The 228,758-nt window shown below is 69.5% G+C and carries 196 protein-coding genes and 1 pseudogene (2 of these 197 cut by a window edge); 119 read left to right on the top strand and 78 right to left on the bottom strand.

Annotated elements, in window-relative coordinates:
* The 7 genes from OV208_RS03340 to OV208_RS03310 form a co-directional block, all read left to right on the top strand.
* On the top strand, positions 1-340 hold the 3' portion of the coding sequence (locus tag OV208_RS03340) for a F0F1 ATP synthase subunit epsilon (RefSeq protein WP_267572337.1). It extends 65 nt beyond the left edge of the window; 340 of the gene's 405 nt are visible here — the last part of the coding sequence; its start codon lies beyond the left edge, outside the window; its stop codon occupies positions 338-340.
* 145 nt (positions 341-485) lie between these two features.
* Positions 486-755 carry a hypothetical protein gene (locus OV208_RS03335; RefSeq protein ID WP_120540946.1) on the top strand — a complete coding sequence of 90 codons (270 nt, stop codon included), beginning with the start codon at positions 486-488 and terminating at the stop codon, positions 753-755.
* 454 nt (positions 756-1,209) lie between these two features.
* Positions 1,210-2,241: an ADP-ribosylglycohydrolase family protein gene (locus OV208_RS03330; RefSeq protein WP_120540947.1), complete on the top strand. Its 1,032-nt coding sequence runs from the start codon at positions 1,210-1,212 to the stop codon at positions 2,239-2,241.
* A 201-nt stretch (positions 2,242-2,442) separates the two neighbouring features.
* Entirely contained in the window at positions 2,443-2,847 is a 405-nt protein-coding gene (locus OV208_RS03325) for a phage holin family protein (RefSeq protein ID WP_267572336.1), read from the top strand.
* Entirely contained in the window at positions 2,844-3,341 is a 498-nt protein-coding gene (locus OV208_RS03320) for a hypothetical protein (RefSeq protein ID WP_267572335.1), read from the top strand. The genes OV208_RS03325 and OV208_RS03320 overlap by 4 nt, the downstream gene beginning before the upstream one ends.
* Positions 3,342-3,380: 39 nt before the next feature.
* Positions 3,381-4,709, top strand: coding sequence for a cytochrome ubiquinol oxidase subunit I (locus tag OV208_RS03315; RefSeq protein WP_324291334.1), 1,329 nt, complete (start codon positions 3,381-3,383; stop codon positions 4,707-4,709).
* Positions 4,699-5,733 (top strand): cytochrome d ubiquinol oxidase subunit II, encoded by a 1,035-nt coding sequence (locus OV208_RS03310; protein WP_267572333.1) that lies wholly within the window; start codon positions 4,699-4,701, stop codon positions 5,731-5,733. The genes OV208_RS03315 and OV208_RS03310 overlap by 11 nt, the downstream gene beginning before the upstream one ends.
* Here the strand turns inward: OV208_RS03310 and OV208_RS03305 are convergent.
* The 7 genes from OV208_RS03305 to OV208_RS03275 form a co-directional block, all read right to left on the bottom strand.
* A complete protein-coding gene (locus OV208_RS03305; RefSeq protein ID WP_267572332.1) occupies positions 5,726-6,250 on the bottom strand; it encodes a hypothetical protein in 525 nt (174 codons plus the stop codon). The genes OV208_RS03310 and OV208_RS03305 overlap by 8 nt on opposite strands.
* A 51-nt stretch (positions 6,251-6,301) precedes the next feature.
* Positions 6,302-7,072 (bottom strand): SDR family NAD(P)-dependent oxidoreductase, encoded by a 771-nt coding sequence (locus OV208_RS03300; protein WP_267572331.1) that lies wholly within the window; start codon positions 7,070-7,072, stop codon positions 6,302-6,304.
* Between the two features lie 78 nt (positions 7,073-7,150).
* Entirely contained in the window at positions 7,151-7,741 is a 591-nt protein-coding gene (locus OV208_RS03295; RefSeq protein ID WP_267572330.1) for a class I SAM-dependent methyltransferase, read from the bottom strand.
* A 163-nt stretch (positions 7,742-7,904) separates the two neighbouring features.
* Complete coding sequence (locus OV208_RS03290; RefSeq protein ID WP_267572329.1) at positions 7,905-8,804, bottom strand: hypothetical protein; 900 nt, start codon at positions 8,802-8,804, stop codon at positions 7,905-7,907.
* 317 nt (positions 8,805-9,121) lie between these two features.
* Positions 9,122-10,711: a glucose-6-phosphate isomerase gene (locus OV208_RS03285; protein ID WP_267572328.1), complete on the bottom strand. Its 1,590-nt coding sequence runs from the start codon at positions 10,709-10,711 to the stop codon at positions 9,122-9,124.
* 170 nt (positions 10,712-10,881) lie between these two features.
* Entirely contained in the window at positions 10,882-11,781 is a 900-nt protein-coding gene (locus OV208_RS03280) for a sterol desaturase family protein (RefSeq protein ID WP_267572327.1), read from the bottom strand.
* A gap of 26 nt (positions 11,782-11,807) precedes the next feature.
* Complete coding sequence (locus tag OV208_RS03275; RefSeq protein ID WP_267572326.1) at positions 11,808-12,476, bottom strand: TetR/AcrR family transcriptional regulator; 669 nt, start codon at positions 12,474-12,476, stop codon at positions 11,808-11,810.
* 402 nt (positions 12,477-12,878) lie between these two features.
* On the opposite strand from OV208_RS03275, the pseudogene OV208_RS03270 reads away from it, so the two are divergent.
* Positions 12,879-13,283: pseudogene (locus OV208_RS03270) on the top strand (M23 family metallopeptidase); the annotation flags it as partial.
* Between the two features lie 225 nt (positions 13,284-13,508).
* On the opposite strand, the gene OV208_RS03265 reads toward OV208_RS03270, so the two are convergent.
* Together OV208_RS03265 and OV208_RS03260 are read right to left on the bottom strand one after the other, a co-directional pair.
* Positions 13,509-15,218 carry a GTPase gene (locus OV208_RS03265; RefSeq protein ID WP_267572325.1) on the bottom strand — a complete coding sequence of 570 codons (1,710 nt, stop codon included), beginning with the start codon at positions 15,216-15,218 and terminating at the stop codon, positions 13,509-13,511.
* A 562-nt stretch (positions 15,219-15,780) separates the two neighbouring features.
* The gene (locus tag OV208_RS03260; protein ID WP_267572324.1) at positions 15,781-16,026 is read right to left on the bottom strand and encodes a hypothetical protein; all 246 of its coding nucleotides are present in this window, start codon (positions 16,024-16,026) and stop codon (positions 15,781-15,783) included.
* 44 nt (positions 16,027-16,070) lie between these two features.
* Between OV208_RS03260 and OV208_RS03255 the strand changes: the two genes are divergently transcribed.
* The gene (locus OV208_RS03255; RefSeq protein ID WP_267572323.1) at positions 16,071-16,616 is read left to right on the top strand and encodes a hypothetical protein; all 546 of its coding nucleotides are present in this window, start codon (positions 16,071-16,073) and stop codon (positions 16,614-16,616) included.
* A gap of 65 nt (positions 16,617-16,681) precedes the next feature.
* Positions 16,682-17,449 (top strand): energy transducer TonB, encoded by a 768-nt coding sequence (locus OV208_RS03250; RefSeq protein WP_267572322.1) that lies wholly within the window; start codon positions 16,682-16,684, stop codon positions 17,447-17,449.
* Between the two features lie 82 nt (positions 17,450-17,531).
* Here the strand turns inward: OV208_RS03250 and OV208_RS03245 are convergent, their stop codons facing one another.
* Positions 17,532-19,799 carry a di-heme oxidoredictase family protein gene (locus OV208_RS03245; RefSeq protein ID WP_267572321.1) on the bottom strand — a complete coding sequence of 756 codons (2,268 nt, stop codon included), beginning with the start codon at positions 19,797-19,799 and terminating at the stop codon, positions 17,532-17,534.
* Between the two features lie 276 nt (positions 19,800-20,075).
* Here OV208_RS03245 and OV208_RS03240 point away from each other — a divergent pair, with 276 nt between their 5' ends.
* On the top strand, positions 20,076-20,726 hold the full coding sequence (locus OV208_RS03240) for a 2OG-Fe(II) oxygenase (protein WP_267572320.1): 651 nt from the start codon (positions 20,076-20,078) through the stop codon (positions 20,724-20,726).
* Positions 20,723-21,385: an SRPBCC family protein gene (locus OV208_RS03235; protein ID WP_267572319.1), complete on the top strand. Its 663-nt coding sequence runs from the start codon at positions 20,723-20,725 to the stop codon at positions 21,383-21,385. The genes OV208_RS03240 and OV208_RS03235 overlap by 4 nt, the downstream gene beginning before the upstream one ends.
* Before the next feature lie 15 nt (positions 21,386-21,400).
* On the opposite strand, the gene OV208_RS03230 is transcribed toward OV208_RS03235, so the two are convergent.
* Positions 21,401-23,299, bottom strand: coding sequence for a DUF7151 family protein (locus OV208_RS03230; protein ID WP_267572318.1), 1,899 nt, complete (start codon positions 23,297-23,299; stop codon positions 21,401-21,403).
* A gap of 158 nt (positions 23,300-23,457) precedes the next feature.
* On the opposite strand from OV208_RS03230, the gene OV208_RS03225 reads away from it, so the two are divergent.
* The gene (locus OV208_RS03225; protein WP_267572317.1) at positions 23,458-23,931 is read left to right on the top strand and encodes a MarR family winged helix-turn-helix transcriptional regulator; all 474 of its coding nucleotides are present in this window, start codon (positions 23,458-23,460) and stop codon (positions 23,929-23,931) included.
* Positions 23,921-24,628, top strand: a complete 708-nt coding sequence (locus OV208_RS03220) for a VOC family protein (RefSeq protein WP_267572316.1) — start codon at positions 23,921-23,923, stop codon at positions 24,626-24,628. Before OV208_RS03225 ends, OV208_RS03220 begins: the two co-directional genes overlap by 11 nt.
* An 8-nt stretch (positions 24,629-24,636) precedes the next feature.
* On the opposite strand, the gene OV208_RS03215 is transcribed toward OV208_RS03220, so the two are convergent.
* On the bottom strand, positions 24,637-26,244 hold the full coding sequence (locus OV208_RS03215) for a Na+/H+ antiporter (protein ID WP_267572315.1): 1,608 nt from the start codon (positions 26,242-26,244) through the stop codon (positions 24,637-24,639).
* Between the two features lie 251 nt (positions 26,245-26,495).
* On the opposite strand from OV208_RS03215, the gene OV208_RS03210 reads away from it, so the two are divergent.
* Together OV208_RS03210 and OV208_RS03205 are read left to right on the top strand one after the other, a co-directional pair.
* Entirely contained in the window at positions 26,496-27,398 is a 903-nt protein-coding gene (locus tag OV208_RS03210; protein WP_267572314.1) for a dimethylarginine dimethylaminohydrolase family protein, read from the top strand.
* The gene (locus tag OV208_RS03205; RefSeq protein WP_120540967.1) at positions 27,388-28,179 is read left to right on the top strand and encodes a hypothetical protein; all 792 of its coding nucleotides are present in this window, start codon (positions 27,388-27,390) and stop codon (positions 28,177-28,179) included. The genes OV208_RS03210 and OV208_RS03205 overlap by 11 nt, the downstream gene beginning before the upstream one ends.
* Here OV208_RS03205 and OV208_RS03200 read toward each other — a convergent pair.
* The gene (locus tag OV208_RS03200) at positions 28,176-28,832 is read right to left on the bottom strand and encodes an MBL fold metallo-hydrolase (RefSeq protein ID WP_267572313.1); all 657 of its coding nucleotides are present in this window, start codon (positions 28,830-28,832) and stop codon (positions 28,176-28,178) included. The two genes, OV208_RS03205 and OV208_RS03200, sit on opposite strands and share 4 nt — an antisense overlap.
* 129 nt (positions 28,833-28,961) lie before the next feature.
* Between OV208_RS03200 and OV208_RS03195 the strand changes: the two genes are divergently transcribed.
* The 3 genes from OV208_RS03195 (at position 28,962) to OV208_RS03185 (ending at position 35,856) form a co-directional block, all read left to right on the top strand.
* A complete protein-coding gene (locus OV208_RS03195) occupies positions 28,962-30,830 on the top strand; it encodes a lipase maturation factor family protein (protein WP_267572312.1) in 1,869 nt (622 codons plus the stop codon).
* Between the two features lie 135 nt (positions 30,831-30,965).
* A complete protein-coding gene (locus tag OV208_RS03190; RefSeq protein ID WP_267572311.1) occupies positions 30,966-34,886 on the top strand; it encodes a protein kinase domain-containing protein in 3,921 nt (1,306 codons plus the stop codon).
* A 223-nt stretch (positions 34,887-35,109) separates the two neighbouring features.
* Entirely contained in the window at positions 35,110-35,856 is a 747-nt protein-coding gene (locus OV208_RS03185; protein ID WP_267572310.1) for an Ig-like domain-containing protein, read from the top strand.
* Positions 35,857-35,921: 65 nt separating this feature from the next.
* Here the strand turns inward: OV208_RS03185 and traB are convergent, their stop codons facing one another.
* From traB to OV208_RS03165, 4 genes are all read right to left on the bottom strand, one after another.
* Positions 35,922-37,556, bottom strand: a complete 1,635-nt coding sequence (gene traB / locus OV208_RS03180; protein ID WP_267572309.1) for an outer membrane exchange protein TraB — start codon at positions 37,554-37,556, stop codon at positions 35,922-35,924.
* Positions 37,553-39,721 (bottom strand): outer membrane exchange protein TraA family protein, encoded by a 2,169-nt coding sequence (gene traA / locus OV208_RS03175; RefSeq protein WP_267572308.1) that lies wholly within the window; start codon positions 39,719-39,721, stop codon positions 37,553-37,555. Before traA ends, traB begins: the two co-directional genes overlap by 4 nt.
* Positions 39,722-39,901: 180 nt before the next feature.
* The gene (locus OV208_RS03170; RefSeq protein ID WP_267572307.1) at positions 39,902-40,966 is read right to left on the bottom strand and encodes a hypothetical protein; all 1,065 of its coding nucleotides are present in this window, start codon (positions 40,964-40,966) and stop codon (positions 39,902-39,904) included.
* Between the two features lie 87 nt (positions 40,967-41,053).
* Positions 41,054-42,799 carry a GTPase gene (locus OV208_RS03165; RefSeq protein WP_267572306.1) on the bottom strand — a complete coding sequence of 582 codons (1,746 nt, stop codon included), beginning with the start codon at positions 42,797-42,799 and terminating at the stop codon, positions 41,054-41,056.
* A 119-nt stretch (positions 42,800-42,918) separates the two neighbouring features.
* Between OV208_RS03165 and OV208_RS03160 the strand changes: the two genes are divergently transcribed.
* Entirely contained in the window at positions 42,919-44,289 is a 1,371-nt protein-coding gene (locus tag OV208_RS03160) for a thioredoxin family protein (protein ID WP_267572305.1), read from the top strand.
* A gap of 179 nt (positions 44,290-44,468) precedes the next feature.
* Here the strand turns inward: OV208_RS03160 and OV208_RS03155 are convergent, their stop codons facing one another.
* Together OV208_RS03155 and OV208_RS03150 are read right to left on the bottom strand one after the other, a co-directional pair.
* Positions 44,469-45,617: a metallophosphoesterase gene (locus OV208_RS03155; protein ID WP_267572304.1), complete on the bottom strand. Its 1,149-nt coding sequence runs from the start codon at positions 45,615-45,617 to the stop codon at positions 44,469-44,471.
* Between the two features lie 57 nt (positions 45,618-45,674).
* Positions 45,675-46,799, bottom strand: a complete 1,125-nt coding sequence (locus tag OV208_RS03150) for a helix-turn-helix transcriptional regulator (RefSeq protein WP_267572303.1) — start codon at positions 46,797-46,799, stop codon at positions 45,675-45,677.
* 399 nt (positions 46,800-47,198) lie between these two features.
* Between OV208_RS03150 and OV208_RS03145 the strand changes: the two genes are divergently transcribed.
* The 5 genes from OV208_RS03145 to OV208_RS03125 all read left to right on the top strand — a co-directional run bounded on the left by OV208_RS03145 (position 47,199) and on the right by OV208_RS03125 (position 55,211).
* Positions 47,199-48,371 (top strand): amino acid deaminase/aldolase, encoded by a 1,173-nt coding sequence (locus tag OV208_RS03145; protein ID WP_267572302.1) that lies wholly within the window; start codon positions 47,199-47,201, stop codon positions 48,369-48,371.
* A gap of 4 nt (positions 48,372-48,375) precedes the next feature.
* On the top strand, positions 48,376-49,737 hold the full coding sequence (locus OV208_RS03140; RefSeq protein WP_267572301.1) for a D-arabinono-1,4-lactone oxidase: 1,362 nt from the start codon (positions 48,376-48,378) through the stop codon (positions 49,735-49,737).
* A gap of 184 nt (positions 49,738-49,921) precedes the next feature.
* The gene (locus OV208_RS03135) at positions 49,922-50,899 is read left to right on the top strand and encodes a hypothetical protein (RefSeq protein ID WP_267572300.1); all 978 of its coding nucleotides are present in this window, start codon (positions 49,922-49,924) and stop codon (positions 50,897-50,899) included.
* A gap of 14 nt (positions 50,900-50,913) precedes the next feature.
* A complete protein-coding gene (locus OV208_RS03130) occupies positions 50,914-53,955 on the top strand; it encodes a DUF4105 domain-containing protein (protein ID WP_267572299.1) in 3,042 nt (1,013 codons plus the stop codon).
* Positions 53,956-54,704: 749 nt separating this feature from the next.
* Entirely contained in the window at positions 54,705-55,211 is a 507-nt protein-coding gene (locus OV208_RS03125) for a hypothetical protein (RefSeq protein ID WP_267572298.1), read from the top strand.
* Positions 55,212-55,218: 7 nt separating this feature from the next.
* Here the strand turns inward: OV208_RS03125 and OV208_RS03120 are convergent, their stop codons facing one another.
* The gene (locus tag OV208_RS03120; protein ID WP_267572297.1) at positions 55,219-55,554 is read right to left on the bottom strand and encodes a PilZ domain-containing protein; all 336 of its coding nucleotides are present in this window, start codon (positions 55,552-55,554) and stop codon (positions 55,219-55,221) included.
* 127 nt (positions 55,555-55,681) lie between these two features.
* Here OV208_RS03120 and OV208_RS03115 point away from each other — a divergent pair, with 127 nt between their 5' ends.
* Positions 55,682-56,203, top strand: coding sequence for a GreA/GreB family elongation factor (locus OV208_RS03115; protein WP_267572296.1), 522 nt, complete (start codon positions 55,682-55,684; stop codon positions 56,201-56,203).
* Positions 56,204-56,210: 7 nt separating this feature from the next.
* Here the strand turns inward: OV208_RS03115 and OV208_RS03110 are convergent, their stop codons facing one another.
* Positions 56,211-56,927 carry a class I SAM-dependent methyltransferase gene (locus OV208_RS03110; protein ID WP_267572295.1) on the bottom strand — a complete coding sequence of 239 codons (717 nt, stop codon included), beginning with the start codon at positions 56,925-56,927 and terminating at the stop codon, positions 56,211-56,213.
* A 125-nt stretch (positions 56,928-57,052) separates the two neighbouring features.
* Here OV208_RS03110 and OV208_RS03105 point away from each other — a divergent pair, with 125 nt between their 5' ends.
* The 9 genes from OV208_RS03105 (at position 57,053) to OV208_RS03065 (ending at position 67,514) form a co-directional block, all read left to right on the top strand.
* A complete protein-coding gene (locus tag OV208_RS03105) occupies positions 57,053-57,541 on the top strand; it encodes a hypothetical protein (protein ID WP_267572294.1) in 489 nt (162 codons plus the stop codon).
* A 157-nt stretch (positions 57,542-57,698) separates the two neighbouring features.
* Positions 57,699-58,424 (top strand): SDR family oxidoreductase, encoded by a 726-nt coding sequence (locus OV208_RS03100; RefSeq protein WP_267572293.1) that lies wholly within the window; start codon positions 57,699-57,701, stop codon positions 58,422-58,424.
* A complete protein-coding gene (locus OV208_RS03095; RefSeq protein WP_420714954.1) occupies positions 58,421-59,215 on the top strand; it encodes a dihydroneopterin aldolase in 795 nt (264 codons plus the stop codon). Before OV208_RS03100 ends, OV208_RS03095 begins: the two co-directional genes overlap by 4 nt.
* A 121-nt stretch (positions 59,216-59,336) precedes the next feature.
* Complete coding sequence (locus OV208_RS03090; RefSeq protein WP_267572292.1) at positions 59,337-60,083, top strand: queuosine precursor transporter; 747 nt, start codon at positions 59,337-59,339, stop codon at positions 60,081-60,083.
* Between the two features lie 34 nt (positions 60,084-60,117).
* Positions 60,118-60,858, top strand: a complete 741-nt coding sequence (locus tag OV208_RS03085) for a hypothetical protein (protein WP_267572291.1) — start codon at positions 60,118-60,120, stop codon at positions 60,856-60,858.
* Between the two features lie 481 nt (positions 60,859-61,339).
* Positions 61,340-61,615 carry a glutaredoxin 3 gene (grxC, locus tag OV208_RS03080; RefSeq protein ID WP_267572290.1) on the top strand — a complete coding sequence of 92 codons (276 nt, stop codon included), beginning with the start codon at positions 61,340-61,342 and terminating at the stop codon, positions 61,613-61,615.
* Between the two features lie 332 nt (positions 61,616-61,947).
* Positions 61,948-63,588: a right-handed parallel beta-helix repeat-containing protein gene (locus OV208_RS03075; protein ID WP_267572289.1), complete on the top strand. Its 1,641-nt coding sequence runs from the start codon at positions 61,948-61,950 to the stop codon at positions 63,586-63,588.
* Between the two features lie 55 nt (positions 63,589-63,643).
* Positions 63,644-65,602 (top strand): PAS domain S-box protein, encoded by a 1,959-nt coding sequence (locus OV208_RS03070; protein ID WP_267572288.1) that lies wholly within the window; start codon positions 63,644-63,646, stop codon positions 65,600-65,602.
* Positions 65,592-67,514, top strand: a complete 1,923-nt coding sequence (locus OV208_RS03065) for an ATP-binding protein (protein WP_267572287.1) — start codon at positions 65,592-65,594, stop codon at positions 67,512-67,514. The genes OV208_RS03070 and OV208_RS03065 overlap by 11 nt, the downstream gene beginning before the upstream one ends.
* 26 nt (positions 67,515-67,540) lie before the next feature.
* Here the strand turns inward: OV208_RS03065 and OV208_RS03060 are convergent, their stop codons facing one another.
* Positions 67,541-68,416, bottom strand: a complete 876-nt coding sequence (locus OV208_RS03060) for a general secretion pathway protein GspE (protein ID WP_267572286.1) — start codon at positions 68,414-68,416, stop codon at positions 67,541-67,543.
* A 313-nt stretch (positions 68,417-68,729) separates the two neighbouring features.
* On the opposite strand from OV208_RS03060, the gene OV208_RS03055 reads away from it, so the two are divergent.
* The 4 genes from OV208_RS03055 to OV208_RS03040 all read left to right on the top strand — a co-directional run bounded on the left by OV208_RS03055 (position 68,730) and on the right by OV208_RS03040 (position 71,441).
* A complete protein-coding gene (locus OV208_RS03055) occupies positions 68,730-69,473 on the top strand; it encodes a MotA/TolQ/ExbB proton channel family protein (RefSeq protein WP_120539693.1) in 744 nt (247 codons plus the stop codon).
* 155 nt (positions 69,474-69,628) lie between these two features.
* Entirely contained in the window at positions 69,629-70,117 is a 489-nt protein-coding gene (locus OV208_RS03050) for an ExbD/TolR family protein (protein ID WP_120539694.1), read from the top strand.
* 17 nt (positions 70,118-70,134) lie between these two features.
* Positions 70,135-70,701: an ExbD/TolR family protein gene (locus OV208_RS03045; protein ID WP_267572285.1), complete on the top strand. Its 567-nt coding sequence runs from the start codon at positions 70,135-70,137 to the stop codon at positions 70,699-70,701.
* Positions 70,702-70,790: 89 nt separating this feature from the next.
* Positions 70,791-71,441, top strand: a complete 651-nt coding sequence (locus OV208_RS03040) for an HAD family hydrolase (RefSeq protein WP_267572284.1) — start codon at positions 70,791-70,793, stop codon at positions 71,439-71,441.
* A gap of 75 nt (positions 71,442-71,516) precedes the next feature.
* On the opposite strand, the gene OV208_RS03035 is transcribed toward OV208_RS03040, so the two are convergent.
* On the bottom strand, positions 71,517-72,635 hold the full coding sequence (locus OV208_RS03035) for a fatty acid desaturase family protein (protein ID WP_267572283.1): 1,119 nt from the start codon (positions 72,633-72,635) through the stop codon (positions 71,517-71,519).
* Positions 72,636-72,992: 357 nt separating this feature from the next.
* Between OV208_RS03035 and OV208_RS03030 the strand changes: the two genes are divergently transcribed.
* Positions 72,993-73,196 carry a cold-shock protein gene (locus tag OV208_RS03030; protein WP_267572282.1) on the top strand — a complete coding sequence of 68 codons (204 nt, stop codon included), beginning with the start codon at positions 72,993-72,995 and terminating at the stop codon, positions 73,194-73,196.
* A 92-nt stretch (positions 73,197-73,288) separates the two neighbouring features.
* On the top strand, positions 73,289-73,480 hold the full coding sequence (locus OV208_RS03025) for a hypothetical protein (protein WP_193349608.1): 192 nt from the start codon (positions 73,289-73,291) through the stop codon (positions 73,478-73,480).
* A gap of 96 nt (positions 73,481-73,576) precedes the next feature.
* On the opposite strand, the gene OV208_RS03020 is transcribed toward OV208_RS03025, so the two are convergent.
* Positions 73,577-73,804, bottom strand: a complete 228-nt coding sequence (locus OV208_RS03020; protein ID WP_120584807.1) for a hypothetical protein — start codon at positions 73,802-73,804, stop codon at positions 73,577-73,579.
* Between the two features lie 178 nt (positions 73,805-73,982).
* Here OV208_RS03020 and OV208_RS03015 point away from each other — a divergent pair, with 178 nt between their 5' ends.
* Entirely contained in the window at positions 73,983-76,484 is a 2,502-nt protein-coding gene (locus OV208_RS03015; RefSeq protein ID WP_267572281.1) for an MASE1 domain-containing protein, read from the top strand.
* 4 nt (positions 76,485-76,488) lie between these two features.
* On the opposite strand, the gene OV208_RS03010 is transcribed toward OV208_RS03015, so the two are convergent.
* Positions 76,489-77,082 (bottom strand): YqaA family protein, encoded by a 594-nt coding sequence (locus OV208_RS03010; RefSeq protein WP_267572279.1) that lies wholly within the window; start codon positions 77,080-77,082, stop codon positions 76,489-76,491.
* 123 nt (positions 77,083-77,205) lie between these two features.
* On the opposite strand from OV208_RS03010, the gene OV208_RS03005 reads away from it, so the two are divergent.
* From OV208_RS03005 to trxA, 5 genes are all read left to right on the top strand, one after another.
* Positions 77,206-77,862, top strand: a complete 657-nt coding sequence (locus OV208_RS03005) for an LON peptidase substrate-binding domain-containing protein (RefSeq protein WP_267572277.1) — start codon at positions 77,206-77,208, stop codon at positions 77,860-77,862.
* Positions 77,863-77,967: 105 nt separating this feature from the next.
* The gene (nadE, locus tag OV208_RS03000) at positions 77,968-79,857 is read left to right on the top strand and encodes an NAD(+) synthase (RefSeq protein ID WP_267572276.1); all 1,890 of its coding nucleotides are present in this window, start codon (positions 77,968-77,970) and stop codon (positions 79,855-79,857) included.
* Positions 79,858-80,049: 192 nt separating this feature from the next.
* Positions 80,050-81,201, top strand: a complete 1,152-nt coding sequence (locus tag OV208_RS02995; protein WP_267572275.1) for a hypothetical protein — start codon at positions 80,050-80,052, stop codon at positions 81,199-81,201.
* 183 nt (positions 81,202-81,384) lie between these two features.
* Complete coding sequence (locus OV208_RS02990) at positions 81,385-81,708, top strand: FKBP-type peptidyl-prolyl cis-trans isomerase (RefSeq protein WP_267572274.1); 324 nt, start codon at positions 81,385-81,387, stop codon at positions 81,706-81,708.
* Positions 81,709-81,751: 43 nt separating this feature from the next.
* The gene (trxA, locus tag OV208_RS02985) at positions 81,752-82,138 is read left to right on the top strand and encodes a thioredoxin (RefSeq protein WP_120538779.1); all 387 of its coding nucleotides are present in this window, start codon (positions 81,752-81,754) and stop codon (positions 82,136-82,138) included.
* A 39-nt stretch (positions 82,139-82,177) separates the two neighbouring features.
* Here trxA and OV208_RS02980 read toward each other — a convergent pair whose 3' ends face one another.
* Positions 82,178-83,077, bottom strand: coding sequence for a hypothetical protein (locus tag OV208_RS02980; protein ID WP_267572273.1), 900 nt, complete (start codon positions 83,075-83,077; stop codon positions 82,178-82,180).
* A gap of 117 nt (positions 83,078-83,194) precedes the next feature.
* Between OV208_RS02980 and OV208_RS02975 the strand changes: the two genes are divergently transcribed.
* Both OV208_RS02975 and OV208_RS02970 read left to right on the top strand, forming a co-directional pair.
* Complete coding sequence (locus tag OV208_RS02975) at positions 83,195-85,744, top strand: TonB family protein (protein ID WP_267572805.1); 2,550 nt, start codon at positions 83,195-83,197, stop codon at positions 85,742-85,744.
* Positions 85,741-86,571 carry a hypothetical protein gene (locus OV208_RS02970; RefSeq protein ID WP_267572272.1) on the top strand — a complete coding sequence of 277 codons (831 nt, stop codon included), beginning with the start codon at positions 85,741-85,743 and terminating at the stop codon, positions 86,569-86,571. The genes OV208_RS02975 and OV208_RS02970 overlap by 4 nt, the downstream gene beginning before the upstream one ends.
* A gap of 16 nt (positions 86,572-86,587) precedes the next feature.
* Here the strand turns inward: OV208_RS02970 and OV208_RS02965 are convergent, their stop codons facing one another.
* From OV208_RS02965 to OV208_RS02940, 6 genes are all read right to left on the bottom strand, one after another.
* Complete coding sequence (locus OV208_RS02965; protein WP_267572271.1) at positions 86,588-87,124, bottom strand: Uma2 family endonuclease; 537 nt, start codon at positions 87,122-87,124, stop codon at positions 86,588-86,590.
* 120 nt (positions 87,125-87,244) lie between these two features.
* The gene (locus OV208_RS02960) at positions 87,245-88,234 is read right to left on the bottom strand and encodes an Ig-like domain-containing protein (RefSeq protein WP_267572270.1); all 990 of its coding nucleotides are present in this window, start codon (positions 88,232-88,234) and stop codon (positions 87,245-87,247) included.
* 129 nt (positions 88,235-88,363) lie between these two features.
* Positions 88,364-89,110: a putative metal-binding motif-containing protein gene (locus OV208_RS02955; protein WP_267572269.1), complete on the bottom strand. Its 747-nt coding sequence runs from the start codon at positions 89,108-89,110 to the stop codon at positions 88,364-88,366.
* A 131-nt stretch (positions 89,111-89,241) separates the two neighbouring features.
* Positions 89,242-89,883 carry a hypothetical protein gene (locus OV208_RS02950; protein WP_267572268.1) on the bottom strand — a complete coding sequence of 214 codons (642 nt, stop codon included), beginning with the start codon at positions 89,881-89,883 and terminating at the stop codon, positions 89,242-89,244.
* 123 nt (positions 89,884-90,006) lie between these two features.
* Positions 90,007-90,609: a hypothetical protein gene (locus tag OV208_RS02945; RefSeq protein ID WP_267572267.1), complete on the bottom strand. Its 603-nt coding sequence runs from the start codon at positions 90,607-90,609 to the stop codon at positions 90,007-90,009.
* On the bottom strand, positions 90,606-91,349 hold the full coding sequence (locus OV208_RS02940) for a hypothetical protein (RefSeq protein WP_267572266.1): 744 nt from the start codon (positions 91,347-91,349) through the stop codon (positions 90,606-90,608). Before OV208_RS02940 ends, OV208_RS02945 begins: the two co-directional genes overlap by 4 nt.
* A gap of 239 nt (positions 91,350-91,588) precedes the next feature.
* Here OV208_RS02940 and OV208_RS02935 point away from each other — a divergent pair, with 239 nt between their 5' ends.
* Both OV208_RS02935 and OV208_RS02930 read left to right on the top strand, forming a co-directional pair.
* Positions 91,589-92,452: an endonuclease/exonuclease/phosphatase family protein gene (locus tag OV208_RS02935; protein WP_267572265.1), complete on the top strand. Its 864-nt coding sequence runs from the start codon at positions 91,589-91,591 to the stop codon at positions 92,450-92,452.
* A gap of 6 nt (positions 92,453-92,458) precedes the next feature.
* Positions 92,459-94,168: a carboxypeptidase regulatory-like domain-containing protein gene (locus OV208_RS02930; protein WP_267572264.1), complete on the top strand. Its 1,710-nt coding sequence runs from the start codon at positions 92,459-92,461 to the stop codon at positions 94,166-94,168.
* Positions 94,169-94,183: 15 nt separating this feature from the next.
* Here the strand turns inward: OV208_RS02930 and OV208_RS02925 are convergent, their stop codons facing one another.
* Positions 94,184-94,723: a MarR family winged helix-turn-helix transcriptional regulator gene (locus OV208_RS02925; RefSeq protein WP_267572263.1), complete on the bottom strand. Its 540-nt coding sequence runs from the start codon at positions 94,721-94,723 to the stop codon at positions 94,184-94,186.
* 523 nt (positions 94,724-95,246) lie between these two features.
* Here OV208_RS02925 and OV208_RS02920 point away from each other — a divergent pair.
* The 3 genes from OV208_RS02920 to OV208_RS02910 all read left to right on the top strand — a co-directional run bounded on the left by OV208_RS02920 (position 95,247) and on the right by OV208_RS02910 (position 104,363).
* Complete coding sequence (locus OV208_RS02920) at positions 95,247-96,827, top strand: O-antigen ligase family protein (protein ID WP_267572262.1); 1,581 nt, start codon at positions 95,247-95,249, stop codon at positions 96,825-96,827.
* Between the two features lie 500 nt (positions 96,828-97,327).
* Entirely contained in the window at positions 97,328-102,622 is a 5,295-nt protein-coding gene (locus tag OV208_RS02915) for an RHS repeat-associated core domain-containing protein (RefSeq protein WP_267572261.1), read from the top strand.
* 598 nt (positions 102,623-103,220) lie between these two features.
* Positions 103,221-104,363: an IS4 family transposase gene (locus tag OV208_RS02910; RefSeq protein WP_267572260.1), complete on the top strand. Its 1,143-nt coding sequence runs from the start codon at positions 103,221-103,223 to the stop codon at positions 104,361-104,363.
* A gap of 541 nt (positions 104,364-104,904) precedes the next feature.
* Here the strand turns inward: OV208_RS02910 and OV208_RS02905 are convergent.
* A complete protein-coding gene (locus OV208_RS02905; protein WP_267572823.1) occupies positions 104,905-105,171 on the bottom strand; it encodes a hypothetical protein in 267 nt (88 codons plus the stop codon).
* 85 nt (positions 105,172-105,256) lie between these two features.
* On the opposite strand from OV208_RS02905, the gene OV208_RS02900 reads away from it, so the two are divergent.
* The 4 genes from OV208_RS02900 to OV208_RS02885 all read left to right on the top strand — a co-directional run bounded on the left by OV208_RS02900 (position 105,257) and on the right by OV208_RS02885 (position 109,013).
* Positions 105,257-105,796, top strand: coding sequence for an RHS repeat domain-containing protein (locus tag OV208_RS02900; protein ID WP_267572804.1), 540 nt, complete (start codon positions 105,257-105,259; stop codon positions 105,794-105,796).
* Entirely contained in the window at positions 105,706-106,344 is a 639-nt protein-coding gene (locus OV208_RS02895) for a hypothetical protein (RefSeq protein WP_267572822.1), read from the top strand. Before OV208_RS02900 ends, OV208_RS02895 begins: the two co-directional genes overlap by 91 nt.
* A gap of 1,815 nt (positions 106,345-108,159) precedes the next feature.
* Positions 108,160-108,507, top strand: coding sequence for a hypothetical protein (locus OV208_RS02890; protein WP_267572259.1), 348 nt, complete (start codon positions 108,160-108,162; stop codon positions 108,505-108,507).
* Positions 108,504-109,013: a hypothetical protein gene (locus OV208_RS02885; protein ID WP_267572258.1), complete on the top strand. Its 510-nt coding sequence runs from the start codon at positions 108,504-108,506 to the stop codon at positions 109,011-109,013. Before OV208_RS02890 ends, OV208_RS02885 begins: the two co-directional genes overlap by 4 nt.
* Positions 109,014-109,072: 59 nt before the next feature.
* Here the strand turns inward: OV208_RS02885 and OV208_RS41320 are convergent, their stop codons facing one another.
* Complete coding sequence (locus tag OV208_RS41320; protein ID WP_420714953.1) at positions 109,073-109,234, bottom strand: helix-turn-helix domain-containing protein; 162 nt, start codon at positions 109,232-109,234, stop codon at positions 109,073-109,075.
* A 759-nt stretch (positions 109,235-109,993) separates the two neighbouring features.
* Here OV208_RS41320 and OV208_RS02880 point away from each other — a divergent pair.
* On the top strand, positions 109,994-111,325 hold the full coding sequence (locus OV208_RS02880) for an IS4 family transposase (RefSeq protein ID WP_420714971.1): 1,332 nt from the start codon (positions 109,994-109,996) through the stop codon (positions 111,323-111,325).
* Between the two features lie 138 nt (positions 111,326-111,463).
* The gene (locus OV208_RS02875) at positions 111,464-111,895 is read left to right on the top strand and encodes a HEAT repeat domain-containing protein (protein ID WP_267572256.1); all 432 of its coding nucleotides are present in this window, start codon (positions 111,464-111,466) and stop codon (positions 111,893-111,895) included.
* 43 nt (positions 111,896-111,938) lie between these two features.
* Here OV208_RS02875 and OV208_RS02870 read toward each other — a convergent pair whose 3' ends face one another.
* The 4 genes from OV208_RS02870 to OV208_RS02855 all read right to left on the bottom strand — a co-directional run bounded on the left by OV208_RS02870 (position 111,939) and on the right by OV208_RS02855 (position 114,514).
* The gene (locus OV208_RS02870; protein WP_267572255.1) at positions 111,939-112,571 is read right to left on the bottom strand and encodes an EcsC family protein; all 633 of its coding nucleotides are present in this window, start codon (positions 112,569-112,571) and stop codon (positions 111,939-111,941) included.
* Positions 112,572-112,606: 35 nt separating this feature from the next.
* Positions 112,607-113,047 carry a hypothetical protein gene (locus OV208_RS02865; protein WP_267572254.1) on the bottom strand — a complete coding sequence of 147 codons (441 nt, stop codon included), beginning with the start codon at positions 113,045-113,047 and terminating at the stop codon, positions 112,607-112,609.
* A gap of 116 nt (positions 113,048-113,163) precedes the next feature.
* Complete coding sequence (gene panD, locus OV208_RS02860) at positions 113,164-113,556, bottom strand: aspartate 1-decarboxylase (RefSeq protein WP_267572253.1); 393 nt, start codon at positions 113,554-113,556, stop codon at positions 113,164-113,166.
* A 115-nt stretch (positions 113,557-113,671) separates the two neighbouring features.
* Complete coding sequence (locus OV208_RS02855) at positions 113,672-114,514, bottom strand: LEA type 2 family protein (RefSeq protein WP_267572252.1); 843 nt, start codon at positions 114,512-114,514, stop codon at positions 113,672-113,674.
* A 226-nt stretch (positions 114,515-114,740) separates the two neighbouring features.
* Here OV208_RS02855 and OV208_RS02850 point away from each other — a divergent pair, with 226 nt between their 5' ends.
* From OV208_RS02850 to OV208_RS02830, 5 genes are all read left to right on the top strand, one after another.
* Positions 114,741-116,216 (top strand): alpha/beta hydrolase, encoded by a 1,476-nt coding sequence (locus OV208_RS02850; protein WP_267572803.1) that lies wholly within the window; start codon positions 114,741-114,743, stop codon positions 116,214-116,216.
* A gap of 20 nt (positions 116,217-116,236) precedes the next feature.
* Positions 116,237-116,971: an ATP-binding cassette domain-containing protein gene (locus tag OV208_RS02845; RefSeq protein ID WP_267572251.1), complete on the top strand. Its 735-nt coding sequence runs from the start codon at positions 116,237-116,239 to the stop codon at positions 116,969-116,971.
* On the top strand, positions 116,968-118,140 hold the full coding sequence (locus tag OV208_RS02840; protein ID WP_267572250.1) for an ABC transporter permease: 1,173 nt from the start codon (positions 116,968-116,970) through the stop codon (positions 118,138-118,140). The genes OV208_RS02845 and OV208_RS02840 overlap by 4 nt, the downstream gene beginning before the upstream one ends.
* 103 nt (positions 118,141-118,243) lie before the next feature.
* A complete protein-coding gene (locus tag OV208_RS02835; protein WP_267572249.1) occupies positions 118,244-119,317 on the top strand; it encodes a DUF2804 domain-containing protein in 1,074 nt (357 codons plus the stop codon).
* A 227-nt stretch (positions 119,318-119,544) separates the two neighbouring features.
* Positions 119,545-120,567, top strand: coding sequence for a hypothetical protein (locus OV208_RS02830; protein WP_267572247.1), 1,023 nt, complete (start codon positions 119,545-119,547; stop codon positions 120,565-120,567).
* Here OV208_RS02830 and OV208_RS02825 read toward each other — a convergent pair.
* The 4 genes from OV208_RS02825 to OV208_RS02810 all read right to left on the bottom strand — a co-directional run bounded on the left by OV208_RS02825 (position 120,559) and on the right by OV208_RS02810 (position 126,310).
* Positions 120,559-121,917 carry a DUF6986 family protein gene (locus OV208_RS02825; RefSeq protein ID WP_267572245.1) on the bottom strand — a complete coding sequence of 453 codons (1,359 nt, stop codon included), beginning with the start codon at positions 121,915-121,917 and terminating at the stop codon, positions 120,559-120,561. The genes OV208_RS02830 and OV208_RS02825 overlap by 9 nt on opposite strands.
* Before the next feature lie 626 nt (positions 121,918-122,543).
* Positions 122,544-122,966 (bottom strand): hypothetical protein, encoded by a 423-nt coding sequence (locus OV208_RS02820; RefSeq protein WP_267572243.1) that lies wholly within the window; start codon positions 122,964-122,966, stop codon positions 122,544-122,546.
* A gap of 214 nt (positions 122,967-123,180) precedes the next feature.
* Positions 123,181-125,733: a M1 family metallopeptidase gene (locus OV208_RS02815; RefSeq protein ID WP_267572241.1), complete on the bottom strand. Its 2,553-nt coding sequence runs from the start codon at positions 125,731-125,733 to the stop codon at positions 123,181-123,183.
* Between the two features lie 64 nt (positions 125,734-125,797).
* Positions 125,798-126,310, bottom strand: a complete 513-nt coding sequence (locus OV208_RS02810; RefSeq protein WP_267572239.1) for a hypothetical protein — start codon at positions 126,308-126,310, stop codon at positions 125,798-125,800.
* A gap of 144 nt (positions 126,311-126,454) precedes the next feature.
* On the opposite strand from OV208_RS02810, the gene OV208_RS02805 reads away from it, so the two are divergent.
* From OV208_RS02805 to OV208_RS02795, 3 genes are all read left to right on the top strand, one after another.
* Positions 126,455-127,555 (top strand): hypothetical protein, encoded by a 1,101-nt coding sequence (locus OV208_RS02805; RefSeq protein WP_267572237.1) that lies wholly within the window; start codon positions 126,455-126,457, stop codon positions 127,553-127,555.
* 178 nt (positions 127,556-127,733) lie between these two features.
* Positions 127,734-128,483 carry a CHAP domain-containing protein gene (locus OV208_RS02800; RefSeq protein ID WP_267572235.1) on the top strand — a complete coding sequence of 250 codons (750 nt, stop codon included), beginning with the start codon at positions 127,734-127,736 and terminating at the stop codon, positions 128,481-128,483.
* Between the two features lie 12 nt (positions 128,484-128,495).
* Complete coding sequence (locus OV208_RS02795) at positions 128,496-129,638, top strand: transglycosylase domain-containing protein (protein ID WP_324291332.1); 1,143 nt, start codon at positions 128,496-128,498, stop codon at positions 129,636-129,638.
* A 20-nt stretch (positions 129,639-129,658) separates the two neighbouring features.
* Here OV208_RS02795 and OV208_RS02790 read toward each other — a convergent pair whose 3' ends face one another.
* Positions 129,659-130,615, bottom strand: coding sequence for a polysaccharide deacetylase family protein (locus tag OV208_RS02790; protein ID WP_267572234.1), 957 nt, complete (start codon positions 130,613-130,615; stop codon positions 129,659-129,661).
* 32 nt (positions 130,616-130,647) lie between these two features.
* On the bottom strand, positions 130,648-131,130 hold the full coding sequence (locus tag OV208_RS02785; protein WP_267572232.1) for a DoxX family membrane protein: 483 nt from the start codon (positions 131,128-131,130) through the stop codon (positions 130,648-130,650).
* A 95-nt stretch (positions 131,131-131,225) separates the two neighbouring features.
* On the opposite strand from OV208_RS02785, the gene OV208_RS02780 reads away from it, so the two are divergent.
* Entirely contained in the window at positions 131,226-132,152 is a 927-nt protein-coding gene (locus tag OV208_RS02780) for a LysR family transcriptional regulator (RefSeq protein ID WP_267572230.1), read from the top strand.
* Between the two features lie 296 nt (positions 132,153-132,448).
* Entirely contained in the window at positions 132,449-133,849 is a 1,401-nt protein-coding gene (locus OV208_RS02775; RefSeq protein WP_267572229.1) for a bifunctional lysylphosphatidylglycerol flippase/synthetase MprF, read from the top strand.
* A 1-nt stretch (position 133,850) separates the two neighbouring features.
* Here OV208_RS02775 and OV208_RS02770 read toward each other — a convergent pair whose 3' ends face one another.
* Positions 133,851-134,768 (bottom strand): toxin-antitoxin system YwqK family antitoxin, encoded by a 918-nt coding sequence (locus tag OV208_RS02770; protein WP_267572228.1) that lies wholly within the window; start codon positions 134,766-134,768, stop codon positions 133,851-133,853.
* Between the two features lie 369 nt (positions 134,769-135,137).
* On the opposite strand from OV208_RS02770, the gene OV208_RS02765 reads away from it, so the two are divergent.
* The 3 genes from OV208_RS02765 to OV208_RS02755 are packed head-to-tail and all read left to right on the top strand — an operon-like array spanning position 135,138 to position 138,443.
* The gene (locus tag OV208_RS02765; RefSeq protein WP_267572227.1) at positions 135,138-136,448 is read left to right on the top strand and encodes a cytochrome-c peroxidase; all 1,311 of its coding nucleotides are present in this window, start codon (positions 135,138-135,140) and stop codon (positions 136,446-136,448) included.
* A gap of 12 nt (positions 136,449-136,460) precedes the next feature.
* The gene (locus tag OV208_RS02760; RefSeq protein ID WP_267572225.1) at positions 136,461-137,579 is read left to right on the top strand and encodes a metallophosphoesterase family protein; all 1,119 of its coding nucleotides are present in this window, start codon (positions 136,461-136,463) and stop codon (positions 137,577-137,579) included.
* A 24-nt stretch (positions 137,580-137,603) separates the two neighbouring features.
* Complete coding sequence (locus OV208_RS02755; RefSeq protein ID WP_267572223.1) at positions 137,604-138,443, top strand: c-type cytochrome; 840 nt, start codon at positions 137,604-137,606, stop codon at positions 138,441-138,443.
* Between the two features lie 24 nt (positions 138,444-138,467).
* On the opposite strand, the gene OV208_RS02750 is transcribed toward OV208_RS02755, so the two are convergent.
* Positions 138,468-138,674 carry a hypothetical protein gene (locus tag OV208_RS02750; protein ID WP_267572222.1) on the bottom strand — a complete coding sequence of 69 codons (207 nt, stop codon included), beginning with the start codon at positions 138,672-138,674 and terminating at the stop codon, positions 138,468-138,470.
* A gap of 76 nt (positions 138,675-138,750) precedes the next feature.
* Between OV208_RS02750 and OV208_RS02745 the strand changes: the two genes are divergently transcribed.
* On the top strand, positions 138,751-141,153 hold the full coding sequence (locus OV208_RS02745; RefSeq protein WP_267572220.1) for a hypothetical protein: 2,403 nt from the start codon (positions 138,751-138,753) through the stop codon (positions 141,151-141,153).
* Positions 141,154-141,198: 45 nt separating this feature from the next.
* Here the strand turns inward: OV208_RS02745 and OV208_RS02740 are convergent, their stop codons facing one another.
* From OV208_RS02740 to OV208_RS02730, 3 genes are all read right to left on the bottom strand, one after another.
* Positions 141,199-142,233, bottom strand: coding sequence for a rod shape-determining protein (locus tag OV208_RS02740; RefSeq protein ID WP_120598366.1), 1,035 nt, complete (start codon positions 142,231-142,233; stop codon positions 141,199-141,201).
* A gap of 230 nt (positions 142,234-142,463) precedes the next feature.
* Positions 142,464-143,183, bottom strand: coding sequence for a glycosyltransferase family 2 protein (locus OV208_RS02735; RefSeq protein ID WP_120538728.1), 720 nt, complete (start codon positions 143,181-143,183; stop codon positions 142,464-142,466).
* Positions 143,184-143,239: 56 nt separating this feature from the next.
* A complete protein-coding gene (locus OV208_RS02730) occupies positions 143,240-144,697 on the bottom strand; it encodes a pyridoxal phosphate-dependent decarboxylase family protein (protein ID WP_267572215.1) in 1,458 nt (485 codons plus the stop codon).
* Positions 144,698-144,835: 138 nt separating this feature from the next.
* Between OV208_RS02730 and OV208_RS02725 the strand changes: the two genes are divergently transcribed.
* The 9 genes from OV208_RS02725 (at position 144,836) to OV208_RS02680 (ending at position 151,012) form a co-directional block, all read left to right on the top strand.
* Entirely contained in the window at positions 144,836-145,072 is a 237-nt protein-coding gene (locus OV208_RS02725) for a SelT/SelW/SelH family protein (protein WP_244237895.1), read from the top strand.
* 121 nt (positions 145,073-145,193) lie between these two features.
* Positions 145,194-145,499: a hypothetical protein gene (locus OV208_RS02720; RefSeq protein ID WP_267572212.1), complete on the top strand. Its 306-nt coding sequence runs from the start codon at positions 145,194-145,196 to the stop codon at positions 145,497-145,499.
* Between the two features lie 77 nt (positions 145,500-145,576).
* A complete protein-coding gene (locus tag OV208_RS02715) occupies positions 145,577-146,404 on the top strand; it encodes a 2,3,4,5-tetrahydropyridine-2,6-dicarboxylate N-succinyltransferase (RefSeq protein ID WP_267572210.1) in 828 nt (275 codons plus the stop codon).
* Between the two features lie 69 nt (positions 146,405-146,473).
* The gene (locus OV208_RS02710) at positions 146,474-147,094 is read left to right on the top strand and encodes a cupin domain-containing protein (RefSeq protein WP_267572208.1); all 621 of its coding nucleotides are present in this window, start codon (positions 146,474-146,476) and stop codon (positions 147,092-147,094) included.
* Positions 147,095-147,149: 55 nt separating this feature from the next.
* Entirely contained in the window at positions 147,150-148,238 is a 1,089-nt protein-coding gene (gene dapE / locus OV208_RS02705; RefSeq protein ID WP_267572206.1) for a succinyl-diaminopimelate desuccinylase, read from the top strand.
* 160 nt (positions 148,239-148,398) lie between these two features.
* Positions 148,399-148,839, top strand: a complete 441-nt coding sequence (locus OV208_RS02700) for a cell envelope biogenesis protein TolA (RefSeq protein ID WP_267572204.1) — start codon at positions 148,399-148,401, stop codon at positions 148,837-148,839.
* Positions 148,840-149,489: 650 nt separating this feature from the next.
* Positions 149,490-149,981 (top strand): hypothetical protein, encoded by a 492-nt coding sequence (locus OV208_RS02695; RefSeq protein ID WP_267572202.1) that lies wholly within the window; start codon positions 149,490-149,492, stop codon positions 149,979-149,981.
* Positions 149,974-150,654, top strand: a complete 681-nt coding sequence (locus tag OV208_RS02690; RefSeq protein WP_267572201.1) for a hypothetical protein — start codon at positions 149,974-149,976, stop codon at positions 150,652-150,654. The genes OV208_RS02695 and OV208_RS02690 overlap by 8 nt, the downstream gene beginning before the upstream one ends.
* 145 nt (positions 150,655-150,799) lie before the next feature.
* Positions 150,800-151,012, top strand: coding sequence for a hypothetical protein (locus OV208_RS02680; protein WP_267572200.1), 213 nt, complete (start codon positions 150,800-150,802; stop codon positions 151,010-151,012).
* 53 nt (positions 151,013-151,065) lie between these two features.
* Here OV208_RS02680 and OV208_RS02675 read toward each other — a convergent pair whose 3' ends face one another.
* Together OV208_RS02675 and OV208_RS02670 are read right to left on the bottom strand one after the other, a co-directional pair.
* The gene (locus tag OV208_RS02675; RefSeq protein ID WP_267572199.1) at positions 151,066-151,779 is read right to left on the bottom strand and encodes a DJ-1/PfpI family protein; all 714 of its coding nucleotides are present in this window, start codon (positions 151,777-151,779) and stop codon (positions 151,066-151,068) included.
* A 32-nt stretch (positions 151,780-151,811) separates the two neighbouring features.
* Complete coding sequence (locus OV208_RS02670; protein WP_267572198.1) at positions 151,812-152,459, bottom strand: DJ-1/PfpI family protein; 648 nt, start codon at positions 152,457-152,459, stop codon at positions 151,812-151,814.
* 267 nt (positions 152,460-152,726) lie between these two features.
* Between OV208_RS02670 and OV208_RS02665 the strand changes: the two genes are divergently transcribed.
* From OV208_RS02665 to OV208_RS02655, 3 genes are all read left to right on the top strand, one after another.
* A complete protein-coding gene (locus tag OV208_RS02665) occupies positions 152,727-155,000 on the top strand; it encodes a family 2 encapsulin nanocompartment cargo protein terpene cyclase (RefSeq protein ID WP_267572197.1) in 2,274 nt (757 codons plus the stop codon).
* 70 nt (positions 155,001-155,070) lie between these two features.
* Positions 155,071-156,465, top strand: a complete 1,395-nt coding sequence (locus tag OV208_RS02660) for a family 2B encapsulin nanocompartment shell protein (protein ID WP_267572196.1) — start codon at positions 155,071-155,073, stop codon at positions 156,463-156,465.
* Between the two features lie 36 nt (positions 156,466-156,501).
* Entirely contained in the window at positions 156,502-157,899 is a 1,398-nt protein-coding gene (locus OV208_RS02655; RefSeq protein ID WP_267572195.1) for a family 2B encapsulin nanocompartment shell protein, read from the top strand.
* A gap of 77 nt (positions 157,900-157,976) precedes the next feature.
* Here OV208_RS02655 and OV208_RS02650 read toward each other — a convergent pair whose 3' ends face one another.
* The 5 genes from OV208_RS02650 to OV208_RS02630 form a co-directional block, all read right to left on the bottom strand.
* Positions 157,977-159,512, bottom strand: a complete 1,536-nt coding sequence (locus OV208_RS02650) for a hypothetical protein (RefSeq protein WP_267572194.1) — start codon at positions 159,510-159,512, stop codon at positions 157,977-157,979.
* Positions 159,513-159,734: 222 nt separating this feature from the next.
* Entirely contained in the window at positions 159,735-160,991 is a 1,257-nt protein-coding gene (locus OV208_RS02645) for a hypothetical protein (RefSeq protein WP_267572193.1), read from the bottom strand.
* Complete coding sequence (locus OV208_RS02640) at positions 160,988-161,299, bottom strand: 4a-hydroxytetrahydrobiopterin dehydratase (protein WP_267572192.1); 312 nt, start codon at positions 161,297-161,299, stop codon at positions 160,988-160,990. Before OV208_RS02640 ends, OV208_RS02645 begins: the two co-directional genes overlap by 4 nt.
* Positions 161,300-161,373: 74 nt before the next feature.
* On the bottom strand, positions 161,374-162,858 hold the full coding sequence (gene glpK / locus OV208_RS02635; RefSeq protein WP_267572191.1) for a glycerol kinase GlpK: 1,485 nt from the start codon (positions 162,856-162,858) through the stop codon (positions 161,374-161,376).
* A 214-nt stretch (positions 162,859-163,072) separates the two neighbouring features.
* The gene (locus tag OV208_RS02630) at positions 163,073-163,309 is read right to left on the bottom strand and encodes a hypothetical protein (protein WP_267572190.1); all 237 of its coding nucleotides are present in this window, start codon (positions 163,307-163,309) and stop codon (positions 163,073-163,075) included.
* Positions 163,310-163,881: 572 nt separating this feature from the next.
* Between OV208_RS02630 and OV208_RS02625 the strand changes: the two genes are divergently transcribed.
* Entirely contained in the window at positions 163,882-164,298 is a 417-nt protein-coding gene (locus OV208_RS02625; RefSeq protein ID WP_267572189.1) for a YybH family protein, read from the top strand.
* On the opposite strand, the gene OV208_RS02620 is transcribed toward OV208_RS02625, so the two are convergent.
* The 5 genes from OV208_RS02620 to OV208_RS02600 all read right to left on the bottom strand — a co-directional run bounded on the left by OV208_RS02620 (position 164,268) and on the right by OV208_RS02600 (position 170,691).
* Positions 164,268-164,822: a hypothetical protein gene (locus tag OV208_RS02620; RefSeq protein ID WP_267572188.1), complete on the bottom strand. Its 555-nt coding sequence runs from the start codon at positions 164,820-164,822 to the stop codon at positions 164,268-164,270. The genes OV208_RS02625 and OV208_RS02620 overlap by 31 nt on opposite strands.
* 287 nt (positions 164,823-165,109) lie before the next feature.
* The gene (locus OV208_RS02615; RefSeq protein ID WP_267572187.1) at positions 165,110-166,093 is read right to left on the bottom strand and encodes an SDR family NAD(P)-dependent oxidoreductase; all 984 of its coding nucleotides are present in this window, start codon (positions 166,091-166,093) and stop codon (positions 165,110-165,112) included.
* A 126-nt stretch (positions 166,094-166,219) separates the two neighbouring features.
* Positions 166,220-167,422, bottom strand: a complete 1,203-nt coding sequence (locus tag OV208_RS02610) for a lipocalin-like domain-containing protein (RefSeq protein WP_267572186.1) — start codon at positions 167,420-167,422, stop codon at positions 166,220-166,222.
* 3 nt (positions 167,423-167,425) lie between these two features.
* Positions 167,426-169,966 (bottom strand): FtsX-like permease family protein, encoded by a 2,541-nt coding sequence (locus tag OV208_RS02605; RefSeq protein WP_267572185.1) that lies wholly within the window; start codon positions 169,964-169,966, stop codon positions 167,426-167,428.
* Positions 169,963-170,691, bottom strand: a complete 729-nt coding sequence (locus OV208_RS02600; RefSeq protein WP_267572184.1) for an ABC transporter ATP-binding protein — start codon at positions 170,689-170,691, stop codon at positions 169,963-169,965. Before OV208_RS02600 ends, OV208_RS02605 begins: the two co-directional genes overlap by 4 nt.
* 200 nt (positions 170,692-170,891) lie before the next feature.
* Here OV208_RS02600 and OV208_RS02595 point away from each other — a divergent pair, with 200 nt between their 5' ends.
* A complete protein-coding gene (locus tag OV208_RS02595; protein ID WP_267572183.1) occupies positions 170,892-173,012 on the top strand; it encodes a hybrid sensor histidine kinase/response regulator in 2,121 nt (706 codons plus the stop codon).
* On the opposite strand, the gene OV208_RS02590 is transcribed toward OV208_RS02595, so the two are convergent.
* Positions 172,966-173,787 carry an alpha/beta hydrolase gene (locus OV208_RS02590; RefSeq protein WP_267572801.1) on the bottom strand — a complete coding sequence of 274 codons (822 nt, stop codon included), beginning with the start codon at positions 173,785-173,787 and terminating at the stop codon, positions 172,966-172,968. The two genes, OV208_RS02595 and OV208_RS02590, sit on opposite strands and share 47 nt — an antisense overlap.
* 70 nt (positions 173,788-173,857) lie before the next feature.
* Here OV208_RS02590 and OV208_RS02585 point away from each other — a divergent pair, with 70 nt between their 5' ends.
* The 10 genes from OV208_RS02585 (at position 173,858) to OV208_RS02540 (ending at position 182,201) form a co-directional block, all read left to right on the top strand.
* A complete protein-coding gene (locus OV208_RS02585) occupies positions 173,858-174,148 on the top strand; it encodes a DUF3467 domain-containing protein (RefSeq protein WP_120542306.1) in 291 nt (96 codons plus the stop codon).
* A 113-nt stretch (positions 174,149-174,261) separates the two neighbouring features.
* Positions 174,262-174,978: a hypothetical protein gene (locus tag OV208_RS02580; RefSeq protein WP_267572800.1), complete on the top strand. Its 717-nt coding sequence runs from the start codon at positions 174,262-174,264 to the stop codon at positions 174,976-174,978.
* 43 nt (positions 174,979-175,021) lie between these two features.
* Positions 175,022-175,921 carry an oxygen-dependent coproporphyrinogen oxidase gene (gene hemF / locus OV208_RS02575; protein ID WP_267572182.1) on the top strand — a complete coding sequence of 300 codons (900 nt, stop codon included), beginning with the start codon at positions 175,022-175,024 and terminating at the stop codon, positions 175,919-175,921.
* Positions 175,921-176,436, top strand: a complete 516-nt coding sequence (locus OV208_RS02570) for a hypothetical protein (RefSeq protein ID WP_267572181.1) — start codon at positions 175,921-175,923, stop codon at positions 176,434-176,436. The genes hemF and OV208_RS02570 overlap by 1 nt, the downstream gene beginning before the upstream one ends.
* A 170-nt stretch (positions 176,437-176,606) precedes the next feature.
* Complete coding sequence (locus OV208_RS02565) at positions 176,607-177,668, top strand: Immediate early protein ICP0 (protein ID WP_267572180.1); 1,062 nt, start codon at positions 176,607-176,609, stop codon at positions 177,666-177,668.
* A 60-nt stretch (positions 177,669-177,728) separates the two neighbouring features.
* Positions 177,729-178,343 (top strand): RNA polymerase sigma factor, encoded by a 615-nt coding sequence (locus OV208_RS02560; protein WP_267572179.1) that lies wholly within the window; start codon positions 177,729-177,731, stop codon positions 178,341-178,343.
* Between the two features lie 84 nt (positions 178,344-178,427).
* A complete protein-coding gene (locus OV208_RS02555; protein ID WP_267572178.1) occupies positions 178,428-179,102 on the top strand; it encodes an anti-sigma factor family protein in 675 nt (224 codons plus the stop codon).
* Positions 179,099-179,551 (top strand): hypothetical protein, encoded by a 453-nt coding sequence (locus OV208_RS02550; RefSeq protein ID WP_267572177.1) that lies wholly within the window; start codon positions 179,099-179,101, stop codon positions 179,549-179,551. Before OV208_RS02555 ends, OV208_RS02550 begins: the two co-directional genes overlap by 4 nt.
* A 725-nt stretch (positions 179,552-180,276) precedes the next feature.
* Positions 180,277-180,519 carry a chaperonin gene (locus OV208_RS02545; protein WP_120545223.1) on the top strand — a complete coding sequence of 81 codons (243 nt, stop codon included), beginning with the start codon at positions 180,277-180,279 and terminating at the stop codon, positions 180,517-180,519.
* Positions 180,520-180,581: 62 nt separating this feature from the next.
* Positions 180,582-182,201 (top strand): phospholipase D-like domain-containing protein, encoded by a 1,620-nt coding sequence (locus OV208_RS02540; RefSeq protein WP_420714950.1) that lies wholly within the window; start codon positions 180,582-180,584, stop codon positions 182,199-182,201.
* Between the two features lie 39 nt (positions 182,202-182,240).
* Here the strand turns inward: OV208_RS02540 and OV208_RS02535 are convergent, their stop codons facing one another.
* The 3 genes from OV208_RS02535 to OV208_RS02525 form a co-directional block, all read right to left on the bottom strand.
* Entirely contained in the window at positions 182,241-183,587 is a 1,347-nt protein-coding gene (locus tag OV208_RS02535; protein ID WP_267572175.1) for a hypothetical protein, read from the bottom strand.
* 130 nt (positions 183,588-183,717) lie between these two features.
* The gene (locus OV208_RS02530) at positions 183,718-184,254 is read right to left on the bottom strand and encodes a hypothetical protein (protein ID WP_267572174.1); all 537 of its coding nucleotides are present in this window, start codon (positions 184,252-184,254) and stop codon (positions 183,718-183,720) included.
* Between the two features lie 246 nt (positions 184,255-184,500).
* Positions 184,501-185,454: a hypothetical protein gene (locus tag OV208_RS02525; protein WP_267572173.1), complete on the bottom strand. Its 954-nt coding sequence runs from the start codon at positions 185,452-185,454 to the stop codon at positions 184,501-184,503.
* A gap of 252 nt (positions 185,455-185,706) precedes the next feature.
* Between OV208_RS02525 and OV208_RS02520 the strand changes: the two genes are divergently transcribed.
* From OV208_RS02520 to OV208_RS02490, 7 genes are all read left to right on the top strand, one after another.
* Positions 185,707-186,087, top strand: coding sequence for a BlaI/MecI/CopY family transcriptional regulator (locus OV208_RS02520; protein ID WP_120537674.1), 381 nt, complete (start codon positions 185,707-185,709; stop codon positions 186,085-186,087).
* 4 nt (positions 186,088-186,091) lie between these two features.
* The gene (locus OV208_RS02515; protein WP_267572172.1) at positions 186,092-188,482 is read left to right on the top strand and encodes a M56 family metallopeptidase; all 2,391 of its coding nucleotides are present in this window, start codon (positions 186,092-186,094) and stop codon (positions 188,480-188,482) included.
* A gap of 89 nt (positions 188,483-188,571) precedes the next feature.
* Positions 188,572-190,287, top strand: a complete 1,716-nt coding sequence (locus OV208_RS02510) for an aldehyde dehydrogenase (protein ID WP_267572171.1) — start codon at positions 188,572-188,574, stop codon at positions 190,285-190,287.
* Between the two features lie 81 nt (positions 190,288-190,368).
* Positions 190,369-191,541 carry a tetratricopeptide repeat protein gene (locus OV208_RS02505; protein ID WP_267572170.1) on the top strand — a complete coding sequence of 391 codons (1,173 nt, stop codon included), beginning with the start codon at positions 190,369-190,371 and terminating at the stop codon, positions 191,539-191,541.
* A gap of 72 nt (positions 191,542-191,613) precedes the next feature.
* Complete coding sequence (locus tag OV208_RS02500; RefSeq protein WP_267572169.1) at positions 191,614-192,165, top strand: hypothetical protein; 552 nt, start codon at positions 191,614-191,616, stop codon at positions 192,163-192,165.
* 166 nt (positions 192,166-192,331) lie between these two features.
* Positions 192,332-192,745 (top strand): hypothetical protein, encoded by a 414-nt coding sequence (locus tag OV208_RS02495; RefSeq protein WP_267572168.1) that lies wholly within the window; start codon positions 192,332-192,334, stop codon positions 192,743-192,745.
* 17 nt (positions 192,746-192,762) lie between these two features.
* The gene (locus OV208_RS02490; RefSeq protein WP_267572167.1) at positions 192,763-193,197 is read left to right on the top strand and encodes a hypothetical protein; all 435 of its coding nucleotides are present in this window, start codon (positions 192,763-192,765) and stop codon (positions 193,195-193,197) included.
* Between the two features lie 12 nt (positions 193,198-193,209).
* On the opposite strand, the gene OV208_RS02485 is transcribed toward OV208_RS02490, so the two are convergent.
* Genes OV208_RS02485 through OV208_RS02475 form a run of 3 tightly spaced genes read right to left on the bottom strand, consistent with a single transcriptional unit; the run spans position 193,210 to position 197,019 of the window.
* The gene (locus OV208_RS02485; RefSeq protein WP_267572166.1) at positions 193,210-194,271 is read right to left on the bottom strand and encodes an SDR family oxidoreductase; all 1,062 of its coding nucleotides are present in this window, start codon (positions 194,269-194,271) and stop codon (positions 193,210-193,212) included.
* 28 nt (positions 194,272-194,299) lie between these two features.
* On the bottom strand, positions 194,300-195,433 hold the full coding sequence (locus tag OV208_RS02480) for a cyclic nucleotide-binding domain-containing protein (RefSeq protein WP_267572165.1): 1,134 nt from the start codon (positions 195,431-195,433) through the stop codon (positions 194,300-194,302).
* Complete coding sequence (locus OV208_RS02475; protein WP_267572164.1) at positions 195,430-197,019, bottom strand: cation:proton antiporter; 1,590 nt, start codon at positions 197,017-197,019, stop codon at positions 195,430-195,432. The genes OV208_RS02480 and OV208_RS02475 overlap by 4 nt, the downstream gene beginning before the upstream one ends.
* Before the next feature lie 185 nt (positions 197,020-197,204).
* Between OV208_RS02475 and OV208_RS02470 the strand changes: the two genes are divergently transcribed.
* Together OV208_RS02470 and OV208_RS02465 are read left to right on the top strand one after the other, a co-directional pair.
* The gene (locus OV208_RS02470) at positions 197,205-197,966 is read left to right on the top strand and encodes an ABC transporter ATP-binding protein (protein ID WP_267572163.1); all 762 of its coding nucleotides are present in this window, start codon (positions 197,205-197,207) and stop codon (positions 197,964-197,966) included.
* Positions 197,963-198,766: an ABC transporter permease gene (locus tag OV208_RS02465; protein ID WP_267572162.1), complete on the top strand. Its 804-nt coding sequence runs from the start codon at positions 197,963-197,965 to the stop codon at positions 198,764-198,766. Before OV208_RS02470 ends, OV208_RS02465 begins: the two co-directional genes overlap by 4 nt.
* A 5-nt stretch (positions 198,767-198,771) precedes the next feature.
* Here the strand turns inward: OV208_RS02465 and OV208_RS02460 are convergent, their stop codons facing one another.
* The gene (locus OV208_RS02460) at positions 198,772-199,938 is read right to left on the bottom strand and encodes a PQQ-dependent sugar dehydrogenase (RefSeq protein WP_267572161.1); all 1,167 of its coding nucleotides are present in this window, start codon (positions 199,936-199,938) and stop codon (positions 198,772-198,774) included.
* A gap of 174 nt (positions 199,939-200,112) precedes the next feature.
* Between OV208_RS02460 and OV208_RS02455 the strand changes: the two genes are divergently transcribed.
* Together OV208_RS02455 and OV208_RS02450 are read left to right on the top strand one after the other, a co-directional pair.
* The gene (locus tag OV208_RS02455; protein WP_267572160.1) at positions 200,113-200,691 is read left to right on the top strand and encodes a type 1 glutamine amidotransferase domain-containing protein; all 579 of its coding nucleotides are present in this window, start codon (positions 200,113-200,115) and stop codon (positions 200,689-200,691) included.
* A 459-nt stretch (positions 200,692-201,150) separates the two neighbouring features.
* A complete protein-coding gene (locus OV208_RS02450; RefSeq protein ID WP_267572159.1) occupies positions 201,151-201,981 on the top strand; it encodes a hypothetical protein in 831 nt (276 codons plus the stop codon).
* 86 nt (positions 201,982-202,067) lie between these two features.
* Here OV208_RS02450 and OV208_RS02445 read toward each other — a convergent pair whose 3' ends face one another.
* From OV208_RS02445 to OV208_RS02430, 4 genes are all read right to left on the bottom strand, one after another.
* On the bottom strand, positions 202,068-203,402 hold the full coding sequence (locus OV208_RS02445; RefSeq protein ID WP_267572158.1) for a hypothetical protein: 1,335 nt from the start codon (positions 203,400-203,402) through the stop codon (positions 202,068-202,070).
* Positions 203,399-205,570 (bottom strand): hypothetical protein, encoded by a 2,172-nt coding sequence (locus OV208_RS02440; protein ID WP_267572799.1) that lies wholly within the window; start codon positions 205,568-205,570, stop codon positions 203,399-203,401. Before OV208_RS02440 ends, OV208_RS02445 begins: the two co-directional genes overlap by 4 nt.
* Entirely contained in the window at positions 205,560-206,909 is a 1,350-nt protein-coding gene (locus OV208_RS02435; RefSeq protein ID WP_267572157.1) for a hypothetical protein, read from the bottom strand. The genes OV208_RS02440 and OV208_RS02435 overlap by 11 nt, the downstream gene beginning before the upstream one ends.
* Positions 206,910-207,028: 119 nt before the next feature.
* Positions 207,029-207,964: a DUF1684 domain-containing protein gene (locus OV208_RS02430; protein WP_267572156.1), complete on the bottom strand. Its 936-nt coding sequence runs from the start codon at positions 207,962-207,964 to the stop codon at positions 207,029-207,031.
* Positions 207,965-208,093: 129 nt separating this feature from the next.
* On the opposite strand from OV208_RS02430, the gene OV208_RS02425 reads away from it, so the two are divergent.
* Both OV208_RS02425 and OV208_RS02420 read left to right on the top strand, forming a co-directional pair.
* Positions 208,094-208,936 (top strand): 2-oxo acid dehydrogenase subunit E2, encoded by an 843-nt coding sequence (locus OV208_RS02425; RefSeq protein ID WP_267572155.1) that lies wholly within the window; start codon positions 208,094-208,096, stop codon positions 208,934-208,936.
* Between the two features lie 29 nt (positions 208,937-208,965).
* Complete coding sequence (locus OV208_RS02420; protein ID WP_267572154.1) at positions 208,966-209,199, top strand: hypothetical protein; 234 nt, start codon at positions 208,966-208,968, stop codon at positions 209,197-209,199.
* A gap of 19 nt (positions 209,200-209,218) precedes the next feature.
* On the opposite strand, the gene OV208_RS02415 is transcribed toward OV208_RS02420, so the two are convergent.
* On the bottom strand, positions 209,219-209,968 hold the full coding sequence (locus OV208_RS02415) for an SDR family NAD(P)-dependent oxidoreductase (protein WP_267572153.1): 750 nt from the start codon (positions 209,966-209,968) through the stop codon (positions 209,219-209,221).
* A 142-nt stretch (positions 209,969-210,110) separates the two neighbouring features.
* Between OV208_RS02415 and OV208_RS02410 the strand changes: the two genes are divergently transcribed.
* Both OV208_RS02410 and OV208_RS02405 read left to right on the top strand, forming a co-directional pair.
* Positions 210,111-210,716 (top strand): TetR/AcrR family transcriptional regulator, encoded by a 606-nt coding sequence (locus tag OV208_RS02410; RefSeq protein ID WP_267572152.1) that lies wholly within the window; start codon positions 210,111-210,113, stop codon positions 210,714-210,716.
* A 93-nt stretch (positions 210,717-210,809) separates the two neighbouring features.
* A complete protein-coding gene (locus OV208_RS02405) occupies positions 210,810-211,349 on the top strand; it encodes a hypothetical protein (protein ID WP_267572151.1) in 540 nt (179 codons plus the stop codon).
* A 64-nt stretch (positions 211,350-211,413) separates the two neighbouring features.
* Here OV208_RS02405 and rsgA read toward each other — a convergent pair whose 3' ends face one another.
* Positions 211,414-212,508: a ribosome small subunit-dependent GTPase A gene (rsgA, locus tag OV208_RS02400; protein ID WP_267572150.1), complete on the bottom strand. Its 1,095-nt coding sequence runs from the start codon at positions 212,506-212,508 to the stop codon at positions 211,414-211,416.
* 360 nt (positions 212,509-212,868) lie between these two features.
* On the opposite strand from rsgA, the gene OV208_RS02395 reads away from it, so the two are divergent.
* A complete protein-coding gene (locus tag OV208_RS02395) occupies positions 212,869-213,606 on the top strand; it encodes a MerR family transcriptional regulator (protein ID WP_267572149.1) in 738 nt (245 codons plus the stop codon).
* A 72-nt stretch (positions 213,607-213,678) separates the two neighbouring features.
* On the opposite strand, the gene OV208_RS02390 is transcribed toward OV208_RS02395, so the two are convergent.
* Together OV208_RS02390 and OV208_RS02385 are read right to left on the bottom strand one after the other, a co-directional pair.
* Complete coding sequence (locus tag OV208_RS02390) at positions 213,679-214,425, bottom strand: hypothetical protein (RefSeq protein WP_267572148.1); 747 nt, start codon at positions 214,423-214,425, stop codon at positions 213,679-213,681.
* Between the two features lie 163 nt (positions 214,426-214,588).
* A complete protein-coding gene (locus OV208_RS02385) occupies positions 214,589-215,320 on the bottom strand; it encodes a transglycosylase domain-containing protein (protein WP_267572147.1) in 732 nt (243 codons plus the stop codon).
* Positions 215,321-215,518: 198 nt separating this feature from the next.
* Between OV208_RS02385 and OV208_RS02380 the strand changes: the two genes are divergently transcribed.
* The 5 genes from OV208_RS02380 to OV208_RS02360 all read left to right on the top strand — a co-directional run.
* Positions 215,519-216,388, top strand: coding sequence for a hypothetical protein (locus tag OV208_RS02380; RefSeq protein WP_267572146.1), 870 nt, complete (start codon positions 215,519-215,521; stop codon positions 216,386-216,388).
* Between the two features lie 203 nt (positions 216,389-216,591).
* On the top strand, positions 216,592-224,016 hold the full coding sequence (locus OV208_RS02375; RefSeq protein ID WP_267572145.1) for a HAMP domain-containing protein: 7,425 nt from the start codon (positions 216,592-216,594) through the stop codon (positions 224,014-224,016).
* 118 nt (positions 224,017-224,134) lie between these two features.
* A complete protein-coding gene (locus OV208_RS02370; protein ID WP_267572144.1) occupies positions 224,135-226,108 on the top strand; it encodes a PAS domain S-box protein in 1,974 nt (657 codons plus the stop codon).
* Positions 226,109-226,239: 131 nt separating this feature from the next.
* Complete coding sequence (locus OV208_RS02365; protein ID WP_267572143.1) at positions 226,240-228,174, top strand: sulfatase-like hydrolase/transferase; 1,935 nt, start codon at positions 226,240-226,242, stop codon at positions 228,172-228,174.
* Between the two features lie 92 nt (positions 228,175-228,266).
* A protein-coding gene (locus OV208_RS02360; protein WP_267572142.1) for an IS1182 family transposase crosses the window boundary here: on the top strand, positions 228,267-228,758 show its beginning. 888 nt of this gene lie beyond the right edge of the window; the window shows 492 of its 1,380 coding nt (coding positions 1-492); it begins with the start codon at positions 228,267-228,269; its stop codon lies off the right edge, out of view.

The following is a 228,758-nucleotide window of genomic DNA, read 5'->3' as shown; positions in this document are numbered from 1 at the left end:
GGCCATCGTGCCGGGCGGCGAGGGCCTGTTCGGCGTGCGGCCGGGCCACACGCCGTTCCTGTCGCTGGTGGAGCCGGGCACGCTGACCCTCATCGAGGGCGGCCGTCAGGACCGGTACTTCATCGCCGGCGGCTTCGTGGAGGTGAGCAACGACAAGGTGCTGGTGCTGGCGGACGCCGCCGAGCACGTCAACGGCATCGACGTCGCGGGCGCCCGTCGCCGCCTGGCGGAGTCCGAGGCGCGCCTCAAGGACCTCAACAGCGCGGACGCGCGCTACGCGCTGGAGCAGGCCTCCGTGCGCCGCGAGGCCGCGCGCATCACCGCCAGCGAGAATCGCTGACACGTTCCGCGACGCCCTTCTGGAAGGGCGGCATGAAACACCTGCCGTGACGCGAAGAGGGTGGAGCACCGAAGCCCCGTGACACCGGGGACGGCGCTTCACCCTTTCTGCGTCTCTGGCGCCGGGCGCATGATGCGGGCCCGCCATGAGCCCTCCTGTCGCCCCCGTCCTGGAGCTGTTCCACCGCATCGCGGATCCGCCGTCCGCGACCGCGCGCCTCTTCGTCACCGACCACGCGCTGGAAGACCGCGTGCGCTTCCGCAACCTCACCTACGCGGAGGTGGAGGCGGACTGGCGCGAGCGCGGGGGCCACACGTCCCCGGCGCTCTGGGACGGCACGCGGCTGTACCAGGGCGCGGAGGCGGTGGTGGCGCGGCTGCTCGCGGTGGTCAACCTGGGCCGCGACGATTCGTGAGCGTGCGTGCGCGCGGAGGCTTCGTGCGCGCGGTGCTGATCGACGCGAAGTTGCTCGCGTCAAGGTGAACACCTGAGCCCGTGGGCGGTGCACGCGCACGGCGCCTTGCGCACCCACGCGCGGCCACCCGTGCGTCCCTTTCGGTTCATGCGCAGCATCCGGAGTTGGACACGGAAGGGGGCTCGCGTACGTCATCGGGGCCGCCTGCTTGCTGAAACGCGGCGGGATGCGATAGCTACCGCGCCCCCGGTTGCGCCGCGTTGACGGCGGAGGAGGCAGAAAGTGTCGACGCGCGCGGTGCAATTCGGCGGGAGGTTTCCTGTCCATCGCTTCACCGAACCCGCTTCGTGCACGTCAAGGCCCCATGATGAAAACGCTGTCGCTTCGCGCGCCCTCGCAGCGTTCATCTCGGTGCTCGTCCTTGCCTGAGGCTCGGGTAACCTCCTCCCCTCCGATGCCGCTGACCCCCGCAGATCGCCAGGACCGGTTTCATGCGGCGTTTCTCGGGCTCGCCATCGGCGACGCACTCGGCTTTCCGCTCCGGGGCGTTCCTCCTGCCAGCCTGTCGCGCCTGCCCGGGCTCGCGGAGGACTTCGCGCCCCGCCCGCGCGGCAAGTTCGCCAAGGGCCAGTTCAGCGACGACACGCAGCTGCTGCTCGCCGCCGCGGAGAGCGTCATCCGCGAGGGCAAGGTGGACGGCCGCAGCGCCGCGGCGCACCTGGCGTGGCTGTGGCAGGAGGGCATCATCCTTCAGCCGCCGCGCAGCCTTTCTGAATCGCTCCAGCGGCTCGCGGGTGGCACGCCGTGGATGAGCGCGGGCGCGCCGCTGGGCACGCGCTGCCCGTCCGTCCTGAGCCGCGCGCTGGTGGTGGGCCTGTTCGAGAGCGGCCAGCGCGCGCGCCTGCCGCACGACGCGGGCGTGCTCACGGTCATCACGCACAAGGACCCCATCTGCGCGGCCGCCGCGGCCGCGTTCGCGCAGGCGGTGGCGCTGGGCATGGAGGAGGAGGCCCTCACGCCTTCGGCCTTCTGTGACGCCCTGGCGCTGGCCGCCGCGGTGCACGACAAGGCGCTGGCGGAGGAGATCCGTCACCTGCCGCGCCTGCTCACCTGGGACACCACGCGCGCGCTCAACCAGCTTCGCAAGGTGGGCGTGCCCCCCAGCGAACTGAAGGGCGTGGACGGCCTGCCGGCCCACGTGGTGCCGGTGCTGCTCACCTCGCTGTACGCGACGCTGAAGGTGCCGCACGACTTCCGCGAGGCCGTCGTCCTCACGCTGCGCTGCGGTGGCGAGGCGGACGTGGCCGCGGCCCTCACCGGGGCGCTGCTGGGCGCGCACCTGGGCACGCGCGCGCTGCCGGCCCGCCTGCGCAAGCAGGTGCTGTACGCGGAGAACCTGGTGGACACCGCGGACCGGCTGTTCCGGGCCCGCCAGGTGCGCGAGACGCTGGCCACGGCGATCGCCCACCAGAAGACCCGCCGCTAGCGTCCGCCCCGTGCCTGGAAGCCCGCCCCTCCTTTCCGGGCGGGGGCACCAGGCAGGCAGACGAACGACGGTGGGGTGTGCGTCGGGACTTCTCCCGCCCACCCTTCCTGACCACCTTGAGGGACAGAACAGGGGCGGACGGGACGCCGCTCAGGCGTCCGCTGCTGTCTTTCCCTGGGCCCACCAAGTGGAGGCACGGTCGTGGACCTCGAATCGGAACGCCTGGAGCGCACCCAGTTGGAGACGCTCTCCACGTCGGAGCTCATCCGGCATGCCCTGTCGGAAACCCGCCTGCTGGTGAAGGCGGAGGTGATGCACGCGAAGAAGGAGCTGAGGCAGGAGCTCAAGGCCGCCAAGACCGCGGGCATCCTCCTGGGAGCCGGGGCCGTGCTGGTCCTCACGTCGCTGGCGGTGCTCTTCGTCGCCCTGGGCCTGGCCATCCCCGTGGTCGCCGCCCTGGGCGTGGCCATCGTGGGCGTGGTGCTGCTGGCGGTGGCGGGCCTGCTGCTGTTCCTGGGCTCCAAGCGGGTGCCCAAGCAGGCGATGCCCCACACCCAGGAGCGTCTGAAGGCGGACTTCAAGCTGACGCGGGAGACGCTGCAATGAGCCAGGCCCCCGAATCCGACCTCCAGATCGCCGACCATGCCATCACCCGCCGCATGGGCGACCGGGAGCAGGTGGAGCAGACCGCGGACCGCATCCGCGACGAGCTGCTGCTGACGCTGGAGGAGCTGGACCGCCGACGCCACCGCGCCACCGACGTGCGCTACCACCTGAACCAGAACCGCGACCTGCTCGTCACCGTGGGCGCCGCCGCGCTGGTGGTGGTGGGCGCGGGCGTGGGGTTCGCCATCTACCGCGCCCGGCACCATGACGACCGCGTGCGCCGCCAGCGCCGTCAGGCCCTGTCGCGGGCGTGGGAGCATCCGGAGCGGGTGGCCACCAGCGTGGAGGACAAGCCCCTGGGGGCGGAGCTGGGACGCAAGCTGGTGATGATCTTCGCCACCACGCTCGCCACCGCCGTGGCCCGCAACTCCATGCAGTCCCTGGTGCCCTCCCGAACCATCGCCAAGGTGCCTGCGGACGCTGATAAGAAATAGTGAATGCGTAAAAAGCGCGCATAAAGCAGACTGATGCACATGACGGACCTGCTCTATGCGCGTGCGCAGATGGGGCTGTCGCTCGCGTTCCACATCGTGTTCGCGGCGGCCGGCGTGGCGTTGCCGGTGCTGATGGTGCTGAGCGACTGGAAGCACCGGCGGACGGGGGACAACGACTACCGCAAGCTCAGCGAGAAGCTGGCCAAGGGCACCGCCATCCTGTTCGCGGTGGGCGCGGTGAGCGGCACGGTGCTGTCGTTCGAGCTGGGGCTGCTGTGGCCGGAGTTCATGGGCCGCTACGGGGAAGTGATTGGCCTGCCCTTCAGCCTGGAGGGCGTGGCCTTCTTCACCGAGGCCATCTTCCTGGGCATCTACCTGTATGGCCGCGAGCGGGTGTCGCCGAACCTGCACCTGTTCAGCGGCGTGATGGTGGCGGTGAGCGGCGCGGCCAGCGCGTTCTTCGTCACGCTGGTGAACACGTTCATGAACAACCCGTCCGGCTTCACGGCCACGCCAGCGGGGCCCGTGGACGTGCAGCCGCTGGTGGCGATGTTCAGCCCCGGCTGGCAGTACCAGACGACGCACGTGCTGCTCTCCAGCTACCAGGCCAGCGCGTTCGCCATGGCGGGCATCCACGCCTTCATCCTGCTCAAGCACCCGGGGGCGGCCTTCCACAAGAAGGCGCTGTCCGTCGCGCTGCCGCTCGCGTGCATCACCGCGCTCCTGCAACCGCTGGTGGGGGACCTGTCCGCCAAGCACGTGGCGAAGGCGCAGCCGGTGAAGCTGGCCGCGATGGAGGGGCACTTCCACACGGAGGTGGGCGCCCCGCTGCTGCTGGGGGGGCTGCCGGACGTGGAGACGCGCACCGTCCCGGGCTCCATCGGCGTACCGAAGGGGCTCTCCATCCTGGCGTTCGGCGATCCGGACGCGGAGGTGAAGGGGCTGAACGACTTCCCACGCGACACCTGGCCGCCGGTGGCGAAGGTGCACGTGGCCTTCCAGGTGATGGTGGGCACGGGAAGCCTGATGGCGCTGCTCGCGCTGGTGACGCTGTGGCGCAGGTGGCGGGGCCGCGAGTGGCCGCACGGGCGGGGGCTGATGCGAGCGTGGCTGGTCGCGGGGCCGCTGGGGTTGGTGGCGCTGGAGGCGGGGTGGCTCGTCACCGAGTGGGGCCGGCAGCCGTGGATCGTCCGGGGCGTGATGCGCACCAGCGAGGCGGTGACGCCGGTGCCGCACCTGGCCGCGCCGTTCTTCACCTTCACGGCGGTGTACCTGTTCCTCGGGGTGACGGTGCTCTTCGTGCTCTGGCGGCAGGTGGCGGGCACGCTGCCCGGCGCGGCGGACGGGAAGGTGGCCCATGGCCATTGAAGAGGTGCTGGGGCTCGCGGTGGCGGGCACGTTCGTGCTGTACGCACTCCTGGGCGGAGCGGACTTCGGCGGCGGGGTGTGGGACCTGCTGGCGCTGGGGCCTCGCAAGGCGGAGCAGCGGGCGCTCATCGCGCGCGCCATCGGGCCGGTGTGGGAGGTGAACCATGTCTGGCTCATCGTCGGACTGGTGTTGTTGTTCAGCGGTTTTCCGCGAGCGTTCGCGGCGCTGAGCGTGGCGCTGCACGTGCCCCTGACGCTGCTGGTGCTGGGCATCGTGTTCCGGGGGACGGCGTTCACCTTCCGGGCCTACGACACGCGAGGCGACGCGGTGGAGCGGCGCTGGGGCGTCGTCTTCAGCGTGGCGAGCGTGGTCGCGCCGCTGCTTTTGGGCATGTGCGTGGGCGCGGTGGCCAGCGACGCCATCCGCATGCAGGGGCACGCGGTGGTGAGCGGCTTCTTCGCGTCGTGGCTGTCCCCCTTCGCGGTGTCGGTGGGCGTGCTGACGCTGGGGCTCTTCGCGTTCCTGGCGGCGGTGTACCTCACGCACGAGGCGCACACGTTGGAACTGGCGGAGGACTTCCGCCGCCGGGCGTTGGTGACGGGCGGGCTCCTGTTCCCGCTGGCCCTGGCGGTGCTGCTGCTGTCGAAGGAGGGCGCGCCCCGGGTGTGGACCGGGCTGTCGCAGACGCCGTTCGCGCTGGCGCTGCACGTGGGCACGGCGGTGGCGGCGGTGGTGGCCCTCGCGCTCCTGTGGACGCGGCGCTTCCGGGCCGCGCGGGTGGCAGCGGCCACGCAAGCAGGGCTCATCGTGCTGGGGTGGGCGGTGTCCCAGGCGCCGTACCTCGTGTACCCGGGCCTGACGTTGCGAAGCGCGGCGGCGTCGCCGGGGGTGATGCGGCTGTTGCTGGTCGCGCTCGGGGTGGGGGCGGTGACGGTGGTGCCGTCGCTGGTGCTCCTGTTCCGCGTCTTCCGACCCCAGCCTCCGGGGGCCGCGTCCGGGGCTCAGGAGACGACGGCTACTTGAGCACGGGGAAGAGGGGCGGGTGGACGACGCGGGGCTTCTCCTCGCCCCGGGCCACGAGGACGCGGGCGCCTTCGAGCAGGTCCTCGGAGTCCAGCGCCTCCACCACGGTGCGCGCGGCCGTCTCTTCATCCATCACACGGCAGTGCACGCGCATGAAGCCGCCTTCCGTCTCGCCGCCCTCCACCTCGCCGTTGCCCGTCCAGCCGAGCGCGTCCGTGAGCAATTCCTCCACGGCGTTGCGCTGCTCGAAGTCGTGGCCGCTGCCCTTGCCCTGCACGGCGTACTCCACCAGGAGCACGGCCATGGCCTCGGGCTCGGGCTCGTCGTAGCCGGCGTCGACCAGGGACTCGGCCTCCTGGGCGATGACCATGTCGGGGTCCTCGTCGGGAGGGACGGGGACGGCCTTCTGTTCGCCGCCATCGCCCACGGGGCCCCAGTGCACGGTGACGACGCCCTCGTGCTCCCAGGCTTCCCAGTAGCGCAGGGTGTCGCCGTCCTTCTTGTAGAGCTTCAGCAAGCCAGTGGCCTCATGCGCGCGGACTCTACCGTCAGGAGGCCCTGGCGCGTCCTAGAAGGCGCGGCCCTGGCCGCCATCCACGGGGAGGGTGGAGCCGGTGACCCACTTCGCCCGCTCGGAGCACAGGAAGGCGACCACGTCCGCCACCTCCTCCGGCGTGCCGAAGCGGCCCCAGGGAATCTGCTCGCGCACCATGCGGGCCACGGCTTCGGGGTCCAATTGCTGGCGTTTGTCCCAGCTTCCCCCGGGGAAGAAGATGGAGCCGGGGGCGACGGCGTTGACGCGGATGCGGTGGGGGGCCAGGTCCACCGCCATCTCCTTGGTCAGCGCGATGAGGGCCGCCTTGGCCGCGCTGTAGGGCGCGCTGGTGGCGTACTCGCGGCCGAAGATGGAGCTCAGGTGGACGATGCTGCCGCCCCCTCGCGCGCGCATCACGGTGAGTGCGCGCTGGCTGCACCACACGGCGGACATCAGGTTGCGCTGGAGCACGTCCGCCCATTGTTCGGAGCTGGCCGCGTCGAAGGCGCCCGCGCCGCTGCTGCCGCCCACGTTGTTGACCAGGATGTCCAGCGAGCCGAAGGCGCGCACCGCCGCGTCCACCGCGGACTGGGCCCCTTCCGGGGTCGCCACGTCCGCGACCACCGTGGCCACCTGCGCGCCCTCGGAGCGCAGCGCCTTGGCGACCGCCTCCACGGGCTCCAGGTTCCGAGCGCACACGCACACCCGCGCGCCCTCGCGCGACAACACCGTGGCGATGGCCCGTCCGATGCCCCGGCTGCTGCCGGTGACGAGCGCTGTTTTTCCTGTGATTCCCAGTTCCATGCGGCTCGTTCTACCGCTGGAGCGGGGCGCGTGGGGCGCGGGTTTATGGGGGGCGGTCGAGATCCGGACGGAAGAGGGTTAGAGGCGCTCGAAGAGGTCCAGGCGCCAGGTGCCGTCCATCTCTCCGCGCAGGTGGCGCAGGCTCTTGGGGGAGAGGCGGCGGAAGGAGTCATGGACGTCGTGGCCGTTGAGGCGCATGTCGCGGCTCTGGCCGGTCCAGTGGATGAGACACAGGTGCCCGCCCGGCTCCAGGTGTTCGAGGATGCGCTGCTGCGCGCGCTCCAATTCCTGCGGGCTCCAATGGCAGGCGCGTTCGGACACGAGGGTGAGGTCGAATCGCTGGTCTGGGTATTCGTCCGGCACGGCCATCACCTGGAAGCGCACGTGGGGCAGGTAGCGACAGCGGTGGATGGCGCGGGCCTGGGCCAGCCGGGACACCTCCACGGAGAGCAGGGCGTCACAGCGTGCCTGGAGCTTCTCGGTGAGGACGCCGATGGCACCGCCAATCTCGAAGGCGGAGCGGTAGCGGGCGCGGGGCAGCGCATCCAGGGTGACCGCGTCGCGGCTGCGCACGGAGCCGAGCGCGTCGAAGCGCCACGGGTCTTCTGTCTCCTGGGGTGAAGGGGCGGCGGGCGGGACGAGGAGGGGCGCGGACCGCGACGTCTTCATCAGGGGGGCTCCGGTGGATCGCGAACCCCGAGGATGGGACCGTCGCGGGCCTCCCACATCCCGTCCGTGGAGGCCCGGGGATGTGTCGGCCGTGCACACCGGTGCGAGGCTTCATCCGCTGGTGGACGGCCCGGCACCTGGGTGCAGGCGAGACGTCGGGAGGTCAGCGATCAGGCCAGGAGTCCGGCTGGCAGGACCAGGGGAGCGTCTGCTTGCGGCGGTCGCAGTGGTAGCCCTCGGCGCACGGATTGGGTCCGTTCGGGTCGCAGGCCTGGAGGCAGTGATAGCGGTCGCAGACCTGGCCCTCCGCGCAGGTGGGGTTGGGGTTCTTGTCGGAACAGCGCTCGACGCACTCCGCCCAGACCTTGCCGGGGAATCGCGCGTCCGGGAAGACTTCGCATTTGCGTCCTTCGGGACAGGGTGTCTCCAGGCAATTGGGACCGTAGATCTTCGCGCAGGTGGAGGTCCCCTCCTCAGAGGGGATGCAGTGCTGGCCGTCCGGACATTCCTGTGTCTCGCACGTGGGCAGGCACGAAGGCCCCGGATTCACATCCGCGCAGAAGAAGCCTTGTGGACAGGTATCGGGTTCGTCGAGCGTGCATGCGCGGGCACAGAAACCACCCTCGCCCGAGCAGCGAAGGTCCGCGGTGCAAGCAGACTGTGAGTTCCTGGGGAGATCCCAGCAATGCTCTCCCTCCAGGCGCGGCCCGATGGGGGCACAGAGTTTGACCCGTGGCCCTCCAAGGATGGTCGTCAGCGTGCTGCACCGATGACCCTCGGGACACTGCACGTCGGTCATGCAGTTGCTGTCCGTGCAGTAGTGTCCGTACCGGACGTCGAAGAAGCAGCCCAGCGGGTGCTCACAGTCGCTCTGCTTCGAGCAGGAGCGGTGGTATGTCAGCAGTCGCGTGTGGTCCTCGATGCCGAGGATGGGGATGAGCCGTGCCTGCCCTGGCACCTCAAGGGTGTCGGACTCCCTCAGTCGCCCCAGGGCGAAGAGGAGCGGGGTGATCAACGCGAGGCAGCCGAGAAGGCTCACCAGTGCCTGCCACGGTCGCGTCATTCGCACGCCTCGATGCACTCGTCACTCTGATTGCGCCCATTGGTGCAGAAACGCCTGAAAGCATCTGAGTCGCAGTCCCCCTCCGGCACCTGCTCTTTCACATCCTGGTGTACCGCCCGGTCCGCGAACCCTCCCCGCCGGTGCACCTCCGGACACGCGCTCACGCCCCCCAGGACGCACAGCCACATCCCCACGGAATGCGCGCGTGCCCAGCTCCAGCCCTGCACAGCCCCGGCGAAGCCCTGTCCCATGGCGACCCAGGCTATCCGCCGCCCGGGCCCGTAAGGCATTGCCCCGCCGGGCAATCACAGTGTCCGCTACCCCGCCTGGAAAAGGGCTTCCGCGGGGCGCTCTCCACCGGAGCGCTTCACGCCGTGGTCGCCGTTGGCGGCCAGATGCTCCAGCAGCTTGAACACCGTCTCCGCCTCGTCCGGCGCGCCGATGTCCTGGGCCAGCTGATCCGCCGAGCGCGCCTCCGCCTTCGCCGCCTGCAACTTCGCCAGCAGCTTGCCCTGCAATTCCAGCACGCGGCCCGCGGCCTTCTTGCCCGCCTCCACGCCCGGCTGGTGATAGGCATTGATGTTCACGAGGCTGGCGTAGAGCCCCACCGCCCGCTCGTACAAGGCAATCAGCGCCCCCACCGTGCGCGCGCTCACGTCCTGCACGGTGAGCGTCATCGACTCGCGGCCCTTCTCGAACAGCGCCCGGCGCGTGCCCAGGAAGAAGCCCAGCAGGTAGTCGCCGCTGGTGTTGTCGCCCTCCACCGCCATGGACTTGCCGTCGCGGTCCTTCAGCACCTCCACGAAGGTGACGAAGAAGTTGTTCACGCCCTCGCGCAGCTGCTGCACGTACGCATGCTGGTCCGTGGAGCCCTTGTTGCCGTAGACGGCGATGCCCTGGTTCACCACCTTGCCGTCCAGGCTCAGCTCCTTGCCCAGCGACTCCATCACCAGTTGCTGGAGGTACTTGGACATCAGCATCAGCCGGTCCTTGTACGGCAGGATGACCATGTCCTTCGTGCCCTTGCCGCCGCCCGCGTGGAACCACATCAGCGCGAGCAGCGCCGCCGGGTTCTTCGCCACGTCATGCACGCGCGTCGCCGCGTCCATGTCCTTCGCGCCCGCGAGGAAGCCGTCCACGTCCAGCCCCTGCAACCGCGCCGGCACCAGGCCCACCGCCGACATGATGGACGTGCGCCCGCCAACCCAGTCCCACATGGGGAAGGTGCGCAGCCAGTGGTGCTTCTTCGCGTACTGGTCCAGCTCGCTGCCGTCGCCCGTCACCGCGACCGCGTGCGCGCCGAAGTCCAGGCCGCGCTGCTGGTACGCGCGCTCCGTCTCCAGCATGCCGTTGCGCGTCTCCTTGGTGCCGCCCGACTTGCTGATGACCACCGTGAGCGTCTCCGACAGCCGCTCACCCAGGGCCCCCAGCGTCCGGTCCATCCCGTCCGGGTCCGTGTTGTCCAGGAAGTGCACCTGCATCGGGTCCCGGTGCGAACCCAGCGCGTCCGCGACCAGCTGCGGCCCCAGCGCCGACCCGCCGATGCCCACCAGCAGCACCTGCGTGAACTTCGCCGCCTTCGCGGGCTTCACCTTGCCGGCGTGCACGTCCCGAGCGAACGCCGCCACCGCGTCCTGCATGGCGGTGATGTCGACCTTCAGCCCGGCTTCCGGTGACAGCTCCGGCGCGCGCAGCCAGTAGTGGCCCACGCGGCGCTTCTCGTCCGGGTTCGCGATGGCGCCCTTCTCCAGCGCATCCATGGCCTGGAACGCCGCGTCCGCGCGCGCGCGCATCCCGTCCAGGAAGTCCGCGCCGAAGCTCATGCGGGAGATGTCCAGCGTGAGCCCCACCGAGGGGACGACGCACAGGTGCCGCTGGTACCGCTCCCACAACTCGCGCTCCGTCATGACCCGACTCCTTGCTTGGGAGAGGCGCCCGCCTTCACGCGCGGGGCCTGGAAATCATCGCCTCCCACCGTAGCAAGGCCCGCACGGCACCGACGCAACGATGTCGTGCTCCACGTTGCCTGGACGTCGCTTCGCTTGCGCCCCCTGTCCTCCGGGAGGCGCTTGCGTGCTCACGGCGCCGGGTGCGCCGCTTCCACGGGCGGAGGTGCCTCTGGAGGCAATGCCCCCTGGGGCTTCCACGCCGGGTTGCGGAAGACATACGACAGCCGCTGGCTCAGGGGCCCCGGCCGGGCGGCGTCCCGGGCGATGTTGCCGTATTCGGTGAACGCGATGCGCACCGGGTTGTACGTGGTGAGGTTCTTCACCAGCCCGTAGATGGGGCGCTCGACCTCTGGCGTGAAGGTGCCGAAGAGCCGGTCCCAGATGATCAGGATGCCCGCGTAGTTCGTGTCCAGGTAGATGGGGTTGGACGCGTGGTGCGCGCGGTGGTGCGAGGGCGTGTTGAACAGCCACTCGAACGGACGCGGCATCCGGTGGATGGCCTCCGTGTGGATCCAATACTGGTACAGCAGGCTCACGGCCTGCTGCGTGACGATCATCGCCGGGGAGAAGCCCATCAGCGCGAGCGGCGCCCAGAACACCCAGCCCGTCATCGGCGTCCACGTCTGCCGCAGCGCCGTGGACAGGTTGTAGTGCTGGCTGGAGTGGTGCACCACGTGCGAGGCCCAGAAGAAGCGGCTCTCATGATGGACGCGGTGGAAGGCGTAGTAGCAGAGGTCCTCCAGGAAGAAGAGCAGCACCCAGGCCACCAGTCCGGAGCCCATGCGCAGCGGCGTCAGGTGGTAGAGCGCCGCGTAGCCCGCGAAGGCCACGCCCTTCCAGCCCACGCCCACCGCCACGCTGCCCAGGCCCATGGCGAGGCTGGCCGCCGTGTCCTTCCAGGTGTGTCCCTTGACGCTGTCGCCTCCTTCGGCGCGCAGCTTCTTCACCCACAGGGCCTCGGCGATGACGGTGAGGACGAACACCGGGATGGCCGGGGTGATGAGGTCGGGGATGTGCGCCGTGTCCATGAAAGACCTCCTGCTGTTTCAACCGCTCAGGCTTTGGGGGCGAAGGCGACGCGCATGAAGCGCGCCAGGGTGTCCAGCATGCGGCGGTGCGCCGGGTCCGACGGGCGGGCCGCGCCGCCCACCGCCGCGCCCTGCACCGCGTCCAGGGCCAGCTCCACCACGTCGTCGAAGTCCGGGTGCGTGGCGGCCACGTCCGGGAACAATTCCCGCGCCACGCGGTGCAGGTTCCTGCGGTGCGGCCCGTCCACCGCCGCCAGCGCCCGCTGCAACTCCGGGTCGGTGCGCGCCGCGACGTACAGCTCGATGGCCGCCTGCAACTCCGGACGCTGGTAGACGGCCCACAACATGTCCACCGCCGCGCCCACCCGGTCCTTGCCGGAGGGCCGCGCGCCCACGCCCGCCAGGAAGTCCTGGATGATGCGCGGGAAGAGGTGCTCCACCGCCACCGCGAGCAATTCCTCCTTCGTGTCGAAGTGCGTGAAGAGCGCCCCCTGGGACACGCCCGCCCGCTTCGCCACCGCCACCGTCGTCAGCCGCGCGTAGCCCTGCTCCACCAGCGTCTCCAGGGTCGCGTCCAGCAGCTTGCGCCGCGTCGTCTCCCGGCGCTCCGCCTGCGTGCGGCGCACCCCCGGCACGGCGCGGACGACGGCCGTCCTGGGGGCGGGCCTGGAGCGGGGGACGGACTTCGGGGGCATGCCTTGAAGGATAGTCCGCAACTTAAAAAGTGACCAGTCACTTTGTTGGGCCGGGCTTCCACGTGTCGGATGCCGCACGGGGGCCTGTCGCTGATCCACGCGGGCGGGGTGTCCCAGGCCTGCTGGCAGGGCAGGAGAGCGTCCGAGCGTCTGTCTTTGCGACCGTCCGGCTGGCAGGGATTGGGGCGGGTCTCTTCCAGAGGGCTCAGGCCCGCCAACCGGGCAGGCGACGAGGCAGGCGCTCCCGTGCTTCAGGCCGGTTTCTCCCCTGTGGTGTGGTCAAGGGTCGGCCCCTTGAGACGGAGCGGGGCGCAGCTCGGCTGCTAGTGATCCGTTCGGGATTGAGCGAAAATCAGTGGGAAATACCGCAAGCCCTTGCACCGGTTGTCCGCCCGCCCCGATATGACCATTACCGCTCTTCTCGTCGGCTCCCTCCTCGCTTCGGCTCCCTCCGTCCCCCCCAAGGCCCAGGCCGCCTCGAATGTTGTCGCCGAGGTGGCTGTGCCCTTCGCGTGTGGTCGCATCTACACGGTGAGTCAGGGCCACGAAACGGGCAGTCACCAGCACAACGACACGTTCGCGTGGGATTTCCGGATGCCGGAAGGCACGCCCATCGTGGCGTCGCATGACGGGACCGTCCGCATGGCGCGCGGCGACAGCAAGCAGGGTGGGTGCGGCGAGCAGTTCGCGCCGCTGGCCAACTATGTCGTCATCTCCCATGGCGACGGGCTGGAGACGCAGTACCTGCACTTCAGCGCCGTGGTGGTGAAGCCCGGTGAGCGCGTGAAGGAGGGCCAGCTCATCGGCTTCTCCGGCGCGACGGGCTGGGCGTGCGGCGCGCACCTGCACTTCAAGGTCGCGAAGGAGCAGGGCTCCGGGTGGAACAACCCCTCCGTGCCCGCGCGCATCGTGGGTTTCGGGGACCCGGTGCGCGACACGCTGGTGTCGGCGCCGCTGTGCAAGGACTCCGCTCAGCCGATGATGGCGTCCAATGGGGGCGTCCACACGCCGGGCCAGGCGGTGGTGTCCATGTCACCGCCCGTCGCGGGTTCGATCCAGGATGCGTCGCGCGGCCTGCCGCCCGGGGCCAAGGCCATTCTCGACGGCCTCTCCCAGCCTCCCGCCCAGGGCGGCGAGGGACTCGACAAAGCGAGCCCGTCCCGCTCTCCCCGCATGGCGAGCGGCTCCGACGAGACTCGCTGACGCGATCAGCGCTCCGGCGCCCGCGAGCAGTCCGAAGAAGGCCCCCGCGTTGAGGAAGTACTCCAACGGCAACAGGGGGCCTTCCACGTAGCCCCTCACCACGCGGTACCCGACGTGCCCCAACAGCGCGAGCAGGGGCAGGTTGATGAGCGGCAACACCAGCCACCGGGCCGTGCGCCACCAGCGGGCCACGGCCTCCGCGACGGCGGTGGAGGCCGTGTAGCGCCAGGCCCCCGCGCGGGCCAGGCGCAACTCCGAAAGCATCGTCTCCACGTCCGGCACGCCCAGGGTCTCCGCTTCCAGTCCCTGAGCGCGCGCCACGCTGCGCGCTTCGGCCAGGGCGGTGCGCGCGGCGGACTCGGCGAGGAAGTCGTCCTCGAAGGGCTCCACCACCGCGACCTCCGCGGCGCGGGCGCGCGTGCGATCCCTCACGGCGTCCACCACCGTGGAGGCCGCCGCCACCGCGAGCCCGGCAGGCAGGCTGCGCCGGGCCACCAATGCGCCGGCGCCCATGCCGGAAGCACCCCACAAGGACAGCCGCAGGCCCCACGCGGCGGGACCCCAGAAGCGGCCCGCGGCCTGACGGCGCACCTCCGACGCGAGGTGCCCGTGGGCCAGGCCCAGCCGTGCGTCGAAGTCGCCCTGAAGCGCTTCCGCCGCGCGCGCGAGGCCCGCGTCGAGCGCGGTGCGCGTCTTGCCCAGGAGCGCATCCGTCTCCGTGAGGGCGGTCTGGACGGTGGAGGAGAACTCCTCCAGGGCGCCCAGGGCGTTGGTGTGGCGCACGCGCGCGGCGACGGCCTGGGTGGCGAGTCCCCGCAGGTGGAAGAGGAGCGGGCCGAACTCACCGGACACGTCCTGACCGTCCTTCGCGGCGCGGGCGCTGATGGCGAAGACAGGGACGTCCTCGGCGGCGAGCCCATGGTGCTGGGTGGCGACGCGGCGGATTTGGGACTTCAGCGCCTCGCGTGATTCGGCGGAGAGCTCGTCGGCGAAGTTGAGGATGAAGACGAGCGCGCGGCGGCGGGCGAACTCGTTGAGGAACTCCACCTGGGAGGCCTCCGCGACGCTGCCCCGGTGCATGACGACGAGGGCGACGTCGGCCTTGTCCAGCGCGGCGCGGGCGACATCGCGGTGGGTGGTGGCCACGCTGTTGAGGTCCGGCGTGTCGATGAAGACCTGTCCGCTCCAGAGGCCCTGGGGGCCGGGCGTGTAGCGCACGACGCGCGCGCCGGTGCGGGACAGTTCCTCCACGGGCGTGCCTTCCGGCGCGAAGAGGGTGGACGTGGTGCTGGTGGGGCGGTCCACGCCCTCGCGGGACAAGGACTGCCCCGCGAGCGCGTTGAGCAGGGTGGACTTGCCCGCGCCGGTGGCGCCGACGAGCGCGACGATGAGCGGTGCGTCCCTGCGGGCGACGCCGCGGGCGTAGTCCTCCAGCAGGCGCTCCAGGCGCGGGCCGTGCGGTTGGAGCGCGGGCAGCGACAGCGCGTCGGTGAGCAGCGGGCGGAGGGCGTCGGGGTCGGGAAGGCGGGTGTCGTCCACGGAGGGTGTAGCGTGGCGTGACCGGAGCGCGCTGGCTACCGCGATGAAGGGGGACGGTGCGCCAGCGTGCATTCTCCCGGGGCGTGGGTGTGCCCCGCCAGACGCCTCTCGGGTGCTTCGACGCCGCTCCTGGGCAAGGTGTTCACATCGAAGGGCGGGTCATTCAGGTGTCTGGTGGAAGCCAATGCAGTCGTACGTATGTCGCGGGTCATTGATAGACACAAGGACAGTGTACCCCTGGGGAGGGATGGACAGACAATGGGGATGAATGTCAGCCTTGAAATCACTTCCGGTAGGGAATGAACGCGTCGTGAGTGGAGCGTCAGGTGAGGGTGTTTCGACTCATGGTCTGGGCGATGACCTTCGGATGTGCTGCCACCCCGCCCGAGGCTCGGGTGCCGGAACGTGGCACCCCGGTCCATGCGGATGCTGCCTGCAAGGGATTGCCCTCCGTCGAAGCCTGCCAGGAGACGGCGGAGTCCATCCAGGACGACCGGTTGCGCGCGTGTGTCACGCAGCAGTGTTCCCGGATCCAGGTGCGATGCAATGCGATGACGGAAGCTCAGTGCGCAGCACACGACCGGCGTCGGCCTTCGGGCCGGAAGGTGCTCGGCATCTCAAGCATCGTTCCTGCGAGGCCCCGAACCGGCTCATCGTCTGGTGTTCGCGCCAGTTCAAGGATCCCCGGCGTGCGGCTCGCTGCGCGGAGGATGCGTTCGTCCATGAACTCGCCCATTCCTGCGGCTTCCGTCACGATGAGGACGCCTTGCAGGAAGGACAGCTGCACGACCTGGGTGTGCCAGGGCACGATGGTTCCTTGAGGAACTGCCCGGTCCAGGAAGGAGGCTCGCGATGAAGGCGTGGACCCTCATGGTGTCAGGGACCAGCGTGCTCTTGCTGGCAAGCTCCTGCGCACGCTTCCAGAAGCCGCTCCCGCCTTCAGAGCCGCCCCTCCTGGCCTTGGAGCACGTCCTCTATGACGGGCACACTGTCTCCGGACGGGCCCTCATTGGCGCGCGAAGCCCCACCACCCTGGATCGGCGCCTCATCGAGAACGTCTCCCTGGGCGTCGACCGAATCACCGACTGCAAGACTGGTGCGGCATTCCCGACGCTGGTCGCGGACGTCCTCCCCGAGCCCGCGACCCGGGACGACCTGGTGACGCTGACCCAAGGGGAATGGTTCGGCAGGGACGTCTCCTTCGTCGTCTTCGCGGAGCCGTTCACCCCACCCGAAGGGCCCGCGTGCATCGAGCTGACCCTGTCACTCCAGATGGCAGGCTCGCGGCCGGTCTCCTTGCGTCTCAAGGCCGAGCGTGCCGCCGAGGCGCAGGGGAGGGACGGTGGTGCAGGCATGCCCAGCGAAGAAGGTGTCCCTCCGCCGCGCCAGGAGCCCTGAAACCCCAAGGACAGCAGGTGACGCGCCAGCGTGCAGCACCGGGCCCTGGTAGCTTGCGCCGGGACATGAATGCCTGTGCATCCCGAGTCATCCGTCTGTCGTTGCTGCTGATGCTCCCGTGGCTGGGGAGCGGCTGCGCCTCCATCGCCGCGAGCGTGCGGGGGCCCGAAGGAGAAATCACCGAGAAGGCCCGGCGGCTCTGCGAGCTTGGTCTGCTGTCCAGGCCCGACCTGTCGCTCTTCCCGGCGGACATGCGTCCCGAGGACTCCGTCCGGCCCGAGGACCTGGCGTACCTCCAGGCCCATCCGGAGTTTCCACCGCCCTCGCCGCCCCCGTCCCAGCCCCTTCGCTGTGAGGTCAAGAGCCCTCCCAACACCGATGACGGTTTCGCCACCGTCCAGGTGAAGCTCCGGCCCGGAGCGGAAGCGGACGGTCTCGAAGCGGAGTTCCCCGTGGACTTCGTGCAAACGTCGGCGGGGTGGCGTCTGGCCTACTGGTTCGCGGAGGAGGGGGCGGTCTCACCCCTGATGGCCGCCGCGCAGGTGCCCATCTTCTCCTCCGAGTCCATGACCCGGCCGGAGAAGTTGTCGGGTGAGGAAGTCGCCTATACGCGGGAGGCCATCGAGAAGCGCATCCAGGGGCAGATGGCCATCCGCTGCGTCATCACCCGCGAAGGAGGCGTCAGCAACTGCCACTCACTGAAGAGCCTGCCCCTCATGACCCCGGTGGCCCTCAAGGCGCTCTGGGGCAGCCGCTTCGCGCCCGCGACCCTCGACGGCAAGCCCCTCTCCGTGCGGTACATGTTCCACTTCAATCTGCACCTTCCCCGGTGACGCGCCCGGGCCCCTGAAAACAGGACGCCAGGCGGAAGCACGGTGGCCTCCGCCCGGCGTCTGTCTTCTCGACTGGAAGCGATTACAGCGAGTTGACGAACTTCAGCAGCGCGTTGCGGTCCGCCGTGCTGAGGTTGATGAAGGCCTGCTTGGAGGCCTCACCCTCGCCGCCGTGCCAGAGAATGGCCTCGGTGACGTTGCGCGCGCGGCCGTCGTGCAGGAAGCCCTCGCCGCCGCTGACGCCCGACGTGAGGCCAATGCTCCAGAGGGGCGCGGTGCGCCACTCGGCGCCGGACGCCTGACCCTCGGGCAGGTTGTCCGCGAGACCCGTGCCCATGTCGTGCAGCAGCAGGTCCGTGTACGGGTGGATGGTCTGGCTGCGGAACTCCGTCATCGCGCTGTACTGGCTGGTGGTCAGCGTGGGCGCGTGGCACTTCGCGCAGCCCGCGTTGTTGAACACCGTCTCACCCTGCATCGCCTGCGCGTCGCTGTGGTCGCGGCGCGCCGGCACGCCCAGGAGGGCGATGTAGCGGGTGATCTTGTCCAGGTCCCCGTCGCTCAGCTCCGCGCTGGTGCCCGCGCAGCCCTGCTGCGACGAGCCGCAGTCCTGCGTCTTGAACACATTCGACGTCACGCCCATGTCGCTGTTGAACGCGTCGGCGACCTGGTGCTTCACGCGAGCCGTGCCCGCCTTCCAACCGAAGCGGCCCAGGCGCGTGACGCCCGTCTCCGGGTCCCGCACCGTCTGCATGCGGCCGGAGATGCCGTCGCCGTTGGCGTCGTTCGGATCCGCCAGACCCGCCACCTGCGACTCCGGCACCGCCTCCAGCAGGCCCATGCCGACAAGCTGCGGCGTGATGCGCGCGGAGAAGTTCGTCGGCGTCACGTTGACGAAGCTGTAGTTCGGCTTGCGCAGGTTGTACGCGGTGCCGTCCCGCAGCGTGCCGCTGGTGTTCGTCCAGCCGCTGATGCGCACGTCCGCCTCGGGCGTGCCGCTGACCGCGCGCGGCTGCAGGCGGAAGCCCAGCGCCGGATCCACCGTCACGGTGCTGCCGTTCACCTTGCCCACCTTCACCACGTAGTTGGTCAGGGTGGTGTTGGTCGTGGAGGGCGCCAGGCCCCGGCCGTTCTGCTTGTGGCATTCAACACAGGAGGAGGCGACGAAGTTGTTGCCCAGCTTGTTGATGTGCGCCGTGAACACCGGGTTGTCCGGCTCCGAGTGCGTGCCGTCCTTGAAGTTCGTGTGGTGGATGCGGCGGCCCTCGACGAAGGGCTGCGCGTTCACCGGCGCCAGGTTCGTGGCCATCTGCAGGAAGCGGTTGTCCGGTTCGTTGGAGAACGGCGTGTGCAGCGTGCCACGACCGCCCTGCCACGCCTTCTCCGGCAGCGCGAAGGAGTCACGGATGGCGCCCTGGCCTTCGAAGGGCACGAGGCCTCCCTGGCCCACGATGTAGAGCATGCCCGAGGAGTAGTAGTTGAAGCGGCCTTCCACCGGCGCCTGGAGGAACACGCCAATCTCCAGCTCCATCCGGTCACCAATGCGGATGGCGCGGCCTTCCTTGGCGTTGAAGTTCACCGAGGCCGTGTGCTTGTAGTCACTCACCTTCACGAAGTCCGCGTTGTGGAAGTACTCCGCCACCGTGTTCAGGCCGCGGAAGAACGCGCGGAAGTCAGGGCTGTCGTACGGGTAGATGGAGTACAGGTTGACGGTGACCTGATTGCCGCCCTTGGCCACCTCGTCCACGATTTCGACCCAGTGGGTGCGCTTCTCGAAGTACAGCCGCAGGTAGTGGTCGTAGGCCTGGTACATGTCCTCGCGCATGTGGCGGTCGCGAACGCGGTCGCCGATGCGGGTGATGATGGCCGTGGACGTCGTCTCGACGGTGGCCGGCTCCAGCGCGGTGGCGCTGGTGAACAGCGGCACCACGGGGCCCGCGTCGCCATTGGGGGGAGGACCCGCGTCCGGCGTGCCGGTACCGGAGTCCGGCGTGCCGGTGCCCGCGTCCACGGGAGGATTGGTGCCACCCGTATGCGTGTAGCGGACCCAGGCCGTGTCACGCGCACAGGCGCACGACACATCCCAGTACGTGAAGTTGTAATCAATGAAGTTGCCGGTGGCGAGGCCCGTCACCGTGTACTGGTTGCGGCCGCCCGTCACCGCCATGCGAATGTTGAGCTGCTGCCCGTCGTTCAGCTTGTAGTGGATGTCTGCCCAATCCGTCGTGTCGACGTAGAAGATGGCGGACGAACCAGAAGGGGTGACGCCTGAGGTGGCGGCTTCGGAATCAACCGCCAGACAACTGGCGGCCAGGAACGCGAGCACGATTCCCGTGAGTCTGCTGCGGCTCATGGATGAGGACTCCAGTGGGGTGGAAAGGAGCGTGGGACGGCGAGCGCTGCGAAGGGGACTTCGTAGCTTGTCCGAAGAAAGTCGGGATTCATTCCCGCCGCAAGGTGGGAGCCCGGAGAATTCAACTAAGGCGTGATAACTGATAAATAAGCGAAAATGATGTATTCCTTGACGCGCCGTGTTGTCCTGGGTTGACGCGTCGTGTTGAGAGGGATTGCCGCGTTGCGGCGGGGGCGGTGTGCACGGGCGCGGGGCGGGTGGGTAGACTCCGGGGCCATGCGCTTCCAGCCACCGTGGGGTGGGGCCTTCCGGCTCGACACCTTCTTCCACCGCACTCCCGAGGCCCTGCCCGAGGAGACGACGGCCTCCATCCGTGCAGCCATCCTGGGCTCGTCGCTGCTGGGGGGGTCGAACCTGTCGGACCAGTTCTCCGGCACGTACGGCTTTTCGCTGACGTTCCGCCGGGAGGCCCTTCCGGACGTGACGCGGCGCTTTCCGGCGTTCGCGCCGTACCTGGCCAGGACGCTGCTGCCGGAGTGCAACGCCTTCCTGCTCAACCCGCTGCTGGTGGGGGAGGGCCGGGGGGTCGCGGCACACATCGACCGGAGTCTTGAATTCTACGGTCCCAGTATCGGGTGCCCGGTGGCGGTGAGCGTGCTGTATGTCCAGGTTCCGAAGGAACTCCGGGGCGGGGCGCTGCGGCTGTACCACCGGGGAGGTCGGGTGGCGGAGCTGACTCCGCAGGAGCGCGCGCTGGTGATGTTCCGGGGTGACCTGATGCATGAGGTGGAGGCCATCTCCTCCGGCGCGAAGGGGCTGGAGGATTCGCGCATCAGCCTGGTGGTGGAGCAGTACCGGGCACCGGAGGCGGAGCTCTCCCGCGTGCCCCGGTTCGAACTGCGCACGCGCTCGGGGGCCCAGGCGTGAGCGACCTCCTTCTGGAGTGGAAGCTGCCGGTGTCTCCGGAGGCGGTGTTCCCCGCGTTCGACCAGCCCGCGCTCATCCGCCGCTGGTTCGGCGCGCCGCCGGGCTGTCACCGCACGCACGCGCCGGATCCAGGCGCCCTGGGCCAGCCCTACCGGGTGATGTTGCGCGACGCCCTGGGTCGTGCGTTCGCGCAGGTGGGCTGCCTCGTGGAGGCCGAGCCGCCAAGGTCGTTGGCGCTTGAAATGGATTGGGAGGGCGGGCCGCTGCCGTCAGGACGCACCCGGGCGGAGTTGACCTTCCACCCCACCGACGATGGGGGCACGCGGGTCCAGGTGCGTCAGGGGCCGTTCGTGGAGGACGCGGCCCGCGACGCGCACCGGGCCTACTGGGAGGTGTGTCTGGGGCGGCTTTCGCGCGTGGTGGCGGGCGAAGCGGTGCCGTGCTTCGAGGAGTTCTGGGAGGAGTCGCGCGGCTACGTGGGGCCGCTGGGCGCGGCGGCGTACGCGGTGCTGGCGGGTCTGCGCGAGGCGGGCGCGCCCCCGGAGGCGGTGTCCCAGGTGGAGGACGTGCTCTACACGCACCTGACGCGACTGCGCGAGGACACCGCGGCGGTGCTGGGCGCGGTGCTCCAGTCGCGGGTGGAGGGCGGCGCGAGCTGACGGTGCGCGCGGTGGCTACGGCGGGCAGGGCGTCTGGCTGTTGTTGCCAATGATGCTGAGCTCGGAGGGCGAACCGGAGTAGGCGCGGTCCGCCAGTTGCTGCACGCGGCAGGTGGGCAGCAGGGGGTTGTTCTCCACGGAGAACCCCTGCTCCACCGCGAGCAGCGACTCCAGGCCCAGGCCGGTGAGGCTGGGGTTGTCCGTGAGGTTGAGGAACTGGAGGTAGCGCAGCTCATTGAGCCGGGACAGCTCCTGCAGGTCCCGGTTGTAGCGGACTGACAGGCGCTCCAGCCGCATCAAGGGCCCGAAGCCGCCCAGGTCGGTGAGCATCGGGTTGCTCTCCACGGTGAGGCTGTAGATGGCTTCGATGGACTCCAGGTCCGTCACCCGTTGCAGGCGGGCGTTGTCGCGCAGCCAGAACGACTCCGACACGGTCCGCAGCGAGGACATGCCGCCCGCGGATTCCAGCGCGGCGTTGTCGCCGATGAGCACCGAGCCCGCGCGGATGAGGCGGGGGAGGAAGCCTGTCATCGTCTGGAGCTGCGCGTTCCGGGCCACGGTGATGGAGTTCGCGGAGATGAGGGTGTCGAACCCCGCCAGCGACGTCAGCGCGCCATTGGAGGAGATGTTGAGGTGTTCGACGGTGCGCAGCCCGGCCAGTCCCGCCAGGGATTCCAGCGCCGCGTTCTGGGACAGCGAGAGGCCTTCGGCGGAGGCGAGGGCGGGAAGGTCGAACGTGCGCAGCTTCGGGTTGCGCTGCACGGTGAGTCCCCCGGGGAGGCTGGTGACGTAGGGGAACGTGAACGTCTCCAGCAGGGCGTTGTCCGACACGCCCAGTTCATTCCGGGGCGTCAGCGCGCGCAGTCCGTCGAGGGAGGCGAGCTGGGGATTGCTGCTCACCAACAGGTTCCGGTCCACGGAGACCTGCGTCCCGGCCGCGTCACCGAGCGCCGCCGTGTCGAGCACCGCGTTGTCATTCAGCGAGACGTCCCGGGCGAAGCGCAGGCCGGGCAGACTGACGTGGGTGAGCCGTGGGTTGGATTCGATGTCGAGGGAGCCCTGGACGGCGGACAGCTCCGGCAGGACGAGCTGCGTCAGCGTCTCACCGGTGAAGCGCAGGTTGCCCGTGACGCGGGTGACGCCCTGGAGGGCCGCGAGGTCCGTCGCGTCCACCACCACGTAGGTGCCCTCGTAGACGCGCACGGGCTGGCACACGGTGAGGACGATGGAGGGCTCCGTGGCGGCATCCCGCTGGCCATTGCCGTTGAGGTCGCCGTAGGCGTCCACGCGGGTGCCGAGGCGCCCGCAGAGTCCTCCGGCCGGCTCGGATTGGAGCTGGAACCGGAGTCGGGTGGTGTCCACCTCGCAGAAGGGATGGGCGGCCTGGACCTCCGCGGGGTCGAGCACGCCGTTGCCGTCCACGTCCTCGCCAGCCTCCAGCACCGTCGCGATGGAGGGACAGAGGAGATGGATGGCCACCGGACGGACGCGTGTGAGCACGGTCACGGCGCGCTGACAGGTGGGGACCTCGCGGGTGACTTCCTCGTCTTCCAGCGTGCCGTTGCCATTCACGTCGAGGCCCGCCTGGGTCACCTCTCCGCCCTCCGGGCACGGGGTGCCGGGGTCGAGCTTCCGGGTTCGCACCACCACCTGCGCGGGCGTGGGGTGGAGGGTCGGTGCATCGGCGCAGGCGTATTCGGTGGCGGTGACCTCGTCGTCCCCCAGCGCTCCGTCCTCGTTCAGGTCGAGCCCCGTCTGGAGGGCCTGTCCCCCATGAGGACACGCGGCGCCCGGAGGCTCCGGGAGGATGCGCGAGCGGGCAGGGTGCTGCGGGGCGAACTCGGAGAAGTCGAGCGGAGCGCAGCCTCCCACCAGGAGGGAGAAGGCCACCCAGATGCTCCATGTCCACCGCATGCGTCACGTCTCCTGAGGGCTCGGCCCGCTCGCAACGCCGCGACGATACCGGGCCCGGTCCTTGTCATACGAGGGCAGGATTTATTTCGGGTCGTCGGCGTCCTCATCCGACGTCCGATGGGTTGACAGGGTCCTGTCGAATTGACAGGGTCCTGTCCATGTCGTCACTTCAAAAGGAAGCCGCCGCCTTCACCGACCTCATCCTGGAGGTGTTCCAGTTGAACGGACTGCTGCTCCAGGCCGGAGACCGGCTGAGCGCTCCGGCGGGACTGACGAGCGCGCGCTGGCAGGTGCTGGGCGTCATCGACCACGGGCCCGCCACGGTGGCGGCGGTGGCGCGCACCATGGGGCTTGCCCGGCAGAGCGTGCGGCAGACGGCGGATGCGCTCGTGGATGACGGCTTCGTGGCCTACGTCGACAACCCCCATCACCAGCGCGCGAAGCTGCTCTCGCTGACGACGGCGGGCCGTCGCGCCCTGCGCAAGGTGGAGGCCGCGCATGCCGCGTGGGCGAACAGGCTGGGGGCAGGCCTTGCTCCGGGACTGCTGGCCGCCGCGGTCGAAGGTGTGCGCGAAGCGCGACTGCGGCTCGAAAAGGACCTCACCCCGGAGGAGGGCGCCCGTGAAACATGACTCCTGTATTCCATTGCTCCCGTGCGTCGCCATTGAGCCGACGTTGGAGTTCTACGGCCTCCTGGGCTTCGAGGTGACGTACCAGCAGCGCAACCCGAACCCCTACGCGGCCACCCGGCGCGGCGGTGCCCACCTGCACTTCTTCGGGCTGAAGGGATTGGATCCCCAGACGGCCTTCAGCAGTTGCCTGGTCATCGTGGAGGAGGTGGAGGCGCTGCACGCGACCTTCGCGGAGGCGTTGCGAAAGGCCTACGGCCGGATTCCCCTCAAGGGCCTGCCGCGCGTGACGCGCATGAAGGAGGGGCAGACGCGCTTCACCGTCGTGGACCCGTCGGGCAACTCGGTGATGTTCATCCGGCGCGATGAGCCTTCGGGCCATGGAGAGGAGGAGGCACAGCCGGTGTCGCTCCTCGCCAAGGCGCTGAAGACGGCCCGCCGCCTGCGGGACTTCAAGAACGACGACGTCGCGGCGGCGAAGGTCCTGGATGTCGCGCTGAAGAAGGCGGAGGCCGCAACGGTGGAGGAGCGCGGTCGGGCGCTCGCGGCACGGGCCGAGCTGGCCGTGGCCCTGGGGGATGTGCCCCGCGCCCGGGAGCTGGCGCGGGACATCGATGCACTCGCGCTTCCGGCGTCAGTGCGTGAGGCGCTCCGGGCGGAGCTGGACTTCATCGCGCAGCTCGCCCGGACGCAGGAGTAGCGGGCCGCTCAGGACGCCAGCGCCTTTGGAGTGGCGTGGGCGTCCTCCATGGGGACGTGGGCCTCCGCGTCCTTGGTCTTCGCGATGCGCTCATCCAGCTCCGCGCACAGGTGTTCGAAGACCTCCTTGTTGAGCGTGCCCTTCTGGTAGGCGTCGAAGAGGGCGTCCTTCTCCACGATGAGGACACGTCGGGCGGCCTCCTGGTGCTCCTCCTCGTGGAAGCGCGTGGACTGCTGCTTGAGCGCGGCGAGCTCCTGCTCCACCGCCAGGGCCTTCTCCTGGTAGTCGCGCTCCATGGGCTCCAGCACGTCCACGGGGATTTCGCGCGAGCGGCGCATGGCCTCCAGCGACGCGATGGCGGCGTGGATGGCGCCCAGCCGGCCGCGGGCCAGCTCGTACTTCTCCTGGTAGATGTCCTTGATGCCGGTGATGCCCAGGCGCTTGAGGAGCGGAGCGACGGTGAGGCCCTGGAAGATGATGGAGAGCACCACCACGCCGAACGTCATGTTCACCAGCATCTCGCGGTGGGCGAAGTCCGCCGGAAGACCGAGCACCAGCACCATGGACACCGCGCCACGCAGGCCGCTCCAGGTGAGCACCGCGCTCCAACTCCACGGCAGCCGCTCCGACGTGAAGCGCAACAGGCCGGACACGCCATAGACGACCACCGCGCGGCCCACGAGCACCGCGACGTACGCGAGCAGGATGGGTTGCCACGACGCCAGGAGCGACGTGAGCTCCACCTCCAGACCGATGAGCAGGAACACCACCGAGTTGAGCGCGAACGCCAGGTACTCCCAGAAGCTCTCCACCGCGACGCGCGTGGTGGGGCTCATGCTCAGCCGTGCCGCCCAGTTGCCACACAGCATGCCGGCCACCACCGTCGCGATGACGCCCGAGTAGTGGAAGTGTTCGGCCACCACGAACGAACCGTAGGCCGCGATCATCGTGAGGGTGATTTCCACCATCGCGTCGTCCACGCGCTGCATGACCTGCGCGACCACGAAGCCCACCGCCGCGCCAATGACGACGCCCATGCCGGCGATCTTGATGAAGTCCCAGGTCGCCCCGCCCACGGTGAACTTCTCCCCGTTGGCCACGCTCACGACGAGCATGAACAGCACCACGGCGGTGCCGTCGTTGAGCAGGCTTTCGCCCTCCACCAGGATGGCCAGTCGCTTGGGCGCACCCAGCGCCTTGAACAGGCCCACCACCGCGATGGGGTCCGTGGACACGATGAGCGACGCGAACACCATCGCGTGGATGAGGCCGAAGCCCTCCAGGTAGTTCATCCCCTTCATCGCCGGTGACAGCAGCAGCGCCGTGAGTCCCATGGACGCCACCACGCCGGGAATCGCCAGCGAGGTGATGGTCAGCTTGTTCTTCCAGAACTTGCGGAAGTCGACGTGGAAGGCCGCCTCGAACAGCAGGCCCGGCAGCAACACCGCGAACAGCAATTCCTTCGTCAGGTGCGGCGGTTCGAAGATGTGCACCACGCCCAGGCCGAGGCCCGCCAGCACCAGCGCCACCGTGTACGGAAACTTGAAGTAGCGCGCCGCGATCGCCACCGCGGTCGCGATGGAGAAGAGCAGCACGAAGGCCGATTCAAAGTGCATGAAGCCCCAACCCGTTGGTGCTCAAAAAGCGCGCAGACTACCTCGCGCACTGGGAGCGTGAGGAGCCCCCACGGGTGAAAAACGAGAGGGCGGCCGAGCGGGCCCCGGGGTGGTCCGCACCCTGGACGCGAGACGGGGACGGTGGCTGCGTCCGGTGCACTGTGGAGCGTTGGACGGCCGGGCGTCGGGCGGCCGGACGTCGCGAGGGGGATGCGTTGTGACGCTCCCGTCCGACGGCTAGAAGCCAGAGGATGATGGACCTCTTCCTGATGTCTCCTCCGGGGCGGAGCTGGGCCCTGCGCGGCCGCGCGAACTTCCGCAGCCGGGAGGCCGCGCCCGCGGACGCACGTGGCGCGAGGCGGGAATGGCTGACGCTGGCGCGGCACATCGAGGCGCGCGGAGGCACGGTGGTGGCGCTGCCTTCGCCCTCGGATGTGCTGACGGGCATGCCCTACTCGGCCGAGTGCGGTCAGGTGGTGGCCCGCGAGGGGCAGGCTCCGCTGTTCCTCCTGCCCCGGATGATGAGCGTGCACCGCTTCGCGGAACGCGACCACTGGGCGCCGCTGGCCCGACGCATGGGCATGGAGGTGGTGGAGCCGGGCCCGGGCGTCTGGGAGGCGCACGGGGACGTGGCGACGTTCGACGGCGTGACGCTGCTGTTCTGGGGCGGTCGCACCACGTGGGAGGGATTGGAGGACGCGGCGCGACACTTCCCCGGCGAGGTGCTGCGCTTGCAGGTGCGCGAGCCCGCGTTCCACGGGAACATGGCGGTGCTGCCGCTGCCCGCGGTGGACCGGTTGCTGGTGTGTCCGGACGTGATGGCGCCGGAGTCGGTGGCGCTCCTGGAGCAGCGCTTCGGCGCGAACCGGCTGGTGCGGGTGACGGAAGCGGACATCCGCCGCTATGCGACCAACGGGCTGCCGCTGGGCAGGGATCTGCTCGCGCCCACGGTGATGCCTCCGCACGTGGTGGACCTGGTGCAGGGGTTGGGCATGCGCGTGGTGCCCATGCCGATGCCGGAGTTGACGGAGAAGGGCGGCGGCTCGTCGCGGTGTCTGGTGTCGCGCGCGTCGGTGGACGCGGGCCGCATCCAGCTTCCCGCTGAGTACCGGTTGGACGCCGTGGCGAAGGACATCGAAGCCGATGGCGGGTGAACTCGCGCCGCTGGCACAGGCCTTCTTCGCGGCGAACCCGGAGCTGTCGTTGCAGGCGCTGGGCTCCGGCGTGCACGTGCCATCGCTGGACCTGGCACCCGCCGGCATCCCGGTGACGCACCTGCTGGCGGAGCACAACGCGGAGCTGGCGCGGCAGTACCTCACGCTCAACCAGCTCGCCTTCGGTGGCATCGGCGTGCCGCGCTGGGTGCTGTCGGATTTGTACCTGCTGCCCGGCGCCATCGGGCTGCTGCGCTGTCCGGCGAGGCTGTTGAAGGCGCCCGCGCGCGAGCGGTTGCTGCTGGCGGACGAGGAGCTGGCCATCGGCGCGGCCTGCTACGTGGCGCCGTCGCTGACGCCGGGCCTGTTCGTGGGCGTGTCGCTGTTCAGCTTCCTGCCGGGGCGGGGCGCGTCGTCCTGGGTGAAGACGCTCACGCTGGGCATGGTGCGAGCGAAGCGGCTGCGCGGTGTCACCCAGTGGGACAACCCGGCGGTGCGTGTGCACACGCGACTGGGGCCCATGCGACTGGTGGGACGGGTCCCTGGCGGACACGACTACGACGAGCGCACCTTCGTCTATGAGACCGACCTCGGCGACGAGGCTCGCGTCGCCCAGGCGATGTCGCGCGGCGAGGAGCAGGCTCCCGCCACGCGCATCCCCGTCACGGACCTGGCGGCGCTGGGCTCACTGCTGGACCGCGCGGAAGCGGGGGCCCGGTTGGAGCTCGTGCCTCCCGGCCAGGACGCGGGCCACGTGCTGGTGCGCGAGCTGCACGGTTAGGCGGGGGCTGGGGCGCTCGGGAATTCGTCGTCCTGTTCCAGGGCCTTGCGCAGGGCGCTGGCGCCGTCCTTGATGATGGGCGCGCCGTGCGCGAAGCAGACGGTTTCGATGGGCAGGTGGTCCAGGATGCGCTGGATGCTGGAGCGGGTGCGCAGGGGTTCGTCCTGGTATTCGCCGGGGACGAACTTCGGCGTGCCTCGCCCTTCGCGCGACAGCAGGTCGGAGATGAAGATGACCGCGTGCGGGCTCTTCTGCATCCAGAGCGTGTACATGGCCTCGGTGGGGCCGGGCGTCTGGAAGGTGTTGAGGCCGCCGGGCAGCGTGTGGCCGGCCACGTATTCGAAATCTGGCTTCTCCTCCAGGCCCTGCGCGCCTTCCGGAGCCCAGACGGGGATGCCGAACGCCTTGCGCATGCGCCACGCGGAGCGCTGGTGGTTGCCCGCGGTGATGACGATGGCTTCGAGGTCGCCCAGCTTGCGCAGGGCCTTCTCGTCGATGGGCAACGGGTCGATGAGGGTGACGGTGCCGTCCTCATCCACCACCGCGTACGCGTCGCTGCGAATGCCGCCGAGCCGGTCATCCTCGACCGTCCAGTGATGCACTCCCGGGACGACCTCATCCGTCTTCTTCGCCTGGGCCTTGGGCTCGCTCATGCGGACAAAGGTAGGCACCGATGACGGGATGACACGGGCGCCCGCCCCGCTGCTCGCCAGCCCTTCCAGCGGGCCCCTTCGCATCTTCCACGCCGCACGCACCTTTGATGGGTGGCGATGGAGGACGCGATGCGACCGCTCGTGCTGTTCGATGGGGACTGTGGCTTCTGCAAGCGTTGGGTGGAGCGCTGGCGCGGTGACACGCAAGGGCGCGTGCGCTTCGTTCGCGCGAGCGGGTGGCTGCGACTGCTGCTGGGCATTCCGAAGTCAGACATGCGGCGCGCCATGCAGCTCGTGGAACCCTCGGGGCGTCGCTCGTCCGGGGCGGAGGCGGTCTTCCGGATGCTCGCCTGGTCGCCTCACCTGGGCACGCGCTTCGCCGCGCGGCTGGGGTTGCTGCCCGGCATCAAGCAGGGGGCGGGCGCGGTGTATTCGGTCATCGCGCGCAACCGGCGTCGCGCGTCGCGCCTGGACACGTGGCTGTTCAGTCGGGTGACGGAGCCCGCCAGTCACCGGCTGGTGCGCTGGGCCTTCCTGCGCTTGTTGGGGGGAACCTTCCTCATCGCCTTCACGTCGCTGGGCCGTCAGGTGCTGGGGCTCTATGGCGAGAAGGGCATCCGTCCCATCCGCGAGGTGGCGGACTCGGAGCGTTGGGCCGCGCAGGGCAAGTGGCGGCGGCCGTCGGTGTTCTGGCTCGACGCGTCCGACGCCGCGCTGGTGCGAGGGTGTCGCGTGGGGCAGGCGCTGTCGCTGGCGCTCATCCTCGACGTGGCCCCGGCGCTGAGCGCGAAGGCGCTGTGGGCGCTGTACCTGTCCTATGTGTCCCTGGGGCGTGAGTTCCTGTCGTTCCAGTGGGACGTGTTGCTGTTGGAGATGGGGGCGATGGGCGCGCTCACCGCGCCGGTTGGCCTGAGGCCCGGGCCAGGCCAGCGGGACGTGTCCGCGCTGGAGGTGTTCCTCTTCCGGATGCTCGTGTTCCGGCTCTACTTCGGCTCGGGGGTGAGCAAGTTCCACTCGGGGGACCGGACGTGGCGCGAGCTGAGCGCGTGCGACGTGTACTTCGAGACCGCGCCCCTGCCCACGCGGGGCGGCTGGGCCGCGCACCAGCTTCCACGGCGGGTGCGCCACGCGGGCACCGCGGGGGTGTTGGCGGTGGAGACGGCGGTGCCCTTCCTCGCCTTCGGGCCCCGGCGCGTGCGGCAGGTCGCCTTCGGCGCCTTCGCGGCGTTGCAGGCGGCCATCGTCGGCACGGGCAACTACGGCTTCTTCAACTTCCAATCGCTGGCCCTGGGGCTGTGGCTGCTGGACGACGCGGCCCTGCGGCGCGTGCTCCCCGAACGCCTGTGGCGGGATGCCGGGCCCGCGCGGCGGCCGTCGGTGTTGAGCACGGCGCTGTCCATCGTGGCGGCGGTGCCGTTCCTGGCGCTGGGCACCACGGAGCTGCTGCGCCGGATGGGGTGGTGGCCGCGCGGACCGGCGCGCGTGGTGGAGGCGGTGGGCTGGCTGGAGGACCGCGCGCATCCGCTGCACTCGGTGAACTCCTATGGCCTGTTCGCGATGATGACGGTGGACCGTCCGGAGATCACCGTGGAGGGCTCGGACGACGGCGAGCACTGGGTGGCGTATCCCTTCCGTTACAAGGTCTCGGCGGTGGACCGGCCGCCGCGTCAGGTGGCGCCCCATCAGCCCCGGCTGGACTGGCAGATGTGGTTCGCCGCGCTGGGCGGGCCGCCTTCGTGGTTCCTGGCCCTGCTGGAGCGGCTGTTGGAGGGCTCGCCCGAGGTCCTGGGGCTGTTCGAGGCCAATCCCTTTCCGGACCATCCGCCCCGCATGGTGCGCGCGGTGCTCCACGACTACCGGATGACCTCCCGTGAGGAGCGCCAGCGCACCGGGGCCTGGTGGAAGCGGGAGCGGCGGGGGCTGTATGTGTCACCCCTGACCCTCACGCCCCTCACGACGCGTACGGTAGGAGGACCCCGACTGTCCTGGCATGTCTAGGAATGGCGCCCGGTGCGCGATGGGCCCACACGTGAACTGGCACCCTGCGTGGGGTGGGCAATCCCAATCGTGCATCGGGGGTGGGGGTGGGGCTGGCGGGGGATGGGGGCGGATAGGTACGGTGGGCGTGGAACCATGTCCGCGTCCGCAGCTTCCCCGTCGTCCCTCATCTTTGGCAGGTACGCGGTCCTCCGCCGCCTGGCCGTGGGGGGCATGGGGGAGATCTTCCTCGCGCGACAGGTGGGTGTGAGTGGTTTCGAGCGCCCCGTCATCCTCAAGAGCCTGCTGCCGGACCTGCTGGAGCATGAGGGTTCGGTGGAGATGTTCCTCGACGAGGCCCGGGTCGCGGCGCACCTGAACCACCCCAACGTCGTCTCGCTGTACGAGGTCGGCGCGTGGCAGGGCACGTTCTACATCGCCATGGAGTACATCGAAGGCGAGAACCTGGGCCGGCTGGCGCGCGCGGCGCAGCGGGCGGCCTCGCCGCTGCCCCACCGGGTGTGCGCGCAGTTGATCCGCGACGCGGCGCTGGGCCTGGACCATGCGCACCACGCGCGTGACAGCCAGGGCGCGTCGCTGGAGCTGGTGCACCGGGACATCAGCCCGCAGAACATCATGGTGCGGCTGGACGGCGTGACGAAGGTGGTGGACTTCGGCGTGGCCAAGGCGACCATCCGCGCCAGCCGCACGCGCACCGGCGTGCTCAAGGGCAAGCTGCGGTACATGTCGCCCGAACAGGTGCGCAACGAGCCCGTCGCTGGCAGCAGCGACCAGTTCGCGCTGGGCGTGGTGCTGTGGGAGTTGTGCACGCGCCGGCCGTTCATCGACACGGACAACCCCGCGGAGGCGATGCGCAGGATTGCATTGGCGGCGGTGCCCCGGCCCTCGCAGTTCGTGGAGGGGCTGTCGCCGCTGTTGGAGCAGATCATCCTGCGCATGCTCCACCGCGTGCCCACGCAGCGCTTCGCGCGGTGTGGCGACGTGGCGAAGGCGCTCCAGGCCTACCTGGACGAAGTGCCGGAGTTGGAGGGCGAGGGAGTCTCCGCGGTGGTGACGCGGCTGGTGGGCGAGTCGGTGCTCGCGCGGCTGCGCGACACGGGCAGCGGCGAAACGGTGCTGCCCCAGGGCCGTGAGCCCTCCAGCGTGTCATGTCCGCGCTGTGGCCAGTCCACCAGCGCGAACAACCGCTTCTGCCCCGCGTGTGGCAATGCGCTCACCACGCCCCCGGCGGGTGCGCCCGCGCCGAACCTGGCGTCGATGCCGGTGCTGCGCGAGCCGCCCATGCACCTGGGGGATGAGGATGCCCCGGACGCGCCCACCGCCAAGGCCCCCGCGGCCCGGCGGGGTGGGGATGGCGCGGTGCACGAGCCGCCCACCGACCCGACGATGGAGGTGCCCGCGCCGTTGGTGGCCGCGCTGTCCGAGCCGCCCTCGCTCGGTGCGGAGGACGACGCGCCCCCGGCGCTGGGAGACGAAGCGCCGGGCCCCACGGTGAAGATGCGCGCGCTGGATGCGCAGGCGCTGATGCGGCGGCTCACGCTGCTCACGGTGGCGGGCGACGCGTCGGACGCGGTCCGCCTGCGCGAGATGGTGAAGGCGCTGGCGACGCGCCATCAGGTGGAGGCGGTGTCCCTGGCGGAGGCGCGCTGGTGCCTGCCGTTCGGGCTGCCGCAGCCGCGCCAGGACGACGCGACGCGGGCGCTGCGCTGCGCGGAGGACCTGGGGCTCGCCGGGGTGACGGTGCGGCGGGGCCTGGAGTCCGGCGTGGTGCGCGTGAGCTCCAGCGTGGACGCGGCGGGCCCGAGGCTGGCGGGGATGGGGTTGGAGCGGGCGCTCGCGCTGACGGACGCGGCGGCGGCGGGGGAATTGCTCGTGGGGGCCTCGGTGAAGGCGCTGCTGTTGGAAGCGGGTGGGGTGCGCTTCGGCCCGGCGCGCGAGCTGCCCGGCGGCACGGCGTGGCGGGTGGAGGTGGGGCCTCCGGCGGTCCGCGTGGAGTCCCTGGTGGGGCGCGATGAGGCGCTGGCCGAGGCGCGGGCGGTGGTGGATTCGGCGCGCAAGGGCGAGGGTGGCGCGCGGCTCTTCGTGGGCCCCACGGGCGTGGGCCGCAGCCGCTTCCTGGAGGCGGTGGAGGAGCTGGCCGTGGGCGCCACGCCGCTGCGGGTGGTGCACGCCTGGGGCGGAGACCCCCGGTCCGCGGGCGCGCTGGGCCTGGTGCGTACGGTGTTCGTCGCGCTGTCCCGCGCCGCGACGGGGACGGACGTGTCGGGCCCGCCGCTGTCGGGGCTGGGGCTTTCCGAAGCGGAGGCCCAGGCGCTCTGGCGGAGGCTCGCGCGAGGCGCGCCGATGGGCGGACACCTGTCGGCGGGGGACGGAGCGGTGGTGGAGGCGCTGCGGCGCGTGGCGCAGCCGGCGGGCCTGTTGCTGCTGGTGGACGACGTGCATCGCGTGGACGGTGCGTCGTTGGAGTTGCTCGCCGGGGTGCTGGCGACGAAGGACACGCGCGTGGCGCTGGTGGGCACGGGCGACGTGGACGCGGTGCCCACGGCCCTGGCGTCGTTGCCGGTGACGGTGCTGGAGGGCCTGTCGTCCTCGGAGCTGAACGCGCTGCTGACCGCGAGCCTGGGAACGTCCCTGTCGCCGTCGCTGGAGCGCGCGGTGGGGGACCGGGTGCGAGGCAATCCCGCGCATGCGCTGGCCCTGGTGCGGCTGCTCGTCGCGGTGGGCGTGTTGCAGCGCACGGAGGAGGGGTTCCAGGCCAACGGGCCGCTGTCCGCCGCGTCCCTGCCGCAGGACCTGGGCCAGGTGCTGGGCGCGCGGCTGGAGCTGCTGCCTTCCGCGTCGCTGCGCTTCCTGCAGCGCGCCGCGGTGGAGGGTTCGCTCTTCTGCGCGGAGCTGGTGCGGGCGTCGCTGCCGAGCGCGGAGGGCGCGGAGGTGCTCGACGACGCCGAGTGGGTGGTGCCGGTGCCCCGGCAGCCCGGCAGCTTCCGCTTCACGCGGGAGGAGGCTCGGCAGGTGCTGCGCGAGCGCCTGTCACCCATGCAGCTGCGGAACGCCCACGAGGAGCTGGCGGAGACGCTGGAGCGCGAGGCGTTCGCCAGCGAGCCGGCCCGCGAGGTGCGGGTGGCGGATCACCTGCTCGGGGCGGATGCCCCCGGTGCGCAGGCCGCGTGCGAGCGGGCGGGAGACTGGTTCGCGGCGCGGGGCGAGTGGCGCGCGGCGGTGGAGTTCTACCGCTGGGCCCTGGGCCGTGCGCCTGGAGCGACAGCGGCGGTGGTTCGCTGGCAGTTGGGCGTGCTCGCGAGCGCGGCGCGGTGTCTCACGCAGGTGGACCCGGCGTCCGTGGACGGGCTGGTGACGCCGTGGCTGGACCGCGTGTCGGTGATGCAGACGCCGGGCACGTGGGCGGAGGCCGCAAGGCGCCTGGCCGTCGCGGAGCTGAAGCTGGGACGCATCGCGGACGCGGAGGTGCGCTTGAGCATGGCGCAGGGCCCGGCGAGCGCGGATCCGGAGGTGGAGGCCCTGGTGTTGGGAGAGCTGGCGCGGGTGCGCGAGGCCAAGGGCGAGACGACGGCCGCGGTGGAGTTGCTGGCGCGGGCCTTCCAGCGCATGGGGAACCGGACCGCGCGGGCGCCGGACTTCTACTGGGAGCACTACCTGTTGCTGGGCCGGTTGCAGCAGCGGCTGGGGCAACTCGACCGGGCGCGGGTGGCCTTCACGCGCGCGGCGGAGCAGGCGCGGTCGGTGGCGAGCGCGGTGGGACAGGCGCGGGCCCTGTCGCAGCTCGCGGGCCTGCGGGTGCTCGCGGGGGAGCCGGCGCAGGCGCTGTCGGAGCTGGAGCGCGCGCTGGTGCTGGCCGACCAGGGCGGGGATGCGCAGGAGGTGGCTCGCATCCACTTCAACGCCGGCAGGTTGCTGGTGGCGGGAGGGCGGGTGCCGGAGGCGCGCGAGCGGCTGGAGCAGGCCCGGGAGCGTGCCCGGGTGGCGGGTTGGCGGGAGGGTGAAGCCCTGGCCGCGCAGGTGCTGGGGACGATGGAAGGCCGGACCCCGCGCCGCTGATGTGCGAAAAAGATGTCAGCAGGCGTGCAGGCATGCTGACTTCGACAGGGAGGGGCGTGGTTTTCCCGCCCGTCGCGCGGTGGGTCGATAGACTCCGGTGTCTTCCCTTCCGCCCTTTTCGCCTGCCATCGTGAATACGTTGCGTCTTTCTTCCCGTTCCCTATGGGGTCTCGTCGCGCTGGGTGTCCTCGGTGCATGTGGCCCGTCTCCGACGACCATCACCGTGGATCCGCCCGAGTTGCGCTACCTGCGCACGCAGGGGCAGAACCTGCCGTTGAAGTACACGGTGCTGGATGCGGATGGGCGCAAGATGATGGACGCGCGGCTGCGCTGGACCAGCTCCGCGCCGGAGGTGGCCTCCGTGCTGGAGGACGGCACGGTGGTGGCGCGCAAGTCCGGCAAGACCATCATCGGCGTGCAGGGGGGACGGGCGAAGGCGGCGCTGCCGTTGGACCTGACCATCCTCGCCACGCTGGAGGTGCGCGCGCCGGGCGCGGACTTCGTGGAGATGGGGCGCACCATCAAGCTGCGCGTGGTGGCGCGCAACGAGGTGGGCCACGTCATCCCCGACGCCATGCCCGCCTTCCGCTCCAGCAATGAAGCGGTGGCGCACGTGGAGAACGGGGAGCTCATCGCCTCGACGGCGGGCGTGGCCACCGTCACCGCGACGCTGGGACATTTGAACCGCGCCATCGCGGTGCAGGTGGTGCCGCCGGACTTCGCCCGCCTGGGCCTGAACCTGACGTCGTACACGTTCAAGAAGAAGGGCCAGTCGGTGCAGGTCCAGGCGCGTGCGTACAACCGCAACGGCGCGGTGCTGGAGCGCGTGCCGCTGGAGTGGTTCAGCTCCAACGCGGCCGTGGTGACGGTGTCGCCCGAAGGCCGGGTGACGGCCGTGGGCACGGGCCGCGCGGTGGTGTCGGTGGTGGCCGGCCGTCGCCGCACCGCCGCGGACTTCATCGTCGAGTAGGCCTGCTCCGCTGCGTGGGTGCCCCGCCGTCATGAAGCGGCGGGGTGAGCCGCAGGTTCAGGCAGCTACTTCTTCTTCGCGGGCGGCGCGGGCTTCGGCGCGGAAGGCTTGGGCGCCGTGTTCTTGCGACCCTTCTTCGGCACCTCGTCCTCGGGGCAGGGCGGGCGGGGCCCCTCGACGGGCGGCTGGATGGTGAACTCGACGCGGCGGTTGAGGGCCATGCCCTCTTCCGAGGCGTTGTCGGCCACGGGCTTGCTGCGCCCGAAGCCCTGCGAGCACACGCGCTCCGCGGCGACGCCGCTCTCGATGAGGAAGCGCTTCACGCTGGCGGCGCGGCGCTTGGACAGCTCCAGGTTGTAGCTGTCGCTGGCGCGCGCATCGGTGTGGCCCTCGATGAGGATGCGGTCGAGCTTCGGATTCACCTCCATCACCCGCGCCACTTCCTCCAGCACGGGGAAGGACTCGGACAGGATGACGTCCTGGTCGGTGGCGAAGTTCACCTGCTCCAGGATGACGATCTTGTTGCCCACGGTGCGCGCGAGCGGACAGCCATCCCGGCCCCGCGTACCAGCGGGCACGTCCGGGCACTTGTCGATCCGGTCCACCACGCCATCGCTGTCGCCGTCGGAGTCCGGGCAGCCGCCGTTCTCCACCGGGCCTGCCACGGTGGGGCAGCGGTCCTTCTCGCCAATGACGAAGTCGCCGTCCGGGTCGACGGGCGGCGGGGGCGGCTTGGGCGGCTCCTTGAAGCGCTCGATGGCCTCCCACTCGCGCGTCTTGGCGGGCACCCAGATGATGGATGTGAAGAAGCTCAGGTTCGGGGACGCGAGCGAACAGCCACAGCCCAGGCCGCCGCCGAAGGTGAAGGTGACGCCGGTGGAGCTGTACCAGCGCAGGCCAATGAGCAGCTCGGCGGGAATCTGCCGGGGCTGGTCGGGCTCCTTCTCCAGGCCCACCGCGCCGGTCACCATGCCGAGCAGGGTGATGCCGCTGCCGCGCAGCAGGGGCACCTCCGTGCCCAGGCCAAAGGGCGCCATGTCGCCCATGTTCACGCCGCTGAAGATGCGGTCCGGCCGCTTCCAGAAGCCGCCATTGAGGGCCAGCAGGATGCCGGACTCGAAGCGGTAGTCGAGCACGAGCCCCGGCGCCCAGGTGAGCTCACCATCACCGGCGAAGGCTTCCTGCACGCCGGTGGGGAAGCTGACGTTGAGGGTGAGCGCGCTGCCCCAGCCATGGCCTTCCGCGGAGCGGCGCAGGCCGGGGATGGCCACCTTGCCGGTGAGGCGCAGGTCGCCGAGCGCGAAGCTCTCCACCGGACCTTCGGTGCCGATGACCTCCAGGTTCTGTCCGCCCTGGAGCATCACGAGCGGCATGTCCACGCCCACTTCGGCCCAGTCGAAGAGGCCGACGGTGGCCATGACATCCAACTGGAGCCGGTTGCCCACGAGGCTGATGGAGCCCAGGTCTCCGTCCTTGGGGACGAGGGAGAGCGGGTTGAGGGAGTAGCTGAAGTAGGGCCCGGCGGCGACGGACAGGTGGGACAGGGGCCGGGACTGGGTGACCATCACCAGGTCCTGCGGTGCGCCGGATGGACGGAAGAGCTGGAGGTTGAAGCGCGCATCCGGCGCGGCGCTGGCGGCGGTGGACAGCGACAGGGCCAGCAGCAGCAGCGGGAGGAGCGGCGTGCGGGAAGGCTTCATCGGACGCGGCGGGCGGAGCGCAGGAAGAGGAAGCCCATGGCGAGGGTGACCAGGATGGCGGCGCTGCCGGTGGGCGTGTCCTCGGCGGTGGTGCCGCAGCAGAAGGCGCCACCCTGCGGTTCGGTGCCGGGCTTGCGGCGGCCGCGTTCGCACTGGAGGGTTTCGGCCGAGCAGAACTCGACGCCCAGGCAGTCGCCGCTGTCGGCGCAGGACTCGCTGCAGGTGTTGGAGGCGAGGTCGCAGGTGCCGCCGCAGGGGCAGTGGGCGTCCGCGAAGCACTCGACGCACGCGGCGCCGTCGCACACGAGGCCCTCCGCGCACGTCACGGCGCAGGCGCCGGTGTTGGAGCAGGTGCGCGTGGTGGGGTCGCAGGTGCCGCTGCCGCAGTCGGAGTCGTTGACGCAGCCTACGCAGACGCTGTTCTGCACGGAGCCGTTGGTGAGGCAGAACGGGGTGGCGTCACCGCAGGCGCCGCAGCGGCTGCCGCAGCGCTCGTCGGTGGTGCAGGCGCTGCACTCACCGCTCAGGCAGAACTGGCCGTCGCCGCATTCGAGGTCGGTGCGGCATTCGACGCAGACCTCGCCATCGAGACAGAAGGGGCGCTCGCCGGGGCACTTCGAGCAGCCGGGGCCGCAGCGGTCGGCGGTGTTGCACTGCGGGACGGCGTCGACGCAGGCGCCGTTCAAGGTGTCGCAGCGCTGGCCGTTGGAGCACTGGCTGTCGGTAGTGCACTCGACGCAGGACGGCGGGGCGCCGGGGGTGGGCGCGGCGCACTGGGTGCCATTGGGACAGCAGTTGCATGAGTTGCCGGCGCAGGCGTCGTTGGAGTCACAGAGGACGCAGACGTGGTTGGAGCAGGTCAGGCCCCGGTCGCAGTCGCTGTCCTGGTTGCACTCCGCGCAGGTGTTCGAGGTGGGGTCGCAGACCTGTCCGTTGGGGCAGTTCTCGTCGCCGGTGCACTGGACGCAGGTGAAGGTGGGCTCGTCGCAGACCTGGCCGGAGCCGCACTGGGCATCATTGACGCAGCCCTTGCAGGAGTTGTCGGTCAGGTCGCAGCGGCCGGTGGGGCAGTCGGCGTTGTCATTGCATCCGCGGCAGAAGTTGTCGGTCGGGTCACAGCGTCCGTTGGGGCACTGGGAGTCTTCGGTGCACTGGACGCAGGCCGTCTGGCCGTTGAGGTTCGCGCAGTAGGGCGTGGACTGGCCGCAGGGTGAGCAGCTCGCGCCGCAGAAGAGGGCGGAGTCGCAGGGCGCGCAGAGCGCGGCGGAGTTGCAGTAGTAGTACGGGCCGCAGGTGCTGTTGTTCTGCGCGTTCGCGTCGTTGCGGTTGCACTGCTCGCACTGGTTCAGGTTCGCCGGGTAGGACGGGCGCCCGTTCTCCGACTGGTAGAACTGGGCGGGCTGGACCAGGGAGAAGCCAGAGGAGGACAGGGGGACGACCGGCGGTTGATTCGCGGGCTGATCAAAGTCCGTGAGCGTTCCGTCCAGGACGGCGAACTCCAGGGCCGCGTGCTCTACGATCTGCACGTAGAGCAGCTCGACCGGGTACAGCCCTGACTGGTTGAAAGTCACCGAGTTGGTGGTGCGCCTTGTCGCCGCACCGAGTTCCGGTGGGCGGATGATGACGTTGTAGCGCGTGTTGCTCCGGTCGAAGATGACCAAGCTGATCGCGTCGTCGGCATAGAAGCCGAAGTGCAGGACGCGCCCGAGCATGTCCGGCGTGACGTTCAGGTAGCCGCGGAAGCGCGAGACGAACCGGACCGTCGGGGTGTTGTAGTGGAACCCACAACCACCGATAGGACAGCCCGTCACCACGTTCACGAAGTCGCCGTAGCTGAGCGTGCGACCGTCATTCAGGTTGTTCGACAGGTCGAAAGCGGAGCGCAGCACGGAGGTCTGCCGCGTCGCGCGGTTCTCCTCCATGTATGTGTTCAGGTCACCCATGTAGTTCGTCTGGCTCTGCGGATACTCACTCACGGCCCGCGTCCACACGTTGGACGCCATGCAGAGCCCGGTGCCGACCTCGCTGTTCGGGGACGGGGCGACCGGTGCTCCAGTCACCACGACATCCGGCAGCTTCTGGGCCACGGCAGGCGCGCTCGCGAGGCACACAGCGAGCAGGGACAGCGCGGCACACGCGCGGAAGGGCAGGGGGGAGGGTCGCACGTCGGGGCGCAGCCTTTCAGATTTGCTTGACGTTCTCAACTTCCTTTCCCACGTCACACATCCCGGCCCTTGGATGCGACCTCCAGGGTCCTCCGCTCGTCAGACGACGTCCGTCTGGAGCGAAATCAAACTCAGCCTGCACAGCAGGAAAAACTGGAAATTACTGTGGTGCCGAACGGGTCACGCGCGGCGGCACGCGACATCGCCGTCCTGCGAGCGGATGAAGGCCGCGGCCAGCTCCCCGCCCAGCGCCGCGCAGAGCACCTCGAAGGTCCGCCGCCGCGCGCCACCGAAGAATGCCGGTTGCCGGGCGAGCGTCTCCGGGTGACGCACGAAGACGTTGTACCCGAGGATGCACCCGTCCGCGCGCAGCACGGTGATGCCGTCGGTGGCCATCATGCCACGCAACAGCTGCGCGCTCGCCCGCACCGCGGACGCGGCGCTGCCATCCGGCGTCGCGTGGTGCCGGTCCAGCAGCGCCACCACGTCCATGGGCCGGGGCAACAGGATGCCGTCCACGAAGAGCGCCGAACCCGCGCGCTCCCGGGGCAGCACCGCCACCAGCGTGCCGTGCGAGGACTGCATGACCTCGAACAGCACCCGCCGGAAGAAGCCTTTCGCGTGCTCGCGGCTGGAGGGCAGGACCTGTTCGGTCACCGCGCTGGCCAGCGAGTCGAGCACCACCGAGGGCGGCTCCAGGTCGATGCGCGCACCGGACAGGTACACGTGCCGGACCAGTCCGCCGCCCGCGCGCAGCTCGATGATGTTGTCCGCGAGCTGCAACACGCCCACTACGCGCACGCCCCGGTCCTGCGCATGCCGCAGGCGCTCCAGCGGCGTCTCCGCGAGCGGGAACGGATCCGTCCGGAAGATGCCGTAGGTGAGGCCCTCCGGCTCGCGCAGCAGGTACAGCGCCCACCAGCGTCCCTGGCCCAACGGCGCGCACTGCTTGAGGGCCCGCTGGATGGTGGCGCGGTTGCGCGGCCCCGAGCCGATGGGGATGGGGTCGTGCCCTCCCAGCAGCTCCAACATCGCGCCCAGGTCGTCGCCCAGGAACGCGGTGGGGAACAGCAGCGCGCCCTCTTCGCGGTAGCGCGACAGCGTCACCAGCAGCTCACTGAGCGCATCCGCCGTCAGCGGGCATGTCATGTCCGCCTCGTCGAGGAATGCCCCGACGGACTCGGTCAGCAGGTGGCGGAACGACAGGATGTGAGGGGAACCCGCCTCCGGGCCCGAACCGGTCATGGCGGACTCAGCATGACGCATCGGTGGTGGCGTAGCACGAAGTCTTCCCTCCGCCCGGAAGGCCGGAGGGTGTCCGGAAGCGGCCGTCTACTCCGTCGCCGCCCGCGCCGCTTCCAGCGTGGCCGCGGTGCGCAGCCATCCGTCGGCCTGGGCGTCCAGGTGGGACAGCAGGTCCGTGAAGAAGCGCGTCTCCAACGCCTGCGCCAGCGTGGCCCCATGGGCATCCGCCCACTTGCGCGTCACCGTCGCGCGCACCTGGGCTCCCAGCAGGTCCACGAAGCGCTCCAGGAGCGGCGTGGAAAGGAGCGTCCCCGCCCACACCACCGCGTCATGTCCCAAACCGCCGGTGGCCACCGTCACCACCGCCGCCGCCCCCGACGGCACCGAGTACACCAGCGTGGTGAGCGTCTGGAGCATCTCCTCGCGCATGCCGCCCTGCAGCTCGCGGCCCACCAACTCGCGACAGAAGTCATACAGCGTCGCCCGGTCCGCCGCGTGCGCGTGCAACGCGCCCAGCTCCAGCGGCGCATCCAGCCGGCCGAGCATCGCGGGCCCGAAGGACTCCGCCAGCTTCTGCTTCGTCTCCGCGTCCCCGCGCCACGCGGCGACCTCCGGCGCGAAGGCGTCCACCAGCCGCCGCAGCCCGTCCTTCAGCGAGTCGTCCACCGCCTGCGTGGGCAGCGCTTCGTGGGGCCGGGGACCGGTGAAGGACTCACGCACCTTGCGGGTCACGAACGTGAGCGCCGTGGCCAGTCCCCGGAACGGCAGCCGCACCATCCGGTGGAAGGTGCTGCGCGCGTCCAGTTCGTCGCGGAACGCATCCACGAGCACGTCCGCGGGCACCGCCTTCAACGCGGCCTGTGCGCCAATGCCCCGCAGGTCGTGCCGCAGCCGTTGCCGCAGCCGCTCCGGCTCCCGCGCCGCGCGGGTCGCCGCCTGGGCCACCGCGTCCAGCTCCGCGCGCGCATCCGACAGCGAAGCCTCCAGCGCCCGGGCCTTCAACTCGCGCGCATGCTCCGCCTGTCCCAGCAGCGCGGCGAGCGGAGGCCGTCCATCCAGCGGCTCGGTGGAAAGGGGCTTCAGTCCCGCCTCCACGTCCGACTGGTGCGGCGCCAGATAGCGCGCGAGCGGCGGGTGGCCCACGTCCTGGGCCAGCTTCTCCAGGTGGCCCCGGGCCACGTCCTCGCGGGTGGCCTCGTTGTAGACGAGCAGGTACGGCCGCCCGTGGCCCACGGCCGCGCGCAGGAAGTCCACCAACGCCGCGTTCTGGTACGTCTGCCGGCTCACCACGAACACCAGCACGTCCACCGTGACGAGCAGCGCTTCGGCCCGCTCGCGGTTGTCGCGGTACACGCTGTCGAAGTCCGGCGTATCCATCACCAGCAGCCCGCGCGGCACCGCGTCCGACAGCACCAGGTACAGCCGGCCCGCGGGCCCGGGCGCATCCACCGGCGCCACCGTGCCCTCCACCACCGGGACGATGTCGTAGCGCTGCGTGAGCACGTCCTTCAGCTCGCCCGTCCATGTCTCCGGATTCGCCGCGGCCAGACACTGCTTCGTCAGTCCGCCCTCGGGGCGCGCGGGGGACAGGGACGCCTTCGCTAGCGCGTTGAAGAGCGTGGACTTGCCGACGTTGTTGGGGCCGGCGATGGCCACGAGGAGCAGGGGCACGTCCGCTGTGCCGGAGCCCAGGCGGGGCAACAGGTCGCGGCGCAGGCGTTCGGCCAGGCGGCGGGCCATGTCGGCATCGGTGCCTTCTGGAAACAGCTCCGAGGCGGGCAGGGCCTCCAGGGCGGACGCGAGGGCGGTGCGCAGGGCGCGAGGGTCCTTCATGGGCATAGGGGCCCGCGCAGGACAGCACGCACGCGCGCCGGTGCCCAGACAATGTGTGCGCGCACTGTCCACCGGGGACATCCACGACGGTGCCGCGCCGCGCTGGTAGGGTGCGCCGCATGCGCTCCCTCCTCGTCTGCCTGCTTCTGTCGGGGTCCATCGCCTGCACCGCCACGCACGCCAACGCGCCCGTGGCCGACGCGCACGCTCAAGGCCCGCTGCCCTTCATCCCGGACGACTACGCCCGCGCGCTCACCGACGCGAAGGCGAAGGGCGTGCCCCTGTTCGTCGACACGTGGGCGCCGTGGTGTCACACCTGCCGCTCCATGCGCGCCTACGTCTTCACCGACAAGGCCCTGGCGAAGCACGCGGACCGCTTCGTGTGGCTGGAGCTCAACACCGACCTGACCCAGAACGCGACGTTCCAGGAGAAGTACCCGGTGGAGTTCTGGCCCACCTTCTTCATCATCGATCCGCGCGAGGAGAAGGCCCTGCTGCGCTTCGCCGGCAGCGCCACGGTGCCCCAGTTGGAGCGCCTCTTCGAGGACGGCGAGCTCGCGTACAAGGGCGGTGCCACGGGCGCGGATGCACTGCTCGCCCGGGGCGACGCGCTCTACGGTGAGCGCAAGCCCGCCGAGGCCGCCGAGGCCCTGTCGCTCGCGCTCGCGGAGGCCCCCGCCGACTGGTCCCGCCGGGGCCGCGCGCTGGAATCGCTGTTGATGGCCCAATACGGCGCGAAGCAGTACGTGCCGTGTGCCCAGAAGGCCGTGGCGGAGCTGCCGAAGGTGCAGCGCTCGCTCAACCTGGCCAATGGGGTCCTCAACGGCCTCTCCTGCGCGCTGGCCATTCCGGCGGGCACGCCCGAGGACGCCGACCTTCGCCACGCGCTGGAGGCGAAGGCGCGTGAGGTGCTCGCGCCGCCGGCCATCGCGATGACGGCGGATGACCGCTCCGGCCTGTATGAGGTGCTGGTGGAGGCGCGCAAGGCGGACCAGGACACCGCGGGCGCGAAGAAGGTGGCGGAGGAGTGGCTCGCGTTCCTGGAGGGCGAGGCCGCGAAGGCGCCCAACCCCGAGGCGCGCACCGTGTTCGATTCGCATCGCATGCTCGCGGCGATGACGCTGGAGCAGCCGCAGCGCGCCATCCCCGCGTTGGAGCAGAGCGAGCGCGACCTGCCGAAGGACTACAACCCGCCCGCGCGGCTCGCGACGCTGTACCGCCTGTCGGGGCGGCTGGATGACGCGCTCGCCGCGAACGACCGGGCTCTGGCGCGTGTGCAGGGTGCGCGGCGGCTGTCGGTCCTCTCCGGCCGCGCGGACATCTACGTGGCCCGCAAGGACACCGCCTCCGCGACGAAGACCCTGGAGGAGGCGCTCACCTTCGCGAAGACGCTGCCCGCCGCGCAGGTGTCGCCGCGTCAGGTCGAAGGGCTGGAGAAGAAGCTCGCCGGCCTCAAGACTCCGGCCGCATCCCCTGGCGCGGCGCCGTAGTCAGCAGGCCAGGGCATCTCCCTTCGCGCGTGCCGTGAATCCGGACCGCGCGAAGGGTTCACGCGGTTTGGAGCGTCGACCCGCGCGGACGAAGGGCGCTGGGCCTGGGTCCGGCGTCTCGGTGCGGATCCAGGCCTCGCGCAGGCGCAAAGCCCATGTTGAAGCGGTGCCGAGCAGCCTCAAGAAGCCAGGGGCACCGCGCGCCGCGTCTCCAGGTCGAACAACTCAAAGTCCTCGGCCCTGCCCTCGCGCATGGCGCCATCGGTGAACACCATCACCGCTTCACTCGGGCCCGTGTCCCGCGGAGGCCCGTGCGCGTACTCCACGCGCGTCCCCTCCGTCACCAGATGGCGCAGCACGCCGTCCCGCACCGGCCCCGGGGACACCAGCTCCCGGACCCGCTTGTCGCGCGTGTGGCCCACCACCTGGGTCAACCCGAGGGGCAGCCGCCGGGGATCGAACCGCCGCCGGGGCGTCCCGCGCACGCGCTCCGCGTCCTCCGCCTGGAGGCTGGGTCGCTGGTAGAAGATGCCCGTTCCCTCGCCCGACGCCGCGTTGCCCGGGTGGTGCAATCGCGGCAGCACCAGCGGCCCGTCCGTCCACGCCGCCACCGCCCGGTCCATCACGCCGTTGAGCGCATCCGCCACCGCGCGCGCATCGGCCCATCGCTCGCGCTCAAGCCCCACCACCTCCAGGTCCTCGCGCGTGACGCCCGCGTGCAACACCAGCAGCGCCGCCCCCGCCGCATGCGCCACGCGGAAACGCCGCGCCCGCAGCAGGTGCTCCACCCACGCGCGCTGCTCCTCGTTCCAGGCGCTGAAATCCCGCGCCACCAGCTCCACGGTGGGCAGTCCCGGCCAGCGCGCGATGAAGTCCCGTTCGGACGCCGCGTCCGTGTCGTCCCCCCGGTAGAGCCCATCCGCCTGCGCCTGCGCCTCGCGGAAGGTCGCATCGGTGAAGTCCGCCAGCTCCCCCACGCGTCCCAGGTCGTGGTTGCCCAAGAGCAGCACGGCTTGGTCCGCTGGATGCGACGCGAGCCACGCCACCAATCGCAGGCCGCTTCGGGCCACACGCTCGCGCTCGGACGCGGGGCCCCAGTCGAAGTGGTCGCCCACGGACACCAGGCACACGTCCGGGCCCAGCCCCCCGTCCTCGCCCAGCAACCCGTGCAGCGACAGGATGGACATCACCCGCTCGAAGTCCGCCTGCGGGTCTCCCATCGCCACGTGCCGCGTGCGGCGGCGCCCGTCCGCGGGCGTCGCATGCGGGCCCTTCGCCACGGCCGCGTCGGCGCGGGCCAACGCCTTCTTGAGGAGCGCTTCGTCCATCCCCTCATCCTACGCATGCCCCGCGCGGCGCCCCACCTGCCTCGGAGGGGCCTCGCGTCAGGACTGGAAGAAGCGCGAGATGAGCGCGGAGCGGCTCTCCACCTGGGCCTTGTTCAGCAGGTGCGTGACGTGCACCTCCACCGTGCGCTCGGCGCAACCCAGGTGCAGGGCAATGGCCTTGTTCGTCTCCCCCTGCACCACGTGCTCCAACACCTGCGCCTCGCGCGCGGTGAGCCCCCAGCGCTGGGCCAGCACCGGGAGCTTCGCGCTCGGCTCGATGGCCGGCGGGCCCGGATCCAGCACCAGATAGTGGTCCGGCAGCCCCGCAGTGCGCAGCGGCCCGGAGGAGAAGAGGGGCCCCGTGCCCGGAGGGCTCCGGATGCAGTCGCGCACCTGCGCCGTCAGGCCCTGGACGTCCTGGTCCAACCGGGTCCGGCCTGCCTTGTTGGTGTGCATCACCCGGCCGCTGAACGTGACGACCCACGCGGGCCGCCCCAGCACCTCCAACGCCGCCCCCAGCGCCGAACCCAGGAGCCCCGCTTCCCGCAGCCTCCGGTCCATGGCCATCCGCCGCTGGATGGCCGGCGTCAGCATCTGGAGCATCTGCTGCTCCCGCTCCGTGAAGGGCTCGGGGCGGAAGGCCCCCACCCAGCCGAGCAGCGTCTCGCCCTCGCACACCAGCACCCGCAGTTGGGCCATGTGCTCCAACCCCAGACGTTGGTACAGGCCCATGGCGTAGGCGGCGAGCTGGGTCCGGGCCCGCTCCCACTCCGCTTCGCTCAACCCCAGCCGCTCCCACAGCGTGCCGTTGCCAGCCAGGGGCAGGGCCCGCAGCGTCTCCGTCAGCCCCAGCGCGGAGAAGCGCATCGGCTGGTTGCGCTGGGCCGGTGGCGGCCGCGCCGGGTCGAAGTAGCCAAAGCCGCTCCCCGCCGGCGGCAGCGACGCGTCGAACACCTCCGCCAGCACCGGGGGCGGTTCGGGGAAGCCCACGCCGTGGACGAAGGTGGTGTGGTAGCGGTCCGCACCTGCGTCCACCCCGTAGGCCGCCGTCCGCTCCGCGCGCAGGGCGTCCCGGAGGGCCACGAGGACCGTGGGCAGGGCCTCGGAGCCGGGTTCCACCACCCCGAGCAGGCCCTCCAACTCACGCAGGAGGCGTTGGTCCTCGGAAATCAAATCAATCACGGTTTCTTAGTATATCCATTGGCGCCAATTGGAAGACTTGTGAGGTCGGAAGTGGAATCCACAGTCCTTCCTTCTGTCCGGGTGGGAAGTCATTCCAGGCACACCGAGTCGTTTAGGACTCGCGTGATTTCCTCAATAGAAATGGTTTTCGGCGGGGGGCACGATGCCGCTCCGTGCCCTTCCGGGGGGGTGGGCCGACCTGGAGTCGAAGAAACCGTGTGTGCGCGCGCCGGCGTTCCCCCAGGGATGTCCGGCGCGCTGCCCCTTTTCCGACGACCCTTCCTGGAACACCGGTTCGTGTCCGACACCCCACGCATCCGGTGCCATATCGCGCCAGGGCGTGATGTGGCGCGGCGATGATGGCCGCTCTCCGCCTGTCCGCACCGAGGAGGTCCTGACGTGACGCGTGACCATGCCTATTACACCCGGGCGCTGGAGGGGCGGCGGCTGCCGCTGGCCTTCGCGGATGTGGACCTGCTGGGTGAGAACGCGGCGGCGCTGGTGCGGCGCGCGGGGGGCCGGCCGGTGCGTCTGGCCACGAAGTCGGTGCGGTGCGTGGCGCTGCTGCGGCGGGTGCTCGACGGGCATCCCGGCTTCCAGGGCCTCATGTGCTTCAGCGCCGACGAGGCCGTGCGGCTGCGCGAGCGCGGCTTTACGGACCTGCTCATGGGCTACCCCATCGTGGATCCGGAGGCCCTGGCGGAACTTTGCCGGCCACCATCACCGGTGACGCTGATGGTGGATTGCCAGGAGCACGTGGCGCTCGCGGCCAAGGCGGCTCGGCGTCAGGGCACGCGAGTCCCCCTGTGCCTGGACGTGGACCTGTCGGTGGACCTGCCGGGGCTGCGCTTTGGCGTGCACCGCTCCCCGGTGCGCACGCCCGAGGACGCGCTGGCGGTGGCGCGGAGCATCGCGGCGGAAGGCGACGTGTTCCTCGCGGGCGTCATGGGCTACGAGGCGCAGCTCGCGGGCGTGCCGGACGCGGCGCCGCACGCGCGGGCGAAGAACCTGGCCATCCGCGCGCTCAAGCGGGCCTCCGTGGGGCCGGTGCGCACGCGAAGGCAGGCGGTGGTGGCGGCGCTGAAGGATGCGGGCTTCCCGGTGCGCTTCGTGAACGGCGGCGGCACCGGCAGCCTGGAGACCACGCGCGAGGACTCGAGCGTCACCGAGCTCACCGCGGGCAGCGGCCTGTACTCCCCCGCGCTCTTCGACGGCTATCGCGGCTTCCACCACCTGCCCGCGGTGGCCTTCGCCATCCCCGTCACGCGCCGTCCCGGCCCGGGCCTCTTCACCCTTCAGGGCGGCGGCTACGTGGCGTCCGGCGCGGCGGGCGCGGACAAGCTGCCCGTGCCCTACCTGCCCGAGGGCGCGAAGCTGTTGCCATTGGAAGGCGCGGGCGAGGTGCAGACGCCCATCGCGTACACGGGGCCAGTGCCCCTGCCGCTGGGCGCTCCCGTGTTCTTCCGCCACGCGAAGGCAGGCGAAATCTGCGAACACTTCCGCACGCTCCTGCTCATCTCCGAGGGCCGCGTGGTGGATGAAGTCCCGACCTACCGAGGCGATTGGGGATGAGGGCATGGCGTCCGTGACGGCGAAGACGAAGACGTGGCGCAACTGGTCCGGCGCGGTGGTGGCTCACCCGTCGGAGTTCCTCCAGCCCACGTCGGTGGACGCGCTGAAGGCCGCGCTCCGCGATGCGGGAGCACGAGGCCGCACCGTGCGGGTGGTGGGCAGCGGCCACTCCTTCCCGCCCCTGTGCGCGACGGACGAGACCATGGTGTCGCTCGGCGCCCTCTCCGGGGTCGAAGCGGTGGAGCCTGCCGCGCGCGAGGCCACCGTGTGGGCCGGCACGAACCTGCGCGAGCTGGGCTCCCTGCTCGCGTCGCACGGCCTGGCGATGGAGAACCTGGGCGACATCAACAAGCAGTCGCTCGGGGGCGCGCTGGGCACGGGCACGCACGGCACGGGCGTGGGGCTGGGCATCCTCTCCACGCAGGCGAAGGCCATCACGCTGGTCACCGCGAGCGGTGAGGAGGTGACGGGTTCGGAGGACTCGGCGCCGGAGCTGCTCCAGGCGGCGCGCGTGTCGCTGGGGGCGCTGGGCGTGGTGACGCGCGTGCGGCTGCGGCTCCTGCCCGCGTACCGGCTGCGGCTGACGCGGCGGAACCTGGGGCTGGAGGAATGCCTCTCTGGTCTGGATGAAGCGCGCGCTCGCCACCGGCACTACGAGTTCTTCTGGTTCCCCCACTCGGACCGGGTGATGACGAAGGCGATGGACCTCACCGACGAGGCCCCCCACGGGGTGGGCGTGGGGCGCTGGCTCAACGAGATGGTGATGGAGAACGCGGTCTTCGGCGCGGTGAGCCGTGCGTGCCGGATGAACCCCGCGTGGTGCGCGCCGGTGAGCCGGCTGTCGGCGAAGCTGGCGTCGGAGGGGGTGCTGGCAGGGCAGAGCCACGCGCTGTTCGCCACGCCGCGCCTCGTGCGCTTCCAGGAGATGGAATATGGCGTACCGGTGGAGCGGGGCCCGGACTGCCTGCGCGAGCTGTCCGAATACATCACGCGCGAGAAGCTGCCCGTGCACTTCCCGGTGGAGTACCGCTTCGTGCGCGGGGACGACGTGTTCCTGAGCCCGGCGCACGGCGGGGACCGGGCCTTCATCGCGGTGCACCAGTACCAGGGCATGCCCCTGGAGCCGTACTTCTCCGGCGCGGAGGCCATCTTCCGCAACCACGGGGGCCGGCCGCACTGGGGCAAGCTGCACACGCAGACGGCGGCGACGTTGAAACACCTGTATCCGCGCTGGGATGACTTCCAGCGCGTGCGCGAGCAACTGGACCCGGAGGGACGGTTCCTCAATCCCTATCTGCGACGTCTCTTCGTGGAGGAACGGCCCGCACGTGCGCGGAGTGAATCCGAGAACGCACGGCTCGCGTAGCGCCGGCCTGCCTGACGCGCACGGGCGCGAAATCCGCGACGCACCCTGATACATCCGTTTCGCGCCTGACGCGCGAGGTCATCCTCCAAGCCGTTGATAATGCACCCGTCCCGAGCCGGCATGCGGTTGGCTAGGGAAGGGCCGCGCAGGACGCGGTGATGACCTTCGAGGGGGATGGATGCGGATGGAGCACTCGTGGAAACGCGTGGTGATGGTGTCGATGGTGGTGCTCGCGGTGGGCTGTCGCACGCCCGTCGGAGGCCTCAGGGCCGCGGGGGCTTCGGACTCGGGCAACTCCAGCGCGGGGGATTCGAGCAAGTCGGACTCGGGCAACTCGAGTCAGGGCAACTCCAGCCAGGGGGATTCCAGCAAGTCGGACTCGGGCAACTCCAGCCAGGGGGATTCGAGCCGCTCCGGCTCCAGCGGTGATTCGAGCGAGTCGGGCTCGGGGGACTCCAGCGGCGGAGATTCGAGCCGGTCCGAGTCCAGTGGCACCAGTGAAGAGGGTTCCAGCCATTCGGGGTCCAGTGACTCCAGCGATTCCACCGACTCGGACTCGGGCAACTCCAGCGAGTCGGATTCGGGCAGCTCCCGCGAGGGCCACGCCAGCCACTCGGAGTCGAGCGAGAACAGCAACTCGGACACCAGCAAGTCGAGCCAGGTGGACCAGGGCGAAGACTCCAGCTCGCGGAGCGAGAGCAGCAACGAGCGGGGAAACCAGTTGCTGAGCACCGCCGCGGTGGCCCTGACGGTGTTGGGTCTGGGCGTCGTCATCTGGCAGGTGCACGAGCACTCGGAGCGGCGCAAGGGGTTCAAACCCTCACCGCAGGAGGTGGGGCGCGCGGCCCAGGTGTACCTGCGCGCGCGCACGCACCAACTGCGTGAAGACCTGGCCCTGGGCGCGGGCCCGACCGTGGAGGACCTGGCCCAGGCGGCGCGCATCCGCCGTGAGAACCTGGATGTCTTTGGCCGGCTGTTGCGCTCGCACCGAAAGGAGCTGCTGGCGATGGCGGAGACGAAGGCCCTGACGCCGGACCGGGCCCGTGAGTGGCTGGAGCGGGTGGGAGAGTTGGCGCGCACTGAACCGCGACTCGAGGAGGACCGTCAGGCGTTCCTCCTGCGGCAGGAAGGAGAGGCCCCGTCGGTCGAGGTCACGCGTTGAGGCCCCGCCAATCGGTGCTCCCTGCGCGCGGCTTCCGGATCCGGATGGGCCTGCTCGCGCTGCTCGCGCTGCTGGTGCTGCCCGTCGGAGCCTGGGCTCGTGATCAGGCTGCCTCGGAGGCGCCTTCCGAGGTGACGACCGCATCCGGTCCGGTCCATGCGCCCAGCGCGGACGAGGGCACTCGCACCCCGTCCCAGGCTCCATCCGTCTCAAGCGCCGGGTCGAGCGCGAACGACGCAGCGGTGTCTCCGAGCGCGGAGTCCCCCGCGATGCAGGCGGCGAAGCCTCTGGACGAGGAGCCGGACAAGAGCCTCGTTGAAGCCCTCTCGCTGGCGTCCCGCGTGGCCGCGCTGGAAGCCACCACGGGCATCATCCTGCACGGCGCGGCGGCGCGGGATGGCGAGCTGATCTCCGACGTGGAAGCAGGCCTCGCCGCGCTGCCTCCCGCGATGCGCCGTCCCCCCGGGGGGCGCCTGGAACTCGTGCTCCATCCAGAGTCCGCGCCGCTGGGCCTGGGCGACGGTTCGAAGGACCACCCCGACTGGTCCGAGGACCGCGAGCAGTTCCACCTCTACCGCTACGCCCCCACGGCGGAGCGCCGTGCCACCCTGCGCTTGTCGCGCCTCACGGAGGCGGAGGCCGAACACCTGTGGCGCCGCCGGGCCGTGGTGCACGCTGTGATGCAGCGCTGGGATGATTTGAAGAACTGGAGCCGGCGTCGGCAGTGGCGCCGGCTGGACGGGTGGCTCCTCCCCTTCGAGCGCCCCCTCACGTGGAAGGAGTCCGCGAGCATCACCTATGCCGGAGCCTTCAGCCGCGCGCGAGGCCAGGTCAGCGCCTCGCTGGACCTTGTCACCTTCGCGGAAGAGCTGCTCATCCCCGCCGAGTCCCTGCGCGCGGACGCGCTGCCCGTGGATGATCAGGTGCGCTGCCAGGAGATGTCCAAGGCGCGCGCCCTGTCGGAGTTCGTCGCGGAAGCCCACCTGGGCGACCTGCCCGCGCGCGGTGACTGCCCGGCCTTCGACACCTGGGCGGACGCGGACGCGCTCTCCCACCTGGAGGTCCTGCTGGTCGCGGCCACGGGCCGGCAACCCCAGTCCCTCTTCGGCCACATCCTCCTGCGTCCGGTATGGCGCGAGGGCGCCGTGGTGCAGGGCCCCGGCTTCGAGCGCGTGGTGCAACTGGTGGCCCTCACCGGCCTGGAGTCGAAGGGCCTGGGCTACCTGATGAAGGGCATGACGGGCGGCTTCAGCACCGTCTTCCTCACCGGCACCCTGGGCGACATCTCCCATGAATCGCTGGAGCTGGAACAGCGCACCATCCGCCGCTTCCGGTTGAACCTCACGCAAGGCGAAGCCCGGCGCATGCTGGAGCGCACCTGGGAACTCGAGCGGCGCGGCTACCTGGGCTACTACTTCTTCACCGACAACTGCGCCGCCGCGCTCCTCTTCCTCCTCAACGGAGCGCTGGAGGACGACCGCTACGTGCGGGCCCCCGGCACGTTGTGGGTGCTGCCCACCGCCACGCTGGACACGCTGGCGAAGACCGAAGTGGTGGACGCGAACGGACGCGCGGTGTCGCTCCTGGAGCACCTTCCGGACGCGCTCGAATCCACGGGCGACCGGGCCCGGCGTGCCCTCACGGAACAGGAGCGGATCCTCACCACGCTCGCCACGCTGCTGCCGTCCCACGCCCTGGAGCCCCTGCGCGGTGTGCACCGCATCCTCCAGTCCGCCGAACCCGACGTGCGCCGTGAGGGCTACGAACACCTGACGCAGGCCGTGACGACAGCGCTGGACTCCTCCCGTCCTGCATCGCGCGCGGAGGTGCGGGATGCCCTGCATGCCTACGTCGCGCACGCGGTGCGGGTGGAGCGCGCGGCGGTGGATCAGTCGGAAGCGGAGACGCTGGCCATCGACCGCGAGCGTCTCCTCGCCCTCGAGCTGAAGGACGGCAAGGCCTCCGACAACGCGCTCGACCGGCAGCGCCTCTTCGAGCGCGAGGACGCCCTTCAGCGGAAGCTCGCTGTGCTGGACCGCACGGCGGTGCTCCAGCAGGCCCTGGCTTCGGCCACCAAGCGCCCGCCCACGCCCGATGAGCTCAAGGCCCTGGTGCGCGCGCAACACACCGAGGCCGCCTTCGCCGCCGCCACCGAGGCGCAGGGCGCGCTCAACGATGGACCGCTGGCGGAAGTGGATCCGCGCGCGTTCCTCGCCCGGGACCGTCAGCGCAAGACGGAGGCCGAAGCCACCTGGGCCCGGGGCGCCCTGCGCGAATCCGGCGCATCCCGCACGGTGGTGAGCGCCGGCATGGATTTCCCGGACATGGGAGACGCAAGGCCCGTGGTGAGCCTGCGCACCTCCGCGATGAACGAAGCGCTGGGCGACGCGCGCCTGCACGGCTTCCAGTCCAGCAGCGAGCTGCGCGTCCTGGACGGGGAACTCTCGGTGGAGCCGCGCTGGGGCGTGCCTCGCATTCTCGGCTCGCGCCTGACGCTGGTGGGCTACCGCACGCTGCTTCCGGAGCTGCCCCAGCAACGGCGCTCGGTCTCGGACTCACTGGGCTGGGGCGCGGAGGCGGGGATGTCCACGGACTCCGAACGCCTGTTGCCCTACCGCGTCTCGGTGCAGGCGGAAGCGCTGGGCGTGGTGGCGTCGTCGGAGCGCTTCGACACCTTCCTCGCGGTGGGCGTGGGGGCTCGGGCCACGATGGACTGGAGCCAGTTCCAGTCCGCGCCGGCCGTGGGCCCCCGCCTGTCCTTGTCCCACCGCGCGGGCCTGCCCGGACCGGGCGGCAGCGCGCTGCGGTTGGAGGCCGCGTACGTGCCCGCGTGGCGTTCGGGCACGACGTCAGGCTTCACGCACGAAGCGGATGCGACGCTCCAGGTGGAGTGGTACCTGGGGCGCGTCGCCTATTGGAGCGTGCTGCTCACTCCCCGCGCACAGGTCCACTGGGAGGGACGACTTGCGTCGTGGGCAGGTCCCGGGAGTAGTCGTGCGAGCCTTCCGGAAGGATGGGCGCGGCGTCGCCTTGCGCTAGGAGTGGAGCTCCGCTGACGCGCGGGACGGTGATGATGGGGACCTCGCCGCTGAAGATGGGTCGGCTGGCGGCACCGGAGATGGCGCCCACGAACACCCCGATGGCGTGCAGGATGCTCCACGCCGTGAAACCCATCCCGGAGAAGATGCGCACGCTGCCCACGCCGAAGACGTAGAAGAGCGTGTAGAGCACGCCGGGCACCACGAGCGCGGTGACGAGCGCGGCCCCCAGCGCACGTCGCGGCCTGCCCGCGTGGAAGCCGCCGAACGCGCCCGCCAGCATGCCGTTCACCAGCGGCGCGAAGAAGGTGGCGAGGCTGATGAGCACCATCGTCACCACGCTCACCTTGAACCGGTTGTGCTTCCAATCAATGTGCGCATGCATCACCCGGGTGTTCGGCGGGTAGCTCTCATACGCCAGGGTCTCGTCCGGCGGCGGCGGCATGCGGTGCGAGGGCCTCTGGCGCTCAGGGGCGTCCGTATAGGTCTCATCCATGGGGCGTTGGCCTCCGTGCGGGCTGGGGAAGGACGGTGCCCGGACAGGATTTGAGATGGTGCTGGAAGCGGGCAGGTGGAAGGGCTGACGGCCCCTCCGGACCCCGAGGGGAAGGGCGCCCGCCGCGCCTGCCCGCCGGGAATTTTCGCGACGCGGCGTGGGGGGAGGTGCCGCACGCCGGGGCCGTGACGCATCGGAGACTTGGCGTCTGGTAGCTGGCGGCTATGCTGCCGCGCCTCTGACGTACCGCTTCCCAGCCTGGATGGACCCCATGAGCCTTCGCCGCAACCTGCTGACCGTCGCCCTTCTCTCCACCGCGCTGCTGTCGGCGTGCTCGCTCTCGCTGCGCCCGCGCTACAAGGACCTGGTCCAGACGAGCGGCACGCAGCTCACCGAGGATCAGCTCGTGGTCCTGCGCGTGACGGACTCGGCGACGGGCGAGCCGGTGAAGGGCGCCAAGGTGTCCGGCGGTGAGTACCGCAACCGCCTCAACGCCGTCAGCGACGCGAACGGCGAGGTGTCCCTCAAGGTCAACCAGGCCCTGCTGGCCGAGAACCCCCTGGTGGAGGTCGTGCTGCCCAAGGGCGTGCACCACTACAAGCTCAAGCTGGTGCCCTCCGGTGAGGCCCCCGCCTCAGAAGGCGCTCCGGTGGTCGCTCCCCCCAGCATCCCGAACGAGCCCACGTCCCCCGCCGCGCCCACCGCGCCTGCGGCTCCGGTAGCTCCCGGTTCCCCCACCGAGACGCCCATCCAGCCGGCGCCCGCCAGCGGAACCTGAGCCGCGCTCAGGTGAACCAGCGGACCAGGCGCTTGCCCTGCAGGCGCCGGTACGCGACCAGCCGCCGCTGGAAGTCCCCGTCGATGCTCACGAAGCGCACGCCGTAACGTCCCCGCGCGCGCTCCCCGGCGGAGCGGCGCGTCCACATCACCTCGCCCTGGAAGGGGACCTCTTCGTCCCCCAGGAGCAGCGCGCCCTCCAGCACGTCGCCCGCCTTCATCGGCTGGAGCATGTCCGCGCAGAAGCCGCTCTCTGACACGTCCCGCGTGTACACCGGCAGCATGCCGCGCAGACGGACGGCCAGGCGATGCTCGAAGCGGGGCACGGCTCGCGGCAGGTGCATGCCGCCCAGTCTGGCAGAATCCGCCTCGGCAATAAAATTGCGCCGGAGTGAAATCAGGCAGGGGGGCGTGCCCGGCGTGCAAATCCCGGGAAACGTTGAGAAATCTCCCGGCAGGAGGGCGTGACCCATGTCGAAGGCGTTCACGAAGGAAGATGGGGGCGGTGACGAGGGGCTCACCCCCATGCGTCCCCGGTCGGCGTCGGGGGAGCGGCGATACATCACCCTGGAAGGCTACCGCGCGCTCCAGGAGGAGCTGCTGGCCTCGCAGGGGCCCATCCCGCAGGACTGGCCAGAGCTGGAGGCGGGCGTGCGCAAGCGCGAACGCGAGCGCCGGGCGCGTGAGGTCGCCGCCATCCTGGAGGAGGTGCGGGTGGTGGAGCCGGATCCCTCGCAGGCGGGGCGCGTCTTCTTCGGCGCGTGGGTGGTGCTAGAGGACGAGGACGGCGAGCCCCTGCGCTATCGCATCGTCGGGCCGGACGAAGCGGACGTGAAGGCGGGGCGGTTGAGCGTGGAGTCCCCGCTGGCGCGCGCGCTGCTGGGCAAGGAGGCCGGAGAGGTCGTCCTGGTGGAGCGTCCGCGCGGCCCGGTGGAGTACGAGCTGCTCGCGGTGGAGTACGCGGAGTCGGAAGTGTCCGCGCCAGGGCCATGAGTGGCGCTCAGCGCTTCGTGGCGTGCACCGTGACGAGGCCGGTGAAGGGCTTCGGCATGCCGCCCTCGCGCACCTCGACGGTGAACCCTTCGGCCTCCAGCAGGGCGCGGGCCCGGGGCACGAGGAACGTCAGGTAGTACATGACGAAGGGCGGCTTCCAGAGGGCGTTGCGCACGCGCATGGCCGCGTTGAAGCCCTTGGCCACCCAGTAGCCGGGGTTGAGCGCGGACGGCGGATGCCCGGTGACGAAGACGAACCGTCCCCCCGGCTTCAGCGCTCGCGCGATGCCCTTCACGAGGCGCGGCTCGTCCTCTTCCAGGATGTGCCCGAAGGCGCCGAAGCTGGTGACGAGGTCGAACTCCGCCGTGAAGGGCAGCTCCAGCGCGTCGCCCCGCACGAAGTCGAGCTTCGCGTCCCCGGGCGCATCCCCCAGCAGCAGCCGTGCCTCGTCCAACATCCCCTGGCTCAGGTCGAAGCCGACGACGCGGTCCCGACACAGCGGGCGCAGCACGCGCATCGCGGCGCCGGTGCCGCAGCACACGTCCAGCGCGTCGCCCACGCTGTTTTCCGGGCCCACCTGCGCGAGCGAGGCCTTGAGCACCGCATCCGGCGTGCGGAACGGGGTGTGCTCGAACTTGGGGGCGAGCAGGTCATAGCCCTGCTCGACGGAGGTGAGGGCCTGCCGGGTCAGCTCCCGGAAGGTGGGGCCATCGCGGTGGAACATGGGATGAGGTGTACCCACATCCACCGCCTTCCGTCACCTGGGGGGGCGAAGGACCCGACCGACTTTGAATGTTTCGGCGGGGCCTGCGTCAGTCAGGACAAGCAACACAACGGAGGATGGAAGACATGGCTTTCAAGACTGCGCTCTCGACCCTGGCCTTCGGTGCACTGCTGCTCGGTTCCTCCACTGCCTTCGCGGAAGACTGGCGCGGCCAGACCCGGGCGGATGCGAAGTGGGGACACCAGAGCCGGGGCGGTTGGGAGGCTCCTCAGGGCCAGGCGTTCCGCTACGACGATGACGACGCGCGCACGCGCCGCTTCATGGGGTGCCGCGGCCCGAACTGCGATGCCCGCCCGATGCCGCGCCCGGTGGACTCGCGGGGCCGCTACGAGCTGCAGACGGTGGAGCGCTGGGTGCCGGCGCGCTACGAGCAGGTCTGGGTGCCGGAGCAGTGCGTGTCCCGTGGCCGCCGCGGTCGCCAGGTGCGCTGCACGCCGGGCTACTACGACCAGCGCCTCATCCCGGCCAACTACCAGGCCGTGACGGAGTGGGTCTGGGTGCCGTACGCCGGGCGCCGCTGGGTGACCGTGCAGGCCTCGGCCTACTACCCGTAGTCGAAGCTTTCTGATGGCAGGACGGGACGAACGCAGCAGGCAGGGGACACGCGGGGCGGTACCTGGAGAGGGGGTCTCCGGGTGTCGCCCCGCGGTGTTTTGTAGCCGAAGGCGCCGGGTGCCTTTCGCAAGCGGGCCTGTTAGGCAGGGCCCGCATATGGGGACCGCATTCATCACGGGCGCGGGCGTGCGCGTCGGAAGCGCGGTGGCCCGCGCACTGGGCCGTGCCGGCTATGACCTGGCGCTCCACGCGAACCGCTCCGCGGGCTCGCTGGAGTCGCTGGCGGACGAGCTGAGGGCGCTGGGCCGCGACGTCACGCTCTACAGCGCCGACCTCTCCGACCCGGAGGCGGTGGACGCGCTGGGCGCGAAGGTGGCGGGGGCGCATCCCGCGCTGGACGTGGTCGTCCACAACGCGGGCCTGTACGAGCGCGTGGACTTCGCGGCCATCACCCGGGCACGGTACCGCAAGATGCTCGGCGTGAACGTGGACGCGCCCTTCTTCCTGACGCAGGCGCTGTTGCCGTCGCTGCGCGCGGGGAAGGACCCCGTGGTGGTGCACCTCACCGACATCGGCGGCGAGCGGGCGGTGAACCACTACGCGCACTATTCGGTGAGCAAGGCGGGGCTGGTGATGCTGACGCGCGCGCTGGCGGTGGAGCTGGCGCCGCACGTGCGCGTCAACGCCATCTCCCCGGGCGTGGTGGCCTTCCCCGAGCACTTCGACGAAGCAGCGCGACAAGCCGAACTCCAACGCGTCCCCATGGGCCGTGAGGGCAGCGTGGAGGATGTCGCGCGCACGGTCCTCTTCCTGGCGCGCGAGGCGCCGTACCTCACCGGACAGATCATCGCCCTGGACGGTGGAAGGAGCGCCCAGCTGTGAGTGACGAGCCCGCGTTGATCCACCCCCTCGTCACCGACGCGCAAGGCCGTCCGCTGGACGTGATGCAACTGCGCGGGCTCACGGTGGACTGCATCGTGGGCCTCTACAACCGCGAGCGCGTGACGCCACAGCCGCTGCGCCTGGACGTGGCGCTCTTCCTGGACGCGAGGCAGGCGGCGGTGGGCGGGAAGCTGGCGAACACGGTGCACTACGGGCGGCTGGCGGGAGAGTTGAGATTCCTCCTGGATGCCTGCCGCTTCGAACTGCTGGAGTCCGCGGCGGAGGCGGTGTGCCGGTACATCCTGGCGCCGCCCACGGACGCCGCGCCGCACGCGCGGGTGCGGGCGGCCACGGTGCGCGTGACGAAGCCGGAGGCGCTGGGCGGGTGGGCCATCCCCTCGCTCCAGGTGCACCGCACGGCGGAGGAGATGCTCTACCGCACGGAGGAGAAGCCCTTTGGCCGGGTGGACGTCATCCACGAGGGCGCGACGTACGGCATCTACCGGCTGCGGGTGGACTCGGGAGGCCGCATCCCCGCGCGCACGGACGGGCACACCGAAGGGTGTGAGCTGGTGCTGGGCGCGGGGTTGTTGCTCCAGGGCCAGCCGGTGTCCCGGGGCATGGCCTTCCACGTGCCGCGCGACCGGATGCACCGCTACGACAACCCGACGACCACCGAGCAGACAGTGCTGGGCGTGTACCGGCCGCGCCTCGTACCGCAGGGGGAGGGGAGTCCGGACGCGGTGGAAGCCGCGCCAGGGCCGGGGACGCTGTACTACCTGCCTGAGTAGGGAGCGGCGCCCGCCCCGGGGGTGGGCGGCCAGGCGACGCCCCCGGTAGGGTGTGCTTAGCTCCAGGGAGTTCCAGGGGCGGCCCCCTGGGCGTGGCGTTGGCGCACGAAGGACTCGTCGGATGAACCTGGACAGGCGGATTCAGCTCTTCATGGTGCTCGCGGGGGTGTTCATCACCTCGCTGGTGGTGGGCGACATCATCGGAGTGAAGCTGTTTGAAGTGCACCTGGGCTCGATGCCGGTGGTGCTGTCGGCGGGGATGCTGACGTTCCCGGTGACGTTCCTGCTCACGGACATCCTCAACGAGTTCTACGGCAAGAAGGCCGCGCGCTTCATCACGTGGGTGGGCTTCTTCATGGCCATCTTCACCTTCGCGGTCATCGCCGTGGCGGTGCGGGTGGAGTGGGCGCCCATGACGCTGGCCAAGGGCTACGGCGGGACGGTGGCGGGGTCGTTCAACAACGTCTTCGCCGGCTCGCAGCGAATCCTGATGGCGTCGATGGTGGCGTACCTGGTGGGCCAGTTCGCGGACATCGGGATGTTCAACCTGCTCAAGCGCACGACGAACAACCGGATGCTGTGGCTGCGCGCCACGGGCTCCACGGTGGTGTCGCAGCTCATCGACACGACGGTGGTGCAGTACATCGCGTGGACGGGCGTGCTGCCCCATGACGCCATCGTGCGGATCATCTACACGTCGTACGCGGCGAAGCTGCTGGTGGCGCTGGGGCTGACGCCGCTCATCTACCTGGGGCACACGTTCGTGGAGCGCAAGCTGGGCATCGCCCCGGTGGTGCTGGGCTCGGATGGTGAGCCGGTGAACCTCCCGACCCCCACCGCCGAGTCCTCTCCGGCACGCGCGGCCTGAACGGCGTAGACTGCGTGGGAGGGAGGATACACCCATGCAGTTCACGCTCGTGCACCCGACCCCGTTTTGGCAGCAGGAAGGCGTCCTCCCGATGGCGCTTTTGCTCGCGCTGGTGGTGGGAGTTTCGATGCTGCTCTGGTTGCGGCGGGGCGCTCGCGACGGTCGTGATGTTCTTGGCTTCGCGCCGGCTTCACCCCCGAGTTCCTTCCAGGGCTTCCAGGAGCGCCTGGGACGGGTCTGCATAAAGGTGCTCTGCATCGGGGCGGTGCTGCTCGGCGTTCTCCTCGTTGGAGAGTTTTGGAGGGACAGCTCCAGGGCCTTCGGTCCACCCGGCCTGTCTTCGCTGGAGGGCACCGACGCCTTCTTCGTGCTGAGCCTCCTCATCGCTCCGTGGGTCGTGATTCCGCTGGTGCGCTGGCTGGAGCGCAGTCCCCGAATCGGGACGGGAATGGGGGCTCAGCAGGGGCGCATCGGTCTTGCCCAGCGCCTGGGTGACCTGCTGGGCTGGGGCGGCATCACGACAGTCCTTGCCGTGCCGGTCCTATTCGGGATGTCCCTCCTCGCGAGCATCGAAGAGAGCCGCGGTTGTGAAGTCATGCTCGTCAACGGGCAACCGTTCCCCTCGCCGCCTGAGGTCTTGAGCATGGCGCCTTCGATACCTGGGGTCATCATGATGGTCGTGCTGACGGTGCTGGGCGCCATCCTGCGTACATGGTGGCTCCGGAGCGAGGCGCCTGAGCGGGACGTGCTCCACATTGGAATTCACGCGACCTGACAGAGGGCGGCACGCAACGACTCCAGGTCACCAGCAGGGGCGAGGATTTCGGGGCGTCGGGAAGACATGCCCCCTATCTGGCAAAAGGCCCCAATCCCCTTCAATCCTGTAGGACTCCAAACAAGACGGATTCCTGGTGTGACAAGGGTTTCGCCTGGAAGGGGGCCGGCCCGCAGGGCGTTTGTGATGGTCCTGGGCGGGGTCCTCCAGAACAGAACTCCGGGGTGGGTTCCGCCCCTGGCTGGAAGCGGTGGATGTCATGCGAGGCACGGTGATGCTGCGCGCGTTCCTTTCGCGCTTCAGTGAGACGTGCTGTACGCGTGGGACCTGCGAGCCCAGGGCAAGAGGCCTCCGCGAGACTGCCGGCGGGCGTCCCCGCGTCTGGCGTTCCATAGAAGCAGGCGGGCAGGGGAGCGGACGTCTTTTCGTCGGGTAGCGGAGGCAGTAGGGCGTCCACATCCTTCGACGCAGGAGGTCGTGAATGCCCGACGTCGTCGTCTACATGAAGCCCACCTGCCCCTATTCGCGCCAGGCCATGGACCTGCTCAACGAGAAGGGCTGCGAGTTCCAGAAGGTGAATGTCGCCGCGGACGAAGCGCGGCACGAGGAGATGAAGGAGCGTTGCGGCCGTCACACCGTGCCGCAAATCTTCATCGCGGGTCGCCACGTCGGTGGCTGCGATGACCTGTATGCGCTGGAGGAGCGTGGCGAACTGGATGGGCTGCTCGGCGGCGCCCCGTCTCGCACCGCGCTCTGACCGGGTTCATCCGTTGTCTTTCGAGCCGTGTCCGTGCTGGGAGGAGTCATCCCGCCGGGCGCGGCTCGAGTCTTTCAGACACCCCGTATTGGTACTTCTGTTCAGTAGCCATTTCCGGGGAGGAGGCTGATTTTGTCGCCCCTTGGTGACGAGGAAATCCGCGGTTCTCTGGCGCCGCGCCCAACCGCGCGGATTCATGCTCCCTGCCTGACGGCACAGCAGCCAGGCGACCGGTGCGCCCTGCAGTCAGGGGAATGCGCGCCGTGACTGTTGCCGTTGCCGGCCGACCCCGCGAGCGCCCTCCCGCGCCGTGAACCCCACGAGGAGTCCGCATGCGCTTCCGCCTGCCCCTGACGACCATCGTCTGTTCCGCCGGGTTGATGGCGGGCCTCGTCGGCTGTACCGGCAAGGTGGAACCCGCGCCCATCGGACGGAATCCGGGCACGGCGACGCCGCCCATCGTCAACCGTCCAGTACCCACCGCCGATGCAGGCACCCGCGCCGATGCCGGTGCCCCTGACAGTGGCAGCGCCGACCCGACGACTCCTCCACCCACCGACCCGCCGCCTCCGACGACTCCGCCGCCCGCGGAGTCGCAGTACACGCGCGTGCTCTGGGTGTCTCCCACCGGCAATGACACCGCGGCCGGCACGGAAGGCCTGCCCCTGCGCACGGTGGCCCGCGCGCTGTCGCTGGTGAAGCCCGGCGAGGCGGTGTTCCTCCAGTCGGGCACGTGGCGTGAGCACGTGAAGCTCCAGGAGAAGCAGGGCACGGCGGCGAAGCCGCTGACGCTCCGGTCCGCGCCCGGCGCCACGGCCATCCTCAAGGGTGGCTCCATCGGTGAGACGGCGCTGGTGGACGTGAGCGGCGCGTACTGGAACGTGGAGGGGCTCACGGTGGACGTGGGCGGTGAAGCCACGTTCGCGGTGATGTGGCGGGGCGTGGGCGCGCACCACGGCGTGCTGAAGAAGAGCATCGTGAAGAACGGCACGGAGGGCGCGGGCGTCTACGTGACGGAGAAGGCCCACGACGTCCTCATCGCGGACAACGACATCTCCCACTTCGACAAGGGCGACGACGACAGCCACGGCGTCGCGGTGCAGACCTCCGCGAGCAACGTGGTGGTGCGCGGCAACGACATCCACCACAACTCCGGCGACGGCGTGCAGTGCCTGGGACCGGAGGGCGGCGCCACGCTGCCCGGCACGCCGTTCGACAACCTGCTCGTGGAAGGCAACAGGCTGCACGACAACCGCGAGAACGGCGTGGACATCAAGACGTGCACGCGCGTCACCCTGCGCGGCAACACCATCTACAACCACCGCAGTGTGTCCTCCGCCGCGGGCGAGGGCATCATCGTGCACCTGTCCCCCACGGACGTCACGTTGGAGGACAACGTCCTCTACGCCAACGCGCGCGCCATCCAGATTGGTGGCTACCGCGAGGGCGCCCCTCCCACCCGCGTCATCATCCGCCGCAACCTCATCCACGACGGACTGGGGGCGTCCGAGGGCGAGGAGGGCACTGGCATCCGCGTGGACGCCTCCGTGAACGTGAAGGTGCAGCACAACACCGTGTGGAACCTGAGCGGCGCGTGCCTCATCTTCGGCGAGGGCTCCACGGGCGCGAGCCAGGGTCTGGACGTGCGCAACAACATCTTCGCGGGCTGCGGCCTGGGCGCGCGCGGAGGGGCGGGCCGGAGCGGCGCGGTGATGGACGGCAACCTCTACTTCTTCAACGGGAGCGCGGTGACGTTCCGTCTGGACAACGCCGCGATGGGGCTTGCGGGGTGGCGCTCGAACGCTGGCCTGGACAAACGCTCGCAGGAGCGCGCCCCCGGCTTCGTGGACACGGGCAAGGACGACTACCACCTCACCCCGGCCTCCGCCGCGCGTGAATCAGGCCTGTCGCTGGGCCTGCCCTTCTGCGGTGCCGCGCCGGACCAGGGTGCCTTCGAGTCGGGCTGCCCCTGACCCCACGGGGCGGTGTAGACTCCGTGCCCCCTCGCACCGGAGTCTTCCGCCCCCCGTGTCGGCCCCGTCGGAACCCGCCTTCGGCATCGTCCTCGTCCCCCCGGTCTCGGTTGCCCGCGAGCCCCTGAACGCCGCCGCCGAGCGCGCGGGGCTGCGCGTGGTGGACAACCCGGACGATGCCGCCCTGGCGTTGGTGGACCTCACCGCTCCGGGCTGCGGCCCGGCCGTGGTGGAGCTGCTCACGTCCCTCAACGGTCCGCACCTCACGCTCATCGCGCTGGTGTCGCCGGATCCGCGTGGCTTCGCCGCCGTTGACACGCTGCGCCCCGCGGACATCCTCACCCACCAGGGGCTGCCGCACGAACTCACCTGGCGCCTGCAGCGTGCCGCCGAACGCCACCGCGAGCGCGAGGAACAGGCCCGCAGCCAGACGGACCTGGCGCTGCTGTTGGAGCTCACCGCCGACTACGCGGAGAGCTCCGACGTGGAAGCGCTCCTGCACGGCGTGACGCGGCGCCTCGCGGAGCAGTTGGACATCGCGCGCGCCACGCTGGTGATGCTGGGGGGCGGCGCGGACGAAGGCGTCATCGTCGCCGCCAGCGACGACCCGGGCCTCAAGGACCTGAGAATCGACCTGGCGCGCTACCCCGAAATCCGCGAGGTGGTGCGCACCGGCAAGCCAGTGGTGATGCAGGAAGCCGCCACGCATCCGCTGCTGGGCGACCTGGAGCGCCGGGCCGTGGCCGCGCGAGGCATCCACGCCATCGCCGCGCTGCCCCTGCCCATCCGAGGCGAGGTGCGGGGCGTGTTGCTCCTGCGCGCGGCCGGACGGCGCCGGACCTTCAGCACGCGCGAAATCGACTTCCTCACCACGGTGGCGCACGCGACGGCGGTGGCCCTGCGCAGCGCCTCGGTGCTCCAGTCGGTGCAGACCGCGCGGCTGGCGGCGGAGGAGAAGGCCGCGTCCTTCAAGCCCTACCAGCTCTTCTTCGCGCACGTGAGCGAAGGCGTGGCCATCCTGGACGACAAGGCCGGGGTGCTGTCGCTCAACCCCTCCGGCGCGCAGATGCTGGACACGCCCGCGAACGAAGCGCGCGGCAAGCACCTGAATCAAATCACCCAGCCCCTGGACGAAGGCGTCCTGATGGAGCTGGTGACGTCCGCGTCGCGGGGCGAGGCGCGCTCGGGGGTGGACGTGGTGGTGCGCACGCCCGCGGGTCGCTGCCTCACGCTGTCCATGTCCGCGGCGCCGCTGCGCGACGAGGACGCGGCCACCATCCTGTCCTTCCGCGACGTGACGGACGCGCGCAAGCTGGAGGACGAGCTGCGCAACACGAAGGACTTCCTGGAGCGGCTCATCGACTCGTCGGTGGACGCCATCATCGCCGCGGACCTGAAGGGGCGCATCATCCTCTTCAACAAGGGCGCGGAGGCCATGTGCGGCTACTCCGCCGCCGAGGCCCAGGAGAAGCTCACCGTCCTCCAGTTGTATCCGCCCGGCGTCGCGCAGCGGGTGATGGCGCAGATCCGCAGCCCGGAGCTGGGTGGTCGCGGCCGGCTGTCGCTCATCCGCCAGGAGCTGGTGCACCGCTCCGGGGAGCGGGTGCCCGTGAACATGACGGCCTCCATCGTCTACGAGGGCGGCCGCGAGTCCTTCAGCGTTGGCATCTTCACGGACCTCCGGGACCGGGTGCAGTTGGAGCGCAAGTTGTCGGACGTGGAGACGCGGCTGGAGGAGAGCGAGAAGAGCGCGGTCATCGTCGCGCTCGCCGGCACCGCGGCCCATGAGCTCAACCAGCCCCTCACCTCCGTGATGGGCTACGCGGAGCTGCTCAAGCGCAAGCTCAAGGAGGAGGACTTCGCCTGGAGGCCGGTGGACATCATCTACCGCGAGGCGGAGCGCATGGCGGAGATCGTCCGGAAGATCGGGAAGATCACCCGCTACGAGACGAAGTCGTACGTGGGAGCGCAGCAGATCCTCGACCTCGACAAGGCGACGTCCCATGAAGAGTGAGGTCCGCGCCGTGCGCCCGCCCGGAACCCCGACTCCGGACGCCTTCCAGGCCTTCTTCGACGCGCTCGACGAGCCCGCGGCCCTCTGTGACGCATCCCTGCGCGTCTCGGCCGTGAACCCCGCGCTGCGCCGCTTCTGCGAGGCGCACGGCATTGGCGTGGACGTCGTGGAGGAGGCCCTGTCCGGTGCCAGCGTCCCCGACGATGGCCAGGCCCACGAGGTGGACCTGGTGCTGGCGAGCGGCACCTCGCTGGTGCTCACCCTGTCGCGCAAGGCGGACACCGTGGCGGTGCGCGCCCGCGTGGACACGGAGGTCATCAGCGGACGGCTGGTGGTGGCCGAGCGGGCCCTCCTGGAGCAGGCGCGCACCGAAGGCGTGCTGCTGGACCTGGGCCGCAGCGTGGCGGAGGTGGGCGGCGAGGAGGAGCTGGTGGCCGCGGTGGCGCGCGGGGTGAAGGAGCTGTTTCCCGCCCGCTCCTTCTGCATCCGCATCGTGGACGCGCGCACCGGAGGCCTGACATCGCTCTACGCCGAAGGCCGGCTCAAGGAGGGCGCGCACGAACCGCTGGTGCTCTTCCAGCGCTCGGTGGAGAAGACGAACCTGTCGCTGACCTCCCTGCCGCAGGGCCGGGTGTCCATCTCGGAAGAGGTGCCGCTGCTCTTCCACGGCAGCACCCGCGCGGTGAGCGCCCCGCTGGTCGCGAGCGGCCAGCTCTTCGGCGCCATCAACATGGAGTACCCGGACGGCCTGGACGCGGACATCGCGCACGACGAGCGCGTGCTGCTCCAACTCGCCAGCCAGGTCGCGGTGGCGGTGAAGAACGCCAAGCTCATCGATGAGCTGACGTTCGTGCGCAAGTACCTGGAGGAACTGCTGGAGAAGGCCAACGCGCTCATCCTGGTGGTGAACCGGGACAAGCAGGTGGTGGTCTTCAACGAAGCGCTGAGCGCGCTCACCGGCCTCTCCAAGGAGCAGGTGCTGGGGCGGGATTTGTCCTCGCTCGTGGCGGACAGCGAGCAGCTCAGGCTCGCCCCGGTGCTGGCGGCGGCCATGCGCGGCGAGTCGGTGAACAACTTCGAGACGCGCCTGCTCACCCACGACGGCGGCGAGGTGCGCGTGTCCTTCGCCACCTCCTCCATGCTCACCCAGCCGGGCGAGGTGGAAGGCGTCATCGCCATCGGCCAGGACGTCACGGTGGTGAAGGAGCTGGAGAAGCGCATCATCCACGCGGAGAAGCTGGCCTCCATTGGCCAGCTCGCGGCCAGCGTGGTGCATGAAATCAACAACCCCATGACGGCGGTGGCCACCTACGCGGACGCGCTGCTCCAGCGCTCGCGCCTGACGCCGGGCGCGAACCCGGCGGACCAGGAGAAGCTGCGCAAGATTCTTGAGAGCAGCCACCGCATCCTGCGCTTCACCCGCGACCTGGTCAGCTACGCGCGGCCCGCGCAGGACCGGCCGGAGCGCGTGGCCCTCAACGCCGTCGTGGACATGGCGGTGGGCTTCTGCGAGCACGTCGTGTCCCAGGCGCGCGTCACCGTGCACCGCGAGTACGCGGGCGACGTGCCGCCGCTGGCCGCCGTGCGCGCCAACCTGGTGCAGGTGTTCGTCAACCTCATCACCAACGCGTGCCACGCGATGCCGCCGGGCGGCGCCGTGCACCTCGTCACCGCGCAGGATGGGCAGGAGGCGGTGGTGCGCGTGCGCGACACCGGCACCGGCATCGAGCCGCGCAACCTGTCGCGCATCTTCGAGCCCTTCTTCACCACCAAGCCGGAAGGCCGCGGCACCGGCCTGGGCCTCTCCATCTGCCAGGGCATCGTGGAGAACCACGGCGGGCGCCTCTCCGTGGAGAGCACCGTGGGGCAGGGCACCACCTTCACCGTGCGACTGCCGCTGGCCGTGGACTGACGTTCCCCAAGGCCGCGCGGGGGGCTTCAGCCCTCGCCGGCCTCGTCGTCCAGTTCGCGCCGGAACTCCTCGCTCGACAGCAGGCCCTTGCGCGCCATGATGCGCATCAGCGCCCAGAAGCGGCGCTCCAACTCCTCCAGCCGATCCGGCTCTTCGCGAGCTGCCTGACCGAAGAGGTAGTCCAGGTCGTCCAGGACACCGCCTGCGGGCGGTTTAGGCTTGTCTTGCGCCGGGCTCGGGCTCGCGCCACCACTCCGGCGCCGCTTCGCCTGCTCCTCGCGCTCCCGGATGAGGTCCGCAAGCGACGTGCGCTGCGTCTTCTCCGACGCTGGCAGCTCCTCCCCGACGATGACCTCCTCGTCGTCATCCACCGGCACTGGCGCGCGCGGGGGCGGAGCGGGCCTTGCTGGCCTTGCAGGCGCCGCGCCCGGCCCCCCCGTCCTGGGACCGGCCGCCACGGGGACCTTGTGGTAGTAGCGCAGGATGGCGCCGCGCACCGCGGACAGCGCCGTCACCCGACCGCTGACCTTCAGGCCGCTGGTGAACTCGATTTCCTCGATTGCGGTGAGGTTGAGTGGATCCGCCATGGCCACCACCAACTGGCGCCGGCCTCCCACGCTCTCCAACGCGAAGGGGAACAGGTCGTGCTGTTCGCAGAAGCGCGCCCGGAGCAGGTGCACCGCCGCCCAGTCCGGGGTGAGCGCCGCCAGGTCCACCTGGGGCATCTCCAGCGCTTCACTCAGGGCCTGGGCGAGTGTCGCCTCCGTGATGGCGCCCTGACCGATGAGCGTCACGCCCAACCGCTGCCGCGTCTGCCGCTGGGCCGTCAGCCCTGCCTCAAGCTGGGCGGGCGTGATCGCGCCACGTTCCACCAGCAGCTCCCCGATGCGCTTCCTGGCCATGGTTTCCCGCCCTAGCACGGCCTTTGGAGGCTCCCAAATCGCCGGCACGCTTGTCGCGGAAGCCGCTGGGAAGGGCTCGCCATGCAACCTGTCCAGTAGCTTGGCAAGCCGCGCGCCAACGCAAAATTCCTGTGAGATTTCAGTAACTAACGCTGGGGGTGGCTGCCTTGACACGTCTGGAAGCGGTTCCTAGACTCGCGCCACCGTGATCCCTTATTCCTGCTAACTGCCTGGGTGGATGTCCACCCGGCGGGAAGCAGTCCGGAACGGCTCGCAAGCGCGAGCCTCGCCGCCCATTTGGAGGCCATCAGTGATGAACCTGGGGTTTGTGACCAATCTGTCCATTCTTGCCAACGCAGGCGGCGGCAACGAATCGTTCATGCAGGAGCTGGGTCGCCGCTGGGAGTCCGGTCAGGCGGGCATGTACCCCATCGCGCTGTGCCTCGTGGTGGCGCTGGCCATCATCGTCGAGCGCAGCATCGTCCTGTTCGGCAAGGCCTCCATCAACAAGGAAGGCTTCCTGCGCGGGCTGAAGAAGCACATCTACGCGGGCGACCTGGACAAGGCCATCAACTACGTGGCCGGCCAGAAGAACACGCCGCTGACGAACGTCGTCAAGGCCGGTCTGATGAACGTCCCCAAGGGCCAGGACGAGGTCCAGGCGGCGCTCGACGAGGCCAGCCTGCGTGAGACGCCCCGGCTGGAGGCGCGCACGGGCTACCTGGCGATGCTCGGCAACGCGGCCATGCTCGCCGGTCTGCTCGGAACGGTGAACGGTCTCATCACCTGCTTCGAGGCCGTGGCGAACGTGAACCCGGCCGACAAGGCGACCATTCTCGCGAACGGTATTTCTGAAGCCATGAACTGCACGGGCTTCGGTCTGCTGACCGCCATCCCGGCGCTGGTCGCCTTCTCCGTGCTGATGGGCCGCACCCAGAGCATCATCAACGACATCAATGAGACCAGCGTCTCCGTGCTGAACCTCATCGTGGCCAACCGCGACAAGTTCAAGAACCTGAACATCCCCGCGTCCGCCCACGCGCACGCCGAGGAGTAGTCCTCCTCGAAGCAGCGTCAGGTTGGAACCGGATGCACCGGCGCGCTGTCTGATAGCCCCGAAGTGGTGGACCCAGACAGTCGCGTCCGTTCCCAGAGTCTTCTTGAAACGTCGTTCGTGCGCGAAGAGCGCGGTAGAGCAGGGAGGTAGTCGCCATGGCCGGCGGAATGGATCTGGGCACAGGTGGAAAGGGTGGCAAGAAGCCGCTCGATACCGCCATCAACATGGTGCCCTTCATCGACCTGATGGCAGTGACCATCAGCTTCCTCATCATGACGGCGGTCTGGACCCAGATCGGCCGTCTTCAGGTGTCGCAGGCCGGCGGAGCCTCTTCGGACGAACAGCAGGAGGAGGAGAAGACCAAGACGGTCCAGCTCACCCTCCTGGTGTCTCCCACGGAGATGCGACTCACCGCCGACCAGAGCGCCTTCGACCCCATTCCCCTCACCCGGGATGACAAGGGCCGGCCGGACCTGACCAAGCTGGTGGCGCGCTTCAAGGAATTGAAGGCGCAGCTGCCGGATCAGGCCGCCATCACCCTCCAGACCGAGGACCTGGTCCGCTACGAGGACCTGGTTCGCATCATCGACGAGTGCATTGGCTCTGGGTTGCCCCAGGTGTCCGTGTCCGCGGCGATGGGCTAACAGGAGCACTTCAAGCCATGGGTATCAAGGTTCCGGGCAAGCGGTACGGCAAGCGGCTGGAGCACTCCAAGGTGTTCGGCCACGGTGGGCACGGCAAGAAGAACGGGAACGCCGACCTGCTCATCACGCCCCTCGTCGACATGTTCGTCATCATCGTGCTCTTCCTCATCGCGAACTTCTCCGCGACGGGCGAGGTGCTGATGATGACCAAGGACATCGTCCTTCCCGAAGCGGTCAACGTGAAGGAAGTGGAGATGCACCCGGTGGTGATGGTGTCCAACGACCAGGTCAGCGTGTCGGGCACCATCGTGGGCCGGGTGGAGGACCTCACCAAGGACGAGTACCTCAACATCCCCGCGCTGGAAGAGAAGCTGCGGGACATGAAGAAGCAGTTCGAGGACCTCCACTCCATGGCGGGCGGCACGGACACCTTCAAGGGGGACGTGAACATCCAGGCCAACAAGGACGTTCAGTTCAAGGTCATCAAGCGCGTGATGTTCAGCTGCGCCACGGCGGGCTACAACAACATCAACTTCGCCGTCATCCAGGCCGGTGGTGAGAAGACCGCCGCCGCCGCGCACTAGGCTTCGACGCTTCGCTCCTGAAGTTCACGGACGCCCTGACCCCTTCGTGGGTCGGGGCGTTCTCGTTTTGAAGAAAGGCTTCCTTCGTCATGCCCCTTGGCGCCGTGCTCTTCGACCTGGATGGGACGCTGGTGGATTCGCTGGGGGACATCGCCGCGGCGATGAACCACGCCCTTGTGCACCACGGCCTGCCCCCGCACCCGGAGGCCGCCTACCTGCGCTTCGTGGGCGAGGGCGTGTCCCAGCTCGCGCACCGGGCCACCGGCGGGGCGGACCCTGCCCTCCAGGGCCGCGTGCTCTCCACGTACCATGGCTACTACGACGCCCACCTTTTCGACCGCACGAGCCCCTACCCGGGCGTGGTGGAGATGCTCCAGGCGCTCGCGGCGGACGGCCTGCCGCTGGGCGTGCTCAGCAACAAGTCCGACGACTTCGTGAAGCGGCTGGCCGCGCGGCTGTTGCCCGGGGTGTCCTTCGCGGCCGTGTACGGCGAGCGTCCGGGCATCCCGCGCAAGCCGGACCCCACCGCGGCGCTGGCCCTGGCGGCGGAGCTGGGCGTGGCGCCTGCCGCGTGCGGCTTCGTGGGGGACACCTCCGTGGACATGGACACCGCGAAGGCGGCGGGCATGTACGGCGTGGGCGTCACCTGGGGCTTCCGGCCGGCGGAGCTGGAGGCACACGGAGCAAAGGCCGTCGTGTCCTCGGCGGCGGACCTGCTGGCCGCGCTGCGCGCCGCCTGAGGCCCCAAAGCGAAGGGGCCGCCTCCCTGGAAGGAGGACGGCCCCTGGAGGCTTCCCGACGTTACCCGCGGTGGATCAGGCGGCCACGGCCAGCTTCGGCTCGGGGACCTGCACCGGCGCGCGGCTCAGCTGCTTGAGCATCCGGTAGTGCGACCCCACCGCGCCCAGGAAGGTCTCCGACTCCGGGTAGGGCAGGCCGTGCTCCTTGGCGGTGGCTTGCACGATTTCGCTCAGCGCCGGGTAGTGGATGCTGCACACCTTGGGGAACAGGTGGTGCTCGATTTGATAGTTGAGCCCGCCCACGTACCAGCTCAGCAGGCGGTTCTTGCGGGCGAAGTTCGCCGTGGTGCGCAGCTGGTGCACCATCCACGCGTCCTCCACGGCGCCGGCGGCGTCCGGCAGGGGGAACTCGGTGCTCTCCACCACGTGGGCCAGCTGGAAGACGATGCCCAGGATGAAGCCCGCGGTCATGTGCATGGCGAGCAGGCCCACCACGAACTGCCACCAGGTGACGTTGAGCACCATCCACGGAATCACCAGCGTCCAGCCGTAGTACACGACCTTCATGACGATGAGGCGGGCCCACTCGGCCGGCGCGTGCTTCTTGTCCTTGTAGGGGCCCAGGTCCTTCTGGAAGAAGTACTTGTAGTCCTTGGCGAACACCCAGAAGACGGTGGTCAGCGAGTAGGCCAGGAACGCGTACAGGTGCTGCGCGCGGTGGTACGCCTTCCACTCGGAATGGGGTGACAGGCGCAGCTGCGGGCTGACCGTCAGGTCCTCATCCATGTTCTGGATGTTCGTATACGTGTGGTGCAGCACATTGTGCGTGATGCGCCACATGTAGCTGTTCGCCCCGATGAGGTCGAACGCCAGGCCCACCACCGAGTTCACGCGCGCGTTGTCGCTGTAGGAGCCGTGCACGCCGTCGTGGCCCACGCAGAAGCCGATGCCCGCGATGCCCACGCCCATCAGCACCGCCATGCCCAGCATGGCCCAGGGACCGAACCACCCCGTGAGCAGCAACCCGTAGACGCCGAACGTGAAGCCCAGGATGGCCAGGGCCTTCACGTACATGGCGCCGTTGGCCCGCTGGGACAGGTTTCGGGTCTCGAAGTATTCAGAGACCCGACGCTTGAGGTCCTCAGCGAAGGACGCATCGCGCTGGCCGAAGGTCACACGGGTGGGGTTCGTCACAGGGGGGGACGCCTCATGGGTCGGGACGGCAGGGGTAGAACGGGACCGGCGTCCCCAGGATAGGCGACGTCGGAGTGGAAGTGTCCAGGCCTGGCAACTATTCCTGAACACCCGGCCGGCGGAGGGGTGTTACTCCTGGCTGGCTGGTGCGTCGGCCAGCGGGAAATGGACCCGCCCAAGAAGGCGTTTCACCGCACGACCTGGGTTGTTACCTTCGACGGCGTGAAGCCAGGACGGGAGTGGTTCCCGGCTCGACTTCATGCCTGTTCAGGGTTAAGGCGCCGTCTAGGCCCCGAAAGTTAGGGGCGGGCAGGGTGGCGATGAAGCCTTTCTGCCAGTGGGACAAGGAAGCAGATTATGGCAAGCGGTACGGTGAAGTGGTTCAATGATGCGAAGGGCTTCGGTTTCATCACGCAGGACAGTGGTGGTCCGGACGTGTTCTGCCATCACACGGCGATCTCGGCGGATGGTTTCCGTACCCTGGCCGAGGGCCAGAAGGTGGAGTTCGAAGTGAAGAAGGGCCCCAAGGGCCTGCAGGCGGAGAACGTCCGTCCGGTCTGAGCCTTCCGGCTCGGCTGACTCTTCACTCACCCACGAGGTCCGGCCTTGACGAGGCCGGACCTCTTTTTCGCTAATTTTTCCCGGGAGGTCCCATGCAGGGAAGGTCCACGAAGCGGCAGAAGGAAATGGCGCGCCAGCAGAAGCAGCGTGAGAAGGACACCAAGAAGGCCGAGCGCAAGACGGAGAAGGATCAGCGTCCCGAGCGCGTTGCCGGTGACGTCGATCCGGACATCGCCGGCATCATCCCCGGGCCGCAGCCGCTGCCTGATGCGTTCAACGACTGATGCGGTGCGCATGAAAAACCGCCCCGGCCTGTGAAGGCGCCGGGGCGGCGATTGGGAGGGGGCTGGAAGGCCCCTTTTTCATGTCCGGACGGTGGATCAGCCGGTGCCGTAGCGCAGGCGCTCGCGGTCCTTGTCCTCCGCGCGGTTGTAGGCGGTGGCCGCGGCGATGACGTGACACACCCAGCCCAGCAGCCCGCCCGTGCCCAGCCAGAAGCCGGGGGTGATGATGAGCCAGAAGACCCCGCGCAGGATGTCTCCGTTGTAGATCTGCCCCACGCCAGGGATGAAGAACGACAGCAGCGCAGCAAGACCGGGACGCGACATGGATTCGTTCCTCCTTGTCCCCTGATACGGCCCGGCGGGGAGCCCATTGCATCCCCTGTCGGACAGCGCCTGCCTGGCGGGCAGGCGGGTGGAAGCATGGGGTGCAACGCCTCCGCGTCCCCGCTAGCATGACGCATGTTCCTCCGGCCCGGATGTCTGGCCTGGAGGTACGGGGGGAGTGATCATCCAAGCTCGGCATCAGGCCCGTGTGGCGGCGTTCCAGGGTGGGGGCCTCGTGGAGGTCATCGCGTTGGCGGGCGTGTACCTCGCGGCCGCGCGAGCGGGCCTGTCGCTGGCGGCGGAGGGCAGCCACATTAGCGCTGTCTGGCTGCCGTCGGGCGTGGCGCTGGGTGGACTGCTGCTGTGCGGCGTGTCGCGCTGGCCCGCCGTGTTCCTGGGCGCGTGGGTGGTGACGCTCTCGCAGGACGTCTCCGCCCTGGTGGGCCTGGGGGTCGCCGCCGGGGCCACCCTGGAGGCCGTGCTGGGGGCCCTGCTGCTGCGCCGGGTGTCGTGCTCCAGGGAACTGCACCGCGTGCGCGACGTGGTGTGGCTGGGCGGTGGGGCCGCGCTGGGCGCGCTGCTGGGGTCCGGCCTGGGCACGCTGAGCCTGGTGCTGGGGGGCCTGGTGCCCCGCGCGCAGTGGGTGCCCTCCGCGTGGCTGTGGTGGATGGCGAACCTGCTGGGCATGTTGCTGGTGACGCCGCCGCTGCTGCTCCTGTTCCGGCCCTGGCGCGCGCGCTGGACGTGGGAGGCGTGGGTGCTGCCGGTAACGACGGTGGCGGTGTGCGTGGGCGTCTTCGCCTTCCTGCGGCCGGGCTCCGGGGAGGCGCACGCGCTGATGTTCCTGCTCTTCCCGCTGTCGGCCTGGGCGGCCCTGCGCTTCGGGCCCCGGGGCGCGGCGCTGGCCTCGCTGTTCATCGCCCTGGTGGCCATCGCCAGCACCGCGCGGGGGTTGGGGCCGTTCTTCACGGCGGACTCACCGCCCCACGGGCTGGTGGTGTTGCAGCTCTTCATCGGCATCACCACGCTGACGGGCCTCCTGCTCGCGGCCGTAAGGGCCGAGCGCCGCGAGGCGGTGGAGATGCTGGAGCTGCTCGCCACCACCGTGCGCGCGGTGCACGAAGGCGTGCTCATCTGCGAGGTGCGCGAGCCGGGCGTGCTGCACACGGTGTTCGTCAACGAGGCCCTGTGCACGCTGGTGGGCCGGCGGCGCGAGGAGCTGGTGGGCGCCGCGCCCGGGACGCTCCTGGCGTCGGGCGACGGCGAGGACCCCCGGCGGCTGGCGGAGGCGCTGCGCGAGGAGCGTTCGCTGCGCGCGGAGGTGGTGCTCAGCCGGCCGGATGGCACGCGCGTGTGGAGCGAGATGCAGTTGTCCCCGGTGCGCGCCAACGCTCAGGGCGTGACGCACTTCGTGGCCACCCACCGCGACGTCACCGCGACGAAGGAGCTGCAGGCCCGGCTGGTGGCCGCCGAACGCGTGGCCGCGGTGGGCACGCTGGCCGCGGGCGTGGGCCATGAAATCAACAACCCGCTGGCCTACCTGGTGCTGAACCTGGAGGCCGCGGAGCGCGCGCTCGCGGCGGAAGGCACGGCGGCCGCCAAGGGCGTGCGCGACGCACTGAACAGCGTGAGAGGGGCCCAGGAGGGCGCCGAGCGCATCCGCCTCATCGTGAAGGACCTGCGGGTGTTCAGCCGCGAGGAGTCGCCCGAGCACGGGCTGGTGGACCTGAACGCGCTGGTGCCGCCCGCGGCGCGCGTCGTGCTCCATGCGCTGCGGCCCCGTGCGCGGTTGGTGGAGTCGTTTGGTCCGGTGCCCCGGGTGCTGGGCAGCGAGGCGCGGCTGGGGCAGGTGCTGCTCAACCTGCTGGTGAACGCGATGCAGGCCATCCCCGAAGGCGCCCCTGAACGGCACGAGGTGCGCGTGCGCACCAGCACGGATGCGTCCGGCCACGCGTGCGTGGAGGTGGAGGACACCGGCGGGGGCATTCCGCCGGACGTGCTGCCGCGCATCTTCGACCCGTTCTTCACCACCAAGGGCAGCGAGGAGGGCACCGGTCTGGGGCTCGCCATCTGCCAGCAGATCGTCCGCGCGCACGGGGGCGAACTGCGCGTGCACAGCGTACAGGGCCAGGGCGCCACCTTCACGCTGCTCCTGCCGCCCGCGCCCGTGCAGAGCGTGGGGCTGTCCACGCTGCCCACCGCCTCCTCCCGTCCGGACGCGCGCGACGCGGCGGCGTCCTGGCCGCCGGTCTCCTCCGCGCGGAGGGGGCGGGTGCTCATCGTGGACGACGAGCCCCGGCTGGCGCAGTCCATGCGCCTGCTCCTGGAGCCCTTCCACGACGTCGTCACCGTCACGGACGGCGAGGCCGCGCTCGCGCGGGTGGTGGAGGGCGAGTCCTTCGACGTGGTGCTGTGCGACCTGCAGATGCCGGGCATGGACGGCATCGCGGTGCACCGGCGGCTGCTGGCCCAGGCGCCCGCGCTGGTGTCGCGGCTGGTGTTCATCTCCGGCGGCGCGTCGTCACCGGAGGCGCGGGCGTTCGTGGAGACGGTGGCCAACCGGGTGCTGGAGAAGCCGGTGCGTCCGGACGTGCTGCTGTCCACGGTGGAGGCCACGCTCGGCGGCGGGCCCCCGGAAGTGACGGCGCGGGACGCGGTGGGCGCCACGCGCCACGGCTAGCGCGTCAGACGCGCAGCCACTTGCGCGCGGTGGGCCCGAAGAAGCGCACCACGCTGCCCACCAGGAAGAAGCGCACCGAGCGGCCGATGACGGACGCCAGCAGGAACTGCCCCAGCGGCACGGACACCAGCCCGCTGCCAATGGCGACGATCTTGAACGGCGTGGGCAGGATGGAGCACAGCAGCGCCAGCACCCAGAAGTTGCGCCCCAGCAATTCGCCCACCGTGCCGGACACGCCGAAGCGGTCCACGCGCACGTTCAGGTCGATGTGCAGCAGCTGCGTGATGCCTTCCCCCACGAACGCGCCCAGCCCGTAGCCGATGAGGCCTCCCACCAGGCTCGCCAGGGTGCCCAGCAGGCAGTAGCGCACCCACTTCTTCGGCTGGGCGAGCACCATGGGGACCAGGATGGCGAACGGGGGGATGGGGAAGACGGACCCGTCCACCACCGACACCGCCATCATCGTGGCCAGCGCGTGGGGCGTGGAGGCGGCGGCTTCCACGCGCAGGTACGTCCGACGGTACCAGGAGACCTTCGGCGCTTCAGCCGGGGCCGGGGTGGTCGGGGAGGGAGGGACAGGAGGGTCGATGGAGGACATGCGGCGGCGCACCCTAGCGGAACCCGGGGCCCTTGCCATCGCCGTCCCGTCCAGGATGCCTGCCTGATTGGAATGCGAGAGGTGCCCCACGGGCTTAGAACCAGGAGAAGGGTGCTCCCAAAAATGACCGCTCAAGAACGCGTGGAACGCGCCGCCAGTGCGCTGAAGGTCTTTCCGTTGCCGTCGGCGGTCCTGTTTCCCCACACCGTCATCCCCCTGCACATCTTCGAACCCCGCTACCGGGACATGGTCCGCGACGCGCTCGCCACCGACCGCGTCCTGGCGCTGGGCCAGTTGGAGGCCGGGTGGGAGGGCTCCTACGAGGGCCGGCCCACCCTGCAACCCATGCTCTGCGCGGGGGTCATCGTCTGGGACGAACAGGTGGAGGACGGGCGCTACAACATCCTCCTGCAGGGCGTCAGCCGGGTGCGCGTGGTGGAGGAGCTGCCCGCGGACAAGCTCTACCGCCAGGTGCGCGCCCAGGCGCTGCCGGACCTGCCCTACACGGGGCCGGAGGAGGAGCAGCTTCGCCAGGCCGTCTTCGAACTGGCGGGCAGGGTGCCGCCCTCGTTCGCGGAGAACCTGCTGCCGGTGGCCGCGCGCGCGGGCGGCGGAATGCTGGCGGACGTGGTCGCCTCCGCGGTGGTGCCAGACCCCGAGCGGAGGCAGGAACTGCTGGGGGAGCAGGACGTCCGACGCCGGCTGGAACGGGTGCTGGAGGACCTGAGCGACCTGTTGGGCCAGTTGCAGCCGGTGCGCCCCAGCGGTCCGCTGAACTAGGGGTGAACCAGGGGCTGGAAGAGGGCTTGCCCTGGCCACCCCTCCCGCGCATTGCTGGGCCCACAGGGGGCCTTCAGGGAGGTCCCCCAGGGAGAGCGACGCACCATGCGGCTCGTGAAGATTGGCATCGCCAGCGTCAACACCACCGTGGGCGCCTTCCAGCAGAACACCGACCGGGCGCTGGAGATGGCGCGGAAGATGGCGGCCGAGGACGTCACGCTGGGCGTCTTCCCCGAACAGGTCATCGCCGGCTACCCCGCGGAGGACCTGGTCCAGTGGCAGGGCTTCATCGACCACCAGTGGCCGGAGCTGGAGCGCTTCGCGAAGCAGACCGCGGCGCACGCCACGGTCTACATCGTGGGCGTGGCGGTGGCGCACCAGGGCGTGCGCCTCAACTGCGCGGCGGTGGTGGCGGGCGGGCGGGTGCTGGGGCTCGTGCCCAAGGAGAAGCTGCCCACCTACAACGTCTTCTACGAGGGCCGCACGTTCGGCCACGGCCAGCCGGGCATGGCGGAGACGCACCGGGGCGTGCCGCTGGGCGACTACCTGTTCCAGTTCGACTTCGGCGTGGTGGCCCCGGAGGTGTGCGAGGACATCTGGAGCGCGGATGGCCCCATGCGCCGCCGCGCGTACTCCGGCGGCGAGCTGGTGGTGAACCTGTCCGCGTCCCCCTTCCGACTGGGCTTCTGGGACACGCGGCGTGAGCTGCTGGCCACGCGAGCCTCCGACCACCAGGTCACCATCGCGTACGCGAACGCGGTGGGCAGCAACGACGGCCTCATCTTCGACGGCGGCGGCTTCATCAACCAGAACGGCCGCCCCGTGCTGGAGACGCCGCGCTTCCAGGAGGGCTACACCACCGCGGTGGTGGACCTGGACCGCACCCTGCGGCTGCGCACGGAGAACACCACCTGGCGCGTGGACCGCGAGTCCTGGGTGACGTCCGGCGGGCAGAAGGTGCCCACCGTGGACTGCACGCAGTTGAAGACGAAGCGCGACACGCTGGCCTACCCGGTGCCCGCGCACCGCAGCTTCTTCCTGCCCGCGCCGGACACCCGCCGCCCCGCGCGCGTGGCGCTGTGCGAGGACATCCTGGACGCGCTGGCGCTGGGCGTGGGCGACTACTTCGAGAAGACGCGCGCCTTCAAGCTGTTCGGCATCGCGCTGTCGGGTGGCCGGGACTCGCTGCTCACGCTGCTCATCGCGCACCGGTACGCGAAGCGCGCGCGGCCGGAGAACCCGGGCTCGCTCATCCAGGCGTTCTACATGCCCAGCCCCTACTCCAGTCAGCAGACGCGCGACGCGGCGGAGACCATCGCGCGCGAATTGGGCGTGGCCTTCCAGGTGGTGTCCATCGAGGAGGCCTTCGAACGGGAGAAGGCCGCGGCTCAGCAGATGCTGGGCGACACGAAGCTCACGCCCATCACGGAGCAGAACATCCAGGCCCGCATCCGCGCACAGCGCATGTGGAACTGGAGCAACTCCTGCGGCGGGCTGTTCCTCCAGACCGGCAACATGAGCGAGAAGTCGGTGGGCTACACCACCATCGGCGGCGACTTGATGGGCGCGCTCGCGGTCATCGCCAACGTGCCCAAGACGGTGGTGATGTACCTCTTGGACTACCTCCAGGAGACCACCGGCTACGAGGGCATCCGCAAGGTGCTGGCCAAGCCCGCGGGCCCGGAGCTCGCGCATGACCAGGTGGGCGAGGAGGAGCTGATGCCCTTCCCCATCCTGGACGCGTGCTTCTACCTGCACGCGGGCGAGAAGCTCACGCCGTCGGAGATGCGCACCGCGCTCACGGCGATGTTCCCGGAGGTGGAGGCCGCGCGGCTGGGGGGCTACGTGGACCGCTTCGTGAAGCTGTTCCAGCAGTCCATCTACAAGTGGGTGCAGGCCCCGCTGTCGCTGCACATCGGCAACCTGGACCTGGACCGGGAACGCGCGCTGCAATTGCCTGTCGTCACCGGTTCGGCGTGGCTTCGCGACGCCTGAAGGATGTCTGCCATTGACGCAGGGGAGGGAGGCGGACGGGCCCTTCTCCCCTGTGAAGTGGCTCTGAAACCACGTCTCCTCGCCTGCTGGGGGGACAGGCGTTTCGGCTGTCCTTGAGTCCCCGTCAATGGCTTGCCGGATGTGGCTCGCACGACAACCTTCATGTCAGTCAGTCGACGATGGAGGTATGGGATGAAAGCGAAGATTCTGGCGGGCGCCATCGCGGCGCTCATGTACGGAACGGGTGCGGCGGCGGCGGAGAAGGAGTGCCCTCCAGGGCAGGCCGCGGTCCACAAGGACAAGGCCCACAAGGACAAGGACAAGAGCGCCCAGGTGGCGCCTGAGACCGTCCAGGAGGAGGACATCATCCTCGAGGAGGTGCCGAAGGATGACTCGCTCCAGGGGACGGGGGGCAGCGGTTCCGCGTCGATGGATGGCTCCCAGAGCTCGAGCACCGGAGGCAGCGGTGCCATCTACCTGAACCAGGAGCTGCGCTGCGAACCGGTGGAGCAGTCGGGGACGGGCGGCAGCGGCGGCATCATGGAGCCGCAGTCGAGCGCGCCCGTAGCGCCCCCGCCTCCCGCGGCGGCCCCCGTGGCGCCCACGCCGCCTCCGCCTCCCGCGGCGGCCCCCGTGGCGCCCACGCCGCCTCCGCCTCCCGCGAGTAACATGGGCACCCACGACAGCCAGCTGTCGGGCACGTCGTCCAGCGCGGACGCCACGGGTGGCAGCGGCATCGCGCCGGCGCCGGCCACGGACTTCCGCCCTTCCGCGACGTCTGATGACATCAAGCCGCTGGAGGTGGAGAAGAAGAGCAAGAGCAAAACGAAGGGCCTGACGCTGCTCATCGGCGGTGGTGTGGAAGGCTACACCGGCGCCCTGGCTCCGCAGCTGGCCCCCGGTCCGTCCGCGGGTGTGACGGCGTCGATCAAGCCGACGTCCGTGCTGGGCATTGAAGTCGGTTACTCCGGCGCCTTGAACAACATCAAGGACGCGGGGGTCTTCGGTGCCAACGACGGTCCAGACCTGGTCCGCAACGGTGGTCAGGCGGCCCTGACGCTCGCCATCACTCCGACGCCGGTGCAGCCGTACCTGCTGGGCGGCATCGGCATCAGCAACTACCACTTCCGCGGTGGCGAAGCGCTGGGCTACAGCGATGACACCGTCGGCAACGTGCCCGCGGGTGTGGGTCTGCGCGGCCACTTCGGTCACTTCACGGCGGACCTGCGCGGTAGCTACAACTTCCTGTTCGACAAGCAGTTCGCTCCCAACATCGAGAGCGGCGGCGATCCGTCGGGCGGTGGTAGCTACAACGCGTCGCTGAACGTGGGTGGTACGTTCTGAGCTGAAGCCTGAATGAAGACATCCATGGCAGGAACTGGCGGCGGGGTGTCCGGAATCGACGGGCGCCTCGCCGCCCTCCTGCTTTTTTCACCGAGCGGGCGGGCATTCAGGGCGGCGGAAGGCTGCGAGCGCCGTTAAAGTGCGCATTTTTCCAGGGTGGATTCCCACCAAGGAGTCGCGCACATGGGCTTGGGCATTGAAGACGTGAAGGTGGGGACCGGGACCGAGGCCACGGCGGGCAAGAAGGTCACCGTGCACTACGTGGGCACGCTCACGGACGGCAAGAAGTTCGACAGCAGCCGCGACCGGGGACAGGGCTTCTCGTTCAACCTGGGCGGGGGTCAGGTCATCCAGGGGTGGGACCAGGGCGTCGCCGGCATGAAGATTGGCGGCATCCGCAAGCTCACCATCCCGCCGGAGCTGGGCTATGGCGCTCGCGGCGCGGCCGGCGTGATTCCCCCGAATGCCACGCTGCTGTTCGAGGTGGAGTTGTTGGAAGTTCGTTAGGACCCGACCTTCACCCCCAGACACCGGAAAAGAGAGGCCGTTCATGGCGACGCTCGAGATCACGAAGGACAACTTCAAGGAGACGGTGGGCAAGGACGGCATCGTCGTGCTGGATTGGTGGGCGACCTGGTGTGGCCCGTGCCGCGCGTTCGCGCCCGTGTTCGAGAAGACGTCCGAGCTGCACAAGGACATCGCGTTCGGGAAGATCGACACCGACGCGCAGCCGGACCTGTCCGGCGCCTTCCAGATCCGCTCCATCCCCACGCTGATGGTGTTCCGGGATGGCATCCTCCTGTTCGAGCAGCCAGGCGCGCTTCCCCAGGCGGCGCTGGAGGACCTCATCAAGCAGGTCCGCGCGCTGAACATGGACGACGTGAAGCGCGAGGTCGAAGAGCAGCGCAAGGCCAAGGGCAGCGCCCCGGAAGCCTGACGTCTGGCCGAGGCCCTGCCCGTTCGCGGGCAGGCGCCCCTACGGCGCGGCGGCGGTGCAGACCCCGCCGCCATTCAGGTGCGCCTGGTCCACGATGCTCTGGGTGACGAACGCCTGGAGCGTCCTCAGGTCATAGGCACCGGGTTGGTAGACGACCGGTTGCCCCTGGGCGTCCCGGAGCTCACCGCCGTCCAGCCCGTGCAGGTCCAGCAGGTCCTGGGACGCCAGCCCCTCCGGGGTGATGGCGTGGTTCGCGTCCGCCGTGGCGGCGATGGCTTCGAAGCGAAGCTGCACGCCACGGTGGGTGCCCAGCCGGTCATAGAACATGTGCTCGGCGTGGATGGTGATCTCCGCCTCCGCCACGGAGCCCTCCGGCACCACGAGGCCCTGCGTCCCGTCCACGCCGTTGATGCAGTCCACCATCCGCGCGTTGACGGGGAAGCCCATGCGGAAGGTGTAGAGGCCCCGGGCGGGGTCGCGGTGTTGCGCGTGGCCCTCCACGAAGTAGCTGAAGCCGCGCTCGCGCATCATCGCCAGGTCGTCAGCGGACACGGCGTCGCCCGCGACGGTGCGCGCCTCCGGCGGACTCACCCGGAAGGCCACGCCGTAGCGTCCTGCCTCCAACCCCGTCAGCCCGCTGAGTGGCACGTCCTCCTTCTGCACGTCCACCAGCACGTGCTCCGGTGAGGCGTGCACGTCCCCGGCCGCGGAGGTGAGGGTGAAGTCCCCCACGGACACAAGGTACTTGCTGAACTGCACGGACCAGCTGTCCTGGAAGAGGTGATCCGCGTAGCCGCGCTGCGTGCCGTCGCCTCCGCTCAGCGTCAGCCGCACGTCACCCCGGGCCGCGGTCTCCCCGCAGCCGGTGGCCGCGAGCCCCAGCGTCCCCAGCAACAGGGGAAGGCGCTTCCACCGGGCCTGGTTGCGTCGAATGCTCATGCAGCAGGTTGGTATTTGTAACATGGTTGCAAGTCAAGCGCGGGTTGCGATATCCACGGGTCGCTGTCTGGAGGACCGCCTGCGTCGGGTGGTCACCGTCGAGCGAGGTCGTTGCCTGTGTTCATCCCGACGCTGGTGCTCTGGCTGTTGAGCGCGTCGCCCGAAGTTCCCGTGACTCCCCCCGTGCCAGTGGACGCCGCGCCGCCCGTGATGCCGGCGGACGCGTCCGCGTTGACGCAGCCCGTGCACGTGCTGCTGCGCCTGACGATTGACGACACGGGCGAGGTGTCCCGGGTGGAGGTGCGCGAGTCGGGCGGTGTGCTGTTCGACCGGGCGGCGATGGCGGCGGCCCTGCGCTGGCGCTTCGAGCCCGCGCGCCGGGGGGGCGTGCCACTGGAGGTCCAGGTGGACGTGCCGGTGACGTTCGAGCCGTTTGTGTCACCACCGGATGGGGCGACGTTGCGTGCCGAGGACACCGACGCCGCGGCACCCGTTGACGGTGGGGCTGCTGCTCCCCCCCGCGTCTCGCCCTCCACTGACGCGGAAGGAAACGCTCCTCCTCCGGGCCCGAAGCCGCCGTCGTTCTCCACCACGGTGCGGGGACAGTCCGTCGCGCCGCCTCCCGTGGCGGTGGGCGACTTCCACATCACGGTGGGACAGCTCGCGGACGTGCCTCGCAACTCGGCCACGGACCTGCTGTTGCTGGCGCCGGGGGTGATGCTCGCGAACCACGGCGGGGAGGGCCACGCGGAGACCATCTACCTGCGCGGCTTCGACGCGGGCGAGGGCAAGGACGTGGAGATGCGCCTCAACGGCGTGCCCCTCAACGAGGTCTCCCATGCCCACGGCCACGGCTACGCGGACACGTACTTCATCATCCCGGAGCTGGTGCAATCACTGCGCGTGACGGAGGGACCCTATGACCCTTCACAGGGTGACTTCGGCGTGGCGGGCACCGTGGACTACCAGCTCGGGCTGGAGCGCCGGGGCATCACCGCGTCCGCCAGCTACGGTAGCTTCGCGTCGCGCCGGCTGTCCCTGGTGTGGGGACCTCCCGAGTCCACCGACGCCACCTTCGTCGGCGTGCTGCTGCGCCAGGGCCACGGCTTCGGCCCCAACCGCGCGTACGCGAACGCGGGCCTGATGGCCCAGACAGAGCTGCGCCTGGGACCGGAGACGCGGCTGCGCCTGTTCGGCGCCAGCTACGGCGCGCGCTTCTCCACCGCCGGTGTGGTGCGCGAGACGGACGTCGTGGACGCGCGCTTGCCCTGTGACGCGGACGCGGACTCGCAGTTCTTCTGTCTCTACGACCCGAACCAGGGAGGCGCGAGCCAGCGGCACCTCGCGTCCGTGGAGCTGGTGTCGCGGCTGGAGCGCGGTGGGCGCTTCGTGCAGCAGGCCTTCGCGGTGACGCGCCAGATGCGCAGCCGGGAGAACTTCACCGGCTTCCTCCAGGACACGCCCCCGGTTGGCGAAGCGCAGCGCGGTGACAACACCGAACAGTCCTACCAGGGCACCACCGTGGGCCTGCGAGGGCGCTACACCCCGGGCCTCACCTGGGCGGGCCAACCCCAGCCGCTGGAGCTGGGGTACGTGGCCCGCTACGACAACGTGCACACCCGCGCGCGACGCCTGCGCGACAAGGGCGGCGCGCCCTATGCCACCGTCTTCGACAACCAGGTGCGCACCACGAACCTGGGCGCGTACCTGTCGCTGCGAGGGGCCCCCCTGGAGTGGCTCACGCTCCGGGGCGGCGTGCGCGTGGACACCTTCCTGTTCGGCGTGGAGGACCTGAACCGTCCGGAGTCGGACCGGCAGGGCTCGCGCATCCCCGAGGAGTCCGTGGAGGCCTACGGGTTCTTCGCCAGCCCCCGTGCCAGCGCCGAGGTGCGCCTGACGCCCCAGCTCACGTGGCTGACCAGCGCGGGCCTGGGCGCGCGCTCCAGCGACGCCGCGGGCCTGTCCGACGCGGAGTTCGCGCCGTACGCACGGGTGACCTCCGGTGAGACGGGCCTGGGTTGGCGCTGGGCCGACGACGCGGGCGCCTCCGCGCTGGAGGTCCGGGGCGCGGTGTTCGCCACGCGCGTGTCGCAGGACCTGGTGTTCAGCGAGACGACGGGGCGCAACCAGCCCATTGGCCCGTCGCAGCGGCTGGGCGCCTTTGGCACCGCGCGCTTCCAGTGGAACCAGCGGCTGGACGTGCAGGCGAGCCTCGCGTGGGCCCGTGCCACGCAGCCGCTGCCCGGTGCGTCCTCGTGGCGCCTGTGGGACGGCGCGGTGATTCCGTACATCCCGCAGGTGCTGGGCCGGGTGGATGCTGCGTGGCGCGGCACCGCCACGGTGGCCCGGCAGCCGGTGGGGTGGAGCCTGGCGTTGGGGCACAGCGCCATCGGGCCCAAGCCCCTGCCGTTGGACCGCTACAGCGAATCCATCTTCCTCTTCGACGTGGCGGCCCGCGCCCGCTGGCGCGCCGTGGAGCTGGGCGTGACGGTGGAGAACGTGCTGGACGCGCGCTGGCGCGAGTCCGAGTTCAACTACGTGTCCAACTTCCGTGGCCCCGACGCGCCCGCGTCCCTGCTGGCCACGCGCCACTTCTCCGCCGGTGCCCCGCGCACCGTGCGCGGCACCCTCACCGTGTACCTGGACCTCCAGGAGGACCGGCCATGACCTCTGCCTTGCGTCCCTCGCGTCGTGCCTTCACGTGGCTTCTGGGTGGTGCGCTCGTGGCGGGCGTCCACGCGTGCGGGCTGTCCGGCACCGGCGGTCGGAGCATCACCTTCCGCATGGGCCTGCGCACGGCCCTGGCGCCCGGTGAGGACACCGTCGGCGTCTTCACCACCGACACGGGCTGGCGCGTGGCGCTCACCACCGCGCGCATGGTGCTGGGCCCCATCTACCTGTTCGAGAAGGCCTCACCGCTCCAGCCCCAGGCCCTGCTGCGCCGCGTGGGCGACCTGCTGCTGCCCACCGCGCACGCACACGAAGGGGACTTCTTCTCCGGCGGGCGCGTGCTGGGCGAGTGGGACCGGGAGGTGGTGTTCGACCTGCTCGCGCAAGCGGGACAGGCGCGGGTGCTGGGGCAGTCCCCGGGCATCGCGGGCGTGGCGCGCTCGCTGTCGCTGCTGCTCCAGCCGCCTTCCCGGGCGCTGGGGGCGGAGGGTGACGTGATGGAGGGCCGCTCCCTGTTCCTGGAAGGCGTCGCGACGCAGGCGGATGCGCGAGTGCCCTTCCGCATCGCCATGGACTTCCCGCCACCCGTGGAGCTGCAACGCGTGGACTTCGTTCCCATCCAGGCGGACCTGGACGACGAGGGGTTGTTCTGTCTGGAAGCGCAGCCGCACCGCTGGTTCACGGGCACGCGCTTCGAACGGCTGGCGGTGCCGGCCGACGGCACCCCGGTGGACGTGGGACCGGAGACCCAGGTGCACCGCGCGCTGAGCGTCAACGTGCGGCGCTTCGATGCCTTCACCGGGGCGTGGGAGCCCGCGGTCTGAAGGGGAGGGCGGGAGCTCAGCCTGGCTGCCAGAACGGTGTCAGCGTCAGCTCCACGTTCCCGAAGGGGTCCGCGCGCACGCGGTCCTCGTCGACGAAGATGTTCTTCAACTCCCAGCGCTCGTGCTCCTGGCGGAACACCTCCAGCACGTGGTGCACGGGGTTGATGACCCAGGCGTGGTGGATGCCAGCGCGCGCGTAGCGGGGCAGCTTCGCGGCCAGGTCCAGCTTCGCGGTGGCGGGCGATAACACCTCGCAGATCCAATCCGGCGCGCGGTCGATGAAGGAGCCATTGGGAAGCGTCGGGGGCCGTCCGCCCACCCAGCCTGCCAGGTCCGGCACCAACACGTCCTGGCCCAGGAGCAGCCGGGGCTCGGAGGTCCACCACCAGCCCTCCGGCGAGCGGCCCAGCAGCGAGGACAGGCCCTTGCGACGCGCGACGGACGGCGAGGAGATGTAGAGGACGCCATTGAGCGCTTCGCCCACCAGGTAGTGGGGCAGCGTCTGCACTTCCTCATGGGGATCGAGCGGCTTGTGGGGGATGGGCTGGCGCATGCGGTGGGCCTCGGGGTGGGGCTTCACCGTAACGAGCGGGCCCTTTTCGCCGCATCGGACCGCCGGGGAGGGCGACCTTGTCCTGGTGGACGTGGGCCCCTCCCCGCTGGACGTGTCTGGCTATTCGCGCTCCAGCACGAATTGAATCTTCTCCGCCGGCACGGGTCCGAACTGGAACAGGTAGATCTGATCCCCGGGTTCGGACGTGAACGTCAGCGTGTGGGTGATGCCGCCACAGATGAACCGCGCGGGTGCGAGCACCGACGCCACGTCCGTCCCACCCGCCGTGTCGTTGGTGACCTTCGTGGCCACTTCCTGGTCCAGGTAGAGCGTGACGTGCTCGGGGTTCTCCGGGTCGGAGATGAAGGACGTGTAGCCCCCGAAGCCCACCTCTCCCGAGCGCAGGGTGACGTCGTAGCGCGCGTGGCCGGTGTTCGTGTCGGGCGGGAAGTCGAAGGGCGTACGGCCCGCGGTGACGGCCTCCGGCGTGTTGACGAGCGTGTGCGCGCACGCGTGCTCCAGCGCCGGGTCTCGCTCGCTGGTGGTGAAGTCCAGCGCGCCGTCGCCCAGGCCTGACGTCGTCGGCCCCAGCGCGTGTCCGGCCCCGTCCTTCAACGCGGTCAGCTCCACGGTGTAGCGCGTGGAGACCTCCAGGGGCCGGGTGCTCTCCTCGGTGCGCGGCACGGTGACGGTGAGCGTGCGCGCATCCCCGGACCAGCTTCCGGTGAGCACGCGGGCCGGCACCGTGGAGTCCGTGCGGTCGCGCAGTGTCACCTGCGCGGAGGTGGGGTCCATGGGTTCGCTGAAGCTGAGCGAGAGCACCTTGCGAAAGGCGATGAGCGGCTTCTCACCGGAGGTGTCCAGGTACATCTCCAGCGGGTAGACGTCCGTGGCGCCCTCGCCAGGGTGCGAGGTGGTGACGGTGGCGGTGGACGTCGGGTCGGTGCCGGCGTCAAAGCCCGTTCCCGCGTCGGCGCTGGAGCCCGCGTCGGAGCCCGCGTCCGCCGAGGTGCCGGCGTCCGGCGTGACGGTGGGCTCTTCGTCATCACAGCCGGTCAGGGCGAGAACAGCGCAGGTGGCGAACAGGAAGGTGGCGGAGGACAGACGCATCAGGGTGGTTCCTTCAGGGGACATCACGGGGGAAAGGCCCACGCCGGAGCACCCTTCCGAGGGAGATGCTCCAGCGTGGGAGCAGACCTTGTTCAGGTCCGCGTCAGCGAGGGACGGAGGGGCAGTGCGCTAGCACTGCGACCCGTCGCAGTTGTCGTCGATGCCGTTGCCACAGATTTCAGTGGCACCGGGGTTGATGCTGGCTCCGGAGCCCGGCGTGTCATTGCAGTCAAAGCGCTGCGTCGTGTAGCCGGAGGGCGGCGTGCACGCGGTCAGGACGGAGGTGGCGTTGTTGCCGTACCCGTCGCCGTCCGCGTCCTGGTAGTAGCGGGTGCGCGTGTCGTTGAGGAACTCCGGCACCACCGTGATGGCATTGCCCGTCGCCGGGCCCGTCGCGACGATGTACGTCGTGCCGGCTGTCAGGTCGTAGACGGACACGGACACGAGCGAGCAGCCAGAGGCCGACACGGCGTGCGTCAGCGCGGAGGCCACCGTTGCGCTGGTGCTGCCATTGACGACGGTGATGGGCACGCTCTGCGTCCGGTAGAACGCGTAGGAGCCGGTCGTCGCCGGCACGTACGTCACCGAACCCTCCGCGCCGGACGGCAGCGCGAGGTCATAGGCCTTGTGCTTCGTGCTGATGCCGGGCGCGCTGGTGGTGCGCGTGGCGTTCGCCGTGATGGACACGTGGTCCGTGGGGTTGCCGGCGTGGGTGCACGCGTGCGTGGTGATGCCCGTGCCCATCGACGTGCAACCGGCCTCCAGCTCCTGCGAGTCCTGGGCCTCGAACGTGGACTCCGGCTCCTCCATCGGGCCGCAGGCCACCAGGCCGAACGACAACAGCGCGCTCAGCGCGATGCGCTTCGTCTTCATCATGGGGTTGTTCCTTTCGGGATGCCGGGCGCGGGGTGCCATGCGGCTTCAAGCCGCCGGTGCGCCCGGTGGCTGGAGTCATGCCGTAAAGGTAACTCAGTTGCAATAGTTTCCCGGGTGATTCCAGGCCCGGGTCACTGGAGGTGTTCGATGACGAGCCCGAGTTCGGTGAGCGCGGTGGGGCCGAAGGTGACGGTGTACTGGACCTTGTCGGTCAGCTCGTAGCCGACCATCTGCTTCAGGCCGTCGCAGTAGGGGCCGGTGGCCTGGGTGGCGACGGGGTCGATGACGCGCTCGCCTTCCTTCACGGTGACAGCGAGGTCTGGCGTGCTCAGGTAGAGGACGAAGTCCCCGGTGGCCCACGCCTTGAAGTTGAACGTGCCCACGGACTGGCCGTTCTCCTGGCGCAGCTTCACGGTGTAGTGCGTGTGGAAGTCGTCCACGCGCGGCTGCCGGTCGGGGGACGCGGTGACGGTGGAGAAGGGGCCATTGGTGACGTGGAAGCAGGCGTGCTCGCCGTTGTCCCCGAAGTCGAAGCCCTCGCGCGGGACGTAGTCCGGGTCCGGCACGCACGACAGGCCCTGCTCGCTGGCCAGGTAGCCCCGGTCGCAGTGACACCAGTCACCCTCCGGCTCCCGGTGGATGTGCCCGTTCGGCTTGCACGGGTCGGTCTGCTCCTGCGGGTTTCCGTCGTCGGGCCCGGCGTCGTCGCCTCCGCAGGCGGTCAGCGCCGCGATGCTGCCGGCCAGGAGGAGGGCACGGAACGGGATGCGCATGGGAGGGATTCCTGGGTGGAGTCTGGATTTAGATGCAATTGAGATACAGAAGTTGTCGGGTGTTGGGAAGGCCCGGGCCCGCGGCGGCGGTCCCGGGCCTTCTTTCAGACGCCCCTGGAGGGGTTACTCCTCGTGGCCTTCGTGCGCCGTCTCTTCGATGACGAGCAGGAAGGTGGCGGCCTGGGGGACGACGGCCGCGAAGTCCACGCGGTAGTCGATGCCACCCTCCAGGTCCGCGGTGACGGCGGTGCGCAGGGTGCCGCAGACCTCCTGCGGGACTTCGTAGCGGCACTCCAGGCCGACCTCCTCATTCGTGGCCGCGTTGACGATGCGGACGGCGCGGTAGCCGGAGGTGAGGAGGGCGTACTCGTTGGACTCCTCGGGCGTGAAGATGACGGAGCCCGCGTAGCCCAGCGTCCACTGCTGATAGGTGATGGCCGGGAGGGTGACGTTGTACGCGGTGTGCCCGACGCTCACGTCCACGAAGGACGGACCGCCGAGGGGCGCCGCGGTGACGGCCTCGAAGGGGCCGTATTCGGCGTGGAAGCAGGAGTGCTCGGCGACCTCCTCCAACTCCTCCGTGTCCTGGCAGGCGGCGAGCAGCTCCGACTGCTGGGTGATGGGGGCCGCGGCTTGCGCCGCCTGCTCCTCGGTGGCGCCGCAACCGGCGAGCAGGAAGACCGCGCTGGCGGCGACGAGGGCATGGGTGGACAGGTGCTTCTTCATGGGGGGCTCCTTGGGATGGGTGCTGCGGGGTGTGAGGGCGGGGGCTGGGAGCGGTCCGGGCGCAGGACGAGCCACGGGACACGCACCTCGCCCGAAGGCAGGCGCTCGGGCGGAAGCTGGAGGTGGGCGCTGTGTGCGCTGGGGGAGAGGCTGGAGGCGCGCTCCCAGGCGTCGCGGAAGGACGCCTCGTCCGGGAAGGTGACGCGCGACACGCAGCCCGCGGCGTAGCAGTGGGGGGCTTCGGCCTGGACGGGCCGCACGTCCCGGCTGATGCGCTCGTGCCACGAATCCAGCGCGGCCCGAGCGTCCTGCGTCCACGGCTCCGCGCTGTCACCGGAGGCGGTGAGTTCCGCGAGCACCGCGTCGCGGCGGGCCTGGGGGCTCGCGTGGTCCGCGCGCAGGGCCTTCACCAACCGCACGCGCGTGTCTGGCAGGGCGCGGCGTGCGCGGTCGCGCAGCTCGGGTTGGGGAGGCCCCTGGATCTTCAGCGCCGCGTCCAGGAAGGCCTCCGGGGGAAGCTCCAACTCGGCCAGGGGCTCGGCGGGTGTTGCCTCCCGCGCCGTCGCGGGCCGGGCGACGGCCAGGGAGCGTGGTGCGGGCTCCACGGGTGTCGGGTGCGTGACGGCGGGTGGGGTAGGGACCGCATCGGCGGAAACTTCCACGGGGCGCTGGAGCCAGCCGAGCGCCAGACACGACAGCACCACCCCCGTGCCTCCAACACTCCGGACGATGCGGTTCATGGGTCCCCTCAGGACGCACCCGTGGCGGTGCGCGAGCCGCCTCGCCTTCCAGCCAGGGGCCCGCAATAAATGCCATCAAGATCCATATGCAATCAAGTTGCATTTATAGGGTGGTCTCCAGGGTTGGGAAGGGTCACGGGGTGGACGTGACCTCCTTTCCGCGAAGGTCTGCTGTCCCTGGGGGCGCGGCTTGCGGAAGATGGGGTGCTGTCTTCCCCGCAGGCCCGAGGTGCTGTCGCATGAGAGGGTCGTCCTTCTTGTCGCGTGTGCTGGTGTTGACCGTGCTGGTGCTTCCCGCGTTGTCCCAGGCGGGCTCCTACCTGCGGGTGGTGAGCTGGAACCTCCGCCACGAGGGATGGGCGGCGGAGCAGACCTACCTGGAGGACGCGCAGCAGTTGTGGAACCAGTTCGGTTCGGGCAGCACGTCGAACAACGGCTTGGACCTGGTGTTCCTCCAGGAGGTGATGAACGCGGCGGCGGCGCAGGCCATCGCGCAGAACCTGACGCAGGTCTCAGGGGTGACGTGGACGGCGGCGGTGACGCCGCTCATCGGGCGCTCGTCCTACAAGGAGTCGTACGCGGTGCTGTACCGGACGGAAACGGTGTCGCTCCTGTCCTCCACGGTGTGGAACGACACGGGGGACCTGTTCGAGCGCGAGCCGCAGGTGGTGAAGGTGCGCCACGTGCCCACGGGCGCGGACTACACGTTCCTCAACTGGCACACGGTGTGGGGCGTGGCGGCGGACCGCATGCTGGAGGCGCAGGCCATCGACGCGGTCTTCGCGTCCGTGCAGTCAGCGAGCGGCACCGACCAGGACGTCATCCTGGTGGGCGACCACAACATGGCCTGCACCCATGCCTCCTGGAGCGAATTGAAGGCCGTGTCGCCCGCGGTGACGTGCAAGCTGGACACGCCCACCACGCTGAACTCGACCGGGGGCTTCGCCAACGCGTATGACCACTTCTGGTTGCAGGACACCTACGTGACGGAGTTCTCCAGCACGGGCCGCGACTACATCGCGAACACGAAGGACTACGTCACGCGGCTGTCGGATCACGCGCCGGTGTGGCTGTCCCTGTATTCCAACAGCGACACGGACTGACGCCGCATGCGCTGGAAGCAGATCCTGACCGGCGTGCTCCTGGGCGCGGTGCTCCTGGCCGCGTGGTGGGCCGCGTCCCAGAAGGCCGAACCACTGAGCGTCCCGGTGCCGTCCGCGTCCGTGGAGGTCGCGGACGCGGGGGTGCGCGAAGTCGTCCCTCCGATGGAGACACGTGAGGCGGCGGACGCGGGCCTGTGGCTGCGGGCGACGCTGGAAGGGGAGCACCCGTTCGTCGGAGAGGCGCGTGTGGGCGCGGCGTTCATCTCCGACGAGGACCTGCGGTGGTGGAAGCAGGGGCAGGCGCGCGGAGAACAGGCGGGGCCTTCGCGGTTGGAGGAACTGGCCAACGTGCGCGGATGGTTGACCGCGCCCGTCACTGCTTCCGCGCAGGGTGGCGTGCTGGGGCCGGTGGAGGTGCCTCCGGCGCCGCGCTACCAGTTGGTCGCGTTCGAGCCGGACGGGACGTTCTGGTGGGGGGACCACGTGCCGGCTTCCCCTCCGGAGTCAGGGTCGCTGGACGCGGGCGTGCTGCGGGCGACGCGGCCCACGGGCGTGCGCGTGCGATTGGCCGGTGCGAGAGATGAGGCGGGGGCGTTCTCCGTGCGCATCGAGCGCGATGTGGATCCGGAGGGCGCGGAGCGGGCCAGTGCCCTGCTGGTGGTGCTGCGGCTGGTGGCGCCGGAGTTGATGGTGGCGCTCCAGGACGGCCTGCCGGTGCCGCTCGTGAAGGACGGCGACACGGCGCTGGCACCGCTGCCTCCGGACCGGGCGGTGCGCTTGTGGTTGCGCGCGCCGTCGGGAAGGGAAGGGGGGCCGGTGGACGTGCCGCTGCGCGAGGGCACGGTGGGCACGGTGACGCTGGACGTGGCTCGGCTGTTCCCCGAAGGCGTGGGCGGCACGGTCACCCTGCGGGGCCGGGTTCTGCTGGGCCAGACGTCACGGCCCGCGGGGCCGGCGGTGTTGCGCACGGAGGAGGGGCGGGAAGTTCCAGTGGACGCGGAGGGGCGCTTCACGGTGCCGGACGTGCCGACCTGGCGCGCGTCTCGCTTCACGGTGTGGCGGGAGGAAAGGGAGGCGGGACGGCCGGTGGCGCCCTCGCATGCGGAGTTCACCTTCACGCCCACGGCGGAGACGGCCGGGACGGCGGAGGTGGTGTGGCGCATGCCGGTGTACCGGTGGCTGGTGTTGCGGATGGATGGCTTCACGCGGGCGCAGCTTCAAGCGCAGGCGCAGTCCCCCTATCCGGTGTACCTGCTCCAGCGCCGCGATGCGCGAGGCGCCTGGAGTGATGTGGCCGCGCAGGAGTTCATCCCCGAGAAGGACGACGTCGTGGTGTCCCTGCTGGAGCCCGGCACGTACCGGGTGCTGACCGCGTCTTCACCGTATGCGCTGCGCCCGAGCACCGAGGCGCGTGCGGGCGCGGACGACGCGGACGTCGAAGTGAGGCTTTCGGCGGAAGACGCTCCGGCCCCTTCCTGCGAGGTGCGCGTCACGCACGAGGGCAGTCCCGTGGTCGGGGCGCTCGTGACGGCGGACGGTGGGGACCGCTCGATGCCGCCCGTGCGCGGGGAGACGCGCACGGATGGCCGGTGGGCCCTGGGGCCGGTGCGCTCCGAGCTGCTCCAGGTGCGGGTGCAGGCGGAGGGCCATGCTGCCTGGGAGGGCGACGGGGTGGAGGCGTGCCGTCGCTCGGGCGTCATCGAGGTGAAGCTGTAGGCCCGTGGGCCTCCGTCAGGCGGCGGAGGCGGTTAGAACCTCGTCGGGGACGAGGGTCGGCGTGGCGGTGTCCTCTTCCTCTTCCTCGGCGGCGCGGGCCTGGACGCCGAACGCTTCCACCCACAGCTCCAGGATGTCCATCAGGGCGCTGCGCGTCTCGCCCTGGAGCGGGGTCAGCAGCCGCGCCATGCGCTCCTGCACCAGCGAGTCCGTCTCCTCCGCGACCGCGCGGCCCGCGTCGGTGAGACGCACGCGCACGCGCCGGCGGTCATGGCGCACCGAACGTTCACGGCGCACGAGTCCCCCCTCTTCCAGGCGGTCCACCAGCCGGCTCAAGCGGGGCATGGCGAGTCCACCCAGGCGATGGGCGAGCACGCCCACCGGCAGCAGACACTCCGCGCGCAGCCACCACAGGGCCTGGAGCTCCAGGGGCTCCCAGCGGGGATGCGGCAGGGACGCCAGGGGGCTGGCCAGGGCACCGCAACGGGCCGCATCGACAAGGAGGTTCCGCAACCGAGCCACCTGCACGCGCACATCCACCGAGAGCTCCGTCATCCACCCCTCCATCCCGAGAAGGGGCCAGCATCCGGCCACGCCAGCCCTGTCCTGGGTTTCCGCGGGCAAAAGCCCGCATGGGACTCAACGTGGATACGTGACGGACATATCGGTCGGGTCGGACACGGTGATTTTCAGTTTGTGGGGAGGGCCGAGGCCTCCCATCGCTTCTTTGGAGGGGGAAACGGTCGAAGACATGAACGCCTTCCTTATAAGGGCGGCGGCTTCCACTGGCCCGACAAGGAGGACTGACGACCGGGCGGAGGGCTCCAGCGCGTCATTGCTTTCCAGACAGGAGATGAAGATTGACGGGGTCTCGCGGGGCCTTCAGCCTGTGGGAGTGACAGGACGACGCGCATCCCACGGCGCGTGGGCGGTGGCGGTAGGGCTGGGCATACTGCTCGCGGTGGCGGCGCAATCACCCTGGACGCAGAGCGCGGTGGTGTTACCCAGGCGGCTGGCGTTGCATCTCCTGGCGAGCGCCTGTCTTTTCCATGCGGCGAGACATGTACGGCTGGGGTGGATGGGCGCCCTGGCCTGTGCGCTGGCGGCATGGCAGTCGCTGTCATGGGTCGCGAGCGATGTGTCCTGGCTGGGGCTTCCCCGGCTGCTCGATGGCTTCGCGGTGCTCGCCCTATGTCTGGCACTGGCGGAAGGGCGCCTGCCGCGCAAAGCGGTGCTGTGGCCCCTGGTGGCAGCGGGCGCGCTGGGAGCGGGGCTGGGCCTGCTGGAGCAGTGGGTGGAATTGCCGGGGCTGGTGCAGGCGACGAGGCCCTCGGGGTTCTTCGCGAGCCGGGCCGTGGCGGGGGAGTACGTCGCTGCCTCGCTGGTGCTTACCCTGGGGTTCCTCCCGCTGCGGCGCTACCCCTGGGCGCTGGCGCTGATGGCGATCCAGACCGCCTTCCTGGTGTCCACGCGCAGCCGCACGGGGTGGGCGTTGGCGGCGTTGGCGGTCCTGTGGGTGTGCCGCCAACTGCCGGTGCGGGAGCGACGCGTGGCGTGGGGCGCCATGGTTCTCGCGGCGCTGCTGGCGGTCGGATTGACCCCGGGGCCCCGGCTGGAGTGGCAGGGAGCCCGTCCGTATGCGGAGTCGCTGACGTCGCTCGCGCGGATGGACGTGGGCGGCCGGCTGGACACGTGGCGCAACTCGCTGGTGATGGTGAAGGAGCATCCCTGGCTGGGAGTCGGGCCCGGTGGTTTCGCGACCACCTATCCCCGGTTCCACCGGGCCGTGGTGCGGGACAAGGCCTTCAGCGCGGGCCAGCAGATCGAGGAACCGCACAACGAGGGGCTGCGCGCGGCCATCGAGTGGGGTCTGCCGGGTCTGGCGCTCGGGGGCTTGTTCCTGGCGGTGCTCCTGCGAGGACTTCCACGCCGCCCGGGGCGCAGGACGGTGTCCCTGCTGGGGGCCCTGGGGGTGCTGGGCCTCGCTTCACAGGTGTCCCTGACCTTCATCGCCCCCTCCACGTGGGTGTTGGCTGCGTGCCTGGCGGGCCTGCTGGGCCGAAGCGGCAGGGGACAAGGCGTGCGCGTTCCCCTCCCATGGATGCGTGCCGTCCCTTTGGCCCTGGCGCTCCTCTTTGCCTCGGTGGACTTCCCGCAGGCGCGGGCCTCATGGAGATGGCGTCAGGCGGAGGTGTCCGCGCAGAGGGGGCACCTGCGCCGGGCCTATGAGGGGATGCAGGCGGCGGCCCCGGATGCGCGTGAGGCGGCGGCCTTCATCCGGCTGACGGAGGTTGCGCGCAAGGCAGGGGACGCGCCCCGTTGCGCCGAGGCCGCGAGGGAAGGGCTCCAGAGGGCGCCGCTGTCCACGCGGCTGTTCACCTTGTTGGGCGAGTGCGAGGCCCTCCAGGGGCATGGGGCCGAGGCCCGTGAGGCCTACGAGCAGGGCCTGCGAATCCTGGAGGACGACCCCTATGCGCTCTGGGGACTGGCGCAGCTGAGCGAGGGATCCCGGCGCGTTGAGCTGATGGGGCAGGTCGCGGAGGCGGCAAGGCTTGAGTGGAGCCTGCTCCCCCCGGCGCTCGCGCGTCGGGAGCGGGAGTGGCTTGAGTCGCTGGCGCAGCGGGCAGAGGAGGAGAGGGTCCTTTCCGGCAACGATTGACGCCGTTCAAGCCGCCATCCGACGTGCGTCTGGGAAGGGATGGAGTCTTCCGCCGGGATTCCTCTCGTTGGGCAACCTTTTGCGGAGTCTGGGAACTGTCGTTGACAGCTCCCAGGTTGACGTGAAATGGGTTGAGCAATGAAAGATAAGAGGGGGAGTGCGGGCATGCGCGTCCTTTGGATTGCATTCGCGCTTGCTGCATGTCTGGGGTGCTCGTCTGGGGCGGAGGACTCAAAGGAAGAGGTGGGAGGCGTTGCCTCCGCGGGCACTGCCCAGGCCCCGCTGACGGGCGTAGCGGCTTGCAATGCGGTGGACGCCGGAACGTGCATCAACTCCTCGGATTGCGCCTCGGGTCTGTGCCTCATGAGGCACTCGGGCCGTGTCTGCGTGCCAGCGTGTGACGACGCCACGCCTTGCCCCACGGGATTGGAGTGCGAGTGGCGTCACACGGGGGCGGGGCTGAAGGGATATTGCGTGCCGAAGGAGCGGGGGTGGACGCCGTGAAGACTTTCAATGCATTGCTGGTGGGCGGGACGCTTCTGCTGGTGTTGATGGTGCCGCAGGCCGCGCGGGCGCAACTGCTGTGCAGCGCCGTGGACCGGTTGCCGACCCCCTCCTCCGGTGGCCTCGAGGGAGACGTCGTCGCCTGCTGTGACGGCGAGAGCGGGGACGACGGCTGCGGCCCGTGCCGCTGCGCCGAGTGCGGCGACGAGGCCAAGGAGCGCAACATCGGCCGGCCCGTGGACACGCTGAGCGGCTTCGCGTGGCTGGAGCGGACGGACTTCGACATCCCCACGCCGCGCGGGCCCGCCATTCTCTTCGCGCGCAACTACTCCACGCACTGGGCCCAATCCCACGGCGGCAGGACGGAGATCGGCCGCCTGGGGCCTGGCTGGGCGGACACCTACTCCGCGCGCCTCGTCTTCGACGGAAGCTCACCCCCGCAGGTGGTGAAGTACCGCAAGGCGGACTCGGGCACGGAGCTCTTCACCCGCCAGGTGGATGGCACCTACTCCGCGCGCCTCCCGGGCCGGCGCCTCTCCTACGACTCCGGCACCCTGCGCTGGGTGCTGGAGAAGTTCGACGCCAGCCTTGAGCTCTTCGACACCACGGGCCGCCTTGTGCACCTGCGAGAACAGGACGGTGGCGAAGCCAGCCTCGTCTACTCCGGCGGGGATGTCTCCTGTCCCGTCATCGCCGAGCGCCCCACGGGAACGCTGTGCCGGGTGGACTTCCTCTTCGGCCACCAGTTGTGGATGCGCTACGCCACCACCACGTACACGGGAGCCCGGCGCCTGCTCAACGTCGCTCGGGATTCGGCGGGCACCCAGCTGATGGTGCAGTTTGGCTATGACACCCAGGGCTACCTCGTCAGTGCCACCCAGGCGGACAGCGGGCAGGAGACGTATGCCCATGGCTTCACGCACTTCTTCCCGGCGTACCCGGGGACGTCGGTGAAGCTGCTGACGACGGCGACGGATGGGGACGGCAAGCTGGTGGAGTCCTTCACCTACCTCCAGAGGAGCAAGGCGGCCTCCCGGGTGAGCGCGCACGAGACGCCCGAGGGCAAGTACACCTTCACCTTCGGCATCGACGCCGCAACCCCGGAGCGCAGCACCACCATCCGCTCCACTCGGCAGAACCTCCGCCTGACGTGGGGGAATGGGAAAGTGAAGACGGTGTGCCAGTTGGACGCCAGCGGGACGTGCGACGTGACGCGCCTCAAGGAGATCGAGACGCCCGCCACCGGGACGCGCGCCCCCAGCTGCGAGAAGGGCTTCGACGGTTTCTCCACGCGCCACGTGCGCGACGTCCTGGGCCGCACCACCTCCCTCACGCCCGGCGTGGTGGACTGCGACACCCCCACGACGAGCGAGACCCGGCATGAGGTGGTGACGGGCTACGTCGCCAACTCCAACCGGCGCGCGTTCACCTCGCGCCTCAGCGTGGATACCTCGGCGCCCTCGGGCACCGTCACGTTCACCGTCGACGACTACACGACGCCGACGTCCGCCATCAATCCGCTCTGTGGTACGTCCGCCTGCCAGACGCCCACGGCCTACAACACGCCCGCCGGGGTGCTCGAGCCGCAGGTGCAGCAGCGTGTCCAGCTGGGCCGCACGCTGGCCGACACCAGCGGCACCTGGACGACGCGCGTGGAAGTGACGAAGTACGCCTATGACAACTCCGGGCTGCTGTTGACGAAGGATGGCCCGCGCACGGACGTGAACGACGTCACCACCTACGAGTACTACGCCGCGACGGGGCCGGTGGCCTCGGCGGGGCGGCTGAAGAAGGTGCTGCATGGCACACAGGTGGTGGCCGAGTACTTCGACTACAACGCGCAAGGTCAGGCTCAGCGCGTGGTGGACGGCAACGGGCAGGAGACGCTGTACACGTATGACGCCGTCGGGCGCACGCTGACCGTGCAGGGGCCCGACGATGCGCAGCCCACCGTCTACCAGTACTCCGCCGCCGGGCGAGTCGAGGAGGTGCGGATGCCACGGGGCAACCGCCTCCTCTACACCTATGACACGGCGGGGCGGACGACTTCCGTCGGACAGACGTCTGACGCGAGCGGCACCCCCACCTCGTTCGAGGAGGAGGTGCGCTTCGAGTGGGGCACCACGTCGACGGACCTCGGACGGCTGCTGACGGAGCGCTACCTGCAAAATGGGACGGCGGTGCGCGCCACCTTTTACGAATACGACGCGCAGGGGCGCCGCGCGGTGGTGCGCCACGAGCGTCTGGGGGAGGGGGCCCTGCGCCTCAGCCAGTTCGACGAAGAGGGCAACATCGTCAGCACGCAGGTGGGGACCTACTCCGGAGCGACAGACACGCTGGAGCCGGCCACAACGAACCTCTACGACAACCTGCAGCGCCTGGCGGAGGTGCAGCCCGCGGCCCAGGAACTCAAGTACGACTGGCACGACAACCTCACCGAGGTGCACGAAACCTACGGCGCGACGGGGAGCAACTACCCGCAGACGTCCTACCGCTACGACGACTTCCGCCGGCTGGTGGAGGTCAGCAGCAGCACCCTGGGCACGCGCCGCTACGTCTATGATGTCGCGGGCAACCTCGTGCAGCAGCTGCAGCCCACCGGCGATGTGGCGACGTCCACCTTCGACGGGCAGGGACGGCTCCTGGTCGCCACCGGCCCCGGTTTCTCCGAAAGCTACACGTACGACACGGATGCCGCGGCGACGGTGCTCGACTGCGCCGTTGGCACCGCGCTGGGGGTGAGCAACGGGGTGGGCCGGATGACGGCGGTGACGGACGCCTCCGGAGCCACCTACTTCGGCTACACCGCTTCGGGCCGGCCCCGCTTCGAGGCTCGCAAGGCGCCGGGAGCCTCCTGCGCGCGAGTCCTCCGCTGGGAGTACGAGGGCAACGGTAGACTCACCGCCATGCGCTATCCCACGGGGGCGACCGTCCGCTTCGAGTACCCGGCGGATGGGGACGCGCGGATGCATCTGCCCTCCGAGGCCGTGCTGGAGGTCGGGGCGACGACGACGCCTCTGGCCACGGAGCTCAAGTGGGAGGCGGGACGCCTCGTCAGCTACGTGGCGGGCAACAGCATGGGGTGGGAGCTCTCCCGGTGGCGGGATGGCAGCCCTCGGGAGTGGGCGGTGACGCGCGTCGACGACGGTAACCACTACAGCGTTCGTCGGCGCACCTTTGGGAGCGGCATGCCAAATGACGGACTGGATGGCCGTGGCAGTCCCCTGAATGTCACCGAGGATGACCCCGCCTGGACCCGGGATTTCACCTACCAGGGCACGACGGGCTACCTCACCTCCGCGTCCTCCTCGCGCGAGGGCCGGACGGAGTCCTTCGCCTATACCGGACGGTGGGGAGACCGGCTCTCACGGGAGGTCGTCGACACGGCGACGAGCCAGTCGCTTGCATCGGAGACGTATGCCTACGACACGGCCTTCCGGCTCGCGGGCACGACGCAGGTGGATGCTTCCAGCAATGTCATCTCGACGCGCGGTTTTACCTACGGCGCGGGTGGGAAGGTGACAGAGGTGACGCAGACGCAGTCGGGGCGCAGCAAGCAACTGGCGCTCTGCTACGACACCCAGGAGCAGGTGGGCGCGGTGGTGGGCGCGGGTGGCCAGTACAGCCGCCAGGTCTTCAACTTCCGCCGCCAGCGCGTGCGCGAGGTGTGGCCCCTCAATGGGCTGGCGACGGACTACTGGGTGGGTGATGACGGTGCGCTCCTCATGGAGGCAGGGGCCGCGAGCCTTACGGCCCAGTACCCCCGGCCCGTGGGTGAGTATGTCTACCTGGACGGCCAGCCCATCGCGCGCGTGGACTCCACGGAGGCCTCGAATGGGAGCACCACCCACCAGGGCACCAGCTACCTGTTTGGCGGCCACCTCGGCGAAGTGCTCATCGAGGCGGATGCGTGGCGACACATCGTGCGCTACTACGACTACACGCCCTCCGGCACGCGCGAGGCGCTGCCTGCCCCGTCCCAGTTGGACCTCGGGACGGTGCACCGGGCCCAGTTCTTCGCAGGGGTGGATCTGACGCTCCCTTCCTCCGTGCGCCTGCGCTTCACGAACTACGCGCTCGCGGCGTGTGACCGTGTCTTCGTCCTCGACACAGAGGACAACCTGCTCACGACCTTGAGGCCGGGCATGCCTTCCAACTTCGAGACGGAGGCGCTCCCTGCGCAGGGGCACAGCGTCAGCCTCTACTTGTTGAAAGGGGTATGTGCGGGCCCCTCCTCGCTGACGTTCGCCGAGGCAAAACCCAGCTGGGGGAAGGCCAAGCAGACGACGCTCAGCGGCCATGATTATACCAACCCGTCGACGGGCTTCACGGCGAGCCTCTCGCTGCCCGCGAACACGCACCTGCTGCTCGAGGCGTCCATGGCGGCCTGTGACAGCGCCTTGGAGGTGCGCAGCGGCACGGGGACCCTGCTGTGGAACTGGCCCAACGAGGGCGGGTTCTTTCCCACGGCCTGGACGCCCGCCCTCTCGGGCAACGTGGTGGTGGGCTTCGCCAGCTCGGCGGGCTGCTCCAACCCCTCGCGCGCATTCAGCGTGCTCCGGACGTACACGCCGCTGCCGGCGGGGCCTCCGGCGAACGTCCACCTTCCGGGTCAGCGCTCCCTGACGGCGTCGGCCTCGGCTCGAGTGGGGGCGATGGGCGACCCGGAGCCCACCCTGTTCGAGAACTGGCACCGCCTGTACGACCCGGGCACTGGCAGGTACCTTCAGCCCGAGCCGATGGCGATGGTTGCTGCCAAGTCGGGTTCGTGGCCGGCGTATGCGTATGCGGGGAATAGTCCAGTAAATAACTCGGATCCGACCGGTCTGTTTATTCGGCCCGAAGGCGAATGCAAGAACTGGGACGAGGCGGTCGCACAGGCGAAAATAAAGGCAGGTTGTGAGCAGGCGTCTGCAGGCAACAGTACGCGTCAAAATTGTACGAACTGCGAACTCCCCTGCGACATTTGTCCGTGGCTGGATGAGTCAACACCTCCGACTGCTCACCTCTTCGACATGACTGGCGGGACTCGCGGCGGCCTGGACAAGGAACGGAAGAGGCTAGGTTTTCCACGTTGGCTCTGCGGAAACGTTAGCAGGCCGGGGTATACCTCGGTGGATCGGACCGAAGAGGTCGCAAAAATGATCATGCACGAGGCTATACACATGTGCCAAACGATTGGCGTCACTGAATCTTCCGCCAAGGACGGCTGGATGTTGGTGCCCGGGCTCGGAAGTTGGAGTCCTGGCTGGGACGACACCGAGGACCTTGTTGAAAAATGCTGGAGGTAATCATGACTGCATTCGGCCACCAATCGAGACGGCGGGCAGCCACCCTGAATGAACGCTCACGATTCTCGATTGCCATGCTGCATCCTAGATCGGATATTCAGCCTCTGCGAAAGACAAGACGTCCAATCATCATGACCTCTGGTTCAGGTGCCGTGCTTGTTTGTCTGCTCGGAGTCATGCTTATGCTCGCTGGGTGCGGCGCCTTCGAGGAAGGGACCTGCAGAAGCTCAGCCGATTGTGGCGTTGACCGCAAATGCGTCACGGTAGCCCATAGGCAGGTGCATAAAGGGAGGTTCAAATCAGTTCGTAGCTGTGAGATTCCTTGCGAGTTTGAGAAGGATTGTCCGGCCGACCATGCGTGTTTCCATTTTGAAGATTCGGCTGAGCCGATCTGCAAGAAGCTCCATTGAGCGCGATCGTCGGCACTGCGCTCCGGTGTCGATGCCGATAGTTTGCTCTACTGCCCCTGAGTCGTCCCCTCATTTGAGCCGGGCGTCAAGGGTCATCCGCAGCGGTTGGCCGGGGTCGGAGCAGCGAGGGAAGCGAGAGAGCGGCGCGCTCTTTTCGAGGGAAAGAGTTCTCAGGCATCGTGTGGAGTATGGCGAAATCCATCACGCACTCCGAGGTGCATCGTTTCATCGAGGAGGCCATCGGCACGGACACGCATGCCAAGCGAGTGCTGTCGCTGTCCAATGCGACGCTGGGGACCGTTCACGCGGCGAGCCTCTCGGTGCGGGCCATGGGATTGGTGCTCTCCCAGGCGCGAGGACTGGAGGGCAAGCACGCCATCAAGCAGGTGGACCGACTGCTGTCGAACAAGGGCGTGGACGTGTGGCGGCTCTTCGCCCAGTGGGTGCCCTTCGTGGTGGCCGAGCGCAAAGCGGTGACAGTCACCATCGACTGGACGGACTTCGAGTCGGACGACCACACCACGGTCGCCATCCAGCTTGTCACCCGGCACGGGCGCGCCACGCCGCTCCTGTGGAAGACGGTGCCCAAGAGTGAGTTGGCTGGGCAGCGCAACGCCCACGAGGACGCCCTGCTGGAGCGACTGCACCAGGTTTTGCCCTCCGAGGTGGAAGTGACGGTGCTCGCGGACCGGGGCTTCGGAGAAGTCGCCTTGTATGAGTTGCTGGACAGACTCGGCTACGTCATCCGCTTCCGCGGCGTCGTGCACGTCGAGAGCGCCGACGGGGAGGTGCGAAAGGCCAAGGAGTGGGTGCCCCTGACGGGCCGTCCGAAGCTGCTGCGCGGAGCGCGCGTCACCCAGTCCCGCTTCGGCGTGGGCGCCGTCGTTTGCGTGCACCAGAAGGGAATGAAAGAGGCATGGTTTCTAGCGGCCAGCAGCCACGAGGCCACCGCCACCGAGTTGGTGAAGTCCTACGGCCGTCGATTCACCTGCGAGGAGACGCACCGGGACATCAAGGACTTGCGCTTCGGCATGGGCCTGTCCGCTATTGCCATCGGCACCTGCGAGCGCCGCGATAGGTTGCTGCTGCTGTCCGCCTTCGCCATGGCCCTGCTGACGCTGCTCGGCGCCGCTGGCGAAGCGACGGGGCTCGACCGGAAGTTCCGTGCCGACACGCGCAAGACGCGCGAGTACTCCCTCTTCCGGCAAGGCATCATCTACTACGGCGCCCTCGCCAACATGCGTGAGGAGTGGCTTCGCCCCCTCATGGAGAAGTTCGCCGAGCTCATCCGCGCGCAGGCTGTCTTCCGCGAGGCCTTCGGTTTCATTTGAATCAAATGAGGGGACGACTCAGCTACTGCCCAACAGCGGCGCTTTGGCCGAAACGTTAGGGCGCCTCTCTTCAAGGAGAGGTCACCGGCAATGCATGCAGACGCCGAGCATCGAGCTTGGCTGCTTGCGGAGGAGCTTGAGCTGGGTTGCCGGGAACACCTGGTTGCTCACTGGGACGCACGTCCTCCGGCATGCGGGAGGCGCTGCCTGCCCCGTCCCAGTTGGACCTCGGGACGGTGCGCCGGACCCAGCCCTTCGCAGGGGTAGATCTGACGCTCCCTTCGTTCGTGCGCCTGCGCTTCACGAACTACGCGCTCGCGGCGTGTGACCGTGTCTTCGTCATCGACACGGAGGACAACCTGCTCACGACCTTGAGGCCGGGCATGCCTTCCAACTTCGAGACGGAGGCGCTCCCTGCGCAGGGGCACAGCGTCAGCCTCTACTTGATGCAGAGGGCATGTGCGGGCCCCTCCTCGCTGAGGTTCGCCGAGGCAAAGCCTATCTGGGGGAAGGCCGAGCAGACGACGCTCAGCGGCTACACCTATACCAACCCGCCGACGGGCTTCACGACGAGCCTCTCGCTGCCCGCGAACACGCACCTGCTGTTCGAGGCGTCCATGGCGGCCTGTGACAGCGCCTTGGAGGTGCGCAGCGGCACGGGGACCCTGCTGTGGAGCTGGCCCAATGAGGGCGGGTTCTTTCCCACGGCCTGGACGCCCGCCCTCTCGGGCAACGTGGTGGTGGGCTTCGCCAGCTCGGCGGGCTGCTCCGACCCCTCGCGCGCGTTCAGCGTGCTCCGGACGTACACCCCGCTGCCGGCGGGGCCTCCGGCGAACGTCCACCTTCCGGGTCAGCGCTCCCTGACGGCGTCGGCCTCGGCTCGAGTGGGGGCGATGGGCGACCCGGAGCCCACCCTGTTCGAGAACTGGCATCGTCTGTACGACCCGGGCACTGGCAGGTACCTGCAGCCGGAGCCGTTGCTGAGCGACCCGAAGTTTGTACGTCAGATGGCGATGGAGGGGCATGGCATGCCGATGTATGCTTACGCGCTGAATAGTCCTCTGCACTACACCGATCCGAACGGAATGTGGCCGTTCCCATGGCAGCCAGGGCGACTATGCGTTTCTTCATCATGTAAGTCCGGCCAGACGAATGCTTGTCGAGACCTGCCGGAAGCTTCACCGAAGCAGGGAGATTCCAGTGCGCTACAGATGTTGCCGGCTCCAGGTACCTGCTCTGACAGCGACGCTGTGTACACGGACACTGGCGTTTTCAAGATCCCAAACAACTGCAAGTGTAAGGTCAACTGCGACAGCAACGGCACGCAGGACGTCGATTGTACGTGTTGGCCGTGGTGGTTGGACAAGCCAACGCATTACCCACCTGGGACGCAGCCACCGGTAGGCTGGCCTCCAAACACTTCGACACCATGAAAAGAATGCTCCTTTGGATGCTCGCGGGTGTCATCACTCTGACTTCGGCGTTCGTGCTGGTCGTGGTGTGGATGACGCGCCCGCAAACCAAGATCGCCGATGGATTCTCCGAGGTCGCGTTCCAAGACATCCGTGCTGGCGAAACCGAAGCGGAAGTGGCGCAACGGTTGGGGAAGCCTCTTGCGACCTACTCCGAAGAGACACCTGAAGAGTGGTGCTTCGAGAACCAGGCCACTGCCCAACCTGAACGATGGATCGACCGACGGCTCTCGTCGCCGTCGGAGGCGGCATGTCTCTACTTCATGAGCGGCGTAGTGCAGGGGGCTCGCTCGGCTCAAGAGGGCGCCCTGGAGTCACTGCGGGGCAAGACCGCAGATGAGGTAGTTCGGCGGATGGGCAAGCCGAAGTATACCGTCCCGGCAGGTGTGAAAGTGACGATGCGCTACTCCGAGCCCCTGAATCCGACGGATTCGTACGAAGTGTTCATGGTGATCTTGGACGAAAAGCGCATCGTTCGAGGAACACAGCACTTCGTGTACCATGATTGAGAAGCCAGATTGGGGGGCCGCGACACCCCCTGCTGCTCGAAGGGATGACTGGAGGGCAAGGTTCCGCCACGCCCGATGCAGGGTCCGGGTTGGCACCATGAGGGCGATGGTGAGCTGCCCCAGCTTCCGGCGAGCGTCGAGCAGCTTCGTGACGGTGCATGAATGTGCCAAGGGAAGATCACCGACCATGCTACAGGTGCAAGGACACCCCTCGTGCCCGCTCGACGGAGGCGCTTGAGCGGGTTTGCGTGGGGGCTCAGAGGGGGCCGCAATAGGTGGGTGCTCGGCGGAGCCGTGGTGCTCTCGCTACTCGTTGCCGGGATCACCTGGCTGCTCACTGGGACATATGGTGAGTGCTATCGCGCCGAGGATTGTTATGCCTCCGAGGAGCGTGATCGGGGTGTGCAGTTTTGTCATCTATGGGAACCAGGCCCGGTTCCATGGACCAAGCCGGGGTGGGCGAAATTCCAAGCGGCGAGAAGCTGTGAGACGCTATGCGGCAAAGGATATCCGCACTGCCCTGCTGAGTCTGCATGTGTTGGATCGGCGCATGGTGAGCTTCCGATATGCATACCCGAGGTTAGAACGGAGCGACGAGTTGAGAATCACCCGTTTTGGTGGATGGATTGACTCTAATGCCAGCCTCCGTGACGCAACCGTTCTTTCGTGGCGATGAATGTGCCAAGGGAGAGGATGTTGAAAATGCATACATATGCAAGGACACTTATCATGATTTCTCGGCGGAGGAGCTTGAGCTGGTTTTCGCGGGTTCCTGGGGGCGAATGGGTGGTCGCAATAGGCGGGTATTCGGCGGAGCCGTAGTGCTCTCGGTGCTCGTTGCCATGAGCACCTGGCTGCTCACTGGGACGTATGGTGAGTGCTATCGCGCCGAGGATTGCTATGTCTCCGAGGAGCGTTATCGGGGTGAGCAGTTCTGCCAACTCTGGAAACCAGGCCCGGTTCCATGGAGCAAGCCGTGGTGGGCGAGATTCCAGGTGGCGAGAATCTGCGAGACGATCTGTGGTGATGGATATGAGCCGTGCCCTACCGGCTCTGAATGCGTTGGCTCGGCGCAGGGTGAGCTTCCGATATGCATGCCCAAGCTTCAGACGCAGTGAGTTGTCGCGAGAAACTGACTCAAACAGGTGTGGTGAAGGACAAAACACTGTTTTGGTGCATCTTGAGGCAGATTGAGGCCGCCCACCTCACGTGCGACCTGGAGACCCAGGCCGAATGTGCCAGGACCGAAAACAAGGGCATGGTAGGATTCGTCAAAAGGCCTCTGGGAAGTTGTCCTGCCCCCAAGAAGGACATCCATTGGGGCGGTAGAAAGTCAAGCCCGGAATGCGAAGCCAAGGGACTGATTCATGAGATGGCTCATACCTGCGGCTGGAACGGCGACGAAGGCCCACGTGATCGCGACAAGGGAGTTCCTGGCGAGACCGGCGCATTGGAGTGCCCATGAGGACTGCCATCTTGTTGGTGCTCACCAACATTCTTGTCTCGACAGCGGCGTGCACCAAGGAGAAGGAGAAGTGCCCGCCGGTCTGCACCGAGCTGTGCGCTGGCCGCCCGAGGCCGCCTGTCCCTTCTCACTGCCCTCTCCCTGTTTGTTTTTGTAATCCGGACGGCGGCGGCCCCGTCGATTGATGTTGGTGAGTGCCTCAAGGTCTGGTCACAACCTTAGAGATGGAGGAATTCCCCCACGCAGGATCACAACGTCGGCCTCTACTTGATGCAAGGGGCTTGTACGGGACCCTCCTCGCTGAGGTTCGCCGAGCCCTGACGGCGTCGGCCTTGGCTCGTGTAGGGGCGATGGGCGACCCGGAACCCACCCTGTTCGAGAACTGGCACGGTCTGTACGACCCGGGCATCGGCAATCAGTGCGGCTACTTGCCAGAGGATGACAGCTCGAAGCCGCTCAACGCGCCGCCACCTGGACAGTGCGTCGATACCGATGCCGCCTACACGAGGACGGGAATCATCAAGATCCCGGACACGTACAGATGCGAGATCACCTGCGACAGCGAGGGTGGCTACGGGGGCCTTGCGTGCTCCTGCTGGTCCTTTCCGAAGAGGGACACGAACTACATCACCCCGGAGCAGCGGAAGGAATGGGGCTGGCCGCAGAACCCTTGGCTCGCCGTCGGGGGCGGGGAGTGAAGAACTACGTCCGCCTAGCGTTCGAGTATGTCGCCGTCCTCCTTGGTGTCGGCGCTCTACTTCTCGTGGATGTCGCGTTCATCGTGTCTCTGCTTCAGTGGCAAGCGTTCATCGCGATTGCCGTGTGCGCTGGGCTCATCGCGGCGGCGCCGCGTGCCTCCACCAGGATCCGCGTGGTGAAGGTGAGCGTGATCGTAGTCGCCGCAGTCGTCATCTCCATGATCGACTGGACCGTCGAGAAGAAGTTCGTGCGCATCCTCCAGACCCTCGAAGCCGGTATGCCCGAGGAGCAGGTGCGGGAGATCATGGTCAACTTTCCCGAGGGAACCGGATGGCCGGCGAACCCGCTTGACGAGCGCGCTGAGGCAGCCGGAGCGGATGACGAACTGCGGGTGCCGAAGCATCTGATCTTCCGGCCGACCACGAAGGCCGGGGACTCCAACTGGGGGATGGTGCAGCTTGGTGAGGATGGTCGGGTTGTTTCCGTAGGGTTCAGCCCGGACTGATCCGCTGTCACCTGCGCACAACCTTCACCTTCCGCCCCACCCACCCTCTGCCTCGGGCGTCAGGCCGCTGAATCCAGCCCAGGGTTGTGCTCCAGCGCCCAGGTCCTGGTGAGCGTCCGCCGGGGCACGTGAAGAGCCTGGGCGATCTCCCTCCAGCTCCGGCCGGTGGCGCGGAGGGCGGCCACGGCATGAGACCGCCGGGCCAGGTTCACATCGTACATGAATCAGGGACTGTCGCTTCCGGCCTATGCGTATGCGGCAAACAATCAGATGGGCCTTGTGGACCCCACCGGCAATCATCCTGGTGTGATTGTTGTTGGTGGCGCTGTGGTCGTCGCAGCCGGTGAGGCGCTTGTGTAAACGGGCGTCATTACGGCGGGTGTGTATTGTATTGTCACCCAATGCTTGGGCGATCTCGGGACGATGTTCAAGACGCGATGGTGCAAGGCGAAGGAAGCAATCGAAGCGATCTGCAAGAAGCCGAAGAAAAAGTGGTATGCCTGCGCGGCATCCTGCCAAGGCAATGGAGCTGTCTCTGGCGCAGACAAGCTGGTCGGCTGGTCGAATGAGAACTGTTCGGATTCCACCCGGCGGGCGAAGGTCACTGCGGCAGCGGCGGGTCAAGTGTATTCCCGGCACTGCTCGTGTATGGACACCGACGGGTTCATCGGCGAGGGCGAGAGATGTGAGAAGCACACGCGCTGAGCTACAGCAGTGCGTGGCAGGCAGTCCTTCTTGGTTTGAGAAATGGAATTCAAAAATGGCAGGGTCTGAGCCGCACCCCTCTAAACATCTTCGGCCTCGGCGCCCTGGGAGGAAGGCATGCAGGCTGGCGAGCGGGCGTGCGAAGGGACTGCTCCATCTGCACGTCCTGACCGCTGTGCGCAGGGGAGCGCCTTGGCCACATTGGGACTGGGGGTTCTACCGTCATGTTCGAGTCCATCGTGGAGCGCTTCCTTGCCCAGAGTCCACTCACCGTCATGGCCCGGGTGGTGCTGGAGCGTGCCTGTGACGCAGCGTGGGTGGATGCGGCGTTCCATGAGCACCGGGGCCGGCAGTATGAGCGCGAGCTGCTCTTCTCCGACGTCGTTGACCGCATGAGTCTGGTGGTGCTGGGCCTGCGCCCCTCGCTGCATGCGGCGGCGCAGCGGCATCGGCTGCCCGTCTCGGTGCAGGCGCTCTACAAGAAGGTGAACCGGACCGAACCAGCTGTCCTCAGGGCGCTGGTGCGTGGCGCATACGCGCGGCTTTCCCCAGTGCGCCGCGCGATGGGCCCGGGGGACGCGGTTTGCGAGGGGATGACCGTGCGCATCGTGGACGGCAACGACTTGCCGGCCAGTGACAAGCGGCTTTGCGCGCTGCGGGGTTTCCGGGGCGCGGCGATGCCGGGCCAATCCCTCGTGCTTTATGACCCGGACCTGGACCTGGTGGCCGACGTGCTGCCCTGGGAGGACGCGCATGACCATGAGCGCTCGCTGCTCAAGCACCTGCTGCCGCAAGTCGAGCCAGGCCACCTCTGGGTGGCGGACCGGGGCTTCAGCACGCGCTCGATTCTCCAGGCCTTCAGCGCGCGCGACGCCTTTTTGCTCGTGCGGGAGCACGCTCGCAATCCCTCGCCGACAGAGGAGGGCCCACGACGCAAGGTGGGGCGCATCGAAACGGGGACGGTCTTCGAGCAGCCCGTGTCCATCCCAGACGGAGCCGGTGGAGTGCTGCGACTGCGGCGCATCGAGATTGAGCTCGACACGCCAACCGACGACGGCGACGCAGTCATTCGGCTGCTGACGAACGTCCCGGCGGACCGCAAGGGGGCGACAACGCTCGCACGGCTGTACCGTACGCGTTGGCGGATTGAATGCCTTTTTGGCCGCTTGGAGTCTGTCCTTGAAAGCGAGCTGCGAAGCCTGGGCTCGCCCCGAGGAGCCCTGCTTGGATTCTGCGTCGCACTGGTGGCCTATGATGTATTGGCCCTTTTGCAGGCGGCAGTGCGGACCGCCCATCCCGTATGCGAGGAGAAGCCCATCTCCTCTTTCTACATCGCGGCCGAGTTGCGCGAGTACTACGGTGGAATGAAGGCCGCTCTCCCGGAGGAAGTCTGGCTGCCCTACGAAAGCCAGACACCGAAACGGCTGGCCCGGACGCTGGTGGACATGGCAAGGCACGTCGACCCAGCGATGCTCCTCAAGCACCCTCGCGGACCGAAGCCCAAGAAGAAGAAAGGCTACGCGCCAGCGAGCGAGGTGCGCCGGCAGGTCGCGACGTCACGCGTCCTCGCTGCCGGCACCGTCGACTACGTCAAAGAAGATGTTTAGAGGGGTGGGTCTGAGCCGCTGTCGGAAGAGCAGCGCGAGTCTGCGCTGAAGGACATTCAGGGGCCAGACCTCAGTGTCATCGTTCCAGCGGCCACGGCCCTGTCAGCGGATAAGTCGACCACATCGAGACTGCTCGAGTTGCTGGAGGTTGAGAGTCATGTGGATGCGAGGCATGGGATTCTCCATGCGCTTTCGTGGCACGCCGATCTCGGGACGTGGGGCCTCATGGTCCGCATCCTCGCGGACCCGCAGGAGGCACCCAAGGTGCGGGGGCAGGCTGCGGAGGGCCTGTCCTACATGGTCTATAAAGTGAAGATGGATTCGAGGGAGGCTGAAGTCGCCATTCAAGCGTTGCTCGTTGCCCTGAAGGACCCCTCGCCCGAGGTTCGCTACTGCGCTGTCCATACACTTGGCGCGACCGGGCATCTCCCGCTCGTTCCGGTGCTGAAGGAGATGTTGGCGGATCAGACCCCGGCGCCGGGGTGGGTCGGCACCGTGGGCGAGGAGGCGTCCAGGGCACTTGATTGGATTGAGAGGGCGCACTTGCAGCGCCTCAAGGACGGGCTCTGACGCCCTTGGCGCGACGTCGGAATGTAACGCCGCGCCCTGGACTTCAGTCCCCGCTCGCCCTGCGCTTCGCGGTCCGCGCCTTGGCGTGGGCCTTGTCGAAGCCTTCGTAGAAGCGCACGGCCTGCTCACCCACCATCTGGATGTGCTGGTTGTTGAGGTACGCGGTGATGGGCGCGGCGACCAGCGGCATGGCCCGGCCCAGCGTGTTCATGCCGCCCTTGGCGAGCAGCAGCGCCGCCAGCTTCCCCAGCACCTTGGGCCCGGAGCGGTGCAGCGGCCCCAGCCCGTTCGCGTAGCCGAACAGGTCCAACAGCTCTCCGCGCGCGCGCTCCGTCTTGAGGTTCGCCTTGTAGAGCGTGGCCACGTCGGTGAGCAGGATGATCTGCAGGTAGGCCATGAACACCAGGTCCGCCGGCAGGGAGATGAGGCCGAACACGCCGCTCACCCCGCCCACCATGCTGGCCAGGCTCTTCTTCTCATCCACCAGTCGCTGCGCCAGCTCCTTGGTGCTCGCGGACGGGTAGCGCTTCTCCAGCGCCGCCACGCGCACCTTGGCTCGCCCCACCTCGTCCTGGATGAGGTCCGAAAGGCGCACCGCGCCCAGCTTCTTCAGCTCCGCGGGGGTGAGCTTCTTCATGAAGCCCAGCCGCTCCGTCACGCCGTCGTAGAAGGCCATGTCCTTCTCCTTGGGCCGCGCTCGCGGCCTGTCGTCTAGTAACCCCGCTCGGCCAGGTACAGGTCCACCAGCGCGCCCTCTTCGTACCAGGCGTGCCGCATCTCCGCCTGGAACCACCGCGAGTCGGGACGCGCCTGACGGATCTCCACCTTCACCCGGTTGGGCCCCGTGTCGATGACCGACGCGCGCGCCTTGCACGCCGCGCCCGGCTCCTCGCCGAAGCCACCCTCCAGGCACACCTCGTCGCCCACCGACAGGCGCCGCGTGTACTCACTGGCCAGGTAGAACGCGTCGTCACAGCCGCTGCGCACGGAGGCCTTGCCCAGCGCGACGCAGCGGTTCTTGGCGGGCGCGGGGAAGACCGGCACGTTCGAGGACATCGCGTCCTCCTCGTTGGGGTCCTTCTGGTACATCGCCGACCTGCAGCTCGTGCCCACACACGCCAGGGCCAGCAGGCCCGCCCACGTCCACCTCATCGCGCCATCACCTCCGGGACGGGGGATGCCCGCGCCCCCACGCCTACAGGAAAGGGTGGGGAGCATGGCAGACGGGGCCAGGGCCGGCAAAAGGAGCCGGACCCCGGTGGCTGTCCTCAGGCGATACGGCGCGCGGGCCCGGGGATTTCCTCGGTGATGCCGGGAACGATGCGGTTCTTGCCGTCCACGAACACCACCGTGGGCTTCCAGGCGGCGGCCTCCGCATTCTCCACTTCCGCGAAGGTGGCCAGGATGACCAGGTCGCCCGGCTGGTTGAGGTGCGCGGCGGCGCCGTTGATGCAGATGACGCCGCTGCCGGACGGACCCTCCAGGGCGTAGGTCTCCAGACGGGTGCCGCGCGTGACGTTCCACACCGCGACCTTCTCGTTCGGGAGGATGTCCGCGGCCTGGAGCAGGTCGCGGTCGATGGTCACCGAACCCTCGTAGTCGAGGTCGGCCTGGGTCACCGTCGCGCGGTGGATCTTGGACTTGAAGAGGATACGGCGCATGGCGGGGGGCCCTCCGGAAGCGGCGTAACCGTAACGGCTCCCCCGTCCGGGGACAACATCCCCGGTGGCCCGCGCACCGCCTGCTCCCCTGCAAGCCCCCCACCCCGGGGCCTGGCTACTTGGTGAAGTTGACCAGCTGGCTCAAGTTCAGGGGCACGGACTGCGCGTCCGAGGTCAGGTTGCCCGTCATGCTCACCTGCGCGTTGCCGCCCGAGCGCAGGGCCATGGCCGCCGACGCCGCGCTCGCGAAGTTGATGGTCAGGGGCAGCGTCACCTGCTTCGTCCCGCTGCCTTCGAGCATGCCCAGGTTGCCCGTGGACAGGGTGCCCACGTTGGCGCCCGCCACCTTGATGGCGCCGGTGATGCCCGCCACCGGCAGGGGGAAGCTGTTGCGGTTGGTGATGGACAGGGGGAACTGCACCGTGGCCCCACTCAGCGTGACGTTGGTGATGCGCGGGGACTGGAACTGCACCTGGGGAATCTTGGGCACCGGGAACGTGCCCTCCTTCTCCAGCGGGAACTTCAGCACGCCCAGCGGCGTCTGGATGCCCAGCGTGCCCTGCGCCTTGAAGGCCGCCGCGTCCTTGTTGAGGAACGTGGTCACCACCGGCGCGATGTCCGCGAACTTCACGTTGGCCGGGAACACCAGCTCGCTCTTGCCGTTGGACTTGAGGTTCATGCCGTTCTTCGGCTTGCCCGCGACCAGCTGCTTGCCCTCCACGAAGAAGGCGTAGTCCACCGACGCCAGCTTCAGGCCCAGGCTGTTGGGGTTGTCCACCTCGTACACCAGGTCCACCGTGGCATCCGACAGCGACGCATTCGCCAGCCGCGCCGTCTTGAACTTCATCGTGGGCTTCTTGAAGGCGCCGTTGAGCAGGCTCTGGAGCGCGGCACAGCCGCTGAGCATGGTGATGGACAGGGCGAACAAAACCAGGAACGCGCGATTCTTCATGGGCATGGGCGTAGCAGAGGACGCACCCCGGGCGCGCGGGATTCAATCGCGTCCGGGACCGGGCCTCCGGCGGCGAGGGTGCACCTTCCGCACACCAGTGGTATGCGGCCAGGGACTCCCCCGCGCCGGAGGTTGGCCCTCAGTGACAGGTGGCATCTTCTCTCACCCCCTCGCCACCTCTTCGGGAGCGCCCGGCGGGCTCTCGCGTGGGCCTTGGGCGCTCTTCGCGCTGATGGTGCTGCTGGCGCTCGCTGGCTGCTCCCGCCCGTCCAACGGGGCCACCCCGGAGGCTCCGGGAGGCGCTGGAACGGCCTCTGCCGCGATGCGGCGCATGGCCCTGAAGCCTTGCCGCCTGGACGGGGTGGCCGCGCAGACGCTGTGCGGCACGCTGGAGGTCTTCGAGGACCGGGCCGCCGCGAAGGGACGGAAGATTTCCCTGCGCGTGGTGGTGGTGCCCGCGCTCGCGTCGCAGCCCAAGGAGGATCCGCTGTTCTTCCTCGCGGGCGGCCCCGGCCAGGCGGCCTCGCGCACGCGCATCCTGCCCGCGCTGGAGCGGATCCGCCGTCAACGCGACATCGTCTTCGTGGATCAGCGCGGCACGGGGGATTCGAACCCGCTGGACTGTGACGCGCTCAATCCTTCGCGCGTGTCATTGGCGGAGCGCTTCGCGGACCGCGAGGACGCGGACGTGCTGCCCCAGTGTCGCAAGGGCTGGGAGGCGGACGAGCGGCTCTACACCACGTCCATCGCGATGGATGACCTGGACGACGTGCGCGAGGCGCTGGGCTACGCGAAGGTGAACCTGTGGGGCGTCTCCTACGGGACGCGCGCGGCGCTGGTGTACATGCGCCAGCACCCGGACCGCGTGCGCACCGCCATCCTGGATGGCGTGGCCCCCATGGGGCAGTACCTGCCGCTGTACGCCGCGCGCGACGGCCAGCGCGCCCTGGACTTGCTGCTGGAGTCGTGCACGAAGGACACCGTCTGCGCGACGGCGTACCCGGACCTGAGAGCGCGCACCGAGGCGCTGCTCGCGAAGCTGGACGCCGCCCCCGCGAAGGTGCACCTGGCCCATCCGCGCACGGGCGTGACGGAGGACTTCGTCCTCTCCCGGCGAGTCTTCTTGTCGGAGCTGTTCTCGCTGCTCTACAGCCCGGACGTCGCGTCGCTGGTGCCGCTGATGCTGGACCGCGCGTCGAAGGAGGACTGGACGACCTTCGTCGCGCTGTCGCTGGGCCTCACGGACGAGGTGGCCCGCACCACCAGCCAGGGCCTGTACCTGGCGGTGGTGTGCGCGGAGGACGCGCCCTTCTTCACGGAAGTGGACGCCGAGCGCGAGGCGAAGGGCACCTGGTTCGGCTCACGCATGGCGATGGACGTGAAGAAGGCGTGCGCGCAGTGGCCCGAGTCCAAGGTGCCGAAGAGCTTCCGCGAGCCGGTGGTGTCGGACATCCCCACGCTGCTGTTGTCCGGTGAGTTGGATCCGGTGACGCCGCCGCCCTGGGGTGAAGAGGCGAAGCGGACGCTGTCGCACAGCCTGCATGTGGTGGTGCCGGGGCTGGGACACAACACGGTGGGCGCGGACTGCGCGCGCTCGCTGATGGCGGAGGTGCTCACGCGCGGCAGCGTGGAGGGCCTCACGCCCGACTGTGGGAAGGGCCTGAAGCGGCCGCCCTTCTTCACCTCCTTCGCCGGCCCCGTGCCGTAGGTCAGGAAAGCCGTGCGCCCATGATTGAAGCCAGGAACCTGCACAAGCAGTTCGGCAAGGTGACCGCGGTGGAGGACGTGACGTTCACCGCGGAGGACGGCGTCATCACCGGTCTGCTCGGCCCCAACGGCGCCGGCAAGACGACGACGCTGCGCATGCTCTACACGCTCATCCGCCCCGACAGTGGCACCGCCACCGTGGACGGCGTGGACGTGGCGAAGGACCCGGAGAAGGCCCGGCGCGCGCTGGGAGTCCTGCCGGATGCGCGCGGCCTCTACCCGCGCCTCACCGCGCGCGAGCACGCCCGGTACTTCGGCGAGCTGCACGGGCTGTCCGGCGCCTCGCTGGATGCGCGCGTGGAGGAGCTGGTGGAGCTGCTGGACATGAAGGACATCGCGGACCGGCGCACGGAGGGCTTCAGCCAGGGCGAGCGCGTGAAGGTGGCGCTGGCGCGCGCGCTGGTGCACGGGCCGCGCAACGTGCTGCTGGATGAGCCCACCAACGGGCTGGACGTGATGGCCACGCGGTCGGTGCGCACGCTGTTGCGCAGGCTCAAGGCGCAGGGCTGCTGCGTGGTGTTCTCCAGCCACGTGATGCAGGAAGTGGCCGCGCTGTGCGACCGCATCGTGGTGGTGGCGCGGGGGCGGGTGGTGGCGGACGGGACGGCGGATGCCCTGCGCGCGAGCACCGGCAAGGACAGCCTGGAGGAAGCCTTCGTGAGCGTGATTGGCAGCGAGCAGGGGTTGCGCGAATGAGGCGGCTCGTCGGGACGGTGCTGCGCAAGGAAGTGTACGACCACGTGCGCGACCGGCGGACGCTGGGCTCCGCGTTGCTCTTTCCGCTGTTGGGCCCGCTCGTGTTCCTGGTGATGTTCAACGTGATGGCCTCCTGGTACCGGCAGGACCGGCCGCTGGAGATGCCGGTGGTGGGCCGCGAGCACGCGCCCAGCCTGATGGCCTTCCTGGAGCGCTACGGCGCCAGGCTGTCGGAGGCGCCGAAGGACTACGAAGCGCTGGTGCAGGCCGGCAAGCTGGACGTGGTGCTGGTGGTGCCGGACGACTACGCGCAGGACTTCGCCGAAGGGCACACCGCGGCGGTGCGGCTGGTGGTGGACAGCTCGCGCAACAAGGCGCGCCAGTCCGTGCAGCGCGCGCAGCGGATGCTGGCGGTGTATTCGCAGCAGACGGGCAGTCAGCGCCTGTTCGCGCGCGGCGTGTCACCGGAGCTGGCGGTGCCCGTGCGCGTGGATGAGCTGGACCTGTCCACCCCGGAGAAGACGGCGGCCACGGTGCTCACCACCATCCCGCTGTTCCTGGTGATGGCGGCGTTCGCGGGCGGCATGCAGTTGGCCAGCGACACCATGGCGGGAGAGCGCGAGCGCGGTTCGCTGGAGCCCCTGCTGCTCAACCCCGCCCCTCGCGGCGCGGTGGTGGCGGGCAAGTGGCTGGCCACGTGCGCGATGGCGGCCACGGGCGTGATGCTGTGTCTGCTGGGATACTTCCTGGTGGTGAAGCGCGTGCCCCTGGAGGACCTGGGCGTACGTGCCCGGTTCGACGCGCCGGCCGCGCTGGGGATGCTGGCGGCGGTGCTGCCGCTGGTGCTCGCCGCGTCCGCGGTGCAGATGTGGGTGTCCACGTACGCGCGGTCGTTCAAGGAGGCGCAGACGTACCTGTCACTCCTGATGGTGCTGCCCACGCTGCCAGGGATGATGCTGGCCCTGTCGCCCATCCAGACGCAGACGTGGATGTTCGCGGTGCCGGTGCTGGGCCAGGAGATGCTCGCCGCGGAGGTGATGCGCGGTGAAACATTGGGGCCGGTGCCCTTCCTGCTCGCGCTCGTGTCGTGCCTGGTGGTGGCGGCGGTGGCCCTGCGCTTCACCACGCGGCTGTTGTCCCAGGAGCGCATCATCTTCGGCCGGAGCTAGCAGGCAGGCTCGTGGCGGCAAGCTCCCCGCGAGTGTCGTCGGGGCGCCGGTTGTCATCCTGTTCGCGTGACAGGGGCGGCGAAGTGCCGTCCAATGAGACGTGATGACGCCCGAGCGAGAAGTCGAAGCCCTCCTGCCCCTCGCCCCGACGTCGGTGGCCTCCTCGCAAGGGGAGCCCCGGTTCGGGACGTATCAAGGCGAACTGCCCGAAGTGGACCTGCCCCGCCTGCTGGGCAAGTGGGCCCCGGGACGCACCACGCGCCTGCTCAAGCGCAAGCGCTGGCACTACACCTTCGTCGCCACGCAGGAGGTGGCGGCCCTCTTCGCGGTGGTGGACCTGGGCTACACGGCCAACGCCTTCGCGGTGGCGGTGGACCTGCAGGAGAAGAAGCCCCTGTGCGACGTGAGCTTCCTGGGCGTCCCCGGGCCGCTCGCCGAGGTGAGCGACAAGCCGGGCGCGGGCCTCACGGCGGCGTTCCGCACGCTGGGCGGCAAGATGTCCGTCAAGCGCGGTGAGGCCGACGAGCGCTACCAGGTGGAGGTCGACGTCAGCCGCATGCGCACGCAGTCGCTCCAGACCTTCCAGTGGAAGGGCGAGCTGCTGGTGGCGGGCGGCCCTCCGGCGCTCACCGTCATCGCGCCGGTGGCGGGCGACGGGCTGGTGAACGTCACGCAGAAGCGCAGTGGCCTGTTGGCCTTCGGCAGCCTGGAGGCGGGCGGCAAGCGCTTCCGGTTGGACGGCGGCGTGGGCGGCATGGACTACACGCAGGGCTATCTGGCGCGGCACACCGCCTGGAGGTGGGCCTTCGCGGCGGGCCGGCTGCCGGACGGCACGCCCCTGGGCATCAACCTGGTGGAGGGCTTCAACGAGGGCGCCACCGAGGCCAACGAGAACGCCATCTGGCTGGGAGACAAGCTCTACCCGGTGGGCCGCGCGCGCTTCGAATACAACGCGAAGGAGCTGTTGGATCCCTGGCGCATGACGACGGACGACGGCGCGGTGGACCTGCGCTTCAAGCCCATCTACGTGCACCGCGAGGAGCGCAACCTGCGCCTCATCGTGAGCCACTTCGCCCAGCCGGTGGGCTTCTTCGAGGGCACCGTGCGCGTGGGCGGCCGTGAGCTGGCGGTGTCCAATGTCCCGGGCGTCAGCGAGGACCAGGACATGCTCTGGTAGGTGCGGAGTTGAGGCGCGGCCTGTCCCGGCTGGAAGCGGCCGCGCATGCGCGTGGCGCGAAGCCTTGACGCCGTCGCCATGATTCAAGGAAGCACTGGGCGCGCGGTGTAGGCTTGCGAGCCCTTGTCTGCCTTTGAGGAGGACCTCGCGCCATGTCCTGCCCGCACTGTGGTCAGCCGCTTCCTGAAGACCCGCCGTCGCGGACGTGTCCCCATTGTGGCCGGACCGTGACGCGGGCTGGGGACGCGCCGGATTCGCCGGTGATGGATGATGTGGCGCAGAAGGCGCAGCAGGCCGTGGACTCGGCGGGCCGCGCGGTCCAGGGCGTGCTGGACGACCCACGGTTGCGCGAGCGACTGCCTGGAGGCTCGCTGCCGCTGCTCGGCGCGGGGCTGGTGTCGGCCGCGGTGCTGGTGCCGGTGCTGCCCTTCGTGGGCGGTGGGCTGGACCTGCCGTGGGCGGTGTTGATGCTGGTGGCGGCCGGGATGTTGGGGGCGCGCGAGTGGAGCGCCGCGGGCAGGCCGCTGCCAGAGGCGCTCAAGCCGGTGGTGTCATGGGCCGCGCACCCGGCGTTCCTGCCGATGTTCACCGCGCTCACCGTGACGCAGGCGTTCCTGTCGCTGGGGCTGGGCGTGGCAGCCCTGTTGTGGGTGCTGGCGGCGCTGGTGGTGGGCTCCGTGCAGTGGCGTGCATTCCGGCTGTCATCGGCGGCGTGGGCGGAGCTGCCTCGGCGTCCGACGGAGGTGCGGCTGAAGCGGTGGGTGTTCGCGGGCGTGACAGCGTGCGCGCTGGGGCTGCTGCTGCCGTGGAGCGCGTGGTCCGGTTCTCTGGTGCCCACGGCGTATCTGCACCGCGAGCGCACCATCACCGTCGATGACAACTTCGGCCGGGAGATCCACGACGACCACCAGTGGAAGTTCAACACCCTGGTGTTCCCGTCCACGCGCGGTGGCGGCAGTGGACGGGGCCGGATGGGGGCGACGGGCGTGGTGCTGGGGTTGCTGGCGCTGGGCGTGCTGGCGTCGGTGAGGCGTGCGCGTCAGGCGGTGCCCACGGTGGTGGCGCCGGTGTTCGCGGGCCTCATCACCTTCTGGGCGTTGACGGGCCTGTCGGCGAGGCCCGGTCCGTGGTTGTTCCTGCTGGGCATCCTCGCGGTGGACGTGGCCGTGGCGCGCGAGTGGTTGGGGCACCGGGGCGCGGCACAGCCTCCGGAGCCTCCGGAGCCTCCGGAGCCTCCGGCGTCAGCGTGACGGGGTGGCGCGGGCCTCGACGATGGCGCGGAAGGAGCGGCGGTGCAGCTCCTCCAGCGTCAGGCCGGTGGCTCGGACCTCCTCTTCGGTGAGGGCGCCGCACGCGAGGCCGCGCAGGAAGAAGTTGAGCAGGCCCTGGCCGGTGGCGGCGTCGTCGAACACGCCCCCGAGCATCGTGGCCTGGGCGGCCTTGTCCACGAACGCCTTGAGTCGCTGGGACGATGGCTCCAGGCCCTCCAGGAAGAAGGCGTAGACGGCGGCGTAGCGCACCGGGAGCTGGGCGGGGTGCAGGTCCCAGCCCTGGTAGTACGCGCGCTCCAGCGAGTGGCGCGTGTTGCGATAGGCCACCTGCCACGCACGGTGCACGGCGTCGGTGTTCTCGCGCCGCTGGGTGGGGAGCAGCGGGGTGTCGCCCTGTTTGCGGTGCGGGCCCACGGGCATGACGGTGGTGGCGCCGTCGGACAGGCGCACGCCGGTGCCGGCGAGGAGCACCTGCACGGTGTCGCGCAGGTAGTCACAGGCGGGGTGGAGCATGCCCTGCACGTGCGCGCTGACGTTGAGGGCGGCGGTGTAGTCGTAGGAGCCCAGGTGCACGTGGGAGCAGCGGCCCTCGCCCGCTTCCACGAGGGAGCGCAGGTGGGGCCGGCCGCGGGCGTCGAAGAGGGCCTGGGGTGTCTCCACCATCAGCTCCAGCATCAGCGCGCCGGAGGGCAGTCCGTGGACGGACTCCAGTTCGGACAGCAGGTGCGCCAGGGCGGTCACCTGTTCGGGCACGGTGACCTTGGGCAGGGTGACGACGAAGGACGGAGGGAGTCTGCCGCCGGTGTGCTCCAGCAGGGCGGTGACGAAGAGGTCCAGGGTGCGGGAGGCGCGGGCGTACAGCTCTTCGGTGAAGGACTTCACGCGGATGCCGATGAACGGGGGTAGGGTGCCCTGCTCCAGGCCGCGAGCGACCTCCTGCGCGGCGGAGACGGCGTGGGCGTCCTCCTCGGCGTCGGGGCGGTGGCCGTAGCCATCCTCGAAGTCGAGGCGGAAGTCCTCCACGGGTTCGCGCTCCAGCTTGTCCACGACGCGGGCGTAGACGCGCTGGGCGAAGCCGCCGTGCTGGGGCAGGCCCAGGCCATGGGCGAGCTGGGCGCCGTCAGCGGCGTGGTCGCGCAAGGAAGCGAGGGCGATGTCGCCCATCTTCCGCGCCGTGTTGGCACGGAAGAGGTGGGCGCCGCCGTACACGGTGTGCACCGGCTGTCGCTGCGGGGACTCACCCGGGTACACGCGGGCGAAAGCCGTGTTGGCGCGGCGCAGGGCGTCGCGGGAGGCGGCGGAGCGTTCGGGGGTGAGCGTGGTCTTCATGGGGCTCCAATGCCTCCGTCGGTCGGGAGGCGCGGCTCCTGCGGGGATGCCGGGATCATGGTGCGGGTGCCCCCATCGGAGGGGGTGGGCAGGAAGCGGGGAGGCGGGCCTCCCGGTTGTGGGCCCGGAGGCGGTGGCGTGCCGGGCGCCGCATCCTCGCCTGCATCTTCCTGGGTGGGTGGGGGATTCAGGGGGGGCTCCGGCTGACCATCGAGGATGCGTCGCAGGAGCCGGCCATCCTCATGGAAGGCGTACTTCGCGCCGGAGTGCAGGGCGGGGACCTGCTGGCCACAGGCGGCCGGGTCTTCCTCGATGCGGATGAAGATGACGCCCTGCTCACGGAGGATCCGGTAGCGGTGTGACTCCGGCCGGTCCCAGCACGGCGTGGAGGGGGTGGGGGCGGAAGGAAGTCCGTGGTCGCGACGGAGAGGGCACGCAGGACGGGACCGTCCAGTTCGTACGCCCTCCCCGAGTCCTTCACGGATTCCACCTTGCCGTTGTCGAAAGAGGGAAAGGCGAGCGAAGGCTCCTGTTCCACCAGCTCGGGACGATGCGCCTTCATGCAACCGCAGAACATCAATCCAGATACGAGGAAGAGATGGCGCAAGTGCATGAGGGAGACAGTCCTACTGCCATTGGATGCGGTAGTTCGTGTCATCGAGCCAGCGGAGCGTGGCGATCTGCTTGCGCTGCCATCGTTCCCCCTCCCGCGAGGTCCATCGGATGAGCTGCCCGGTAGCTGGAATGTACTGGAAGAAGCCGTCGCACGTGGGCTGCGTGGTGTCATGGCCCTTGGAGAAGAACGCGATGATGGAAAGTGGAACGGGGCCTGCCCGCGTGGTGACGGTCAGTCCATGGACATCCGCCATGGCGACGGCGAAACGGATGTCGAAGTCGGAGAGCTCGTTCTCGAAGGGATGGTTGTGGAGGATGAAGACGTAGCCCAGGCTTTCGGCAGGGTGACGCGAATCCGCCACGACCGGTGGAAGCGCGCAGCTCCTTTTGCGCGGATCATCCTGCACCGCGCTGGTGGCCAGCATGCTCAGCACGCATACGGCCCATGCCCGGGAAGGGGGCCTGGGATGCTTGCCAGGCGTTCCCCGAGGGATGGCTGGATGACGCCGGGTGGGGGCCGGGAGGCTGAGCACCCCAGCCCCAATGCCACACAGCCCAGGAGCGACCTCCACATCGGTTCTCCTCACGAGGCACCGAGAAGGGCGCGCCAAGTCTCCTGATAGCACGCCCCGCCCGGCTGTCTTCACCTCACGGCCGGCGCTTCAGCCATGCGGATACCTCTGGGGACACGCGCTCGCGCAGCACCACGTCCTGGGTCAGCCGCTCCAGCGTCTGCGCCGTGGCCTGCTGCGCCTCCGGGACCGGGTTCGCCTGGAGCAGGGCCTTCACCTGCTCCAACTGCTCGTGCGTGCGCAAGAGGCCCAGGCCTTCCACCACCCGGCGCAGCAGCATGGGCGCCGCGCCCGTGCGCGCGACAATGTCCTTCCAGCGCGCCTGCAACTGCTGCCACCACGCGTCGCGCCCGGTGCGGTTGCCCAACAGGCCCGTCGCGAAGCTCGCCACGTCCTGCGTCTTCACCGTCTCCGAGAACAACAGCGACTGCGCCCGCTCCGTCAGCTTCGCATCCTCGAAGGACGTGAGCGCCATCAGGTAGCGCCGCTGCGTCGCGGGGTCCGGCTCCGTCGGCATCCGCTTGAGCAGCTCGTCGAACAACGCCGCGTCGCCCGCCCGCGCCACCATGCCCACCGCCGTGTCCAGCAGGTTCGCGTCCAGCGCCGTGTTGTCCCCCTGGAGCATCCTCGCCACCAGCGGCCGTGACTCCGCCAGCGTCTCCGGGCTGCGCGCCAGTCCACCCACCGCGCGCACCAGCGCCGCCCTGCGCAGCCGCACCCGGTCCGGCTCTCCCTTCATCGACTGCCAGCCCAGCTTCTTCAGCCCGCCGCCGAGCAGCGACTCCACCCACCGGCGGAAGCGCTCCTGGTCCTCGCCCTCCGTCAGCCGGTTCTCGATGTACCCGAGCCGCCCGATGAGTTCGTCCAGCACCGCCTCGTCCTCCTCGTCGCCGAAGCGCCCCGCCAGGTCCAGCAGGTCCGCCACCGGCGCCTGTCCCGCGCGCACCAGCGCCCAGGTGTCCGCCAACAGCGAGATGCGCTCCGACGGCGCCAGCGTCTCCAGGTGCGCCGCCAGCTTGTCCAGCGCTGGCTTCTCGTACGCCACCCGGTAGAAACCCGTGGAGCCGCCGTTCGCGCACAGCCACTTCACCTCGCCCGTGCCGTCCAGCGTCACCGTCGTGCTTGAGTCGCGGAACAACACGCGCTGCTCACGCACCCCCGCGCTGTCCTCGAAGCGCAGCACCATGGGCACCGGCCACGTCTCCGGGCTCTTCACCCCCGGCTCCGAATAGTAGCGCCGCTGCGTCAGCTCCACCTTGCGCCCCTCCACCTTCACCGACACCATCGGGAAGCCGCTCTGGCCAATCCACGCCGTGGCCAGCTCCGACACCGGCTGCTTCGCCGCCTCCCCCAGCGCGTTCCACAGGTCGTCCTTCACCGCGTTCGCGCGCGCGTGCTTGCGCATGTACAGCCGGATGCCTTCGCGGAAGGGGACCTCGCCCAGGAACCCTTCAATCATCCGCAGCACCGCGCCGCCCTTCTCATACGTAATCGCGTCGAAGCTCTCACCGGCCTCGCCCGCGTTGCGCACCTCACCGTGGATGGGGTGCGTGGACTTGAGCGCGTCCAGCGCCAGGGCGCTCGCCCGGTGCGCGTCGAAGTCCAGCCACATGCGCCAGTCCGGCCGCCACTGGTCGACAATCTTGAACGCCATCCACGTCGCGAACGCCTCGTTGAGCCAGAGGTCGTCCCACCACACCATCGTCACCCAGTTGCCGAACCACTGGTGCGCCAGCTCGTGCGTCACCACCTCCGCCACCCGCTTCTGCACCGACAGGGGCGCGGTGGCCGGGTCCAACAGCAGCGCCACCTCCCGGTAGGTGATGAGGCCGGCGTTCTCCATCGCGCCCGCCTCGAAGTCCGGGATGCCCACCTGGTCCACCTTGCCAAAGGCATACGGCAGCCCGAAGTACTCCTGGAGCCGGGGCAACACTTGCAGCGCCGCGTCCTGACCGAACTTCGCCAGGTGCGCCTTCTCCTTCAGCGCCCACGTGCGCACCGCCACGCCTTCGGCCTTCTCCTCGGGCGTGCCGACGAGCGGGCCCACCACCAGCGCGATGAGGTAGGAGCTGAGCAGCTCCGTCTCCTGGAACGTCACCTTGCGCAGCGCTCCGTCCGCCTCGTCCTTCACCACGCGACCGTTGCCCAGCACCGTGTGGCCCGGCGGCACGCGCACCGTGAGGGCCCAGTGCGCCTTGAAGGCAGGCTCGTCGAAGCAGGGGAACAGGCGCCGAGCGTCCGCGGCCTCGAACTGCGTCGCGGCCACCTGACCCGCCGCGTACAGGCCGCGCAGGCCGTCGGAGAAGTGGCCCGTCCACAGCACGTCCAGCGTGGCGGCGCCCGCGGGCAGGGGCGCATCGAAGGTGAACACCACCGTCTCGCTCACCGGCATCACGCGCGCGGACGCGGGCTTGCGCGTGTCGTTGCCGGAGCGGAAGGTGACCTCGCCCAGCTCCAGCGCGTTGGCGTGGAGGATGATCTCCGTCGTGGGCTGGGACAGCTCCAGCTCCACGCGCTCTTCGCCCGTGAACGCGCGGCCCTCCAGGTCCAGGGTCACCGTCGCCGTGTAGCGGCGTGGACGGAGGGTGGTGGGCAGGCGGAAGTTCTTGTCGTCGGTGGGATGCGCCATAGGGGCGCGAATCTAGCGCCGGCCGCGCCTTGTGCTCGCGCTCCATTTCCCAGTGTCCGCCGCTTCACGGCGATTCGGCCTCGGGCACCGGGGGGACGAGCTGCCGGAAGAGGCTCGATTCCCGCTGGAAGAATCCCTCTGTGTGGAACGAGGCGGACAGCTCCAGCCAGAGGAAGTCCAGGTGATGACAGAGCTCGTGCAGGAACGTGCGCAGGTACGTGCGAAAGGCCACCACCCGCCCCCGGCGCGCGGTGCGCCGCCATACCTGGATGCGGGGCCGCTGCCCGGGCGCCCAGCTGTAGAGCCCATGCAGCTCCCCCGCGTCGTCCGAGGGCCGCGTCTCCAGCACCTCCACCGCCACCCCCGGCACCCCCAGCTTCCGGGTCAGCGCTTCGCCCAGCGCCGCCGTCGCGTCCTGCAGCGCCTTCAGGTCCCCGGACCCCAGCGCCTCGCGCACCGCGTCCACCCGGGGCCGCAGCGTGGCCGGGGCCCGGAGCGGCACCTCCGTGACGGCGTCGCTCTGGCGGTAGAGCCGCTGCTCGGCCGGTGACAGCCGCTGGTAGTAGGCGAAGCGCACCGGGTGGAGCCTAACCCCGCCCCGACGGGGAGGCCGTACATTGGCCCTGGCGCACCTCCACCGGGCGACACCGCCGTTGGCCGGCGAGCACGCCCGGGGCGACCCGGATGGCCTTGCCGGGAGCGCTCGCGCAGACTGGCGGGCATGGTCTCCCGTCTCTTCCACGTGGTCCTGCTGGCGTTGGTCACCGTGCTGGGGTTGTCCTTCGCGAACGCGATCTCCGGCGTCTCCGTGCGCGGGCTGGAGTGGCTGCTGGACGCGGCGGTCTACTCGCCGCTGTCCCGGGTGGAGTCGGGGGTGGCCCGGCGGCTGTTGGAGTGGGGGGCGCTCGCGCTGACCGGGGTGTTGTTGGGGGTCCTTCAGTCGCGCGTGCTGCGCAAGGCGGGCCTCCAGGCGTCCGGGTGGGTGACGGTGACGGCGCTGGGGCTCGCGGTGGGGCTGGTCGGCTCTCGCGCGCTGGCCACGAGCCTGGGGGTGTCGCAGGCGCTGGCGCCCCTGGGGTTGGGCGTGGTGATGGGCCTGGCGCAGTGGTCCGTGCTGCGGCGCGAAGCCCAGGGCGCGGTGGTGTGGGTGGCGGCCTGCGCGGTGGGGTATGGCCTGGCCGGGCCGGCGACGGCCTGGGGCGAGCGCACCCGGCAGGCGGCCCGGGCGGCGGGTCAGCTCCGGCAGCTGTCCTCCATCTCCTGGACGGCGCAGGGCATGGCGGTGGTGGCGCTCGCGTTGTGCATGGCCATCGGGGCCGCGTTCATCCTCGCGAGCCTGCGCACGCAGGTGCTGCCGGGCCCGCGCTCGCGGATGCCCGGTGCGGTGGCGCAGTGGGCGGTGCTGGGGGTGTTCCTGCCCTTGTTGATCACCATGGAGGCCCGGGCCCGGTCGGGTGACATGGGGGGCCCCTCGCGCCACAGGGTGTCGCACCAGCGCATGGCGCTCTCCATGCCGGGGTGGAAGCCGGAGGCCGACACGCAGCCTGGCACCGAGACGCCCTCGTCGGGTTCGGTCGTGTACAGCCCGGGATGCACCGGTCGCGGCTGCGGGCCGAGCAGGGCCGCCGATGATTCCGACGTCATGCCTCCCTCCTCGTACACCGAGAGCATCCAAGCGCCGAGCATCGACGATGCTGTGGACCTGGTGGCTCCCGACGACGCGCCGGATGACGTCCTTCATCCCGAGGCGCAGCCGGCCTCCGCGCCCTTCAGGACGCGCCACAGCCACTTCCAGGCCGTGAACGCCGAGGGGTACCAGTAGGACCCGTTGCCGTAAGCCTCGTCGCGACGGGCTCCTTCGGGGCTCGCGAGTCCGCCGCGTCCCTTCGACGCTGAACCTCCGCCAGGGCGCGGAGGCAGGGCGCGCCGTTGCCATGGGTGGGAACTTCCTTGCCCACCCATGCAGGCGCCGCGAGCACACCCCGTCCTGAGATGGACACGTGGGGCCCGGTGTGGGCCGGGCACGCCTGTTGCTCTGTCGCGAGCGCATGGGACGAGGCGTGTGGGTGGGCGCGTTGGTGAGCGCGCTGGTGTGGGGGGGCGCGGCCGAGGCCGCGAACAAGGCGACGGCGACGAAGCGGGCCACGCCGGTGGTGCTAGCGGAGCGGGCGCTGTGGCGGGCGAAGTCCTGGGTGGGGCTGACGACGCTGGCGTCGGTGAGTCAGACGATGAACGACGACTGCTCGGGGATGGCGCGGCTGGCCTTCCAGCAGCGGCGGTTGGACCTGCTGCCCGACGACGTGATGCCGGAGGAGAACGGCGTCACCGCCATCCACCGCAAGGCGCAGGCGCTGGGCATGCTCACGGAGGCGCCCACGCCTGGGGCGCTGGTGTTCTTCAAGGAGACGTTCGACCGCAACCGCGATGGGCTCATCAACGATGGCCTCACGCACATCGGCATCGTGGAGCGGGTGGGCGCGGACGGCACGGTGACGTTCGTGCACAAGTCCGGGGGGCTGGTGAAGCGCTCGCGCTTCAACCTCCTGCAGCCGGAAGCGCGCCGGGATGAGAAGGGTCGCGTCGTCAACGATTGGCTGCGCCGCAAGGGGAAGAAGACGCGCGGCTACCTGGCCGGAGAGCTGGTGGCGGGCTTCGCCGCCGTGGACGAGCGCTGGCGCTCGCCCGAGCCGCAGCAGCGTCTGGCCTCCGTCCAGTTCGTGAAGGGTGACGCCACGGGCGCCCGGCGCTAGACACGGCTGGCGATGTCCAAGGTCGAAGCCGAAGGTCCGCCCGAAGCCCCGAACTCCGAGCCCGGCTCGGAGCCCACTGCCGCGTCCACCCCGGGCATGGAGTCCACGGTCTCCAGCGCGACGCCGACGTCTGGCGCGGAGCCTGACGCGCCCGGTGCTCCCGCCCCGGTCGCGAGGTCCAGCGCCGGAGCCGTTGCCGGGCCGGCGGCTTCCGCCGGCGAACCCGACACCTCCGCGAGGCTCATCGCTGGAGCCAGGGCCGGTCCTGCTGCATTCGCTGGTGAACTCGACACCTCAGCGAGGTCCGGTGTCGGTCCCGTATCGTCCCCGCCATCGCCGCCGGAAGTCCCCGCGCCGTCACTGCGTCGGCGGTGGGGGCGCTGGGTCCTGGGAGGCCTGCTGCTCGCGGGGCTGGGGCTCACCACGCACGCGTACGTCACGCTGCCGGACGCGCGTCCCCTGGCGAAGGAGAACCCGAAGACGACGGCGCTGATGGATCAGCGGGCGGACGAGGCGCGCGAGGCAGGACGCAAGCCCCGCCGTCGCCAGCAGTGGGTGTCCCTGTCCGCCATCTCCAAGCCCGCGGTGGACGCGGTGCTCCTCTCCGAGGACGCGAGCTTCTACCTGCACGACGGCGTGGACACGGTGGAGCTGGCGCGAGCGGTGGGGCAGGCGGTGGAGGAGGGCAAGCTGGGCCGGGGCGCGTCCACGCTCACGCAGCAGCTGGCGAAGAACCTCTGGCTGTCCACGGACCGCAGCCTGCTTCGCAAGGCGAAGGAGCTGATGCTGGCCCACCGGCTGGAGGAGGCGCTCACCAAGCAGCGCATCCTCACGCTGTACCTCAACGTCGTGGAGTGGGGAAACGGCGTGTATGGCATTGAGGCCGGAGCGCGCGAGCACTTCGGCGTGTCCGCGTCCCAGCTCACCGTGGCCCAGGGCGCGGTGCTTGCCTCGATGCTGCCGTCTCCGCGCAAGCGCTCCCCGTCGAGCGGTTCGAGCGCGCTGTTGAAGCACTCGCACCGCGTGGTGCATGCGCTCAAGGTCTACCGCCGCATCAGCGCGGACCAGGAAGAGGCCGCGCACAAGGAGGTGGACCGGTTGCTCGGCCGCGCGTCCGAGGACACTGGCGACGACGCGGACGAGGACGGTCCGTAGCGTGAAGTGAGGGGGCCGGCTCAGGTCCCCGCCTGCTCCAGCGTCCAGCGTGCCAACTCATCCTTCCGCGCGAACCAGACGCCCGGCTGGCGCTGCGCGTAGCGGATGAACTCCTCCAGCATCTTCACGCGTCCCGGCCTGCCGGAGATGCGGTCATGCATGCTCACGGACATCATCCGGCGGCGCCCACCCGCTTCGGCGTACAGCGCGTCGAATTCGTTCTTGAGCTCGCTGGCGAACTGCTCGGCGATGTAGTTGCGCAACTCGAAGCTGATGATGTCGTTCATGCCCAGCGTGTAGGGCACCACAGCGAAGGGCTTGCCCCGCACGTCCACGACGAAGGGCTCGTCCCGGCTCACGTCGTCAATGTGATACAGGAAGCCCAGGTCCTGGAGGATCTCCAGCGTCCGGGGCGTGCCCCGCATCCAGAAAGCGTTGAAGCCCACCGGCGTCTGTCCTGTGGCCCGCTGGATGGCGCGCACGTTGGCCTCGTAGGAGGCGCGCTCCTCCTCGGGCGTCATGGAGAACTGGGGCGTCCACGTCTGTCCATGCGCCGCGGCCTCATGCCCGCGCTCCACGATCTCCTTCGCCAGCGCCGGGTTGCGCTCCACCGCCTGCCCCACCATGTGCGAGGTCACGTGGATGCCCCGCCGCGCGAACATCTCCAGCAGGCGCGGGATGCCCTCCCTCACGCCGTACTCGTACCAGGTGGCCACAGGCAGGTCCGGGTACTTCGGGTCGATGGGAGGGAACGGACTGCTCGCGCCGCGCTCGGGCTGCGCGCCGGATTCGAACTGGAGGGACAGGGAGATGGCCAGCCGTGCCCCGTTCGGCCAGAAGCCCTTCTTCGTGGAAACGGTGGGCTCCTTCTTGCCGCGCGTGGGAGCTTCCGGCGCGGCGGCGCTCGCGGTGCGTGACATCGCGAGCGCACCCGTGGCCAGGGCGCTCTGTGACAGGAATTGACGTCGGGTGCTCATAGGGGACTCCAGGGCAGGGCAGGGGAAGGAACTCAGGACACCGGATGCGAAGTGGCGGCCGTGACGGGCAATCGCAGCCGGTCCAGGGACAGCCGGTTGAAGCGGGCGGTGCCCAGCAGCGCGGCGTAGAAGCCGACGTAGAGCATCTGCACGCTCAGCGTCTCCCACTCCCCGCGCAGCGCCGTGCCGAAGACGAGCGCCATCATCAGCAGTCCTCCGGCGGCGAGCACGGGGCGCGTCAGCAGGCCGACAAGGAGCAGCGCGCCCACCAGCGTTTCAGCGAAGGGCAGGACGAGCGCGAAGGGGCGCACCAGCGCCGTGGGCATCAGGGAGCCTGTGAAGGCCTTCACCAGACTGTCGGCGAAGACCCCGGGTCCGCCCACCAGCCGGAGGACTCCGTGCAGCAGGATGTTGAGGCCCAGGGTGACGCGCAGCAGGGCGTAACCGGCCTCGCCATCGGTGAGGCCGAACAGGTGTCCGGACTCCGGGGGCGTTTCAGTGGAAGGCGTTCGCATGGTTTCTCCTCCGGGAGCGCGTCGTGCGCGCCCCGTGGTCCTTCTCTTGCGCCGCGCGGTCCGGATTGGGAACGTGGCCCCGAGGAACGACGCCTGTGCCCCAGCGGAAAAGAACGACGCCCCTGCTGTTCGATGAGGTCATGCCCCTGCACGCCTTCGTGCGCGCCGTGGAGGACGGAGGCTTCTCCGCTGCGGCTCGGCGCCTGGGCCTGACACCCTCCGCGGTGAGCAAGCAGGTGGCCCACCTGGAGTCCCGTCTGGGCGCTCGCCTGCTACGGAGGACCACGCACCACGTGAGCCTCACGGAGGCGGGCAGCCTCTTCTACGAACACTGCCGCCGGGTGCTGTCGGAGCTGGAGGATGCCGCGCTGTCGGTGACGGCCCTGGACGAGCGGCCCCGGGGGCTGCTGCGCATCGCCGTGCCCGCAGTGCTGGGCGAGGTCCAGGTCGCCGCCATGGCCGCCGCATTCCAGGCCGTCCACCCCGACGTGCAGGTGGACCTGGACGCCAGTGATCGGCTGGTGGACCTGGTGGAGGAAGGGTTCGACGTGGCGATCCGCATCGCGGACGAATTGAAGGACAGCACGCTGGTGGTGCGGCGGCTCGCTCCCGAACAGCGCATCCTCTGCGCGAGTCCCGCGTATCTCCAGCGGCGCGGGACTCCGAGCACCCCGGACGACCTGATGGCGCACGACTGCCTGGTCTTCAAGCGCGGCCAGGGCCCCATGGAGTGGCAGCTCGAAATCCCCGGCGGTCGTCGCGGCCTGCGCGTGTCTGGACCCTTCCAGGCCAACAACAACCTCATCCTGCGACAGGCCGCCCTCCAGGGGCGCGGTATCGCCAACCTGCCCGTGTATCTGGTGCGGGACGAACTGCGCGCGGGCACGCTGGTGCCGTTGCTTCCGGACACCCCGGTGGTCGGGCGCGGCATCTTCCTGGTCCATCCCCACCGCCGGCTCATCCCCGCGAAGGTGCGCGCCTTCGTGGAGTTCTGTCTCCAGGCCTTCGAGCGCTTGCGCTGAACCACGCGCTTCAGCGCCCCCAAGGGAGGGCCGTCCCAGGGAGGCGCTGAAGCGTTGCTACAACCCACCCACCGCGTTCCCAGATTCGGCACAAGCAACGCATCCGCTCTGGAAAACGGGGACGAGCTTTCATCAGTGCGTTTCACCGGCCCGATTGGATCCATTCACCCGCGCGCTCCACTCTGGGGCGGAGCGTCTCTCACGCCGGGTCCTGGAAGGAGGCCTGTCCGCGAGGCCCCGCTCGCCAGGAGGCTCGGGGAGGCTTTGTCTGGCGGTGGAGCAATGCTGGACGTAGCTTGAACGCCAACGACATGACCGCCTCTTCTCCAGCCTCCGCCCCGGGCGAGGAGGACGAACGCGAACGGGTGCTGGCGCTGCTGCGCCACCACGGCTGGAACGCGACGTCCTTCCAGGTGCTGCAACCGGGCTTCCGCTACTGGTTCGCGCCAGCCGGAGACGGGTGCGTGGCGTACGTGGACACCGGCGGCGCATGGGTGGCGGGAGGCGGCCCCATCGCCGCGCCGGAGCGGGTGCGGGCCCTGGTGGAGGGCTTCCACCAGGCGGCTCGGAGCGCGGGCCGGCGCGTGAGCTTCTTCGCCACCGAGTCCCGCTTCTCCGAGCTCGTCCCCTTCCACGAGCTGCCCATTGGCGAGCAGCCGGTGTGGGACCCGGCGAACTGGGAGACGGTGGTGCGCGGCAGCCGCAGCCTGCGCGAACAACTGCGCCGCGCCCGGGCCCACTCCGTCCGAGTGCGCGAGGTGCCCGCGGAGGTGATGGAGACGCCGGGCCACCCGCTGCGCGAGGCGGTGGAGGTGCTGGCCGAGCACTGGCTGGACTCCCGGCGGATGGCGACCATGGGCTTCCTGGTGGGACTGGCCCCGGGCGCCTTCGCCCGCGAACGCCGGGCCTTCGTCGCGGAGGTCGAGGGCCGCGTGGTGGGCTTCCTCTCCGTGACGCCCGTGTTCGCGCGCGACGGCTGGTTCCTCCAGGACCTGCTGCGCGAACCCTCCGCGCCCAACGGCACCGCGGAGACCCTGGTGGACGCCGCGATGCGCGCCGCCGCGGCGAACGGCCGTCGGTATGTGACGCTGGGATTGGCGCCGCTTTCAGGCCCGGTGCGTCCCTGGCTGCGATTCGCGCGCAACGCCGGCCGCCCCCTGTTCGACTTCGAGGGCCTGCGCGCCTTCAAGGCCAAGTTCCGCCCCGACGCCTGGGTGCCCCTCTTCCTCTCCCACCCCTCGGATGAACCGGCTCCGTGGGCCGTCTACGACGCGCTGCGAGCCTTCGCGCGGGGCAGCCTGGTGAAGTTCGGGCTCGTCACCCTGCTGCGCAGGCCCCGCTTCTTCGTGCGCACGCTGACCGCGCTGCTGGTGCCGTGGACGGTGTTGCTCGCGTTGCCGGTGAGTGCCCCGTGGTTTCCCTCGCCCTGGGTGCAGTGGGGTTGGGTGGTATTCGACGTGGGGCTCGTCGCGGGCCTGCTGCTCCTCATGCGCCGCTGGCGGGATGGACTGGCCACGCTGCTGGGGCGGCTCACCACCGTGGATGCCTGTCTGACATTGGTCCAGGCCATGACGTTCAACGCGGTCCGGGCCCGGGGGCCGTGGGACTGGTGCATCATCGCCGCATCGGTGCTCGCCCCCGCCACCGCGTCCGCGATGCTGCTGCGCTCACGCGACCTGCGCGTCCCCGAAGCGTAGGTCAGCCCCGACGCTCCTGGGCTTCAATCACGCCGGAGCGGAACACGCGCGTCCGCTCCCGAGGGCTCCCGGAATCGGAGCCGGTCCAGGGGCCCTCCTCGAGCCCATCCTTCACCTCCCCCTCGCCCCAGAGCCGCTTCTCGGCGGCATCCTCGGTGTGGCTCGGCGGCAGGTGATACCGCCAGGTGCCCTGCCGCACCCCGCTCTCGAAGTGGCCAGAAGCCAGGGGCGCTCCGGTCGCGTAGAAGAAGCGGAAAGGCCCCTCGGGTTTGTTGTCGAGAAACGCTCCCTCTGACTTCGCGGTGCCGTTGGGCCACTTCGCGTCCTGCATCACCGCTACGGGGTTCAGGGACACGTATTCGTCATACATGCGGAGTTCATTGGAGGGGTCGCTCGGCCGCTTCTTCTTCGCCGTGCCTCCCGCCGCCGGTGCCTTGCTGGCCGCGAGGTGCACCGCCTGGAGACAGGCGATGAACCAGTCCTCGAAGGGGCCCTGGTCGTTGCCGGGAATCGCGAGGCTGTCCTCGACGCCCCAGACGCGCTCGCCCTTCCCATCGTTCCTCAGGCACCAGCCGCCCACGTCGGAGAAGTCGTAGCCCGCGAAGAACGCGCCATTGGCGCGACGCACGGCCGTCTGGAGGAGCGCCTTGTAGAGGTGCCAGTCGAAACCGGGCTCCGCGAGCCCGATGGCTGGCTGCACGTGCAGGGGCACGAGTGTCATGCGGAGTTTCGGAGCCAGGATGGACGGATACCCGCAGCGTGCGACGAACGCGCGCAGTGAGGAGGGGACCAGGTGCGCCCAGAGCGGGTGCGGCGCATCGTGGGCCGGTGTGCCTCTGCGGATCCAATGGCTCTTGCCGTTCGCCTCCAGAAAGGAGGCCAGCGCTTCGAACGCGTCCGCGGCTCGCGATTCCGTCATCCCCGGAAGCGTAGGTCCCGAGAGGGCGCGGGGCCAGCGTCGAGGCGCCGCTCCCGGTCGCCAGGGGGCACCGTCGTCGCGGACGCGTCAGGCGCGGTCCCTGACGTGTCACGGCCGCTGGCGGCGGGCTCGCGTCTCACGCCGTGGCTCACTCGCGTACGCCAGCGTTCAGCCGCCATGGAAAGATGAAGCCCCGCCGGGATCCATCTCCCACGGCGGATCCGGAGGTTCACATCCAAGACACTTCACGCATCCCACGGTCGGAGTGACATTGCCCGACTTGCCCGCCTTGCGTGAAATGAGAGGCATCCGGTCGCAGGTCGCGCGGATGTCCCGCGTGGGCTCCTGAGGGCTGGCGGGAGGGGTGTCATGCGGCTGCCTTCGGGCGTCGTCACGGTGCTCGCCGTGGTGCTCAACACCGGTGTGGCGCTCGCGGCGCCCCCGCCTTCGCAGGCCCCCTCCACGAATCCTCCGCGGCTTCCACCCGGCGTCTCCGCGACGCTGTGGCGGCTGGCGGTGCCGCCGGGTTCGGAGCCCACGCCGGAGAAGGTGGCGCTGGGGGAGAAGCTCTTCCGGGAGAAGCGCCTGTCGGCGGACAACACCGTGGCGTGCATGACGTGCCATGAGCCGGAACTGGGCTTCACCGACGGCAAGGCGCTGTCGGAAGGCATCCGCCAGCAGAAGGTGACGCGCAACAGCCCCACGGTGCTCAACGCGCTCTTCAACGCCACGCAGTTCTGGGATGGCCGCGCGGGCACGCTGGAGGACCAGGCGAAGCTGCCCATCCTCAACCCGCGTGAGATGGGCATGCCCGACGAGGAGTCGGTGGTGAAGAAGGTCCGGGCCATCCCGGAGTACGCCGAGGAGTTCAAGAAGGTGTTCGGCCGCGAGGTGAACTACGACGACCTGGCGGCGGCCATCGCCGCGTTCGAGCGGATGCAGTTCTCCGGCAGCGCGCGCTTCGACACGTTCATCACCGGGGACTCCAAGGCGCTCACCGCGTCGGAGAAGAACGGCTGGGCGCTCTTCAACGGCAAGGCGCGCTGCAACTCCTGTCACGCGGGCAATGCCGTATCGCCGCTGTTCAGCGACCAGAAGTTCCACAACATCGGCGTCGCCGCGCACAAGCAGGACTTCGTCGTCCTGGCGCGCAAGGGCGTGCAGGTGGTGCGCACCGGGGACGAGAAGCAGATTGACGAGCTGGCGCTCCAGACGGAGTTCTCCGAGCTGGGCCGCTTCCTGGTGACGAAGCAGGAGAACGACGTGGGCTCGTTCAAGACGCCCACCCTGCGCAACGTGGGCATCACCGGGCCGTACATGCACGACGGGTCGCTCACCACGCTGTGGGACGTGATGGACCACTACAACAAGGGCGGCGTGGCCAATCCCTTCCTCGACGGGGGGATGCAGCGGCTGGGCCTCACCGAGCCGGAAATCGACGACCTGGTGGCGTTCCTCTTCGCGCTCACGGACACGAAGTTCGACAAGCTCAACAAGGAACAGCTCGCGAAGCAGCGCGCCCGGAAGAACACCCGGCCGGAGCGGGACACCGCCGTGGCCCTGGGCAAGAAGGGCAACCTGGGCGACCTGGCTCCCAACCCGGACCTGAACGTGAAGAACCCGGCGGACCTGGGCATCTACGGCGACGTCACCCCGGTGACGACCACCAAGCAGCGATAGCGGAGGCGCGCCATGGGCAACAAGTTCCAGAGCATCGAGTCCAAGCATCAAGCCGAACGCGAGGCCTTCTTCGAGGGCCTGAAGCGGTTGGATCGCCGCGCCTTCTTGCGCGTCGCGGGCATCTCCGCCGGCATCGTCGCGGGCATGGGCAAGCTCACCCCCCAGGGCTTCCAGCTGGTCAACGTGGCGGAGGCGCAGGGGGAGAAGCCGAAGTTCTCCTTCGCGTACATCTCCGACACGCACCTGTATGAGAACAAGCTCAACGACCGCTTCGTGCGCGCCATCCTCAAGGCCGTGGACGACGTCAACGCGTTGGACCCGCAGCCGGACTTCGTGCTCTTCGGCGGGGACCTGGCGCAGCTGGGGCAGGCGGGGGAGCTGAAGCTGGGCGCTCAAATCCTCAAGAGCGTGAAGGCCCCCATCAAGATGATGGTGGGCGAACACGACTGGTTCCTGGACATGGGCGAGCTGTGGCGCGACCTGTTCGGCGCGCCCAACTACTCCTTCGACCACAAGGGCGTGCACTTCGTGGTGCTCAACTCCATCCATGAGAAGGATTTCTGGACGGAGCGCAAGCTCACCCCCATGGAGCGGATGAAGATCGTCGCCGGCCTGGACAATGGCATCCAGTCCCGCTTCGAGGTCGGTGGCGAGCAGCGCCAGTGGCTCCAGAACGACCTGGCCAAGGTGGCGAAGACGACGCCCCTCATCGTGTTCAGCCACTCGCCGCTGTACAAGTATTACAAGCCCTGGAACTTCTGGACCGACGACGCGGACGAGGTGCAGGCCATCCTCAAGCCGTACGACAAGGTCACCGTCATCCACGGCCACACGCACCAGCTGCTCAGCAACCGCATTGGCAACATCCAGTTCCACGGGATGCTGTCCACCGCGTGGCCGTGGCCGTACGCGCCGGAGGGCCTGCCCGCGCTCACGGTGCCCATGAACCGCGCGGACCCGTTCAGCCAGTTCGATGGCTGCGGGACGGGGCGCATGGACGTGCTGGAGTCGGGGCTGGTGGACAAGGTCTACAACCTCTGGCAGCGCGACCCCATCACCGTGCGCTCCGGCTATCTGGCCTCCAATGGCAGGCAGTCCTCGCCCCCCAAGCCCAAGCTGCCCACCTACTGAAAGCCCCGACGAGGACCCCCTCTCATGACCTTGCGAATGAAGCTGCTCGTGGTCCCGTGCGCGGCCCTGTCCTTCGCTGGCGGCGTGGCCCTGGCCACGTCCCCCGCCACGAAGCCGGCGCCTCCGGTGTCGGAGCCCCTGCCGAAGCACGTCGTGCCCGCGTCGAAGGACGGCAACCTGGTGCTGGGCCTGTGCGACGGTGAGACGTCGCTGGAGGTGGAAGGCGTGAAGGAAGGCGAGAAGCTCACGCGAGAGCAGGCGATGCGTGCCTCCGCGAAGCTGATGAGTGACTGGCGCCAGAAGAACCCGGACGCGCTCTGGGACGATGTTCCGGACCCGGCTCCGGTGTTGGCCCAGGCCACGCCCCCGGGTGCGAAGACGTCCCCCTCACCCGCGCCGCAGCCCAACCCGGGCTCGAAGCCCGCGGGCAGCGCCGTGCGCCCGGGTGGCGTGGGCGCGGAGTCGGGCGCGAAGGCGGTGCCCCAGCAGCAGAAGGCGAACGTGCAGACGGGCCACACCTACGGCGCCTACTCCGAGCGCGATGAACAGATATGGGCGGACTCCACGCAGGCGTTCGTGAAGGAGGGCCACCGCGTGTTCCACGACGCGGAGGCCGTGGGCGGCACGGTGGGCGTGTCGTGTGACATGTGCCATCCGGACGCTGCCAACACCCACCCGGAGACCTATCCCAAGTACCAGGTGCAGTTGGGCCGCGTGGCGCTGCTGCGCGACATGATCAACTGGTGCATCGAGAACCCGGCGCGCGGCAAGCCGCTGGCGGACGGGGACCCGAGGATGCGCGCGATGGAGGCGTACATCTACGCGCAGCGCAAGGGCACGAAGCTGGAGTACGGCAAGCACTGAGGGCCGGCCCGCCGGCTCGGGTGGCTACGTCCGGCTGATGATGAAGCGGACCAGGAGCACCGCGGCCGAGCTGTAGCCATAGATGAGCAGGGCGCGGGGGAGGGGCCGCATCGGGCGGGACTCATCGGGAGGGACGTCGCGCCGGTCGCGGCGGTCCAGGGAGCCTCCCATCTTGACGGCGATGGCGACGGTGATCATCCAGAGGGTCATCGCGTCCATGGCGCGGAGCATCAGGCACCCACGGGGCGGAATTCAAGATTCGGGGGGCTTGCCCCCACCCTCTGGGTGACGGGTTGAATGCGCCCCCATGTCCCTCGCCCTTCCCACGGATCCCAGCGGCCTGCTGGAGCGCGCACCACGTCTGGCCGAACTGCTGCCGGACGCCGCGCTGTCGGAGGCGCTCGCGACGGGGGATGCGTGGAAGGTGCATGCGTTGCTGGTGCGAAGGCTGGACAAGGAGCGCCCGGGGCCCACGCGCGACCTGCTCGCCGCGCTGGTGGAGGGCCGGGGGGCGTTCGTCACCTCGGCCCCGACTCCCCGGACGCCTTCCTTCCTGGGCACGGGCCTGCGGTGGAAGGGCCAGCCCGCGTCCACCGCGCCTGACGCCCCCTTCGTCGCCGAGCGCACCGTGACGGTGTTCGGGCTGCCGGTGTGGCCGCTCAATGACTATCTGGTTCGCGCGAGTGCCTCGGCGCCGCTCCAGGTCATCGGGCAGGTGCCGCCTCCGGCGCGGCGGGCCTGGCGCCGCGCGGGCGTCGTGGGCTGTGTGGTGTTGGGGCTCGGCGTGGGCGTGGGGTTGGGCGGCGCATTGCTTACGTTGGGCCAGAAGCACGCCGTGTCGGTGGTCAACGGCCTGTCGCGGACGGTGGAGGTGCGCATCGGCGCGCAGCACTGGGAGCTGGCGCCCGGAGCGCGGGTCGACGGCGTCGTGACGCTGGAGAAGGACGAAGCGCCGCACGGCCGGGCGAACTGGCCCGGTTCGGAGTGGCCCTTCGAGGACGTGGTGCTGCCCACGGATGGCGATCACATCGTCTACAACGTGCGCGGCGCGGCGACGCTGGAAGGCCACTCGCTCCCGTCCTCGCACGCGACGGACCTGTCGGGCCGCCGGCCCCTGTCGGGCACCGGGTTGGTGCTCTTCCCGGAGGAGCAGCTTGTCGTCGCGAAGGCGAACTGGGAGTCCACCGTGCTCGCCCACATGGAGGCGGGCCGCTGGCAGGCCGCGGGACAGGTGGCCTCCGCCGTCGCGGAGGTGGAGGCGGACAACGTCCGAGCGCGTGAGCTGGCGGCCCGCGGCGTCCTGCTCGCGGATGCGCAGACCCACGACCACCGGCCCGGCGACCCGCGCGCGAAGAACACCGCGCCCTTCGCCCGGATGCTGATGCACCAGTGGCAGAACGACCCGGGCGCCCAATCCCTGGCGCAGGACCTGATGGCCTCCGTGGGCCTGGGAAAGGAAGCCCTGGAGCGCTACTACGAACACGAGAACGCGTTCCGGGATCAGCCGCTGCCCGCCCTCTACCTGCGGCGGGCCCGAACGATGGAGGTGCTGTCGTCCCTGGCCCTGCCTGAATACGAGAGCCTGGCGAAGCGCTTCCCGGACTCGCCCGACGTCGGCCGCGCGCTGCTGGAGGCCCGCTGGCGCAAGGAGTTGGAGGATCCGCTGGCGTCGCGGGAGCAGACGGCGGGCTCCACCCGGGACTTCGTGCGGGAGACCTCCCGTCAGGTGGAGGCATTCACCGCGAAGCATCCGCCCGAAACCGAGGAGCAATTGGAGCTGTTCGTCCGCATCCACCTGCGCGCGTGGCGCCGGGACGCGGCGACGGCGCTGGTGCACCGCTACGGCCAGGACCCCCGTCACCGGGCCTGGGAGTTCCTGGTGCTGGCCGGGCGGCTGGCGGAGGTCGTCGGGCCCGCGCACACGCCCTACGTGCTGCGCGACTGGATTCCCGGGGCCATGACGCGGCAGCCGGAGCAGATGCTGCTGCTGGACCTGCTCACCGGCAGGAGGATGCCGAAGGAGGAGGAGCGGCTGGCGCTGCCGTCCCCCATCGACCGTGAGGTGCTGGGCCTCACGCGGGACACGCTGGAGCAGCCCGCGCGCGCGATGGAGCAGGCCGCGAAGGCGTCCGACGCGGTGCTGTCCCGCATGGAGCCGGAGGTCGTCGCGCTGCTCGCCCTGGAGCTCACGCGCACGGGGGATGCGCGGGGCAAGCGCCTCTTCACCACGTCCCTGCCGCTGCTCTTCGCCCGCGACCCGCTGCTCAAGTACCTGCACTCCGGTGAGGTCACCCCGGCGTTCTCCCGCCTGGCGCCGGGCCTGCGCGCCGCCGCCGTGCTGGCCCACGCCCGCCGCGAGGCGAAGGAGGGCTACACGGTGTTCACGGGTCGGCTGGACGGACTCGTAGACCTGGATGCGCTCCAGGGCTTCTCCGTCCGCGCCGCGCCTGTCTGGATGAAGCTCGCCTTCGACGCGTGCATGGACACCAAGGTGTCCCACAAGCACCCCGAGAACGTCATGGTCATGCTGACGGGCGACCTCATCCGGCATTGGAACCAGGAGGAGAACAACCGCGAGGGCCGCCGGCCCAACTGCGAGGCGCGGGTGGTGGAGCCCACCGGACTGCCGCCGCCGAAGGGCGCCCCCGCCGCTGTCACCCCCGCCGCAGGCACCCCGGCGTCCGGAAACGCGAACGGCGCCGACCCCTGAAGCGGGTCCGGCGCCGTCACGGCACTGCGAAGGGCTGAAGGAGACTCAGCCCGGCTGGCAGACCTGGCGGAGGATGTCGAGCGACTCCAGCGCCTTGCCCGCGCCAATCACCACGGCGGAGAGCGGGTCCTCGGCGAGGAACACCGGCAGGCCGGTCTCCTCGCGCAGGAGCGTGTCCAGGTTCTTGAGCAGCGCGCCGCCACCGGCCAGCACGATGCCTCTGTCGGCGATGTCACCGGCCAGCTCCGGCGGCGTGCGCTCCAGCGTCAGCTTCACCGCTTCGACGATGCCGTTGACGGGCTCCGCGAGCGCGTCGCGGACCTCGTCGCTGGACACCGTGAGCGTGCGCGGCACGCCGGCCACCAGGTCGCGACCCTTGATCTCCATGGTCATGACCTCGTCCGTCGGGTACGCCGTGCCGATGCCCATCTTGATGAGCTCCGCCGTGCGCTCACCGATGAGCAGGTTGTACTTGCGCTTGACGTACTGGATGATCGCCTCGTCCAGCTTGTCGCCGCCGATGCGCACCGACTTGGCGAACACGATGCCCGCGAGGCTGATGACCGCGACGTCGGACGTGCCACCGCCGATGTCGACAATCATGTTGCCGCTGGGCTCCGTCACCGGCAGGCCCGCGCCAATCGCCGCGGCCATGGGCTGCTCGATGAGGTAGACCTCCCGGGCGCCCGCGTTGGCGGCGGCCTCGCGCACGGCGCGACGCTCCACCTCCGTGATGCCGGACGGGATGCCGATGATGATGCGCGGGTTCACCAGCGTCTTGCGGTTGTGCGCGCTCTGGATGAAGTAGCGCAGCATCGCGGCGGTGATTTCGAAGTCGGCGATGACGCCGTCCTTCATGGGCCGGATGGCCACGATGTTGCCCGGCGTCCTGCCGAGCATCTCCTTGGCCTCCTTGCCCACCGCGAGGACCTTCTTGCCCCCGCGCGAATCATGCTGCACCGCCACGACCGAGGGCTCGTTGGAGACGATGCCCTGACCGCGGATGTAGATGAGCGTGTTCGCCGTACCCAGGTCGATGGCGAGGTCGCGCGAAAACAGGGTGTGGAGCCAGTCGAACATACGGGGGCGGAAACTTTCGGAAGGGCCCCGAAACTTCCCAGCCCTTCAGACGGAGTGCGTTGACGAAACTACTACGCGCCGCAATACGGAGGAAGAAAAGCCGGAAGCACCTTGGGGTTCCGCCTGCTGGATAACCAGCCCCAGCGGCCGCTGTGTTCCATTCTCCGCACTCCCGCCGGTCCGTCCGGGGGGATGAGCGCATCCTCCCCAGGACAGCAGCCGGGCGGGCGTCAGCGCTTCACGGAGTACTTCGCGATGGCGTAGAGGGCGCGCACGCCGTCCTTCCATCCAATCTTCTTGCCCTCCTCGTAGGTGCGCCCGTGGTAGCTGATGGGCACCTCGAACACGCGCCAGTTGCCGCGCGCCACCTTGGCGGTGATTTCGGGTTCGAAGCCGAAGCGGTCCTCCTCCACGTGCACGGACCGCAACACCTCCGCACGGAATGCCTTGTAGCAGGTTTCCATGTCGGTGACGTTGAGTCCGCTGGTCATGTTGGAGAGCATGGTCAGCAGGTTGTTCAGCACCGTATGCCAGTAATAGAGCACCCGGCGCGGCGAACCGATGAAGCGGCTGCCGAAGACGACGTCCGCGTCCCCGTCCAGGATGGGCTGGATGACGCGCGGGATGTCCCGGGGGTCGTATTCCAGGTCCGCGTCCTGCACGAGGATGATGTCCCCGGTGGCCTCGGCGAATCCCCGGCGCAGCGCGGCCCCCTTGCCCTGGTTCTTGTCCTGGAAGAGCACGCGCACTTCGTTGCGGTTCGTCGGGTTGCCCCCCAGGAGCGCCAGGCCCTGTTCGGACAGCTGCCGCAGGAACTCGCGGCTGCCGTCCTTGGAGCAGTCATCCACCAGGACGAGTTCCTTCGGGAAGTCCACGGCGATGCAGCGGCGGAGGATTTCCGCCAGGGTGGGAATCTCGTTGTAGACGGGGATGACGAGCGAGACGAGCATGGCGACCCGCCCCTATCGCGTTTCGTGGCCCCGGGCGACTCCCTTGCACACAAAATTCAGGGTGCCGCCGCTCGCCGGAGGGCCTCCAGGAGCGCCTCCAGGTCCCCATCCCCGGTGAGGGGGTGGATGAGGGTGGTGCGCAGGTACACCCCGTCTGGCAGCCGTGTCTGCACCAGGTAGAAATTTCCCCCGGTGACCAGCGCTTCCCGCAGGCGGGCCTGGAGGGCATCCCAGCCTTCCTTCGGCACGTGCGCGGGTGTGTGGCGGAAGCAGACGATGTTGCAGTCCGGGGGCACCGCCACCTGGAAGTCCGGGGTGGCCGCGAGCATGTCCGCGAACCGCCGGGCCTGGTCGTAGGACGCGGTGACGGCCTCCTCGAAGACGCGCGTGCCCAGCACGGACAGGCACGCGTACACCTTGAGGGGCATCATCTCCTTGGTGCACTCCAGCGTGCGCAGGCCTACGTCGCTGTAGGGGCGCGGGTCGTCGCCGTGGAAGAGGTAGTGGGCCTCCTGGGAGAAGGCGTCGAAGGAGCGCGCCCCGTCGCGGAAGAGCACCGCCGTCACCAGCGCGGGCATGAGCAGGCCCTTGTGCGCGTCCCACACCACGGAGTCCGCCCGCTCGATGCCCTTCACCTGCGCTCGGTACTTCGGGCTCAGGCTGGCGGCGGCCCCGTGCGCGCCGTCCACGTGGAACCACAGGCCGTGCTTTTCGGCGAAGTCCGCCACCGGCTCCAGCGGGTCGAAGGCGCCGGTGGCGGTGGAGCCCGCGCTGGCCACCACCGCGATGGGCTTGCGCCCCTTCTTCAGGGCCTCCTGGAGCGCGTCCTCCAGCGCGTCCGGCCGCACGCGGAAGTGCGCGTCCACGTCCACCGGCGTGAGGCCGCCTTCGCCCCAGCCCATGATGCGGACCGCCCGGGCCAGGCAGTAGTGGGCGGAGCGGGGGACGAGCACCGTCAGGGGCGGGCCCGCGTGCGCGCCGCCCTTCCACGCATCGAAGCCGGCCTTCGCCTGCCGCGCGGCGAGAAGCGCGGTGAGGTTGCCCGCGCTGCCGCCGGAGGTGAGCACCCCGCGCGCGCCCTCCGGCAGGCCCAGCTTCGAGGCCATCCACGCGAGCACGTGGTGCTCCATCGCGGTGGCCACCGGGCCCATCTCGTACACGGCCATGCCGTTGTTGAGCAGCGACGACACGGCGTCGCACAGCGCCGCGAGCGGCAGCGGCGCCGTCACCTGGTGGCCCACGTAGCGCGGGTGGTGCAGGTGGTGGGAGCCCTCCAGCACGCGCGCCATGAGGTGCGCGAAGGCCGGGGCCAGTTCGGCGGGAGGTTCCTCCGGGAAGGGCGTGGCGAAGCGCTCCTGGTTCACGGAAGGCGGGGCCCAGGGCAGCACCGGCATCGTGCCCCCCTTCAGCGCGGCCTTCAGGTAGTCCGCGAGCTGGTCCATCAGGGCGTGGGCGGTGGTCCGGAAGGCCTCCGGGTCGTAGGCGGCTTCCAGGGGGGCAAAGACGGTCGTCATGGCGGGCGCAAGCTAGCGGGTGACGGTGGAACGCGAAACGTGCCCGCCGGGACTGGCGCCGGACCCCCGCGCGAATTAACCCAAGGGTGACCGGGCGTGCGCACTCCGCGCACCTTCCGAAACGCCAGGAGGCCTTCCATGTCCCAGACGACGGTGACCATCACCTACTGCACGGCTTGAGGGTACGCCCCCAGGGCCGCCCGTGCGGCGGCCGCGCTGAAGGAAGAGCTGGAGTTGGAAGCGGAGCTGAAGAAGGGCTCTTCGGGCATCTATGAAGTCGCCGTGAACGGCCGGGTCGTCATCCGCAAGGCGGGTCTGGCGTTCCCCACCGACCAGGAGGTGGTGGACGCGGTGGCGAAGGCCGTGGGTCCGTAGCGTGGCGGACTCCTCCGCCCGTTCCTCTCGAAGGGGGGCGGGCGGGCAGGGGCCACTCGCGTCTGCTCCCGGTCGTCCCCACCTTTGCTTCCTCTGCCTCATCAAAGGGAGGTGACGACCGATGGCTTTCGACGACACGCCGTTCGAACGGCGCTCCATCATCAGCGGCATGCGCGTACGTGACTCGAACGGGGCCCTGCTGGGGTACGTGGCGCTCATCGGCCAGGAGCACCTCTATGTCCGGCGCTCGCCGTTCAACCGGCACTGGAAGGAGGTGCCCCTGTCCGCCGTGGGACGGGTGCTCCAGGGCTCTGTCCTCCTGCGCGAGGGCACCGGCCCGCTGACAAAGGCGGACCCCATGTTTCACGGGGAAATCCCGACCCAGACCCTTCCGCTGGCCCAGATTCCGGGGGCTTCGCACGTCTGATGCCGGGCTTCCGGTAGGGGTGGACGAAAGACACTCGGGTGCGGCGCGAAAAGCTGAAGTGTGATTCAACCCGGGCCATGGCCACCTCCATCGAAGACCTCTCCCAGAGGGTGTCCGCGGCCTTCGCGGACCGCGCGAAGCTGAAGGACGTGGATACCGTGGCGGCGGTGCGCGAAACGCTGGCGCTGCTGGATGCCGGCGAATTGCGCGTCGCGGAGAAGGGCCCTGAAGGCTGGCGGGTGAATGCCTGGGTGAAGGAGGCCATCCTCCTGTTCTTCGCGGTGTCGGAGATGCGGGTGATGGAGGTGGGCCCCTTCGAGTTCTACGACAAGGTGCCGCTGAAGAAGGGCCTGGAGGCCGCGGGTGTGCGCGTGGTGCCCCCGGGCACGGTGCGCTACGGGGCCTTCGTGGAGCGGGGCGCGGTGGTGATGCCCGGCTACGTGAACATCGGAGCCCGGGTCGGCGCGGGCACCATGGTGGACACCTGGGCCACGGTGGGCTCCTGCGCGCAGGTGGGCCGCCATGTCCACCTGTCGGGCGGCGTGGGGCTGGGCGGCGTGCTGGAGCCGCCTTCCGCGACGCCGGTCATCATCGAGGACGGGGCCTTCCTGGGCAGCCGCTCCATCGTGGTGGAGGGGGTGGTGGTGGAGGAGGAGGCGGTGCTGGGCGCCAACGTCGTCCTGACGGCCTCCACGCAGATCATCGACGTCACCGGCCCCGAGGAGCGCGTCTACAAGGGGCGCGTGCCGGCCCGGAGCGTGGTGATTCCCGGGATGCGGGAGAAGGAGTTCCCCGCCGGGAAGTACATGGTCCCGTGTGCGCTCATCATCGGGCAGCGCAAGGCGTCCACCGACCAGAAGACGAGCCTGAACGCGGCCCTGCGGGAGTTCGCCGTCCCCGTGTGAGGACGGAAAATCCGCTGTCGCCGGGGGCGCGTATAGAACCTCGGTGACCCACGCGGTCCCAAGAACCCAATGGAACACCTCGACGACATCCTTCCCGAGTGGCTGCTCGGGACCCTGGAACCGGCCCCACGGGAGGCCGCCTCCCTTCACCTGGACGGCTGTGCCCGGTGCCGGGCGGAGCTGGCGCGACTGACGCCGGCCGTGGATGCGCTCGGGACGCTGATCGCCCCGGTGCCACCCCCGGCCGAAGCGCTTCCCCGCCTGATGCGGGAGATGGAAGGCCCCGGCCGCTTCGCCCGCTGGGGCGGGCAGGTGGCCGCGTTCCTGGATGTGACGCAGGAGCGGGCGCTGTCGCTGCTGGAGTCCATGGCGGATCCGAACAACTGGATGCCGGGGCCGGTGGACGGCGTGGAGTTGATGCCGGTGGAGACGGGCCCCGCGCGCGAGGGGATGATGGCGGCCATCGTCCGGCTGCTGCCCGGGGCGCGCTACCCCCGCCACACCCACCAGGGCCGCGAGTGGAACCTGGTGCTGGAGGGCGGCTTTCGCGAGGACAACGGCCATGAGGTATGGCCGGGCGAGGAGCTGGAGAAGACGGACGGCTCCATGCACGACTTCACGGCCCTGCAGGGGCCCGCGTGCATCGCCGTCACGGTGCTGGACGGCGTGACGGCCTTCGAGGACCTGTAGGCGCCCGGGCGGCGTGCTGGGAGTGGGCGGAGGTGGGGAGTATGGTGGGCCGCGCATGGCTTCCAACGACCTCGCCGCCCGTCTTGCCCATACGACGCTCGAGTTGTGCCGCATCGACAGCCCCATTGGCCACGAGGGTCCCATCGCGGACCACGTCGAGGGCTGGGCGCTGCGTCACTTCCGCCGTGAAGACGTCTTCCGCGTAGGCCACACGCTGCTGCTGGGGTCGCTGGACGACCCCCGGCCCACGGTGGCGCTCATCGGACATCTGGACACGGTGCCCATGCATCCGGGTGACGTGGGCCGCGCGCCGCGCATCGAGGGTGAGCGCGTGCACGGCCTGGGCGCGTCCGACATGAAGGGCGGCCTGGCGGTGATGATGGCGCTGGCGGAGGACCTGCGCCGGGACACGCTGCCCGTCAACGTGGCCTTCCTGTTGTACGAGCGCGAGGAGGGGGCCTACGCGGAGAGCGGCCTCATCCCGCTGTATGAGAAGCGGCCGGACCTGTCGCGCGTGAGCTTCGGCATCGCGATGGAGCCCACGGATGGCGTGGTGCAGGTGGGCTGTGTCGGCAGCATGCAGGTGACGGTGCGCTTCAACGGGCGCAGCGCGCACTCGGCGCGGCCGTGGCAGGGGGAGAACGCCATCCACAAGGCGGGCCCGTTCCTCACGGAGCTGTTGGGGCGCGAGCGCGTGGAGGTGAACGTCGCGGGCTTCCCCTTCTACGAGGTGATGAGCGCGACGCTCGCCAAGGGAGGCCGTGCGCGCAACGTGGTGCCGGAGGCGTTCGAGCTGAACCTCAACTACCGCTTCGCCCCGGGCAAGAGCGTGGCGCAGGCGAAGGAGGACGTGCTGGCGCTGGTGGCGGGCCGCGCGGACGTGGAGTTCACGGATGCGTCGCCCAGTGGACCGGTGGCGGCGGGCAACCCGCTCTTCCAGCGGCTGATGGCGCTCACGGGCCTGCCGGCGGCGTCGAAGCAGGCGTGGACGGACGTGGCGCGCTTTGGTGAGTGGGGCGTGGACGCGGTGAACTTCGGGCCCGGTGAGACGGCGCAGGCGCACCAGCTCCACGAGAGCGCGCCCATCCCTCCGCTCGCGGTGGCGTACGAGAAGCTGGCCGCGTTCCTGAAGGGCGCGGTGTAGCGAAGCGTTGAACCGTGCGCGCCGGGGCCGGATTTTCGGCCTCGCGCGATGGCGTTCGCGCGAGCATTCGTTGGATGGCGTGCATCTGCGTGGGGGCGCATGGGTTGACTTCATGCGGTTGCGCGTACCCTTCAGGTGTTTTCGAACCTGGAGGCTGTTGATGAACGCCGAAACGAACGCGCAGGACCCGAACGAGTTCCCGTCGCTGTCCAACACCGTGATGCCGGTCGGTGAGTCCGCCACGCCGTCGCGCCGCCGCGCCTCCGGGAAGCGCAAGAGCGCGCGCAAGGCCGCGCCCCGCCGCAGCGCGAGGGCCGCGAAGCGTGCGACCACGAAGCGCGCCTCCGCGAAGAAGGCGGCCGGCAAGCGTCCCTCCGCGAAGAAGGCCGCGGGCAAGCGTGGGACGGCCAAGCGCGCCACCGCGAAGCGTGGAACGGCGAAGCGCGCCACCGCCAAGCGTGGGGCCCGCAAGTCGCCGGTCCGTCGCGCCGCCGCGGGTCGCACCGCGCGCAAGACGACCGCGAAGCGCGGCACGACGGCCCGGAAGAACACCCGCGCGGGTGCTCGCAAGAGCCCGTCGCGTCGCTCGCCGCGCCGTTAGGAGTCGCGCTGGTGGGGGTGGGTTTCCCTCCCGGAGTTCTCAGGGATGCCCACGCTCAAGCCCGCCCCTTCGCTCAAATCTCCTTGTCCAGGTGCTCCTCCAGACGTCCCAGGGAGTGCGCCGTGCGCTGCGGGGACCGGGGGATGGGACGGTCCGCCATCACCGGCATCTACCTTCCCGCGTCATTGAGCGGCAGTTCCTTCCAGTGACGTTGGCGAACCGCCGGTCACTGATCTCCTTTGCCAGCTCGTATCGCAGCACGTAGGTCCCAGACCTCCGTGGAACTTCGCCCGATGGAATCCACTCACGCGACCTGACGATCGAGCAGGATCCTGACAGCCCGTCGAGTCTGATCGTGTGGGTGCATCCGCCCAACATGAACGGACGCGGGTGGACCTCCACGGGCTCGTCGCCCGCCCCGTTCCAGAGGCAAACCGGCCGGCCCTCAGTCCCGCCGGGTACCTCGCGGATCGGCTTGGCGGGTGGCGGGGCTTCAAGACCGGAGAGGGGCTGCGGGAGCAGTCCCTGGCGAGTTTGCTCTCCCCATGGGAAAGGGAGGTCGGCCAGCATGGAGGCTCAGGCACGACGAAGTCCGGGCAGTGGAGAGCGGAATGACGCCCAGGAAAGCAACGCGGAGGATAGGCCTGTGGGTGCTCGTGACAGCCCTGTGGGTTGGCGCACTGGGACAGAGCGGATGCGCCCACGGGCGTGGCTTGGTCATTGGACGCATTACACCGGAACATTTCCGCTTCAAAACAGTCGTCGCGGTGGACGCCGCCGAGATGCATCCTGATGGATGGCGGGCTGTCTGCATCCATGCGCGCATCACGGAAGGCGATTCAGGAGCGACCGATGTATGCAGATTCGAGGTCGGCGTTCCGATCCGCAACATCCAGCAGAGAGAAGTTCCTCTGGAGGTTGCCCAGCAGGTTGTTGCATCTCTGGCCAACGCGGCGGCTCATGAGATTCTATCCAAGGCTCAGCAAGGAGAGATGATCGCCATCCTGTGCCGCCGGTTCAAGAACAAATATGAGCACCTGCTCAGAGAACGCATTGCCGGAGCCCGTGTGTCGGAGTGTCAGACCCCAGGCTTGGAGCCCATCTATTTCGACATTCCACTGAGGGGAACGGCGAATGACTGAGGGATCGCAAGAGTCATTGATTGATTTCGCGCTGCGGTACTACCCAACCGGATTCCCAGTGGAGGAGGATGATCTGACTGAGCCAGTGCCAGCCCACCAGCGTACACCCGAACATGCAAGGTTCCTGGCAGCATGGAACAAGGCATTGGATGGGAGCGATTGGAAGAACCTCATGAAGGGACTCCAACGCGCCTTTCCTGGTGAAGGCATTGGTAACGGGACCCAGCCCTACGTCTCGGCGTGCATGCGCTGTTTTCTCTACCGCACAGAGCCGTTGCCTGGAGGCGAGCGACTTGCGACACGCATCGCCGCCGCGGTCAGTGTCCTTGCGCCTTTCTACATTGTCTATGTCACGACCCAGGTCTGGCATCCCACCTCCACGGAATACCCCATGGCGGCGGCCCCCCACCCCAAGAGAGGGGACGCAGGCGATGGGTCCTTTCACCTCCAGCACTTTTCCTCACCCCAGCTCGCTTTTGATCCGCCCGCGACTGTCAGACAGGAAGTGAATGCGCTGGAACACCAGATAGAGGAGGTGCTCGGCTATCGCCGCTTCCCCCTGGCTTTCGCGGGGGTGCCGCTTCCAGGGCTTCGAGTGGGCTTCTTCAATGGTGAAGCGCCTCCGACGCTTTTGGATGCGCTCTTCTCCGACAACCTCGCCCACCTGCCTTGATGGTCACAGTTCACCGGCCCATGCGGCGTGCGCGAACCGAGGGGCCTCGGCGAGCGGCAACAGCGAGGGGCGCGGCAGGCCCTGGCGGTGTGTGCGCAGCGTGCCCGTCAGGAAGTCCAGCACGCCCCGCTCTTGCAATTCGAGCGTGGTGACCGCGCTGAAGATGGAGGGCGGCTTCGAGTTGTACTTCGTGGTGGTGGACCAGCGGTTTCACCGCTGCGGGGGCCACGCCGCTCGCACCAACGGCCCCACCTGCCTCGCCATCCCCGCCTATGCCCGAGGCGCCGGCTTCCCCTGTGACGCCGTCACCCGCCCACCCGGAACCAGTACCTCCGGCGCCAGCGCCCCCCCGTCCTGAGGGCTCGTGAGGGCTTGCTCCTGATGATGCCGCGGCCCTTCCCCTGCTTCCGCTCAGGCGGCCGTAGCACTCCGGGCTTCGTCGGAGAGCCGTTGCAGGTGCTGCTGGGTTTCATCCAGCATCTGGAGCACCCGCTCTGTCATCTCGGGGCCCGCCGCATCCGGCGTGCCCGCGTTGAAGGGCGGGGCCGGGTCGTATTCCAGCATCAACTGCGTGAGCTTCGCCGTGTCCTCGCCGCGAAGGTGCGCCAGCAGCGTCAGCCCGAAGTCGATGCCCGCCGTCACGCCGCCGCCGGAGAACCGGTTGCGGTCCACCACCACGCGCGCCTTCACCGGCTCCGCGCCGTAGCCCCGCAGGAATTCGAGCGCCGCCCAGTGCGACGTGGAGCGGTAGCCCCGCAGCAGGCCCGCCGCAGCCAGCAGCAGAGATCCCGAACACACGGACGTCACATAGCGGGCGCGCGGTGCCCGGTCCCACAGGAACTGGAGCAGCGTCGGATCCTCCATGGCCTGCGCGGTGCCCATCCCGCCCGGCACGAACAGGATGTCCAGGTCCTTCGGGCACGTGTCGAGCGTCGCGGTCGGCTGGATGCCCACGCCGGAGTCGGACATCACGACGTCCAGTGTCTTCCACACCAGATGCGTCCGAGCGTGCATGCCCAGCACGGCCTGGGGACCGACGAGGTCCAGCAACGTGAGATTCGGGTAGAGCAACATGCCCAACTGGAGCGGTTCGGGATGCTCCGTGATGTTCGTGAGGTCGTTCATGGATGTTCTCTCGGGGGAGGGGAGGGAGGACTTCACCAGGCCAGGGCTTCGTGGCCCTGCGCGCGCCACACCGTGCCGCGCCGTTCGAACTGGAAGAGCGCTTCCACGCCGTGCGCGACGCGAGGCCCCACCGTGCGCTCCAGCAGGTACACGCCCAGGTCCAATCCGGACGTGACGCCCGCGGCCGTCACCAGGTTTCCGTCGTCCACGATGCGCGCGGCGATGACGTCCGCCCCCGTGGCCTTCAGTGCGTCCAGCGCCGCGTGGTTCGTGGTGGCGCGGCGTCCCTTCAACAGCCCCGCCATGCCCAGCAGCAGCGAACCTCCGCACACCGTGCCCACCGTGAGCCCCGGCTTCGCCAGCGCCTGATGGAGCACGTCCGCCAGTCCCGTCCCCACGGCGTTGGCGAGCAGCGCCGGAATGGAGCCCGGTCCACTTCCGCCCAATGAGCCCGCAGCGCCCGGGACAATGATCAGGTCCGCGCGCTCCAGGTCGATGCGGCCCGTTGCCTTCACCGACATACCTGTGGGAGTGCTCGGCACCTCGCGGGCGCCCTCGAACGAAACGAGCTCCACCTTCAACGCGCCCCCCGCGATGTCGCCGCCCGCCCACAGCACCTCATAGGGGGCCAGCGCATCCAGCAGGTCGAAGCCGTCGAAGAGGACGATTTGGGCAAGCATGCGGATCCTTTCGCGACGGGTCGGAACGTCCCGCCGGTGGATGCCTTTTGCCTGTCGTCCCGCGCGCACCGTGAGTGGCGGAAATGCCAATCTCCGCCGGGTTCCCGCCACCACGGAAACAAACCCATGACGGACGGTGGGTGAAGGACAACCCGGTCCGACATTCCTAATTCCCGAGATTATTCAAATTCTCCGGGGCACCACGTTTACCGTGGAGTCGGGTTACCAACATCACTACAAGGGCTGCGGTTCCAACGAGGGGTCATCATGTCCAAGGCGCGTCACAAGCAGCCGTTCGAGCTGCCCGATTTCTACGTTCCCTGGCCCGCGCGCCTGAACCCCCACCTCGAAGAGGCCCGCGTCCACACGAAGGCGTGGTCGTACGAGATGGGCATCCTGGGCCCGGCGAACGACGGAACGCAGCGCGAAGTCTGGAGCGAGCGTCGCTTCGACGGCATGGATTACGCGCTGCTCTGCGCGTACACGCACCCGGAAGCGCCGAGCGTCGAGCTGGACCTGATCACCGACTGGTACGTCTGGGTCTTCTACTTCGACGACCACTTCCTGGAGGTCTACAAGTATTCGCGCGACATCCAGGGCGGTCAGGCGTACCTGGACCGGCTGCCGCTGTTCATGCCGCTGGACCTGGCGCAGACGCCGCCGGAGCCCACCAACGCGGTGGAGCGCGGCCTGTGGAACCTGTGGCAGCGCACCGTGCCCTCCATGTCCATGGAGTGGCGCCGCCGCTTCTACGAGAACACCAAGCACCTGCTCGATGAATCGATGTGGGAGATCGAGAACATCAGCGAGGCGCGCGTCTCCAACCCCATCGAATACATCGAGATGCGCCGCAAGGTCGGTGGCGCTCCGTGGTCGTCGGACCTGGTGGAGCACGCTGTCGCGGAGATTCCGGCCCGTGTCGTCCAGAGCCGCCCGATGCGCGTCTTCAAGGACACGTTCTCCGACGCCGTCCACCTGCGCAACGACCTGTTCTCCTACGAGCGCGAAATCCTGGAGGAGGGCGAGCTCTCCAACGGCGTGCTGGTGGTGGAGAAGTTCCTCGAGTGTGACACGCAGCGCGCCGCGGACCTGGTCAACGACCTGCTGACGTCCCGGCTCCAGCAGTTCGAGAACACCGCCGCCACGGAGCTGCCCTGGCTCTTCGCGGAGTACGGCCTGAACCCGGCGGAGCAGGCGCAGGTGATGCTGTACCTGCGCGGCCTCCAGGACTGGCAGTCCGGCGGCCACGAGTGGCACATGCGCTCCAACCGCTACATGAACCAGACCGCCGGACGGGAGAACCGGGAGCTGTCCATCCCGCTGCCCACCGGCCTGGGCATGTCCGCCATCAAGCTGCCGCTGACGGCCGGCGCGCTGGGCCTGGGGCCTCGCGCCCGCAGCTTCAGCCACGTCCCCCGCCAGCACGTGGGCCCGGTGACGCTGCCGAAGTTCTACATGCCCTACAGCACCTACCTGAGCCCCCACCTGGAGCGCGCGCGGCGCAACTCCAAGGATTGGGCGCGCCGGATGGGCATGCTGGACGAGCTGCCCGGCGTGGGCCTCTACATCTGGGACGACCACAAGTTCGACGTCGCGGACGTGGCCCTCTGCGGCGCGCTCATCCACCCGGACGCGCTCCCCGAACAACTGGACCTGACGGCGTGCTGGCTGGTGTGGGGCACCTACGCGGACGACTACTTCCCCGCGCTCTATAGCTACACGCGCGACATGCCGGGCGCGAAGCTGTTCAACGCGCGCCTCACGCAGTTCATGCCGGATGACGTGGAGGCCGTGAACGCCGCGGTGCCCACCAACCCGGTGGAGGTGGGCCTGGCGGACCTGTGGAAGCGCACGGCCGGCCCGCTCTCCGCCTACGGCCGCAAGCTGTTCCGCAAGGCCATCCAGGACATGACGGAGAGCTGGGTCTGGGAGTTGAACAACCAGATCCTCAACCGCGTGCCGGACCCGGTGGACTACGTGGAGATGCGTCGCAAGACGTTCGGCTCCGACCTCACCATGAGCCTGTCGCGGCTGTCCAAGGGCGACGCCATCCCGGAGGCCGTCTTCAAGACGCGCACGCTGCGCGCGCTGGAGAACTCGGCCGCCGACTACGCCTGCTTCGTCAACGACATCTTCTCCTACCAGAAGGAGATTGAGTTCGAGGGCGAGCTGAACAACGGCGTGCTGGTGGTCCAGAAGTTCCTGGGCGTGGACAAGGACCAGGCCGTCCTCGTGCTGAACCACCTGATGACGGCTCGGATGAAGCAGTTCGAGCATCTGGTCGCCAAGGAGATCCCGGTGGTCATCCGCTCCTTCGACCTGGACACGGACGCGCAGGAGAAGCTGCACAAGTACGTGGAGCAGCTCCAGCAGTGGATGGCGGGCATCCCGATGTGGCACGCGGCGGTGGACCGCTACAAGGAATTCGAATTGCGAGACGCGGCCATGCCCAAGTTCAAGACCGGCAACATCGGCAGTCTTGGCGCGCTGGGCACGTCCGCGCTGCGAGTCGCGGAGTTGTTCAAGCGCGAGCGCCCCTGATTCTGGCTTTGGTAGTGAACAGGCTTTGATTCTTCAATTTCTGGCTTTTCAACCTAGGGAAAGGTGACCCATGTCGAACTCCAAGACGCACGATGAGAACTCGCTGAGCCTCGGGACCGCGGCGGCACGTCAGCTGGCGACGACCACCAAGTCCGAGCCGCAGATGCAGGGCATCTCCTCGCGGTGGCTGCTCAAGCTGCTGCCGTGGGTGCAGGTGTCCGGCGGTACGTACCGCGTCAACCGCCGCATGAGCTACGCCGTGGGCGACGGCCGCGTCACCTTCACCAGCACCGGCGCCAAGGTGCAGGTCATCCCGGCGGAGCTGGGCGAGCTGCCCCTGCTGCGCGGCTACGAGGACGCGGAAGTGCTTTCCGCCCTGGCCAACCGCTTCACGCAGAAGGAGTACAAGGCCGGTGAGGTCATCACCGAGGCCGGCAAGGAAGCCGACTCCATCGTCCTCATCGCGCACGGCAAGGTGAACCGCATTGGCGCCGGCAAGTACGGCGAGCCCACCGTGCTGGAGACGCTGGCCGACGGCGACCACTACAGCTACCAGGCGCTGCTGGAGTCGCAGGACTACTGGCAGTTCACGGTGAAGGCCGTGACGCCCGTCACCGTGCTCATCCTCCAGCAGTCCGCCTTCGAGGCGGTGGTGGCCCAGGCCCCGTCGCTCAACAAGCACATCGAGGAGTTCAAGGCCCGCTCCAAGAAGAAGCAGGACACGTCCGGCCAGGCCGCCATCGAGCTGGCCGCTGGCCACAAGGGCGAGCCCGTGCTGCCCGGCACCTACGTGGACTACGAGACGTCGCCCCGCGAGTTCGAGCTGAGCGTCGCGCAGACCGTGCTGCAGATCCACACGCGCGTCGCGGACCTCTTCAACGACCCCATGAACCAGACCCAGCAGCAGCTGCGTCTGACCGTGGAAGCCTTGAAGGAGCGCAAGGAGCACGAGCTCATCAACAACCGTGAGTTCGGCCTGCTGCACAACGCGGACTTGAAGCAGCGCATCCACACCCGCCGCGGCCCGCCGACGCCGGACGACATGGACGAGCTGCTGTCCACCGTGTGGAAGGAGCCGTCGTTCTTCCTGGCCCACCCGCGCGCCATCGCCGCGTTCGGCCAGGAGTGCAACCGCCAGGGCATCTACCCCACCAGCGTGGACTTCAACGGGAACATGATCCCCGCCTGGCGCGGCATCCCCATCGTCTCCTGCAACAAGATCCCCGTCACCGAGTCCCGCACCAGCTCCATCATGCTGATGCGCGCGGGTGAGAAGAACCAGGGCGTCGTCGGTCTGCACCAGGCCGGCATCCCGGACGAGATCGAGCCCAGCCTCAACGTCCGGTTCATGGGCATCAACGAGAAGGCCATCATGAACTACCTGGTCACCGCGTACTTCTCCGCGGCCGTCCTCACCCCGGACGCGCTGGGCATCCTGGAGAGCGTCGAAATCGGTCGCTCGTAGTTCCCGGTCCCCTACGCACCTTCCGGAGCTCTCTTCATGGCGAATCCCATCAACAACGGCGACACCGAGCACTCCAGCCTCAGTACGGCCGGTGCACGCCAGCTGGCGACGACCACCAAGTCCCAGCCGCAGATGCAGGGCATCTCCCCGCGGTGGCTGCTGCGCATGCTGCCCTGGGTGGCGACGAACGGCGTGTTCCGCGTCAACCGGCGCCTCACCTACTCCGTGGGCGACGACCGGCTGAACTTCACCAATGTCGGCACCAAGGTGGAGGTCATCCCGCAGGAGCTGCTCAAGCTGCCGCTCCTGCGCGGCTTCGACTCGGACGAGGAGGGCCTGACGGTCCGGGCGCTCGCGAGCCGTTTCGTGCAGAAGCAGTACAAGGCCGGTGACTCCATCGTGGAGGCGGGTCAGCCCGCCGAGCACGTGTTCCTCATCGCGCACGGCAAGGCGACGAAGCTGGGCACCGGCAAGTTCGGCGACCCCGTGGTGCTGGACACGCTCGCGGACGGCGACCACTTCGGCGATTCGGCCGTGGTGGAGTCCAACGACGTCTGGCCCTTCACGGTGAAGGCGAACACGGCCTGCACCGTGATGGCGCTGCCGCAGCAGGTGTTCGAGGACCTCATCAAGAACGCCCCCGCGCTGACCGCCCACGTGGCCCGGTACAAGGCGAACCTGAAGAAGCCCCAGGACAAGTCGGGTCAGGCCGCCATCCCGCTGAACGCCGGCCACCACGGCGAGCCGACGCTGGCGGGCGGGTTCGTGGACTACGAGCTGAAGCCCCGCGAGTACGAGCTGAGCCTCGCGCAGACCATCCTCCGCGTGCACACCCGCGTGGCGGACCTCTACAACGACCCGATGAACCAGACGGCCGAGCAGCTGCGGCTGACCCTGGAGGCGTTGAAGGAGCGCAAGGAGTACGAGCTCATCAACAACCCTGAGTTCGGGCTGCTGCACAACGCGGACCTGAAGCAGCGCATCAACACCCGGAGCGGGCCTCCGACGCCGGATGACATGGACGAGCTGCTGTCGCGCCGTCGCAAGTCACGCTTCTTCCTGGCCCACCCGCGCACCATCGCGGCCTTCGGCCGGGAGTGCAATCGCCGGGGCATCTACCCGACGGTCGTGGACGTGTCCGGCAGCAAGATGATGGCGTGGCGCGGCGTTCCCATCCTGCCGTGCGACAAGATCCCCGTCACCGAGTCGCGCACCAGCTCCATCCTCGTGCTGCGCACCGGCGCGGATGATCAGGGCGTCATCGGCCTGCACCCCGGAAAGCTTCCGGACGAAGTGGAGCCGGGCATCTCCGTGCGCCGCATGGACATCAACGACAAGGCCATCAGCGAGTACCTGGTGAGCACGTACTTCTCCGCCGCCCTCCTGGTCCCCGACGCGCTGGGTGTCCTGGAGAACGTCGAAATCGGCGGTTGATGTCTTGAATTGAAGACATGCGAACGGGCCCGGTGCATCCGCACCGGGCCCGTTTTCATTTCTTCCGCTGCCTGGCTTCAGTACTTCACGCGCAAGAGGAAGATGTCGCCGCGCAGGGGCTTGAGCTTGTCCACGCCGAAGTCGGTGACGCGGTCGGTATGGCCATACAGCACCGCGTCGCCGTCGGGCATCAGCACCACCGCGGGCACCGCCTCCACGCCATACAGCTCCCCGCGAGGCTCCGGCGTGACGCCCAGGAAGAGGCGGGAGACCAGGGCCTGCCCCGCCGCATCGAAGCGCTGGGTGAAGAGCTGCGCGGAGCCCAGGCCGTCCTGGCCGGTGGCGCCGTTCTCCAGCCACGAGTACGTGTAGCCTACCGCCAGCACCTCGCCGGAGGCCTGCATCGCGACGCCCTGCATCTGGGCATCCGGACCCATCTCCCTCGCCCAGCGTTCGGTGCCATCCGCGGCGGTGACGACGATGAAGGGGCTGGGGTTGGCCGCGCCCTTCAGCGGCGCGTTCGCCCAGGAGAAGCCGCCCTGGAAGTCACCGCCGGCCACCACGTCGCCCGTGGGGCCGCGGCTCACGTCCCGCGCGGAGCCCTTCACGCCCGGCCGGACCTTCACCCACCCGAGCGTCCCGTTCGCGCGGTACAGCGCCACGAACGGACTGCCCGACCCCGCCGCCTGCGTGGTGTGGGTGCCGAAGCGCACGGTGCCCTCGTACCGCCCCGCCACCGCGACGCTGCCGTCCTCTGACAGCGCCAGCGCCAGCGGCTGCGCGCCCGCGCCGTCGGACTCCGCCTGTCCCACGGCGAAGGCCCGCTCCGGGGTGCCGTCCAGCGCGAACACCGCCACGCCCGCGCTGGGGCCCTTCACGTCCGCGCCCAGGTCCACCGTGCCCGGCGCGGTATAGGCCACGTACAGCCGGCCCTGCGCATCCGCCGCCACGTCCGCCACCGTCAGGGCCGGCAATGCGTGGGCCCAGAGCGTGGCGCCTTCTCCGGACAGCCTCGCGACGAACGTGCCGTCGCCCAGCTTTCCCGTGCCCAGGTCGATGAGGCCCTGGTGGTTGCCGGCCACCAGCAGGCCGCCCGCGCCATCCGCCGCGATGCGGACCCGGACGTCGGCGCGCAGCGCCAGGGGCGCCGTGGCCACGCGGACGTCATAGGCCTGCGTCCACAGCGTCTGGCCCGCGCCCGAACGTCGGGTGAGCACCAGTTGGACGGAGTCGTCCGTGGGGGCCCGGGCGTCCAGGTCGTCGTAGTCGTGCACCGCCGCGCTGAAGAAGTCCCCGGATGCGTCCACCGCCAGGTCCAGCGCCAGGTCGTCCTGGGCGGAGCCTTCCTTGGCGAGCCACAGCGTGGCGCCCGACGCGGGCGGCACCTGCTCCGGCTCCTCGTCGGGAGGCGGTGTTTCGTTGGGGCCGGTGTCTGGCTCCGTTGGCGGTGTCTCCGGTTCGGTGGGGGGCGGTGGAACGTCGTTCGGCACCGCGGGCTGCCCCGCCGGGCACCCCGCCGCCGTGTCCTGGCAGTCCATCGGGTCGGACGGCTTCGTCCCGCCCCCGCAACCCCAGGCCCCTCCGACCACCCAACCCAGCACCGTCGCACTCACGACAGTCCTGCGCCACCCCCGCCCCAGATACATGGAATCCCCTCCGTGGATGGCAGGGTCCTCATGCTGTCGCACACCAGCAACGCCTGCCCTGGAGGCTGCTCGGTCGCCCGCTGGTGAACGCACCGCGCGTGGCGCGCGTGGGGCCTGTGGCGCCGTGGATGGGGACGCGAGCACCCTGGATGGGCCTCGCGTTTTCCCACCCGCCCCCAAAGCCAGACACTACCGCCAGAAGCCGACGGAGACGCCCCAGTTGGTGTAGCGGCTCGCCAGGTCGAACGACGCGGAGACCGACCAGTCCTCCCAGTAGCTCAGCACGAACAGCTCGAAGCCGCCGGTGAGGTGCGGCCGGAGGTTGCGGCCCGGGAAGGGGGACGCCTCCAGCCAGGTGCCCGCGCGCAGGCGCAGCCGGCCCGGGAAGGTGTCCCATTCGGCGCCCAGGCGCGGCTGGAAGGCGGTGGAGTCGCCCACGGACTGCGGCTCGTCCGAGGAGGCCAGCGAGCGCGCCGCCACCGCGTTGCTCACGCTGGAGATGAGGTCCACCTGCGCGGTGATGAGCCACCGGCCGGACGGGGCGTCCCGGGGGCCATCGTCCGGCACCGGCAGATCATCCCCTTCCACCAGGAGCTGCCGCCGCGCGGCCGGGGACAGCCGGTTGTAGCGGTGCGCGCCCTCGCCCAGCCGCCAACTGGCGCCAATGGACAGCACCGCGGGCGACACCACGGCCGAGTAGATCTGTCGCCCCGCGATGACCGCGCCCTGGCCCTCGTCGGGCCGCCAGCCGGCCACCACCTCCGGCCGTACCACCACGCCAATGCGGTAGGGCCGCCCGTGCGGGCGGAACAGCATGTCCACCGCTACCCCGGAGTCGCCGTAGCGCCAGGACTCGTTCCCCTCCTCGCTGAAGCTCGCCTCCGCGGAGAAGATGCCCATCGCCAGGATGAAGTCGTCCTGGCCGAAGGCGATGGAGCCCGCGAGCGCGGACTGGGAGAGGGAGGTGTTGAGCTTCTCACCCTGGCCCCGGCAGCCGGCGGTGATGCAGTAGCCGGCGGTGCTGTTGCGCCACAGGAAGCCGACGCCGAAGCGCTTGTATTGCAGCATCAGCGCGCCCAGCAGCTGGCGGCTGTTCACGGTTTCGTCGGCCCGGCCGTCGTTGTCCAGGTCCCGACGTTGGGTCCCGGTGAAGGGCAGGTCCAACGCGGACAGGGTGATGCCGATGTCCCAGTCGCGCTCCAGCGTGGGGCTGCGCTGCGCCAGGGCGGTGAGGTTGCTGGCGAAGCCGCCGGTGCCCTCCGCGATGCCCACGTACGCGCCGCCCATGCCCACCACGCGCGACGCGCCCAGGAGCGCGCCGGAGTTGAGGTACAGCCGCTCCGGGCGGGGCTCGGTGGGGACTTCATCCTGGGCGGGGGAGGCGGACGCGATGAGACACACCGCGCACGCCAGGGCCCACGCCGTGCCACGCAAGCCTTGAATCACCGATCGCCGGCCCCTTCGTCGAAGAGGCGGTCCGCCTCCGTGGCCAAATCGGTGTCGCGGAAGGTGATGCCGTTCGCGTCGTGGGTGACCAGCGCCAGCGTCACCTTGCGCCACCGGATGTCGATGTCCGGATGGTGGTTGGCGGCCTCCGCGGCCCTCGCCACCTTCTCCACGAAGGCGATGCCCTCCAGGAAGGAGGGCGCCTCATAGACGCGGCGGATCATCCCGCCCTCGTGCGTCCAGGCGGGATGTTTCGCGAGGAAGGTCTGGAGCGCATCCGGGGAGAGCAACGTGCGGTCGTAGGCCATGCTTCGCGTTCTACCCGCTCCCCCGTCCGATGGAAGCCCCCGCGCGTGCGGTGTCCGCTCTTCGGTGTGTCAACTCACGCGCGTGAAACCGCCTGCTTCCATTTTTCCAGGTGGCGCGCGCGCACCTCCGCCTTCATCTTCGGCTTGAAGGTGCGGTCCGCCTTCCACGCGCGGCGGATGTCGTCCGGGCTGGTCCACACCCCTGCGCCCAGGCCGCCCAGGAACGCCGCACCCAGGGCGGTGGTCTCCAGGTTGCGCGGACGCACCACCGGCACACCCAGCAGGTCGGCCTGGTACTGCATGAGCAGGTTGTTGGCCGCGGCGCCGCCGTCCGCCTTGAACGTGGGGATGTCGTGTCCGCTGTCGCGGCGCATCGCATCCGCCAGGTCATAGATTTGGAGCGCCACGCCCTCCAGGGTCGCGCGCGCCAGGTGGGCCACGGTGGTGGAGCGGTCGATGCCGGCGAACAGGCCGCGCGCCTCCGGGCGCCAGTGCGGCGCGCCCAGGCCCGCGAGCGCCGGGACGAAGACGACGTCGCCGGAGTCCTTCACGCTGGCGGCCAGGGCCTCCACGTCCGAAGCGCGCTTGATGACCTTGAGGCCGTCGCGCAGCCACTGCACGGCGGCGCCCGCGATGAAGGAGCTGCCCTCCAGCGCGTAGTGCGTGGTGTCCCCCAGCTTCCACGCCACGGTGGTGAGCAGCCCGGCCGTGGAGCGCACCGGCTGGGTGCCGGTGTTCATCAAGAGGAAGGCGCCGGTGCCGTAGGTGCACTTGGATTCACCGGGGTTGAAGCACGCCTGCCCGAAGAGGGCCGCCTGCTGGTCTCCCGCCATGCCCGCGACGAGCACGCCGTCCGGCAGGCTCTTCATGCCGCGCGTGGTGCCGTACACCTCCGCGTTGCCGCGGATCTCCGGAAGACATGCACGGGGAACGCCCAGCAGTGAACACAGCTCGTTGTCCCATTCGAGCGAGCGCAGGTCCATGAGCAGGGTGCGGCTGGCATTGGACACGTCGGTGACGTGGGCCACGCCGCCGGTGAGCTTGTAGACGAGCCACGAATCCATGGTGCCGAAGCACACGTCGCCCTTCTCGGCGCGCTTCTTCGCGCCCTTCAGGTGCTTGAAGAGCCAGGTGAGCTTGGTGCCGGAGAAGTACGGGTCCAGCACGAGGCCCGTCATCTCGCGCACGCGGGGCTCCACGCCCTGGCTCTTGAGCTCCTGGCAGATGTCCGCGGTGCGGCGGTCCTGCCAGACGATGGCGCGCGCCAGGGGTTCGCCGCCGTCGCGGGTCCACAGTCCCGTGGTCTCACGCTGGTTGGTGATGCCCACCACGGCGATGTCCTTGCCGGTGAGGCCCGCGTCCTTGAGCGCGCGCGCGATGCACCACTCGCTGGTGGACCAGATTTCGTTCAGGTCGTGCTCCACCCACGACGGCTTCGGGAAGTGCTGGGTCAGCTCCTTGTAGGAGCGCCCCACCACCTGGAGCTTCGTGTCGAGGATGGAGACGTGGGTTCCGGTGGTGCCCTGGTCGAGTGCCAGGACGTATTTCGCCTTCGCCATGGGTGCGAGTCCTCTTGCGCCGGCGGGAAGGGCCGGACATGGAACCCGACCCTACTCCAGGCGAGGGCGCTCGCACGGACGGCGCGTGCGGGATGTCAGGCACCGGGAGGAGGCCGTGGAACCCTCCCGTGCCCGAGGGGGCCGGCTGGGGGCGCGCCATCACAGGGGGGAAGTCCACGGTACTCCCCGGCGACACCCGCATCCGGCGTCCGGTTCAGTACCCGGTGACGCGCGAGCGGCTGTTGAAGAAGCGGCGCAGGCCGTAGGCGCCCAGGCCCGCGAGCAGCATCCGGCCGAAGGAGCCACCCGCGCCGGTGGACTGGCGTCCGCGGTAGCCATAGCCGCGCGGACGGCGTCCGTAGGAAGAGCGTCCCCGGTTCCAGCCGCCGCCGGTGAAGACGCTGCGGCGAGAGCCGCCCAGTGCGGCCAGCAGGTTCGATAACAGTGCCATGGTGTCGCTCCGTGGAAGGTGGTGGGTGGCAGGCACGCCCCGCGCGGGGGTAGGACCCGTCGGGAGCGCGTGTGCGTTCTAAAGTGGGCCCTGTACGCCAGGGTGACACCCCGTGGCGGGTGGGGGCGCCCATCGGCCGTGTCGCCGTCCGGAGGGCAGCCGGGCAGGCGCGGAGGGCTCCCCGTGGCGACGCGTTACGGGACCGCGTGGTGAACGGATGCATGTTCTTGAGGGCACGGCTGGTGACTGCCTGCCCATCGAACGCAGGGAGCGGCCGGGTCGGACGGGGGCCACCCGGTTCCATGCCATGAGGGGCGTCTCCAGATTGCGTTCCGGTGGGCGCCTCTTTCCGTGCTCCGGGCGCAATCACAATCAGCGGCTGCGGGCAGGGTGCCGCTGAAGGCCTTCTACCGAGGCCCCGCGCGCGCAGCAGGGAATGGGCGGCTCGGGGATGACGGAGCCGGTGAAGGAGTAGGTCGCATCGCAGGCAGGTGACATCATGCGTGGGGGTCCGTCATCCCTGTGGGGCGGACCTCCACGTTCTTTTGCGCGGGTACGACAGGGAGGGGCGCATGGCCTCGGTGGACACGGACAGGCAACAGCTCACGGCGTTGCTGGAGCAGTACCGGCGCGGCTTCGAATCGCTGGACGTCGCGAGGCTCCAGGCCCTCTGGGACCGGGAGTATCCGCAGCTGCTCTACGTGCCGCGGGAGCGGGCCCGTCCCATTCGGGGCTGGGTGGGCATCTCCCAGTACTACGACGCCCTGCGCACGCACCTGGAGCGGGGCTCGCGGATGTCATTGGAAGACATGGCGCTCGACGTGATGGGCGAGGTGGCCTTCGCCTTCTTCACGTATCACTTCGAGGGGGAGCGGGTGGACGGGGCGGGGCCGTTCACGAACGACGGCCGCGTGAGCTTCGTCTTCCACCGCAAGGCAGGGGAGTGGCGGGCCATTCACTACCACGAGTCCGCGCCGGGCTCCCGCTGAGCCGGACGGTCGTCCAGTTTCGTGGCGACCACGTTGGACGCGGACTCCAGGCGGCTTCGCGTTGGAGCGCACGCCGGTCCAATCCAACTCAACGTGAAGGTCTGGAGCGTCTCCAGGCCCGCCGCATTCGTCACGCGCACGTGCACGACAGGCGTCTTCTGCGCGTCCACGCACGCGGGTGCGGTCCAGCGGGCCTCGCTGCCATCCGCGAGCGCGGTGGGCTTCCCCAGCGTGCCCACCGTGGCTTCCCAGACGTAGCGCAGGGTCGTGTCCTCCGGATCCATGGCCCGGACGTTGACGCGCGCTGAATGGCCCGGACCGATGTTTCGAGCGGTCTGGAAGGCGCTGGTGATGCGGGGCGCGACATTGGGTGACACCGGCGCCCCCACAGGGATGCCCGGTTCCGCATTCCCGTCCACGGACGACGGCCGCACCTGCTGGCCGGAGATGGCGAAGTGGGTGGTCCTCGGGGCGGAGGGCGCGACGTCGCGCTGACAACCCGCCAGCGCGAACACTGCGGACACGGCGGCCATCAACGGCGCCCAGTGAGGAGGCGCCGCCCGGTGAAGCATGGGAGCGGACATGGGAGGGGAGGGGTGAAGGGGGCGGACCGGCAACGACGTGCGCCAACCCGTTCTGGGTAGCACCCAATGCCAGTCGCGCCAATTTCCTGACTCCACGTGAAAAGCAACCCGGGGAGTGGGTCTGTCCCGACGGAGGCGATGTTCGACACTCCCGGGTTCGGGTCAACCCATGACAGCCACTGACACGAGCTGGCGGGGCTGACGACAGACATCCGGGCCGTGGGGATTCAGCCCTGGGGCACGAGCCGCTTCTCCCTCAGGAACGCCACTGTGAGGGCCACGCCGTGTTCGAGCGGGGTGGGGCGGAAGTCCAGCTCGCGCTGTGCCCTGGCCGAGTTCACGTTGGCCTCCCAGCGCATGAAGGAGAGTTGTCCGGGCGCGACGAGCGGCGTGAAGGGGAACACGCGGGCGAGCGGCGCGGAGGCACGGGCCAGGGCCTCCATCAGGAAGACGGGCGCGGTGGCGGGAGGCTTTCCCGCGCCAGCGGCCTTGTGGATGGCGAGCGCCAGGTCCGCGTTGCTCATGTACTGGTCGGAGACTAGGTAGCGCTCCCCGTTGACGCCGCGTTCGGCGGCGGCGAGTTGCGCGTCGGTGAGGCCGTCCACGTAGACGCAGGACATGCCGCCCGGAGGCAGCAGCGGGGCCTTCTTGTTGAGGAGCTGGATGAAGAAGGAGTTGAGGCCCACGTGCACGGGGCTGGGGCCGTAGACGGCGGCCGGGTTGACGTAGACGACGTCCAGACCCTGCTGGCGGATGGCTTCGACGGCCCGCTCGGCGTCCTGCTTGGAGCGCTCGTAGACGGTGGGCTTGGGGTGCGGGTCGATGTTGGCTTCGACGAGCTCCCCGCCCCGGGGCGCGGCGAAGACATCCATGGTGGAGGTGTAGACGACGCGGCGCACCTTCGCGGCGTGCGCGGCGGACAGGACGTTCACGCTGCCCTGTCGGTTCACGCGGTCGAAGATGGAATCGTCGCGGTGCCATTGTTCCGGCATGCCCGCGGCGTGGAAGACGAGGTCCACACCCTGCATCGCGGCCGGCAGCGACGCGGGGGCGGTGATGTCGCCCTGGATGCACTGCACGGAGGGTGGCAGCAGGGGCGCGGCCTTGCTGACATCCCGCACCAGAGCGCGGACGGAGTCCCCACGCTTCGCGAGCCGATGGGCGATGGCATTGCCGATGAGGCCGGTGGCACCAGTGACGAGGACGTTCATGGTGTGCAACCTAGCCCAGGTGCCACGTCACCTGCGTTGGACGCCTTGCCTCGAATGTCCTGCACGGAGAGTGGGGCCGCTCTGGAGCACGGCCTCCTGGCTTAACTGGCGCTGTCGCTGCGGGGGCTACGGCGTGCGGCTGCGGGTCGTCGGGTCCTCGCGCCGCGCGGCATCCGCGTACCCGGTCAGCTCCACGTAGCCGCGTCCCTGCACGGGCTTGCCCTCACGCGTGCCCTCCAGCGACACCGTGCCCTCCCAGTAGCGCACGCTCACCGGCAGCTCCTGGTCCGCGAGCTTCGGCGTCACGGTGAGGTCCAATGACAGCTTGGGCACCTGGACGCGCCAGCGTGACGGGTACTTCGTCCCGCGCGGACTCTTCCAGGTGTCCAGCACCTCCAGCTTCACGTCCTCGCGGGTCAGGTGCACGGCGTCCCCGGTGGGCGGATTCCAGGTGCCCGCGCTGAAGGGGTCCGCACTGCCGTCCTTGTTCCGGAGCTGGTAGTTCATCAGCTCGCTGCCGTCGGAGAGCTGGAGCGCGAACCAATCCCAGCCCACCAGTCCAGGCCCGAGCGCGCTGGTGCTCCACTCGCGGTCCATCCAGCTCTCGCCCTTCACGGACACCGTCTGCCCATCCACGGACACCGTGCCCCGCGAGGGCATGCGCGTCAGGGAGTAGTAATAGGACGCGTTGCCCTTCTCCTGGCTCTTCTGGCTCAGCCCCCGGTCGCCCTGGAGCACCGGCGGTTTGCCTTCGTCCATCACCAGGTCCAGCGTCACGCCGTCGCCCTGGGCGCGCAGGTGCATGGGCCAGGTGCCCGCAGCGCCTTCGCTCCGGACGTCCCAGTCCTCCAGCCAGACATGGAAGGGGGACCCCTCCGAGCCCGCCAGTCCCACGGCCGCGCGGCTGAAGCGCTCGGTGACGTGGAAGCGTCCGGCGCTCACGTCCGTCACCGTGAAGTGCCCCATGAAGACCTGCCGCGTGCCCCAGGCCGAGCCCCGGCCGGGCTGCTCCGGCGACAGCGCGCTGCGGAACAGCGTGAACTGGTAGCCGAAGGCCCGCCCGTCCTCCGTCTCCAGATTGCCCGTCCAGTACCACCACTCGGTGCGGAAGTCCGGGTGGGGGCCGTGGTCCTCCGGGAAGTGGAAGGGGCGGGGCTCGACGGCGCGCGCATAGCCCTCCAGGCTGCCCTCTCCTCCCAGCGCTCCCGCGACCGTCATCGTGCCGGAGCGCTGCTGGCCCGCTTCCTCCGTGTCCCGCATCACCACGCCCACCGTCACGCCCAGCGCGGCCAGCACCAACACCACCCCGATGACGAGTCCGCGGCCCATGTCTCACTCCTCCCGCAACGCCATCGCCGGGTTCGCGCGCGCCATCCGCCACGCCGGGTACAGTCCCGCGAGCGCCGCCGCCACCAATGACAGCAACATCGCCTGTCCCACCACGCCGGGTGACACCACCAACTGCAACGTCCACCCGAACGAGCGCTGGTTGATGACGTGCACCAGCACGTACGCCAGGGCCAGCCCCAGTGGGATGGAGAAGAGCCCCGCGAGCAATCCCAGCAGGCCCGTCTGCAACGACACCATGCCCCACAGTTGTCCCGGCGTGAGCCCCGTCGCTCGCAGGACCGCGAACTCGCGCGCCCGTTCCAGTTGCAGGGACATCAGCGCGCTCAACACGCCCACGAACGCGACGCCAATGGCCAGCAGGCGCAGCACCTGCGTGATGGTGAAGGTTCGGTCGAACACCTCCAGCGACGCCTGCCGCAGGGCCTTGTTCGCGCGCACGTTCAAGGCCTGCTCACCGCCCGCGCGGTCGCGCACCCGGGACACCAGCTCATCCACGTCCTGCCCCGGCGCAGCAATCAGAGACAGACCGCTCACGCTCCGGTCGTCATACCAGTGCTCATACGTCGGGCGCGGCATCATCACGGTCCCCACGTCGGAGCCGTAGTCGAAGTACACGCCCGCCACCCGGAAGTCGTGGGGCCCCTTGTCCGTGGACACGCGCAAGGTGTCGCCCGCGTGCACGCCGCGATGGAAGGCGAAGGGCTCCGACACGAGCACCGCGTCCCGGGACGCGTCCACCTGCCGCCACACGTCCTCCGCGCGCCCCTCCTTGAAGCGATAGGACCGCTCGTGTCCCTTCGCGAAGTCGATGGCCAGCAGGTCCGTCTCCACGTCATCGATGCGCACGTGCACCACACGGATGGAGCCGCTCGCCTCGACCCCGGGCGTGGAGCGCAGCTTCTCCGCGAGCCCCGGCACCAGCGCGGAGTCTCCCCGCCGTGCCACCAGCGACGGCGGGGACACGAACACGTCCGCCTGCAACGCGGACTCCAGCCACGCCACCACCGTGCCCCGGAAGCTGGACACCATCAGGCCCACGCCCACCGTCGTCGCCACCGCGATCATCAATGCGGCCAAGGCCACCGCCGTGCGCGACAGGCTCGCCGTCACGCCCCGCGCCGCCATGCGCCCCAGCGGACCGAACAGCGCGCCCAGGGGCCGCGCCGCCGCGGACGTCAGCTTCTCCGTCACCCAGGGCACCAGCAGCGCGGTGCCCATCATCACGCCGAACAGTCCCGCATACGCCGGCGGCAGGGCCTGCGTCGGCCACGCGAGCATGCCGATGGAGACGGCGAGGATGCCCAATCCCAGCAACGCGCGCTGGGGGGCCTTGCGGTGGGACGCGTCCTCCTCCGATGAACGCCGCAGCGCCGTCACCGGCGTCGCGCGCGCTGCCTCCCACGCAGGCACCAGCGCCGCCAGCACCGTGGCGCCCAGGCCCAATCCCAATCCCTTGAACAACGTGAACGGCTCCAGGGACAGTCGGCGCACGTTCACCACGAAGTACAAATCATTGATGGTGCGCGTGATGAGGCCCACGAGCCCGCTGGCCATCAGGATGCCCAGCAGCAGGCCCGCCGTGGTGCCCACGATGCCGAGCATCAGCGCCTCGCCCAGCACCAGCGCGAACAGCTCTCCGCGCGTCACGCCCACCGCGCGCAGCCGGCCCAGCATCCCTCTCCGCTGCACCACCGAGAACGTCATCGTGTTGTAGATGAGGAACATCCCCACCACGAGCGCCAGCAGCGACAGCGCGGTGAGGTTGGTGCGGAACGCCCGCGTCATCTGCTCCACCGTGCCCGCGCGTCCCGATGTCTGTATCAGCTCCGCACCCTGGGGCAGCGCGGCCCTCAGTCTTGCGGCCTCCGCTTCGCCCCCCTTCAGGCGCAGGTCCACGCGCGTGAGCCGGCCCGTCTGGCCCAGCACCTCCTGCGCGGTGGAGAGGTCGCAAATCAGCAGCGACTCCAGCGCACGCTCCGTCGTCTCCTGCGTGGGGGACAGCAGGGCGGACACGCGCAGCTCCCTGCGCAGCCCCGTCACCGTCACGGGCAGCGTGTCTCCCACCTTCACGCCCAGCACCCGCGCCGTCTTCGCGCCCATCACCACCGTGCCGGACTGCGTGAGCAGTGCGCCCACGTCCCCCACCGCGTTGCCCGTGGAGAAGTCGCGGAAGGGCGCCTCCGCGAACGGATCCAATCCCAGCAGCGTGAGCGTGCGGTGGTTGCCCCCTTCCACCTGCACGAAGCCCTGCACCACGGGCGCCGCTTCCGGTGCGTCCGGGCGCAGCTTCAGCGCCGTATAGACGGCCTCCGGCAGTCCGGACGTGCCGCCCACGATTTGATGCGTGGCCTTGCCGGCGACGACGTCCGTGGACTGTTCGAAGGCGCGCAGCGCGCTGCCACTCGCCAGGTCGATGGACACCACCACCGCCACGCCCATCGCGATGCCCAGCAGCGACAGCGCCGTGAGCCACGGGTGCCCGCCCAGATGGCGCAGGCTGGAGCGCGCGAGCAGGGCCTTCATGACATCCCCTTGTTGCGCGCGCCGCCGGGCCGCTCCACCAGCCGTCCGCCTTCCATCGTCAGGACGCGGTCGGCGCGGGCCGCCATGCCGGGCTCGTGCGTGACGATGAGCGCGCACGCATCACCCTGCCGTGTGAGCCCTTCCAGCAGGTCCAGCACGTGCTTGCCGGTCTCCTCGTCCAGGTTGCCCGTGGGCTCGTCCGCCAGGAGCAGTGGTGGCGCGTGGGCCAGGGCCCGGGCCACCGCCACGCGCTGTTGCTCGCCGCCGGACAGCCGGTCCGGGAAGCTCTTCGCCCGGCCCTCCAGTCCCACGCGCTTGAGCAATTCGTGCGCCCGCGCACCGGCCTCCGCGCCCGTGCGCCCGAGCAGCTCCAGGGGCAGCCGCACGTTCTCCTCCACCGTCAGCGTGGGCAGCAGGTTGAAGGCCTGGAAGATGAAGCCCACGCGCTCGCGGCGCAGCAGCGTGCGCTCCTTCTCCTTCATGCGTCCCAGGTCGCGGCCCTCCACCAGGATTTCGCCCTGCGTCGCCTGGTCGATGCCGCTGATGAGGTTGAGCAGCGTGGACTTGCCGGAGCCGCTGCGGCCCAGCAGCACCACGAACTCGCCCCGGTGCAGGGTGAGCGACGTGCCGGACAGCACCTCGCGCACGGAGTCTCCCTCCGCGTAGGACTTGGTGACGGCGCGCAGTTCAACGAGAGGCCGCGAATCAGAGGAAGGGGAGTGCATGCCTGTCCTCCGACATAACCGATGCCCGGCTTCCGGGCGGTTTCCCCGGGGGGATGGGGCGGATGCCCTCTACTGGACGTCAGCAGTGGGAGGGGACGCCCCACGCGGTCCATCCGCTCCTGCCCCGGGTGGCATTTCGTGCCATGCTGTGATGCCTGACGTTGGAGGATGTCCGCGCCAGGGAAGGCAGGGGGCAGCCCGTGAATGAAGCCCAGGCCGTCTGGGTGCCCGCGCCCGGTGGCGGTGCGCCTCCACGACTCCAGGAGCTGCTCGAGCAGCTCCCGGCCTTCTTCGGCCTCTATCGGGGTCCGGGCCACCTCATCGAGTTCAGCACGGCCACGCGCCTGACGCTGCTCGACACGCGCGGGCAGGTGGGCGTTCCTTTGCGTCAGGCCTGTCCCCAGTTGGACAGTCCCGCCTGGCATGATGCCTGGGACCGCGTCTTCACCACCGGGCAGTCCCTGCACCTGCGCGAGACCTCCTCCCGCTCCCACCCTTCCGACGACGAGCTCTTCTTCAACCTCTCCCTGCTGCCGCGCCGCGACGCGCAGGGACAGGTGGAGGGCGTGCTCGCCTTCGCGGTGGACGTGACGGAGCTGGTGAAGACCCGCCGCGCCGCGTGGACCACCGCGTCCTGGCGCACCGAACGCCTGCAGGCGATGACGGCCGCGCTCTCCGAAGCGCTCACCCCCGCGCAGGTGGTGGAGGTGGCCGCGCGCGAAGGCGCCATCGCGCTGGGGGCCCTCACCGGCCTCGTGGTGGTGCCCACGTCGGAGTCCGCGGATGTCTTCGAACGCGTCGCCGCGCATGGCTTCTCCCCGGGGGACCTGGAGGACTGGCAGCGCTTCGACGTCTCCGCCACCTGTCCCCTCACGGACGTGACGCGCACCCGCGAGCCTCGCGCGATGGGCTCCTGGACGGAGTGCATGGCGCGCTACCCTCGGCTGGCGAGCCTACCCCGGACGCTGGCGCTTTCGGCGTGGGCTTCGGTGCCGCTGGTGAGCGGAGGCCGGGTGCTCGGCGCGCTGGGCCTGGGCTTCGGCGACGCGCGCGACTTCGACGAGGCGGAGCAGGCCTTCCTGATGACGGTGGGCCGTCAGTGCGCGCAGGCGCTGGACCGAGCGCGGCTCTATGACGAGGAGCGCGCGGCCCGGGGCGCCGCCGAGGCCGCCAGCCGCGCGAAGGATGCGTTCCTGGCCATGGTGTCCCATGAGCTGCGCACGCCGCTCACGTCCATCCTCGGTTGGTCGCAGATGTTGCGGCAGGGTCTGCTGGGCGAGGACAAACGTCAGCGCGCCGTGCAGGCCATCGAACGCAACGCCCGCGCGCAGCGTCAGCTCATCGAGGACCTGCTGGACATGAGCCGCATCGCCAACGGACGGCTGCGCCTGGAGCCCGTGCCGCTGGAGCTGGGGCGCGTGGTGGAGGCGGCGCTGGACGCGGTGCGGCCCACGGCGCTCGCGCGCGAGCTGGAGCTGGACATCGTCGTGGACGCGGACGGCGTGCCGCTGTTCGGCGACCCGGACCGGTTGCAGCAGGTGGTGTGGAACCTGCTCGCCAATGCCATCAAGTTCACCCCGCCCGGAGGCCGCGTGTCGGTGTCCGCGCGCACGCGCGACGAGGGCGCGGAGCTGGTGGTGAAGGACGATGGCGAGGGCATCCCCACCGACTTCGTGCCCTTCCTCTTCCAGCGCTTCCATCAGGCGGACACCAGCGTCAGCCGCCAGCACGGAGGCCTGGGCCTGGGGCTGTCCATCGTCCGCCACCTGGTGGAGCTGCACGGAGGCACCGTGTCCGCGGCCAGTGAAGGTCTCGGCCGGGGCTCCACCTTCACCGTCTTCCTGCCCCGCTCCCGTGTGGGCTCCACCCCGGGCGCGACGCGCGAGCCTCGGCCCGTGGAGGGCCTGTCGCTGCCGCGCTTCCCGGAGCTGGAGGGCCAGCGCGTGCTGGTGGTGGACGGAGCGCCGGACGCGCGCGAATGGATGTCCGTGCTGCTCACCCGCGTGGGCGCCCACGTCCTCACCGCCACCAACGTCACCGACGCGATGGATGAGGTGCGCAGGTCGCCGCCCACCGTGCTGGTGACGGACGTGACGTTGTCCGGCGAGGATGGTTATTCGCTCCTGTACCGGCTGCGCGCGCTGCCCTGGGAGTCTGGGGGCGGGGTGCCCGCGCTGGCCGTGACCGCCGCCGCCCGCCGGGAGGACCGCGACCGGGCCCTGCGCGCGGGCTTCAGCGCCTTCGTCACCAAGCCGCTGGACGCGGTGGAGCTGCTCACGGCGGTGGCGCGCCTTGCGCCTCCCATCCCGCCTCGCCCCTGAAGTCGCCAGGTTCGCGCCACCGTTCGAGGAAGTCGCCCACCTCCGCGGCGAGCAGCGGCCCGGACACGTCGCGCGGGATGATGTGGAAGCCCTCCCGGAAGCTCACCAGCCGCACCGCCGGGGACGACGTCAACCGCCGCACCAGGAAGCGTCCGCCCTCCGGATCCACCACGTGGTCCTGTTCGGCGGTCGCCACCAGCACCGGACAGCGCACCCGGGGCGCGTCCATCACCGCCAGGTCCTGGAGCATGCACAGGTCTCTCAATCGGGCCACCGGGAAGGCCGCCAGCACGGGCGCCTGGGACAGCGTCAGCGGATCCGAGATGTCCGTGCCGCCCTTGTCCACCCACGGCGTCGTCCATTGGAGGAGGGGCGTGCGCACCAACTGACGCACCAGCGCCATGCGCGGTCCCCGGAAGCGCACCGCGGGCGCCACCAGCGCCAGCCCATGCACCTGGTCCGGATGCTTCGCGGCCAGCCGCAGCGCGAGCAGGGCCCCCATGGACAGTCCCGCCACGAAGACGCGGCGGTGGCCCTGGAGGGAGGCCAGCGCTTCCTCCGCGGCGTCCTGCCAGTCGTGGTGGTCCACGTCCAACAGGGCCTCCGGCGTGGTGCCGTGGCCCGGAAGCCGGGGCGCCACGACGCGCATCCCGCGCGCGGCCAGGGCTTCACCCAGGGGGCGTACCTCCCACGGGCTGCCGGTGAAACCGTGGAGGAGCAGGCAGGCGTCCGGGCCTCGTCCCAGCGCGAAGGCCGCCGTGGAGTCCCCGTCGATGTCCCGCCAGCGCGTGCTCACCCGGTGGACACTGGCCATGGCGGGCCCCAGGCGCTATGCCGCCTGCCTCATGGCGGACACTCCGAAACCCCCGGACATGCAGCTTCAGGTGCAGATGGATGACGAGGTCGCCAACGGCCAGTACTGCAACATGGCGTTGGTGAACCACACGGAGACGGAGTTCGTGCTGGATTTCCTCTTCGTCCAGCCGCAGCAACCCCTGGCCCGCGTCCGCTCGCGCGTCATCACCAGCCCGCGCCACCTCAAGCGCCTGCTGGGGGTCCTCCAGGAGAACCTGCGGCGGCACGAGGAGCGCTTCGGCCCCATCGTCCTCAACGAGGACGAAGGCTCCCGCCACTGACGTCGCATCCGTCCAGCGCCGGGCCTGGGGTCCGCTTTGACTTTCCCTGCGGCCGTTCCCGGCGCACACTGGGAGGCACCGTGTTCCGCGCCTGCGTGTTCGTCGCCGCCTTGATGTGTGCCGCCTCCGCCTCCGCCCAGTGCACGGGGGACGGCGTGCAGCTCTATCCAGCCCCCGGGGGCATCGTCCCCACCAACATGCGCCTGCTCCTGGAGGGCGTGGGCACCGCGCGCTCGCCCGTGCTGGGGCTCGTCGGCAAGCTGCTGAGGCTGGAGGCGGACGGCCACGAGGTGAAGCTCAAGGTGACCAAGGGCTGGGAGAGCTCCCTGGGCCGCGCCGTCGTCATCCTCAAGCTCTCGGAGCCGATGCGGACGGACAAACGCTACCTGCTGCGGCTGGATGAGGTGCTGCCCGGCGTGGTGGTGCTCAACGGCCGTCCGGGCGTCCAGCCCTCGTGGCTCAGCGGCAAGGGCCCCGACACCAAGGCCCCCAAGTGGGTGAAGAAGCCCGCGGTATCGGAGGGCTTCGTGCGCCGCTCGCCCCAGGGCATCGCGCGCTTCGTGAAGCTGAACCTGGCCCTGCGCGAGGAGAGCCCTGCGTTCCTGGTGGTGAAGCTGGCCCCGCGCCGGCTGGGCGTCAGCCCGCAGCAGTACCTGCTGCCCATCCAGGCCAACACCGCTTATCTGGGCCATGAGGCCTGCGGCGGGGCGTTCGCGCTGGAGGACGGCCGCAGCTACCGCGCCCGCATCGAGGCCTTCGACGCGGCGGGCAACCTGGCGCCCTCCACGCCTCCGGTGGACTTCGAGGCCCCTTCCGCCCAGGGGCCCTAGTAGCATCCGTGCCCGTTCGTACCGCACAGGAGACAACGGGCACATGACGGCGACGGTGGACGTGGAGGGGATGAAGGAGCGCATGACGGCCTTCATCCAGAAGCTCCAGGACGACATCTGCGGCGCGCTGGAGACGCTGGACGGCCAGGGCCGCTTCCGCGAGGACGCGTGGAGCCGTCCGGGTGGCGGCGGGGGCCGCAGCCGCGTGCTGGAGGAGGGCGCCGTCCTGGAGAAGGCGGGCGTCAACACCTCCATCGTGTACGGCGAGCTGGAGGAGGCCTTCGCCAGGAAGCTCCAGGGCGAGGGGCGCACCTTCTGGGCCGGCGGCCTGTCGCTGGTGCTGCACCCCCGAAGCCCGCACGTGCCCACGGTGCACGCCAACTACCGCTTCATCCAGCAGGGCGGCAGAGCGTGGTTCGGCGGCGGCGCGGACCTGACGCCGTACTACCTGCACGACGAGGATGCCGCGCACTTCCACCGCGTGCACAAGGCCGCGTGCGACGCGCACGACGCCACGTACTACCCGCGCTTCAAGGCCGCGTGCGACACGTACTTCCACGTGCGCCACCGGGGAGAAGCGCGCGGCGTGGGTGGCCTCTTCTTCGAGAACATGGGCGGCGACCTGGAGCGCGAGTTCGCCTTCGTGCAGGCGTGCGGCAACTCCTTCATCCCCGCGTACCTGCCCATCGCGGAGCGGCGCAAGGACACGCCGGTGACGGAGGCGCAGCGCTTCTGGCAGGAGGTGCGCCGGGGCCGCTACGTGGAGTTCAACCTCGTCTATGACCGGGGCACCATCTTCGGCCTGGAGACGCAGGGGCGCACGGAGTCCATCCTCATGTCGCTGCCGCCGCGCGTGCGCTGGCGCTACGACTACCACCCGGAACCCGGCACTCCCGAGGCCCGGCTGGAAGAGGTGCTGCGCAACCCCCGGGAGTGGGCCTGATGCAGCCGCCGCCTCCTCCGTCTGGAGCCGCGCCCCAACGCCGCAGCAAGGCGGTGGTGGTGGGCCTCGTCGCCGCGGTGGTGGCGGGCGCGGCCCTGTCCCTGCTGCTCATCCTGACGGGGCCCACGCGCTCCGGCGGCCGTGCTTCGCCCGAGCAGTTGGCCAACGAGGCGCGCATCCAGGTGCTGGCGCTGTGTGACGCCGTGCAGGCGTTCCGCGACGAGCACGGCGACTACGTGCCCATCGCGCCGTTTCCCTCCCCGGTGCCGCGCAACGGCGAGGCGGTGCCCTTCGCCCACGACCACGAGGACTTCCACCGCATCGGCTTCGAGCCGGGCCCCACCGTGCACTTCCAGTACGAGGTGACGGTGCAGGAGAGCCCGGTGGGCGAGCCGGAGGTGTCCTGCCTCGCCCGCGTGGACGCGGACGGTGACGGCCTCAACGCCGTCTATCGCGTCCGTCTGGATGCCAACGGAATGACCAGCCCCATGGAAGTGGAGCGCGAGGGCGAGTAGCCCCCCATGCAACTCCGGGTTCTCGATGTGAGAGAATCCAGTCGATGGGAAATGTCGGAGACATTCGCGGTCCTCGCGGGCCGGATCCGCGCAACGGACCCCGCTCCGACACGGGGTCCGCCCCGGCGCCCGTCACGGGCCCCGTTCCATCGCCCTTCCAGGATGATGGGATGATGGAGCCCTCTGTTGGTGGCGAGGGGCTTCCCGGAGGTGTCTCCGCGGGCTTCCCCGCCGGTGAGGGGCAGGAGCTTGGAGCGCTCCCGGAGGGTTCGGATGCAGGGCCCCCGTCGGGCCGTGGCTCCCTCCCGGAGGGTTCAGAAGCGGGGCCGCAGTCGGTCCGCATCCCCCTGCCGAAGCCCGGCACGCCGCGCGCTCCTGGCTCGCCGCGCGGTCCCGGCACGACGCGTGGCCCTCGCGCACAACCCGGTACGGGCTTCGAGCTTCCCCGCGAGCCGGGCGCCGCGCCGCCGCAGCGCAAGCTCAAGGACGGCTTCCGGACGCCCGGGCAGCAGCCCACCACCGCCAGCCCCTACCTGGGCGCGGGCGAGGCGCGCGGGCCGGTGCGGGACGTGGAGTCGCTGGTCCCCGGCGACCTGAAGGACCTGGAGAGTTCCCCCGCGGTGGCCAAGCGCTTCGCCTCCGACAGCGCGCTGCTGTCCGCGCAGGTGCGGCCCGCGTCGCTGCCCTCGTCGGACCGGGTGGCCCGCCTGTGGACCTTCTTCGCCGCCTACGCCGAGGCCGCCGCCCAGCACCCGCCCACCCCGGAAGGCAAGGCCGCCTTCGCCCAGGCGATGAAGGACCAGGGGTTCGCCCAGCTCCAGGACGCCCATACCGGCCAGACGGGCGTGGAGGCGGGGCTCTGGGTGCTGGACGCCCCGTCGCCCGAGGAGGCCCGCGAGCGCGCGAAGGACGTCCAACTGGAGCCCCCGCCCGACGTGCGGCACTCCGAGCAGGCCGCCCCGATGACGCCCGGCCTCTACCAGCCCATGCCCGGCCCGTTCATCCGCCGGGATGAACAGGGCCAGCCCCTGCCCCCGGGCGACCCCGACCGGCACGGCTCCGATAGAAAGCTCAGCGGACGGATGTTCTGGAACGTGCTCCACCGCTTCCGCGCCGGCCCCGAGGAGGACGACGCCCTGTCCGAAGGACAGTGGGACCGGATGGTTTTCGGCGCCGTGCTGGCCATCACGGGGGTCGCGCTGGCGGTCATCGCCCTGGTCAGCTCCCTCTAAAGCAAGGGGCCTGTTCGGAACACTTGGGGTTATGGCGGCTTGTGTTACGGTGCCGCACTCTTGGCCACCGACGACCTTACACTCGTCAAGCGCGTCCGCAGCGGGGACCAGCGCGCTTTCAAACTCCTCGTCGAGCGTTACCAGCGCAAGGTGTACGCCGTTGCGCTCGGCATGCTGAAGGACAAGGAGGAAGCGATGGACGTCTCCCAGGAGGCGTTCGTCAAGGTCTACAAGTACCTGGACCACTTCAAGGGCGACGCCTCCTTCTACACGTGGCTCTACCGCATCACGTCGAACATCTGCATCGACGTGCTCCGCAAGCGCCGGGGCGGTGGCGAGCAGGTGGAGTTCGACGAGTCCCAGGAAATGGACCTGTCGGAGGCCCGCATCGGAGCGCTCGGCAGCCGCCTGGGGACCAACCCCCAGAAGAGCGCCCTGCGCAAGGAGCTGGCGGAGAAGATCCAGGAGGCCCTGGCCACGGTGCCGGAGAAGCACCGCGCCATCCTGCTCCTGCGTGAAATCGAGGGCATGTCCTACGAGGACCTGGCCCGCACCCTGGACATTCCCAAGGGCACCGTGATGAGCCGCCTGTTCCACGCGCGCGCCAAGGTGCAGAAAATCCTCAGCGATTACCTGGAGCTGGACGAAGCCAAGAGCGGGGTGGGCAGTGAGTGAGGGCGATCGGAAGACCCCCTCGAATATCCGTGGGGGCGGCCGCGTCCCACCGATGCATCCACACCAGCCCGCAGGGTGAAGAGCATGGCCGGAAATCCCGCGTGTGAGCGTTTTGTCCCGCTCCTGTCTCCCTACATCGATGGCGAACTCGCCCCCTCGGAACGGGTCCACGTGGAGCGCCACCTGGCCGCCTGCCGCGACTGCACCGGCCGCTCGGCCGACCTGCGCGCCGAATCCGGCCTGCTCCGGGTGGGCCTGGACATGGCGGTGGACGACGTCGACTTCAAGGACTTCGCCCAGAAGGTGATGGCCCGGGTGACGCCGGAGAAGCCGCCGCTCATCGAACGGATGCGGCTGGCCCTGTCGGAGATGTTCCTCTACCAGCGCACCGCGATGCTCTCCTCCATGGCCACCGCCGCGGTGGTGATGCTGGTGGCGCTGCCGCTGCTGCTGCGCGACGGGGCCCCGGAGGGCTACGCCGCCGAGCGCATGACGGTGAAGTCCATCCAGTCCTACCAGGGCGCCCGTGTCGCGCCGGTGGTGATGGAGACCGAAGGTGGCGCCTCCATCATCTGGATGGTGGACGAGCAGGAGCAGGCCCCGGAGCCCGTGAAGAGCGCCCCGGCCGGCGTCAGCGGTCAGCCGAAGAAGCTGGACGAGGCGGCGTCCGAGGAGTTGGGTGGGGAGCTGGACGGCCAGGGCACGCAGCAGCCGGCGGTTCCCGCCGTCCCGCCGCGACCCACGGGAGGAGCGCTATGACAAAGCAGGTGTGGGCGGTGCTGGGAGTGGTGCTCGCCGTGGGCCTGGCGCTGGGGCCGGCGGTGGCCTTCGCCCAGGACGCCAAGGTGAAGGTGCAGGTGGAGGTGGTGCTGGCCTCCAACAAGGGCACCGCGGTGGAACCCCCGGAGCTCAACAAGATGAAGGAGGCGTTCCAGAAGCAGAATTTCAGCTTCACCTCCTTCAAGCGCATGTCCCTGGACGTGGTGGAGGTGGGCGCACAGAAGCCCACCGAGGTGAAGCTGCCCAACGGGACGAACGCCTCGCTGCAACTGCTGGGCATGAAGGAAGGCATCGCCACCCTGCGCGTCATCATCCCCAACCAGTCGTCGGTGGAGGTGGAGCTGGGCCGCCAGGGCGCCGTGTACCAGAAGGCCGGCAAGCACGTGGGCGGGGACCTCATCCTCGTCCTGGTGCCGCCTTCCAAGTAGCGCTGTCGCAGTGACGGATGCGCGCCGCCTTCGGGCAGGCGCCGTCCGGGAAGTCGCTGGATGCCGTGCCCCCGCGCCTGGATGGCCCCCTCCTCTCCGGGCGGCCCCGCGCGGGAATGACCTCCGGTCCTGAAGCTTCCCCTTTCCTCGCACATCCACTCCGGGTGGACGCTCCTGCGCCCTGGCGGCGGAGGGCTCCGTTCCCCTGAAGACGTGGGGCGGAGTGGGTCTCGTCCCCTGGGACAGGGAAGCTGTCGGAAGTACCTGAAACCGGGGCTGAAAAAATGTCAGTCGTTCCCCAGGGCAATGGGGGGGTTCCGCCCTTTCTTCCCTCGAAGGACGCGGAGTTGAGGCTCGGCACGGCAGTTGCTTTTGGGTCTGGGAGCAAGACGGCGGGACGGTAGGGCGGGACGGTGGGCGGGCAGGGCGGCGGTGGCGGGGCGGGGCGGGGTCGGGCGGTACGGGGCAGCAAGGCAGGACGGGGTCGGGCGGGGCGGTACGGGCGGGACGGGGTCGGGGCAGGACGGGCGGGACGGGGTCGGGGCAGCAAGGGCAGGACGGGCGGGACGGGGTCGGGCGGTACGGGGCAGCAAGGGCAGGACGGGCGGGACGGGGTCGGGGCAGGACGGGCGGGGCGGGGTCGGGCGGTAGGGCAGCACGGGGCGGTACGGGCAGCGCGGCACACAACACGGACTCATCACCTTCATCCTCGGAGAACGAAGACCATGGCGACCAAGACCCAGAAGCGTGGACAGACCATTCAGCGCAAGGCCCGCCAGATGAAGGCGAAGACGGTCAAGGCCGTGTCCAACGCGGGCAAGCAGGCCAGGCGCGTGCAGGTGACGCTGGGCGACCTGATCGCCGCTGCCTTCGACACCGTGGGGGGCGAGGCGCGGAAGGTGGCCAAGGTCGTCTCCTCGCCGGACATGACGCTGGCGACCGGAAAGCACATTGTCTTCGTGGGGTGATGTTCCGCCGGCCGGGCGCGGACAGGTTGGTTCCACTTCCGGGACGCGAATCCCAAGGCCAGGTGACTTCCGTGACGAACATCCTCAGTGCCGGTCGCAACTACTGGGCGCGATCGGAAACGCATGACGCGGGCGTGCTGGTGGACGCCCGGGATTACTACCGAGAGCTGTACCGGGCCATCCGGAAGGCGCGTCGCTCCATCGTCATCATGGGCTGGCAGTTCGACAGCGATGTGACGTTGCTGCGCGGCGACGACCTGGAGGAAGCGCAAGGCGGTGAGGTTCGACTGCTGCCGCTGCTGGACCAGATGTGCCGGGACAACCCGGAGCTGCACGTCTACATCCTCGCCTGGGATTTCAGCATGCTGCTCGCGATGGAACGCGAGTGGATGCAACACCTGCTGTTCAACTGGACCACGAACGAGCGGCTTCGCTTCCGCTTCGACTCCTCCAGTCCTCTCTACGCCGCGCACCACCAGAAGCTCGTCGTCGTCGACGGCGTGCAGGCGTTCACTGGTGGCATGGACGTGTGTGACTGTCGCTGGGACGACCGGGACCATCCCGCGCGCTCGAAGCTGCGCTGTGATTCCGGTCGCGACCCGCATGGCCCCTACCACGATGTGCAGACGGTCCTGACGGGCCCCGCCGTGAAGCCGCTCGCGGAGCTGTTCGAGGCGCGCTGGGCGCACTCGGGCGGCGGCGAAATCCACCTGGAGCCGGTGGCGCGCGACGACGTGACCTTTGAAGCGACCATGCCGGCGCCTCCGGGCCCGGTGGCCATCAGCCGCACCTTCGGAAAAACCATCCTTCCGCCGCAGGAAGAGGTGCAGGAGATCCGCGCGCTGTACGTGGACGCCATCGCCTCGGCCGAACACTTCATCTACATCGAGAACCAATACTTCTCCTCGCGCGCCATCTACGACGCGCTCGTCAAGCGCATGCGCACGGCGGGCCGCGGTCGGCTTCAGGTGATGCTGGTGCTTCCCCGTCAGCCGGAAGCACTGCGCGAGCAGATCGCCATGGGCGTCGCCCAGGTGCGCCTGTTGCGCGCGCTGCGGGAGGTGGCCAGCGAGACGGGCCACGGCTTCGCGGTGTACGGCTCGGCGGCGAAGGACGACGACGGCTCGGATGTCTTCACGTACATCCACTCGAAGGTGATGGTGGTGGACGACACCTTCCTGACGGTGGGCTCCGCGAACACGACCAACCGCAGCCTGGGCCTGGACTCGGAGCTGAACCTGAGCTGGGAGGCGCAGGCGCAGGGCGACGCGGTGTCCAAGGCCATCCGCCGCATCCGCGTGTCACTGATGGCGGAGCACGCGGGCCTCGCGGGCGTGTCCGCGCTGCGTCCGCTGGTGGAGGGCAAGCACGTGGTGGAGACGCTGGACCGCGTGGCCCAGGAGGGGCTGCTCCGGCTGCGTCCGCACCCGCTGGAGACGGTGTTCGACCAGAACCCGCTCTTCAAGCCGCTGGAGCCGGAGGACTTCCTCATCGACCCGGAAGAGTCGGTGCTGGACGAGTCGCTCTTCGAAGCCCTGCACAAGGGCGATGACGGCCTGTTCGCCTCCGGCGTGCGGCTGCTGTCGCGCTGGCTGGTGGGCCCGTCGTGCGACGCGCCTCCGCACAGCGCCATCCTGCCCTGTGTCCCGGAGCAGGAAGAGGGCGGCGCGGCGGAACCCTGAGGCCTGGGCCCCTGAAGCTCCGGGGCCCGGGAGCGCGCGTCAGCGGCGGGCGAAGTCCACGCCCACGCCCGCGCCCGCGCTCACGCCCCGCACCAGGGAGCCATCCGGTTGCGGGAAGTGCACGGTCGCGCCGGAGGCCCAGATGTACAGCGCGGGCAGTACGCGCTGCCGGCCCTCCACCGCGAACGAGTAGCGGGGCCGGTCACCCAGGCCCATCACCACCGCGCGGACGATGCCCCGTGTCTTGTCGCCGGGGCTGCTGAAGCTCAGCGAGAAGTCTCCGTCCGCGCGGCCGAAGGCCGAGTACTCCACCGCGCCGCTGGCCACGACCTCCGTCGAGTCCGTGCCGCCGCCTCGCGCCACCGACATCTCGATGTAGCCGGAGAAGTCCTTCGGCACGCGCTGGTCCGCCTGGGGTTCCTCGGACAGGCCCACGGCGGAGAAGCGCGCCAGCTCATAGCCCGCGCCGAAGAAGCCGAAGCGGAAGCCGCCGCCCTGACGCCGCCCCTGGAGGGTGACGCTGAGCTGCGTGCCCTTGAAGTCGCCCTCGAAGGCGACGCCCAGCAGGCCGCCCACGTCCTGCGCGCCGGCGTTGAGGCGCGCACCGCCCGCGACCAGCACCCACGAGCGCAGCCGCTCGCCCTTGTACATGGCCACTTCGCCGCCCACCGACGCGACCGTGGCCTCCGGCGTCACCCCGCCGGCCTCGCCGAAGTCGTGCGCCACGGAGGCGCGCAGCAGGTAGCGGTCGAAGTGGTTCTCACTGCCGCTGACGACGCGGCCCAGGTCCAGCAGGAACTCGCCGGAGAAGATGCGCGCGGCGAGCACGTCGCTGGCGAGCAGCTCCACCCGCGCCGGCCCCACCGCGAACGACAGCGTGCCGCCCGCCGGGTGGTAGTCCGGGGACAGCTGGTTGTCGTAGCGGTTCACCAGGTAGCCGCGCCCCAGGGACTCTTCCAGGAAGGGCTGGATGCGCAGGCCGAAGCGGCCGGACTCGTCACCGATGCGCAACAGGCGCACCACCTGGCCGTAGTCGCTGCGCTCGTCCCAGTCCTGGCGCCGGAGCCACGCGCCGTAGTCCTCGTCCTTCTGCTCGGGCGCGTTGTCCAGGATGCGGAAGCGCAGCGGGGCGCCCAGCATGAAGGCGAAGTCCTCGCCGCCATCCACGCCCAGCGACGGGTACGCGTACGCGAACAGGTCCTGCTCGCCGCCCGGCGTCCCCGACGGGAAGCTCAGCGGCCCCACCTCCAGGAGCGCCCGGAAGCCGATGCCTCCCGACGACGAGGCAGGAGCGGATGACTCCTGCTCCTCGTTGGGAACCTCCTCGATGTACGAGGACTGGGAGTGCAGCAGCGCGAGGAGGGCCACGAAGGGAGCACCAGTCATTGGGGCTCACTCTACTTGGCGCGGCGAGGGGTGGACAGACGAACACCCGGCAGCCCGCGAGCGGGCTTTACCGGGTATCCGTCGTCACCAGGGGCGGGGCCTCCGCCCGGGCTTGATTCTTCAACCGGGACTAGTTCGTGGGATCGGGCGTGGCGTCCGTGTCCACCTTGGAGTCGGTGCTCACGTCGTCCGTGTCGGCGTTGAGGTCGCCGGACTCCTCCTGGATGTCGCTCTTGCCGTCGACGCCCGAACCGCCGGTGCCGTCATCCTCACTGGGGTTGCGGTTCTGGTTCACGGAGCCTGCGGGCACCTGGGAGTCGCCCAGGTCCGTGGGGGTGTTCTGCTGCACGTCCCACTTCTGGCCGTCCTTGGTCTTCACGGTCTCTTCGGCGGCGCCGCTGCCACCGGTGGCCTCACCCTCGTAGACGGTGGGCGCGTCCATGCGGTCACGCTTCTCCAGGTCGGTCACGTTGCCCGCCTCACCGGCGGACTTCTCCGACTCCGCGGTGTCAGGGATGTTCGAACTGGAGGCGTCCGACGTGCCCGCGCTGCCCGCTCCGCCCATGGCACCCGCTTCGGGTGACGAGGCCTCACGCGTGTTCGAGGACTGGCTGGCACAACCGTAGAGCGACAGGGCGGCGATGGCCGCCATCAGGGGAAGCTTCATGGGGAATCTCCTGTGCGAGTCGGGTTTCGTCTTCCGGAAATCTGGTTGCCCGGCGGACAGAGACAAGGACACACACGTGCCTCTGCTACCGGGCCCGCTCCTATGCAGCCAGGGAGGCAGGCGCCCGGTACGGAGGCATTGGGAGAGGGAGATGAAGCTCGCCGCGGACGGTGAGGGGCCAGGCAGGCGAGGGGTGGAAGAGGGCGTGCCTGCCTCCGGTGGGGAGGCGGCACGCCCTGACGTTCTCTAGCGCCGCTTCGAGGGCTTGGAGGGGCCCCCGCCGTCGTCCTCGGCCTTGCGCTTCTTGCTGGGGCTGTCCGCGTGCTGGCTGCTGGACATGATCTCCCCCTTGTTGTTCTTCGTGAACACGCTGTCGTCCGTCAGCAGGCGCTCCGGGCCGTAGTTCTGGTGCGCCTGGTGGAGGCGTTCGGCGCGCGCGGTGGGCTTGCCATTCTTGTCGAGCGGCGCATCGAAGCCGGTGCTGATCTTCTTGTTCTGCGTGATGTCGCCCACGCGCAGGTTGCCCGGCGCATCGAAGGTGTCCTTCAACACGTCCTTGTAGGCCTGGAAGCGCGTGGCCTGGTCGGGCCCCTGCATGGCGGTGAGCGTGTTCTTCAGGGCGGCATTCTGCTTCTGCTGGACGGTGTCGGCCTTCAGCTCGCCCTTGCGTTCAGCCAGCGTGGCGCGCGAGTAGCCCTGCACCCGGCCCACGGAGGCCGCCTGCTCCGCCAATCCCTTGCGCGTCTTCTTCTGGGTCTCCGTCAGGGCGTCACCGTTGGCCGTCTTCAGTGCGCCGGCCGAGGCGTTGGTGTCCTTCGCCCCCTGCTTGAAGCGCAGCGTCTCGTGGTTGAAGACGTTCTGGCCCGTGGCCGAGGCGATGACGTGGTTGATGCTGGAGTCGGGGGCGTTCTTGCCCGTCTTTCGGGCGGCCACCTCCTGCGGCGTCAACGGACGCCCGGAGGCCTGGGCGGCGTTCGTATAGGTGCTGTGCGAGGAGTTGTACTGCGTCAGGCGATCCAGGACGTTCTGCTTCTTCACGCCGGCGCCATGCTTGCCGTAATGCTCGTTGAGGTGTTGCTTCTGTTTGTCGTTCAGGCCGCCCGTGGGGCCGTACTTCACCTGACCGTTCACCTTGGTCTTGCTTTCGCCCATCTTGAACGGGCTGTTGCCCAGCTTGGGTCCACCAATGCGCGGTGCCATGGAATGCTCCTTCGGGAACGAGCCCCGACCTGGAACCCCGGGGCTTGGGGAATGGCGCGGACTATGGGCTGGGAGCACCACGCCGTCTGTCAGGGATTACCCTGTGTCCGATAGGGATGCCCCACCTGCCCCGAAGTGCGTGGACGGGGGCTTCGCGCGCGTCGGGAAGGAAACCAACACCCGCTTGACTACGGCTGTAGTCAGTCGTACCTTGCTTCGTGACTACAGCTGTCGCCACGAAGGATGGGACGGATGAAGAAGCCGGTGGGAGAGCAGGAACTCGCGCTGCTGCGGTACGTGGCGGAGCACGGGCCGGCGACGGTGGGGGAGGTGGCGGAGCGCTTCGGTGAGGCGCAAGGGCTGGCGCGCTCCACCATCCTGACGGTGATGGAGCGGCTGCGGCTCAAGGGGTATCTGACCCGGAGCAAGGTGGACGGGGTGTTCCAGTACGCCTCGCCGGTGGCCACGCAAGAGCTGCTGCGCGACGTCGTAGGCAACTTCGTGCAGCGCACGCTCTCCGGGTCGCTGTCGCCGTTCGTCACCTATCTGGCCGAAGCCGAGGACGTGTCCGACGAGGAGCTGAAGCAGCTCCAGGACGTGGTGGCCCGCCTGCGGCAGAAGCGGAAGGAGTGAGCCGATGCGCTCCATGGACCTGCTGCACGTGATGCCGTGGTGGTCGTCCTGGTCGGAATCGCTGTGGCGCGCCTCGTGGCAGGGGGCGCTCTGCGCGCTGGCGGTGTGGGTGCTCGCGAAGGCGGTACCGCGCCTGCCCGCGTCCCTGCGCGCGGGCCTGTGGTGGCTGGTGGCGCTCAAGTTCGTGCTGACGTTGGGCTGGCCGCATCCGGTGTCGCTCGCGCTACTGCCCGCGGAGACCGTGGCCGCGGTGAACCCGGCGCAATCCCAGATGCCGGCTCTGTCATCGCCAGGGGAGGGTTCGCAATCCAAGACATCCGGCGTTGCCCTACCCCTCCGTGAGGGGTCCCCGGCGGTCGCGGGACCTTCCGCGTCGGCCGCTGAAGGTTCCGTTGCGCGAGCACCGGGCCTCGCTGCTTCAGACACCGGCAACTCCGCCCACACTCGGGACCTCATGTCGTCGCACGCTGGAACGTCCGGTCACGCACCGGGCCTCGCCGTGCCGGGCCACGGGTCCTCTCCCGAGGCGCGGTTCGTGTCCTTCGTCGCCACGTCCTCGTGGTGGCTGCGTTCACTGTCCGGCTCCAGCACGGTGGCGTGGACGCTGCTCCTCCTCTGGGGCGCGGGCGTGCTCTGGCAGGTGCGGGGCCATGTGCGAGCGTGGCGTCAGGTGCAGGGCATGCGGGAGCGGGCGCGGCCCCTGAAGCATCCGGTGCTCGAGGAGGAGACGGAGTTCCTCGCGAGCGAAGCGGGCCTGCGCCGGCCGCCCCTGTTGCTGGTGTCGGACGAGGTGATGAGCCCGCTGGCCGCGGGGCTCGTGTCGCCGGCCATCGTGCTGCCCTCGAAGGCGGTGCGTGAGTTCCCGGAGGACGCGCTGCGCATGGCGCTGGCGCATGAAGTGGCGCACCTGCGGCGGGGGGACCTGTGGCTGGGCTGGGTGCCGGCGCTGGCGGAGACGGTCCTCTTCTTCCATCCGCTCGCACGGCGTGCGGCCCGTGAGTACGCGCTCGCCCGGGAAGAGGCGTGCGACGCGGAGGCCCTGCGTCTCACCGGCGCGGAGCCCGCGGATTACGGCGAGCTGCTCATCGCCTTTGGCATCACCCGGCCCCCCGGCAGCGCAGCGGCGCTTGGGGCGTCGGCTCACCTTCACGCGCTGCACAGGAGGCTCCGCATGCTGGAACATGTCGATGTCGTCCCCACCCATCCCCGCCGGTGGCTCAAGGGAGCGCTGTTCGCCCTCGGAGCCCTGGTCCTGATGCCCTTCCAGGTCGTCGCCAAGGCCCCCGCCGAGTCTCCCTCCACCGCGCCCGGCAAGAGCACGGAGCCGGGTCTCAAGGTGGGCACCGTCCGGAGCCTCTCCGACGAATCCACGCCGGACACGGGCACCGCCACGGCTCAGAAGTCCACCGGGACGCCGAGCAGCGCGGACAAGGCCGCCACGTCACCGAAGGCTCCCGTGCCGCCCGCGTCCCCGGCCCGTGCCATGGCGCCACCGCCTCCCGTGCCGCCCGCGTCCCCGGCCCGCGTCCCCGTGGCGCCGACGCCTCCCGTGCCGCCCGTCCCCGCGGCCCGTGTCGCGATGGCCCCTCCGCCCGCCCCGCCCGCCCCCCCGACCAGCGTTGGCGCGCAGCCTGCCCTGCCCGCCCTGCCCCGGCTCGCGGCGGCGCCGGTGCCCCCCGCGCCGCCGCGTCCTCCCAGCCCTCCGGACATGGATGACGGCGACACCTTCGCGTACCTCTCCGACGGTCGGACGATGATCTCCGGCTCCTCGGACGACGTGCACCTGGCGCGCACCTTCAAGCAGAAGGGCAAGGACATCATCTTCGTACGCCGCGCCGACAAGCCTTTCTTGATCCGCGACCCGCAGACGCTCGAACAGGTGCGCAAGCTGATGGAGGACGCCGGGAAGCTCGGTGATGCGCAGGGGGCACTGGGCCAGCAGCAGGCGGCCCTCGGGCAGAAGCAGGCCGCGCTGGGACAGAAGCAGGCGGAGCTCGCCTATCCCCAGACGCAGCTGGCCTCGAAGCACGCCGCGCTCGCGCTCAAGCACGCGGACATCGGCATGGAGCGCGCCCGGATCGCCGCCGCCCGGCGCAACGACTCCGACCGCGACGACGCCGAACGCGATCGCCAGGAGGAGGCACTCGACAAGCGCGAGGCGGACCTCGACCGCGAGCGTGAAGCCATCGACAAGCAGCAGGAAGAGCTCAGCGGGAAGATGGAAGCCGTGGGGCAGGAGCAGGCGAAGCTCGGCGAACAGCAGGCGAAGCTCGGCGAACAGCAGGCGAAGCTGGCCGAGGAGCAGGCAGGCCGCCACCACGAGCAGTTCAAGAAGGTCATGAACGTCGTGGATGAGGCCATCCGCAAGGGCCTGGCCGAGCCTCTGCCCACCTGAGGACGGAGGGCGCGGCCCCCACGGTGACGGCGCACGCGGGCTTCCCTATACCGGGACCCTGAAGTGCGAAGCCCGTCCCGGAGGTCGCCATGTCCGCCGCCGTCCCGCAGCACACGTCTCGCACCACCATCGACATCCTGGTGCGCCGGGTCCGCGAGGGCTCGGGCGCGTGGGCGAAACTCGCCCTCACGGAGCGGATCAAGCTCCTGGAGGACCTGCGCCGCGCGTACGTCGCCATCGCGGAGCCGAGCGTGCGCGCGGCCTGCGAGGCCAAGGGCATCGACCCCGGCGGGCCCCTCGCGGGAGAGGAGTGGCTCGCCGGGCCCATGGTGGTGGTGCGCAACCTGCGTCTGCTCGCGGACTCGCTGCGCGACATCCAGAAGCACGGCGTGCCCGTCATCCCCCGCACGCACCTGCGCACGCTGGAGGACGGGCGGCTCGCCGCGAGGGTGTTCCCCAGGGACAGGCTGGAGGGAATGCTGCTGCCCGGCAACGTGGCGGAGGTCTACTTCCAGCCCGGCGTCACCGCCGACAACCTGCGCGAACACCAGGCTTCGTTCTATCGCAAGCCCCACAAGGGCCGCGTGTGCGCGGTGCTGGGCGGCGGCAACGTCAACTCCATCCCGCCGCTGGACTGCCTCTACAAGCTCTTCGTCGAAGGCACCGTCTGCGTGCTCAAGATGAACCCCGTCAACGCGTACCTGGGCCCCTTCCTGGAGCAGGCCTTCGCGCCGCTCGTCGCGCGGGACGCGCTGGCCATCGTGTACGGCGGCGCGGAAGAAGGCGCGCAGCTCGTGCAACACGACGCGGTGGACGAGGTGCACATCACCGGCAGCGACCGGACCCACGACGCGCTCGTGTGGGGCCCGCCCGGTCCGGAGTCCGACGCGCGCCGACAGAAGAACGAACCGCTGCTCGCCAAGCACGTGTCCAGCGAGCTGGGCAACGTGTCCCCGGTGGTGGTGGTTCCGGGCCCATACTCCGACGGCGAGCTGCGCTTCCAGGCGGATGACATCGCCGGCATGGTCGCCAACAACGCGTCCTTCAACTGCAACGCGGCGAAGCTGCTGGTGCAACCGAAGGACTGGAACCGGCGCAACGCCTTCGTGGACCGCATCCAGGCAAGCCTCGGCCACGCCCCCGTGCGCCGCGCCTACTACCCGGGCGCGGACGAGCGCTGGCGCCAGTTCACCGAAGGGCGCCCCAACGTGCGGCTCGTGGGCACTCCGGGTGAAGGCGACCTCGCGTACGCGCTGCTGCCGGACGTGGACCCCGCGAAGACGCAGGACCGGGTCTTCCGCCAGGAGCCGTGGTGCACGGTGCTGTCGGAGACGGGCCTGCCAGGGTCGGAGGATCCGGTGGCGTTCCTGGAGGCGGCGGTGGCGTTCCTCAACGACACGGTGTGGGGCACCCTCAACGCGACGCTCATCGTCCACCCGAAGTCCCTCAAGGATCCGAAGGTGAAGGCCGCGGTGGAGAAGGCGGTGCGCGACCTGCGATACGGCACGGTGGCCATCAACACCTGGCCGGGCGCGGCCTACGCGCTGGGCAGCCTGCCCTGGGGCGGCCATCCGTCCTCGTCGCTGAAGGACATCCAGAGCGGGCAGGGCTGGGTGCACAACACGTTCATGCTGGAGTCCATCGAGAAGGCCGTGCTGCGTGCCCCGCTCACGTCCCTGCCCGCGCCCCCCTGGGTGCCGGGACACCAGGGCATGGCGGACCTGGGCCGCCGGCTGGTGGATTTCGAGCAGTCCCCCTCTTGGTGGAAGGTCCCGGGTGTCGCCCTGTCGGCGCTGCGCCGGTGAGGGGGCCGTGAAACATCCGTGAGACCCCTTCGAGGCAGGCGGGGAAGCTGGCTTTCCGGAGGCTCGTGGTAGTTAGGGGGCATGGCATCCAGGTACGCACAAGAGGGTGGTCAGTTCCTTCAGCAGGGCCAGCCCGGGGAGGCGGTGAAGAGCTTCCAGAAGGGGCTCTCCATCGACCCGAAGGACGTGGACTGTCTGATGGGATTGGTGCGCACCCACCTGAGCACCGGGGCCGCCAACGAAGCCGAAGGGGCCGTGACGCGCCTGTTGCAGGTGCAGCCGGACAACACCGAGGCCCAGGCCCACCTGGCGATGCTCAAGGCGCAGGCCGGGGACCCGGTGGCGCTGGTGACGCTCAAGGCGCTGGCCGCCGCGCCCACCGCCGGCTACTTCGAGCGCTTCAACCTGGGCACGCTCCTGGCCGAGCGCGGCGACCTGGACGGCGCGAAGGCCGCCTTCGAGGCCGCGCAGGTGGTGGCCCCGCAGAGCGTCTATCCGCACTTCGAGTTGGGCCGCATCGCGGTACAGCGCAAGGACACCCAGGCGGCGGTGCAGCACTTCCAGCAGGCCGCGGCGCTGGCGCCCCAGGAAGCCCTGCCGTTCCTGATGCTGTCGCGCGCGCACGCGTCCAACGGCTCGGTGGGCCCGGCCATCTCCGCGGGCGTGCAGGCGCTGGAGCACGCGCAGGGCAAGACGCGGCTGGCGGTGTTGCAGGACCTCTTCCGGCTGTACCTGCTGGCCAACAGCCAGGAGGCCGCGCGGCGCACCATCCTGGAGCTGCGGCAGATTGAACCCGAGCGCGTCCAGTACATCCACCTGCAGGGCCTGTCGTCGATGCTGGCCGGCGAGCTGGCGGAGGCGAAGGGCCTCTTCCAGGACGCGCTCCGACGCGCGCCCACTCAGTGGGATGTGCGTCACTCGCTGGCGCAGGCGCACGAGGCGCTGGGCGAGCGTGCGGACGCACGGCGACTGTTGGAGGAGACGGTGGTGGCGGCCCCGAACGAGCCCGGCCCCACCAATGACCTGGTGCGCCTGCTGATGGGTGACCAGGACCACGCCCGGGCCCGCGTGCTGCTGGAGCGGGTGCTGGCCGCGAACCCCGAGGACGCGCTCACGCACCTGAACCTGGCGCGCGCCACCCAGCCGTTCGACCGGGCGGAGGCCACCCGCCACGCGAAGCAGGCCCAGTCGCTGGGCGGCGACGAGCTCGTGAAGACCCAGGCGGCGCAGTTGTTGACGGAACTGGGCGGCTGACGCACCCGTCTTCCCCAGGCCCACCCCCGTGCCTACCTTCTCGGCCACGGCCCGGGACGGGCAGGGGGACGTATGCGCAAGGCGGAACAGGCACTGATTGAGCAGTTGGAGGCGCGCTTCCGGGAGGTCACGCGTCTGCTCTACGACACGACCATCCCCGCGAGGGTCCTGGACGAAGAGCTGATGCCAATGATTGCCGAGGATGTCACCTTCACCGACCCCTGGCAGAAGGGCGGCGGCAAGGAGACGTACCGCAAGGGCGCGGCGGGCTTCCATTGCATGTTCCGCTTCGACTTCGACATCTACCAGCTCAACATCCAGTTGGAGCCGGATGGGAAGAGCGGCCGGGCCATGGTGGACGGGGTGATGAACCTCAAGCAGTTCGCCTGGCTGTACACCTATCCCCTGCGCACCATCCTGGTGTTCGACTTCACGCTCCAGCGCGGCGAGGACGGCGGCGAAGCGCTGCCGCTCATCCACGCGCATGAGGAGATGTGGAGCTTCGCGGACATGATCGCCAACGTGCCCGGCGTGACGACGCTCTACAACGGCTTCCGCGGTGCCTTCAGCAAGGGCTTCCTGGTGGCCTCCGCCGTGTTCGGTCGCCTCAAGCAGCCCACGTAGGGGAACGCAGGACAGCCCTGTCAGGAATGTGGGGCGTCCGTTGTGCTGGAACCGGGACACGCGTGTCAGTGCACACGCGGTCCTCCCTCGGGGCAGGCGTCTGTCTGCCCATGGGCACAGGCGTTGCTAAGGCGAGCGGGTCCCATCCCTTTCGAGGAGGAACCGCGTGCGACCCAGGCCCCATCCCATTCTGTTGATGCTGCTGGTGCTCACGACTGCTGGCTGTGAGCACGGCATCGAGGTCGCCGGAGTGCTGGAGGCCACGGCCTCGCGGCTCGAGGACGACCGCGTGTCCATCGTGGTCACCCTGTCCTGTGATCTGGTCTACGGCATGGGCAGGGCGGACGGCCGGTGCGACGCGGATGGCGACCGCGTCTGTGTTTCCGCGCGCTGGTACGCGGCCGACGACACCCTCTTCGCCAGTCCCCTGACGACGGTGGAGCAGTGCCAGGAGGTCTCCACCATCCGAGGCATGCAGCTGACGCTCACCTCGCCCGAGGCGATGGGGGCCGACCCCAGCCTGCGAGTCCTCGTCCGTGCGGATTCGCTGGCGGCGGCCATCATCCTCGCCAATCCCTGACACCCCTGGAGACGACCATGCACAAGACTCTTATCGCCCTGGCCTTCAGTGGGTTCCTGTCCGCGTGCGGTCCGGACTTCGATGTCGTGGGAGTGCGGGCCGCCACGGCGGTTCGGGACGCGGATGATCATGTCACCGTGACGGTGGTCTTCACCTGTCTGCCCGTGGATGGCTCGAAGCCGGACGGGTGTGACGACGAGGATGAGGGGTGGTCGCAATGCGCGGATGCCACCTGGTTCCCAGGCAGCCCCGTGGGCGACCCCCAGGACGGTACCGCGGACAGGCCCGCCGCCACCACGGGGGCAAGCGAATGCGCCAAGCTGGCTCCCGTCGAAGGGGCGACGCTGGTGCTCCGCTCCGATAAGCCGGTTCCGCGTGATGTGCCGCACTACATCTCCGTGGACTCGGGCAGTCCCGGGGATGGGCCCCGGGTCGTCCTCGTCAGCCCATGACACGGGCGGGCTTCAGGCGGGGATGAGCTTCTCCGCCTGGAGCTGACGCATCAGCGCGACCATGGCCTCCGTGCTGTCCAGGTGCATCTCCTGGAAGCCGAAGCGGCGGGCCTTGTTCACGTCGAAGAACGCGTCGTTCTCCACGTGGAAGATGAAATCGCCGAAGGCCCAGTTGGCCAGCTTCTTCAGCCCGTGCGGGTGCAGGCCGTGGCGCTGCGTGAGCGCTTCCCAGACGGGGGCTTTGTCCTTCATCGCCTCGGTGAGGGAGAAGGGCTGCGGGTCGGCGCAGTCGATGCCGAACGCGTCCGCGATGCGCGGGAAGACCTGGCTCCAGCGGAAGACGTCACCATTGGTGATGTTGAAGATTTCGCCCGCGCACGCCTCGTTGAGCGCGGCCCACTCCATGGCCTTCGCCAGCACCGTGGCGTCCGTCACGTTGGCGAGGATGGAATAGGCGCGGGGCGTGGAGGGGAAGCGCAGCGGCACGCGCAACGCCTTGCACAGCGACGCATACACGCCGATGAGGTTGCCCAGGTTCATGGGATTGCCCACGGCGAGGCCCATCATCATGTCGGGCCGCAGGGCGGTCCAGGTCCAGCGGCGGCCCTTGGAGGCGTCGCGCAGGTAGTCCTCCTGGTCGTAGTAGAAGTTGGGCGGGAAGTGGCGCGGGTCGGTCTCCTTCGCGGGCGTCTTGTAGAGCCCGAACTGCGCGCCGTACGCCTTGCCACCCTGGATGAAGCTGACGTGGCGGAAGCCTGGAGCGTGCTTCTCCAGGGCCTCCACGGTGTTGCGCAGCAGGGCGACGTTGACGCGGCTCAGTTCCGCCGCGTCGGGGCGCTCCTGGTAGGCGGCGAAGAAGACGTGGGTGACGTCCTTGAGCCACTCCGCCGCTCCCGCGAACGAGTCCGGCGACAACAGGTCCAGCGACCGCACCTCCGCGCGTGTGGCGAAGTCCGGGGCTCCGCGCGCCACGGCCTTCACGGCCCAGTCCGGTCGCGTGTCCAGGTGCGTGATGAGGTTGCGGCCGATGATGCCAGTGGCGCCCAGCACCAGCGCGGTGTGCTTCGTCGTCATGGGAACGGCCTCCGCGAGGTGTCTGTCTTCAGCGTCCGAAAAAACCGCGCCGCTTGTTCAAGGCCTGCCCGCCCAGCCGTGACAGGCGCTGGCCCAGGATGCGGCTCATCTCCAGCGCGACGGCGGGGTTCGCCATCATCACGCCCCGGAAGTCGTCGCGGCCCACCGCCGCCAGTTCGCACGGCGTGGTGGTGACGGCGGTGGCGTTGCGAGGCTCGCCGGTGAGCAGCGCCAGCTCTCCGAAGAAGCCACCCTGCTTCACCGTGGCCACCGTCTGCCGTGAGCCGTCCTTCATCGCCACCTCGCCGGAGATGACCACGTAGAAGGTCTCCCCCGGGTCGCCCTGGCGGAACAGCTCCGTGCCCGCGGGCTTCTGGAGCAGCTCCGCGCCGCGCGCCACGTTCTCCAACTCGTCGTCACTCAGGGGCGACAGGAAGTCCAGCTTGCGCAGCGTCTGCGCCAGCGACGACGCCAGCCCCGCGCCCAGCGGCGGCTCCGACGTGAGGAACTCCACCGCCGTCGCCACCTGCGCGCGCCGCGCGACCATGATGACGGTGGACCCGGCGCGCAGCTGCGTGTTGCCCTCCGGAAGCGCCGTGTGGCCCTGCGGGTCCACCATCGCGATGAAGATGCACTCGCGCGGGAAGCCCTCCAGCGTCCGCACCTGCGCCACCGTCTGCCCCGCCACCCGGGCGCGCGACGGAATGGTCAGCTCGAACAGGAGCGCGTCGCTGTTGGTGAGCGGCAGCGAACCGGACACCTGCGGGAAGTCGATGGCGGTGGTCATCTTCGCCACCACCACGTCCGCCTCGGCCACCAGTTCCTTCACGCCCGCCAGCCGGTAGGCTTCGCGGTAGTTCGTGTCCAGCATGCGCACCATCAGGCGCGCGCTGGATACGGCACGCACCAGCATGGTGAACGCCAGGTTCGCCGGGTCGTGCGCCAGCACCGCCGCCGCCACGTCCGCTGTCCCGATGCCCGCCGCCTCCAGCACGCGCGGATTCGTGGCGTCACCGCACACCGTCACCACGCCCACCTCCTCGAAGAGGCGCGCGCAGATGCCAGCATCGCGTTCGATGACCGTCACCGTGTGCTGCTCCGACACGAGCCGCGCCGCCAGCGCGCCGCCCACCCGTCCTCCCCCCGCGATGACGATCTTCATGTCGCTCCGTGCTCCTTGCTGTCCTTGCTCACGCTGCCGCCGTGCAACACCTTCTCCAGGTCCAACATCCGCGCATCCAGGTGCGCCAGCATCTCCTCCGCCGTCGCCTCCGGAATCAGCCCGTTGCGCCGGGCTCCCTGCAACGCCGTGCGCTCCGCGTCGATGAGCCGTCGCCGCATGCTCAGCAGGTCCTTCGCCCCTTCCGCCAGGTGCTGCGCGCTGATGCGCCGCAGCTCCCGCTCCGCCCGGGCGATGTTCACCTGGTACTCGCTGCGCAAATGCTCATAGGCCGCGCGCGGCAGCAGGCCCTGCGTGTGCAACGCATCCAACTCCACATGCGCCGCGCGGCTGGCGATGAGCTTGCCCCGCTGCCCCGCCATCTCCAGCGCCACCGCGTCCTGCTGGAACAACCCCAGCCACTTGAGCGCGCCCGTGAGCGCCAACCCCTGGCCCACCATGGACACCAGCGTCACGCCGAAGGCGATGGCCACCAGCTGCTCGCGCGCGGGCGTGTTCTCCGGCAGGCCCAGCGCCAGACCGATGGACAACGCGCCCTTGATGTTGCCCACCAGGAACACGTGCTGCCATCTGAGCGGAATGGACTCCGCGGGCTTGAACAGCTTCAGCAGCAGGAAGGGCAGGTAGATGGCCACCGCGCGCCCCAGCACCACCGCCACCACCGCGAGGCCCACGCCCGGCAGGTGTCCCTGGAGCGCCTCCGGCCGCGTGTCCAGGCCCACGGAGAGGAACAGGAACGTGTTCACGCCGAAGGTGGCGTACTCCCAGAAGGAGTGGATGGCCACCTGGCTCTGCGGCGGCACCTCGCGCCTGAGCGTCACGCCCACCGCGAGCCCCGCCACCACCGCGGAGATGGCGCCCGACAGGTGCACCTCTTCGGCCAGCACATAGGACGCCAGCGCCACGGCCGTCGTCACCATGATCTCCGCGAGCGGATCCTCCGCGCGCCGGATGATGAATCCGCCCAGGAGGCCCATGGCCAGTCCCACAGCCGCGCCGCCCACGGACGCGAGCAGCATGTGCCCGCCAATCGAACCCAGCGTGGGCGTCTGCCCTCCGACCACCACCGCCGCGATGGCCGTGTACGCCACCAGCGCGGTGCCGTCGTTGAAGAGGCTCTCGCCCTGGATGATGCCCGCCAGCCTCCCTGGCACCGGCGCGCGGCGGAACGCGTAGAGGATGGACACCGTGTCCGTCACGGCGAGGATGGAGCCCAGCAGCAGCGCGGGTCCCCACGCCAGGTGCAGCATGAAGTGCAGCGCGGCGCCCGTGGCGCCAATCGCCAGGACCATCCCCAACGAGGACAGCAGGCCAATGGGGATGGCGTTGGCGCGGATGCCATTGAGGTCGGCGGTGATGCCACCCTCGAACAGCAGCAATGGCAGACAGATGAGGAACACCACCTGGGGGTTGAGCGGTGGCACTCCCGGGAGAAGGTGGCCGACCGAGATGATCAGGCCACCCAGAACAAGTGCGACGTTGTAGGGCACACTGGCCCGTTTGGCGGCGATCGCGAGTGCGATGGCCGCCACCATCAGGCCAATGAGGATGGGGACTTCCAGGAGCACATCGACTCCAGCAGGCGCCAGGGGAGAACGGAGTTTTCCAGAATCGCGCGGCGGGTGCACGACCGTCGCGAACCTTTTCCTGACGTCCCCTCCAGCGGGTGTCCGGGGCCCTGCCCGCTTGCCTTCCCCTGACGCGACGGTGCTCCCTGGCGGGAGGGCGGGCGCGTGGTACAGCAGGTCGGGCGATGACCCCTTCTCCCCCAGTGCTGTCCGTCTCCTCGCTGAGGAAGGCGTACGGCGACCGCATGGCCGTGGACGGCATCACCTTCGAGGTAGGGCGCCGGGAGGTGGTGGGGCTGCTCGGGCCCAACGGCGCGGGCAAGAGCACCACCATCAACATGCTCCTGGGCGTGCTGGAGCCCACCTCCGGCACCATCCACATCGAAGGCGTGGACCTGGCCTCCCGCCGGGTGCAGGCGCTGGAGCGCACCAACTTCGCCGCCGTCTACGCGCCCCTGCCCGGCAACCTCACCGTGGCGCAGAACCTGCGCGTCTTCGGCCTCATCTACGACGTGAAGGGCCTGTCCGCGCGCATCGAAGCGCTGCTCACGGAGTACGACCTCCAGCGCTTCCGGGACACCAAGTGCGGCGTGCTGTCCTCCGGCGAGCAGACACGCGTCTCGCTGGCCAAGGCCATGCTCAACCAGCCGCGCCTGCTGCTCCTGGATGAACCCACCGCGTCGCTGGACCCGGCCACGGCGGTGGACATCCGCGACCGCATCCGCGCGTTCGCCCGGAAGGGGGACAGCGGCGTGCTGTGGACGTCGCACAACATGTACGAGGTGGAGGCCGTCTGTGACCGCGTCCTCTTCATGTCGCGCGGCAAGGTGCTGCTCCAGGGCGACCCGAAGACGCTGCCCGGTGAGCACGGCCACGACACGCTGGAGGCGCTGTTCATCGCCGTGGCCAACGAACCCCTGGCCCTGGAAAGGCCTCCCGCCCCATGAACGCCAGCCGCATCGCGGGCATCGCCCTGCGCCAGTTCTATCTCTACAAGGGCAACTTCGCGCGCGTCGTGCCGCTCTTCGCGTTCGTGGCCGTGGACATGGTGCTGTGGGGCTTCATGACCCGCTACCTCAACAGCGTGGCCTCGCACGGCCACGACTTCGTGCCGGCGCTCTTGGGCGCGGTGCTGCTCTGGGACTTCTTCGCCCGGGTGATGCAGGGCCTGACCATGGGGTTCTTCGAGGACGTCTGGTCCCGCAACTTCCTCAACGTCTTCGCCACGCCGCTCACCCTGGCGGAGTACGTGAGCGGGCTGGTGCTGACGAGCATCGTGACCAGCGCCATCGGGCTGCTCGTGATGCTCCTGCTGTCCAGCACGGTGTTCGGCCTGTCCTTCGCGGCCTACGGCGTGATGTTCGTGCCCTTCATCCTCATCCTGTTCCTGTTCGGGACGGCGCTGGGAATCCTCGGCAGCGCGCTGGTGCTGCGGCTGGGGCCGGCGGCGGAGTGGTTCGTCTGGCCCATCCCCAGCCTGCTGTCCCCGTTCGTGGGCGTCTTCTATCCCCTGGCCACGCTGCCGGAGTGGATGCAGTGGGTGGGCCGCACGCTGCCTCCTTCGTATGTCTTTGAAGGCGTGCGCACGCTGGCGGCGGGAGGGGAGTTCCCCGTCAGCATGCTCGGATGGGGGCTGGGGCTCGCCGTGCTGGACATCGTGCTGGCGGCCCTGTGCTTCCAGTGGGTCTACCGCTACGCGGTGCGCACGGGCCTGCTGGCCCGCTACAGCGCCGAAAGCGTGAACTGATTTCTTCAGCGCCGGATGCGCAGGAGCAGGTCCTTCTTGGGCCCGCAGTCGCCCCGGCCATCGCAGTTGCTGGTGGTGACGTACAGGTGGCCGTCGGGGCCCATCAGCACGTCGCGCAGGCGGCCGTAGGTGTCACGCAGGTAGACCTCATGCTTCGCCACGCGGTTGGGCGCCTGCGCGTCGAACACCACCCGGTGCAGGTGCCGGGAGCCCAGCGTGCCCACGAGCAGCGAGTCCTTCCACTCGGCAATCGCGGTGCCGGTGTACACGGCGGCGCCGCCCGGGGGCATCGCGTCGTCGAAGGTGAGCGACGGGGTGATGCGGCCGGACTGCGTCTCACACGAATAGATGCCGGGCCAGCCCAGGTTGTCGCCGGCCTTCACCACGTTCACCTCGTCGTGCGCGCGGCGCATCGTCTCGCCGCTGGGCCCGTGGTCGGTGAGGTACAGCGTCGCGGCGTCCTTCCAGTCAAAGCCTTGCGTGTTGCGCACGCCCAACAGGAACGCGGGGGAGTTCGCGAAGGGATTGTCCTGGGGAATGGCGCCCTCGGGCGTCAGCCGCAGCAATTTGCCCGCGGTGCTCGCCGGGTCCTGGGACAGGTCCGGTTCGCGCGAATCGCCGGTGCCCACGTACAGCATGCCGTCCGGCCCGAAGCGCAGCCGTCCGCCGTCGTGGTACTTCGCGGACGGGATGCCGCCCAGGATGACCCGCTCGAAGGTCGCGCTCGTGCCCTCCGGTGACAGCGTCCAGCGCTCCACCCGGTTCTGCGCCTTCCCGTCCATTTCGGTGGTGACGTACAGGTAGAACTGGCGGTTCGTCGCGAAGTCCGGGTGCGCGGCGATGCCCAGCAGGCCTCCCTCGCTGCTGTCGGCGATGGGGACCGTGGCCACGGGCTGGGGCTGAAGCGCGCCGCCGCGCAGCAGGCGCACCCGGCCCGGTCGCTCGGTGAGGAGCGCGTCGCCGCCTGGCAGGAAGGCCACGCCCCAGGGGACCTCCAATCCTTCAGCCACCACGTCCACGGCGATGGGGACGGTGCCGTCCGGGCCCCAGCCGTCCTCCACCAGGATGCAGTCCGCGGGGGCGGCGGTGCCCTGCGCCTGGCTCTTGCGACAGGCGGTGGCGGAGGCGGTGAGCACGACGAGGGCGGACAGCAACAGGCGTCGGGAGCGCATGGGGGGAATCTAGCCGCCCTGGGGACAGTGAACGCACGCCATGGACCTGGAAGGGGGGCAGGCGGGCGCACCACACGAGGGGAAGGGGCCCCGCGCGGCGTTGTCTTGGCCCTTGTCGTGGGCACCTTGCTCGGGCGGGTTCAGCAACATCTTCGCCCAGCAGGAGGCGGTTCCATGGCGCGCATCGCATTCATCGTGGCCAACGATTTCGAGGACTCGGAGTTCAGCGTCCCCTTCGACAAGGTGAAACAGGCGGGGCACGAGGCCGTCATCATCGGCGTGGAGGCAGGCAAGGTCCTCAAGGGAAAGAAGGGGACGGAAATCACCACGGAGAAGGCGGTGAAGGACCTGAATGCCACCGACTTCGCCGCGCTGGTGATTCCCGGCGGCTATTCCCCGGACCACCTGCGCATGGACATCAAGATGGTCGGCTTCGTGAGCGCCTTCTTCAAGGCGGACAAGCCCATCGCCGCCATCTGCCATGGGCCGTGGATGCTGGTGGAGGCGGACATCGCGGACGGGCACACCGTCACCTCGTTCCCCTCCATCAAGACGGACCTCATCAACGCCAACGCGCGCTGGGTGGACCGCGAAGTGGTGGAGGACGGCAACCTCATCACCTCCCGCAAGCCGGACGACCTGGACGCCTTCTGCGCCGCGCTGCTGCGCCAGGTGAAGAGCGGCATCGCCCCGCGCATCGGCTCGGCCCAGGCCGCCGAGGCCAACGTGGACCGCGCGCCGCCCATGCATTGAGCCGTCGCGCGGGATTCGTACGGAGCGGAACGACAGGACCCAGGCCCTCGGGATGCCATGCGACCCGGGGGCCTTGAAGTGTTCACTGGCGGGAGGGCGTCCGGGGGCCCATCGGCCCGCCTCCCCAGACAACCCCGGGACTTGGACTGTCAGCCCGCCAACCCTCACCCCATGACGCACCCGGATACAACCCTCAGGGTTGTCATTCCGTTGAACTGAGATTGTTCCGCCAGAACAGTCTTGCGAGCGGGGTCAGAAACATCTTTAGTGGGTTTCCCGTACCCCAGGGGAGTCAATCGTTCCCTGGATTTTACACTTGAGTTGCTATTATTCATTTCTGCTGTTTATTGTCCGGTCCGAAGCGACTCGGACGCGCTCCCGGCGCGGTGCCATCGGACCCCCCTCATGAACCTGGCATCCCGAACCGTGACCTCCCCGCCGCGACAGGTTGTCCGGGCCGTGCTGCATGAGGCCCTGGAGAGCAAGCTGGGGGGAGAGGTGGTTGTGAAGTCCACCTCGGTCTCCGGGCGCATCTTCGTGGTGGAGCGCAAGGTGGCGTGGACGGTCCTCACGGGGCCCGGGGCGCGCAGCTTCTCCACGGCGCTCATCGATGCGCGGCTGGTGAGCCGGGAAGACGTCGAACAGGTGATGTCGGAGTGCCGCAAGAACGGCGGCAACTTCTGCGAGACGCTGGTGGCCTGGGGCCTGGTGGCGCGCGACACGCTGCGCGACCTCTTGTGCCGGCACCTGGGCGGACAGCTGGACGCGCTCTTGGGGCTGACGGAGGTGCAGGCCCTCTTCGTGCCGCAGCCGCGCTCCTACTCCAGTCAGATGACCTTCAAGTTGGAGGAGCTGGCGTTCCCCGCGCAGCCGCCCTCCGAAGCACCGCAGTCGCAGGTCCCTCCCTCCCTATTGGAAAGAGAAGCAATGGCGAACGTGAAGCAGGCGCTGGAAGAAGCTCTCAAGATCGACGGCGCCTTCGCGGTCTGTCTGGCCGATGCGAAGAGCGGCATGACCCTGGGCAGCGCCGGTTCCGCGGGGTTCAACATCGAGGCGGCGGCCGCGGGCAACACGGAGGTGGTGCGCGCCAAGATGAAGACGATGCAGTTGCTGGGCATCAAGGACCGCATCGAGGACATCCTCATCACCCTCGGCGAGCAGTACCACATCATCCGTCCGCTCTCGGCGCGCGACGGCCTGTTCCTCTACATCGCGCTGCACCGCGCGAGCGCGAACCTGGCGCTGGCGCGCTTCCGTCTGGCGGAGCTGGAGAAGACCCTCCAGGTTTGAAGCCCCGCGCGCCCTGGCTCGAAGCCCTTCGCCGCCCGTTTCCCTTCAGCCGGGAAGCGGGCGGTGGCGTTTTGGGACTCTCTCCGTCAGGCGCGATGCCGCTCCGCGACGCGGTAGAGCTGCGTCAGGGAGCAATCCAGCAGGGCCTGACGCGAGCGCAGGTAGCGGTGGGCGCGGACGAAGGGCATCCAGACGCGATCGCCAACACGCACCTGTGCCTCCTCCAGCTTCCTGCGGGGGATCCACTGCCCGCCGAGGTGTCGGACCAGGACCTCGCCCAGGTACGCGCCAAGGGCGGGCACCACGGTCGTGTCGAGCATCTCCCTTTCGTAGCGCCCCGGGATGTCCAGCCTCCACAGGTGGAAGTCGACCTCCGTCAGCGACTCGGGCGTTGCCTTGAAGAGCGACGCCACCTGGGTATGCAGAAGCACGACGAGCTGTTCCGCGAGCTCCGCGTAGTGTTCACGGGCGAGGCCTGGGTCCTCGACATCGCAAGGCAGTGGGACGGGAAGCCATTCCTCCGGCTCGGGGGGATGGTAGGCATTGAGTTCGGCGATCCTTCGCTGGCGCTCACCGATGGGGGCTACGTCCGGAAGGAGGGAAAGGAGCGCCGCCACCTCCGGATCGAAGCGAGGCTCGACGGGGACCAGGGCCGCGCTGCGCTCGCGCAGGCCGCCGAGCACGGCGTCGAAGTCGAGCTCCGGCCGCAGGTGGACCATCGCTCGCGCCTGCGCCAGGCGTGCGGCCTCGCTGGCGAAGTCGGCGGCGATGGGCCAGGTCACCAGGAGGACGGAGCCGTCGGGAAGCTCCTCCACCCGGTGCGCTGGCGTGGACAGCATCCGCTCCCGGCCGACGGCTTCCACCAGCTTCGGGCCGAAGACGTTGAGCCAGCAGACCTCGTAGATCTTGTCGAAGCCGTCTGCTCGCGCGACCTGCTCGTCGCGGCCGAAGTAGGGGGCCCCCGCCAACTGCTCGTCGGCCTCGCTGTGCGCCGCGGTATGGGGGACCGGATACCGGGAGGCCCAGGCCCGGATCATGTCCACGAACTGGCGGCAGCGGTCTTCCTCCGAGAAGAAGGAGAGGGGCTGCACATGGAGGATGATGCCCATCATGGGCCGCCGCGTCTTCAGGCCCAGATAGAGCGTCAACGACATGTTGGGAGGCTTCCGTCGAAAGAACACGATGCTTGTGCTCTTTTCGCCACGCTCTTCCTCCAAAGCCTTCCAGATGGAGGCCTGAGAGTACTTGCGCTGCCGCTTGCCTTTGACGATATCCGGCATCCAGTCGCCTGCGTGCTCTTCGAGCGCCTGGATGAAGGGGGCCAACTCGTGAGTTAGAGGGGCGTGCTGATCGAAGCAGCCATCGTAGTAAAGCGACAAGCTGTCTTCGAGGTTCAGGTCCCGCAGTGTCAGCGACTTCATTGGAATTGGATCTCCACTCCCTCGACCTCGATCTTGAGCCTGTCCAGTGCGGCGGTCAGCGCCTGGGGGCTGCTGGGGGCCAATCTGCCACCTTCGTAGACAAGACGGACCTTCTGGACCTTCGCCTTCATCATCAGTCCGGGCCGGCGGATGTTCAGTTCCTCGCCGTAATACCCCAGGGCTTCATTCGCGTCCGCTGCCATCCGAGCCGTCAACTCTTTTGATTTCAGAGAAGTGAGGTCGCGGCTCTTGAAGCTGAACGTCTCCACGCGTGGGGGCTGTCCGGCGGGTGGTTTCTCCTCGATGACGAGCACATCCGCGAAGCGGAGATCCGCCTTCGCCACGCCGACATGTGTCTCGATGCGGGGCTGGTTGAAGTCCTTGAGCCACTGCCGCTGTGCCGGCGCTCGCGCCGCGTCCGCCCTCAACCTGGACACCATGAGACGCTCGAACTGCAACCCCCGGGCGAACACGCCCCGCAGGTCGAGGTATCCGTCCCATCGCAGAGGCCCCTTGGTGGCGGTTGCCTGCTCCAGTTCCACCAGCCGGCTCTCCCGGTACGCCACGTAGTCGTGCCAGAGCGGGTGTCCTTCGGCTCCGGGCGGCGGTGCCTCCCGCGACGGATGTTGTTTCTTCAGCAGCGCGACATCCGCGGTCAGGCGAGGACCCGTGGACTCCAGCTCCACCTGGGCCAGTCTGGCTTCCAGGACTTCCCGAGGGATGCCAGCCGCCTCTTTCGCCAGCGAGGACGTGCTGCCGCCGTTCCTCGCTGAAGATGCGACCGGCCGCTCGCGACTCGCCTCCGCCAACAGGGCCTGCGCCTTCGCCGGATTGCCTCGGGCTTCGTGCAAGGCCAGCGCCCCGGCTTCTCCCCACTCCGCCGCGAGCAGGGCCCCTTCCCGGTTCGCTTGCATGTAGCGCAGCAGTTCGCGAGCCGCGTTGACACCCAGCCGGTCCTCCAACTGCGCCACCACTGCCTTCAGCCCCTCCAGATCGAGCGCTGGCATCTGGAGTCGTCGTCCGCCGCCCCGCCCGTTCCTCACGGTTTCCGAGAGAGAACGCGCGCCCTTGCCTCCGGCATACAGCGCCACCATCAATGCCGCTGGCGCAAGCTCGCGTGTGGCCTGCTCGTACCGGCCCTGCGTCAGGGAGTACGCCCCCCGTCCGGTGCCAGCCAACAGGTGGAAGAAGCCCAGGGGCACGCCGAAGGTCAGGTGGTCGAAGCTCCCCAGCGCCACACTGTCCGGCGCGAAGTGCTGCTCCATGAGTGCCTGCTCCACCTCATCCAGGGCCTGCTGATAGGGCGGCGGCAACTGCCCACGCTTCGCGGAGAGATCCATGTACCGGGCCCCTGCGCTCACCTGGCTGCTTGAGAGTACATCCCTGCCTGCCCGGCCCAGGCCCCGGAGCACGTCCCCGGCCTGTTCCGCCCGTTCGGGGAACTCCGAGAGCTTCAGCCCCCGCTCTTTCAATTCCTCGCGCACGGTGGACATGCCACCCAGCACCTCACCGAGTTGTTTGTCCCGGGCCAGCAGTTGAAGCACCGCGCGCAGTTCATCATCGAAGGCGGAGTGGAGGATGAAGAGGGCGAATACCTCCGCCAGGGGGACGCCGTACTTCTCCGTCGCGGTGACGAGGAAGGCGGCGCGCTTGCGATTGAGGACGAGCGCGGCGTCCGCGCTCAAGGGGCCCAGGGCTCCAAGCCGGACGGCGTCCCAGTCCTTCAAGGATGCGACCAGCCGGGGCATGTCCACGCCACGCTGCATCGCCACGAATCCGGCGGGCGAGGCGCACGTCAGGAAGGGGGCGAGTACCTCCTCGCTGGACTCCAGGTGGGGCCAGCCCGGAGGGACGCTGTCACCGCCGCAGGAGATGAGCGCTTCGCCTGACGCTTCGGCGGGGTCTACCCTGGAGGCATTCGCGCCCTGCTCACGCTTCGGACCCTGTCGATGGCGCAATCGCGCTTCCGCGGCCGACGCCACGAGCGGTGAAGGCGCTCCGTGCGAGGGCTCGTGGCCCGCCGTCTCCCACGATGCCGATGGGGTGCGCGGCCCGTGGGCCCAGGTTCCACCGGCGTGGGCCCGAACTGGCTGCGTGACGCACCCGGCGCTGAGCAGGAGCGCGATGCAGGGCAGGACCCATCCGCACCTCAAGGACTCAGCGCGCATCATCCACCCCCATTCCCACGGAGGCGAAGGCTCCCGGGCGCAGCGTCCCCTCCGGGGTTGGGTACAGCAGGGTGCCGCCCTGCCCCAGGGCGTACAGCCGGCCACCGAGGAAACGCCAGCGCACTTCGCCCGACGTCAGGTAGCGCACTCCCGGTTGGCGCATCCCGACCGCAAGGCCTCGAAAGGCCACTTCGACCTCCCGGTGGAAGAGCTGCGCGGCCAGCCGCACGTCCGCGTCCACGCGGCCCCAGCTGAAAGCCTCCGTGGACACGGAGAGGCGCAGGTGTCGCCGCACCAGATCCCCCAGGCGCACGGCGTCCCAACCGACAATCACCTCCCCGAAGGTGGAGGCCCCGGTGGGGAAGGTCGCCTCCGCCAGCGCTACCCCAGCGCCTCCCGCCACCTGGAAGCGCGCCAGCTCGTAGTCCTGGCCAAAGTAGCTCTGCCGGAAGCCTCCGCGCTGAAGGCGCACCTCCAGCCGGGCCAGGACGTCCAGCGTTGGTGACACCGCGTCCAAGCCCAGGCCGGCCACCGCGCCCCATGCGTCGGCTTCCCCAGGTCGTCCGCCCCATCCGGCGAAGACCTGGGCTTCGACACCCCCGTCGTTGCCCCGTCGCACCCACACCACCGCCGTGCCGTCGACATGTGCGAGTGTTACCGGCCGTGCCGTGCCTCCGGGGCGTGCCCCGTCATGCACGGCGGACAGTGCCAAAGTGTACCGCCCGGGTTGCATGGGTCGGCCTCCGAGGACGTGGGCCACGTCCACTTCAACCTCCGCGCCCACGAGCCGCGTCCCCAGCACATCCGAGGTGAATGCCTCCGCGTAGAGCGGCCCCAGCGTGCCCGTCAGCACCGCCCCGGCCGGGTGGTAGTCCGGGTTGGCTCGGTTGGAGTAGCGCCGCACCAGATGTCCGGACAGCAGGCTGTAGCAATCCAGGGAGCCGGCCCACAGTGAGACCGGGGACGCGTCGCTGCCCAGCGAAAGGAGGCGGACCACCTGCCCCCAGTCCGACAGTGTGTCCCAGTCCTCCTTCCGGATGAGTCCGGCCTCAGTCCCTCCACCCCACAAGCGCAGCCGCACCGGGGCGCCCAGGTTGAGACCGAATGCCTCTGCTCCGTCCACGACCAGCAGGGGCTCCACCTGGAGGAATCCCTCGTCCATCCCCATGCCCATACGCGGTGATAGCGCCAGCGTGGTCGCTTCCAGGCGCGTCAGGAAATGCCACGCGCCCGGTGGTGATGTTGGCCCCTCCTTCAGGGACTCCGGGACGTCACGCGCCCACGCGACGAACGGCGACGTCAGCCACAGCCAGACTGCGCAACCCCAATGCATCCGCATTCCTGCCTCCCGTGATAAGCCCGGAAGAGGCAGCAAAGGACATGCGTCTGACGTTCAGCGCGGCGGTTCCAGTCGAGCGTCACGCTCGGGATGGGGGAAGGGGCCGACGCTGGAGAGGGTCAGTGGTCTCCCGCGCGCTTCTCACCGGCTTCCACGCGCAATGCCAGACGGTTGCCGCGCGGAGGCAGCGGGCAGGTGGCGAAGGCGGAGAAGGCGCACGGCGGATTGTAGGCGCGGTTGAAGTCCAGCACGACGCGCCCGTCCTGGTCCGGCAGCGGCGCGGAGAGGAAGCGGCCGGCGCCGTAGGTGGCGTCGCGGTTCGTCTCGTCACCGAAGATGATGAACAGCTCATCCGAGCCCTCATCCTGCACCGGCAGCAGGCGGTACTCCTTGCCCGCCACGGTGAACACGAGCGCTCCGGGCGACGGCAGTTGATCCTGCGTGCCAAGCACGTTGGGCACGGTGATGGTGCGTGACGCGGAGTCCGGCACCAGCCTCGCTTCCACCTTCCACGCGGCGCTGGGCGCGTAGGTGGGGATGCCGTGGAACTGCTTGCGCGCGGGGGCCTCCGCGTCCTTCACCCGCACGCCCAGCTTGTCGCCCCGGTGGATGACCTGGAAGTTCACGCTGCCCAATCGCAGCACGTCCGGCGCGCCCTTTTCGTCTGTCTTCAGCGCACCCCCCGTGAAGGGCTGCCCCTCCTTCGTGAAGACCACGCCCGCCGCTGGCTGGAAGCGCACGGTGCTGCCCTCGCGCACGAAGGCGCCCGCCTTCGCCGGCACCGACGCGGGCAGGCGCACCGCGCTGTCGGGCGCCGAGCCCACCGTCTGCTCACCCTCCTTCAGCCAGGTGAGCCCCACCAGCGTCAGCCAGCCGTCCTCCGTCGACAACTCCCGCACCCGCTGCGCATGCCACGCCTGGGTGGCGGAGACGACGTCCTCTGCCTGCGTCGCCGGGGCCTTCTTCTCCGCGGTGGGGGCCGGGGGCTTCGGGGGCGCCTTCGCGGGCGGCGCGGCCTGCAGGCAAAGGGACAGGACCAGGGCGAGGGTGCTCATGCGGATGGGCCTCGGGGCGTGGGGGAGGGGAGGACTTCGCGGCCCTGCTGTCTAACAGGGGCGCACTGCCGCGCGCAGCGCTCCCGGTTGCGCGCTGTCCACCCGCGTGCGATGCCGCAGGGGCTCCCCATGAACCTGGACCTGAAACCCGCGCCCCCCGCCAGTGCCTTCCGCAAGCTCGCGCTGGGCACGTGGCGTGCGCCCCGAGACCCTACCGCCTACGCGTCGCTGGAGGTCCGCATGGAGCCAGCGCTCGAGTTCATGGCCTCGCACCGCACCCGGACAGGCCGGCGGCTGACGGTGACGCACCTGGTGGCGAAGGCCGCCGCGGACGCGCTGCGCCTCCACCCCGAAGCGAACGTCGTGCTGCGCGGCAACCGCCCCTGGCAGAGGCAGGACGTGGGCGTGTGCGTGCTGGTGGTGCAGCCGGCGCACGGCTCAGCGCGGGTGGACCTGACCACCGCCACCGTGCACCGCGCGGATGCGATGCCATTGGAGGCCCTGGCCGACGCGCTGGAAGCGAAGGTGTCCCGGGTGCGGGCGCGCGAGGACGTGGAGATTGAGCGGGGCAAGCGCCGCTCGTCACTCCTGCCCGGCTGGTTGATGGGCCCCGCGCTGCGGCTGTTGTCGTTCGTCTGGTACGGGCTGAACGTGGACCTGCGCTTCGTGGGCATGCCCTTCGACCCGTTCGGCTCCGTGGCGGTGACGAACCTGGGCTCGCTGGGCCTGGAGCAGGGCTTCGTGGCCATGGTGCCCTACACCCGCGTGCCCCTGCTGCTGGCCCCAGGCAAGGTGCGCGACGTGCCGGTGGTGGAAGCAGGCGCGCTGGTGCCCGGCAAGGCGATGACGCTCACCTGCACCTGGGACGCGCGCCTCATCGATGTGGACCTGGCGGCGCGGGTGCTCCGGCACATCGGCGGAGCGCTGGAGGACCCCCGGGGGTGGGATGCACCCGGGGGCGAAGCGCGGTAGAACGGGGACCTCACCTGGAGGTCACCGCCATGTCCGTGGATCCCTTCCGTCGTGTCGGCTCGTCCCGCCCCGTGGGGCGCGTGCTGGGCGGCCAGGACCGTTTCGAGAAGGAATCGCTGGAGGGCCCCGCGGAAGGGCCCCTCGCGATGGACCGCCGCCAGCGCATGGCGGGAGGCCCCCTGCCGGTGAACGGCGAGAGCCCCTTCGCCGCGAAGCTGCGCAAGCTGGGCGCGTCGAACCCGGACGACGGCAAGGAAGGCTGACGTCGTCCCGGGACCGCGCTCAAACCTGCCCGGAGCCGCCGTCCACGAACAGCTCCACGCCGTTGACGAAGCTGCTGTCGTCCGTGGCGAGGAACACCGCGACCTTGGCCACCTCGTCCGGCTCGCCCATGCGGCCCAGGGGGATGGTGGCCGTCAGGTGCTTCTTGAGCTGGGCCGCCGCGTCCGCGTTGGGCGCCAGCCCGCTGAGTCCCGGCGTGTCGATGGGGCCCGGGCTGAGGGTGTTCACCCGGATGCGGCGCTCCTTCAAGTCCGACGCCCAGGTGCGCGCGAACGAGCGGATGGCGGCCTTGGTGGCGCAGTAGACGCTGAAGGCTGGCGTGCCATCCGAGCCCGCGATGGAGCCCGTCAGGATGACGGACCCGCCATCCTTCAAGAGCGGGAGCGCCTTCTGCACCGAGAACAGCGTGCCCTTCACGTTGACGTCGAAGGTCTTGTCGAAGTGCTCCTCCGTGATGGAGCCCAGCGGCGCGAACTCGCCCAGGCCCGCGTTGGCGAACACCACGTCGATGTGCCCCGCCTGCTCCTTCACCGCCGCGTAGAGCCGGTCCAGGTCCGCGAGCACCGACACGTCTCCACGGACGCCCACCGCGCCGTGGCCAATCTCCTTCACGGCCCGGTCCACCTCCACCTCCCGGCGGCCGGTGAGGAACACCTTCGCCCCCTCGTTCGCGAAGCGCTTCGCCGTCGCGAAGCCGATGCCCGTCGTCCCACCCGTCACGACCGCCACTTTTCCGTCGAGCCTGCCCATGGTCCTGCTCCTTCACGCGCGAAGCCGTGCGCCCCGCGAAGCCCCTGCCCACCCGCCCCCTGTGCCAGCGGAGTGTTATGGACTTTGTAGTCCATATCTAAGAATGGTGGACCGGGCGGTCAATAACTTTTAATTTATCCCCATGGCCCGGCCACGAACGTTCGACGAAGCCCAGGTGCTGCGCGCGGTGCGCGACCAGTTCTGGAACAAGGGTTACGCGGCGACCTCCATGGATGACCTGATGCGGGCCACGGGGCTGGGCAAGGGCAGCCTCTACGGGGCCTTCGGCGACAAGCATCAGCTCTTCCTGCGCATCTTCGACAGCTACTGCACGAACTCCATGGAGTCGATGCGGCAGGCGTTGGAGGGCCCGGACGCCGGAGCCCTGGAGCGCCTGCGGCACTACATGCTGGGGGCGGCCACGGCGTCCGCGGGGCCGAGCCGCCGGGGGTGCCTGCTGGCGCGGGGCACCGCGGAGCTGGCTTCGGAGGGCGCGACGGACGTGACGGCCCGGGCGCTCCAGGCCTTCCATGACATGGAGGAGCGGTTCACGGACTGCCTCGCGAAGGCGCAGCGCCACGGCGACGTGGCCGCCAGCGCGGACCCCCGGAAGCTGGCGGCGATGCTGCTCGCGGTGTTCCGGGGGCTGGAGGCCCTGGGCAAGGCCGGCATGGACGAAGCGTCCCTGCGCGGCATGGTGGAGACCGCGTTCGACGGGCTGCCCGTCAGCGCCCGGCGGCGTCGGTAGGTTGCGCCGTCCCCCTCTTCCCGCGACGTGCCGCTTCGGGCTAGGCACGGGCCCAGGCCGGACGCACGGTCACTCACCGGGATGGGGCAACGCATGCGGAAGGCACACGCGGTCGCGCTGTCGATGGCGGCGCTGATGTTGGGACAGACGGGCTGCTATCGGACCCACATCACCACGAACCTGCGACCCGAACAGGGGCCCCACCATGAGGACCGGCAATGGTTCACGGCGGCGGGACTGGTGCCCCTGTCCAAGCCGCCCGGCAGCGAGTGCCAGAACGGCGTGGCCTGGGCGCAGAGCCGGGTGACCCCCCTGGACTTCTTCATCCAGGCGGGCCTCGTGGCCGCGGGCGCCCTGGTTGGCGGGGCGGTGTGCTCCGGAAGCAACGTCTCGGACGACGAGGCCAACAGTTGCGTGGGGTATGGCGTGATGCTGCCCCTGCTGCTCGTGGGCACGCGCACGGTGGCCTATGCCTGTGCCGCGGAAGACCAGAGCGGGCTTCCGACCCCGGGCATGCCGCTGGAGGCCCCGGGCCGCGCGCCCGACGACTCGGACATCCCGGTCCAGGTGCCTTCCACCCCGACCCCGCTTCCGCCGTCCGGCTCGGTGCCGGAGACGAACCCCGGACTCTGAAGCCACCCGTCGGAGCCACGGCGCGGAAAGCAGGTGGCTCCGCGCCGTGCTCCAGGGTGTCTGTCTATTCGCCGCGCCGCTTCGCGCGGCCCCGCTGGGCGCCGTCCTGCGTCTGCTTGCGCTGGGTGCGCTTGTTCTCCCGCTGCGCGGCGGCGTCCACCTGACGGGCGGTGGAGGACTGCTCGCGCAGGAGCTTCTCGAAGTTGGCGCGCCGCTCCTCGGGGAGCGTGCCGGCCTGCACCGCCGCTGTCACCGCGCACCCTGGTTCGTTCCGGTGTCCGCAGTCGTTGAAGCGGCAGCCCTCGGCCAGCGCGAAGACATCCGCGAAGGCCTGGGCCAGGGACACCTTCTCGTCCTCGCCCCACAGCCCCAATTCGCGCATGCCGGGCCCGTCGATGACGAGCCCGCCGTGGTCCAGCACGAACAGCTCGCGGTGCGTGGTGGTGTGCCGGCCCTTGTCGTCCTCCGCCCGCACGGGCTGGGTGACGAGGCGCGCGGCGTCCAGCAGGCGGTTGGCGAGCGTGGACTTGCCCACGCCCGACGAGCCCAGCAGCACGCCCGTCTTCGCGGCCGGAATCCGGGCGCGCACCTCCTCGATGCCCAGGTCCTCCTTCGCGCTCACCGCGAGCACGTCCACGCCGGGGGCCAGGGCCTGCACCTCCAGGACGCGCGCGGCGGCATCCGCCGCGAGGTCCGCCTTGCTCAGGAGGACGACGGGCGTGGCGCCGCTGTTCCAGGCCAGGGTGAGGGCCCGTTCGATGCGGCGCGGGTTGAAGTTGCCATCCAGGCCCACCACCAGGAACACCACGTCCACATTGGCGGCGATGAGCTGCCCATCGTGTTCGCTGCCCGCCTCGCGTCGCTTGAGGACGCTGCGGCGGGGCAGTACGGCCTGCATCAGCGCCTCGCCGTCACCGGACGACGGCGGTTGCAGGAGCACCCAGTCGCCAATGGTGGGCAGCGCTTCGGCGGACTCGGCCTGGTGGAGGAGCCGCCCGGCGGCGCGGGCGAGCAGGGCCCGGCTGGAAGTCTGGACGGTGAGCAGGCCCCGGTGCTGGCGCACGACGCGGCCGGGGACGAGGGAGACGGCGGAAGTGGACTGCGAAGCGGACAGCGCGAGGTCGAAATCGGGACCCCAGCCGAGGGATTCAAGTGACACGAAGGAGACTCCGGGCAGAGCGGTGCCTGGGCAATCCGGATGGCTCCGGGACGCCTGGCGGACAGGGGGCTCGCGCTGCGGCGGAAGGTGCTTCGAACCGGCTCAGCTGACGAGCGCCCGCGAGAGGAGGGCAGGGACCGCGACGGCGACAAGTGGCAGGTTCATCTGGGAAGCCTCCTGGTGGTGCGCGGGAGCCGGCGTCCATCGCCGGACCGGGACGGGACCCTATCAACACCGGTCGGCCGTTGGCGACCCCCTCCTCCAGGGCCTGCTTTTTCCCCCTTGCACCTCACGCGACGTGAGGTTGTACCCATCACATCCAGTCATGAAAGCGGCACGGTGACTGGAAAGGGGTGAGGCATGCAGCACACGGAACTGAAGGTCGGGGAACTGGCCCGGCGCACGGGGCTGTCCATCCGCGCGCTGCACCACTACGACGAGATTGGCTTGCTCAAACCCTCGGCGCACACGGCGTCGGGGCACCGGCTCTACACGGCGGCGGACATCGCCCGCCTGAGTCACATCCTGTCGCTCAAGCAGCTCGGGTTCTCGTTGGAGGAGATCGCCGGGACGCTGGGCCGGGCGGACTTCTCCGCCCTGCGCGTGGTGGAGCTGCGGCTCCAACGGGCGCGCGAGCAGTTGGCGGAGCAACGTCAGCTCTGCGAGCGCCTGGATGCCATCGCACGACAGTTGCGCGCGGCGGAGCCCGTCTCCGCCGACGACTTCCTCCACACCATCGAGGCCATGACCCTGTTCGAAAAGCACTACACCCCGGAGCAGTTGAAGGAATTGGAAGCCCGCCGCCAGTCCCTGGGCGAAGACGCCATCAAGGAGGTGGAGGCCGAGTGGCCCCGCCTCATCGCTCGCATGCAGGAGGAGATGGCCAAGGGCACCGACCCCGCCGCCGAACCGGTGCGCACGCTGGCCACGCGCTGGCGTGAGCTGGTCCGCGCCTTCACGGGCGGCAACCCCGGCATCGAGAAGTCGCTCAACACGCTGCACCAGCAGGAGCCCCAGGTGGCGCAGCGCCAGGGCCGCGACCCCAAGTTGATGGAGTACGTGGGCCGGGCGATGGCGGCGCTGGATGCGCCGAAGTAAAGACAGACACGACGGCGGCCGTCAGCGAAGTGCTGGCGGCCGCGCGTGTCATGCAGGGCTTGAGAGGGCAGGCTAGTTGCCGCCGAGCGTGCCATTGGAGCCGCCGGTGCCGGTGCCGCCCACGCCACCCATGGTGCCACCCGAACCGCTGGTGCCGGTGCCGCCCACGCCGCCGGTCGTGCCACTGGTGCCGGTGCCGCCCGTGCCGGTGCCGCCCGGCGAGATGACGGTGCTGTCGCTACCCTCGGTGCCGGGAGCGGTGGCGCCCGTGGTGCCGGTGCCCGTGCCGCCCGTGGTGCCGGTGCTGTTCGTCCCACTGCCGCCAATGGTGCCCGTGCCGCCGTAGGTGCCCGTGCCGCCGTAGGTGCCCGTGCTCGTCCCGGTCGAAGGTGACGTGTACGAGCCCGTGCCGGTGGAGGGCGCGGTGCTGCCCGTGCCGTAGGTGTCCGCGCTGGAGCCGGTGCCCGTAGGCGAGCCCGTGCCGATGCCGCTGGTCCCGGTGCCGCCCGTGCCGGAGGTGCTCCCCCCCGTGGTGCCAGTGCCGGTGGTGCCCGGAATCGGGTTCACGCCGGTCCCTGAACCGCCGGTGCCGGTCGCGGTGTTGCCGGTCTGCACGCCCGTGGAGTTGTTGGTGCCCGGCGTGTACGTGCCGGTGGAGCCCGCCGTGCCCGTCTGGCCCGTGGTGGTCATCTCCGGCGAGGTGCCGGAGGAGCCTGGGGTCGTCCCGGGGCTCGACCCGTCGCCTACCTGCTGGGCGAGCGCGCTGGTGGAGAGCAAAAAGCTGAAAGCCAAAGCCGCGGTGGTGATGGAGCGTCGCATGTCTGGAATCCTTTCCCCGTCCCTTGAGGGATAAAGGTGTGTGCTTCACCCGACACCGCAACCCAGGGAGAGAAGACGGCACATGGCAGGTCGCCAGCCTGCACGACGCCCGTGAGGCGAAAGGGGAGGAGCCAGGGGGTTGCGCACGCCTCCTCGGCGGTCTTCAGCGCGGGCAGGGATGCGCGTCGAAGTCCGCGAGGCGCACGACGACGGGCTCGCTCCGGGCCGCGGCTTCCTCGGCGTGCGTCACGGCGCCCGCTTCGCGCAATCGTTGGATCAGCCGATCCCTGCGCGGTTGGAGCCGGTCGATGAAACACTCCGGATGTGCCCGCTGCGTCCCGCCCAGGCCCGCTATCGAGGTGAGCAGTGCCGCCTCCGCGAACGTGATGCCCGCGGTCTCCTTCGCCAGGTATCGCCGCGCCCCCTCGGACACGCCGATGACGTCATGTCCCAGCTTCACGTGCCGCGCCTGGAAGGCCAGCAGCTCTTCCGCGCTCCAGTGACGCGTCAGCCAGATGCCCAGCGCCAGCCGCTGGGGCCACTTCAAGTGGAGCGGCTCGCCCGTGGAAGAAGGGTGGGCCTCCCAGGAGTCCGCGACCGCGCTCGCCAGACTCCAGCCCGAACGCATGGGCGGCGGCGAGCCGGACACGAGGGGCCGTGACACCGTCGCCACAACGGTCCAGGGCCACACCGGCTCCACCGTCAGGGTAGCGCCGGGTTCGAACAGGCTCCACCACGTCCGGGCGAGCTTCGCGGGAAGCCTGTCGGTGGCTTCCGGCGGTGTAGGCAGTTCCGGCAGCCGGTGGAGTTCCAGACGGTAGAACCCCTCCATCGCGGCCAGGAGCCCCACGCCCACGAGGCCCAGGCCCCACAACCCGAGGCCGAGGAGCCGCATCCGTTGACGCCAACGCGCGCGGAATCGCATGCCGGGCCTCGGTTGCAGGACACAGGCCAGGGTCCCTGCCACGCTCTCGGTGTCCAGCAGGCGGGCTTCCGCGACATGGGCGTCCTTCCTCGTCGAGTCTTCACGCCGGTTCTGTGCTGTCCTCCGGCCCGGAAGGGAGCGTGCGTGGGCGGACGGGATGGGCATGGGGTGGCGGGTCGCAAGGGCGCACGGCTGCCACGCAGCGTGAGCGTCCTCGCCTGGCCCCTCACGCTCGTCGTCGCCGCGGGCCTGGGGCTGTTGCTCTACGTCGCCACCACCAGCCTGCCGTACCTCATCGCCTCTCCCGCTGGAGACGCGCACCTGGGCGTGCTCAACGACTGTCTGTCGCGGCAGCTCGCCGGGGCGACGCGCCTGGGCTGGGCCGTGGCGCCGGATGCTTCACGCGCGGCGGTGTTCGGCCCTCGCGTCGTCGCCGTCTGTGGCGAGAAGGGCAAACACTCGCGGCTGGAGTTTCCCGGTGCCACCGCGCTCGCCTTCGATGGGGAGCGGACGCTGTGGGTCGCCGAGGGAGGCCATCTGCTGCGGGAGCGCGACGGGCTGCTCCAGCAGGTGGGGGACATCACTCCGCCCGAGGAGCTCGTTGGCCACGCGGGTGGGGTGATCGCGCTGGATGCCGCCGGGCAGCTCGTCTCCGTGGCCCCGGATGGCAAGGTGCTGGGGCAGGCGCAGGTGCCAGGAGCCGGAGGCCGGCTCTCCGTGGGGCCCGGCGGCGTGCTGGCGGCGGTGGAGTGGGGCGGAGGGGTCCTCGTCTATGAGGCCCGCACGCTCGCGCTCGTGCGCGCGGAGGCCCCGTGCGCGGTGGAGTTCCTCTGGTGGCTGGACACCCCGGATCAGGTCCTGCTGCGCTGTGGGGCGACCGAGCAAGCGCCACCCCCCGCCGCGCTCCGCTTCGATGTCCGCTCCGGAGCCCGTCAGGAAGTGCCCGACCGCACCCGCGCGCCTGCCCGGCGACTCTCGGGGCGGGCACTGTACGTCCAGGGGTGTGACGGCTTTCCCTGCACCGCCACACCGCCCTGAAGCTGTTATGGGAAGGCTCCCGTCCGGGGCTTCCGGGGATGCAGTGACCTGGGGTCAGTCTCGTCGTTCAGTGCCCGACAAAAGGGTGCTGGTGACCCAGGCTTTGCATTCGACAAGTCCGCGAACTCCCTGGAGATTCATGGGTTCGCAGGTCGTTTTTGCAGCTCCCGCCGCAACGCTTCCGCCGATCAGGGGTTTCATTCGTGGACGACACCAAGGTTTCCAGCTCCTCCGCTCCCCGCAAGCGCCCCAACGGGCGCAAGACGCAGGCAGCCGCAGCAGCCCAGGAGGGCGCGTCACCCGGGACCCGGCCGCCTGGCAACATGGCGGCCAACCGGTTGAGCACCGCGAACGCCTCCCAATCCGCCGAGCCAGCCACCTCCCGGCGAGCCCCCGCCCGGGGACGCAACGGCAACGGCCGGAACGCCTCCGAGGACACCACTCGCGCGGGCGGCCCTCCGCCGCTCCAGCAACTGCTGGCGGCGCTCCGGGCCGTGCAGGGCGGTGACTTCTCCGTGCGGCTGCCGTCGGGAGCGCAGGACCTGGTGATGGATGAGATCGCCCGCGCGTTCAACGCGGTGGTGACTCTCAACTCCACGCTCACCCACGAAATCGTCCGCGTGGAGCGCGTCGTCGGCCGCGAGGGCCGCATGGGCGAGCGCGTGACGCTGGGTGACGTGCGCGGCGACTGGGCCACCAGCGTGCAGTCCATCAACGCGCTCATCGGCGACCTGGTACAGCCCACCACGGAAGTCGCCCGAGTGCTGGTGGCGGTGGCCGAAGGCGACCTCACCCAGAAGATGGCGCTGGAGATCGACGGCCAGCCGGTGAAGGGCGAGTTCCTGCGCATCGGCACCACCGTGAACGCGATGGTGGATCAGCTCAACAGCTTCGCCGCCGAAGTGACGCGCGTCGCGAAGGAAGTCGGCACGGAAGGCAAGCTGGGCGGTCAGGCCGCCGTGTCGGGTGTGTCCGGCGTGTGGAAGGACCTCACGGACAACGTGAACGTCCTCGCCGGCAACCTCACCGCGCAGGTGCGAAACATCGCGGAGGTGACGACGGCCGTCGCGCGCGGAGACCTGTCGCGCAAGATCACCGTGGATGTGAAGGGCGAGGTGCTGGAGCTCAAGAGCACCATCAACACGATGGTGGATCAGCTCAACAGCTTCGCCTCCGAAGTGACGCGCGTCGCCCGCGAGGTGGGCACCGAAGGAAAGCTGGGCGGTCAGGCCGCCGTGTCGGGCGTGTCCGGCACGTGGAAGGACCTCACGGACAACGTGAACTTCATGGCGTCCAACCTCACGACGCAGGTGCGCGGCATCGTGAAGGTCGTGACGTCGGTGGCCAACGGCGACCTCACCCAGAAGCTGATGGTGCCGTCGCAGGGCGAAATCGCCGCGCTGGGCGCCACGCTCAACAACATGACGGACACGCTCAACGTGTTCGCGCAGCAGGTGACCAGCGTCGCGCGCACGGTGGGCGTGGAGGGCAAGCTGGGCGCCCAGGCCCAGGTGCCCGGCGCCGCGGGGACGTGGAAGGACCTCACGGACAACGTGAACCTGATGGCGTCCAACCTCACCAGCCAGGTGCGAAACATCGCGGAGGTCTCCACCGCCGTCGCCAATGGCGACCTGTCGCGCAAAATCACGGTGGACGTGAAGGGCGAGGTGCTGGAGCTCAAGAGCACGCTCAACACGATGGTGGACCAGCTCCGAGCGTTCGCCTCCGAAGTCACGCGCGTCGCGAAGGAAGTGGGTACGGACGGCAAGCTGGGTGGTCAGGCCGCGGTGCCCGGAGTCGCCGGCACGTGGAAGGACCTCACGGACAACGTGAACAGCATGGCGTCCAACCTCACCACCCAGGTGCGAAACATCGCGCTGGTGACGACGGCGGTGGCCACGGGTGACCTGTCCAAGAAGATCACCGTGGATGCGCGCGGTGAGATTCTCGAACTGAAGAACACCATCAATACGATGGTGGATCAGCTCAACAGCTTCGCCTCCGAAGTGACCCGCGTCGCGCGCGAGGTCGGTACGCACGGCAAGCTGGGCGGTCAGGCCGACGTGAAGGGCGTGTCCGGTACGTGGAAGGACCTCACGGACAACGTGAACTTCATGGCCTCCAACCTCACCACCCAGGTGCGAGGCATCGCCAAGGTCGTGACGGCGGTCGCCAACGGCGACCTCACCCAGCGCCTGAAGATGGAGGCGAAGGGCGAGGTGGCGGAGCTCGCGGACACCATCAACGCGATGACGCAGACGCTCTCCATCTTCGCGCAGCAGGTGACGGACGTAGCGCGCACGGTGGGCGTGGAAGGAAAGCTGGGCGCCCAGGCCGTGGTGCCCGGCGTCGCTGGCACGTGGAAGGACCTCACCAACAACGTGAACCTGTTGGCGAACAACCTCACCGACCAAGTCCGTAACATCGCGGAGGTGACGACGGCCGTCGCGAAGGGCGACCTGTCGCGGAAGATCACCGTCGATGCGAAGGGCGAGGTGCTGGAGCTCAAGAGCACCATCAACACGATGGTGGACCAGCTCCGCGCGTTCGCCGCCGAAGTGACGCGCGTCGCGAAGGAAGTGGGCACGGACGGCAAGCTGGGCGGTCAGGCCGACGTGAAGGGCGTGTCCGGCGTGTGGAAGGACCTCACGGACAACGTGAACAGCATGGCCTTCAACCTCACCACCCAGGTGCGAGGCATCGTCAAGGTCGTGACGGCGGTGGCCGACGGCGACCTGTCCCAGAAGCTGGTGATGGAGGCGAAGGGTGAAATCGCCGCGCTCGCCGACACCATCAACGCGATGACGCAGACGTTGTCCGTCTTCGCGCAGCAGGTGACGGACGTGGCGCGCACGGTGGGCGTGGAAGGCAAGCTGGGCGCCCAGGCGGAAGTGCCCGGCGTCGCCGGCACGTGGAAGGACCTCACCAACAACGTGAACCTGCTGGCCAACAACCTCACGGCCCAGGTGCGAAACATCGCGGAGGTGACGACGGCCGTCGCCAACGGCGACCTGTCGAAGAAGATCACCGTCGACGCGAAGGGCGAGGTGCTGGAGCTCAAGAGCACCATCAACACGATGGTGGACCAGCTCCGCGCGTTCGCCGCCGAAGTGACGCGCGTCGCGAAGGAAGTCGGTACGGAAGGCAAGCTGGGCGGTCAGGCCGACGTGAAGGGCGTGTCCGGCGTGTGGAAGGACCTCACGGACAACGTGAACGTCCTCGCCGGCAACCTGACAGACCAGGTGCGCAACATCGCCAAGGTGACGACGGCGGTCGCGAACGGCGACCTGTCCCAGAAGATCACCGTGAGCGTGAAGGGCGAGGTGCTGGAGCTGAAGAACACCATCAACACGATGGTGGACCAGCTCCGCGCGTTCGCCTCCGAAGTCACGCGCGTCGGCAAGGAAGTCGGTACGGAAGGCAAGCTGGGTGGACAGGCCGCGGTGCCCGGCGTCGCGGGCGTGTGGAAGGACCTCACCGACAACGTGAACGTCCTCGCCGCGAACCTCACCGACCAGGTGCGAAACATCGCCAAGGTGACGACGGCGGTGGCCTACGGCGACCTGTCGCAGAAGATCTCCGTCGAGGCGAAGGGCGAAATCCTGGAGCTGAAGAGCACCATCAACACGATGGTGGACCAGCTCCGCGCGTTCGCCTCTGAAGTCACGCGCGTCGCGAAGGAAGTGGGTACGGACGGCAAGCTGGGCGGTCAGGCCGCGGTGCCCGGGGTCGCCGGCACGTGGAAGGACCTCACGGACAACGTGAACAGCATGGCCTCCAACCTCACCAGCCAGGTGCGAAACATCGCGCTGGTGACGACGGCGGTCGCGAACGGTGACCTGTCCAAGAAGATCACCGTCGACGCGAAGGGCGAAATCCTGGAGCTGAAGAACACCATCAACACGATGGTGGATCAGCTCAACAGCTTCGCCTCGGAAGTGACCCGCGTCGCCCGCGAAGTGGGCGCCGAAGGAAAGCTGGGCGGTCAGGCGGAAGTGAAGGGTGTGTCCGGTACGTGGAAGGACCTCACGGACAACGTGAACTTCATGGCCCGCAACCTGACGACGCAGGTGCGCGGCATCGTGAAGGTCGTGACGGCGGTCGCCAACGGCGACCTCAAGCAGAAGCTGGTGGTGGACGCGAAGGGCGAAGTGGCCGCGCTCGCGGAGACCATCAACAACATGACCGACACGCTGGGCATCTTCGCGGAGCAGGTGTCCTCCGTGGCCCGCGAGGTGGGCGTGGAAGGGAAGCTGGGCGGCCAGGCCCGCGTGCCCGGTGTCGCAGGCACGTGGAAGGACCTCACGGACAACGTGAACTTCATGGCCTCCAACCTCACCACGCAGGTGCGCGGCATCGTGCGCGTGGTGACGGCGGTCGCGAACGGTGACCTGACCCAGAAGCTCATCGTGGACGCGAAGGGCGAGGTGGCGGCGCTCGCGGACACCATCAACAACATGACCGACACGCTGGGCACCTTCGCGGAGCAGGTCTCCACGGTGGCCCGCGAGGTGGGTATCGAAGGAAAGCTGGGCGGCCAGGCCCGTGTGCCCGGTGCGCGCGGCACGTGGCGGCAGTTGACCGACAACGTGAACCAGCTGGCCGGCACGCTGACCAGCCAGCTGCGCGCCATCTCCGACGTGGCCACCGCCGTGACGAAGGGCGACCTGACCCGCAGCATCACGGTCGTCGCCGAGGGCGAGGTCGCGGCGCTGAAGGACAACATCAACCAGATGATCGTCAACCTGCGTGAGACGACGCAGAAGAACCAGGAACAGGACTGGCTCAAGACGAACCTGGCGAAGTTCAGCGGCATGATGCAGGGACAGAAGTCCCTGGATGCCGTCAGCCGCCTCATCATGAGCGAGCTGACGCCCCTGGTGTCCGCGCACCACGGCGCCTTCTTCCTCTCCGATGCCGAGGGCGGCGTGCCGGCCCTCAAGCTCACCAGCACCTACGCGTACCGGGAGCGCAAGCACCTGGCGAACCGCTTCCGGCTGGGCGAGGGACTGGTCGGCCAGTGCGCGCTGGAGAAGAAGACCATCCTCCTGACGCGCGTACCGTCGGACTACATCACCATCGCGTCGGGGCTGGGTGAGGCCGCGCCGCTCAACATCATCGTCCTGCCCGTGCTCTTCGAGGGCGAGGTGAAGGCCGTCATCGAGCTGGCGTCCTTTCACCCGTTCAGCGCCATCCACCAGATCTTCCTGGATCAGCTGACGGAGACCATCGGCGTCGTGCTGAACATGATCATGGCGAACATGCGCACGGAGACCCTGCTCTCCGAGTCGCAGCGCCTGACGCAGGAACTCCAGAGCCAGTCGCGCGAACTCACCCAGCAGCAGGACGAACTCAAGCGCACCAACATCGAGCTGGAGGACAAGGCGAAGGAGCTGGCGGACCAGAACACCCGCGTGGAGGAGAAGAACCGCGAGGTGGAGCTGGCGCGCGTCAGCCTGGAGGAGAAGGCGGAGCAGCTCACCATCATCTCCAAGTACAAGAGCGAGTTCCTGGCCAACATGAGCCACGAACTGCGCACGCCGCTCAACTCGCTGCTCATCCTCGCGAAGCTGCTGTCGGACAACAAGGACGGCAACCTGTCCAACAAGCAGGTGGAGTACGCCAACACCATCTACGCGTCTGGCGGGGACCTGCTCAGCCTCATCAACGAGATCCTCGACCTGTCCAAGGTGGAGGCGGGCAAGATGCAGGTGGAGCCCCGGGACATCGTCCTCACGGAGCTCAACCAGTTCATCGAGCGCAGCTTCCGTCCCGTGGCGGACCAGAAGGGCCTCTCCTTCAACGTGGAGGTGCTGTCGGGCACGCCGCGCCACGTGCGCACGGACCCGCAGCGGTTGCAGCAGGTGCTCAAGAACCTGCTGTCCAACGCCTTCAAGTTCACCGACGAGGGCGGCGTGAAGCTCACGGTGCGCCTGGCGGAGAAGTCCATGCGCTTCGACCACGAGGCGCTGCGCCGTTCGCGCCACGTGCTCGCCTTCGCGGTGAAGGACAGCGGCATCGGCATCGCCAAGGACAAGCAGCGCATCATCTTCGAAGCGTTCCAGCAGGCGGACGGCTCCACCGCGCGCAAGTACGGCGGCACGGGCCTGGGCCTGTCCATCAGCCGTGAAATCGCGAAGCTGCTGGGCGGCGAAATCCGACTGGAGAGCGAACCCGGCAAGGGCAGCACGTTCACCCTCTACCTGCCGCCGGAGTACCAGGGCGCGGACGAGGATGGCACCGCGCAGGGCTCCGACCCGGCGGTGCGCGCGCTGGGCTCCGTGACGGATCCGCTCGTCGTCATCCCGGCCCCGCTCGCGCCGCCTCCTCCTCAGCAACAGACGGTGGCGGAGAAGGAAGGGCACGTGCTGGACGCCGCGCTGCCCCCGCAGGTGGAGAGCCCGCACGCCCCCGTCGTCGTGGAGGATGACCGCGAGCACATCCGCGAGGGCGACCGCACCCTGCTCATCATCGAGGACGACCTGAAGTTCGCCCGCATCATGGTGCAGATGGCGCGCGAGAAGGGCTTCAAGGCCCTGGTCGCCACGCGCGGCGACAGCGGCCTCGCGATGGCGCACGAGTACCAGCCGGACGCCATCACCCTGGACATCCAGCTGCCCGTGGTGGACGGCTGGAGCGTGTTGGATCGCCTCAAGCGCAACCCGCGCACGCGCCACATCCCCGTCCACATCATCAGCGTGATGGACAAGCACCTGGGCAACACGCAGGGCGCGTTCGGCTACCTCACGAAGCCCGTGAGCAAGGAGGGCCTGGAGCGCGTCTTCGGTCAGCTCTCCCGCTTCCTGGAGCGCCGCGAGCGGCGGCTGCTGGTCATCGAGGACGACGACGTGCAGCGCAACAGCCTCACCCAGCTGCTCAGCGACGGCGGCGACGTGCAGGTCACCGCGGTGGCCACGGGCCAGGAGGCACTCCAGAAGCTGGAGGAGAACGAGTACGACTGCCTCGTCATCGACCTGCTGCTGCCCGACATGGACGGCATCAAGCTGGTGGAGGAGGTCAAGACGCAGCAGCGCTTCCGCGACCTGCCCATCGTCGTCTACACCGGCCGCGAGCTGACGCCGAAGGACGAGGCCCGCCTGCGCCGCTACACCGGCAGTGTCATCCTGAAGAGCGGCGCGAAGAGCCCCGACCAGCTGCTCAGCGACACGGCGTTGTTCCTGCACCGCCTGGACGAGAATCTTCCGGCGCGCGCGCGTGCGGCCCTGGCGCAGCGCAACGACCAGGACGCCCCGCTGTCCGGCAAGAAGGTGCTGCTGGTGGATGACGACATGCGCAACATCTTCGCGCTCACCAGCGTGCTGGAAAATCACAGCATGCAGGTGGTCTTCGCGGAGAACGGGCGGGCCGCCATCGAAATGCTGGGCCATCACCCGGACGTGGACGTCGTGTTGATGGACGTGATGATGCCGGAGATGGACGGCTACGAGACCATGCGTGCCATCCGCAAGGACCCCAAGTACGCGAGCCTCCCCATCATCGCCGTGACGGCCAAGGCGCTGAAGGACGACCGCGAGAAGTGCATGGCGGCTGGCGCGAGCGACTACCTGCCCAAGCCGGTGGACACCGACAAGCTGCTCGAACTCGTCCGCCTGTGGGTGAGTGCTTGAAACTCAACGGCGACGATCCACCAAGGGACCCCCTTTGCACTTCCGTCTGGAAGGGGGCGGCCCTAGCCTTGCTCGCTGTGTCCCGGGTCCCTGGCCCACGCGCTCCCCCGTCGCGCACATGAACTCCACAGAAACCACTCCGGAACGTCCCCAGGAAGCCGCGCACACCCCGCGCGCGGCCATCCTGATGGTGGATGACCACCCGGCGAACCTGCTGGCCCTGGAGGCCATCCTGGAGCCGTTGGGCCAGGAGCTGGTGAAGGCCACCAGCGGCGAGGACGCCCTCAAGCAACTGCTCCAGCGCGACTTCGCGGTCATCCTGATGGACGTGCAGATGCCGGGCCTGGACGGGTTCCAGACGGCCGCGCTCATCAAGCAGCGCGAGCGCACGCGCACCATCCCCATCATCTTCCTCACCGCGCTCAGCCGCGACGCGGCCCACGTCTTCAAGGGCTACGCGCACGGCGCGGTGGACTACCTGCTCAAGCCCTTCGACCCGGAAATCCTCCGCTCGAAGGTCAGCGTCTTCGTGGACCTGTTCCTCAAGGAGCAGCAGCTCCAGCGCCAGGCGACGCTCCTGCGTCAGCGCGACCGGGAGATGCTGGAGCGTCAGGGCGCGCTGCGCTACCGGCGCCTCACGGAGTCGCTGCCCGAAATCATGTGGGCGGCGAGGGCGGATGGGGCGCTGACGTATGCCAACCGGGCCTGGCGTGACTACACCGGCCACCACGAGGGGTATGAGCTGTCGCTCGCCACCTTCCTGCAGGACGTGCACCCGACGGACCGCGAGCGGATGAGCGGCGTATGGGGCGAAGCGCTGGAGCGCGTGCAGGGCAGCGCGAACGAGTTCCGCCTGCGGCGCAAGGACGGCGTCTACCGCTGGCACCTGGCGCGGGCGGTGCCGGAGCACGACGAGCACGGGGCGCTGGTGGGCTGGCTGGCCATCGCGACGGACATCGACGACAAGCGCCGCGCGGAGGAGACGCTGGGGCGCTTCAAGACGACGCTGGACGCGACGCTGGACTGCGTCCTGATGTTCTCCCCGGACACGCTCACGCTCGCGTACGCGAACGCGGGCGCGGCCAAGCAGTTGAACGCCAGCGTGGATGAGCTGGTGGGCCTGTCGGTGCTGGAGGTGGAGAGCGCCTTCGACGAGACGGGCTTCCGCAAGCTGCTGGCGCCGCTGATGTCCGGCACGCTGCCGTCGCAGACCTACTCCACCAACCACCGCCGCCGCGACGGCTCCGAGGTCCCGGTGGAGGTGGTGCTCCAGTACGTGGCGGAGGGTGAAGGCCCGGGCCGCTTCATCTCCGTGGCGCGCGACATCACCGAGCGTCAGCGCGCGGAGACGGCGCTGCGGTTGGCGAGCGAGGCGAAGGACGCGTTCCTCGCCGCCGCGAGCCACGAACTGCGCACGCCGCTGGCTGCGGCGAAGGGGCACGCGCACCTGGCGCTGCTCAAGCTGGGAGGCCAGACGGAGGCCGGGCCCGGCAAGTCGTTGCAGATCATCAACCGGCAGATCGACCGCATGGCGAAGCTGGTGGAAGACCTGCTGGACATCAGCCGGTTGCAGGCGGGACGGCTGTCATTGGAGCTGGAGCCGTTTGATTTGTCGCAGCTGGTGCTGGAGACGCGGGACCGGATGGCGGTGCTGTCGCAGACGCACGAGCTGAAGGTGGAGGTCCCCGAGCACCTGGAAGGCACGTGGGACCGGGGGCGGTTGGACCAGGTGCTGACGAACCTCTTGTCCAACGCCATCCGCTACTCGCCCGAGGGCGGGGTGGTGTTGGTGCGCGTGGTGGCGGAGGGCGACAGCGGCGTGCACCTGTCCGTGAAGGACCAGGGCGTGGGCATCCCCAGCGAGAAGCAGCGGCTCATCTTCGAGCGCTTCGGCCGCGCGCACGGCAGCAAGTACGGCGGGCTGGGGCTGGGGCTCACCATCAGCCAGGGCATCGTGGAGCAGCACGGCGGCCGCATCTGGGCGGAGTCGGTCGGCACCATCGGCCAGGGCTCCACCTTCAACGTCTGGCTGCCCCGCCGCACGGAAGCGCAGTCGGCGACGCCGACGGACGTGTCGCGCACCCCGAGCTGAAGGGACGCGACGGCGCGCCCCGGTGGGACGCGGCTGCGTTCGAGGAGGACGCAGCCGGAGCCCGGATGGGACAGGGCGCCTGGGGCGTGGGCGCGGCACGGCCCGTGCTCTGGTGGGGCGCAGGAGGCTTCATGGCCACGCGCCCCAACATCCTCGTCTTGACGGTCGATCAGCTCCAGTTCCCCCGGTTCGCCTATGGCCCTGACGGCGGCTTCCTGCCGGGCATCAAGGACATCCTGGGCTTCGTGGACGAAGGGGGGGAGGACAACCCCTTCCGGAAGTTCTTCCCCGGCTTCGCGGCGCTCCAGAAGAACGCGGCGGTGTTCCGCAACCACACCATCGCGGCCTCGGCCTGCACGCCGAGCCGGTCGGTCATCTACACGGGGCAGTACGGCACGCGCACGGGGGTGACGCAGACAGACGGCCTGTTCAAGAGCGGCGATGCGGCGGCCTTCCCGTGGCTCGCGGCGGACGGGATTCCGACGCTGGGGCACTGGTTCCAGAAGGCCGGGTACCACACGCACTACTTCGGCAAATGGCACGTGAGCAATCCGCCGGAGCACTCGCTGAAGCGGTACGGCTTCGAGGACTGGGAGCTGTCGTATCCGGAGCCGCACGGGGCCTCCGTCAACAACCTGGGGGCCTTCCGAGACATCGGCTTCGCGGACCTCGCGTGTGACTTCCTGCGCCGGATGGCGTTGGGACAGCCCTACAACCGGGCGCTGGCGAACCAGTCCTATTCCGCGCCCCGGGCGGCGCCTCCGGATGGGGAAGCGCAGCCGTGGCTCGCGGTCGCGTCGTTCACGAACCCCCACGACATCGCGACGTATCCCATCCTGCCGAGGCAGTTGGATCCGGACTCCACCAAGCTGCGGCCCCTGAATGTTCCGGCCGTGACCTCATGGTCCACCACGCCCGTGGGGGGCACCTTCACGATGCCGCTGAATCCGCGCGGGTTCCCGCAGGAGAACGCGCACGTGCCGACGAACCTGCGCGACACCCTGGCGAACAAGCCGAGCTGCCAGCGGGACTACGCCTACAAGGTGGGCCTAGCGCTCGCGTCGAAGACGGGGCTGACGCTGCACCAGGCGAACGAGAGCATCGACCCGGTGCAGGTCACCCTCAACTCGGGCATCCCCTTCCAGCTCACGGCGGACCCGGAAGAGGCGGCGCTGCGCTTCCAGCAGTACTACGCGTGGTTGATCCACCTGGTGGATGGGCACATCGCGCGCGTGCTCCAGACGCTCGATGACACGGGCCTCCGGAAGAACACCCTGGTGGTGTTCCTCTCCGACCACGGTGAATACGGCGCGGCCCACGGCTACTTGATGGAGAAGTGGCACGCGTCCTACCAGGAGGCGCTGCACGTGCCGCTGGTAGTGCAGTTTTCGGAGGAGCAGCCGACGCGGCAGATTGAAGCGCTCACGAGCCATGTGGACATCGTGCCCACGCTGTTGGGATTGGCGGGCATTCCGCACGAGGAGGTCGCGGCGATCCGCACCGACCTGCGGCTGCACCGTCCGGTGCCCCCGTTCGTCGGCGCGGACCTGAGCCCGCTGGCGCGCGGTGAATCGCAGACGGTGATGGAGCCCAACGGCACGCCGCGCGAGGGCGTGCTCTTCATCACCGACGATGAAATCACGGAGCCGCTGCCGCGAACCGGGGACCCGCACCAGGTGCACGACGCGGCCCTGTTCTCGGTGTACACGCGCGCGGTGGACGCGCTGCGCGACGGGAGCACGCGGGCGGGTCATGTGCCCGGCTTGAAGCCCGGAGCGGTGTGCCAGCCGAACCACGTCCGCTGCGTGCGCACGCCGCGCTGGAAGCTGGCGCGCACGTTCGACCCCTCCGGGGAGCATGCGGACCAGTGGGAGCTCTATGACCTCCAGACCGACCCGCTGGAGATGGAGAACCTCGTCGTCTACGACGCGCCCTTCCCGACGCTGATTGAAGTGTTGCCCCAGGGGCTGCCCCGCGCGGAGGTGGAGGAGGCTGCGCGGGCGACGCATGCGCTGCTCGGGCGGTACGAAGAGGAGAAGCTGTTGCCCTGGCCGAAGGCGCTCTGAAGTCCTGGCGCTGGCGCCTCTAGGAGCGTGTCGGGGTAATCGGAAGAACCTATTTGAAAGGTAGGCAGAGGCGTGGTGCTCTTTGCCTACCCATGAGCAAGACCTTCCGCCCCTACGCGCCGGAGCAGTCGGAGTTGCTGCCGCCCTCGCCCCGAGAGTGGCTGCCAGCCGGGCACGTGGCGTACTTCATCCTGGACACGGTGGCGGAGCTGGACTTGAGGCCGCTGCTGGAGCGCTACGAGCGGGAGCTGCGGGGCTATCCGCCGCACCACCCGCGGATGATGGTGGGGCTGCTGCTGTACGGGTACTGCGTGGGGGTGGCCTCCTCGCGCAAGATTGAGAAGAAGACGTACGAGGACATCGCCTTCCGAGTCATCGCCGCGGGTCAGCACCCGGACCACAGCACGGTGAGTGAGTTCCGGCGCCAGCACCTGGACGTGCTGGCGGGGCTCTTCGTGCAGGTGCTGGCGCTCTGTCAGAAGGCGGGGCTGGTGCAGTTGGGGCACGTGGCGCTGGACGGCACCAAGCTGAAAGCCAACGCCAGCAAACATAAGGCGATGAGCTACGAGCGGATGCAGCAACGC

The organism is Corallococcus sp. bb12-1 (genome assembly GCF_026626765.1).
Lineage (GTDB): Bacteria > Myxococcota > Myxococcia > Myxococcales > Myxococcaceae > Corallococcus > Corallococcus terminator.
The sequence above is the reverse complement of the archived record's forward strand: the minus strand, read 5'-3'. Positions and strand labels throughout refer to the sequence as shown.

Coding starts and splice junctions, on each gene's coding strand:
- OV208_RS03335 (WP_120540946.1), top strand. CDS start 486: ATGAGCCCTCCTGTCGCCCCCGTCCTGGAGCTGTTCCACCGCATCGCG.
- OV208_RS03330 (WP_120540947.1), top strand. CDS start 1,210: ATGCCGCTGACCCCCGCAGATCGCCAGGACCGGTTTCATGCGGCGTTT.
- OV208_RS03320 (WP_267572335.1), top strand. CDS start 2,844: ATGAGCCAGGCCCCCGAATCCGACCTCCAGATCGCCGACCATGCCATC.
- OV208_RS03315 (WP_324291334.1), top strand. CDS start 3,381: ATGACGGACCTGCTCTATGCGCGTGCGCAGATGGGGCTGTCGCTCGCG.
- OV208_RS03310 (WP_267572333.1), top strand. CDS start 4,699: ATGGCCATTGAAGAGGTGCTGGGGCTCGCGGTGGCGGGCACGTTCGTG.
- OV208_RS03300 (WP_267572331.1), bottom strand. CDS start 7,072: ATGGAACTGGGAATCACAGGAAAAACAGCGCTCGTCACCGGCAGCAGC.
- OV208_RS03295 (WP_267572330.1), bottom strand. CDS start 7,741: ATGAAGACGTCGCGGTCCGCGCCCCTCCTCGTCCCGCCCGCCGCCCCT.
- OV208_RS03290 (WP_267572329.1), bottom strand. CDS start 8,804: ATGACGCGACCGTGGCAGGCACTGGTGAGCCTTCTCGGCTGCCTCGCG.
- OV208_RS03285 (WP_267572328.1), bottom strand. CDS start 10,711: ATGACGGAGCGCGAGTTGTGGGAGCGGTACCAGCGGCACCTGTGCGTC.
- OV208_RS03280 (WP_267572327.1), bottom strand. CDS start 11,781: ATGGACACGGCGCACATCCCCGACCTCATCACCCCGGCCATCCCGGTG.
- OV208_RS03275 (WP_267572326.1), bottom strand. CDS start 12,476: ATGCCCCCGAAGTCCGTCCCCCGCTCCAGGCCCGCCCCCAGGACGGCC.
- OV208_RS03255 (WP_267572323.1), top strand. CDS start 16,071: ATGAAGGCGTGGACCCTCATGGTGTCAGGGACCAGCGTGCTCTTGCTG.
- OV208_RS03250 (WP_267572322.1), top strand. CDS start 16,682: ATGAATGCCTGTGCATCCCGAGTCATCCGTCTGTCGTTGCTGCTGATG.
- OV208_RS03245 (WP_267572321.1), bottom strand. CDS start 19,799: ATGAGCCGCAGCAGACTCACGGGAATCGTGCTCGCGTTCCTGGCCGCC.
- OV208_RS03240 (WP_267572320.1), top strand. CDS start 20,076: ATGCGCTTCCAGCCACCGTGGGGTGGGGCCTTCCGGCTCGACACCTTC.
- OV208_RS03230 (WP_267572318.1), bottom strand. CDS start 23,299: ATGCGGTGGACATGGAGCATCTGGGTGGCCTTCTCCCTCCTGGTGGGA.
- OV208_RS03225 (WP_267572317.1), top strand. CDS start 23,458: ATGTCGTCACTTCAAAAGGAAGCCGCCGCCTTCACCGACCTCATCCTG.
- OV208_RS03215 (WP_267572315.1), bottom strand. CDS start 26,244: ATGCACTTTGAATCGGCCTTCGTGCTGCTCTTCTCCATCGCGACCGCG.
- OV208_RS03210 (WP_267572314.1), top strand. CDS start 26,496: ATGATGGACCTCTTCCTGATGTCTCCTCCGGGGCGGAGCTGGGCCCTG.
- OV208_RS03205 (WP_120540967.1), top strand. CDS start 27,388: ATGGCGGGTGAACTCGCGCCGCTGGCACAGGCCTTCTTCGCGGCGAAC.
- OV208_RS03200 (WP_267572313.1), bottom strand. CDS start 28,832: ATGAGCGAGCCCAAGGCCCAGGCGAAGAAGACGGATGAGGTCGTCCCG.
- OV208_RS03195 (WP_267572312.1), top strand. CDS start 28,962: ATGCGACCGCTCGTGCTGTTCGATGGGGACTGTGGCTTCTGCAAGCGT.
- OV208_RS03190 (WP_267572311.1), top strand. CDS start 30,966: ATGTCCGCGTCCGCAGCTTCCCCGTCGTCCCTCATCTTTGGCAGGTAC.
- traB (WP_267572309.1), bottom strand. CDS start 37,556: ATGAAGCCTTCCCGCACGCCGCTCCTCCCGCTGCTGCTGCTGGCCCTG.
- OV208_RS03170 (WP_267572307.1), bottom strand. CDS start 40,966: ATGACCGGTTCGGGCCCGGAGGCGGGTTCCCCTCACATCCTGTCGTTC.
- OV208_RS03165 (WP_267572306.1), bottom strand. CDS start 42,799: ATGAAGGACCCTCGCGCCCTGCGCACCGCCCTCGCGTCCGCCCTGGAG.
- OV208_RS03160 (WP_267572305.1), top strand. CDS start 42,919: ATGCGCTCCCTCCTCGTCTGCCTGCTTCTGTCGGGGTCCATCGCCTGC.
- OV208_RS03155 (WP_267572304.1), bottom strand. CDS start 45,617: ATGGACGAAGCGCTCCTCAAGAAGGCGTTGGCCCGCGCCGACGCGGCC.
- OV208_RS03140 (WP_267572301.1), top strand. CDS start 48,376: ATGGCGTCCGTGACGGCGAAGACGAAGACGTGGCGCAACTGGTCCGGC.
- OV208_RS03135 (WP_267572300.1), top strand. CDS start 49,922: ATGGAGCACTCGTGGAAACGCGTGGTGATGGTGTCGATGGTGGTGCTC.
- OV208_RS03125 (WP_267572298.1), top strand. CDS start 54,705: ATGAGCCTTCGCCGCAACCTGCTGACCGTCGCCCTTCTCTCCACCGCG.
- OV208_RS03120 (WP_267572297.1), bottom strand. CDS start 55,554: ATGCACCTGCCGCGAGCCGTGCCCCGCTTCGAGCATCGCCTGGCCGTC.
- OV208_RS03115 (WP_267572296.1), top strand. CDS start 55,682: ATGTCGAAGGCGTTCACGAAGGAAGATGGGGGCGGTGACGAGGGGCTC.
- OV208_RS03110 (WP_267572295.1), bottom strand. CDS start 56,927: ATGTTCCACCGCGATGGCCCCACCTTCCGGGAGCTGACCCGGCAGGCC.
- OV208_RS03105 (WP_267572294.1), top strand. CDS start 57,053: ATGGCTTTCAAGACTGCGCTCTCGACCCTGGCCTTCGGTGCACTGCTG.
- OV208_RS03100 (WP_267572293.1), top strand. CDS start 57,699: ATGGGGACCGCATTCATCACGGGCGCGGGCGTGCGCGTCGGAAGCGCG.
- OV208_RS03090 (WP_267572292.1), top strand. CDS start 59,337: ATGAACCTGGACAGGCGGATTCAGCTCTTCATGGTGCTCGCGGGGGTG.
- OV208_RS03085 (WP_267572291.1), top strand. CDS start 60,118: ATGCAGTTCACGCTCGTGCACCCGACCCCGTTTTGGCAGCAGGAAGGC.
- grxC (WP_267572290.1), top strand. CDS start 61,340: ATGCCCGACGTCGTCGTCTACATGAAGCCCACCTGCCCCTATTCGCGC.
- OV208_RS03075 (WP_267572289.1), top strand. CDS start 61,948: ATGCGCTTCCGCCTGCCCCTGACGACCATCGTCTGTTCCGCCGGGTTG.
- OV208_RS03065 (WP_267572287.1), top strand. CDS start 65,592: ATGAAGAGTGAGGTCCGCGCCGTGCGCCCGCCCGGAACCCCGACTCCG.
- OV208_RS03060 (WP_267572286.1), bottom strand. CDS start 68,416: ATGGCCAGGAAGCGCATCGGGGAGCTGCTGGTGGAACGTGGCGCGATC.
- OV208_RS03055 (WP_120539693.1), top strand. CDS start 68,730: ATGAACCTGGGGTTTGTGACCAATCTGTCCATTCTTGCCAACGCAGGC.
- OV208_RS03050 (WP_120539694.1), top strand. CDS start 69,629: ATGGCCGGCGGAATGGATCTGGGCACAGGTGGAAAGGGTGGCAAGAAG.
- OV208_RS03045 (WP_267572285.1), top strand. CDS start 70,135: ATGGGTATCAAGGTTCCGGGCAAGCGGTACGGCAAGCGGCTGGAGCAC.
- OV208_RS03040 (WP_267572284.1), top strand. CDS start 70,791: ATGCCCCTTGGCGCCGTGCTCTTCGACCTGGATGGGACGCTGGTGGAT.
- OV208_RS03030 (WP_267572282.1), top strand. CDS start 72,993: ATGGCAAGCGGTACGGTGAAGTGGTTCAATGATGCGAAGGGCTTCGGT.
- OV208_RS03025 (WP_193349608.1), top strand. CDS start 73,289: ATGCAGGGAAGGTCCACGAAGCGGCAGAAGGAAATGGCGCGCCAGCAG.
- OV208_RS03020 (WP_120584807.1), bottom strand. CDS start 73,804: ATGTCGCGTCCCGGTCTTGCTGCGCTGCTGTCGTTCTTCATCCCTGGC.
- OV208_RS03010 (WP_267572279.1), bottom strand. CDS start 77,082: ATGTCCTCCATCGACCCTCCTGTCCCTCCCTCCCCGACCACCCCGGCC.
- OV208_RS03005 (WP_267572277.1), top strand. CDS start 77,206: ATGACCGCTCAAGAACGCGTGGAACGCGCCGCCAGTGCGCTGAAGGTC.
- nadE (WP_267572276.1), top strand. CDS start 77,968: ATGCGGCTCGTGAAGATTGGCATCGCCAGCGTCAACACCACCGTGGGC.
- OV208_RS02995 (WP_267572275.1), top strand. CDS start 80,050: ATGAAAGCGAAGATTCTGGCGGGCGCCATCGCGGCGCTCATGTACGGA.
- OV208_RS02990 (WP_267572274.1), top strand. CDS start 81,385: ATGGGCTTGGGCATTGAAGACGTGAAGGTGGGGACCGGGACCGAGGCC.
- trxA (WP_120538779.1), top strand. CDS start 81,752: ATGGCGACGCTCGAGATCACGAAGGACAACTTCAAGGAGACGGTGGGC.
- OV208_RS02980 (WP_267572273.1), bottom strand. CDS start 83,077: ATGAGCATTCGACGCAACCAGGCCCGGTGGAAGCGCCTTCCCCTGTTG.
- OV208_RS02970 (WP_267572272.1), top strand. CDS start 85,741: ATGACCTCTGCCTTGCGTCCCTCGCGTCGTGCCTTCACGTGGCTTCTG.
- OV208_RS02965 (WP_267572271.1), bottom strand. CDS start 87,124: ATGCGCCAGCCCATCCCCCACAAGCCGCTCGATCCCCATGAGGAAGTG.
- OV208_RS02960 (WP_267572270.1), bottom strand. CDS start 88,234: ATGCGTCTGTCCTCCGCCACCTTCCTGTTCGCCACCTGCGCTGTTCTC.
- OV208_RS02955 (WP_267572269.1), bottom strand. CDS start 89,110: ATGATGAAGACGAAGCGCATCGCGCTGAGCGCGCTGTTGTCGTTCGGC.
- OV208_RS02950 (WP_267572268.1), bottom strand. CDS start 89,883: ATGCGCATCCCGTTCCGTGCCCTCCTCCTGGCCGGCAGCATCGCGGCG.
- OV208_RS02945 (WP_267572267.1), bottom strand. CDS start 90,609: ATGAAGAAGCACCTGTCCACCCATGCCCTCGTCGCCGCCAGCGCGGTC.
- OV208_RS02940 (WP_267572266.1), bottom strand. CDS start 91,349: ATGAACCGCATCGTCCGGAGTGTTGGAGGCACGGGGGTGGTGCTGTCG.
- OV208_RS02935 (WP_267572265.1), top strand. CDS start 91,589: ATGAGAGGGTCGTCCTTCTTGTCGCGTGTGCTGGTGTTGACCGTGCTG.
- OV208_RS02930 (WP_267572264.1), top strand. CDS start 92,459: ATGCGCTGGAAGCAGATCCTGACCGGCGTGCTCCTGGGCGCGGTGCTC.
- OV208_RS02925 (WP_267572263.1), bottom strand. CDS start 94,723: ATGACGGAGCTCTCGGTGGATGTGCGCGTGCAGGTGGCTCGGTTGCGG.
- OV208_RS02920 (WP_267572262.1), top strand. CDS start 95,247: ATGGGCGCCCTGGCCTGTGCGCTGGCGGCATGGCAGTCGCTGTCATGG.
- OV208_RS02910 (WP_267572260.1), top strand. CDS start 103,221: ATGGCGAAATCCATCACGCACTCCGAGGTGCATCGTTTCATCGAGGAG.
- OV208_RS02900 (WP_267572804.1), top strand. CDS start 105,257: ATGGGCGACCCGGAGCCCACCCTGTTCGAGAACTGGCATCGTCTGTAC.
- OV208_RS02890 (WP_267572259.1), top strand. CDS start 108,160: ATGGGCGACCCGGAACCCACCCTGTTCGAGAACTGGCACGGTCTGTAC.
- OV208_RS41320 (WP_420714953.1), bottom strand. CDS start 109,234: ATGTACGATGTGAACCTGGCCCGGCGGTCTCATGCCGTGGCCGCCCTC.
- OV208_RS02880 (WP_420714971.1), top strand. CDS start 109,994: ATGGCCCGGGTGGTGCTGGAGCGTGCCTGTGACGCAGCGTGGGTGGAT.
- OV208_RS02870 (WP_267572255.1), bottom strand. CDS start 112,571: ATGGCCTTCTACGACGGCGTGACGGAGCGGCTGGGCTTCATGAAGAAG.
- OV208_RS02865 (WP_267572254.1), bottom strand. CDS start 113,047: ATGAGGTGGACGTGGGCGGGCCTGCTGGCCCTGGCGTGTGTGGGCACG.
- panD (WP_267572253.1), bottom strand. CDS start 113,556: ATGCGCCGTATCCTCTTCAAGTCCAAGATCCACCGCGCGACGGTGACC.
- OV208_RS02855 (WP_267572252.1), bottom strand. CDS start 114,514: ATGCCCATGAAGAATCGCGCGTTCCTGGTTTTGTTCGCCCTGTCCATC.
- OV208_RS02850 (WP_267572803.1), top strand. CDS start 114,741: ATGGTGCTGCTGGCGCTCGCTGGCTGCTCCCGCCCGTCCAACGGGGCC.
- OV208_RS02845 (WP_267572251.1), top strand. CDS start 116,237: ATGATTGAAGCCAGGAACCTGCACAAGCAGTTCGGCAAGGTGACCGCG.
- OV208_RS02840 (WP_267572250.1), top strand. CDS start 116,968: ATGAGGCGGCTCGTCGGGACGGTGCTGCGCAAGGAAGTGTACGACCAC.
- OV208_RS02835 (WP_267572249.1), top strand. CDS start 118,244: ATGACGCCCGAGCGAGAAGTCGAAGCCCTCCTGCCCCTCGCCCCGACG.
- OV208_RS02825 (WP_267572245.1), bottom strand. CDS start 121,917: ATGAAGACCACGCTCACCCCCGAACGCTCCGCCGCCTCCCGCGACGCC.
- OV208_RS02815 (WP_267572241.1), bottom strand. CDS start 125,733: ATGGCGCATCCCACCGACGACAAGAACTTCCGCCTGCCCACCACCCTC.
- OV208_RS02805 (WP_267572237.1), top strand. CDS start 126,455: ATGGTCTCCCGTCTCTTCCACGTGGTCCTGCTGGCGTTGGTCACCGTG.
- OV208_RS02795 (WP_324291332.1), top strand. CDS start 128,496: ATGTCCAAGGTCGAAGCCGAAGGTCCGCCCGAAGCCCCGAACTCCGAG.
- OV208_RS02790 (WP_267572234.1), bottom strand. CDS start 130,615: ATGAGCACCCGACGTCAATTCCTGTCACAGAGCGCCCTGGCCACGGGT.
- OV208_RS02785 (WP_267572232.1), bottom strand. CDS start 131,130: ATGCGAACGCCTTCCACTGAAACGCCCCCGGAGTCCGGACACCTGTTC.
- OV208_RS02770 (WP_267572228.1), bottom strand. CDS start 134,768: ATGACGGAATCGCGAGCCGCGGACGCGTTCGAAGCGCTGGCCTCCTTT.
- OV208_RS02765 (WP_267572227.1), top strand. CDS start 135,138: ATGCGGCTGCCTTCGGGCGTCGTCACGGTGCTCGCCGTGGTGCTCAAC.
- OV208_RS02760 (WP_267572225.1), top strand. CDS start 136,461: ATGGGCAACAAGTTCCAGAGCATCGAGTCCAAGCATCAAGCCGAACGC.
- OV208_RS02755 (WP_267572223.1), top strand. CDS start 137,604: ATGACCTTGCGAATGAAGCTGCTCGTGGTCCCGTGCGCGGCCCTGTCC.
- OV208_RS02750 (WP_267572222.1), bottom strand. CDS start 138,674: ATGCTCCGCGCCATGGACGCGATGACCCTCTGGATGATCACCGTCGCC.
- OV208_RS02745 (WP_267572220.1), top strand. CDS start 138,751: ATGTCCCTCGCCCTTCCCACGGATCCCAGCGGCCTGCTGGAGCGCGCA.
- OV208_RS02740 (WP_120598366.1), bottom strand. CDS start 142,233: ATGTTCGACTGGCTCCACACCCTGTTTTCGCGCGACCTCGCCATCGAC.
- OV208_RS02735 (WP_120538728.1), bottom strand. CDS start 143,183: ATGCTCGTCTCGCTCGTCATCCCCGTCTACAACGAGATTCCCACCCTG.
- OV208_RS02730 (WP_267572215.1), bottom strand. CDS start 144,697: ATGACGACCGTCTTTGCCCCCCTGGAAGCCGCCTACGACCCGGAGGCC.
- OV208_RS02720 (WP_267572212.1), top strand. CDS start 145,194: ATGGCTTTCGACGACACGCCGTTCGAACGGCGCTCCATCATCAGCGGC.
- OV208_RS02715 (WP_267572210.1), top strand. CDS start 145,577: ATGGCCACCTCCATCGAAGACCTCTCCCAGAGGGTGTCCGCGGCCTTC.
- OV208_RS02710 (WP_267572208.1), top strand. CDS start 146,474: ATGGAACACCTCGACGACATCCTTCCCGAGTGGCTGCTCGGGACCCTG.
- dapE (WP_267572206.1), top strand. CDS start 147,150: ATGGCTTCCAACGACCTCGCCGCCCGTCTTGCCCATACGACGCTCGAG.
- OV208_RS02700 (WP_267572204.1), top strand. CDS start 148,399: ATGAACGCCGAAACGAACGCGCAGGACCCGAACGAGTTCCCGTCGCTG.
- OV208_RS02690 (WP_267572201.1), top strand. CDS start 149,974: ATGACTGAGGGATCGCAAGAGTCATTGATTGATTTCGCGCTGCGGTAC.
- OV208_RS02675 (WP_267572199.1), bottom strand. CDS start 151,779: ATGAACGACCTCACGAACATCACGGAGCATCCCGAACCGCTCCAGTTG.
- OV208_RS02670 (WP_267572198.1), bottom strand. CDS start 152,459: ATGCTTGCCCAAATCGTCCTCTTCGACGGCTTCGACCTGCTGGATGCG.
- OV208_RS02665 (WP_267572197.1), top strand. CDS start 152,727: ATGTCCAAGGCGCGTCACAAGCAGCCGTTCGAGCTGCCCGATTTCTAC.
- OV208_RS02660 (WP_267572196.1), top strand. CDS start 155,071: ATGTCGAACTCCAAGACGCACGATGAGAACTCGCTGAGCCTCGGGACC.
- OV208_RS02655 (WP_267572195.1), top strand. CDS start 156,502: ATGGCGAATCCCATCAACAACGGCGACACCGAGCACTCCAGCCTCAGT.
- OV208_RS02640 (WP_267572192.1), bottom strand. CDS start 161,299: ATGGCCTACGACCGCACGTTGCTCTCCCCGGATGCGCTCCAGACCTTC.
- glpK (WP_267572191.1), bottom strand. CDS start 162,858: ATGGCGAAGGCGAAATACGTCCTGGCACTCGACCAGGGCACCACCGGA.
- OV208_RS02630 (WP_267572190.1), bottom strand. CDS start 163,309: ATGGCACTGTTATCGAACCTGCTGGCCGCACTGGGCGGCTCTCGCCGC.
- OV208_RS02625 (WP_267572189.1), top strand. CDS start 163,882: ATGGCCTCGGTGGACACGGACAGGCAACAGCTCACGGCGTTGCTGGAG.
- OV208_RS02615 (WP_267572187.1), bottom strand. CDS start 166,093: ATGAACGTCCTCGTCACTGGTGCCACCGGCCTCATCGGCAATGCCATC.
- OV208_RS02610 (WP_267572186.1), bottom strand. CDS start 167,422: ATGGGCCGCGGACTCGTCATCGGGGTGGTGTTGGTGCTGGCCGCGCTG.
- OV208_RS02605 (WP_267572185.1), bottom strand. CDS start 169,966: ATGAAGGCCCTGCTCGCGCGCTCCAGCCTGCGCCATCTGGGCGGGCAC.
- OV208_RS02600 (WP_267572184.1), bottom strand. CDS start 170,691: ATGCACTCCCCTTCCTCTGATTCGCGGCCTCTCGTTGAACTGCGCGCC.
- OV208_RS02585 (WP_120542306.1), top strand. CDS start 173,858: ATGGCGGACACTCCGAAACCCCCGGACATGCAGCTTCAGGTGCAGATG.
- OV208_RS02580 (WP_267572800.1), top strand. CDS start 174,262: ATGTGTGCCGCCTCCGCCTCCGCCCAGTGCACGGGGGACGGCGTGCAG.
- hemF (WP_267572182.1), top strand. CDS start 175,022: ATGACGGCGACGGTGGACGTGGAGGGGATGAAGGAGCGCATGACGGCC.
- OV208_RS02570 (WP_267572181.1), top strand. CDS start 175,921: ATGCAGCCGCCGCCTCCTCCGTCTGGAGCCGCGCCCCAACGCCGCAGC.
- OV208_RS02565 (WP_267572180.1), top strand. CDS start 176,607: ATGATGGAGCCCTCTGTTGGTGGCGAGGGGCTTCCCGGAGGTGTCTCC.
- OV208_RS02555 (WP_267572178.1), top strand. CDS start 178,428: ATGGCCGGAAATCCCGCGTGTGAGCGTTTTGTCCCGCTCCTGTCTCCC.
- OV208_RS02550 (WP_267572177.1), top strand. CDS start 179,099: ATGACAAAGCAGGTGTGGGCGGTGCTGGGAGTGGTGCTCGCCGTGGGC.
- OV208_RS02545 (WP_120545223.1), top strand. CDS start 180,277: ATGGCGACCAAGACCCAGAAGCGTGGACAGACCATTCAGCGCAAGGCC.
- OV208_RS02535 (WP_267572175.1), bottom strand. CDS start 183,587: ATGACTGGTGCTCCCTTCGTGGCCCTCCTCGCGCTGCTGCACTCCCAG.
- OV208_RS02530 (WP_267572174.1), bottom strand. CDS start 184,254: ATGAAGCTTCCCCTGATGGCGGCCATCGCCGCCCTGTCGCTCTACGGT.
- OV208_RS02525 (WP_267572173.1), bottom strand. CDS start 185,454: ATGGCACCGCGCATTGGTGGACCCAAGCTGGGCAACAGCCCGTTCAAG.
- OV208_RS02520 (WP_120537674.1), top strand. CDS start 185,707: ATGAAGAAGCCGGTGGGAGAGCAGGAACTCGCGCTGCTGCGGTACGTG.
- OV208_RS02515 (WP_267572172.1), top strand. CDS start 186,092: ATGCGCTCCATGGACCTGCTGCACGTGATGCCGTGGTGGTCGTCCTGG.
- OV208_RS02510 (WP_267572171.1), top strand. CDS start 188,572: ATGTCCGCCGCCGTCCCGCAGCACACGTCTCGCACCACCATCGACATC.
- OV208_RS02505 (WP_267572170.1), top strand. CDS start 190,369: ATGGCATCCAGGTACGCACAAGAGGGTGGTCAGTTCCTTCAGCAGGGC.
- OV208_RS02500 (WP_267572169.1), top strand. CDS start 191,614: ATGCGCAAGGCGGAACAGGCACTGATTGAGCAGTTGGAGGCGCGCTTC.
- OV208_RS02490 (WP_267572167.1), top strand. CDS start 192,763: ATGCACAAGACTCTTATCGCCCTGGCCTTCAGTGGGTTCCTGTCCGCG.
- OV208_RS02485 (WP_267572166.1), bottom strand. CDS start 194,271: ATGACGACGAAGCACACCGCGCTGGTGCTGGGCGCCACTGGCATCATC.
- OV208_RS02480 (WP_267572165.1), bottom strand. CDS start 195,433: ATGAAGATCGTCATCGCGGGGGGAGGACGGGTGGGCGGCGCGCTGGCG.
- OV208_RS02470 (WP_267572163.1), top strand. CDS start 197,205: ATGACCCCTTCTCCCCCAGTGCTGTCCGTCTCCTCGCTGAGGAAGGCG.
- OV208_RS02465 (WP_267572162.1), top strand. CDS start 197,963: ATGAACGCCAGCCGCATCGCGGGCATCGCCCTGCGCCAGTTCTATCTC.
- OV208_RS02460 (WP_267572161.1), bottom strand. CDS start 199,938: ATGCGCTCCCGACGCCTGTTGCTGTCCGCCCTCGTCGTGCTCACCGCC.
- OV208_RS02455 (WP_267572160.1), top strand. CDS start 200,113: ATGGCGCGCATCGCATTCATCGTGGCCAACGATTTCGAGGACTCGGAG.
- OV208_RS02445 (WP_267572158.1), bottom strand. CDS start 203,402: ATGAAGTCGCTGACACTGCGGGACCTGAACCTCGAAGACAGCTTGTCG.
- OV208_RS02440 (WP_267572799.1), bottom strand. CDS start 205,570: ATGCGCGCTGAGTCCTTGAGGTGCGGATGGGTCCTGCCCTGCATCGCG.
- OV208_RS02435 (WP_267572157.1), bottom strand. CDS start 206,909: ATGCGGATGCATTGGGGTTGCGCAGTCTGGCTGTGGCTGACGTCGCCG.
- OV208_RS02430 (WP_267572156.1), bottom strand. CDS start 207,964: ATGAGCACCCTCGCCCTGGTCCTGTCCCTTTGCCTGCAGGCCGCGCCG.
- OV208_RS02425 (WP_267572155.1), top strand. CDS start 208,094: ATGAACCTGGACCTGAAACCCGCGCCCCCCGCCAGTGCCTTCCGCAAG.
- OV208_RS02420 (WP_267572154.1), top strand. CDS start 208,966: ATGTCCGTGGATCCCTTCCGTCGTGTCGGCTCGTCCCGCCCCGTGGGG.
- OV208_RS02415 (WP_267572153.1), bottom strand. CDS start 209,968: ATGGGCAGGCTCGACGGAAAAGTGGCGGTCGTGACGGGTGGGACGACG.
- OV208_RS02410 (WP_267572152.1), top strand. CDS start 210,111: ATGGCCCGGCCACGAACGTTCGACGAAGCCCAGGTGCTGCGCGCGGTG.
- OV208_RS02405 (WP_267572151.1), top strand. CDS start 210,810: ATGCGGAAGGCACACGCGGTCGCGCTGTCGATGGCGGCGCTGATGTTG.
- OV208_RS02395 (WP_267572149.1), top strand. CDS start 212,869: ATGCAGCACACGGAACTGAAGGTCGGGGAACTGGCCCGGCGCACGGGG.
- OV208_RS02390 (WP_267572148.1), bottom strand. CDS start 214,425: ATGCGACGCTCCATCACCACCGCGGCTTTGGCTTTCAGCTTTTTGCTC.
- OV208_RS02385 (WP_267572147.1), bottom strand. CDS start 215,320: ATGCGGCTCCTCGGCCTCGGGTTGTGGGGCCTGGGCCTCGTGGGCGTG.
- OV208_RS02370 (WP_267572144.1), top strand. CDS start 224,135: ATGAACTCCACAGAAACCACTCCGGAACGTCCCCAGGAAGCCGCGCAC.
- OV208_RS02365 (WP_267572143.1), top strand. CDS start 226,240: ATGGCCACGCGCCCCAACATCCTCGTCTTGACGGTCGATCAGCTCCAG.